Below are 229245 nucleotides of genomic sequence, written 5' to 3'. Positions count from 1 at the left end.
CAGAGGTTCTGGCCAGCGGCGAGCGGGTGGCCATGCTGGTCGGCCAGGGCGCGCTCGGAGCCGAGAACGAGGTACGCGAGGTGGCCCACCGCCTCGGTGCGGGGGTGGCGACGTCCCTGCTCGGCTTCACCGCGGTGGATCACCGGGAGCCGTGGGTCACCGGCGCCATCGGCCTGCTCGGGACCCGCCCCAGTTGGCAGCTGATGCAGGAGTGCGACCGGCTGCTCATCGTGGGCAGCAACATGCCGTACTCGGAGTTCTACCCGCCGTCCGGCCAGGCGCGGGCGGTGCAGATCGACCACGACGGCACCCAGCTCGGCCTGCGCTACCCGACCGAGGTCAACCTGACCGGCGACGCCGCGCCCACGCTGCGCGCCCTGCTGCGGGATCTGGGACCGGGACCGGGGTCGACCCGCTGGCGACAGACCGTCGCCGGGGCGACCGCCGCCTGGCGGCAGTCGCAGCGGGAACTCGCCGAGCAGGACGCCAACCCGGTCAACCCGCAGTTACTCTTCGCCAGCCTCAGTGAGCGGCTGCCCGACGACGTGATGCTCGCCGTGGACTGCGGCACCACCACCGCCTGGTACGCCCGGCATCTGAAGGTACGTCCGGGCATGCTGGCCAGCCTGTCGGGCACCCTGCTGTCCATGGGCGGCGCCATGCCGTACGCCCTGGCGGCCAAGTTCGCCCACCCGGACCGCCCGCTGGTGGCCCTGATCGGTGACGGCGCCATGCAGATGAACGGGGTCAACGAACTGATCACCGTGGCCAAGTACTGGCAGGGCTGGGTCGACCCCCGGTTCGTGGTGCTGGTGCTCAACAACCGGGATCTGGCGTTCGTCAGCTGGGAACAGCGCTCCACCGAGGGCACGCCGATGTTTCCGGACAGCCAGCAACTGCCCGACATCGCGTACCACCGGTGGGGCGAGGTACTGGGGATGCGCGGCGAGTTGGTCGACCATCCCGACCAGATCCCCGACGTGTGGGACCGGGCGCTGCGGGCGGACCGCCCCACGGTGATCAACGCGCTGGTGGACCCGGCCGAGCTGATGATGCCCCCGCACTTCACCGTCGACCAGGCCCGCAAGACGGCTGCGGCGGTGCTACGTGGCGACACCGACTGGGCCGGCATCCTCCGCCGCGGCCTACCCAGCGTGATCACCACCTACCGTCCCCGCCGCACCCGCTGACATGCAAGGAAGGGCCCCCTGTTAGCGCCTCGCGCATAGCAGGGTCCCCCCATCAACCACGCGACCCTCGACGCTCGGTGCGCTCGGTGCGCTCGGTGCGCTCGGTGCGCTCGGTGCGCTCGGTGCGCTCGGTCAGCCTCGGTCCTGGAACCAGCGCCGCAGGTCCGACAGGAGGTCTTCGCCCGCGGGGCGCCGGTCTTCGAACGGGTCGCGCTCGACCGGGCGACGGGGGGTGCCGACCAGCTCGCGGCTGGGGGCGGCGAAGGCCTGCTCCGGTTGGCCGTCGACGGCGGTGTCGATGATCCGGGCGACCGCGTCGATCACTCGGGCCTGCACGGCGGCGCCGACCGAGTCGGTCGGGTCGTCCGGGTTGGCGGCGATGCCGGCGACCGCGACCTGCGGGGTGAACCCGACGAAGCTCTCGGTGGCGGCCTGGTCGGAGCTGCCGGTCTTGCCGGCCACCGGACGCCCGTCGAGAATTTGGTTCACGCTGGTCGCCGTGCCGCCGTTGCACTGGCCGAACGCGGACTGCTGGCCGACCGGGCAGCGCGCGGCGTCGGTGGCGGCGCGGGCCACGTCGGCGTCGAGAACCTGCCGGCAGGACGGGTCGCCGACCGGCAGCCGCTCACCGTCCGGCGCGGTCACCGCCACCACCGGCACCGGCGCGCAGTACGTCCCCTCCGCCGCCACGGTGGCGTACGCGTTGGCCAGGTCGAGCGGGGTGGTGGCGGACACGCCGAGGGTGAAGGCACCCCAGCTGGCCGCGTCGTCGGCGGCGAAGTTCGCGTCGGATGGGGCACGGAAGGTGATGCCGAGCCGCTGCGCCATCTCGACAACTTTGTCCGGTCCGACCTGCTCGGCCAGCCAGACGAAGTAGGTGTTCACCGAACGGCCGAAGCCGTCCCACATCATCCGGTAGCCGTCCATCCAGTCCGGGTTGGCGTTGGCCGGGCACCACCGGCCGTCGCAGCTGCTGTCACCGTCGGCCGCGTACCGGGTGGGCAGCCGGCTCGGCGCGTCGAAGCCGGTGGCCAACGGCCGACCGGACTCCAGGGCGGCGAGCATGGTGAACAGCTTGAACGTGGAGCCGGCCTGGTAGCCGGCGACACCGCCGCCGCCGGAGACCAGCGGGTTGACGGTGTGCGGGTAGTTGACCTGCCCGTCCGGGTTGGCGTCGAGGCTGTAGTGCCGGTTGACCGCCATCGCGAGGACCCGACCGGTGCCGGGTTCGACGGCGGCGATCGGCAGGGCGCGCGGGTTGTCGTACCCGTAGACCTCGGTGGCCTGTTCCTGTGCGGTGGCCTGGACCTGCGGATCCAGCGTGGTGACCACGGTGTAGCCGCCCCGCCGCAGTGCCTGCTCCCGCTCGTCGACGGTGGCCCCGAACTCGGGCTGGTCGAGCCACCAGCGGCGCAGGTAGTCGCAGAAGAAGCCCCACCCGTCGGACCCGCCGGCCGTGGCCGCGCAGCCGTTGGCCTGCTCCCTCGGTTCCAAGGTCAACTCCTCGGCCTTGGCCTGGGCGGCCTGCTCGCCGGTGACCGCCCCGGTCTGCGCCATCGCGTCCAGCACGTACCCCCGCCGATCAAGTGCCGCCTCGGCGTCACCGTCGATCGGGCTGTACGCCTCTGGCGACTGCACCAGGCCGGCGAGCAGAGCCGACTCGGCGAGGGTCAGCTCGGCCGGGGTCTTGGAGAAGTAGCGCTGGCTGGCGGCGGCGATCCCGTACGCCCCGGAGCCGAAGTACGCGATGTTGAGATAGCGGTTGAGGATTTCGTCCTTGCCGAGGCGCTGCTCCAGCGCGTTGGCGTACCGGATCTCCTGGATCTTGCGCACCACCGTCTGCTCGGTGGCGGCGTTCCGCTCCTCGGCGGTGCGACTCGGGTCGGTCTTGAGCACGTTGCGCACGTACTGCATGGTCAGCGTCGAGCCACCCTGCTCGGTGCCGCCCTCGGTGACGTTGGTGACCAGGGCGCGCAGCATGCCGCGCAGATCGACACCGTCGTGGTCGTAGAAACGCCGGTCCTCGATGGCCACGATCGCCTGCCGCATCACCGGGGCGATCTCCACCAACGCCACGTCGGTGCGGTTGATGTCGTAGAACGTGGTGATCAACGTCTTGCCGTCGTTGGCGTAGAGATACGACCGCTGCGGGGTGGCCGGGGTCCGCAGCGCGTCTGGCAAGGAGGCGTAGTTCCCGAGCGCCGACTGCGCGGCGAGACCGAGCAGCAGGTTACCCGGAAGCGCGACGACCGCCAGGACCAGACCGGCGAGTACGCCGGCCAGCACGACGGTGAACAGCCGCGACAGCGGCGTAGGGGTGGCCATGGTTCCCAGGATTGCCGCGAAAGCCACCTTCCGGCCACCGGAATCGCCAGGTTGTCAGGCAATTCACCGTCATTTACCAGCCGCCTTTGCGCTGCTCGGCCCGGTCCGGGTGGGCCGGGTCAGGAGATCCGGGCAGCAGGCGCAGCGGGTTACAGACGCGACGACGCGGCCGCCGAGGGTGGCAGGCGGGCAGGGCACTGTCGCTGCCCGGTCCGATACACCGATTGGATACCGTCCGCGTCGGTACCCGGTCCGCTGGTTTGCCGCCCGGGGCGCGGCCCGCAGGGTGGTCAGGCCGCGCCCAGCGGCCCGTTACTGCCAGGCCCCACCGGACCGGTGGCGACGCTGGCGCTGGTGGCGTCGCGGAGGATCTCGCGTGGCATCAGCCGGCCCGACCGGTAGCAGATCCCGATACCGGCGATCAGCACGAAGATCGCCCCGAAGGTCTGCAACGAATCGATCAGCGCACCGCCGATGCCGAGCAGCGGGCTGGCGATGATCAGCATCGCCCCGTCCCCGATGCTGAACGTGCCCGAGCGGGCCACCGCCCACCCGGTCAGCAACCAGCCGACCGTGTAGCAGGTCGCGCCGACCAGCACCAGCGACCGGGCGGTGGTGCCGAAGACCGGGGTGTGCTCGGAGAGCCCGGCAAAGGGCAGCATGAGCACCGTGCCGGCGATGCTAACCAGTAGCCCGGCCACCGCGGCGTGCCGGCTACGGGTGGCTGCGAGCAGGCCGGTCAGCCCCAGCAGGGCAAGCAGGCCGAGCCAGACCGCGGCCACCCAGCCGATCAGGTACAGCGCCCGGCCGTCGGCCGGGTAGGGGTCGTTGCCCACCCCGCCGTCGCTGGCCATGGCCACCGCGCCGTAGAGGAGGGCGTACGCCGGGAGCAGCCAGACCGCGGCGCGGGCCAGCCGCCGCAGCGACCAGGCCCAACTGGCGTTGGTGGCCGGTCCGGGCGGCGCCGGCTCGTCCACGAAGGGCAGCACGCCGAATCCGCCGCCGGTCCGCCGGCTACCGAGCGGTCCGTTGGGATCGTGTGCTCCGGGCACGTCCGACACGGACCACAATCGCCTCACCGGTTCCATCCGTCACCTCGCTCACTCGCGCGCGGTGCCGGGACCCCGAAGCGCCCCGATGCCTGGTCACCACCCGCCCTAGGACCGATGGTGGCAGGCACCGGAGCGCCTCATGAGTCTTTCTCGCGTTTAGCCCGATCAGCCCGTTACGACCGAACGGCCGGGCCAGGTCACCCCGGGCCCGGCCGTATTCGCTCAGCCGCGCTCGCGCTGATCCGAGGTGTCGTTGAGCAGGCTCGCCGGGGAGACCGGCTCCGGAGCGGGCAGCCCCTGCGGCGGTTTGCTGCCGGTGGCCTGCGCCTCAGCGACACGTACCTCGTCGTGGATCTCCTGGGCCGCCGCGGCGGCGGCCTGCGCGGCCTCTGCCGCCTCCCGCTCCACCGCGCTGGCGTCGTCGGACGCCTCCTTGCTCGGCACGTCGCCGACCATCTGGCTCAGCCCGCCGAGCGCGCCGCCCATGCCCTCCAGGGCCTTGGTCAGCTCGGCCGGCACGATCCACACCTTGTTGGCCGTGCCGTTGGCGATCTGCGGCAACGCCTGGAGGTATTGGTAGGCGAGCACCTTCTGGCTCGGGTTGGCCTGGTGGATGGCGTCGAACACCTTACGGATCGCCTTCGCCTGGCCCTCGGCCTGCAGGATGCGGGCCTGCCGGTCACCGTCGGCACGCAGCACCGCCGCCTGCTTCTCACCCTCGGCGGAGAGGATCTGCGACTGCTTGTGCCCCTCGGCGGTCAGGATCGCGGCCCGGCGGTCCCGCTCGGCGCGCATCTGCTTCTCCATCGAGTCACGGATGCTGGGCGGCGGCTCGATCGCCTTGATCTCGACCCGGGTCACCTTGATGCCCCACCGGCCGGTGGTCTCGTCCAGCACGCCCGAAAGGTGCCGGTTGATCTCCTCACGGCTGGTGAGAGCACGCTCCAGGTCAAGCGAACCGATCACGTTACGCAGGGTGGTGACGGTGAGCTGCTCTATCGCCTGGAGGAAGTTGGAGATCTCGTAGGTGGCCCGGACGGCGTCCACCACCTTGAAGTAGAGGACGGTGTCGATCGACACGACCAGGTTGTCCGAGGTGATCACCGGCTGCGGCGGGAAGCTGACCACCTGCTCACGCATGTCGACCTTGGTACGCACCGCGTCCACGAACGGGACGAGAATGTTCAGCCCCGGGTTCAGGGTGCGCTTGTACCGGCCCAGCCGCTCGACCACGTCCTGACGCTGCTGCGGCACGATCCGCACCGACTTGGCCAGAGTGATCACCGCAATCAACGCCAAGGCTATCAACAGGACCGGGAACACGAGTTCCATCCGTTCACCTTTCCGCTTCGGGCAGCTCAGCGGGCGTCGCGACGTCCCGCCACACCAGGGCTAGCGCTCCCTTGACCTGAATAACCTGCACCCGTTCGCCGGGTGCGAAAACCTGGGTGGCGTCATAGGCGCGGGCACTCCACACCTCACCGTCGATTTTCACCATCCCCCGGTCGGCGTCGACCTGCTCCAGCACCAGGGCGGTGGAGCCCTCGATCGCCTCGACCCCGAAAACGGCTTCGTCACTGTCGGAACTGGTCTGCTTGTGCCGCTGGATCACCGGACGCGCGGCGAACACGGTCAGCGCCGACACCACGGCGAAGACCACCGCCTGCACGGCCACCGGCGCGCCGAGCGCCGCAGCGCCGGCAGCGGCGAACGCACCGATCGCAAACATGATCAGAAACAGGGTCGCCGTGAAGATCTCAGCGACCGCGAGCACCACACCCAACACGATCCACAGCACGGCATCCACAGTTAGATCGTGACATGGCAATGCACGTGTCATCGAACTGTCATGATCGTAGCAGGGCGACAACCACCATTGAGGGAGAGTTCGTGTCCCTACGTCCCGAAACCACTCGCCAGGTCGACGCGCTGGTGGCCGACGCGCAGTCCGCCGGCCACGTCCCGTCGCTGATCGTCGGCGTGGTCCGCGGCGGCGGCCTGGCGCACGTGACCAGCGTCGGCGAGCAACCGAGCCCTGACGTCGATCTGCAGTACCGGATCAGTTCGATCACCAAGACCATGACCGCCGTGCTGATCATGCAGGAGCGCGACGCCGGCTTCGCCAACTCGTACGGCTTCCGCAGCGGCCACATCGGCGCGCTCGGCCAGCAGGTCCTCACCCGCGTGCTGGACGCCGAGCCCCGGCCAAGCCTCCCGTGGCGCCCAGCCCTCGGCCGACGTGGCCGCGCTGGCCGGTCGCTGGTGATGGATGGGCACGCCGCTCGACATCAGCTGGGACGTGCCACCGGCGAGCTGATCGGCGCGCTCCGCGGTGAACTGCTCAGCCGCTACGCCCTCGACGCGCCGGACCGGTGGCGCGGGCGCAGTGGGCCCGAGGACGGCGAGACGCTGACCGTGCTGCGTGACGAGACGGGCCGGCCGGTCGCCCTGGACATCGCCACGTTCGTCTTCACCCGTACCCCCGACGACGAACCCTGACCACCTGCCGGCCGTGGCTGTCAGGGCGTGCTCGACCTGACAGCCACGCCTTCCGGAACCGGTGGTGGCGGGGCCGGGCGACGCCGGGACAGGCGGCGGACCGCGGTGTTGAGCACGGCGACCAGCGGTACCGCGACGAGCGCGCCGAAGATCCCGTCGAGCACCACACCGGCGGTCACCGCCAGCACCACGGGCAGCGGGTGCAGGGCCACCGCCCGGCCCATGATCCACGGCTGGAGGATGTTCCCCTCGACCTGCTGGACCACGATCACCGCCCCGAGGATGATCAGCGCGGTGACCCAGCCGCCGTCGACGAGTGCGACCAGGACCGCGACCGCACCGGACAGCGTCGCGCCGACGATCGGGATGAACGCGCCGAGGAACACCAGGGCGGCCAGGGGGAAGGCGAACGGCACGTCGAACACCACGAGGGCGATGCCGATACCCACCGCGTCGATGAACGCCACCAGCACCGTGGCCCGCACGTAGGCGACCAGGGTCAGCCAGGAGGCGCGGCCCGCGTCGTCGGCCGGCCAGCGGGCGGCGACCGGGAACGTCCCGACGACGAACCGCCAGATCCGCTCGCCGTCGCGGAGGAAGAAGAACGTCGCGAAGAGCACCAGCAGGGTGCCGGTGAGCACCTCGACCACGGTGCCGGCGGTGGAGATCGCGCCGTCGGTCAGCGACTGGCTGTTCTCATTGATCCAGTTCTGCCCGGCCTCGATGTACTGGTCGAGCTGGCCGTCGGAGAGGTTGAGTGGCCCCTCGCGCAGCCAGTCCTGGATCTGCCCGATGCCGGCCGAGGCGCTGGCGGTCAACTCGGGCAGCCCGGCGATGAACTGGTTGACCACCAGGGTCAGCGTGCCGACCACCGCGGCCAGCCCGCCGATCAGCACCACGGCGGTGGCGAGCGTCCGGGGAAACCGGGCCCGCAGCAGCCAGCCGACGGCAGGCGCCAGCAACGCGGCGAGCAGGAGTGCCACCAGCAACGGGACGATGACGATGCGGATGGCCCCGACGAACCGCAGCAACGCCCAGCCGACGATACCGATGACGATCAGTCGCCACGACCAGGCGGCGGCGATCCGCAGCGCCCTGGGCACGTCCGCGTCGTCGCGGCTGGTGGTCGACGGCGGTCCGCCGTCGCCTCCCGGTCCGAAGGTCTCGGGCGCCGGGCCGGCGATCCGCCTCTCGGACTCCTCGGCACGCTCCGCCCGGCGGGCGCGCTCACGCTCCCGGGCCGCCTGTACCGACTCGCGTCCCGCCTCGTACGCCTGGCGCAACCGCTGCCGCAATCGCTGGGACCGGTTCAAAACGGGTACCCCCGGGGGTGGGTAGGTGTCAGGCTGTCCACGGTAGTGGTCCGGCACCTCCTACGCGCGGGCGCCTCATCCTGCCGGCTCGGTCACGAAGTCGATCAACCGCTCCATCGCGTTGATCAGCGGCGTCTCCACGTCGGCGAAGCTGTCCACCCTGGACAGGATGTGCCGCCACATGGCGGCTGGCTCGCCGACACCGAGCGCGGCACAGACGCCCTCCTTCCAGGGCCGCCCCGGCGGCACCACCGGCCACGCCGCGATGCCCAGCGCCCCCGGCTTCACCGCCTGCCACACGTCGACGTACGGGTGGCCGGTGACCAGGACGTGCGGTGCGTTCACCCGGGCCACGATCCGGCTCTCCTTGGAGCCGGGCACGAGGTGGTCGACCAGCACCCCGAGCCGACGGTCGGGATCGGGGCCGAAGTGGCGTACCTCGGCGTCGAGGGCGTCGATGCCCGACAGCGGCTCCACCACCACCCCCTCGACGCGCAGGTCGTCGCCCCAGATCCGTTCGACCAGGGCGGCGTCGTGCACGCCCTCCACCCAGATCCGGCTGGCTCGGGCGACCCGGGCGCGTACCCCGTCGACCGCGACCGAGCCCGACGCGGTACGGCGACGCGCCGCCGGCGCCGGGGACCTGGTCGGGCGGCGCAGGGTGACCGACTGCCCGTCGAGCAGGAACGCGGCCGGCAGCAGCGGGAAGTTGCGCCGCCGGCCGTGCCGGTCCTCCAGCACCACCGCGCCGGAGTCGAAGCCGGCCACCGCCCCGCAGAAACCCGAGTCGGCGTCCTCGACCACGAGATCCGGTTCGGCGTCGACCACCGGCACCACCTTCCGCCGCCGCCAGTCCCCCGCCAACACGTCCTCACCCTTGCGCCGCCCCATCCCGACACGCTATTCCCACCCCACCCCACCCACCCGTCCGACACCCCCAACCCCTCCCCACTGAAACGACCACGCAGTTGTGGCACGTTACGAAAGCTTTGACCAAAAACGAATCTCCCGCCGCAACTGCATGATCGGCGCGGCGGGGAGGTGTGGGCGCGGCAGTCGAGACACGGACGGGCGTCACCACGTACTCTTTCGGCATGTCCACCCCCGCTGCGGGCGCGGCCATCCTCGCGCCGCGCCGGTCGAGCCGGTTCGTCGCCTGGGTACGCGCGTGGCGCGCCGGCCTGGTGCCCTTCGACGAGGTGGCCGACGCGGTCGCCGGCCACGAGGAGCACCTGGTGGCCGACGCGCCCGGCACCTGGACAGACGTGTCGCTGCGGGAGGCCCTACCCACCCTGGCCAAACTCTCGCCGGACGAGATACGGCTGGTGCTGCCCGCCCCGGGCGACCCCCGTGGCCTGCCCGGGCCGGGTGACTTCGCCGGCGCCGCCCTGATCGCCGGCGAAGCGGTGATCGCCGGGCCGCTGGGCCTGATCCCCGAGGTGCGCGTGCACACCTCCGGCTCCGGGGACACCTTCTCCACGGTGCTCTGGCGCTTCTACCCGCTGCCGGCGAATGCTCCCGCCGCATCGCTCACGCTGCCCGGCGCCGCCGAGGCCGAAGCCGAACTGGCCGCCGCGCTGGCTGAGACCACCGCAGCGCTCACCCGGCTCGACGTGGCCCAATGGCGCCCGGAACTGGCCGGCGCCCTGGAGGCGCTACGCCGCCCCGACGGCACCACCGATCTGCCGCCCGGCTTCGACCCCCGGGCCCGCCGGCTGTTCGCCCGCGCCGCCGTCCTGGACCGCGTGCTCGCCCTGGCCGGCCACGTCGCGCCGGGTGGGGCGGTCAACAACCACGAGGCCCAGCAGCGCGACGCCGCCCTGCGCCCGCTGACCGCAGCCTGCCGACAGGCACTGGTGGCCGCCTGCAACGCCCCGCTACGCCCCTGAGCCCGAGCAGGGCGCGCTCACCAGGGCGACCTTCCCGCGTCACCGACGACCGACGCTCAGATCTCGCCGATCAGGTCGGCCACCGAGTTGACGGTCCGCGACGGGCGGTACGGGTAGCGTTCCGCCTCCGCCCGGGTGCTGATCCCGGTCAGCACGAGAATCGTCTCCAGCCCGGCCTCCAGCCCGCAGAGGATGTCGGTGTCCATCCGGTCGCCGATCATCGCGGTGCTCTCCGAGTGCGCGTTGATCGTGTTCAGCGCGGAGCGCATCATCATCGGGTTGGGCTTACCGACGAAGTACGGCTCCACGCCGGTCGCCTTGGAGATCATCGCGGCGACCGAGCCGGCAGCCGGCAGGGCACCCTCCACCGAGGGGCCGGTGGCGTCGGGATTGGTGCAGATGAACCGGGCCCCGTCGTTGATCAGTCGGACCGCCTTGGTGATCGCCTCGAAACTGTAGGTGCGGGTCTCCCCCAGCACCACGTAGTCGGGAGCGAAGTCGCTGAGCACGTAGCCCACCGCGTGCAGGGCCGTGGTCAGCCCAGCCTCCCCGATCACGTACGCGGTGCCGCCCGGCCGCTGGTCGGCCAGGAACTGGGCGGTAGCCAGGGCGGAGGACCAGATCGCCTGTTCCGGCACGTCCAGACCCATCCGGGCGAGCCTGGCCCGTAGGTCCCGCGGCGTGTAGATCGAGTTGTTGGTCAGTACCAGGAACGGCTTGCCGGAGGTACGCAGCCGGGTGACGAACTCCGGCGCGCCGGGCACCGGCTGGCCCTCGTGCACCAACACGCCGTCCATGTCGGTCAGCCAACTCTCGACGGGCTTACGGTCTTGCATGGTCGTCATCCCCAGGTGTCGAAGTCGCCGAGCGGTCAGGACGGGCGGCGGGGCGGGACACAGCAGACCGTGGCACACGTGTCCCACATCGGCAGTTCGCCGAGGCGGCGGCGCAGGGCGGCACCGTCCGGGTCGGTCCGTTCCCGCACCAGCTCGCGCACCATCGCCACGAAGCGTGGGTCGACGCCCGGGGTGCCGGCGCGGACGAAGTCCAGACCGAGCTGCTTGGCCGTGTCCAGCGCCTCGGTGTCGAGGTCCCACACCACCTCCAGGTGGTCGGAGACGAAACCGATCGGGCTCACCACCACACCGGTCACCCCCTGCTGGACCAACGTGGCCAGATGATCGTTGATGTCCGGCTCCAGCCACGGCACGTGCGGCGGGCCGGACCGGCTCTGCCAGACCAGGTCGTACGGCAGGTCCGGGGCGGCCGCCGCGTGCACCAGCCGGGCGGTCTCGGCGAGTTGGGCGGTGTACCGGCCGCCGTGCGGCCCGGCGCTGTCGGCCGCCGGGACGGGGATGGAGTGTGCGGTGAAGACGAGCCGGGTGCTGTCCCGTCGCGCCGGGTCGAGTCGGGCCAGGGCCGTCCGCACCGCGTCGACGTGCGGCTCGACGAAACCGGGATGGTCCCAGAACTGACGAATCTTCTCGATTACCGGCGCGTCGGAGCCAACCGCCGCCCGGGCCGCGCTGATGTCCTCCTGGTACTGCCGGCAGGAGGAGTAGCCGCCGTAGGCGCTGGTGGCGAATGCCAGTGCCCGCCGTACGCCGTCGTCGCGCAGCTGTGCCACGGTGTCGGCGAGCATCGGGTGCCAGTTCCGGTTTCCCCAGTACACGGGCAGGTCAAGGCCGTTGGCAGCGAAGTCCGCGCGGACCGCCGCGAGCAGGTCCCGACACTGCTGGTTGATCGGGGAGACCCCACCGAAGTGCTGGTAGTGCTCGGCGACCTCGGCCAGCCGCTGCGGCGGCACGCCCCGACCTCGGGTCACGTTCTGCAGGAACGGCAGCACGTCGTCCGGCCCCTCCGGGCCACCGAAGGAAACCAGCACCACCGCGTCGTACTCCATGAGGCCATTCTTCCCGGTGCCCGGCGGTGACCTGGCGACGCCCCCGGGTCCCGGCCGTCAACAGGGGGCCTTGCTATACCGCAGGCGTTAACAGGAGTCCGGCCTTTCGGCTAGGCGCCGATGGCGTGGTAGCCGCCGTCGACGTGCACGATCTCGCCGGTGGTGGCCGGGAACCAGTCGGACAGCAGCGCCAGGCAGGCGCGGGCGGCCGGCTCCTGGTTGGTGAGGTCCCAGCCCAGCGGCGCCCGCTCGGCCCAGGCGTCCTCGAACTGCTCGAAGCCGGGGATCGACCTGGCCGCCATGGTGCGCAGCGGGCCGGCGGCGACCAGGTTGCTGCGGATGCCCTCCTTACCCAGGTGCAGCGCGAGGTATCGGGAGGCGGATTCCAGCCCGGCCTTGGCCACGCCCATCCAGTCGTAGACCGGCCACGCCTTGGTGGCGTCGAAGGTCAGCCCGACCACCGAGCCCCCCGGCGACATCAGTGGCAACGCCGCGACGGCGAGGGACTTGTAGGAGTACGTCGAGACGTGCAGCGCGGTCGACACGTCCTCCCAGGAGGCGTCGAGGTAGCCGCCGCCGAGGCAGCTCTGCGGGGCGAAGCCGATCGAGTGGACCACCCCGTCGAGGCCGTCGACGTGTTCGCGAACTCGGTCGGCCAGCCCGGCGAGGTGTTCGGGGCTGGTCACGTCCAGCTCGATGATGGGGGCCGGCTCGGGCAGCCGCTTGGCGATCCGCTCCACCAGCGAGAGGCGGCCGTAGCCGGTGAGCACGACCTGGGCGCCGTTCTCCTGGGCGAGCTTCGCCACCGAGAAGGCGATCGAGGCGTCGGTGATGACGCCGGTGACGAGCAGCCGCTTACCGGCCAACAGTCCGGACATTTCGCTCATTCCTCCGTACTATCTGAGTCAGTGGCCCATACCCAGGCCACCGTCGACCGGGATGACCGCGCCGGAAACGTAGCCGGCACCGTCGCCGGCCAGCCAGGCGACCACTGCGGCGACCTCGTCCGGGCTGGCCATCCGGCCCGCCGGGATCGACCTGAGGATCTCCGCCTTGCGCTCCGGCGACAGTCCGGCAGTCATGTCGGTCTCGATGAAGCCCGGCGCGACCACGTTGGCGGTTATGTTCCGGCCGCCCAACTCCCGGGTGATCGAACGGGCGACCCCGACCAGGCCCGCCTTGCTGGCCGCGTAGTTGACCTGACCCGCGCCGCCGGAGAGGCCGACCACCGAGGAGACAAAGATCATTCGGCCCCACCTGGCCCGCAGCATCTTCCCGGAGGCCCGCTTCGCGCACCGGTACGCGCCGGTCAAGTTGGTGTCCAACACCCGGGTGAACTGCTCCTCGGACATCCGCAGCAGCAGGGTGTCGTCGGTGATCCCGGCGTTGGCGACCAGCACCTCCACCGGCCCGAACTCGGCCTCGACGGCCGCGAAGGCGGCGTCGACCGACTCGGCGTCGGTGATGTCACACCGCACGCCGAACACGCCGTCGGGGGCCCCGCTGCCCCGGTGGGTGATCGCGACCCGGTCACCCTGCTTGGCGAAGGCCTGGGCGATGGCCAGGCCGATCCCGCGGTTGCCTCCGGTAACCAGCACAGTTCGTGACACGGTGCGTCCCCTCCAAAGATCGCTGCGGGTTGGAGACTAGGCGCTACCGCACGGTAATCACTAACCGTCGCACCTCGTGACGGCGCACCACCCGGGGGGCGACCTGCGGTCGACGCGGCCGGCGGTCGGCCGATCGGCCGAGTGTGTCCCGCCCCCGACGCCGGTGTACGCTCATCCCCGTTTGCGGGTCGCTCGGCGACCCGCCCGCCCGACCCCGACCGCAGGAGGTGATCGCTGTGCCAGATAGCGATCCTCCCAGTCGTGGCCGGGCCGATCACCAGCCACGCTGAGCACTGCTCCGCCTGAGCTGGCCCGCTCCCGCGTCATCCGCCCGCACATCACCGGCGTTCTCCGCCGGTCCGGCTGGGCTGGCGGTGCCACCGGAAGCTCCCGGTCACGACTTCGTGTGTGCGTTCTGATCCACTCTGCGGTCCGTCCCGCCCGGCCGCCGTCGCCACTCCGGAGCCTCCCATGAGCCGCTACGTCGCCCCGCTGGGCTTCACCCTCGCCGCCGTCTGGGTGGCCGTCCTCTTCGTCCTGGCCAGCGCCACCCACTGACCCTCCCCCGCGTTCAGAGCATTCGGGAGGACCAGAGCAGGCTGAGGGCACCGGCGCACAGCGCCAGCAGCAACGCCACTCCGGCGTACCACTGGGTGATCTCCCTCGGTTCGGTGCGGAACCCGACGGAGCTGCCCATGTCCTGGTACACCTGCTTCAGCTCGCTGACCGTGGTCGCCTCGTAGAAGTAGCCCTCGGTGGTTTCGGCCAGTTCCGCGAGGGCGAGTCGATCCACCGGCACTCGCTGCAACTGGCCGCCGATGTCGACGTGTCCGACATCGGTGCCGAAGGCGATCGTGGAGACCGGCACGTTCGCCGCCTGTGCCGCCGCGGCCGCCTCCTCCACCGCCCGACCGGCCGTCCGGTAGCCGTCGGACAGCAGCACGATCCGGGCCGGTGGGATCCCCGACGCGCCGTCGGCCGGCACCGATCGGATCGCCTCCAGGCAGGTGAAGACCGCCTCACCGGTCGCGGTCGCCTCGGCCAGCACCAGCCCGTCGATGGCGCCGGTCACCGCCGGGCGGTCCTTGGTCGGCGGCACCAGCACGTTGGCCGACTTGGCGAACGAGACCAGCCCGACGTTGTACGTCTCGGGCAGCTCCGCAACGAACTGCTTGGCCGCCTCCTGCGCCGCCTCCAGCCGGTTCGGGGGCACATCGTCCGCCTGCATGGACAACGACACGTCGATGGCCAACATAATCGTGGCCCGTTCCAGTGGCTCCCGGGTGTCCATCGCCGGCCGCGCCAGCGCACCCGTCAACACCAGAAGGGCCAGCAGGAACGCGGTGGCCGGCACGTGCCGACGCCAGCCCAGCCCCTTCGGCGCCACGGTACGCAACAGATCCACGTTGGTGAACCGCAACGCGTAGTCCCGGCGGCGCAGCTGCCGCCAGACGTACAGTGCGGCGAGGGCGAGCACCGGCAGCACGGCCAGCAGCCACCACGGTTGCAGCAGTCGAATCATCGTGTCGTCCCTCGGGTGCGGGCGTGCCGCTGCGCGGCCACGAAACGCACCATGTCCAGCAGCCAGTCTCGGTCCGTACGCAGGCGCAGGTGGGCGGCGCCCGCGGCGCGCATCGCGGCGGCGATCTCCGCCCGCTGCGCGGCCGCGGCCGCGGCGTAACGGTGCCGCAGGCTCGGATCGGCGGTCTGCACCTCGTGCAGTTCGCCGGTCTCCGGGTCGACCACCGGGAGCACTCCGACGTCGGGCAGCTCCAGCTCCCGGGGGTCGACCACCTCGATCGCCAGCACGTCGTGTCGCACCCGGAGCTTGCGCAGCGGACGCGCCCACTGCGCCGGCGGGGTGAGGAAATCGGAGATGACCACCGCGACGCCACGCCGTCGGGGCGGACGGTTGAGCATGTCGACCAGCGCACCGAGGTCACCCCGGCCCGCACGGATCTCGGTGCCCGCGATGGCGCGCAGCATGCCCTGTGCCTCCTTGCGCCCGGATCGGGCGGGCAGCCGGACCAACCGGCCCGGAGCGGCCACCGGCGGCACCCCCCGCCGGGCCCGTCGGGGGCCCGACGGTTCGCCGCCGCTGCCCACGACCGCCCCGATCCGGTTTCCGCCCCGCACGGTCAGGTGGGTGATCGCCGCCGCCGCCGCGACCACCACCTCCCGCTTGAGCCACCGGCCGGTGCCGAAGTCCAGGCTCGCCGACAGGTCCACCGCCAACCAGGTCTCCAGTTCCCGGTCCGCCACCGTACGCCGCACGTGGGGTGTGGTCGTGCGGGCGGTGACCGGCCAGTCCATCCGGCGTACGTCGTCGCCGGGGCGGTACTCCCGCGACTCACCCGCCTCGCTGCCCGGTCCGGGCAGCAGTCCCGCGTAGTCGCCCTGGAGCAACCCGTCGAGCTTGCGGGTGACCATCAGTTGCAGCCGGGCCAGTACCGCGCCGGAACGGTCGGTGGCCATGTCCGGTGGGCGGGCCGGATCTCCGGGTCGAGGGGTGGTCGAGGTCACGGCCGCGGCCCGGGCCACCCCGAGGTCGGGGCCACGGCACCGGGCGGCGGCGTGGCCTGTTGCCGGGGCGCCACCGACGGCAACGGGATGGTCGACATCACCCGGTGCACCACGTGGTCGGCCGGCACGTCGTCGGCGAGCGCGTCGTAACTGAGCACCAGCCGGTGCCGCAGGATATCCGGCGCGATGTCCTGCACGTCCTGTGGCAGGGCGTAGTCGCGTCCGCGCAGCAGCGCCAGCGCCCGGGTCGCCCGGACCAGCCCGAGCGAGGCACGTGGGCTGGCACCGTACTGGATCAGTTGCGCCACGTCGGGCATGCCGTGTTCGGCCGGCGTACGGGTGGCCAGCACCAGCCGGACCGCGTAGTCGACCAGCGCGTTGTGCACGAACACCTGGTCGGCCTTGTGCTGCAGGGCGATCAGGTCGGCGGTGTCGAACACGGCGGTCGGCTCGGGTGGGGCCACCCCCATCCGGTAGACGATCTCCCGTTCCTCGGCGTCGGTCGGGTACCCCACGATGATTTTCATCAGGAAGCGGTCCCGCTGTGCCTCCGGCAACGGATAGACCCCCTCCTGCTCGATCGGGTTCTGGGTCGCCATCACCAGGAACGGGTTGGGCACCCGGTGGGTCTCACCGCCGATGGAGACCTGCCGTTCGCTCATCACCTCCAGCAACGCCGACTGCACCTTGGCCGGCGCCCGGTTGATCTCGTCGGCGAGCAGGAAGTTGACGAAGACGGGGCCCAGCTCCACGTCGAACTTCTCGCTGGACTGGCGGTAGATGCGGGTACCCATGATGTCGGCCGGCACCAGGTCCGGGGTGAACTGCACCCGGGCGAACGACCCGCCGACCACCTCGGCGAGGGTTTCGACCGCGAGGGTCTTGGCCACCCCGGGCACGCCCTCCAGCAGGCAGTGGCCCCGGGCGAGCAGCGCGACGAACATCCGCTCGATCATCAGGTCCTGCCCGACGATCACCTTTTTGATCTCGAACAGCGCCCGCTCCAGCAGGGTGGCGTCCTGCGCCGGGGTGGTCAGCGGCGCAGCCGCCTGCGGTTGCGTGCCGTTCGGCGTCGGGGCCTCGGGCGTGGTCGGCTGGGCCACTGGTCCTCCACAGCGTGATCGGTCGTCGCGGCGTGTGCGGTACCAAGCCTCGCATGCCCGGCTGAGGACCGACGGAGGGAGCGACCGAATTCCGCCACGCCGTCCCGCGACCGGCGAATCGCCGATCGCCGGTGGACAGAAACTCCCCCCGCGTGTGTACCATTCATCCGTCGCCGGGCGGCTTCCCCCGTGGCCGCCCGGCGCTCACTCTTTCGCCGGTCGCCATAGACTGGCCGAGATGAACGACCCTGACACCATCGCCGAGGCCCCGATCTGTTCGGCCCGCGGGTGTCGTGCCCCGGCCGCCTGGTCACTGCGCTGGAACAATCCTCGCCTGCACCGGCCTGAGCGGCGCAAGACGTGGCTCGCCTGCGACACCCACCGCTCGACTCTCGGCGATTTTCTCGCCGCGCGCGGCTTCCTGCGTGAGGTCACCCCGCTGGCCGAATCGCCTACGCTCGAACAGTGGACGCGTACAACGGAACCGCAGTCGCCGTCGGAAAGCTGGTCCGGTGAGCGCGAGGAGTGAGCTTGCGAGCCCCGCAGTCGCGAACGGAAAGCTGGTCCGGTGAGCGATGACGTACCCGGCGGCCCGCCGCCGACACCGTCGACCGTGCCGAGCGGCCCGCTCGAACCGTGGCCGGACACCGTCCGGTGGCAGGCGATCTCGACAGATCTGATCTGGGTGGAGCTGTTGCGTCTGATCGCCGGGGTGGCCGTCGTCTCGACCGTACTCGGCGTCGGCTGGGCGCTCACCGACTCGTGGCCGTTCGGCGTGGCGCTCGCCGGGGTCCTACTGTTCGCCGCCTGGCGGGCGGTGACCATCGTCCGGGCGGTACGCGCCTGGGGCTACGCCGAACGCGAGGACGACCTGCTGGTCCGGCACGGGCTGCTGGTCCGCCGACTGTCGATCGTCCCGTACTCCCGGATGCAGTTCGTCGACGTCAGCGCCGGGCCGCTGGAGCGCGCGTTCGACCTGGCCACCGTGCAGTTGCACACCGCTGCCGCAGCGAGCGACGCCCGGGTGCCCGGCCTGCGGCCGGCGGAGGCGTCCCGGCTGCGTGACCGACTCACCGCGCTCGGCGAGGACCGGGCGGAAGGGCTTTGAGCGGCCCCGCCGCCCCGGGCCCGGAGCACGTCCCGCCCGCTCCGGACCACGTCCCGCCAGCCCTGGATCACCTGACGGCCGCTCCGGACCCGCACCCAGCTGCGCCCGCCCTCGGCGCCACCACGCCCGCGCCCGCGGACGTACCGCCGTCACCACCGCACCCGCCCGGTGGCTGGCCCGGACCGCCGCCGGACGCCATGCTGTCGCGGCAGCGCCTGCACCCGCTGAGTCCGGCCCTGCACGGCGCGAAGTCCCTGGTGGTGGTCATCGCCGGGCTGTCCTGGTCGACGCTGTCCCGGGTTGGGTTCGGCTGGTTCGTGGCGATGGTGATCGTGCTCGCCCTCGGCGCGAGCGTGCTGGCCGTGGTCAGCTGGTACAACACCGGGTACCAGATCGTCGGCCGGGAGCTGCGCATCCACGAGGGGCTGCTGTGGCGACGGACCCGGGCGATCCCGCTGGAACGGCTCCAGGCCGTCGAGGTGGTCCGGCCGCTGCTCGCCCAGCTCACCGGTCTGGCGGAGCTGCGACTTGAGGTGGTCGGCGGCGGCAAGACGGAGGCGCCGCTCGCCTTTCTCAGTGTCGCCGAGGCGGCGGTGCTGCGGCAGCGCCTGCTGGCCCTGGCCGGCCACCCCGCGGCCTCGGCCCCGGCCGGCGTCACGCAGGCGCAGCACGCGGCACCGGCCGGAGACGAACCGTCCGGGCCGCCCGGCCGGCTGTTGCACGCGGTACGCAACCGGGACCTGTTGATCAGCCAACTGCTGACCCCGCAGGCGTTCCTGCTGCCGTTCGGTGTGGCCTTCGTGGCGACGCAGTTCCTGTCCGAGGGTTCCTGGTCCTTCGTCGCGGTAGCGAGCACGCTCACCGCGATGGCGGGCGTACTGCTGCAACCCGTCCGACGGGTGCTCGACGACTGGCGGTTCCAGCTGTCCCGTGACGACGACCGGCTGCGGATCCGCAACGGCCTGCTGGAGACCAGGGTGCAGACCGTTCCGCTGCACCGGGTGCAGACCGTGGGAGTGACCTGGCCGCTGCTGTGGCGGTTCAAGGGCTGGCTACGCCTGCGCCTCGAGGTTGCCGGCTACGCCGCGGGCGAGCTCGACGGACGCAACCGGCCGGACCGGCTGCTCCCCGTCGGTGACCAGCCGACCGGCGAGGCAGTCGTTGCCGAGGTGCTGCCGGGTGTCGCGCTGTCGTCACTGCCGCTGAGCCGGCCGCCGACCCGGGCCCGCTGGGTCAACCCGCTGAGCCGCCAGGTCCTCGGCGCCGGCCTGACCGAGCAGGTTTTCGTCGTACGCTCCGGCCTGCTCACCCGTCGGCTGACGATCGTGCCCTACGCCCGCTTTCAGAGCGTGCGGGTGGTGCGGGGGCCGGTGCAGCGCCTACTCGGGCTGGCGACCGTACACGTCGACACCGCCGGCGGCTCCGGCGCGGCGGCGGTGGACCGGGACGTCGCGGATGCCTGGGCGCTGGCGGCGGAGCTGACCGTCCGGTCCGAGCTCGCCCGACGTACGACCTGACCCCGGCCGGTGCCGGGATCAGCGGACGGCGGGAATTTCGGGCGGCTCGGCGGGGGCCGGCTCGGCGGGGGCCGGGCGAGTCTTCCGCCGGGCCCACCAGCGTTCGGCAAGGCCGACGAAGAGGAAGGCCATCCCGACGTACGCCCAACCGACGAACACGTCGATCACGTAGTGCTCGCCGCTGTAGACCAGCGTGAAGGTCATCGCCAGCGGGTACGCCAGCAGCAGCGGCCACCAGCGGCGCCGGACGCTGCGTAGGAAGAACAGCACCACGAAGAGCGCGAAGGCGGTGTGCAGCGACGGCATCGCGGCCACCGGATTCGAGGCCAACTGCCCGGCGTTGAGCAGGTTGCCGGCGCCGTGCATGCCGAACGCCTTCCAGCCCCGGGTGGAGATCCGGGCGACCTCCTCGATCAGGCCGTTCTGCGCCGCCCACCACGGTGGCGCGGCCGGGTAGAGGAAGTAGGTGACCAGGCCGGTGGCGCAGAGGAACGCCCACCGCCGCATGAACGCCGCCCACTGGCTGCGCTCGCGCATCCAGAGCACCGCGGCGGCGGCCAGCGCGGCCACGAAGTGCGAGAAGTACACCCAGCTGGCGAGGACGTCCCACCACCGCACCTCGGGCTGGTAGAAGTGCTGCTGGAGCCAGACCGTCGGTACCTGGCCGTCCATCGCCCAGCCGAACATCAGCCGGTCCGCCAGGATCAGCTCGTATGCGTGCGGGACCGTACCGTCGTGGTAGGCGAAGCCACGGGAAAGGTTGTAGGCGACCAGTAGCAGCACCACCGGCACCCAGTCGCGGGCGAAACGCAGGTGGCTGCGCCACGGCCGTGCGGAGTTCCAGGCGATGGTCCCGGCCCAGATCCAGAAGAATGCGTAGACCGGGTCGGTGGGTAGGCCGATGATGAGCCAGCCCGCGACGAAGGCGACGCCCCACACCGACATGGCGACCACCCGCCGGCGACCGCCGTCGGGCGTGGCGGTCGGCTCGGTCGGGGCCGGGGACTGGGGATCGGTCATGGCAGACATCGCGGACAAGGTTAACGGCGCATCAAGCCCATGGAGGGAAGGGGCCCCGCCTACCGCCTCACGTATAGGAAGGGCCCCTGTCTGAACCCGGCCCGCGCACCCCCCGGCCCGGTTCGAGCACCTACGCTGTGGCCATGCAGGAGCAGCCGGATCGTGCCCTGACGCCGGGCTTGACCGCCCGGGTCGAGTTGACCGTCACCGACGCCGACACCGCCCAGGCGGTCGGCTCCGGCGACGTACCGGTGCTCGGCACCCCTCGGGTGGTCGCGCTGGCCGAGGCGGCATCCGTGGCGGCGACCGCCCGGCACCTGCCCACCGGGTCGACCACCGTGGGCAGCCGGGTCGAGCTGGATCACCGGGCCGCGACGCCGGTCGGCCGGACGGTGGCGGCACAGGCCCGGCTGACCACCGTCGACCGGCGCCGGCTGGTGTTCGAGATCACCGTCACCGAGGGCGGGCAGACCGTGGCCGAAGGCCGGGTGGAGCGGATCCTGGTCGACCGGCACCGGTTCGTCGAGCGTGCCGGCCAGCCGTCATGACCGGCCGTTTCGTCGAGGTCTCCGACCGGGTGCTTGTGCTGCGCGAGCCGCTGCTCGCGGTCAACGTCACCCTGGTGCTGGGCGACGGCGCCGCGCTGCTGGTCGACACGCTCTCCACCGCCGGACAGGCCACCAAGCTGGCCGCCGCCGTGCGCGCGGTCACCGGCGATCCGCTGACGCTGGTGAACACCCACCACCATTTCGATCACTGCTTCGGCAACGCCACGCTCGCCGGCGCCCAGGCCCGCCCGATCTGGGCGCACGAACTGGCCGCCGCCGCGATCCGCGACGAACCCGACCGGTTACGCCAGGAGGCGTACGCGGAGCTGCACGACGGTCATCCGGAACTCGCCGCCGAGCTGGCCGAGACCGCCCTGCTCGCACCCACTCACACCGTGCACACCGAGGCCACCCTCGACGTCGGTGGCCGGCGGGTGGTGCTGCGCCACCCGGGCCGGGGCCACACCGACGCCGACCTCGTGGTGCGGGTACCGGATGTCGATTTGCTGGTCGCCGGTGACCTGGTCGAGCAGTCCGGCCCGCCGGCGTTCGAGGATTCCTACCCGTTGCAGTGGCCCGACGCGCTGGCCGAGCTGCTGAGATGGACCTCGCCGGCGACCGTGGTGGTGCCCGGGCACGGTGAACCGGTCGACGCGGAGTTCGTCCGGGCACAGCATGCCCAACTGGTCGAGTTGGCCTGGCTGATCCGGGCCGGGCACACCGGCAGCGCCCCACCGGAGCGGGTCGCGGCTGACGCTCCGTTCCCGGCCCGGCAGGCACTGATCGCCGCCCGCCGCGGCTACGCCGAGCTGGACGGCACCGCCTGAGCAGACGCCCTGGTCGTCAACCACCGAACCTCTGGCGTACCTCGGCGTGGGTGGGCATGGCAACCGCACCACCGGGGCGCTCACAGACCAGCCCGGCGACCCGCAACGCGAAGGCGACACGGTCGCGCCAACCAGCCGGTTCCAGCGGCTCACCGCCGGTCAGCAGGTCGGCGACGAGGGCAGCCATCACCGAGTCGCCCGCGCCCGTGGCGTCGACGGCTTCGACCTTCGGTGCCGGTACGCGTACCGGATCGGTGCCGGCGGCGGCGACCAGCGCACCCGCGGCACCCAGGGTGAGCACGACGGTTGCCGCGCCCAGCTCGCGCAGGTACACCGCAACCGACTCGACCGGCTCACCGGGATACAGCAGCTCAGCGTCGGCGGCGCTGAGCTTCACCAGGTGCGCGCCGGCGGCGAACTCGGCGACCACCGCCCGCAACCCGGACAGCGCCGCCGCGCCGTCCAGCAGCCGGGGGCGGACGTTGGGGTCGAAGACCCGCAGGCCACGCGTCAGGGACCAGGCCCTACGGGCGGCGGCCAACGTAGCCGGCGACAGCAGCACGATCGAGCCACAGTAGACCACGTCGGCCTCATCGATCAACGAGACGTCGACCTGGTCGGGGTCGAGCATCGAGTAGGAGGGCGGTTCGCCGTAGAAGCGGAAGTCCGGCTCCGCCCCGGCTAAGGTGGCCACGGCCAGCGTCGTCGGTGCCGCCACGGTCACCGCTCCGACCAGACCCACCTGCTCGACGGTCAGAAAGTCGCGGATCCGGTCGGCCAGCACGTCGTCACCGAACGACCCGACGAACTGCACCGCCCCACCGAGCCGGGCGATCCCGACGGCGACGTTCAGCGGGCCACCGCCGATCGCCTGCCGATAGACCGGCACGCCGGCACACTCGGTGTCCAGCAGGTCGACGAGCGCCTCGCCGAGCACCACCGCGTATCCCATCGTCGGGTCCTTCCGTCAGCGTCCGTGTTGCCCAGGCTGGCACAGCGGTGCGTGCCGGGCGTGGAAGCCACGGTATTGGCGGGCCGAGGCCGACCCGACGCCGGGGCCGTTCAGACGCATCGACAGTCGACTATTGCGCCGACGCGTCTGACATGCTGAGATGGTGGTGCCGGGTGGCGCGGGGCTGCGCGTCACCGGCGCCGGGTTCATATCACGCGAGGGCTTTCATTCGCGTCGTCAGATCGCTGGCGGCACCGTGCCGGTCGGGCCATCCTTCCCGTCCGCAGGCCGCCGTATCGTCGCATTCGCCCTCAGCAGCGAGGCGGCCCTCCCGCCTCCTCGCGCTTCCAGCGGAGCACACCCACTCGATGTGCTCCGCGAGTCAGGAGAACCCGTGCACCGACCTCGTCTGGCCGCGCTGCTGACCGCGGCCGTCACCCTCGTCGCGGGCGCGGTCGCGTTGACCGCCAACCCCGACCCGGCCGCCGCGCACGGCGCGGCGATGACGCCGGGCGCCCGAACCTTCCTCTGCTGGAAGGACGGACTGTCCCCCACCGGCGAGATCCGGCCACAGAATCCGGCCTGTGCCGCCGCGGTCGCCCAGAGCGGCCCCAACTCGCTCTACAACTGGTTCAGCGTGCTGCGCTCCGACGCCGGTGGTCGGACCACCGGTTTCATCCCCGACGGCCAGCTGTGCAGCGGTGGCGCCACCGGCTTCCGTGGGTTCGACCTGGCCCGCAACGACTGGCCGTTGACCCACCTCACGGCCGGCCGGTCCATCGAGTTCAAGTACAGCAACTGGGCCCACCACCCGGGCACGTTCTACTTCTACGTGACCAAGAACAGCTGGAGCCCGACCCGGGCGCTGGCCTGGAGCGACCTGGAGACTCAGCCGTTCCTGACGGTGACCAACCCACCGCAGCGCGGCGCGGTCGGCACCAACGACGGCCACTACTACTTCACCGGCAACCTGCCATCCAACAAGAGCGGCCGGCACATCATCTACTCTCGGTGGGTCCGCTCGGACAGCCAGGAGAACTTCTTCGGCTGCTCCGATGTGACCTTCGACGGCGGTAACGGCGAGGTCACCGGCATCGGCTCGGACGGTACCACCCCGCCGCCGAACCCGACCACCCCGCCGCCGAGCCCGACCACGCCCCCGCCGAACCCGACCACCCCGCCGCCGGGGCACAGCGGTGACTGCATGGCCATCTACCGGATCACCAGCACCTGGTCCGGCGGCTTCCAGGGCGAGGTCGAGATCACGAACCACGGCAGTACGCCGTTCAACGGCTGGACGGCGAGCTGGACCTGGCCGAGTGGTCAACAGATCAACCAGATCTGGAACGCGACCCAGACCACGTCCGGATCGTCGGTGACAGTGCGCAACGTGTCGTACAACGGCAACGTCGGCGTCGAGGCCAGTACGACGTTCGGCTTCCTCGGCAGCACCACGGGCACCAACAGCCTGCCCACGGTCACCTGCGCCCGCAGCTGACCCGTACCAGCTGTTAAAAGGGGCCCCCTACTGTGCCTCAGGCGGTAGCAGGGGGCCCCTCCTTACGGCTCAGCGCACCATTGAACCAACGACGGGCTTGGTGAGCAGGGCGGACTGGTTGCGCTGGATGCCCGGGTCCAGCGTCTTGGCGACGAAGATCGCATGCCAGATGCAGAAGATCAGCACCGTCCACACCTTGCGGGAGTGGTCGAACTCCTCACGCTTGTGCTCCTCGAGCAGACGCAGCGCGTAGGACAGGTCGAGCAGGTCGCCCGCGCCGGAGGTGCTCAGCACGTGTCGGGCCCACTCGTACATCTCACCTCGCAGCCAGACCCGGGTCGGGGTCGGGAAGCCGAGCTTCTTGCGGTTGACGATGGCCGGCGGCACCACGCCCTGCAACGCCTGGCGCATGGCGTACTTGGTGGCGTCGGAGCGGGGCGGCAGCTTCAACTCCACCGGGATCTTCGCCGCCACCTCGAACACGTCACGGTCCAGGAAGGGCACCCGCACCTCCAGCGAGTGCGCCATGGAGATCCGGTCGGCCTTGACCAGGATGTCACCGCGCAGCCAGGTGTACAGGTCGACGTACTGCATTCTGGTGACGTCGTCCAGTTCGGTGCACTCGGCGTAGATCGGTGCGGTCACGTCGGTGTAGCGCACCGAGGGGTCGTAGCGGCGCAGCAGGTGCTGCTTCTCCTCCTCGGTGAACATCCGCGCGTTGCCGTAGTAACGTTCCTCGATCGGGGTGGTGCCGCGCTCCAGGAAGCTCTTGCCCTTGACTCCCTGCGGGATCGCCTTGGACACCGCCCGCAGACCCTTCTGGACACCGTCGGGCAGCCCGTTGACCCCGCTGAGTGAGAGCGGCTCCCGGTAGATCGTGTAACCGCCGAAGAACTCGTCGGCTCCCTCACCGGAGAGCACCACGGTCACGTGCTCGGCAGCCTTCTTGGCGACGAAGTAGAGCGGTACCAGGGCAGGATCGGCGACCGGGTCGTCCAGATGCCAGACGATCTTCGGCAATGCGTCGATCATGTCCTCTGGCCCGATCTTCGTCGGGATGGTGGTCACGTCGAGGTGGCGAGCCGACTCCTGGGCGACGTCGATCTCCGAGTATCCCGGCACGTCGTAGCCGACGGTGAAGGTCAGGATGTTCGGGTTGAACTCGCGGGCCAGCGCCACCACCGCGGTGGAGTCGATTCCGCTGGACAGGAACGAACCGACTGGCACGTCCGAGCGCATGTGCATGCGTACGCTCTCGCGCAGCGTCTCCCGGATCTCGTGGTAGAGCTTCTGCTCGTCGGGGACCGGGGCCGGCCGGAACACCGGGCGGTACCAGCGCCGCACCTCGATCCGCCCGCCCGGCGTCCAGGTGAGGTACTCCCCCGACCCGATCCGACTGATCCCCCTGTGCAGGGTGCCCGGCTCTGGGACGTACTGCAGGGTCAGGTAGTGGCTAAGACTCGCCGGGTCGACCCCGGCGTCCCCTTCATAGGCGGACTGCGCGAAGGGCAGCAGGGCCTTCTTCTCCGAGGCGAGGTAGAGCCCGTCGGCGGTCTGAAGGTAGTGCAGCGGCTTGATGCCGTAGTAGTCGCGGGCGCCGAAGGCGCGGCGCTCCTGGCGGTCCCAGATGACGAAGGCGAACATGCCACGCAGCCGAGCGAGCACCTGCTCGCCCCAGTAGTGGAAGCCCGCGACGATCACCTCGCCGTCACCGTTGGTGGCGAACCGGGCCCCGTGCTCGCGAATCAGCTCCTCGCGCAGCTCGATGTAGTTGTAGATCTCGCCGTTGAAGGTCAGCAGGTAGCGACCGCCGGCGTAGGGCAGCGGCTCGTGGCTGAGCGCCACGTCGATGATCGCCAGCCGCTTGTGGGCGAACACGCCGTCCGCGTACCGGCCGGAGGCGTCCCCGACCACCTCGACGCCGGTCTCGTCCGGGCCGCGGTGGTGCAAACATTCCAACGCCCCGGCGATGTTGTCGCGGTGGGCGGCGGCATCACCGCGCGCACTGAAGAAAGCCAGGAGTCCGCACATGGTCGTCATCTTTCCACGCGCCCGGATGAGGTGTCGCGGCACTGCCGGCCTCTTCGCGGCGGCATCCGCCAGCTCAACCCGAGGCCGGTTCGCGGTACCGTCGGGACCTGCAATGAGGCGAAGGGAGCGGGCCATGACCGAGGAACGCGCCGACGGAGATCCGGCCGACGGCACGGAGTCACACGATCCGGAGTTCCCACCGGCGTTCCTGTCCTTCATGCGGCAGGGCTGGCGGGACGGCGCCCTGCTGGTCGGGCCACGACCGGAGGTGCCGAACTACGCCAAGCGCCGGGCCGCCCTCTCGGCGGCCTTCCCGGGCGAGACGTTGGTGATCCCCACCGGCGGGGAGAAGGTGCGCGCCAACGACACCGAGTACCGGTTCCGCCCGGGCAGCGACTTCGTCTACCTGACCGGGGACCACGACCCGGACGGGGTTCTGGTACTGCGGCCCAACGGCTCCGGGCACGACGCCACCGTGTACATGCGGCCCCGCTCGTCGCGCGAGACCGACGAGTTCTTCCGCAGCCGCCACGGTGAGCTGTGGGTGGGCCGGCGGCACACCCTGGCCGAGAAGTCGACCGAGTTGGGTCTGCCCACGGCCGACCTGGTCGGGTTGGACACGGCCTTGGCCGATCTGGCTCCCGGGCGTACCCGGGTGCTGCGCGGGTTCGACGCCCAGGTGGACGCGGCCGTACGTCGCTGGGACGGGCCCCGCGAGGAGGGGCAGCCGGCCCGCGACAGCGAGCTGGCGATCGCCGTGGCGGAGCTGAAGCTGGTCAAGGACGAGTGGGAGATCGCCCAGCTCCAGGACGCGGTCGACGCGACGGTTCGCGGCTTCGAGGACGTGGCCCGGGCGTTGCCGGCCGATCGGGGCGTCTCGGAGCGGCTGCTGGAGGGGATCTTCGCGCTGCGTGCCCGACACGACGGCAACGACGTCGGCTACGGCTCGATCGTCGGCGCCGGTGAGCACGCCACGATCCTGCACTGGGTACACAATCACGGTGTCACCAGGCCGGGTGAGCTGCTGCTGATGGACATGGGAGTGGAGGGACATCACCTCTACACCGCGGACGTGACCCGGGTGCTGCCGGTCGACGGGCGGTTCACGCCATTGCAGCGCCAGGTCTACGACGTCGTGTACGCCTCACAGCAGGCCGGCATCGACGCCGTCAAGCCGGGAGTGCAGTTCCGCGACGTCCACCTGACCTGCATGCGGGTGCTCGCCGAGGGGCTGGCCGACCTGGGTCTGCTGCCGGTGAGCGTGGACGAGGCGATGGACGAGAAGTCCACGGTCTACCGCCGCTGGACGCTGCACGGCTTCGGGCACATGCTCGGCATCGACGTGCACGACTGCTCGAACGCCCGCCGGGAAACCTACCGCGACGGCGAGCTGGACGAGGGGTATGTGCTCACCGTGGAACCGGGGCTGTACTTCCAGCCGGAGGACGAGCTGGTCCCCGAGGAGCTGCGCGGCATCGGCATCCGGATCGAGGACGACGTCCTGGTCACGAATGCCGGGGCGGTGAACCTGTCGGCGGGCCTGCCCCGCCGGGCCGACGAGGTGGAGACCTGGCTGGCCGAGCAGCGCGAGGCGGGGCCCCGCCTGCCCGGCTGACCCGACGACCCGACCGATCTGGGCGGGCTCTCCTGGTACCGGCGCCGCGGCGTCGCACCGGAAGGGAGCCCGCCCTTCGCTGTCCCGGTTCACGGGTTTACGGGCCGCTCGGCCCGTTCCGACAGCCCACCGACATCCTGCGGCGTGACGACCGATACACACCGAATACGGAGTTGTTTCGCATACGTCCCCCTAGTGAGGATCCTTCTAATACGGTGTTCATCAGGGGCTACAACCCATTTGTAGCGGCTCACACGGGTTCGTGTCGTGTGGGCAGTCTGGGAGCAGGAAAGGTTGGAAGGCTCTGATGTCTGATGACGTGATCACCTCCTACGGTGGGCCACCCCCGGCACCACCACCAGGAAACCGACGACGCAAACTCTGGATGGCCGCCGGGGTCGCCGGACTGACCGGCGTCGTCGGCCTGGCCGCGCTGGGCGGCATCACCGCCCGCGATCAGAGGTCCGGCGACCAGGACCGCGCCTCGGACACGCAACCCGCGGCCGTGCCGAAGCAGGACACCGACGGCGACCCGGCCAGGACCGGCGAGGACGTGAATGCCAGCGGCACCGGGTGGAAGGGCTCGGGTGACCGCCCCGGCGCCACGCAACCCGGACGACCGGTGCCCTGCGACAGCGACGAGCTGATCCAGGCCATCGAGCACGCCAACAACAACCACGGCGGCACGCTGGAGTTGGCCAAGCGTTGCACCTACGAGCTGACCCGCTCCGACGCGGGCGACGGCACCGGGCCCAACGGCCTGCCGGTGATCACGCAGGCGATCGTCCTCACCGGCCACGAGACGAAGATCGTCCGGGCGGCGAACGCCGACCCGTTCCGGATCCTCAACGTCGGCCGTAACGGTCACCTGACCCTGAAGAACGTGATCGTCAAGGGCGGGCTCACCACAGCCGACCTGATCGGCACACCGCCGGCGCCGGTCGAGCTGTCCGGCCGCCCGACCGCCACCAGGGCCGCCGCACCCGAAGCCGCCGCACCCAAGGCGGCGACGACCGCGCGGGCCGTGGCGGCTCCCGCGCCCGGTGTGAGCGGGGTGAGCACTCTGGTCGACGCCGGACCCGCCGACGGCGCCGGCATCCTCGTCCAGCGGGGCGGGCACGCCGACCTCGAGCATGCCGAGTTCGTGCTGCACCACGCCGGCGGCAACGGCGGCGCGATCGCCAACTACGGAACCGCCCGGCTCGCGCACGGCCTCGTCGAGGCCAGCAGCGCCGGTGAGGTGGGTGGCGGCGTGTTCAACGCCAGTGTGCTCAGGGTCGAGGAGTCGAAGATCACCGGAAACAGCGCCGGCGCCGGTGGCGGCGTCGGCAACGGCGTGCCCAGCCTCGACGGCTCCGGAGGGGGTGGCACCTTCTGGGCCTGGAAGAGCACGATCAGCCACAACCGGGCCACCGGCACCGCGGGCGGCGTGCTGAACTACCGGGGCACCACCACGCTGGCCCAGAGCGAGGTGCACGACAACCACTCCGGTCAGGACGGCGGCGGCCTGGTCTCGGTCGGCGACGGGCAACTCGCGCTGGAGCAGGTGCGGGTGGCCGGCAACACCGCCGACTACACCGCCGGCGGTGTGGCGGTCGGCGTGGGCAGCACCGCCGTGATCGAGCGCAGCACGATCAAGGATAACGTCGCCGAGCAGTCGGGCGGCGGGCTGGCGACGTTCGGCGGCACGACCGTCCTGCGGGACAGCAAGGTCGTCGCCAACCGCGTGGTCGGGCTGGCCTCTGTGGGCGGCGGCATCTTCAGTGACGGGGGCCAGGTCCGGCTGGAGCGGTCAAAGGTCGCGGACAACTTCTCGGTGCTGCCGCCTGGTGGCATCTACACCGACAACGAGGGTGTGGAGATCGACCGCGACTCCGCCGTCACCGGCAACCGGCCGACCAACTGCCTCGGCAGTCCGGTCGTGCCGGAACGCTGCTTCGGCTGAGCACCCCACGCCACGCACGTGAAACCGACAGCACGACCACATAACAGGGGCTCCTCCGCCATGCGGGGGAGCCCCGGTCGCGCGGCGGCCGGCCGCCTGGTGGCGGCACCGACCCGGGCAGCCGCGGCCCTGGGTCCGGAGATGGCGCTACGACGGGCACCCGGGCATGCCGACGACGATGCCGTCCGGTCCGGGTCGACAGCGGGTCCGTCGCCTGCCCGGGAAGACCTGCCCGGTTGCGTCACTCGACGCCCTCCGGCACCGGTCGCGGCGACCAGCCCCTTATGCGGGGTTATTTCGGATATGAGCCCGAAGCGAGGAACACTCTCATACGGTGCATGTGGGAGCTACAACCGATTTGTAGCAGGGGAAGCTCACCCGCGTGTGACGACCCTGTCTGGTACGACGAGAGGGCAGAGAGCTCCGATGTCCAACTACCAAGCTAAAAACAACGCCGCGGAGCCGGAGGTGGCGCCGAAGCGGCGTCGCAAGTTCTGGATCGCCAGCGGCGTCGCCGGTCTCACCGGCGTGGTCAGCATCGCCGCCGTCGGTATCGCCACCGGCGCCGGCGCGGTCGGCACCGACAGTCTCCGCTGGTCCACCGCCCAGCAGGTCAGCAAGGACGGCGACCAGGGCACGGTGGCCCCTGAGGAGCACGAGGGCAAGAAGGACGACCGTCGCGACGACAACAGGGAAGACCGCCGCGACGACAAGGAGGAACACGGCAAGGAGGTGCCCTGCAACTCCGACAAGCTGATCCAGGCGCTCGTCTTCGCCAACGAGAACCACGGCGGCGTGCTGAACCTGGCCAAGGGGTGCACCTACACGCTGACCCGCTCCGACGCGGGCGACGGCAGCGGCCCCAACGGCCTACCCGTGATCACGGAGAACGTCGTACTCAAGGGGCACGACACCAAGATCGTCCGTGAGGCCACAGGCTACGACTTCCGAATCCTCAACGTGGGTCGCGGCGGCAACCTCACCGTCAAGGGGCTGACCATCAAGGGTGGCCAGACCGCTCCCTTCGCCGTCAACGCGGCGGCTGCGGAAACCCCGGAAGCCGTATGGTCACGCTTCTCCAACTCGGTCGAGGCGACCGAGGCGGCCGAGGCGAAGCAGGCGTACCTGCCGCTGCTGCAGGCCGAGCCGAAGGGCATCGCGGTCAAGGCCAAGGCCGCCCAGGCCGCCGACGACGTCTCGGTGCTGGCCGAGCCGGCGGCGAACGACGGCGGGGGCGTGCTCGTCCAGCCGGGCGGCACCGCCTCGTTCGAGGAGACGCACATCGTCGCCAACCAGGCCGGCGGCGTCGGGGGTGGCCTGGCCAACTTCGGCAAGGCCAGCCTCTACCACACCACCGTTGCCGACAACACCGCCTTCCTCTACGGCGGTGGCATCTTCAACGCGGGCGTGCTGCGGGTGGCCGAGTCGAAGGTCGTCAACAACGACGCCATCATCGGCGGCGGCGGCATCGCCAACGGTGCCGCGTTCATCTTCCGTCGGGACATCGACGGCGGCACCAGCTGGATCGAGAAGGCCGAGATCACCGGCAACGAGGTGCTCGGTTTCGGCGGCGGCCTGCTCGACATCGACGGCGACACGACGGTGAAGCACTCGAAGATCACAAGCAACACGGCGGTCCTGGCCGGTGCCGGGGTGACCGCGGCGGGCGACGACAGCACGGTCGAATTGGCACACGTCGAGGTCGCCAAGAACACCACGGTGGGCGTCGGCGGCGGCATCGCGCTCGGCTTCCGCGCCATCGCCAACGTCGAGGAAACCAAAATCGTCGAGAACAAGGCTGGCTTCTTCGGTGCCGGCGTGTTCAACGTCTCCGGTGCGGCCACCTTCCGCAAGAGCGAGATCAGCGGCAACCGGGCCGTCGGTCCGCTGGGTGTCGGCGGCGGCATCTTCACCGTCGCCGGTGTAATCGACCTTGAGAAGACCCGGGTGGCGCACAATTTCGCCACCCTCGCCCCGGGCGGCGTGTTCAGCTTCATCGGGGTCGTCAACGTGGACGACGAGTCGGCCATCACGGCCAACAAGCCGACCAACTGCACCGGGACGTTCACCGCCATCACGAACTGCTTCGGCTGATCACCTGACGGGCGGCCACCTGGCCGCCCGTCAGGTCAACTCGGGCCGGCCCCCTTCCGCAACCGCGGGAGAGGGCCGGTTCGCCGGTACGCCTACCGCTGCACGAAGACCGCCACACTGCGCCCGGGCACGGTGAAGGTGCCGCTGGACCTGGCGAAGGAGGCGGTACGCAGCACCGGATCGGCCGAGGTACGCAGCACCGGATGCAGCGTGACGTCGGCACCACGCAGCCCGGCGACCCGTTGGGTGGCGGTCTGCGGGGTGGCGTTGAAGACCACCGTCACCGACTTCCACGCCCCGCCGAGGCGGCCGGCGTCGAGGGTCATGGTCAGCACCCCCGGCGTCTCGTCCCGGCCCGACAACGGGAAGGCGACCCGCCGCTGCACCTCTCGCCCGGTGGGCAGCCCGAACACCGGCGAGGACGCCCGGATCTTCAAAAGCTCGGCGTACCGGGCGTCGGCCAACTCGACCGCCGCGCAGTCCGCCACCAGCGCCGGGTCGGCCAGCAGCGGCTTCGCGTACGGCCACTTGGCCTCGTTGTCCTCGGCCGGCGGCAACCCGACACCGAAGCCGTTGCCCTGCGCGCAGTCCCAGCGGATCTGGTTGAACCAGTCCCCCGAGTTGTACGAGTTGCGGTCCAGCGACTTTGACCGCAGCCGCTCGGTGCCGGTGGTGACGAAGCCGGCACCCTGGCTCATCACCACCGTGCTCAGGGCCAGCACCTGCATCCGGGCCCGGTCCGTCACCGAGGTGTCCTGCGGCAGCTTGTACGCCAGCGCGTCGTACAGGAGCTCGTTGTCGTGCGCGTCGACGTAGGTGATCGACTCCCCCGGCGCGTCGGTGTAGCCGGCCGGCGAGCCGTTGTAGTCGACCTGCGCGCCGGTCACCGCCCGCCCCGAGGAGTCGGTGAACCGATAGCCGCGCAGGTTGCCGGCCAACCCGACCTTCACCAGGTCGTGCTGGTGCAGCAAGCGGGTCCGTTGCTCGGCGGCGGAGCCGTTGACCGGGTCACCGTTGGGGTCGCTGAAAAGCCCGGAGGCGAAGCCCTGCTGCCGCGGGTTGTCGTCGAACGGCCCGCCGCCGCGGACCGCGTCGCGCAGCCGGTCGTTGAACGTGCCGATCCCGGTGCCCGCCATGTTGGCCTGTGTCGCCTGGACGAACCGGGCGTCGTCGGCCACCTCGCCGAAGTTCCAGCCTTCGCCGTAGAGCAGGATCCGCTTGCCGTCCACACCGTCCCGAGCCACTGTCAGTTTGTCCAGCGCCCTACGGACGGCCAGGATGTTCACCTTCGGGTGGTGGCCCATCAGGTCGAAGCGGAACCCGTCGACCTTGTACGCCTTCGCCCAGGTGACCAGCGAGTCGACCACCAGCTTGCCCATCATGGCGTGTTCCGGCGCGGTGTTCGCGCAGCAGGTTGAGGTGGCCACCGTGCCGTCGTCGAGCAGCCGGTGATAGTAGCCGGGGACGATCTGGTCGAGCACCGAGCGCGGGTCGGTGCCGGCGGCCGAGGTGTGGTTGTAGACCACGTCCATGACCACCCGCAGGCCGGCGGCGTTGACCCCGGCGACCATCTGTCGGAACTCGGTGGTGCGTCGCGCGCCCTCCGGGTCGACGGCGTACCCGCCCTCGGGGACGGTGTAGTGCAACGGGTCGTACCCCCAGTTGTAGCCGTCGGTCTCCCGTACCGCCGCGACGCACTCCTGCTGCCGCTGCGAGTCCGGCGGCAGGGCCGCCAGGTCGCAGTCCGGCTGCCGCTGGTCGGCCCGCCGCTCGGGGATGGTGGCGAAGTCGAACGCGGGCAGCAGGTGCAGGTGGGTCGCCCCGGCGTCGCTGATCGCCCTGAGGTGTCTCATGCCGGCGCTGGCCGGGTCGGCGAAGGCGAGGAAGGTGCCCCGCCGCTGCTCGGGGACCGTGGTGTCGGCGATGGAGAAATCCCGCACCGACAGCTCGGAGATCTGCACCCTGGCCGGGGGCACCGCCGCCGGCTTGCGCAGCCTCGCCCAGCCGGGCGGGGCCAGTTCCTCGTCGGCCAGGTCGACGATCTGGCTGTGCGTGGAGTCGGTCGCCAGCGCCACCGAGTACGGGTCGGTCACTGACGTGTCGACCACCTGCTGCGCCGCCGGCTGCCACGCCCGCACCCGGTAGCGGTAGTACTTGCCGGTCCAGGACCGCTGCCCGCGCGCCGACCACACGCCGGTGCGGTCGTCCCGGCGCATCGCCACGGTGCGCGGCGTCGCCGTGGGCGAGTCGAACAGTTGCAGCGACACCGTCCGGGCGGTGGGCGCCCAGACCGACAGGGTCGGTCTGCCTCCGGTGAACGTGGCGCCGAGGGTGGCCGAGGTGGCCCGGGCGTACACGTCGTCGAGCACGCCCGGGATCTGCACACCGGTGGCGCCGAGCAGGGTGCCGTCGGCGGCCCGCTCGGTCACCAGCAGCTGCCCGCGCAGCGCCGCCGGCACGCCAGCCAGGTCACTGCGGTCCAGCGTGAAGGCCCGGTGCGCCCACAGGTGCGGGAAGGCAGCACGCTGGGCCTCGGTGAGCCCGTTGCGCTGCGCGGTCAACGGCATCGAGGTGTACGCCCCGACCAGTTCGCCGTCGACCACGCTGACTCCGCCGGCCGGCGCGGTCACCAGCGCGTACGCCCGACCGTCGGTGGGTCCGGTGTGCCAGGCGACGGTGGACCGGTCGATCCAGTGCGCCTGCTGCTTGCCGATGTCGGTGTCCCCGCCGGAGCCGGTGGCCGTCGAGGGCAACAGCCGGCCCGGTGTCGCGGCGAGCAGCCAGACCTCACGGCCGGCCTCGGCGAAGTCGAGTCGCTGGTCCTGCGGCAGGTCCTTCTCGTCGCCGGAGTGGATGATGTAGCTCAGTCCGGTCGCGCCCGCTGCCAGCGGCACCCGGAACTCGGCGCCGAAGGAGTCGACCCGGGCTGGCGGCATCGGGGTCGCCCAGTCGGTGGAATTGGCCGAACCGTCCCACAGGTGCAGGCCCCAGCCGTCGTAGTTGCCGTCCGGCCGGCGGTAGTGAATCACCGCGGTGCCGTCCTCGACCGGCGGCGCGGGCGCACCGGCGGCCTCCTCCCGGCTCGGGTAGGTGGCCGGGTCGCCCTGTCTGACCCACACCTCGCCGGTCTGCGTGACGTCGACGGTCCGGTCGTTCTCCACGTCCTTGTTGCCGTCGGCGTGGACAACCAGGAAGCCGACCGACTGCGCCCCGGGCTTGAGCTTCACCCAGGCGAACCGCCCGTAGGCGTCGGTGCCGGCGAACGGTTGCCCCTGGGGCCACTCGGTGGCGTACTCCGGGTCGACGTCACCCCAGGTGTACAGGCCCCAGTCGGTGTAGTCGCCGTCGGGTCGCTGGTGGTGCACCACCAGCCAGTCCCGGGACGAGCCGGACTCCTCGGGGGTGCCCACGGTGGCGGCGGCGCGGGTGGCGGCGGTCCGGCCCCGACCGTCGCGGACCACCGCCTTGTACTCGACCTTCGTCCCGGCGGGCAGGCCGGTCAGGTCGTGGTGCACGGTGTACGGCGCGCGGTGGGCGGAGCCGAGCAGCGTCCACCGCCCGCCGTCGACCCGGGCGGCCATCGTGACAGTCGCCAACGGGTCTCCGGTGACCTGGGCGGTCACCTCCGTCCGGGTGGCCGGCGACTCGCCGGGCGCCGGGGCGGTGACGGTGATGCCCGGCCTGGCGGTGGGCGACGCGACCGGCTTGTCGGCCCGGTGCACCACCGCCGACAGCGGCGGCACACTCAGGGTCAGTTTGCCGTCACCGGCGGCCACCGGGCGGCCGTCGGCGCCGTAGACGCCGGTGAAGGTGGCACCGGCCGACCAGGTGTCCACGGTGACAGTCTGCGGGGTCGTGGCGTTGTTGACCGCCACCAGGTACTCGGTGCGGTCGTCCGGGTCGAACCGGGAGGCGGCGAAGACGCCGGGGCCGTCGGCCGCGTGCCGGGTCACCTGCACACCGTCGCGCAGCGCCGGATGCGCCTTGCGCAGTTTGCCCAGCTCGGCGATGGAGCGGTAGAGCGGGTGCGTCCGGTCGAACTGGTCGGCCGCGTGGCTGCGGTCGGTGCCGAGCAGGTCGTCGTCGAGGTAGTCCGGCGTGCGCGAGGCGAACATCGGCTGCCGGGCGTCCTTGTCCCCGCCGGGGCCGGTGAAGCCCTGCTCGTCGCCGGAGTAGATCACCGGCTGGCCCCGGGTGAGGAACATCAGCTCGTGAGCGAGCTGGTCGCGGCGGAGGTGGGTGGCCGGCTCGGTGGTTCCGTTCGCGATGAAGGACCCGATCCGGCCCATGTCGTGGTTGCCGAGGAAGGTGGTCAGCCGGCCGGCGTGGGTGTCCCGGGCGGCGTAGAGGTCGTCGCGGGCGTACACGTCGGCCAGTGCCCTCGCGGATCCTGCGGCGGCGGTGAAGCCGCGAGCCGCCTCCTGGAAGCCGAAGTCCAGGGTGGCGTCCAGGCCGCCCTGGCGTACGTAGTCGGAGGTGATCTCCGGGTCGGCGCTGTAGACCTCACCGAACATGAAGAAGTCCTTTTTGCCGGCGCGGGCCGCGGCCTTTTTGACGCCCTGGCTGAACTGCGGCCAGAAGTCCATGTTGACGTGCTTGACGGTGTCCAGCCGGAAGCCGTCGACGCCGGTGTCCCGCACCCAGTCGGCGTAGATCCTGGTCATGCCGCGGACCACCTCGGGTCGTTCGGTCCACAGGTCGTCGAGGCCGAAGAAGTCGCCGTACTCGCTGTTCTCTCCGACGAAGGTGGAGTCACCACGGTTGTGGTACATGGTCGGGTCGTTCAACCAGGACGGGACCTTGACCTTCGCGTCGGCCGGGGTGTCGAAGGTCGGCGTGTACGGGAACGAGTCCGCGTTCACCGGGGGGAAGCCCCTGCTGCCGTCGGCGTGGTTGCGGTCCTCGAAGGGTCGGCCCCGCGCGTCGCGGTACGGCTCGGTCGCCTTGTCGAGGTAGCTGTACCGGTCCTGCTCGTAGCTGATGACGTCGGCGGTGTGGTTGACGATCACGTCGAGGTAGACCTTGATGCCCCGCCGGTGGGCGTGTCGGACCAGCTTCTTCAGGTCGGCGGCGCTACCGAAGTGCGGGTCGACCTGGGTGAAGTCGGTGATCCAGTAGCCGTGGTAGCCGGCGGAGACGTCGTCGCCCTCGCCCTGCACGGGGCGGTTCTTGAACACCGGCGCGAGCCAGATGGCGGTGCTGCCCAACCCCTCGATGTAGTCGAGCCGGTCGATCAGACCCTTGAGGTCACCGCCCTGGTAGAACCCCTTGTCAGTGGGGTCGAACCCGGTGCGCGACCGGTCGCCGGTCAGGCCGCCCCGGTCGTTGCGAGGATCGCCGTTGGCGAACCGGTCGGGCAGGACGAAGTAGAACTGTTCGGCCGGTGCCCGGCTGCCTCCCGCGTCGAGCAGGGCTGCGGCGGAGGGCTCGCTGGCCCAGGTGGCAGCACCGGTGGCGCTGGGCTGGCCGCCGCCGGTCGACCGGCCGGCCGCGGCGGCACCGGTGGGGTACGCGGCGATCGGCGTGCCGGCCAGGGTGAGGGTGAGCAGGAAGACGAGGGCGGGCACGGCCTTGCGAGCTATCGGCGGCAGTTTCATCGACGGCCTTCCTCTGGTCGCTGATTGGCCCGCACGCTAGCCCTTGCCGAAACATTCTGCAACAGCTTGCAAACATGCCCGCAACAACGCAGTCTTCTTGCGCAAGGATGGCGTGTCGGTCGCAGCGAGCCATCAGTAGCGACGAACCGTCCTCAGAGTCCGCTGCAGGCCCGCCCGGAGACGCTGCAACCGGCTGGGCGCGAGCGGGCAGACTCGATGTGGAACCGCAGCGGCACCGACTCGCCGGCAGCCAGCGCGGGCCCGCTGCGGTACGTCAAGGTCCCACCGGCACCGCTGAAAGTCCCCTGTGGCACGCCCTCCAGCCAGGCGGTGACCACCCGGCCGCCCGGGTAGTCCACCCGCGCCACCCAGCCCAGATCCCCATCGGAGGTGTTACGGATCAGCACCTCGGCGATGAAGCCGCCCGAGAAGGTGTCCATCACCCGGTAACGCGCGTGCAGCGGGGCGGGCGGGGCAGCGGACGCGGCAGCCGAAGAGGGCGGAGCCGGATGGGTGGGCGGGGGCGTGGGCGGAGGCGTGGCCGGCGGGGTGGCCGGCGATCCCGATGTCGGCGAAGCCATCGGGGTACGGCTCGCCTGGTCGGTGCGGCGCGGCGACAGCCCAGGCACCGCCGGAGACAGCGGTGCCGGCACCTCCTGTGCCGCCGACGACGCCCGCTCCGGCAGCGGCACTGCGACAGCCGGCGGCCCCGGCTGGAAATCCGGCCCGGGACCTCGGTACGCCCCGACCGCGATGACGAGCAGCACCACCATGATGGCGACCCCGACCGAGACCAGGATCCAGGGCGACGAATAGGCGACAGCGGCGGAGCTCTGGGGCTGGAACTCACGCGGGGCGCGACGCGTACCAGACATGTCTCTCCTCAGCGGGCAGCCCGGCAAGCGTAACGATCTTCAGCTATGCCGGAAAGTGCCCCGCCACCACCATCTGTCCACAGTGCACTCAACCCGTTCCGCAAGCGGCGGCGTTCACCGTACACAGTGCCGGGTACTCGCCGCCCTCCGTCCGAGTAAACCGCAGTTGCACCGACTGCTGCGCGCCCGCGCCGAGCTGCCCGGTGCCGCCGAGCAGGTACCAACCGCCACCCCTGATGGTCACCGAGACGCCGGGGCCGCTGGAGGCCCGGATGCCGGTGACACCAGCATTGAACCTCAACTCGACCTGCCAGTCACTCGACCGGCCGGTGCCGTTGCGCACCACCAACTGGGCCTCGAACGACCCGGCGTCGCTGTCCTGCAACCGGTAGCTGGCCGAGACGACACCGGTGTCGGCGGCCGGCGGCGACTGCGTGGGCGCGGAAGCGCTCGGTGACCGGGTGCCGTCCGAACCTGCCGGCGGCGCCGACCGCACGGGCGACGGATCCACCTGCTGCGCCGAAGACCCGGACGGCGAGCCCGAGCCGGACGGGAAGGCGGACGCGGGCGGCGTGAACGACGCGGTCGTCCGGCTCGCGGTCTCAGTGGCCCCGCCGGCCGTCGCCGTCGGCGCCGGCAGGACCATCGGCGGGCCGGGTGCCCAGGCCGTTGGACGCTCCGGGCCACGGAACGACAGCACCGCGACCACCAGCAGAGCCGTCAACACCACGGTGCCGACCAACACCACCGCCCAAGGCGCGGAGGCGACCATCCTGGGCAGCGTGCGCCCGCTGGGCGCGGCACCGGTCGCCGCACTGTCCACAGCACCAGGCTCTGCGTTGGTCGCATCAGCGGATTCTTCGCCGGACGGCCGCATTGACATTGAGGTCCCCACTCGTCGTCGCCGACGCGCAGCCTAGTCACGCCGGGCCGGGACACGAAACAGGCAGGTCACCGGCGGTCAGGGCCACGCCGTACCGGTCGAAGAAGTCGGTCAGTGTGTCGAGCAGTCACGCCGCAGGAGATTGCCGGCAGGCCGGTCGGTGAGACCTCAACTCGCCGGGATCCGCACCTCGACCTCGCTGCCCAGCCGGGCACCGCCGTGCAGGTCCAGGTGGTCGCCACTCCAGAACCGACCCGGGTCGTACCAGTTCGGCCGTCGCCCCGGCGGCAGCAGACCCATCGCCTCATAGGTGACCGCGACGACCTCGGCGCAGTACGCGGTCTCAAGAGCCAGGTCCCGGGTCGGCGGAGCGGAACCCGGGGGCGCCCGCCCCGGCACCCGTGGCAACGGCACCCGACCCCGCAGCGACGGCACCCGACCCCGCAGCCACCGCCAGGTCAGCTGCGCCGTGGAGGGGAACGGCGTGCCGTCCAGCCGGGCGATCGTCCGCAGCACCGACCGCTCCATCTCCGGGTCGGCCGGCGGCTCGAGCTGACGCAGCCACGCCCGCTGACCGTACCGGTTGGCCCAGACGCAGGTCGCGTCCCGAAGCTCGTGCAACTGCACACCGCGCTGGTGGGTGCCGGTCCACAGGTCGGGCAACGACCGGCCCAGCTCGGCATGCCACATGAGCGGCGGCATGTCGTCCAGCACCACCGCCATCCCGACATGGTTGACGGGACTGTTAGTGGTCAACTGGATGGCGCGGTCGGGCACGCTGCGACCACGGAAGACCCACAGGTCGCCGGTGCGGGTCAGCTCCACCGCCTCGTCCAGGCTGATGCTCATGAAGGACTACCCTAAGCGGATGACGCGACGGTTGCGGTGGTGGAAGGTCCTCGGCTTGGCCGGTCTGGCCGGTGTCGCGGCCTCCGGCGTGGTGATCGCCCGCGCAGAGCGACGGCGGCGCGCGTACTCCCCGGAGGAGATCCGGGCGCGGCTGCGCGACCGGCACGCGGAGGCCACCTCGCTCTCGCCGGTCCGACCAACGGACGGGGCCGGCTGAGCGGACTCGCCCACCCGGCGGTCAGTCCATGTCTGTGTGGTTGCGGTCCCAGCGTCCGCCCACCGGCTGGCTGTCCAACCGCATTGCGCCCTCAGCGTTGCCGGCGAGGTCGTTGTCCTCGATCCGGCAGGAGACACACGAGCCCAGCTCGGTGATCCACAGTCCGTAGCTCTGGGTCGGCCCGTCGCGGTTGTCCCAGACCCGGTTGCCGCGCACCATCGCCGACTCGAAGTGCGCGTTCACGACGATGCCGGCCCGCACGGGTGCCGCCGCCGGCAGTTCGTACCGGTCCCCCGGTGACGGCACGTCCTCGTTCCAGGCGGTCGCCGCGTCCGGCCGCAGATCGGCCAGGGTCAGGGCGGTGTCGGTGTTGCCGACCACCAGGGCCAGCCGGGTACCGACCCGCAGCACCTTGCCCCGGTGTCCGTCAGCCGGCCAACCCGCGTTCTGGTCTGTCATGGCGCGCCGGGCGTACCGCACCGACTCGCCGGAGCCGGTGGCCGCCGGAGCGCACTGCCGCCCGTTGTTGCGGATCCGGTTGTCGACCACCGCCGCGTCGACCATCGGCCGGTCGACCCGGATCGCGTCCAGTCCGTTGTCCCAGAACTCGTTGCTGTCGATCACCACGTCCGAGGCCGCGCCCTGGTAACCGCTGCCCAGGTCGTGCTGGTGATAGCCGTACCCGCCGTTGCCGCTGACACGGTTTCCCCGGATCGAGTACGGCCCGGGAGTGTTGCCCATGCTGATCCCGTCGCGGACGTTGCGGTCGATGACGCAGTCACTCAAGATGCCGCCACGGCCGGCGATCCCCGCGGTGCCGTTGGCGGAGACGTCGAAGCCGGCCTCCAGGTTGCCGGTCAGGGTGCAGGCGGAGACGATCAGTCCGTCGGCGCCCCAGTCGGAGATGCCGAACCGGTTGGCCTGGCTGTGGCAGCCGACGATGCGGTACCCGCGCGGCGGCGTCCAGTACGACTTCTGCAACTCCAGGAAGATCCCGTTGGTGCCGTTGCCGAGCGTGGTGCAGTTGCTGATGGTGCAGCGTTCCACCTCACCCCAGCCGCCGATGCCGATGCCGATGCCCGCACCGCCCATTTCCTCGCCGTTGTCCAGGCGCCCACAGCCGACGACCACGACGCCGTCGATCAGACTGTCCTGAAGGAAGTCGCAGCCCAGCCCGGTCGCACCGGTGTGGTGGATGTAGAGGTTGCGGAAGACACCGCGGACGACGTACTGGAGACCGAGCCCCTTGGCGAGGTAGTCGTACTGCGCCAGGGCCACGCCCGAGCCGTCGATCTCGAAGTCGGCGAAGGTGCAGTCGGCGATGTGACGGTCGCGGTCGGCGCCGTGCTGCACCGTGGTCCAGAAGGCCAACGGTGTCGGCTCGGCGCGGTTGCCCTCGTTGCTCAGCACGAATCGGGTCGCCCCCGGCCCCGCACCGAGCAGTGACACCCCGCTGCGCCAGACCGTCCCCGCGTCCCGGATCGAGTAGATGCCCGGTGGGCAGTAGATGACCCGGGCCCGACCGTCGGCCGCGTACCCCTCGCCGAGCCGGTCGACCAGCGCCGACAGCGCCGGTTGGTCATTGGTGACGCCGTCGCCCCGGAGGCCGAAATCCGGTGCGTCACACCAGAGCGGCGCCCCGGCGACCGGGGCCGGGCGCTCGCGGGTGGCGATGGATCTTGCGGGCTGCCACACGGCCCACTCCCCTCGGTCGTCGGTTGCTGCGCACCGCGCTTTCCCGCTCACCCCATCGGAAAACACCCCCCCCTCGCCCGACCATTTGTCCCCTATATGCCGTTTTGCGATGTGGTCAAGGCCACCATGATCGCGGAATCATGCACCCACCCCGGTCGTTGAACATGGCGTAACCGCGACGCCCTCCGGCGCCGCACCGGGCACCGGCCGGAATGACCTCGGGCCGCCCGGCGTTATACCCCATCCGGACGTCGTGAGCGGCCCTGAGGACCCCCGACGATCCCTGCTCGACCTCCCCCTTTCGCACGGTCCCGCCGCACCCCTCGCACGGGCCGCGCGCACCCCCGAATGAAAGGTGCCCCCCATCATGCGTACCGACATCCTGCGCAAGACCGCCCTGACCATCGCCGCTGCCGCCGCCACCGCCGGCGGCATCGCCGGTCCCGCGATCGCCGCCCAGGCCACCCCGGGCGCGCAGGCCAGCGCCGCCGTGGTGCAGGCCGACCGCAAGAGCAACGGCGAGCGCCAGCTCGACGTGCGCTACGAGGCCCAGCCGAACTTCTACTACTGCGGCCCCGCCGCCACCCGCAACGCCCTCAGCGTGCAGGGCAAGAACATCGACGTGCACGCCATGGCCAAGCAGATGGGCACCACCGAGGCCGGCACCAACTCCATCAACGACATCACCCCGGTGCTGAACAAGGAGACCGGCAAGGACGTCTACAAGTCCGTCGAGATTCCGGGCGCCAGGGCCGAGGCCAAGCAGGTGGAAAAGCTGCGCGAAGACGTCGTCCGGACCGTCGACGGGGGCCGCGCCGTGGTCGCCAACATCGCCGGCACCACCACCGACACCGACGGCACCACCCACGCCTTCGAGGGTGGCCACTACATCAGCGTCGTCGGCTACCACGACAACGGCGACACCGTCACCGTCGCCGACTCCGCCGACCCCGCCCAGGCCTCGTACCAGGTGAGCATCGACGCGCTCGCCAACTGGATCGCCAGCCGCGGCTACAGCACCGCCTCCTGACCGACCTCCCGCCGAAAGGGCCGGCCCCGCCTGGGGCCGGCCCTTCGGGCCGCGAGGGCCGGCGGCTTGACCAGTTCGGTCAGGCCGAAGACGTCGGCGTAGAGGTCCCGCGAGAGATCCTCGGAATCTTGCGGGCAGGCGAGCCGGTCGTGGTGGATCATGTTGCCACCTTCCGAGCAGACGAACACGACGGCACCGGGTTGCACTTGTAGCAAGACGGACGTACGGTTTTGTTGACGGCGAGAATCGGCGGTAAGTGTTGCCTAACCACGGCAACCCTCCGGCCGGTGCGACAGACTGCTCAGGACTACTCACGGTCGCTGGTGTGAAGGAGTACGACGTGGCGAGCCTCGACACCTTCGGTGCGAAGACCCAGCTACGCGTCGGAGACGCGAGCTACGAGATTTTCAAGATCAGCAAGGTGGAGGGGCACGAACACCTCCCCTACAGCCTGAAGATCCTGCTGGAAAACCTGCTGCGGACCGAGGACGGCGCGAACATCACCGCCGAGCACATCCGCCAACTCGGCGGGTGGGATCCGACCGCGGACCCGAGCGTCGAGATCCAGTTCACCCCCGCCCGGGTGCTGATGCAGGACTTCACCGGCGTACCGTGCGTGGTCGACCTGGCCACCATGCGTGAGGCGGTCCGCGACCTCGGCGGCGACCCCAGCAAGGTGAACCCGCTCGCCCCGGCCGAACTGGTCATCGACCACTCCGTCATCGCCGACCTGTTCGGGCGCCAGGACGCCTTCGAACGCAACGTCGAGCTGGAGTACGCCCGCAACAAGGAGCGCTACCAGTTCCTGCGCTGGGGTCAGAGCGCCCTCAACGAGTTCAAGGTGGTCCCCCCGGGCACCGGCATCGTGCACCAGGTCAACATCGAGTACCTGGCCCGCAGCGTGATGGAACGGGGCGGCCAGGCGTACCCGGACACGGTCGTGGGCACCGACTCGCACACCACGATGGTCAACGGCCTGGGCGTGCTCGGCTGGGGCGTCGGCGGCATCGAGGCCGAGGCCGCCATGCTCGGCCAGCCGGTCAGCATGCTGATCCCCCGGGTGGTGGGTTTCAAGCTCAATGGTGAGATGCCGGCCGGCACCACCGCCACCGACCTGGTGCTCACCATCACCGAGATGCTGCGTAGGCACGGTGTGGTCGGCAAGTTCGTCGAGTTCTACGGCCCCGGCGTGAGCGCTGTGCCACTGGCCAACCGCGCCACCATCGGCAACATGTCACCGGAGTACGGCTCCACCGTCGCGATCTTCCCGATCGACGCCGAGACCGTCCGCTACCTGGAGCTGACCGGCCGCGACGCCCAGCAGGTCGCCCTGGTCGAGGCGTACGCCAAGGAGCAGGGCCTCTGGCACGACCCGGCCCACGAGCCGCACTACTCCGAGCAGCTGGAACTCGACCTGGGCACCGTCGAGCCCTCCCTCGCCGGCCCGAAGCGCCCGCAGGACAGGGTGCCGCTGGGCAGCGCGAAGACGCTGTTCCGCGCCGCGCTCAGCGACTACGTGGCAGCCGACGAGACCGGCGGCGACCCCGGCCGCAAGCCCGGCGTGCCGCAGCAGGAGCAGCCGTTCGGGGTGACCGGTCATGCCGACGAGGCCAGCGCCGAGTCCTTCCCGGCCAGCGACTCCCCGGCCAACGACTCCCCGGCCAACGGGGTGGCGGACCCGGCCGACGCACCGCGCGAGCTGGTCAACGCCGCCGTGGGCGCCGGCGGGCGGGCCAGCAACCCGACCCGGGTCACCGGCGCCGACGGCACCGAGTTCGAACTGGACCACGGCGCGGTGGTGATCGCCGCCATCACCTCCTGCACCAACACCTCCAACCCGCAGGTCATGATCGGCGCGGCGCTGCTCGCACGCAACGCGGTGGACCGGGGCCTGAACCGCAGGCCGTGGGTGAAGACCACCCTCGCCCCGGGGTCCAAGGTCGTCATGGACTACTACGACCGGGCCGGCCTCACGCCCTACCTGGAGAAGCTCGGCTTCCACCTGGTCGGCTACGGCTGCACCACCTGCATCGGCAACTCCGGCCCACTGCCGGAGGAGATCTCCGCCGCGGTGAACGACGCCGACCTCGCCGTCGTGTCGGTGCTCTCCGGCAACCGCAACTTCGAGGGCCGGATCAACCCGGACGTGAAGATGAACTACCTGGCGTCCCCACCGCTGGTGGTCGCGTACGCCCTGGCCGGCACGATGGACATCGACCTGGCCAACGAACCGCTCGGCGAGGACAGCGAGGGTAAGCCGGTCTTCCTCCGGGACATCTGGCCGAGCAGCACCGAGATCCAGGACGTCATCGCCTCGGCGATCGGCGCCACCGGCTTCAGCTCCGCTTACGCCGACGTCTTCGCCGGCGACGAGCGCTGGCAGTCCCTACCGACCCCCACCGGGGACACCTTCGCCTGGGACAGCGAGTCCACCTACGTCCGCAAGCCCCCGTACTTCGAGGGCATGCAGCCCCAGCCGAGCACGGTCGCCGACATCGGTCCGGCGCGGGTGCTGGCCAGGCTGGGTGACTCGGTGACCACCGACCACATCTCGCCGGCCGGCTCGATCAAGGCCGACTCCCCCGCCGGGGCGTACCTCGCCGAGCACGGCGTGCCGCGGCACGAGTTCAACTCCTACGGCTCGCGCCGGGGCAACCACGAGGTGATGATCCGCGGCACCTTCGCCAACATCCGGCTGCGCAACCAGTTGGTTCCCGGGGTGGAGGGCGGCTTCACGATCAACCACCTGACCGGTGAGCAGACCTCCATCTACGACGCCTCGACGGCGTACCAGGCCGCCGACATCCCGCTGGTCATCCTGGCCGGCAAGGAGTACGGCTCCGGCTCGTCGCGGGACTGGGCGGCCAAGGGCACCATGCTGCTCGGCGTCAAGGCGGTCATCGCCGAGTCGTACGAGCGGATCCACCGCTCCAACCTGATCGGCATGGGCGTGCTGCCGTTGCAGTTCCCGGTCGGCGAGAACGCCGACTCGCTGGGGCTCAGCGGAACCGAGACGTTCACCGTCACCGGGGTGACCGCCATCAACGACGGCAACACCCCGCGCACGGTGAAGGTGACCACCGACAGCGGCGTGGAGTTCGACGCGGTGGTGCGGATCGACACCCCCGGTGAGGCCGACTACTACCGGCACGGCGGCATCCTTCAGTACGTGCTGCGTCGGATGATCGCCAACTGACGTACCGACCAGAAGGGCTCTCCCCGCCCGCGGGGAGAGCCCTTCGTCGTGCTCCGGTCGCGCCGGTGGCCGGCCCTGGGCCCCTGGCGGGCACGGGCCTCACCGCGGGTTGCGGCGGGCCTCCCGGAGCTTCATGGCATGCTCCACCAGCGTGATGAACACCTCCTTCGCCGAGTCCCGCTGCCGGGCGTCACAGAGCAGCACCGGCACCTCAGGATCGAGATCCAGCGCGGTCTGCACCTCGTCGAGGCGGTACTGCCGCGCCCCGTCGAAGCAGTTCACCGCGACCAGGAACGGCGTTCCCCGCTCCTCGAAGTAGTCGATGGAGGGGAAGCAGTCGGCCAGCCGGCGGGTGTCCGCCAGCACCACCGCACCGATCGCGCCGAGCGCCAACTCGTCCCAGACGAACCAGAACCGGTCCTGTCCCGGGGTGCCGAACAGGTACAGCACCAGGTCGTCACTGATGGTTATCCGCCCGAAGTCCATCGCGACCGTGGTGGTCCGCTTCGCCTCGACACCAGTCAGGTTGTCGATGCCCACTCCGGATTCGGTCAGCACCTCCTCGGTCCGCAACGGACGCGTCTCGCTGACCGCGCCGACCAAAGTCGTCTTGCCCGCCCCGAAGCCGCCCGCGACCAGGATCTTGATCGCTGTGGGCAGCGTGACCGTGCCCGCCGGCCGCTCAGAGTGCCCGTAGTCCATGGATAACCGCCTCGAAGATGCTGTGGTCGGAAATGCCGTCGGTGATGTGCGGCTCGTGGATCCGTACCAGGTTGCGCGCCACCAGGTCACCGAGCAGCACCCGTACGGTGCCGATCGGCAGGTCCAGGTGTGCCGCGATCTCGGCGACGGACTGTACCCGCTGGCAACGGCAGACGATCGCCAGGTGCTCCGGGCCCAGGTCGACCTCCGAAGCGATGTCCTGACTGGTCGCTGTCACCAGGGAGATCAGGTCGAACGTGCCGGTGACCGGGCGGGCCCGGCCGCCGGTCACCGCGTACGGGCGAACCACCGGACCAGCGTGGTCGTCCACCCACTGGTGGTCGGTGAAGCCTCCCCGCCCCGCCATCCGGCCTACTGCTCCCCGCCGACCTGTTCGGCCCTCGGCGGCGACGCGACGAACTGGCCCACCCGGGTGACCAGCATCGCCATCTCGTACGCGATCAGCCCGACGTCGGCGTCCTCAGTGGCCAGAACCGCGAGGCAGGCGTTGCGGCCGGCGGCTGTGACGAAGAGGAAGGATGACTGCATCTCGATGATTGTCTGCTGCACCTGCCCGCCGCCGAACCGCTTGCCCGCGCCGCGGGCGAGGCTCTGGATGCCGGCTGCCATCGCCGCCAGGTGCTCGCCGTCGTCGCGGCCGAGCCCCTGCGACGAGGCCATCAGTAGACCGTCTGCCGACAGCGCGACCGCGTGCTCGGCCTGCTTGACCCGGCCTACCAGATCATCCAGCAGCCACGTCAGGTCGGCACTCGAAGGCGTCTTCTGCGCCACTTCGTCGTCCTCTTCTCCCTCGGCTCTTCGCCGTGTTCGTCTGGCTCTTCGCCGTGCTCATCTGGTCTGACCGGTCCCGCCCGTTCGCCGGGGTCACCTACCGGGTCAGGTCGCCTGTACCAGCGTCGTCGGCCTCGGGCCCGGCCTCGGCCCGACCGCCCCCACCAAGCAGGCGGGCGGCGTCGGAGCGTCCCCGTCGGGTGCCGGTCTGGTACGAGTTCATCATGCGCCGAACCTGTTCGGGTTCGCGAATCGGCTCGTCACGCTCCGCCATGGGCTCGGGCTCGTCGCGTAACGCCGGTGAGAGGCTGGCCTGCCTGACCCGGACCGGCAGACCCGACTCGGTCCGGGTCAGTTCGGCTTCCGCGCCAACCGGCTCGCCGGGCTCGGCGGGCTTGACGGAGGACCGGTCCACAGGCGCGGGTACGGCCGCAGCGGCGCCGGCCATGTCCCACGGAGACCAGGGCGCCGCCCCGCCCGAGGTCGACGTGACCGGCGGTCCGAGCAGGACGGTCGGGCCGTCCCATTGGGACGGGCGCTGCGGCCTGCGCCCCGGCTGGTCCGCGGCCGCGGGACCGTGGTCCGGGTCCGGGTTCCCCTCGGCGGGGTCGTCTCCGCTGCGGTGCGAGGCACCCGATGGCCCGCCGTCGGGGTCGTCCGTGGGCGGTGAGGCGCCCGGGTCGCTCGCCTGCGCATCGTCCCCGACGATCGGGCTGATCGCACCGTCTGCGACGATCAGGCTCCTCGGGATGAGCACCACGGCGGTCGTTCCGCCGAAGGCGGACTCCTTGAGCCGGACCCGCACCTCGTGCCGGCCGGCCAGTCGGGCCACCACGTAGAGGCCCAGCCCTTCCGCGTCGGCGAGGTTGCGCTCCGAAGGGTCCGCGATGCGGTGGTTGGTGGCGACGAGGTCTTCATCGGAAATGCCCAGGCCACGGTCCTCGATCTCGATGGCGAAGCCGTTGGCGACCAGTTGCCCGCGAACCTCGACGCTGGTGTGCGGGGGCGAGAAGACCAGCGCGTTCTCGATCAACTCGGCCATCAGGTGGATGACGTCACCGACCGGCCGCCCGTCCAGCGACACGCCGTCGAACGGCAGCACGGTGACCCGGCTGTGGTCCTCGACCTCGCCCACCGCGCTGCGCAGCACATCCACCATCGGCACGCTGCGGTGCCAGGTACGGCCCGGCGTGGCGCCGGACAGCACGATCAGGTTCTCCGTGTTACGCCGCATCCGGGTGGCCAGGTCGTCGAGGTGGAGCAGCCCGTGCAGTCCCTCCGTGTCCTGCTCCCGCTGTTGCAGGGCGTCGAGCACGGTGAGCTGGCGGTGCACCAGAGCCTGGGTACGCCGGGCCAGGCTCAGGAACACCTCGCGTCCGACCCGGCGTAGCTCGGCCTGCTCCACCGCGGTACGGACGGCGGTGATCCGCACCGCGTCGATGGCCCGACCCACCTCGCCGATCTCGTCGTCACCGAAGGCCAGCGGCGGTGTCTCCTCGGCGATCTTCACCCGGTCACCGCGATCGAGCCTCGCCACCACGCTCGGCAGGCGTTCGTCGGCGATCTGGAAGGCGGCGTCGCGTAGCCGGCGCAGCTGCCGTGCCAGGGCGCGCCCGGTGGTGATCGAGACGATCACCGTGGCGATGACCCCGAGCAGGCCGAGACCGGCGGCGAGCACCAGCCGCACGATGACACCGACCGCGACCGGCGTGGCCCGGTCGACGGTGTCCTCGCCACCGGCCAGGACCAGGTCACCGACCTCGATCAGTGCCGGCCCGGTGGCGGCGGCCCACTCGGCGGCTGTGAAGGGCGTGCGGGTCGTGCCCCGGCCGAGCATGATCTGCTGTTCCAGGTCGGCCAGCCGCCGGAAGCTCGCGCCGGTGGCCAGCTGCTCGTAGCGACGCTGGTCGGCGTCGGGTAGCCGGACGATCGCCTGCTCCGCGACGAACTGGCGGGCGCCGACGACCCGGGTGAACTCCGCCCGCTCGACCGAGGTGATCCGGCCGGCCGCCAGCACTCCGGCGAGCAGGGCGTCCTCCTGGGACAGCAGCTCCCGGGCAAGGTTGAGCCGGATCAACTGGTCGGTGTCGTCGGCGACCTGGTCGTCGTCGAGGTTGCCGAGTTCGTCGTAGACCTCGTGGATCGACGCGATCAGGCCGTCGAACACCGCGCCGGCCTCCCGGCGGCCGATGTTGCGTCCGTCCACCGCGGTACGGGTGTCCGGCAGGGCCGCGAGGCGCTGGCCGAGCCTCGCGATCTGCTCGTGCAACGCGTGGCTGCCGAGCAGATCGACCTGCCAGCTGTCGACCGACTCGGTGAACTCTGCGGCCGACTGGTCGGTACGCAGCCGCAGCTGCGCCAACTCCGTCAGCTTCGACTCGTCCGGTCGCCCGAGGTACGCCAACGAGGTGCGCCGCTCGACCTGCAACCGCAGTAGCAACGGCTCGGTGGGGTCGAAGACGCGCGCGTCGAGCGCCCGCACCGCGAGAAGATCGATTCCATCCCGGACGGTGACCCAGGCGGAGAAGCCCCAGAGTGCCACCAGCAACGCCAGCAGGGCCACGACCTTGGTACTGCGGGAACCCATTACACCGTCCCTGGCCCTGGGCTAGCTGATCGGTCAGTCAGGAGTGCGGCACGCACACAGACCCCGGCGCACGCTAACAACGTCACCGCGTCAACTCAAGCGCTCCGTGATCATGCCCTGGTCGCCCCGGGGCGGCGCACCGCGCGGCGACACCGGCACGGCGACGACGCCGCCGATACTGCTGCGGAGGCGACGGTCGACGGCGGGTGCGCCATGGCAGGGAACGTGGGCGCGGGCCGCCGCGCTGTGCCAGGCTCAGGGAATGGACGACATGACCATCCTGAGCCGGATCTCTGATCTGGTCGACGAGGAGCACCGGCTGCGCGCGCAGGCCCAGACCACCGAGGCGGGCACCGACGACGAGGCCCGAACCCGGTTGCGCGCGTTGGAGGAGTCCCTCGACCAGTGCTGGGATCTGCTCCGCCGCCGTCGCGCGGCCCGGCAGGCGCACGGCGACCCCGAGGCACAGGGCGTCCGCCCGGTGCCGGAGGTCGAGCGGTACCTGCAGTAGACCCCACCGGGCTCCGGGTGGCGGTGACCGCCACCCGGAGCCCGGAGGTCAGCGTAGGCCCACCTCCCGGGACAGCATCCCGGTCAGCTCCACCGGGTCCGCGAGGCCCGGGGGCAGGCCCCGCGCGGCGAACCAGGTGGCGACGACCCGGACGTCGCGGGTCAGGAAGTCGCGCCCCTGCGGGTTCGCCACCACGTCGACCACCTGCGGCAGGTCTATCAGCACCAGCCGCCCCGCGTGCACCAGCAGGTTGTACGCCGACAGGTCGCCGTGCGCGTATCCGGCCCGGGCCAGCACCATCAGCGCGTCGACCAACTGCTCCCACAGCTCACGCAGTTCGGCAGGGGCCGGGCGCAGTTCGGCCAGGCGTGGCGCGGCCTGTCCCGTGTCGGGATCGCCGAGGAACTCCAGCATCAGTTCGGTGCCGCGCAGCTGGACCGGGTACGGCACAGCGACCGTGCCGTACCGCTCGCCGATTTCCCACAGCTGGCCCAGCACGGCGAATTCCGCCGCCGCCCACTGCCCGGCGATCATCTGCCGGCCGAAGGCCGTCCGGCCCGTCATCGCGCGCATCTCCCGGGACCGGCGCACCCGGCGCCCTTCGAGATAGCCGCTGTCGCGGTGGAAGAGCCGGTGCCGGGGGTCACGGTAGCGTTTCGCCGCCAACAGGCAGGACCGTTCGCTGTCGGGGGCGGCCCGACGCACGAGGTGGACGTCCGCCTCCTTGCCGGTTTTGAGCACACCGAGATCGGTGTCCTTGGCGGCCAGCTCGGTCACCAGCCATTCCGGGTGGGGTTCCGGGCCGTGCACGGAGTCGTCCCAGGAGGACCAGGAAGCCCCGGTCACCGGATCCGGTTCGTCGTCAGGGTCCGTCGGTGCGGGGCTGGCCGGCCGGCCCCGCTTCAGGAAGTCTTGCTCGTCGTCGTCGAAGCGGCGCCGGCCGCGGGTACGGCGCTCCGGAGCCGGGAAGTCATCATCGCGCATCGCGCTGGTGATCCTTTGGTCGAGTCGATGGGAGGCAGGAAGCGACCTACGAGAACGGCCATGACCCACCCCATTCCTCGACCGGGCGCACGCCCGGGATGCACGATGCGCGGACCATGTTCGCGAGACCCGTCACGCCGGGTCAACCGAATTTCGGCTCGGGCTCAGGCGCCCATGATCTCGGCGATCGCGGCGATCACCGTGTCGACCGTCGCGGTGGGCGCGAACCGGGCGTCGGTCCACGGGCGCCCGCGGTGCAGCCAGACGCTGGGCAGGCCGACGGCCGTCGCCCCGCCGATGTCCGCCTCCGGGCCGTCGCCGATCACCCACGCGCCGCGCAGTGGCATCCTGGCCCGTTGGGCGGCGAGCGCGAAGATCCTGGGGTTGGGTTTGCTGACCCCGGCCTCCTCGGAGATCACCCAGTCGGCGACGTACCGGTCCAGCCCGGTTCGCCGGATCTTGGTGTCCTGTTGGCGTACCGCGCCGTTGGTCACGACCACCGGCATCCAGCCCGCATCGTCGGCGATCCGTAGGGCGCAGGCCACCAGCGGGTCGAGCCGGGTGAACTCGACGACTCCGTCGTGCAACTCCTCGACCAGGTCGATGGAGGGGATCCTCAGCCGGTAACGGTCCCGGATGGCATCGGCGACGTCCCAGCGATCGGTCAGCCCGTCGGCGTCGATGGACAGCAGCCACTCGATGTCACACGATGGGGCCCCGATGTCGTCGAGGAAGCGCGCTGCCCAGTTGCGGAACGGCCCGGCCCGGTCGAGCAGGGTGTTGTCCAAGTCCAGCAGGAGCAGCGGCACTCGGGCACCCTACGGGAATCCGGTACCCCGCCGACAGGGCAGCAGGTTACGTGGTCGTGTCGAGCGGGGTACCGGAGACCGGGTCGGTCGCCGGTCCGGGAGCCGGTCGCGCGGTGTCGCAATCCCGGCGGGTCGCAATACCAAGCCGTACGTACGGTTTGCGCTGCCCGGGGTGAACTGACACGATCGACACGTGCCAAGAGTAAGTCAGGATCAGCTCGACGCCCGTCGACAGGAGATTCTCGCCGCCGCGCGGGACTGCTTCGCCCGGCACGGCTACGAGGGCGCGACCGTGCGTCGCCTCGAGGAGGCGACCGGGCTGTCCCGAGGGGCGATCTTCCACCATTTCCGGGACAAGGACTCCCTCTTCCTCGCCGTCGCCGAGGACGACGCGGCGGTCATGGTGGAGACGGTCGCCCGTAACGGCCTGGTCCAGGTGATGCGCGACCTGCTCGCACGCGCGGTCTCCCCGGACACCACCGGCTGGCTCGGCAGCCAACTGGAGGTCTCCCGCCGGCTACGGACCGATCCCGCCTTCGCCGAACGATGGGCGCAGCGGTCGGCGGCCATCGCCGAGGCCACCCGGGAACGCCTCGCCCGGCAACGGGAGGCCGGCGTACTGCGTGAGGACGTGCCGATCGACGTGCTTGCCCGTTTCCTCGAACTCGCCCACGACGGTCTGGTGCTGCACCTGGCCATGGGACGTCCGGCCGGCGACCTCGGCCCGGTGCTCGACCTCGTCGAGGAGGCCGTCCGCCGGCACTGAGGCCATCTGCGGCGGAGATTGTGACGGATGAGACGGATGCTCGCACCGTCGGATAACAGTGAGATAACTGCGCCACCGCCGTGGTCGAACGCTGGCGTGGCCGCTCCACAATGAGCGCGAATCCCCTCGTGTGACAGGAGCAGGCCATGATGGATCTCGCGGCAGATTTCGACACCTGGGGTGTCCCCAGCCGCACCTTCCTGACTCTCTACCTGGTGACTGCCCTCGTGCTCGTCACGGGTGCCCTGGTCCACCGCCGGAACCTGCTGTCCGGCCGGACGGCACCACCGGCCGACCAGCTCGGCCCGCAGCAGATCGCCTACCTCAACGGCGGCGAGGACCTGGCGGTCTGGACCTCGCTCAGCAGCCTGCGCAACCAGGGCCTGATCGGGGTGCAGACGAACGGCGCGCTGACCACCGAAGGCCAGTTGCCGGCCGGCGCCACCCCGCTCGACCGGGCCGTCCACCACGCCGCGAGCCAGCACCACCCGGCCCGGCAGCTACGGCAGACCGAGTGGGTCGCCCGGGCCCTCACCGAACTGCGCGACGGGTTGGACCGCCACGGCCTGCTGATCGGTTCGGACCGGCGGGCGGCCCTGCGGCTGGGCCCGCTACTGCTGGCCGCGCTACTGCTGCTCGGTGTCGCACGTTTCGCCGCCGGCCTGGCCAACGGCCGCCCGGTCTGGTACCTCGTGTTCATCGTGTGCGGCCTGGCGGCGGTGACCACCGTGCTGTTCGTACGGATGCCCCGGCGGACCCGGGCGGCAGATCTCGCGATCCGGCGGCTGCAGCAGCGCAACCACCACCTCGCGCCCGCCTCGAACCCGGCCTACACCGTCTACGGATCCGCCGGCCTGGCGATGGCGGTGGCGCTCTACGGCACCGCAACGATCTGGGCCCTCGACCCGACCTTCGCCCAGCAGACCGAGATCCAGCGCCAGGAAGCGACCTCTGGTGATGCCACCACCAGTTGCAGCGGGGGCAGCACCGCAGATGGGAACAGCGGCTGCGGCGACGGCGGGGGCGGGTGCGGAGGGGGCGGGTGCGGCGGATGACCGGCCCGCACGGGGTCGGCATCGGCTGGCGGCCGGAGATCGCCGGCTTCGTCGCCGAGCTGCCCGGCCTACGCTTCGTCGAGGTGGTCGCCGAGACAGTGCCGATTGTCGGGCCACCACCCGCCGGGCTGGTCGAGCTTCGGCAGCGCGGGGTGGCCGTCATACCGCACGGGGTGCGGCTCTCCCTCGGCGGCGCGGACCCGGTCGAGCCGACCCGGGTCGCCCACCTCGCCGCGGTCGCCGAACTGCTGGCCGCCCCACTGGTCAGCGAGCACATCGCCTTCGTCCGGGCCGGCGGCCTGGAGGCGGGGCACCTGCTGCCGCTCCCGCGCACCCGTGAGGCGGTGGACGTGGTCTGCGCGAACGTCGCCCGGACACAGGCGGAGTTGCCGGTGCCAATCGCGTTGGAACCGATCGCGGCACTGTTCGACTGGCCGGACGACGAACTCGACGAGGCGGCTTTCCTCGGCGAGATCCTGGAACGCACCGGCGCGCTGCTGCTGCTCGACATCGCCAACGTGTACGCCAACGCCCGCAACCGGGGCACCGACCCGCTGGCATTGCTGGACCGACTGCCCCTGGAACGGGTGGCGTACCTGCACGTCGCCGGTGGTGCCGAGCAGGGCGGCTTCTACCACGACACGCACACCGATCCGGTGGACCGGGAGGTGCTGGAGCTGCTCGGCGAGCTCTGCGCCCGGCGTCGCCCACCGGCGGCGCTGCTGGAACGCGACGGGCACTACCCCTCGGCCGCCGAGTTGCGGGCCGAACTGGACGCCGTGGCCACCACCTGCGGGTTTTCGGTGGTCACATGAGCACGACCGGGTCGCTGGCAGCACGGCAGGCGGAGCTGGTCCTGGCCCTGACCACCGGCGGCCCACCGCCACCCGGCTTCGCGACCAGACCGCTCGCCGCCGCCCGGGCCGCGCTGCTGCGCAAGCGGGCCGGTGAGGTCGCCCGGCACTGGCCGCTGCTCACCGCGGGCCTCGGCGGCAACTGGTCGACCGTGTTCGGCGAGTGGGCGGCGAGCCGGTCCCCCGCCGGCGGGCTGCGCGACGGTTGGGACCTGGCCCGCACACTGCACGCACGCGACGCACTGCCGATGCTGGGCGCCGAGGAACTCGCGGTCCGGGAGGCGGGTCTGCGCTACGACGGGCGGCAGGCCCCGCGGCGGCGCCGCTTGCCGGCCGTCGGTCGGGCCGGCGGCGCCGTCGCCATCCAGGTCGCCGGCCGGGTGCGCCTACTCCGCCCGGCTAGGTCTAAGGAAGGGCCCCCAACTGACGCCTCCGGTTTGGGAAGGGCCCCTTCCTGACACCTCCTCGTCGCTGCCGACTCGGGCCCGGATAGCCGAGTCGGGCTCGTTCGGGCAGGATCGGCGGCATGGATCTCGGACTGACCGATCGGGTGTACGTGCTCACCGGAGCCTCCCGTGGACTCGGCTATGCCACCGCCCAGGCCCTGGTGGCCGACGGCGCCCGGGTGGTGCTCTCTGCCCGGCACCCCGACATGGTCGACGCCGCCACGGCCGGCTTCGCCAGACCGGATCGGGCCGTTGGCATCACCGCGGACCTGACTGACCCAACCACCCCCGGCCGGCTGCTCACCGCCGCGCACGAGCACTTCGGCCGGCTCGACGGCGCGCTGGTCTCGGTCGGCGGACCGCCGGCGGGCAGCGCGGCCGCGGTCGACGACGAGCAGTGGCGGCAGTCCTTCGAGACCGTTTTCCTCGGCAGCGTCCGGATGGTGCGTACGGTCGCCGCCGCGCTGCCCGACGGCGGCGCGATCGCGTTGGTGCTCTCCACCTCGGCGCGCGGCCCGGTCACCGGGTTGGGCATCTCCAACGGGCTACGCCCCGGCCTTGCCGGCGTCGCCAAGGACGTCGCCGACGAGTACGGGCCGCGCGGGGTGCGGGTGGTCGGCCTCCTGCCGGGTCGATTCATGACCGACCGCAACCGGGAGCTTTTCGCCGCCACCGGCAACCCCGAGCGGGCGAGGACAGAGGCGCAGACCGGTATCCCGCTGCGTCGCATCGGCGACCCGGCCGAGTTCGGCCGGATCGCCGCCTTCACGCTCTCCCCCGCGGCCAGCTACCTCACCGGGGTCACCATCCCGGTCGACGGCGGCGCGCTGCGTGGCCTGTGACCGCCGAACCGCCCGCCAGCCGCTACCGACCTGCCGAGCGCGGTAGGCCAGCGCACCGACCCAACCCGCGCCCGAGCCGGAAGGAACTGTCGGCGGCCGCCGACAAACTCCTTCCCGACGTCATCACGGCGGGCCTTGACGTCCTCTTCGTCGGGATCAACCCCGGGTTGTGGTCGGCGGCCACCGGCTGGCACTTCGCCCGCCCCGGCAACCGGTTCTGGCCGGCCCTGCACCGGGGCGGGTTCACGCCGCGCCTGCTGCATCCCAGCGAGCAGAAAGAGCTGCCCGGGCTCGGCCTGGGCATCACCAACCTGGCCGCCCGGGCCAGCGCCCGCGCCGACGAGCTGACCGCCGCCGAACTTGTCGACGGCGCGCGGACGCTGACCGCCAAGGTGGCCCGGTACCGGCCCCGTTGGGTGGCCGTGGTCGGGGTGACCGCGTACCGCGTGGGGTTCTCCCGACCGAAGGCGGTCTTCGGCCCACAGCCGGTGTCACTGGCGGGCGCCTGGCTCTGGGTGCTGCCCAATCCCAGCGGCTTGAACGCCCACTTCACCCCACAGACGCTTGGCGCCGCCTTCGCCGAACTCCGGGAGGCCACCCGCCAGCAGTGAGCGGCTTGGACCGCCGGGTCGGGCACCGGGCCGAGGCGGCAGTCCCACCAGCTGAGGCCGCCCGGGCGGGTCAACGCGCTGTCGTTGATCACCGGTATGCAAGGTTGGCGGCGTGCACCCGCCGACGGCCCGGGCGAGGGCTCGCCGTCAGTTGGCGGCGGCGGGGGGCAGAGCCTCCTCGGCGATGTACTCGCGGGTCGGGATCACCACCGGTTCGGGGCCGGTCGCGTCGACGTACGGAGTGGGCGAGTCGGCCACCGCGAACTGGGTGCGGTACAACTCGGCGTAGAGGCCGCCGACGGCGACCAGCTCTTCGTGGCGGCCCCGCTCGACGATGCGGCCGGCGTCGAGGACGAGAATCTGGTCGGCGTCGCGGACCGTCGAGAGCCGGTGCGCGATCACCAGAGCGGTACGCCCGGTCAACGCCACCGCAAGCGCCCGCTGAACGGCCGCCTCGCTCTCCGAGTCCAGGTGCGCGGTCGCCTCATCGAGGATGACGAGCGAGGGCGCCTTGAGCAGCAGCCGGGCGATGGCGATGCGCTGCTTCTCGCCGCCGGAGAAGCGGTAACCGCGTTCACCGACGGTGGTGTCCAGCCCGTCGGGCAGGGTACGCACCAAATCGGCGACCTGCGCGCCCGCGAGGGCCGCCCACAACTCGTCTTCTGTGGCGTCCGGCTTGGCGTAGCGAAGGTTCTCCGCGATGCTCTCGTGGAACAGGTGTGAGTCCTGGGTGACCACACCGATCTCGTCGCGCAGCGAGTCCGCGGTGGCGTCACGGACGTCGACCCCACCCACCAGCACCTGCCCGTCGGTGACGTCGTAGATGCGGGAGATCAGCATGGACAGTGTCGACTTGCCTGCGCCGGAGGGGCCGACCAGGGCCACCATCTGACCGGGATCGACCTTGAAGGAGACGCCCTTGAGGACCGGTTCGTTGACCGTACGGTCCAGAGCGGCGACCTCCTCCAGCGACGCGAGAGAGATCTCGGCGGCGCTCGGGTAGCGGAACCGCACGTCGCGGAACTCGACGGTCCCGGTGCCGCGGGGCACCGGCACCGCGTCGGACCGTTCCTTGATCGTCGGGTCCAGGTCGAGCACCTCGAAGACCCGGTCGAACGAGACCAGTGCGCTCATCACGTCGACCCGCACGTTACTCAACGCGGTCAGCGGGCCGTACAGGCGGGTGAGCAGCAGCGCCAGGGTCACCACGGTGCCGGCACTGACGTTGCCGGCGACGGCCAGCCAGCCACCGAGGCCGTAGGTCAACGCCTGGGCCAGCGAGGCCACCAGCAGCATCGCGACAAAGAACGTCCGCGAGTACATCGCGGAGGTGATGCCGATGTCGCGCACCCGCTCGGCTCGGGCGGCGAAGCGGCCCGACTCCGCGTCCGGCCGGCCGAAGAGCTTCACCAGCAACGCGCCGGCCACCCCGAACCGCTCGGTCATGGTCGTGTTCATCTTGGCGTCGAGGTTGTACGACTCGCGGGTGATCTCGGCCAGCCTACGGCCGACCCGGCGCGCCGGGATGATGAACACCGGTAGCAGCACCAGCGAGAGCGCGGTGATCTGCCAGGAGAGGGTGAACATCACCGCGGCCGTGAGGACCAGTTGGATCACGTTGCTGACCACGCCGGACAGGGTCGAGGTGAAGGCCCGCTGCGCACCAATGACATCGTTGTTGAGCCGACTGACCAGCGCACCGGTCTGGGTGCGGGTGAAGAACTGCAGCGGCATCCGCTGCACGTGGTCGTAGACCCGGGTACGCAGGTCGAGGATGATGCCCTCGCCGATGCGGGCCGAGTACCACCGTTGGGCGAGTGAGAGCAGTGCGTCGGCGACCGCGAGAGCGGCGATGAACAGGGCCAGCCGGATCACCAACGCGCCGGCCTCGGGGCCACCCCGGGTGATCGCGTCGATGACGTCGCCGGCGAGCAGCGGGGTGGCCACCCCGATCACCGCGGCGATGATCACGGTGACCAGGAACACCACGATGTCACGCCGGTAGGGCCGGGCGAACTCCACGATCCGACGTGCGACGCCACGCTGCAGCCGGTGCGTGGAGATGTCGTCCTCGCGGCGCATCGACTGGAGCATGCTCCAACCGCCCATGCCACCGGCGGTCATCGGGTTGGACACGTTCAACCTCCGGGCTGGTACGTCATCACGCCGTCGGGTCAATTCTCCCGACGACTACGACAACTTCGCGAGTAACCCAGATCTTCCCGAACGGTCCTTACCTAATCTCCGTGGCCGGCGAGGTCCCGCAGCCGTCGGGTCTGCGCCTCCCGCTCGGCCCGCTGCTGCTCGGCGGGGCTCCGGCCGGCAGCGCCGGCGAGCAGCGCCTTGATCTCCACCACCGCGCCCCGGGGGTTGGCGAGCAGCCCGGCGACCAGATCCCGCACCGCACCGCCCAGCTCAGGACTCGGCACGACAAGGGTGGCCAGGCCGATCCGATCCGCCTCGGGGGCGTCCATCCGGCGGCCGGTGGCGCAGATCTCCAGTGCTCGGGCATACCCGACTAGTTCCACTAGGCGGCTGGTGCCGGCCAGATCCGGTACCAGACCCAACGTCACCTCGGCCATGGAGAACGTGGCGTCCTCGGCCAGCACCCGCATGTCGCAGGCGAGGGCAAGTTGGAAGCCGGCACCGATGGCGTGCCCGTGCACGGCGGCGACGGAGATGATGTCCGGCCGGTGCAACCAGGTGAAACCGCCCTGGTAGTCGGCTATCCGGTCGGCGCACTCCTGCTCGGGGAGGGTCGTCAACTCGGCGAAGGAGCCGGGCCCGGACGCACCGGCCACCGACAGGTCGAGGCCGGCGGAGAAGGCCCGCCCCTCTCCCCGCACGACGACCACCCGCACGTCGCCGGGAAGGTCCCGGGAGAAGTCGCTCATCGCACGCCACATCGCCGGGGTCTGTGCGTTGAGCACGTCGGGCCGGCACAGGGTGACTGTGGCGACCGGCCCGTCGCAGTCCAGCCGGACCCCGGTCGCCTCGGCGGTCACCGGGCGGCCCGGGTCACGGTGGTGGCGCTGGTGAACGATGTCGACGGACGGATCACGCCTTCTTACGGCGGCGAGCCCCGCCGCGCTGCCGCAGCTGCACCCCGGACTCGGTGAGCACCCGGTGGATGAACCCGTAGGATCGGCCGGTCGAGGCTGCGAGCGCCCGGATGCTCTCGCCTCCGGTGTACCGCTTGACGAGGTCCTTGGCGAGCGTCTGACGCTCGGCTCCGACGATCCGGCGACCCTTCTCAGTGCTGGTGGCTGTGCCAGTGGCTGCCATGCTGTGTCCTCACGTCCCAGACTGTGCGGTTCGGATACGGTCCCACCTATTAGACCGCCTCGGACGATCATGCGCCAGATATCAACTATTCGCCAACCGACACGCTATGCATTGTCAGCTTCCCGATAGGTGACGCCACGACCGCTCAGGCCAGCTCGACCAGTTCGAGCAGGTCGTCGCTCCAGGCGTCCTCGTCGCCGTCGGGCAGCAGGATCGCCCGGTCGGGCTTGAGCGCGAAAACGGCGCCGGGATCGTGCGTGACCAGGACGATCGCCCCCGGGTAGCGGGCGATGGCGTCGAGCACCTGCTCCCGGCTGATCGGATCGAGGTTGTTGGTCGGCTCGTCGAGCAGCAGCACGTTGGCGCCGGAGCAGACCAGAGTGGCCAGAGCCAGCCGGGTCTTCTCCCCACCGGAGAGCACCGCGGCGGGCTTGTCCACGTCCTCGCCGGAGAAGAGGAAGGCACCAAGGATTTTCCGCAGATCGGTATCGGTCTGCTCGATCGACGCGGCCCGCATGTTCTCCAGCACGGTCCGCTCGACGTCCAGCGTCTCGTGCTCCTGCGCGTAGTATCCCAGTCGCAGTCCGTGACCGGCGTGCACCTCGCCGGTGTCCGGCTCAAGGAGCCCGCCGAGCATCCGCAGCAGCGTCGTCTTGCCGGCGCCGTTGAGGCCGAGGATGGCCACCCGGGAGCCCCGGTCGACCGCCACGTCCACGTCGGTGAAAATCTCCAGGGAGCCGTACGACTTGGACAGGCCGGTCGCGGTCAGCGGGGTCCTGCCGCACGGCGCGGGAGCGGGAAAGCGCACCTTGGCCACCTTGTCGGCGACGCGCACCTCCTCAAGGCCGGAGATCAGGCGCTCGGCACGGCGGGCCATGTTCTGCGCGGCGACGGTCTTGGTCGCCTTCGCCCGCATCTTGTCGGCCTGGGCCATCAGCGCCCCGGCCTTCTTCTCGGCGTTGGCCCGTTCCCGGCGCCGACGTCGCTCGTCGGTCTCCCGCGCCTCCAGGTAGGCCTTCCAACCGAGGTTGTAGCCGTCGACCACCGAACGGGTGGCGTCGAGGAACCAGACCTTGTTCACCACCGACTCCAGCAGCGAGCCGTCGTGCGAGATCACCACTAGCCCACCCTTGTGATTGGCCAGGAAACTCCGCAACCAGGTGATCGAGTCGGCGTCGAGGTGGTTGGTGGGCTCGTCGAGCAGCAGGATGCCACCGCCGTTCTCGCCCGCGTCGCGGAACAGGATCCGGGCCAGCTCGATGCGGCGCCGCTGGCCGCCGGAGAGCGTGCCGATGGTCTGGGTCAGGGCCCGGTCCGGTAATCCCAGGTTGGCGCAGATCCGGGCCGCCTCGGCCTCGGCGGCGTAGCCGCCCAGGGCGGCGAACTGGTCCTCCAGCGCACCGTAGCGGCGGACCAGGCGCTCGTCGCCGCCGTCGGCGAGCTTCTCCTCCAGATCCTTCATCCCGGCCATCAGCGTGTCCAGCCCACGTGCGGATAGCACCCGGTCCCGGCCGATGACGTCCAAGTCACCGGTACGCGGATCCTGCGGAAGGTAGCCGACGGCGCTACGCCGGTCGATCTGACCGGCGTACGGCTGCCCCTCGCCGGCGAGGACCTTCAGGGTGGTGGTCTTGCCGGCGCCGTTGCGGCCGACCAGGCCGATCCGGTCGCCCGGCTGCACCCGCAGCGTGGTGTCGGACAGCAGGATTCGGGCGCCGGCGCGCAGTTCGAGGCCGCTGGCAGTGATCATGTCGGGGTACTCGCTCTCGGGATCCGAAGGGCTGACTCAGGGCACACGAAAGCGCCGGCGGATCCTGGAGACCCGTCGGCGCGGGGCGTTCAGCCTTCGCAGAGCAGCACGGGTTCGAGTGTACCGGGCCCCGGCCGGCACCCGTGGCTTCGGGCTCAACGCCATGACAGCGCGACCCGGGCAACGTCAACGACCTGTCCGTGCGACTGGAGTTGCAGGCTGACTGCTGCGTGGGTGCGTGGGCCAAGAACGCGACCGGCACGGCCGACGAGAGCGGCCAGCGGATCTTCACCAGCATCACCGAGCAGGCCATCGGCGACGACGCGATCTCCAGGCGCGCCGACCGGCCGGTCAACCGGACGAGTTCACCCCCACGGCTCGTCTGCCGACCGCAAGCGGTGGTTCAACCGAGGCTACGACAGCGGCGACCCGGCCTCCTGCGACACCTTCAGCGGGGCGGTCTGAGGGGTCGGGAGACGGCGGTCAGGCGGGGTCGCGGACCAGGACGTGCACGGCCCGAGCCGCGGCCACCGCGTCGACCAGCACCGCGTACCTGGGCTCGGGCACATCGAGCAGCCGGTCGGCGCGCAGCGCGGCCAGCGGGGCGAGCCGGCGGTCGGCCAGCACGGTGTCCACGGCCCGCCGGTCCCCGCCGGCGACCAGCGCGTCCAGCCGGTCGACGGCCGGCAGCAACAGCCGGGCCGCGAGGTCGACCGCATCGGCCAGCGCCGCCTTCGCCTGGTTGTCCCGTCGCCGGGCGAACCGCTGCTGCGACCAGCCTCCGGCGGCGGTTCGGCCCTGCACGTACCGGGTGTCGACCTTGTGCACGGGCAACTGCTCCCCCTCGGCGACGCCCACCGCCACCGCGCCCTTGCGGGCGAGCAGCAGGCCGATCCGCCGGGGGGCGGTCGCGGTGGCCACGAAGGACGGCAGCTCGGTGGTGGCCGGTGCGCCAGGCGGGGCGTGCAGCTCCGCGGTCGCGCCGTCCGGGGCGGTCAGCAGCAGGCCGTACGCCTCGACGGTGGTGACGGGTGGGCCGTGCCGGTCGGTGAAACCACCCACCCAGCGGTCGATCCGGGCCGGGTCGACCTCGACCCACCGGCCTCCCCCGGCGGCGGGTCGGCTGCTCATCACCCGACCGTACGGCACGGCGGGTCGTGCCCGCTCATCGGAGTTCGACTGCCTCGGCCGTCTCGGCCCGGTCGGCTGCTGCCGGTCATCCGCCCAGGAGCATGCCGACGGCGAGCGCGGCGATGATGGCGCTCGACAGCAGGGCGGTCACCAGTCGGCCCCGGTGACTGGCGAGCGTCCGGCCGACCAACGAGCCGCCCCCGGCGACCAGCAGCTGCCAGCTCGCCGAGGCAACGAACGCGCCGAGGGCGAAGACGATGCCGGTTGCGGCGTCCAGCCCGCCCAGGTCGCGGCGGCCGAGCACCAGGGCCGTGAAGTAGACGACGGTGGCGGGATTGAGCATCGTCAGCGCGAGGACCCCGGCGAAGGCCCGCAACGGGGTGTCCAGCCCGCCCCGCACGACCGTGACATCCGGCCGGCCCGCCGAGGGGGGTGAGCCAGGCGGCGACCACCGCGCCGCCGAGCGCCGCGACACCGGCATAGATCCCGTCGGCGGTGGCCACGGCGACAGGGAACGGCATCATCGGGTACGCCTCGTTCACCCGGCCATCCTGCGCCGGCCGTTGCCGGTGCCGCCACGGATTATCGCCGTCAGGCTGGACCGTTCATGCCCTCATCATCGCCGCCGACCGGCGCGGCATCCGGGGATGCCGCGCCGATGAACGTACGGGACCGACTCAGACGTTGAAGCCGAGGGACCTCAGCTGGTCGCGGCCCTCGTCGGTGATCTTGTCCGGCCCCCACGGCGGCAGCCACACCCAGTTGATCCGGATGTCCGAGACGAGCCCGCCGCCCGGACCGGTGGTCAGCGCCTGCCTGGTCTGGTCCTCGATCACGTCGGTCAACGGGCAGGCGGCCGAGGTCAGCGTCATGTCCAGGGTGGCCACGTTCTCGTCGTCGACGTGCACGCCGTACACCAGGCCCAGGTCGACGACGTTGATGCCCAACTCCGGGTCGACGACGTCCTTCATCGCCTCCTCGACGTCGGCCAGGGCGGCCTTGCCGCCCGTCGCCGGCGTCGTCGCGCCGTCAGTCGCCACGGCACCCGTCTCCGGCGTGGTGGTCTCGTCGCTCATGCCTTCACCTCCGTCGGGCTCGCGCCCACACCGGCGCGTGCCGCGGCGTCCTTGAACGCCATCCACGGCAACAACGCACATTTGACCCGGGCGGGATAGCGGGCCACGCCCTCGAAGGCAACCCCGTCACCGAGCACGTCTTCGTCCGGCGTGACCTGGCCACGACCGGACATCAGCGCCAGGAACGCCTCGTGCACCTCGAACGCGTCGGCCGCACCTTGGCCGGTCAGCAGTTCGTGCAGCACGCTCGCGGACGCCTGGCTGATCGAGCAACCGACACCGTCGTACGACACGTCGTGCAAGATGTCGCCATCGGCGGTCACCCGGATGGTCACCTCGTCCCCGCAGGTCGGGTTGACGTGGTGTGCCTCGCCCACCTGGTGGGCCGGGTCTGCGGCGTCGCGCAGGCCACGGCCGTGCGGGCGCTTGTAGTGATCCAGGATGATCTCCTGGTACAGAGACTCAAGCTGCATCAGGCTGACCCCCCCTCGACTCGCCCAGGCTCCTGCGTCGCCCGGCTCATCGGAACACCTTCCACACCTGCTCCAGGCCCGCGACCAGAACGTCGATCTCGTCTCTGGTGGTGTAGAGGTAGAACGACGCCCGGGTGGTGGCCGGCACTCCGAACCGGAGGCAGACCGGCCGGGCGCAGTGGTGACCCACCCGTACCTGCACGCCGAGGGAGTCCAACACCTGACCCACGTCGTGCGGATGCACGTCACCGAGGGCGAAGGAGATCGTACCGCCCCGGCCGACCGGCACCTCCGGCCCGAAGATCCGCAGGCCGGGCACGGTGGCCAGGGCATCCAGCGCGTACGCGGTCAGCTGCTTCTCGTGCCATTGGACGGCCCGCATGCCGACGCCGGTGAGGTAGTCCACGGCCGCGCCCAGCGCGACGGCCTCCGCGATCGGCGGGGTGCCCGCCTCGAAGCGGGCCGGCGGCGCGGCGTACGTCGAGCCGGCCATCGTCACCGTCTCGATCATCGAGCCGCCGCCGAACACCGGCGGCATCGCCGCCAACAGGTCGGTACGCCCCCAGAGCACCCCGATGCCGGTCGGGCCGCACATCTTGTGCCCGGTGAAGACGATGAAGTCAGCGTCCAGGTCGACCACGTCGATCGGCATGTGCGGCACCGACTGCGAGCAGTCCAGCAGCAGCAGCGCCCCCACCTCGCGAACCCGGGCGGTGATCCGTGCGGTGGCGTTGACGGTGCCGAGGATGTTCGACATGTGCACCAGCGAGACGATCTTCGTCCGTTCGTTGACCAGGTCCGTCAACCCCGACTCGTCCAGCCGTCCGTTGTCGGTGACCGGGAACCAACGCAGCGTGGCGCCGGTACGCTCGGCCACCAGCTGCCACGGGACGATGTTCGAGTGGTGCTCCATCTCCGAGATGACGATCTCGTCGCCCGGCCCGAGCCGGAATCGGGGGTCGGCGTCGGGACGCAGCGAGGCGTTGGAGAACGCGTACGCCACGATGTTGATCGCCTCGGTGGAGTTCTTGGTGAAGACCACCTCGTCGACGCTCGGCGCGTTGACGAACGCGGCGACCTTCGCCCGGGCGCCCTCGTACGCCTCGGTCGCCTCGGTGCCCAGCGTGTGCACCGACCGCGACACGTTGGCGTTGTGCCGGGCGTAGTGCTCGGCCAGCACGTCGAGCACCTGGCGTGGCTTGTGCGAGGTGTTGGCGCTGTCGAGGTAGACCAGCGGATGTCCGTTGACTTCCCGACCCAGGATCGGGAAGTCGGCGCGGACCGCCGCCACGTCGTAGCTGGGCGCGTCGTCGTACTGCGGCATCCCCGGCGGGATCGCGATGGTGGTCATCGTCGTGACCGGCCCTTCCTTCGGGATCAGACCCGCGCCGAGCCGGCCCCGGCCGCGTACCGCTCGTAGCCGGACTCCTCAAGCTTGTCGGCCAGCTCCGGGCCGCCCTGCTCGACGATCCGACCGGCGACGAAGACGTGCACGAAGTCGGGCTTGATGTAGCGCAGGATCCGCGTGTAGTGGGTGATCAGCAGCAGGCCGGTGTCACCGGTGTCGCGCACCCGGTTCACACCCTCGCTCACCACGCGCAGCGCGTCCACGTCGAGACCGGAGTCGGTCTCGTCGAGAATCGCCACCTTCGGCTTGAGCAACTCCAGCTGCACGATCTCGTGCCGCTTCTTCTCGCCGCCGGAGAATCCCTCGTTGACGTTGCGCTGGGCGAAGGCCGGGTCCATGTGCAGGCGCTCCATGGCGCCGCGCAGCTCGCCGCCCCAGGTGCGCAGCTTCGGCGCCACACCGTCCAGGGCGGTCTTGGCGGTACGCAGGAAGTTCGCCACCGACACACCGGGCACCTCGACCGGGTACTGCATGGCGAGGAAGAGACCGGCGCGGGCCCGCTCGTCGACGGAGAGCTCCAGCACGTCGACGCCGTCCAGGGTCACCGAACCGCCGGTGATCTCGTACTTCGGGTGGCCGGCGATCGAGTACGCCAGGGTCGACTTGCCGGAGCCGTTCGGGCCCATGATGGCGTGGGTCTCCCCGGAGCGCACGGTCAGGTCCACACCGGCCAGGATCGGCTTGAGCTCACCCTCGGGCAGCTTGACCGACACCTGCAGGTCACGAATCTCCAGGGTGCTCATTATCGGGTCACTCCATTGCTCGGCATCGGGCGACCGTCGTCGCCCACGGGAAGGAAGATGTCACCGTCACGGACTTCGACGGGATAGACGGGGACGGGTTCGGTGGCGGGCAGCCCGGTGGGCTCGCCGGTACGCAGGTCGAAACGGGAGCCGTGCAGCCAGCACTCCAAGGTGCAGCCGTCCACCTCCCCTTCGGAGAGGGCGACCGCGGCGTGTGAGCACTCGTCGAACACGGCGTGGAACGATCCGTCGTCGGCGTGCACCACCGCGATCTGGGTGCCGTCGACGTCCGCGCTGACCGCGGTGCCCTTGGGCACGTCCTCGACCGAGCAGATCCGGAGCATCAGGCGCCCGCCTTGGTCAGCCGATCCTCGATCGTCGCGCCGAGCCGCTCGCGCAGCTCCTCGACCGGGATCTTGTTCAGCAGCTCGGCGAAGAAGCCGCGTACCACCAGGCGCCGAGCTTCGCTCTCCGGGATGCCCCGGGCCATCAGGTAGAACAGCTGCTCGTCGTCGAAACGACCGGTGGCGCTCGCGTGACCGGCACCGGCGATCTCGCCGGTCTCGATCTCCAGGTTCGGTACGGAATCGGCCCGCGCGCCGTCGGTGAGCAGCAGGTTCCGGTTGATCTCGTACGTGTCGGTGCCCGTCGCATCCGCGCGGATCAGCACGTCGCCGACCCAGACGGTGTGGGCGCTCTCCCCCTGCAACGCGCCCCGGTAGCCGACGTAGCTGCGGCAGTCCGGCACGGTGTGGTCGACCAGTTGGCGGTGCTCCAGATGCTGGCCGGAGTCGGCGAAGTAGACGCCGTACAGCTCGGCCTCGCCGCCCCGGTCGGTGTACTCCACGGTGGTGTGCTGACGGACCAGGTCGCCGCCGAGGGTCACCTGGATGTGCTGCACCCTCGCGTCGCGGCCCAGCCGTACCTTCAGGTGCTGCGCCTGCACCGCGTCGTCGGCCCAGTCGGCGACCGTGACCAGCGTCAGCTTCGCCCCGTCGCCGACCGTGACCTCGATGTTGTCGGCCAGCGTCGTCGAACCCACCTGCTCCAGCACCAGGACCGCCTCGGCGAACCGTTCCACCTGCACCACGGTGTGCCCGAAGGCCACCCCGTCGGCGCCCTCGCCGACGACCCGCACGACCGCCGGCCCGCTGATGACGGCGTCCTGCGCCACCCGCACCAGCAACGCCTGCCCGGCACCGCCGAACGCCAGCGCGCTGACCCGGTCGAACGGGGTCAGGACGGCACCCACCCGGGGGTCGTCGCTGCCGATCCGCTCGACGGACACACCCTCGGGCAGGTCTGCGTACTCGTGCCGGACCGTGCCGGTAGCGGTCGGGTCGTCTCCGACCAGCCCGCGTAGCCGCTTGAGCGGGGTAAATCGCCACTCCTCCTCCAGGCCCGTGAGGGCCGGGAAGTCAGCGACGTCGTACGAGCGCAGCGCCTGCGACTTGGTGCTCGGCGGCGCGGAAGCCTGGGTAGTCATCTCTTCCTTGCTTGTCTCTGCGACGACGGTGTCAGTTGAACCGGAGGCGGGCCGGGACCGGGCGCGGCCCGCCGCGGGACGGCGTCAGCCGACCGCGCCCTCCATCTGCAGCTCGATCAGGCGGTTGAGCTCCAGGGCGTACTCCATGGGCAGTTCCTTGGCGATCGGCTCGATGAAGCCACGCACGATCATCGCCATCGCCTCGTCCTCGCTCAGACCCCGGCTCATCAGGTAGAAGAGCTGGTCCTCGCTGACCTTGGAGACGGTCGCCTCGTGCCCCATCGACACGTCGTCCTCACGGATGTCGACGTACGGGTAGGTGTCGGAGCGGGAGATCGTGTCGACCAGCAACGCGTCGCACTTGACCGTGCTGCGGCTGTTGGTCGAGCCCTCCAGCACCTGCACCAGCCCCCGGTACGAGGTACGGCCGCCGCCCCGGGCGATCGACTTCGACACGATGGTGCTGCTGGTGTGCGGCGCGGCGTGCACCATCTTGGCACCCGCGTCCTGGTGCTGGCCCTCGCCGGCCATGGCGACCGAAAGCACCTCGCCCTTGGCGTGCTCGCCGGTCATGTAGACCGCCGGGTACTTCATGGTCACCTTGGAGCCGATGTTGCCGTCGATCCACTCCATGGTCGCGCCCTCGTGGCACACGGCGCGCTTGGTGACCAGGTTGTAGACGTTGTTGGACCAGTTCTGGATGGTCGTGTAGCGACACCGGGCGTTCTTCTTGACGATGATCTCCACCACGGCGCTGTGTAGCGAGTCCGAGGAGTAGATGGGAGCGGTGCAGCCCTCGACGTAGTGCACGTACGCGCCCTCGTCGACGATGATCAGCGTCCGCTCGAACTGACCCATGTTCTCGGTGTTGATCCGGAAGTACGCCTGCAGCGGGATCTCCACCTGCACGCCCTTGGGCACGTAGATGAACGAGCCACCGGACCAGACCGAGGTGTTCAGCGCGGCGAACTTGTTGTCGCCGACCGGGATCACCGTGCCGAAGTACTCCTTGAAGACGTCCTCGTGCTCCTTGAGCGCGGTGTCCGTGTCCAGGAAGAGGACGCCCTGCTCCTCAAGGTCCTCGCGGATCTTGTGGTAGACCACCTCGGACTCGTACTGGGCCGCGACACCGGCGACGAGGCGCTGCTTCTCCGCCTCCGGGATACCCAGCTTGTCGTAGGTGTTCTTGATGTCCTCGGGCAGGTCCTCCCAGCTCGCGGCCTGCTTCTCGGTGGAGCGTACGAAGTACTTGATGTTGTCGAAGTCGATTCCGGTGAGGTCGGCGCCCCAGGCCGGCATCGGCTTGCGGCCGAACAGCCGTAGGCCCTTCAGACGCAGGTCGAGCATCCAGGCCGGCTCGCTCTTCTTGGCCGAGATGTCCCGCACCACCGCCTCGTTGAGGCCACGCTGGGCGACCGCCCCGGCGACGTCGGAGTCGGCCCAGCCGTACTCGTAGTTGCCCAGGGCAGCGAGCTGCTCCTCCTGGGTCAGGGGCTGGACGATCTGCTCGGTCATCTATCTGTCCTCACAGTGGTGACGGTCATACCGGACTGGGCGCGCGGCGGACCGGGAATGTGCGTGGTGCACACCCCGTCCCCGTGCGCGATGGTGGCCAGGCGCTGTACGTGGGTACCGACCAGGCGGGAGATCACCGTGGTCTCGGCCTCGCACAACGCAGGGAACTCGGCGGCCACGTGCGCCACCGGGCAGTGGTGCTGGCAGAGCTGACCACCGGAGGCGATCGTGGACGCACTGGCAGCGTATCCCTCGGCGGTGAGCGCTGCGGCGAGTGCCTCCGCCCGGGCCATCGGGTCGTCCCCCGCGTCGGCCAGGGCAGCCTGGCAGCGAGCCTCCAGCGCGGCCACCTGCTCGGCGGCGAACCTCTCCACCGCCTGGGAGCCACCGGTGCGAGCGATCCAACGCAGCGCGGCGGTGGCCATGTTGTCGTAGTGGTGAGTGCCACACCGGCTGCGGGCGGCGTCGGTCAGCAGGAACACCTTAGCCGGCCGGCCGCGCCCTCGGTGGCCGCGGACGGCCTGCTCGCGGGCGATGACGTCGCCGTCGACCAGCATCGCGTCGAGGTGCCGGCGAATCGCCGCCGGGCTGAGGCCCAGCGCGTCGCCCAACTGGGCGGCGGTGGCGGCTCGGCGCTCCAGCAGCAGCTGGGTCACCCGGCCCCGGGTCGACAGGTCCGCCGCGGGCGTGCCCGGAGCGGACGCGGCCGGGGCGGCCGGCACGGTCCCGCCGGCGGCCGTCCAGGCCCCCGGCTGGTGCCCGGTGAGCCCCGCCGCCTTTTTCACAACGCCCACGTTACGTAATTCGGTCAGGCCCTGCAAACGCGGGGTGTGGTGATCCGAGCCACCGCACGTGCGGAGTCACCCGATCGGGGAAAACTACGGTGCGTAGGATTCGCCTCGTGAAGCGACCCGTCCAGTTCCCGGTCTCCACCACCCTGCTGCGCCGTCTCGCGTTCGCCAACATCGTCGCGAACGCCGCCATCGTGGTCACCGGCGGTGCCGTCCGGCTGACCGCCTCCGGGCTCGGCTGCCCCACCTGGCCCCGGTGCACCGACGAGTCCTACACCGCCACGACCGAGATGGGTGTGCACGGGGTGATCGAGTTCGGCAACCGCCTGCTCTCCTTCGTGCTGGTGCTGATCGCGGGCGCCGCCCTGCTGGCCGCGCTGGCGCACCGCCCGCGCCGCCGGGGTGTGGTACCGCTCGCGCTGGTCGTCGTCCTCGGCATCGTGGCGCAGGCGGTGATCGGCGGGATCACGGTACGCACCCAGTTGCACCCCTCGATCGTGGGCATCCACTTCGTCGTCTCGATGCTGCTGCTGCTCGTCGCGTACGCCCTGTGGCGGCGGGTGGGCGAGCCGGCAGGCCGCACCGCCCCGCTGGTGCCGCCTGCGCTGCGCGCCCTGACCTGGACCACCGTGGTGGCCGGCGCTGCGGTGATCATTGTCGGGGTCGCGGTGACCGGCAGCGGCCCGCACGCCGGTGACGCCGACGCGGTCCGCAACGGCCTCCACCCGCAGACGATCTCCCAGATCCATGCCGACCTGGTGTTCCTGCTCGTCGGCCTGACCGTCGGCCTCTGGCTGGCCCTGCGCGCGGTCGGCGCGCCGGCGCACACCGTCCGCGCCGCCCTGACCCTGCTCCTGGTCGAGCTGGGCCAGGGCGTGATCGGCTTCGTGCAGTACCTCACGAACCTGCCGGTGCTGCTGGTCGGCGCCCACATGCTCGGTTCCTGCCTGGTCTGGCTCGCCACCCTGGCCGTGCTCTGGTCGGTCCGCGAACGCCGGGCGGACCCGACCGGCACCGCCGGCACCGCCGGCACCGCCGGCACCGCCGGCACCGCCGGCACCGCCGGCACCGCCGCGCCGGCCAGAGCGCGGGCCGCGTCGCTGACGCCATGAGGGCCGCCATTAACCGCGCGCGGTCAGGCCCGGCTGCGGGTGAGGTGGATGACGATGGCGTCGGCGAAGCGCTCGGGAGCTCCGGCGGCGTACCCGAGGAACAGCGACGGCTCGGTCAGCTCCAGTTCCACCAGCACCGGCGTGCCGTCGGGGCCGGCAATCAGGTCCACCCGGGCGTAGAGCAGCCGGCCCGTGCCGCCGGGTACCGCCGCGAGGGTCTTCTCCGCGACCGCGTGCTGCGCCGGGTCGGCCGTCCGGACGGTGATCTTCTCGGGCATGAAGAGCCGCCCGTCGGCGCCCTCGTCGGGTCCGGTCAGCATCGGCCCCTTGCAGACGGCGTGACTGAAGGCCAGGCCATCCGGGCCGGCGAGGAAGAGCAACGCCGTCTCACCCTCGGTGTCGACGGCGGTCAGGTACGGCTGGACCATGGCCGCCCGCCCGGCGGCGCCGAGGCGACGAATGTGAGACAACGCGAGGTCTCGGTGCCGCGGGTCGGCCAGGTCGTAGCGACCGGTGTCCCGGCTACCCGCGCTGACGACCGGTTTGATGACGTACTCGCCCCGGTCGGCTGGTGGCTGCCACGGCTCGCCGGGCAGCACCCAGCCGGTCGGTGCCGTCGGCACCCCGGCGGCGGAAAGCTCGTCCAGGTAGCGCTTGTCGGTGTTCCAGAGCACCACGTCGGCCGGGTTGACCAGCCGGGGCACAAGCCCGGTCCAGGTGACGAACTCCTCGGGCCGGAGAACGTAGTCCCAGGGAGAGCGGAGCACGACGAGGTCGTAGTCGGCCCAGTCGACGCCCGGGTGGTCCCAGACGACGGGTTCGGCAACGATCCCACGCGCGGCCAGCGGGGCGAGGACGAGGCTGTCGTCCCCGTCGAGATCGGCCAGCGCGGCGCAGGTGACGAGAGCGACCCGGGGTTTCCCCCGGGTCGGCTGGTGGTGGTCGGTCTATTTATCTCACCGAGCCATCGTGCGTCGGGCCATCGAACGCCAGAGGTCGTTGCTCGGACGCATCTGATCCATCAGTTCCCGCTCCCAGGCGTTCTCCACGGCCACTCCGGCCTGCCCGCAGGCATCCCGGGCCAGGACCGTGTCCTCGGCGAACTGGTCGCCCCACGCGCCGTCGGAACCCACCAGGACGATGCGTGCACCGCGCTTGCCAACGTACTCGATGACCGCCTTCGCCCCGCCGTGCTCGGCGGCGAACGACTTGATGCCGGCGACCAACCCGTCGGGGGCTGGCGCTGAGGCGGTTTGATCAGCCGTCAGCGTCGTATCGGAACCATCTGCCATAACCGCAGCCTATGCAGACAACCACTTGCAGGTGCGAGAACCGTGAAGCTTTTGTGATACCGATTACCCGAAGTTTAAGGAACAGCTAAGGCGTTTCGGGGGTATTTATCCGGACTAAGTACGCCCGAACGACGCGCCAGAACGCCATTAAGCGACTCAGGATAGAGCGGATGAGACGCATCCCTCAGTGGCCGAAAATTAACGACAATACGGACAACCGCGCGTCGTCCAGATCTACCCGATCGCCGTTAAGAAGTAGCGCCTCCCATACCGCAGGCGCTATGTAAGAGAAGCTTTTCCTTACGACAGGTCAGAGCAGGGCGTCGAGGGCAACCGCGGCGAAGACGATCGTCAGGTATGTCGTCGACCAGTGGAACAGCCGCATCGGCTTCACCGGCTCGCCCCGGCGGGCCCGCCCGGCGAGCTTGTGCGCCTCGGCCAAGAAGATCGCACCCACCACCAGTGTCGGCACGCCGTAGACAGGACCCGGACCCAGCGCCCAGACAGCAAGCGAGACGAGCACCGTCAACCAGGCGAACAGCACGATCTCGGCGTTGACCCGCCGGACCGAGGCCACCACCGGAAGCATCGGGATGCCCGCCCTGGCGTAGTCGTCCCTGTACTTCATGGCGAGCGGGTAGAAGTGCGGCATCTGCCAGAAGAAGACCACCCCGAACAGCGCCCACGCCACCGGCGACAACGAGCCGGTCACCGCCGCCCAGCCGATCAGCACCGGCGCGGCCCCGCAGGCGCCACCCCAAAAGGTGTTCGCCGCCGTGGTGCGCTTGAGCCACAGCGTGTAGACGACGTCGTAATAGACGATCGCGGCCAGGGTGAGCCCGGCGGCGAGCAGGTTGGTGAAGGCCGCCATCAGGGTGACCGACACGGCCGCCAACGTCAGGCCGAAAATCAGCGCGTTGCGGGGCGTCACGGTGTGCGCGGGCAGCGGCCGGCGCTTCGTCCGCCGCATCAACTGGTCGATGTCGCGGTCGATGTAGCAGTTGAGCACGCTGGCCGCGCCGGCTGCGAGCGAACCACCGACCAGCACCACCGCGACCAGCCACAGCGACGGCATCCCGCCGTGCGCGACCATCATCGCCGGCACGGTGGTGACCAGCAGCAGCTCCACGATCCGCGGCTTGGTCAGCGTCACGTAGGCCGCCAGCACCGTCCGCACGTCACGGGAGCGGGCCGGGTCCTCCTCCGCCGTGCGCACCGGCGGCTGCCCGGCAGGATCACTCACGGGGCGCTCGGTGACCATGCTCACGGATTGCCACCTTCCGGCATCGGCAGGGGAGGTCGGGGCGGCGGGATCCGGCTCGGGTCCACACGCCGCACCCACACACTACGCGCTGTCGTTTTGCCTGCCCGGGCGACCCGGCAACGGTGCGGGCCGTCACACCAGCGGCCGAACGACATCCCCGCGAGGCCGCTGAACCGGGCGGCCGGCCGGAAACGTACAGATCAGCATGCTGAGATCCTCGGGCGCACGTTTAGCAACGCTCGATAGGGTCACCAGTGAGGGTTCCGCCCAACTCGCCGAGGAGCACAAACCACCGTGGCTGCCAACCGACCCGCGCACCCCGCACTTGACTGGTCCGACCTCGACCGCCGTGCCGTGGACACCGTCCGCGTGCTGGCCATGGACGCCGTGGAGAAATCCGGCAATGGCCACCCAGGCACCGCGATGAGTCTCGCCCCCGCGGCGTACCTGCTGTTCAACCGGGTGATGCGACACAACCCGGCCGATCCGAGCTGGCCCGGACGGGACCGGTTCGTGCTCTCTGCCGGCCACTCCAGCCTCACCCTGTACATCCAGCTCTTCCTCGCTGGCTACCCACTCGGCCTCGAGGACCTGAAGTCGCTGCGGCAGTGGGGCTCGCTCACCCCGGGGCACCCCGAGCACGGTCACACCCCCGGCGTGGAGACCACCACCGGCCCGCTCGGGCAGGGTCTGGGTAACGCCGTGGGCATGGCGATGGCGGCACGACGCGAGCGCGGCCTGTTCGACCCGGAGACCGAGGCCGGCGAGTCGGCCTTCGACCACCACATCTGGTGCATCGCCTCCGACGGCGACATCGAGGAGGGCATCAGCCACGAGGCCAGCGCCCTGGCCGCGCACCAGCAGCTGGGCAACCTCTGCGTGCTCTACGACGACAACGAGATCTCGATCGAGGACGACACCCGGATCGCGTTGAGCGAGGACGTGGCTGCGCGCTACGCCGCGTACGGCTGGCACGTGCAGCAAGTCGACTGGCGGCGCGGCGAGGCCGAGAAGAGCGACTACCACGAGAACGTCGAGGAGCTGTACCAGGCGCTGCTGGCCGCCAAGGCAGAGACCGGCCGCCCGTCGTTCATCGCGCTGCGCACCATCATCGGCTGGCCGGCGCCGAACAAGCAGAACACCGGCAAGATCCACGGCTCGGCGCTGGGCGCCGACGAGGTGGCCGCCACCAAGGAGATCCTCGGATTCGACCCGACCGCTTCGTTCGAGGTCACCGAGGAGGTGCTGGCCCACACCCGCACGACGCTGAGCCGCGGCGAGGCCGCGCAGCAGCAGTGGACGACCGTCTTCGACGCCTGGACCAAGGCCGCCCCCGAGCGGCGCGCGTTCCACGACCGGCTGTCCGGCCGGATCCTGCCCGAGGGTTGGATCGACGCGCTGCCGGAGTTCCCCGCCGACGCCAAGGGCGTCGCCACCCGGGCCGCCTCCGGCAAGGTGCTGGCGGCGCTCGCACCGGTGCTGCCCGAGCTGTGGGGCGGCTCGGCCGACCTGGCGGAGAGCAACAACACCACGATGAAGGGCGAGCCGTCCTTCGTCCCCAGCCAGTACGCCACCAAGGAGTTCCCCGGCCACGAGTACGGCCGGACGCTGCACTTCGGCATCCGCGAGCACGCCATGGGCGCAATCCTCAACGGCATCGCCCTGCACGGCGGCACCCGCCCGTACGGCGGCACCTTCCTTGTGTTCAGCGACTACATGCGCCCGTCGGTACGGCTGGCCGCACTGATGAAGCTGCCGGTGATCTACGTCTGGACGCACGACTCCATCGGCCTCGGCGAGGACGGCCCGACCCACCAGCCGGTGGAGCAGCTGAGCGCGCTGCGGGCCATCCCCGGTCTGGACGTGGTCCGGCCGGCCGACGCCAACGAGACGGTGTGGGCGTGGCGCCAGGCCCTCGAACACGCCGACCGGCCGACCGCGCTGGCGCTGAGCCGGCAGGCCCTGCCGACGCTGGACCGCGCGAAGCTGGCCGCGGCCGACGGCGTCGCCAAGGGCGGCTACGTGCTGGCCGAGGCCGCCAACGGCAAGCCGCAGGTGATCATCGTGGGCACCGGTTCCGAGGTGCAGCTCTGCCTGACCGCGCGGGAGCGGCTGGAGGCCGACGGCACGCCCACCCGGGTCGTCTCGATGCCCTGCCAGGAGTGGTTCTACGAGCAGGACGAGGCGTACCGGGAGTCGGTGCTGCCGCGCGGGGTAAAGGCCCGGGTGAGCGTGGAGGCGGGCATCGCGATGTCCTGGCGCGGGATCGTCGGTGACTGCGGCGAGAGCGTCAGCCTGGAGCACTACGGCGCGAGTGCCCCGCACTCCGTGCTCTTCGAACAGTTCGGCTTCACCCCCGACCGGATCGTCGCCGCCGCGCACGCGGCGCTGACCCGGGTCGGGGACATCACCGGTTTCACGACCGGCAACTGAGGGAGGCGTTGGCGTACATGACGACCGACAGGCTGGGTGAGCTGACCGCCACGGGAGTGGCGGTCTGGCTCGACGATCTTTCCCGGGTACGACTCTCCTCCGGCGGGCTTGACCAGCTGCGCCGAGAGAAGCACGTCGTCGGGGTGACCACCAACCCGACGATCTTCGCGAAGGCGTTGAGCGACGCCGACGAGTACGACTGGCAGCTACGGGACCTGGCCGGTCGGGGCGTCGACGTCGAAGAGTCCGTCCGCATGCTCACCACGTACGACGTGCGGTGGGCCTGCGACGTGATGCGCCCGTCGTACGACGCCAGCGGTGGCGTGGACGGCCGGGTCTCCATCGAGGTGGACCCGCGGCTGGCCCACGAATCGCAGCGCACCGTGGCCGAGGCCAGGGCGCTGTGGTGGCTGGTCGACCGGCCGAACCTGTTCATCAAGATTCCGGCGACCGAGGCCGGCCTGCCGGCGATCACCGCCACGCTGGCCGAGGGGATCAGCGTCAACGTGACGCTCATCTTCGGCCTGGACCGCTACTCCCAGGTGATGGAGGCGTTCCTGACCGGCCTGGAGCAGGCGAAGGCGAACGGCCACGACCTGAGCAAGATCGGTTCGGTTGCCTCGTTCTTCGTCTCCCGGGTCGACAGCGAGGTCGACGCCCGGTTGGAGAAGATCGGCTCGGAGCAGGCCAAGGCACTGCGCGGCAAGGCCGCCGTCGCCAACGCCCGGCTGGCGTACCAGCGCTACGCCGAAATCTTCTCCACCGACCGCTGGCAGGTGCTGGCCGACGCCGGGGCGCACCCCCAGCGACCACTGTGGGCGTCCACCTCGACCAAGAATCCGGACTACCGGGATGTGATCTACGTCGAGGAGCTGATCGCCGCCGGCACGGTCAACACCATGCCGGAGCCGGTCATCCACGCCTACGCCGAGCACGGCGAGACCCACCCGGACACCGTCACCGGCGCCTACGACGACGCCCGGGCAGTCTTCGCCGACCTGGAGTCGGTGGGCGTGGACCTGGCCGACGTGATCGCCACGCTGGAGCGCGAGGGCGTGGAGAAGTTCGAGGCGAGCTGGGGCGAGCTGCTCGCCGGCGTACGCAAGTCGCTGGCCGCCGCCGGGCAGGGCACGGATCATCCGAGCGACGCCGCCAGCGGCAACGCCGCCGCCGCGCGGGCTGGAGGAAATGCGTGACCGTACGCCACGTCAGCACCCATGTCGCCACCCCACGAGGGTGGCGACATGGGTGAGTTGCCGGCCGCACCGGCCGAGGCCGCCGCGGGTCTCGCGGTGTACGGCGCGCAGACCGTCGACGCCGACGCGCCGGCCTCCGCCCGACAGGCCCTGGTCGACGCCGATGTCCCCGCCCGGCTCGCCGCCAGGGACCCGACGTTGTGGGGTCCGGACGCGGCGGCCGACGCGGCGGCCGGGCTCGGCTGGCTGGACACCCACCGCCGTAGCCGGGAGCTGCTCCCCCAGCTGGCCGAACTGACGGCGGAGCTGGCCGACCTGGACCATGTGGCGCTCGTCGGCATGGGCGGCTCGTCACTCGCGCCGGAGGTCATCACGCGCACCACCGGCCGCCCGCTGACCGTGCTCGACACCACCGACCCCGGGCAGGTTCGCGCCGCACTGGCCGATCGGCTGGAGCGCACCGTCGTGGTGGTGGCCAGCAAGTCCGGCGCCACCGTGGAGACCGACAGCCTGCGGCGGGCGTACTGGCAGGCGTTTCTGGACGCGGGGATGACCGAGGCCGAGGCCGGCCGGCACTTCGTCGTGGTGACCGACCCGGGCTCACCGCTGGAGGCGCTCGCCGCCGAACTGGGCGCGATCGTCGTGCCCGCCGACCCCGAGGTGGGCGGCCGGTACTCGGCGCTGACCGCGTTCGGGCTGGTTCCCTGCGCGCTGGCCGGCGTCGCGGTGACCGACCTGCTCGACCAGGCCGACGCGTTCGCGGCGTCGCTGGCGCGTCCGGAGGGCAACCCGGCGCTGGCACTCGGCGCCGCGCTCGCCGCTGCCGCCACCGCCGGGCGAGACAAGATCGCGCTGCTCGCCGACGGCACCGGTATCGAAGGGCTGGGCGACTGGGTGGAGCAGTTGCTCGCCGAGTCCATCGGAAAGGACGGCCTCGGCGTCCTGCCCGTGGTGGTCGAGTCCCCGGACAGCCCTGGGCTGTCCGGTCCCGGTGTGCTGACCGTCAGCTACGGTGGCGCGCTGGCCGCCGGTGACGTGCCCGGCTCCGGGGCCGGCGCGCCCGACGTCGCGGTGAACGGGCCGCTCGGTGCCCAGTTCCTGGCCTGGGAGTACGCGACCGCTGCCGCTGCGATCGTGCTCGGGGTGAACCCGTTCGACCAGCCGAACGTGACCGAGGCCAAGGAACACGTAGCAGAGATCCTGGCCGGAGAGTCGGCGACACCGACACCGTCGTCGACCGAGGGCGCGATCGAGGTGTACGCGCCGGCAGGCACCCCGGGCGACCTGGCCGGCGCGCTGCGTCACCTGCTCGACGGGGTGCCCGACGAGGGCTACCTGGCGGTGACGGCGTACCTCGACCGGCACGCCGACGCTGGCGCGGCCCGGCTGCGTCCGCTGCTGGCCTCGGCCACCGACCGGCCGGTCACCTTCGGTTGGGGACCGCGCTACCTGCATTCCACGGGGCAGTACCACAAGGGCGGGCCGCCGGCGGGTAGCTTTCTTCAGATAACCGGTAGCGTCAACGTCGATCTACCGGTGCCCGGGAAGCCGTACTCCTTCGGGGAGCTACAGGCGGCGCAGGCCGCCGGCGACCGGCGTGCCCTGTCGGCTCGCGGACGTCCTATGCTGCGCCTGCACCTGACCGGGCGGTCAGCGGGCCTGGCCCAGCTGTTCGATGCGGTCGGGTCGCTGCGAGCATGACGATGGACGACGTGGACGAGCGGAGCGAGGAGGCGGCGTGAACCCGCTGCGCGACCCGCAGGACCGGCGGCTGCCGCGGATCCCGGAGCCCTGCGCTCTGGTGATCTTCGGAGTGACCGGCGACCTGGCCCAGAAGAAACTGTTGCCCGCGGTCTACGACCTGGCCAACCGGGGGCTGCTGCCACCCGGTTTCGTCGTCGTCGGATTCGCCCGGCGGGACTGGCGCGACGGCGACTTCGCCTCGCTCGCCCGCGAGGCGGCCAAGGCACACTCGCGTACCCCCTGGCGCGAGGAGGTGTGGTCGAGGCTCGAACACAACATCAAGTTTGTCGGTGGATCGTTCGACGACGACACCGCCTTCGACAACCTCGCGCACTGCCTGGAGGGCCTGCGCGACAGCCACGGCATCCACGGCAACGCGGCGTTCTACTTCTCCATCCCACCGAGCGCGTTCCCGGTGGTGCTCAAGCAGTTGGCCCGCACCAGCATGGCCGACAACGAGAAGTGCGGTGGCTGGCGGCGGGTGGTGGTGGAGAAGCCGTTCGGCAACGACCTGCCCTCGGCCAAGGCCCTCAACGACCTGGTCGACGACGTGTTCACCCGGCAGGACGTCTTCCGCATCGACCACTACCTGGGCAAGGAGACGGTCCAGAACATCCTCGCCCTGCGCTTCGCCAACAGCCTCTTCGAGCCACTGTGGAACTCGCAGTACGTCGACTCGGTGCAGATCACCATGGCCGAGGACGTCGGGATCGGCAGCCGGGCCGGTTTCTACGACTCCGTCGGCACCGCCCGGGACGTCCTGCAGAACCACCTGCTGCAACTGCTCGCCCTGGTCGCCATGGAGGAACCCACCAGCTTCGACGCCGACGAGATCAGGGCCGAGAAACTCAAGGTGCTCAAGGCCATCACGCTGCCGCGCGACGTTGCCGAGGGCACCGTACGCGGGCAGTACCTGCCCGGCTGGGTCGGCGGCCAGCGGGCTAAGGGCTACCTGGAGGAGAACGGTGTCCCGCCGACCTCCACCACCGAGACGTACGTGGCGGTGCGGCTCGGCATCCAGAACCGCCGGTGGGCGGAGGTGCCGTTCTACATCCGGGCCGGCAAGCGGCTGCCCCGGCGGGTCACCGAGGTCGCGGTGATCTTCAAGCGGGCACCACACCTGCCGTTCACCCCGGCGGACATGGAGATGCTCGGCAACAACCAGCTGGTGATCCGGGTCCAGCCCGACGAGGGCGTGGTACTCAAATTCGGCTCCAAGGTGCCGGGTACCACCATGGAGGTCCGCGACATCGCGATGGACTTCCAGTACGGCGAGGCGTTCACCGAGTCCAGCCCGGAGGCGTACGAACGGTTGGTGCTCGACGTGCTGATCGGCGACCGGACGCTGTTCCCGGACGCCGCCGAGGTCGAGCAGAGCTGGGCCGTGGTGGACCCGCTGGAACACGCCTGGGAGGGCGCGAAACCCGAATCCTACCGGTCCGGCGAGTGGGGGCCCCGGGCCGCCGACGAGATGCTGGCCCGTGAGGGCCGCGCCTGGCGGCGGGCGTGACCGGGTACGGCGAGCGAAGCAGGAGGCTCCGTTGATCGGACTGTGGGACACCACCGGCAACGAGGTGGTCAAGGCGCTCGCCGCAGAACGGCGCAGCGCCGGCGGGGTGGCCAGCGGCATGGCACTGACCCTGATCGTGGTGGCCGACGAGAAGCGGGTCCGCGACGCGGAGGCGGCCGCCACGATCGCCGCCGCCGCGCACCCGTGCCGGTTGCTGGTGGTCGTCCGTTCCGACGTGGACCGCGACCGCAACCGCCTCGACGCGGAGATCGTGGTCGGCGGTCGACTCGGCCCGTGCGAGGCCGTGGTGATGCGGATGTACGGGCGGCTGGCGCTGCACGCCGAGTCGGTGGTGATGCCGCTGCTGGTGCCGGACGTGCCGGTGGTGACGTGGTGGCACGGTGAACCGCCGGAGGAGATCGCCACCGACTTTCTCGGTGTGGTCGCCGACCGCCGGATCACCGACTCCGCGCAGGCCGCCGACCCGATCGCGGCGCTGCGGCAGCGGGCCCGGGACTTCGCGCCCGGCGACACCGACCTCGCCTGGACCAGGATCACCCCGTGGCGCACCCTGGTCGCCGGGGCGTTCGACACCACCGAGGCACAGCTCACCGAGGCCGCGGTGGTCGCGCCGCCGACCGACCCGACCGCCGCGCTGATGCGCGGCTGGCTGCGTAGCCGGCTGGACATCAAACCCCGCTGGGACCGGACCCGGGAGTTCCCCCGGATGCGTGAGGTGCAGCTGCGCTGCGACAACGGCGACGAGCTGACGCTGACCCGAGAGGACAGCATGGCCACCTTCCGCCGTACCGGCCAGGAGGACCGGGTGCTCCCGCTGGTGCGCCGGCCGCTCGGCGACGAGCTGGCCGAGGAGTTGCGCCGGCTCGGCCCCGACCAGGTGTACGCGGAGGCGCTGGGCACCTTCGCCGGGCTCACCCACCTGGACCGGCGGTCAAGCCAGCGGGTACATGTCTGGCGGGATCCGACCACCGCCAGGCGGGCCGAGGCGGGCGTCACCGCCCACCCGGTCACGAACACCGGCTCCTGACCCCCTGTTCGTACGACACGACCGCCGCGCGGTCCCGGAAGGACACCATGAGTGAGGCGAGTGTCGCCGTCCACGCCGACGTCGACCTGCTGGCGCAGGCGGTCGCGGCCCGTTTGGTGGTGAGGCTGCTCGACGCCCAGGCCGAGCGCGGCCAGGCGTCGGTGGTGCTCACCGGCGGGCGGGTCGCCGCCGCGGTCTACCGGGCGGTGGGTGCGTTGCCGGCCCGGGACGCGGTGGACTGGTCCCGGGTCGACTTCTGGTGGGGCGACGAGCGGTTCCTGCCCGCCGGCGACCCGGAGCGCAACGAGACCCAGGCCCGAGCGGCGCTGCTCGACTCGCTGCCGGTGGATCCCGCCCGGGTCCACGCGATGCCGGCCGCCGACGCCGGGGCCGACGCGGAGGAGGCCGCCGCCCGGTATGCGACGGAACTCGCTCGGGCGGCCCGCCCCGGTACCGCCACGCTGCCCCACTTCGACGTGCTGATGCTCGGCGTCGGCGAGGACGGGCACGTCGCATCGGTCTTCCCGGAGCACCCGGTGCACTATGAGAGCCGTCCGGTCAGCGCGGTTCGGGGCAGCCCGAAGCCACCGCCGGTGCGGATCACCCTCACCCTCCCGACGATCAACACTGCCGAGGACGTGTGGCTGGTGGCCGGCGGCGCCGACAAGGCCCACGCGGTCGGTATGGCGCTGGCCGGTGCCGGGCCGGTGCAGATCCCGGCGGCCGGTGTGCAGGGCACCAGCCGTACCCTCTGGCTGCTGGACCGGGCCGCCGCCGCCGACGTCCCCACCCGCCTCCGCAGCCTGCGGTGAAGGAAGGGCCCCCTGTTGACACCTGGTGAGGTGGAGGGGCCCCTTCTTGACACCGGGCGGCGGGGTGCGCGGGTTCAGCGGCGTCCACGCCGCCGACGCAGGGCGGCGAGGGCTTCAGCGAGGATCGCCTCCCCCTCGGCTTCGGTACGCCGCTCCTTCACGTACGCAAGGTGGGTCTTGTACGGTTCCGCCCGGGTCCGGCCCGGCGGATCCTGGGCATCCTGACCGGCCGACAGCCCGCAGCGCGGGCAGTCCCAGACGGTTGGCGCCGTCACGTCAGCGACGATCCGGATCTCGGTTCTGTGCCCGTTGCGGCACCAGTAGCTCACCGACCGGCAGGGGACCGGCAGGTGGCGTTCGGAGTGGCGGGCGGGCGCGGACCCGACCCGGGCACCGCGGATGACGTGGCCGTTCGGCACGGCGCTGGCTCCTGTCGTCGGAGGGGCCGCCGTCGAGGAGTGGACGGCGGGCGACGCGGTGCAGCGGGTGAAACGGACTGCGCGCGGCCCGTCGGGTGACGGACCGCGCGCAGATTGTACGACTCGGCAGCCTGCTCAGACGCCCGTACCCACCTCGAGCCGGAGCCAGAGGCCGAGCCCGATGATGCAGGCGAACCAGACGATGCCCACCAGGACGGTGTAGCGGTCGAGATTCTTCTCGGCGACCGATGACCCGGCCAGGCTGGAGCTGACGCCACCGCCGAACATGCTGGACATCCCACCTCCCTTGCCCCGGTGCAGCAGGATGAACAGGGTGAGCAGGACGCTCGTGATGACCAGCAACACGATCAACGTGTAGGCGAACCAGATCGGCATGGCGGGGGTCAGTCCTCTCGTTACGATCCTCGCCCGGGCAGTTCGGGCACGGCGGCACCGACCGGCGGACGGGCGGAGTCAAGGATAGCGAGCAATCAGCCGGTGATGTGCTCCGGGAACCGGCAGATCTTCGCGAACTCCTCGGCGTCCAGGCTGGCGCCGCCCACCAGGGCGCCGTCCACGTCCGGCTGCGCCATGATCGAGGCGACGTTGGACGACTTCACCGAGCCGCCGTAGAGGATCCGGACCTTCTCGGCGGTGCCCTGGTCAAAGGACTCGGCCAACCGGGCCCGCAGTGCGCCGCACACCTCCTGGGCGTCCTCCGGCGTGGCCGTCTTGCCGGTGCCGATCGCCCAGACCGGCTCGTACGCGACGACCACCTGGGTGATTTGCTCCGCGCTCAGCCCCTTCAGTGCGGCGTCGAGCTGGTCGGTGCAGTGCGACACCTGGCCGCCCTGCTCCCGGACGTCCAGCCCCTCGCCGACGCAGAGGATGGGGGTGAGCCCGTGGGTCAACGCCGCCTGCACCTTGGCGCCGACCAGGGCGTCGTCCTCGCGGTGGTAGGCGCGCCGCTCGGAGTGTCCGACCACCACGTACGTGCAGCCCAGCTTCGCCAGCATCGGACCGGCGATCTCGCCCGTGTAGGCGCCCGAGGCGTGCGGGGAGAGATCCTGCGCGCCGTAGCCGACCAACAGCTTGTCGCCCTCCACCACGGTCTGCACCGTGCGCAGGTCGGTGAAGGGCGGCAGGACCACCGTCTCCACCTCGGACAGCTGCTTCTCGTTCAGGCTGGCCGCCAGCTTCTGCACCAGCAGGTTCGCCTCGAGGTGGTTGAGGTTCATCTTCCAGTTGCCGGCCATCAGCGGCCGGCGGGGAGCGCTCGCCATCAGTTCTCCAGTGCCGCGATGCCGGGGAGGGTTTTGCCCTCCAGGTACTCCAGGGAGGCGCCGCCACCGGTGGAGATGTGTCCGAAGTCCTTCTCGTCGAGCCCCAGGGCGCGGACCGCAGCTGCCGAGTCGCCGCCGCCGACCACACTGAACGCGCCGGACGCGGCGATCGCCTCGGCGACCCCCCGGGTGCCGTGCGCGAAGGCCGGCATCTCGAATACGCCCATCGGGCCGTTCCAGAAGGTCGTCCGGGCGTCCTTGAGCGCGGCGGCGAAGCCCGCCACCGTCTTCGGGCCCACGTCCAGCCCCACCCGCTTACTGGGAATGCCCTCCGCCGGCACGGTGTCGTGCGCGGCGTCCGGGGCGAACGCGTCGGCAGCCACCACGTCGACCGGAAGCATGATCTTGCCTTCGGAGCGCTCCAGCAGATTGCGGCAGGTTTCCACCATCTCGGCCTCCAGCAGCGAGGAACCAACCTCGTGGCCCTGGGCCTTCAGGAAGGTGAAGCACATGCCACCACCGATGAGCAGCCGGTCGACCTTCGGCAACAGCGCCTCGATCACCGCGAGCTTGTCGGAGACCTTCGACCCGCCGAGCACCACCACATAAGGCCGCTCGGGGGCGCCGGTCAGCTGCGACAACACCTCCACCTCGCGCAGCACGAGACGGCCGGCGACGTGCGGCAGTCGCGCGGGCACGTCGTGGACGCTGGCGTGCTTGCGGTGCACCGCGCCGAACGCGTCGTCCACGTAAGCGTCACCGAAGGCGGCGAGCTGGTCGGCGAAGGAACCCCGCTCGGCGTCGTCCTTGCTGGTTTCCCCCTTGTTGAAGCGCAGGTTCTCCAGCAGCGCGACCTCGCCGTCGGCGAGCGCCGCCACGGTGGCCTGGGCCGAGTCGCCGATCGTGTCGGTGGCGAAGTGCACAGCCGTGCCGAGCAGCTCGCCGAGCCGCCCGGCGACCGGGGCGAGGCTGAACTGCGGGTCCGGTGCGCCCTTGGGTCGGCCCAGGTGGGAGCAGACGACGACCTTCGCACCGGCCTCGGTGAGCGCACCCAGGGTCGGCAGCACTGCCCGGATCCGGCCGTCGTCGGCGATCGAGCCGGACTGCTTGTCGAGTGGGACGTTCAGGTCGGCGCGCACCAGCACGCGCCGACCCGGCACCCCCTCGGCGAGCAGGTCGTCGAGGGTACGGATGCTCACAGCGACTGACCCACCAGCTTGACCAGGTCCACCAGGCGGTTCGAGTACCCCCACTCGTTGTCGTACCAGCCGACCACCTTGACCTGGTTGCCGATGACCTTCGTCAGCGGCGCGTCGAAGATGCACGACGCCGGGTCGGTGACGATGTCGGCCGACACGATCGGGTCCTCGTTGTACACCAGGATGCCCTTGAGCGGACCTTCGGCGGCGGCCTTGAGCGCGGCGTTGACCTCGTCCACGGTGGTCTCCCGGCTGACCTCGACGGTCAGGTCGGTGGCCGAGCCGGTGGGGATCGGCACCCGCAGCGCGAACCCGTCTAGCTTGCCCTTGAGGTCCGGCAGGACCAGGCCGATGGCCTTCGCGGCGCCGGTCGAGGTCGGCACGATGTTCAGCGCGGCGGCGCGGGCCCGGCGCAGGTCCGAGTGCGGCGCGTCCTGCAGGTTCTGGTCCTGGGTGTACGCGTGGATGGTGGTCATCAGACCCTTGGTGATGCCGAACGTGTCGTGCAGCACCTTCGCCATCGGCGCCAGACAGTTGGTGGTGCAGGAGGCGTTCGAGATGATGGTGTGCTTGGCCGGGTCGTACTGGCCCTGGTTGACGCCCATCACGACGGTGACGTCCTCGTTCTTCGCCGGAGCGGAGATGATGACCTTCTTGGCTCCGCCGTCGACGTGCGCCTTCGCCTTGGTGGCGTCGGTGAAGAAGCCGGTCGACTCGATGACGATGTCGACGCCCAGGTCGCCCCAGGGCAGCTTGGCCGGGTCCTTCTCCGCGTACGCCTTGATGGTCTTGCCGCCGACGGTGATCTCGTCGGCGGTGGCCTTGACCTCGTGCGGGAGGCGACCCAGGATGCTGTCGTACTTGAGCAGATGAGCGAGCGTCGCATTGTCGGTCAGGTCGTTGACGGCCACGACCTCGACGTCAGCGCCGGAAGCCAGCACTGCCCGGAAAAAGTTACGGCCGATCCGGCCGAAGCCGTTGATGCCAACCCGGATGGTCACAGGTCCCATCTCCTCGCGTTCTGGTCCGCCGGCATAGAGACCTTCGGCCGGCAGAGTGGTGTGCGCCGACCGTTGAGCCGGCCGTCGACGGTTCATCTCGGCTGCCCCGCCGCGGTCTAGGGACCTGACCGCCCGAGGCGGTGGGTGCGGCGGGGAGCGCCGGTGCCGGCCCCCTTGCCGTACCCAGCGACCCTATCCGAGCGCGCCAAGCCGTGCTGCGCCGGGTGGTTGTCCTCCCGTGCCGCCGGACGCCGACCGCCCCGCAGACACACCGACGGGAGCCCGCTCCCGCCGACCCGTCTGCCGGGACGACCCACCGTCCTATCAGACCACGAGCATGTCGGGCGTGACGGCCGCTTCGGTATCCGGCATGCCCAGGTCCCGTGCCCGCTTGTCGGCCAACGCCAGCAGCCGGCGGATCCGCCCCGCGATGGCATCCTTGGTCAGCGGCGGGTCGGCCAGCGCGCCCAACTCCTCCAGGGACGCCTGCCGGTGTTCCAGCCGCAGCCGGCCGGCGGAGGTCAGGTGCTCTGGCGCGTCGTCGGCGAGGATCTCCAACGCCCGCGTGACCCGGGCCGCGGCGGCGACCGCCGCCCGAGCCGAGCGCCGCAGGTTGGCGTCGTCGAAGTTCGCCAGCCGGTTGGCCGTCGCCCGGACCTCGCGGCGCACCCTGCGCTCCTCCCAGGCCAGCACGCTGGCATGGGCACCGACCCGGGTGAGCAGCGCGGCGATCGCGTCACCGTCCTTGACCACCACCCGGTCGACGCCGCGCACCTCACGGTTCTTGGCGGTGATGCCGAGGCGGCGGGCCGCGCCGACCAGCGCCAGGGCCGACTCCGGACCGGGGCAGGTGATCTCCAGCGCGCTGGAACGCCCCGGCTCGGTCAGCGAGCCGTGCGCCATGAACGCGCCCCGCCAGGCTGACACCGCGCAGCACACGTTGGCGGCGACCACGTGCGGTGGCAGCCCGCGTACCGGCCGACCCCGCACGTCCAGCAGGCCGGTCTGCCGGGCCAGCGCCTCGCCGTCCTTGACCACCCGGACGATGAAGTGGCTGCCCTTGCGCAGCCCGCCGGAGGCGAGGACATGGATTTCGCTCGGATACCCGTAGACCTCGGCGATCTCGCGCCGCAGCCGGCGGGCCACCGCGCCGGTATCCAGTTCCGCCTCCACCACCACCCGCCCGGACACGATGTGCAGCCCTCCGGCGAACCGCAGTAGCGCCGCCATCTCCGCCCGCCGGCAGCAGGGCTTGGGCACGTCGACCCGACTCAGCTCGTCCTTGACCGCAGCCGTCATCGCCATTGTGCGTCCCCTCACGGACCCGTTCCGGCGTGTCGCCGGAGATTACGTACGTGTCTAACGATCGGCGCCCAGTACGGGCACCAGGGCGGCGCCCAGAGCAGCCGGATCATGACGGGGAGTGCCGTCGTCGACCGCGACGGGGGCAAGGACAAGCCGGGCTCCCAGCGATTCTGCCGCACCACTGACGGGTTCGGGGTCACCAACCGCCTTGGCGTCGGCGAGCACGAAGTCGGCGGTCAGCTCCGGCAGATACCAGCGCAGCGCCGCCAGGTGATCGGCGACCGACAGGCCGAGGGTCTCCTTCTCGGCGGCGAGGTTGAGGGTGACCAGCCGCCGGGCCGGACTGACCAGGATCGCCGCGGCCAGCTGCGGCACCAGCAGGTGCGGCAGCACACTCGTGTACCAGCTGCCCGGCCCGAAGATCAACCAGTCGGCGGCACCGATCGCCGCGACCGCCTCCGCGCAGGCGGCCGGTGCCTGCGGGCTGAGCCGCAGCGACTCGACCCGGCCGGTGGTGACCGCGACCTGGTGTTGGCCGCGCACCGCGCACACCTCGTCGGGGCGACCCGGGTCCGCCCCCCGCACCTGGGCCTCGATGTCCACCGGCTGGCGGGACATCGGCAGCACCCGGCCGACCGAGCCGAGCATCGCCCCGGCGTGCTCCAGGGCGGCCACCGGGTCGCCCAGCAGCTCCATCAACCCGCAGAGCACCAGGTTGCCCACCGCGTGCCCGGCCAGCCCGTCGCCCCGTACCGTCGTCACCTCACCGAAGCGGTGCTGGAACAGGCCGGCGCTGCGCCGGGTGGCGGGATGGTCGCCGGCCAGTGCGACCAGCGCCTGCCGCAGGTCACCGGGGGGCAGGCCGCCCCGCTCGGCGCGCAGCCGGCCGCTGGAGCCGCCGTCGTCCCCGACGGTCACCACCGCGGTGATGTCCAGGTCCAGCTCCGGGGCGCAGCGTCGCAGTGCGCGCAGCGAGGCGGACAGGCCGTGTCCGCCGCCGAACGCCACCACCCGGATCGTCATTCCCGCCCCAGGTCGCGGTGCTGGGCGTTGGCGGCGAGCCCGGCGTGGCGCAGCCGGGCAGCCAGTTCCTCGGCGATCGCCACGCTGCGGTGCTTGCCGCCGGTGCAGCCGACCGCCACGGTCAGGTACCGCTTGCCCTCTCGTTCGAAGCCGGCGGTGGTGGCGTTCACCAGGTCCGTGTACGCGTCGACGAAGGCGTTCGCGCCCTCCTGGCCCAGCACGTACGCGCTGACCGCCTCCTCCCGTCCGGTGTGCTCACGCAGTTGGGGCACCCAGTACGGGTTGGGCAGGAAGCGGGCGTCGAGCACGAAGTCGGCGTCCGGCGGCAGACCGTACTTGAAGCCGAAGGAGATCACGGTTACCCGCAGCCGGCGCGCGTCCTCGCCACCGAACAGCTCCTCGACCCGACGGCGCAGCTGGTTGACGTTCAGGTGACTGGTGTCGATGATCACGTCAGCCTGGTCGCGGGCCTCCTCCAGCAGGCCCCGCTCGACCGCGATGCCGTCGGCGAGCCGCCCGTCACCCTGCAACGGGTGTGAGCGCCGCACGCTCTCGAACCGGCGGATCAACACCTCGTCGTCGGCGTCGACGAAGACCACCCGGGGGGCGTAGCCGCGCTCCTTGAGCTCCCGGATCGCCCCGGCGAGGTCGGTGGAGAAAGCCCGGGACCGCACATCCAACACCATCGCGGTACGCCGGGCCGCTCCGCCGGCCTTCACCGCCAGCTCAGCCATTTCCAGCAGCAGCGCCTGCGGAAGGTTGTCGACGACGTAGAAGCCGACGTTCTCCAGGGCGCGGGCGACCGTGCTGCGCCCACCACCGGACAGGCCGGTGACCACGACCAGGGTCGTGTCCACCTCCCCCGCGGTCCCGGTCTGTTCACCGGGTACGCCGACGCGGTGACCACTCGTGTGCGCCTCGCCCACCGGTAAAACCCCCAAGCCGTCGCGCCTCGGTCGATACCGACCGGGCATGGTCAGCAGCGACTCTAGCTCGCCGTCCCCGGGTGGGCGGGATGCACCACCGCGCGGCCGGTGCGCGGAGCGCGCGGCCGGAATGGGTCGATTGGGGCCCCTGCCATGCGCCAGGCGTCAACAGGGGCCTTCCTTCGTCTGGGTGTCGGCTGGGTGACCGCGCGCGGCCCTGCCCACGGTTATCCTCCGGCCATGGGCAGGCACGGGGCGCGGCTGCGCTGGGTGGTGGCTCTCGTGGCGGCGACGGTGGCCGTGCTGGCCACCGTGGAGCGGTTCCGTGAACGCGAGCACGAGTGGCGTAGCGGCGGCGACGCGGTCACGGTGACCGTCGAGGCCCTGCTGCCCGGGCCGGACCAGGTGTCCGACCTCGCCGCCGCGCACGGTTCCCGTAACGCGGGGCAGACTGTGGTCGGCGATCCGGACGACCAGTCGGTGCTGCTGCGGCTGCACTGGTCCGGGCCGGGCCAGCCGGGCTCCTACCAGGTGATCCTGCTGGACGACCGCGACCTTCCCGCCCGGGTGGTGCGCCCGTTCCTCGGCTGGAACGCCAGCGGCGGCACCGGATCCAGTTGGTCCGGCTCGTACGAGGTGCTGGCCGAGCGCTACGACTGGCTCGCCGGCGTCGCCCCGCGCCCCTGGTCGAGTGACTCGTTGAGGACCCCGGACACCCTCGGCGCGGTGGGCACCCGTGCGGTCGCCGACGGCAGCCTGGTCGCGGTGTTCCGGATGGGCGTCGGAGCCGCGCCGTTGACTGACCCGTCGCGCCTGGTGGTGGCGTTCTGTTACGTCGAGACGGACGGGGAGGTCCGCTGGGCGAAGAAGGTCCCGGTCCCCGCGGCCCGCTGACCACCGAGGCTCCACCGCATCCGGGCCGCCCGCCTACTCAGCGGCGGAGTAGCGCCTTGACCCGGTCACGGCCCAGCACACCGAGGTAGTCCTCCGGCGCGTCGAGGCACGACTCGACCTCGGCCGCCTCGATGATCTCGGTCAGCCGGGCGGCCAGCTCGTCGGGGTCCGGCTGCACCTGCTCGCAGAGTTGGATGTGGGCCGCCCGCAGCGCCTCACCGATTTCGGCCGGCTCCTCCTCGTAGGTCTCCCAGGCGTCGTTGAGATGTCCGGCCAACCCGTCCCACGCGCGGGCCGCCCGCTCGACCACCAGCAGCGCCGCAGGGTCGGCGGGGCGTTGGCTCAACACCCGCACTTCTTCGACGATGGCCCGGCCGGCTTTCTCCACGTCGTGCAGGTCCCAACGGTCGCCGCTGGTCGCCTCGTGGGCCAGGTCGTCGATAGTTCGGCCGATGTCGGCCAGTTCGGCCTCGGTGGGCGACGCCAGCAGCCCGGCGTACCCCAGCAGCCGGTTCTCCAGCACGCGATCCGCAACAGCCCACTCGGCGACCAGCCACGCCAGCCTTCGGGCCGGGATGCCGCCCGCGACGTCGGCCAGCTCGGCGACCCGGGGGTCGACCTCCTCGGCCGACGGTGGCGTGGCCAACGAGGACCACGCGAATTCCTCCGTCAGGGCCGCATCGGCGAGCGCCACCGCGTGGCCGCACAACTCCTCCGGCGTCGGGCAGTCGCACTCGGCCGTGAAGCCGTCCGCCGTGATCCCCACCCACACGTCGTACGGTGGCTGTCCGGTCTGGCGGAAAGTGCACGATGCGCCGCCGCCCACCGCCACGATCACCTGGGGTTGCCCCGCTGACCTGAGTTTCTCCGCCGCCGCGCAGGCCACGGCCCCGGCCGCCGCCCGCAGGGCGTCAATATCGATGCGTACCGCCACCCGCCCATCTAACCGGGCGGGGATCACGCCGCCAGCAGCAGGCCCCGTCGGCTCGCAGCGCGACGCCGTTGCCAGTCGACCCGCCGGGGCGACACCAGCTGAGCTGCCACCGTGCGAGCGTTCGTCCCGGGCGGATCAGTCGCGCAGTCCGGCCACGAACGCCGACCAGGCAACCCGCTGATCTAGGCCAGGCTCATGGTAATCACCTCATCACGCAACGAGAGGAGGAGCTATGACTGACAGTCGATCGTCGGGGCGAGGTTCGCGGGTCGGGTGGGCCAGCACCTTCCAGGAGGACCTGTCCGGCGTGCTGGCCGGGGCGGGCGTGTCCGAACGTCAGCGGGCCGCCATCGCCCACGCGCTGACCGGGACGAGCGCTCTCGCCTCGTACGTCGATGCCCTGGTCGACCGATACACGACGGAGCGCGAGCGCGGTCGGGGCTTGCCACCGGGGATCGTCTGCCGCGCCGCTGGACGCTGCACCTGACCTATCTGGCCCCTGACCCGCAGGAGGCCCGGGAGCAGGCGTTCGTCTACACCGAAGGGCTGACGATCCTGCGTCCCGAACTGCCCGCCGGTGCCGCGCTGCTGTCCCGGGCCGATGCCTGGAACCATGTCGAGCCGGTGTTCTGCGGCCGGATCGGCCCGGACAACGAGATCTGCCTGGACGTCACCGGCCATCCCGGTTTCCACAGCGCGGCCGGACTCGGCGGGCTCTGCTGGGGCGAGGGCGACGACACTGCGGCCCGGTGACCGGACTCGGCCCGCAGTTGGCCACGTTCGACACCCCCGCGTGGGTCGGTAAGGCCGTCGGGGCGGCTCGTAGAATCCCAGGATGCCCTCCCCCGCCGACGTGAGCACCGTCGACCCGACTACCGCCACCGACTCGCACATCGACGAACCGACTCCGGCTGGGCAAGGCTCGGCCACGCTGGAGACACTGCGGCGGGTCTTCGGGTACGACGCCTTCCGGGGTTTCCAGGCGGAGGTCATCGACCACGTGGTGGCCGGCGGCGACGCGCTGGTGCTGATGCCGACCGGCGGCGGCAAGTCGCTGTGTTACCAGATCCCGGCGCTGGTCCGCGACGGCGTCGCCGTGGTGGTGTCGCCGCTGATCGCGCTGATGCAGGACCAGGTCGACGCGCTGACCGCGGTCGGCGTCCGGGCCGGCTTCCTCAACTCGACGCTGGATCTGGACACCCGCCGGCTGGTCGAGGCGGAGTTCGTGGCCGGCGAGATCGACCTGCTCTATCTCGCGCCGGAGGCCCTGGCCAGCCGGGGGACGCTCAGTTTGCTGGATCGGGGCCGGATCAGCCTGTTCGCCATCGACGAGGCGCACTGCGTGTCGCAGTGGGGGCACGACTTCCGGCCCGACTACCTGAACCTGTCGATGCTGCACGAACGCTGGCCGGGAGTGCCGAGGATCGCGCTGACCGCCACCGCGACCAGCGCCACCCGCGCCGAGATCGCCAGCCGGCTCAAGCTCACCGAGGCGCGGCACTTCGTGGCCAGCTTCGACCGGCCGAACATCCAGTACCGGATCGTGCCGAAACGGGAGCCCCGCAAGCAACTGCTCGCCCTGCTGCGCGACGAGCACCCGGGTGAGGCCGGCATCGTCTACTGCCTGTCCCGGGCCTCGGTGGACAAGACGGCCGAGTTCCTGCTCGCCAACGGCGTCGACGCGCTGCCGTACCACGCCGGCCTGAACGCGGCGACCCGCGCCGCCAACCAGCAGCGTTTCCTGCGCGCCGACGGGGTGGTGATGGTGGCGACGATCGCCTTCGGCATGGGCATCGACAAGCCGGACGTCCGGTTCGTCGCCCACCTCGACCTACCGAAGTCGGTCGAGGGCTACTACCAGGAGACAGGCCGGGCCGGCCGCGACGGGCTGCCGTCCACCGCCTGGCTGGCGTACGGGCTACAGGACGTGGTGCAGCAACGCAAGATGATCGACACCTCGGAGGGCGACCTGGCCCACCGGCGTAACCTCGCCGCCCACCTCGACGCGATGCTGGCGCTCTGCGAGACGGTCCGCTGCCGACGGGTGCAGCTGCTCGACTACTTCGGCCAGACCCTGGACGGCGCTTGCGGAAACTGCGACACCTGCCTGGCGCCACCCGAGTCGTGGGACGGCACGGTGGCCGCGCAGAAGCTGCTCTCCACCGTTTTCCGGCTGGACCGGGAGCGCAACCAGCGGTTCGGGGCCGGACACTGCGTCGACATCCTGCTGGGCCGCAGCACCGACAAGATCGTGCAGCACCGGCACGACTCGCTGACCGTCTTCGGCATCGGCACCGAGTTGAGCGACACGGAGTGGCGCGGCGTGGTGCGTCAACTGCTCGCCGAAGGACTGCTGGCCGTCGAGGGTGACTACGGCACGCTGGCGCTGACCGACGGCAGCAACGAGGTGCTCGGTCGGCGGCGCACCGTGATGATGCGCCGTGAGCAGGCACGCCCGGCGAAGGTGGCCAAGCCCAGGGGTGCGGCCACGGTGGTCGCCGAGCTGCCGGCGGAGGCGGTCGGCACGTTCGACCGGTTGCGCGCCTGGCGGGCGGCGACCGCGAAGGAACAGGGCGTCCCCGCGTACGTGATCTTCCACGACGCGACGCTGCGGCAGGTCGCCGCCGACGCGCCGTCGTCGCTGGCGGAGCTGTCGCGGATCAGCGGCGTCGGGGAGAACAAACTCGCCAAGTACGGCGAGCAGATCCTCGGGGTGCTCGCCGGCTGAGAGCCGGGCGGTCAGTCGACGGACGGTTGCCTGTCGTCGCCGTCAAGGGCGGCCAGGATTGCCTCGGCCGTCCGGCGGCCCACCCCGGGGACCTCGGTGATCTCCTCGACGGTGGCGGCCGAGAGGCGCTTGAGCGAGCCGAAGTGGCGCAGTAGCGCCTTGCGGCGGATCTCCCCGAGACCGGGGACGTTGTCCAACGCCGACGTGGTCATCCGCTTCGAGCGGCGCTGCCGGTGGAAGGTGATGGCAAACCGGTGTGCCTCGTCGCGCACCCGTTGCAGCAGGTACAGCCCCTCCGAGGTGCGCGGCAGAATGGCCGGGAACTCGTCGCCGGGCAGCCAGACCTCCTCCAGCCGCTTCGCCAGCCCGCACAGCGCCACGTCGTCGATGCCCAACTCGGCCAACGCCTGAGCGGCGGCGGCCACCTGCGGCGCGCCGCCGTCGACAACCACCAGCTGCGGCGGGTACGCGAACCGGCGTGGCCGGCCGGTGGTCGGGTCGACCAGCACGCCGATCCTCGGCTCGTCACTGCCGTCGTCGGCCGCCACCGCAGGGCCGTGGGCGTCGGCCGGCTCGGCGAGGCCGGCGGCGGATTCGACACCGGCCTCACCGGTCTCGGCGCGGGCGTCGAGGTAGCGGGCGAAACGGCGACGCAGCACCTCGGACATCGCCGAGAGGTCGTCGGTGGCGCCCCTGATGATGAACCGGCGGTACTCGCTCTTACGGGGCAGCCCGTCCTCGAAGACGACCATGCTCGCCACCACGTCGGTGCCCTGGATCTGCGAGATGTCGAAGCACTCGATGCGCAGCGGCGCCGTCCGCAGGCCGAGCGCCTCCGTGATTTCGTCCAGTGCCTTGCCCCGGGTGGTCAGGTCGCCGGCCCGCTTGAGCTTGTGCCGCGCCAGGGCGTCCCTGGCGTTGCGTTCGACCGTCTCCATCAGGGCGCGCTTGTCGCCGCGCTGAGGCACCCGCAGGCTCACTCGGCTGCCGCGGTAGGTGGCGAGCCAGTCAGCCAGAGCGTCGGAGTCGGCCGGCAACTCGGGCACCAGCAGCTCGCGCGGCACGTCGGCCTCGCCCTGCTCGCCACCGTAGACCTGGGTGCAGAAGTGGTGCACCAGATCACCCGCGGTGAGATCCTCGGTCTTCTCCACCACCCAGCCACGCTGGCCGCGCACCCGGCCGCCCCGCACGTGGAAGACCTGGACGGCGGCTTCGAGCGGGTCGTCGGCGAAGGCGACCACGTCGGCGTCGGTGCCGTCGCCGAGCACCACCGTCTGCTTCTCCATCGCCCGACGCAGCGCGGCGACGTCGTCGCGCAGCCGCGCCGCCCGCTCGAACTCCAGCGCCGCGCTGGCCTCGGCCATCTCGCGCTCCAGCTTGCGCACCATGCTGTCGGTCCGCCCGGCCATGAAGTCGCAGAAATCGTCGACGATCTCGCGGTGCCGCTGCGCCGTGACGCTGCCGACGCAGGGCGCCGAGCACTTGCCGATGTAGCCGAGCAGGCACGGGCGACCGACCTGCCCAGCCCGCTTGAACACCCCGGCCGAGCAGGTTCGCGCCGGGAAGACCCGCAGCAGCAGGTCGAGCGTCTCGCGGATCGCCCAGGCGTGCGAGTACGGCCCGAAGTAGCGGACCCCCTTGCGCTTGGCGCCCCGCATCACCTGTAGCCGGGGAAACTCCTCGTCGAGGGTCACCGCCAGGTACGGGTACGACTTGTCGTCGCGGTAGCGGACGTTGAACCTCGGGTCGTACTGCTTGATCCAGGTGTATTCGAGCTGAAGCGCCTCGACCTCGGTGCCGACGGTGACCCAGTCCACCGCCTCCGCCGTGGTGACCATCTGCTGGGTGCGCTGGTGCAAACCCCAAAGGTCGGCGAAGTAGGAGTTGAGCCGGCTGCGCAGGTTCTTCGCCTTGCCGACGTAGATGACCCGTCCGGTGCCGTCGCGGAAACGGTAGACCCCCGGCGCCTCGGGGATCGTGCCCGGCGCGGGACGGTAGGTCGACGGATCAGCCACACCGGCGAGCCTAGCCGCCGCCTCCGACACCCCCGGCTGACCCCGAGTCGGTGCACCCTCTTCCGGGTGCGGGCACGGCCTCCGCGCCCCGGCAAATCAATCGACGGCTTCCAATATTGAGCGGTGCGGCCTACCATCCAGTAACCGAATGTTCTTCATGTGATGTTCCCGTCCGATGGCCTCGTCCACAGAGGATCGCCATGTCCGGTCACACCGCCAGCCACCGGCTGTTCGCCGGTGCGACGACCGCCGTCGCCGTCGCCGCCCTCCTGGTCGCCGTCCCCACCACCGCCACCGCGCCCGCCTCGGCCGGCACGCCGGCCACCGCCCTCGCGGCGAACGTCGCCAACGCCTTCGCCGGCAACGACTACTGCCTCGGCGAGTGCTCGGAGATCCTGCCGCCCGGCCAGAACGGCAACGCCACCCTGGTCGAAATCCTGGGCAACCAGGCATTCGGCACCTTCCCCCGGCACTCCGCCGACCAACTCGACAGATACGCCGACCTCGTCTACGGCTACGCCGGGCTACGCGAGGATCAGATCGGCACCTTCTTCGACGACGCCTCCTTCGGGGTCGCCCCCAGCCAGGTCGAACGCGACTACTCACCGCGCTCCGACGTGCGCATCGTGCGGGACCGGGCCACCGGCGTCCCACACATCACCGGCACCACCCGCGCCGGCACCATGTACGGCGCCGGTTACGCCGGCGCCGAGGATCGGCTCTTCACCATGGATCTGCTGCGCCACGTCGGACGCGGCACCCTGACCCCCTTCGCCGGCGGCGCTCCCGGCAACCGCGCCCTTGAGCAGAGCGTCTGGCGTACCTCCCCGTACACCGAGGCGGACCTGCAGGCCCAGGTGTCCGCGCTGCGGCAGCGGGACGGGACGCGGGGCGAGCAGCTCTACACCGACGTGCAGGAGTACATCTCCGGCGTCAACGCCTACATCCGGACCTGCATGGCGAACCGCAACTGTCCCGGGGAGTACGTGCTGACCGGGCACCTCGACGCGATCACCAACGCCGGTGGGCCGAAGCCGTTCGCGATGACCGACCTGGTCGCCATCGCCGGCGTGGTCGGCGGCCTGTTCGGCGGGGGTGGTGGCACCGAGATGCAGTCCGCGCTGGTCCGCATCGCCGCCCGAGCCAAGTACGGCCCGGTCGAGGGTGACCGGGTGTGGCACGGCTTCCGGGGCCAGAACGACCCGGAGACCGTGCTGACCCTGCACGACGGGCAGAGCTTCCCGTCCGGCGAGGCCTCCCCCGACGCACCCAGCGTGGTGTTGCCGGACGCCAACTCCGCCCGGGTCGAGCCGATCTTCACCAATCCGACCGGCTCTGCCACCGCCACCGCGGCCACCGGCTCGAACAGCGGTTCCCAGCTGGCCGCCGCGCTGTCCGGGCTGAGCATCGGCCCGGCCCACCGGGGCATGTCCAACGCGGCCGTGATCTCCGCCGAGCACTCCGCCAGCGGGCACCCGATCGCCGTCTTCGGGCCGCAGACCGGCTACTTCTCCCCCCAGTTGCTGATGGTCCAGGAGCTACAGGGCCCGGGCATCAGCGCCCGGGGAGCCGCCTTCGCCGGGCTCAACCTCTACGTCCTGCTCGGTCGGGGTCAGGAATACGCCTGGAGCGCCACCTCATCCGTCCACGACATCACCGACACGTACGCGGTGCCGCTCTGCGTACCCGGCGGCGACACACCGACGCTGGCCAGCAACCACTACCTGTTCCGCGGCAAGTGCCTGGCAATGGAGGAGCTGTCGCACGTCAACCGGTGGAACCCGACCGTCGCCGACAGCACCGCGGCCGGGTCCTACAAGCTCGTCGCCTGGCGAACCGGACTGGGCCTGGTGGCCTGGCGCGGCACGGTCGACGGGGTGCCGCACGCCTTCACCCAGCTGCGCTCCACATACGGGCGGGAGGCCGACTCCGCCATCGGCTTCCAGATGTTCAACGACCCGACCCAGATGGGCTCGGCCGCCGCGTTCCTCGGCTCGGCGCAGAACGTCGACTACGCCTTCAACTGGTTCTACGTCAACTCCACCGAGTCGGCGTACTTCAATTCCGGCCTCAACCCGCTGCGGGCCACCGGCACCAACCCGAACCTGCCGATGAAAGCCGAACGGGCCTACGAGTGGCAGGACTACGACCCGGAGACCCGGACCGCCAGGTACGCGCCGGCCGCCGCACACCCGCAGTCGATCAACCAGGACTACTACATCAGCTGGAACAACAAGCAGGCCAAGGACTTCGGAGCCGCCGACGGCAACTTCAGCTTCGGTGCCGTACACCGGGGGGACCTGCTGGACAAGCCGGTGAAGGCGGCCCTGGCGGCCGGCCGCAAGTTCGACCGGGCCTCGCTGACCGAACTGGTGCAGCGGGCCGGCCTGACCGACCTGCGCGGCGCCGAGGTGCTCGACGAGCTGATCCAGGTGTTGGAGAGCCAGCCAGTCACCGACAGCGCCCTGGCCGCCGAGATCAGTCGGTTGAGAACCTGGCGGCAGGCGGGTGCGCTGCGGGTGGAGACGACCAAGGGCAGCAGGGTGTACCAGCACGCCGAGGCGATCCGGACCTTCGACGCCTGGTGGCCACTGCTGGTACGGGGCATGTTCCGCGCCCCCCTCGGTGCGGAGCTCTACCAGTCCCTGGTCAACACGTTGCAGGTCAACGAGTCGCCCTCCGGGCACCAGCAGGGCGACGTGTCTACCCTGCCGTCGTCGGCGAGCGGCGCTCAGACCCACAAGGGTTCGGCGTTCCAGTACGGCTGGTGGGGCTACGTCGACAAGGACCTCCGCGCCGTCCTGGGTGACCCGGTCGCCGGCGGTCCCGGACGTACCTTCTGCGGCAACGGGAACCTCGGCGCCTGCCGGCAGATCCTGCTCGACGGTCTCGCGACGGCGGCGGCGACGCCGGCCGCACAGACCTACCCGGGCGACTCCGGCTGCCCGGCCGGGAACCAGTGGTGCGCCGACGCGATCATCCAGTCACCGTTGGGCGGCATCAGGCACGCCACCATCGCCTGGCAGAACCGTCCCACCTACCAGCAGGTGGTCTCGTTCCCCGCCCGGCGCGGTGCCGACCTGACCAACCTGGCGGCCGGCCGGACGGCGACCGCCTCCAGTAGCCAGTGGGGCAACGGCGCGGCCCGTGCCGTCGACGGCGCCCTGAACACCCGGTGGGCCAGCTCCTGGTCGGACAACCAGTGGCTCAGGGTGGATCTGGGTTCGGTACGGCCGGTGGGCCGGGTGGTGCTGGCCTGGGAGGCGGCGTACGCCCGGTCCTACCGGGTCGAGGTCTCCTCCGACGGAAACACCTGGCGACAGGTCTGGTCGACGACGGCCGGCGACGGCGGGACCGACGTGCTCGCCTTCGCCCCGCAGCAGGCCCGGTACGTGCGGATGTACGGGCTGACCCGGGGCACGTCGTACGGCTTCTCGTTGTGGGAGATGTCGGCGTACGCCCAGTGAACTCGGCGCGGTCGCGGCCGGGACGGTTCCGTCCCGGCCGCGACCGCGCCGAGGACGACTCAGGCCAGCGAGATCCGGTCGCCGTCGACCTTGACGTCCTTGGCCGGCAGGCCCGTGGTGGCCGGGCCCGCCTTGACCGACCCGTCCTCGATGGAGAATTTGCTGCCGTGGCAGGTGCAGTTGATGGTGCCGCCGTCGACGTTCGACACCGGGCAGCCCTGGTGGGTGCAGACCGGGTCGAAGCCCTTGAACTCGCCGGGACTGGGCTGGGTGATCACCACGCCCTGGGCGGCGAAGACCGCGCCGCCGCCGACCGGGATGTCGGCGGTTCTGGCCAGCGACTGGGCGCCCTCGCGATCCCCACCACCGGCGTCACCGGTGTTGGTGACCTGCGGACCACCGCTGGTCGGCGCCGCGCCGTCGCCGGAGTCCGAACCGCCGCAGCCGGCCAGGACCACCGCCGCGCCGACCGCTCCCGCACCGGTCAGCACGGCCCGGCGGGTCCGCGTCTCCGGGCCGGCCAGCACCTGGTCGTCGCTCGTGACAGCCCTCCGGCTGCGCTCGCTCATGTCTCGCCTCTTTCGTCGGCTACCACCGTGCATGGTCTGTGGCTACCTTCCCTACACGCGCCACTCTGCCTCGCGGTTCACCCGATCGGCCACGTCGCCCCGGTGACCGGGGCGCCTCCCGACAGTCGACCGCACCGCCGGGTGGTGGGTGGTGGGTGGTGGATCAGCACGTCCCGGCGGTGACCTTCCGCCCGCCGCGCGCCTTGGTGCCGTTGGCCTTGGTCGCGCGGGCGGTGGCCGCCGCCGCGCCCTTCGCCGACCCGTCCAGCTTGAGCACGGTACGCAGGAACTGCCCGGTGTGGCTCTCGGTGACCTCGGCGACCTCTTCGGGGCTGCCGGCGGCGAGCACCGTCCCGCCCCGGTGGCCGCCTTCGGGACCCATGTCGATCAGCCAGTCGGCACTCTTGATCACGTCGAGGTTGTGCTCGATCGTGATCACCGTGTTGCCCTTGTCGACCAGCCCGTCCAACACCAGCAGCAGTTTGCGGATGTCCTCGAAGTGCAGGCCGGTGGTCGGCTCGTCGAGCACGTAGACCGTCCGTCCGGTGGACCGCTTCTGCAGCTCGGAGGCGAGCTTGACCCGCTGCGCCTCGCCGCCGGAGAGGGTCGGCGCCGGCTGGCCCAGCCGGACGTAGCCCAGGCCCACGTCGACCAGCGTCCCGAGGTGTCGGTGGATGGCCGGGATCGCGGAGAAGAACTCGGCGGCCTCCTCGATCGGCATATGCAGCACGTCCGAGACGGTCTTGCCCTTGTAGTGCACCTCCAACGTCTCCCGGTTGTACCGGGCGCCCTTGCAGACCTCGCAGGGGACGTACACGTCGGGCAGGAAGTTCATCTCGATCTTTATGGTGCCGTCGCCGGAACACGCCTCGCAGCGACCGCCCTTGACGTTGAACGAGAACCGGCCCGGGCCGTACCCCCTGACCTTTGCCTCGGTGGTCTCGGCGAACAGCTTGCGGACGTGGTCCCAGACACCGGTGTAGGTGGCCGGGTTGGAGCGCGGCGTACGCCCGATCGGCGACTGGTCGACGCCGACGACCTTGTCGACGTGCTCCAGCCCGGAGACCCGGGTGTGCCGGCCGGGCACCAGCCGGGCACCGTTGACCTGGTTGGCCAGTACGGCGTAGAGGATGTCGTTGACCAGGGTCGACTTGCCGGAGCCGCTGACCCCGGTGACGGCGATGAGCTGGCCCAGCGGGAATCCCACGGTCAGGTTGCGCAGGTTGTGCTCGCGGGCGCCGTGTACCACCAGCTCCCGCTCCGGGGTGTGTGGCCGGCGCTGCTTCGGCGTCGGAATCTCCCGGCGGCCCGACAGGTACGCCCCGGTCATCGACTCCGGGTTCGCCAGCAGCCCGGGCACCGAGCCGCTGTGCACGATCTGGCCGCCGTGCTCGCCCGCCCCCGGGCCGATGTCGACGATCCAGTCGGCCGTACGGATGGTGTCCTCGTCGTGCTCCACCACGATCAGCGTGTTACCGAGCCCGCGCAGCCGGATCAGGGTCTCGATCAGCCGGTGGTTGTCGCGCTGGTGCAGACCGATCGACGGCTCGTCCAGCACGTAGAGCACGCCGACCAGCCCGGAGCCGATCTGGGTGGCCAACCGGATGCGCTGTGCCTCGCCGCCGGAGAGGGTGCCGGCCGGCCGGTCCAGGGAGAGATAGTCCAGCCCGACGTCGAGCAGGAACCGCAGCCGGGCGTTGATCTCCTTGAGCACCCGTTCGGCGATCAGCTTCTGCCGGTCGGTCAGCTCGATGCCGGCCAGCAGGTCGGCGCACTCACCGACCGAAAGGTTGCAGACCTCCGCGATGCTGCGCCCCGCGAGCGTGACCGCGAGCACCTCGGGCTTGAGCCGGGCGCCACCGCAGGCCGCGCACGGCACGTCACGCATGTAGCCCTCGTACTTGTCCCGGGACCACTCCGACTCGGTGTCCGAGTGCCGGCGCTCGATCCACTGCATGACACCCTCGAAGCCGGTGTAGTACGAGCGCTCCCGGCCGTACTTGTTGCGGTAGCGCACGTGCACCTGGTCGTCGGAGCCGTGCAGAACGGTTTTCTGTGCCCGCGACGGCAACGCCCGCCAGGGTGTGTCGATGTCGAAATGCTCGGCCTCACCGAGCGCCTCCAGCAGGCGGAGGAAGTATTCCAGGTTGTGCCCGGTGGCCCAGGGCTGAATCGCCCCCTCGCGCAGGGTGCGCTCCGGGTCCGGCACGACCAGTTCCGGGTCGACCTCCTTCTTGGTGCCGAGGCCGGTGCACTCCGGGCAGGCGCCGTAGGGGGCGTTGAACGAGAAGACCCGGGGCTCCAGATCCTCGATCGCGAGGGGGTGGTCGTTGGGGCAGGCCAGGTGCTCGGAGTAGCGGCGCTCCCGGTCGGGGCCGTCCTCGGGCAGGTCGACGAAGTCGAGCAGGACCAGCCCACCGGAGAGCCCCAACGCAGCCTCGACCGAGTCGGTCAGCCGCTGTTTGGCGCTGGGCTTGACGCTGAGCCGGTCGATCACCACCTCGATGGTGTGCTTCTCCTGCTTCTTGAGCTTCGGCGGCTCGGTGAGCTGGTGCACCACGCCGTCCACCCGGGCCCGGGCGTACCCCTTGGCCTGGAGTTCGGCGAACAGGTCGACGTACTCGCCCTTACGACCCCGCACCACCGGGGCGAGCACCATGAAGCGGGTCCCCTCGGCCATGGCGAGCACCCGGTCGACGATCTGCTGCGGGCTCTGCTTGGAGATCCGCTCGCCGCAGACCGGGCAGTGCGGCTCACCGACCCGGGCGAACAGCAGCCGGAGGTAGTCGTAGACCTCGGTGATCGTGCCGACGGTCGAGCGCGGGTTGCGCGAGGTCGACTTCTGGTCGATGGAGACCGCGGGGCTCAGGCCCTCGATGAAATCGACATCCGGTTTGTCCATCTGGCCGAGGAACTGCCGGGCGTACGACGAGAGCGACTCGACGTAACGGCGCTGCCCCTCAGCGAAGATCGTGTCGAAGGCCAGGCTGGACTTGCCCGACCCGGACAGCCCGGTGAACACGATCAGGGCGTCCCGGGGCAGGTCGAGACTGACGTCACGCAGGTTGTGCTCGCGTGCGCCACGAATGATCAAACGGTCGGCCACGGTCCGTGTACTCCCGGGTGAGGATGACGAGGTGATCTGTCCGCGTCTGGGATGAATCCAGCGGTTGTGCCGGCGCGGAGAGTGCGCCCCGGCAACTGTAGACCCGCCCCCCGACAACGTCCCCCACCCCAAGCCCGTGACGAGACGGGGACGGAAGACGGCGGGTCAACGGGAGCGGGGGCGGCGGATTGATCCGGCGGCGCGGCGGCGGGTCTCGTGGGCGATCTCCCGTTGCAGCCGCCGCCAGCTCTGAAGACGGCGGGCGGTCAGCTCGCCGGCGTCGAGCGCCGCCCGCACGGCGCAGCCCGGCTCCGCCTCGTGTCGGCAGTCGCCGTAGCGACAGCCGGTGGCGATCTCGGCGACGTCGGCGAAGGCCCGGTCCAGCCCGGTCGAGCCGTCCAGCAGCCCGACGGCCCGGACCCCTGGGGTGTCCAGCACGGCACCGCCACCGGGCAGCGGCACCAGCGACCGCCAGGTGGTGGTGTGCCGCCCCCTGCCGTCGACCCGCCGGATCGCCTGGGTGGGCATAATCACCGCTGCGGCGAGCGCGTTGACCAGGCTCGACTTGCCGGCACCGGACGGTCCGAGCAGGCCGAGCGTCCGGCCCGGCCCCACCTGCGCACGCAGCGGGCCCAGCCCGGTGCGGTGCTCGGCGCTGACCGGCAGCACCGGTACGCCGGACGCGAGGGCGGCGAGCTGGCGCGCGATCGCCGCCGGATCGGCCGCCAGGTCGGTCTTGGTCAGCACCACCAGCGGCCGGGCGCCCGACTCGTGGACCAGGGCGAGCAGCCGCTCGATGCGGCCGGCGTCCGGTGCGGGGTGAACCGGCTCCACCACCGCGGCGACGTCCAGGTTGGCGGCCAGTTACTGCCCACCGGCGTCCTTGCCGGCGGTACGCCGAATCAGGGCGGTCCGCCGGGGCAGCACCGCCTCCACCGTCACCCGCGCGTCGGGCCAGGTGCGTAGCAGCACCCAGTCGCCCGCGCACGGCAGCCGGGTGTGATCGCCCGCGGCGCAGGCCAGGACGGCCCCACCGAGGGAGGCGCGCAACGGCCCGTCCTCGGTGAGCACGGTGCAGACGCCACGGTCGACCCGGGACACGCGGCCCGGACGGTGGTCGGTACGGATACGTCGCAGGTGGGCCGCCCGGTCGGTGTCCCAACCGAGGGCGCTCAGCGTGATGGCCATCATTCCTCGCTCAGTGTCGGTGCGGGTGATTGACGGGTGCGGTGACCGGCATGACCCCACCTCCTCCACTCCGGCGCCGCGAACGAGTCCCTGTCCACCTCGCCGCGCTCCGACGACCACAGGGTCGCCAGCGGGTGACGCGTCGCAGGTAGAAGGGGTTCGAGGACACCGACGGTAGGCCGGGCGGTGCCGCACGGGAAGTGAATTCCACAGCGACGCGGCGGGGCACGGGCGGCTAGGGTCGGTGCGTGGCCATGGATCCCCTCCTGCTGACCGGTGAGGTGGACGACGCCCCAGCACGACCACTACGGACGGCGGCCGGATTCGAGCCGACGGCCTCGGCAACCTGCTCATCTCGGCGGGCACCGGCGAGCGGATCCCGATGTACGCCAGCGCCCCGCCCACCCGAATGGACCTAGGGAGCCATGACCTACAGCGGAGACGTCACCTCCGGCGGCCCGCCGGCAGTACGCGAACTCGGCCGGCTGACCATCACCAAGGTGTCGGTCGGACCGATGGACAACAACGCCTACCTGCTGCGCTGCAACGACACCGGTGACCAGGTGCTGATCGACGCCGCGAACGACGCGCCCCGGCTACTGGAACTGGTCGCCGACTCAGGGCTGCGTGCGGTGGTCACCACACACCAGCACATGGACCACTGGGTGGGGCTGGAGGAGGTGGTGGCCAGGACCGGCGCCCGGGTGCTGGTGCACGCCGACGACGCGGACGGGTTGCCGATCGAGGCGGAGACCCTGACCGACGGTGACACCGTGCCGGTCGGCGACTGCGCCCTGGAGGTCATCCACATTAAGGGGCACACTCCGGGTTCGGTGGCGCTGCTCTACCGCGACCCGGTCGGCAGCCCCCACCTTTTCACCGGGGACAGCCTGTTCCCGAACGGCGTCGGCAACACCGACCAGGATCCGGAACGCTTCGCCACCCTCATCGACGACGTCGAGCACAAGCTGTTCGGCCGACTGCCGGACGAGACCTGGTTCTACCCGGGGCACGGCCGGGACTCGACGCTCGGCGCGGAGCGCCCCCACCTGGCCGAGTGGCGGTCTCGCGGCTGGTGACCGAGGTGGGCGGGCGGTCCTAGCGCGATGATCCTCGTCACACTGCGACCCCGGCGTCGAGGCGACCGGATCAGCCCGCGACCGTTCGTCGCAGCCGGCGTCGGGTGCCGAGCAACACCAGGGCGGCCAGCAGCAGGCCCCCGGCCATGGTCACCAGCAGTGGGCTCGCGCCGGCCGGGAGCAGCCCGGCCAGCGACCGCGACGCGGTGCCCACCGCCAGGTAGAGCCCGGCCCACGCGCCGGCGCCGAGGGTCGCGAAGCCGATGAACCGCCGGTACGACATGTGCAACCCGCCGGCCGCCAGCGGCAGCAACGCGTTGAACACCGGCAGGAAGGGCGCCACGACGACCAGGCGGCCACCGTCCCGGCGCAGGACGCGTTCCGCCGCTGCCCATCGGTCCTCGCCGACCCAGCCACCGAAGCTGCTGCGCCGCAGCCGGTCGCCCCACCGCCGGCCCACCAGGAAGCTCAGCGACCAGCCGGCGAGACATCCGCCGACCACGGCGACGAAGGTAGCCAGTCCGGTCGCGGGACTGCCGACCGCCACCGCGGCGAGCACCGCGATGTCGCCCGGGACGAGGACCCCGAACAGCGGCACCGCGTCGAAGAGCATGACCACCCCGAGCACTCCCATCAGCAGGGCAAGGGGAAGCTCTCCGACCTGAGCCAACTGGTCCGCCATGCCTCGTACGCTAGGACCTGGTGGCCAGCCCGGGCATCAGGTATTCCTCCCGAACTCCGCCGGAACCCCTCTCGGGGTGATCCCTGATGCCTCGGAACTTCAACCCGCCTCGCCTCGTGGCGCGCTTCGGCCGGCAAATTTGCCCTTCACCGGTTACTGTCGGGAAGGTATTGGGCGATCGTCGGCGCGGAGCCGGCGGTCGCTCGCATGAAACAGGGAGAGAGTACGCATGGCAACCGGCACCGTGAAGTGGTTCAACTCCGAAAAGGGCTTCGGTTTCATCGAGCAGGACGGCGGGGGGCCCGACGTCTTCGTCCACTACTCGGCGATCTCGTCGAGTGGCTACCGGGAACTGACCGAGGGCCAGAAGGTGGAGTTCGACGTGACCCAGGGACAGAAGGGACCGCAGGCGGACAACGTCCGTCCGCTCTGATTCTTGCCGGGCGGCGGCCGGTCACCGGCCGCCGCCCCGGTCTCCTGGCACCCGTTGTCCGGCGGGCGAGCACGCCGGTGACGGGCCCGGTCGTCGGCGTGGCACCGGCGGGCCGCACCCGGCGTGGTGTCAGGCCCGATGGCAGTGGCCACTCGGCCACCGCCACCGATCTTCGTCGGCCGGATCGTTCAGGCTGCCAGCCGCCGACCCAACTCCGTCACCACCTGGTCGGCCACGGTGGGCGGGATCGCCGCGGCGATTTCCTGCGGGGTCAGACCGGCGAGCACTCCGGTGATGATTGCCTGCTCGTCGGTGAAGTCCCGGTTTCCGAGCGTCGCCAACGCTGTCTGCAGCGCGGTGAGCTGAGCGCCGATCGTGCGCAGCGTCGGGTGCGAAACCTTGAACGTGGGATCGATGTGGTCCTCGCCCATGGCCATCCGGGTGTAGGTCTGCCCGACCGGGTTGCGCCCGTCCAGGACGGTGAGGTTGCGGTGGACGGTCTTCAGCCAGTTGTGCTCCTCGGGTGTCATGTCGTTCTCCTCCTCTGGCTTGATGAGACCGATGGCGCTCAGATAGCGACGGAACAACGGTCTCTGGTCGCGGTTCGCCTTGATCGAGTCGCGGAAGAAGCTGAAGTGGGTGTGCCACAGGTGGGACCGGTCTCCGGTGCTGCGCCGGCCGAGCCGATCCCAGCGCTTGACCACCTTGCCGTTCGGCGAGTAGATGATCTCGCGGATGTCCCGGGTGTCCGGCGCGTTGGCGGCGCACTGCGTCACGCACCAGGCCGAGAACGTGAAGAGGTTGTGGTTTCGGCCGCCGGAGCTGGCGCGGAACGTGCCCACGTCCAGGGCTGCGGCGTCGAGGGTCAGGCCGTTGCGGTCCCGGGACGACTCGACCACGGAGTAGTCGTTGTTGACGACCCGGTCAGATCCACAGTGGTAGCCACCTCGGTGGTTGGCATCACCGACGATGCCGACCTGGTTGGGTTCGAGATCCTCCTCGCGCCCCCGGTTCGGGTCGCGGTTGAGATGTTCGAGTAGCAGACTGCGGACGGCTAGCAGGTTGGTCGGTGCCCGCGTCATGGTTCCCCCTTTGCTCATCGGTCGGGGGCCGGGCACGATGATGACACCGCGTACGCGGTGGTGAGGCCTCACAGGCAGGCCCGGCCATCGGTTGCACGGCGCCGGGCGTACCCCCACCATAGCCCTCGAAAGCGGTAAATGCCCAGCTCAGCGGCGGCCTGTTCAGCCCGGAAGAGTCTGAGAGCCAGGCTGGACGATCGGCAGGACCACTGCGGACGGATGATCGGGATCGTGCAGAATCTCCCGATACCCACCACGGAGAGTGACGGCTGCGCCGAGTGGTTCACCGGTGCCCGGGTTGCGCGCGTACCGCGGGTGCGCACCGCCGCAGACCTGCAGCCGCAGCCGGTGACCGGGGGCGAAGCGGTGGGCCGCCGGCCACAGCTCGACCGGCACCACCACGGCACCCACGGCGTCCGCGGGAAAACGCTCGGCATCGAGGCGAACCAACCCGTCGCAGACGTTCCAGGATCGACCCCGCCGGTCCACGTCGCACAGTCGCACGAAGACGTCCAGGTTGGTCAGCTCGCTACGCAGGTGGATCTCTGCCCGGACCGGCCCGATCACCTCGACGGCGTCGGCGAGCGGCTCGCTCGTCCAGGTCAGCACGTCGTCCCGGGACTCGACCGGGCGGTTGTCGACCGGCCCGGCGCGCTGGGCCACCAGCAGCGGGCCACCCAGCGACGGGGTCGGATCGGCCGGGTCGTACCAGAACCCGTCCGGTGACGACGGCTCTGCCGGGCAGGTCCGCAGGACCGCCCCCGGATGCAGGTGCCATCGGGTGGCAACGGCGGCCGGCGGCCAGTCGGGTAGATCGCGCCAGCCCCCGCCGGCACCGCCCACGTACACCCGCACCGGGGCGTGGCCTGCTGACCGGTCGGCGCCGCCCGCGGACAGGTGCGCGTCGAGCCAGCCCAGCCCCTCGCGCAGTGCGGCCACGAACAGTCCCGGGCTGCCATGGGTCCACGGCCCGACGACCAGCCGCGGCTGCCCACCGGTGGCACGCAGCGCCGCGTAGTCGCGCAGTTGGGCCGGCAGGAAGATGTCGTGCCAGCCGCTGACCATCGCCACCGGGGTCCGGACCAGGTGGAGCCGGTCGTCGAAGACCCGGCTCCGCCAGTAGTCGGCCTGCGGCGTGTGATGGCGCAGCCACTCCTGGAAGAACGACACCGTCGCCCCGGTGGCGATCCGGTCGGCCTCGATCAGCGGCAGATGCGACAGCGCGGCGATCAGCCGCGGCTGCCCCCGCTTGAGCTCCCACTGCCGGGCCAGCCACGGCACGGTCTGCGCCTGCAGCAGCTCCACCCAGGTCAGCACCGTGTCCAGGGCGAACGACTCTCCCGCGTACGTGGAGTCGCGGGTGGTCGAGGCGGTCGCCACGGCGACCATCGCACGCAGCTCGTGGCCCGCGTCGGCGGCCAGGGCCCACTGCACGAACCCCTGGTAGCTGGCGCCGAACATGCCGAACGCCCCGCTCCACCAGTGCTGCCGGCGTAGCCAGTCGAGGGTGTCCAGCCCGTCGTCGCGCTCGTGCACGAACGGGTCGAACGAGCCTCCCGAGTCGCCGGTGCCCCGACAGGACTGGATGACCACGTGAAAGCCCTGCTCGGCCGCGAGTCGACAGAGCAGCCGCATCGGTCCGGAGCGGCCGTACGGGGTGCGGATCAGCACGGTGGGTACGCCGGCCAGATCGGGCGCGTAGTGGTCGGTGCGCAGGATCACCCCGTCGCGCACCCGGACCGCGATGTCCCGGGTGACGGCGATCCGCCGGGTGCGTGCCGGTGGCAGCCGCAGTGCGGCGGTGGCCAGTCCGCAGGCCAGCCGTTCCAACACCGGTTCAGTCCAGCCGAGGCGGGGACGGCTCGGCGCGAGCGGAGCGCACCTCGTCCCGATGTTCCCGGAGCGAGACTCCCATCGCCGTCATGAACCGGTACACCACCTCGAGTTCCTCGTCGCCGAAGTCGGTCATCACCCGGTCGGTGCGTTCGCCCAGCGGCCGGAAGAATCCCATCGCCAGTTCGGCCCCTCGGTCGGCGTAGCGCAGCAGGATCTTCCGCCGGTCGGCGGTGTCCCGGTCACGGCGCAGGTGTCCGGCGCGCTCCAGCCGGTCGACGAGCGCGGTGACCGAGCCGGAGGCGAGGTCGAGGTGCTCACCGAGGCGCCCGGGGGTGATCGGGGCGCCGTGCAGTTCGGCGTCCATCACGGCGATCAGCGCCTGCAGGTCGGTGGCGTTGAGGCCATGCTGCCCGGCGAAGGCGTGGCCGACGTGCTGCGCGTCCGTACAGTAGCGCCGAAGTTCGGCGGTGATCTCCGCGACCAGTAGTTCCCGGCGCGTGTCGCGCCGCCGGTACATACCGTGAGCTGCCACGTCCCGTCGCTTCCTCCTCCAGGCCCCGGTTCGCAGCATAGCGGAATCGGCCTGTGTCCTCGACAGTCGAGATTCTTCGCCGGCGAGAGCTGTTGCAACATCTTTCTCGGTACGCGAGACTCTCGATTGTCTAGATATTGGGAGTCGATGGGAGCTGGAATGTCCGTGTTCAGTCGCGTGGCAGGTGGTCGCCGGAGCGCCTGGTTCGCCGTCGTCGCGGCGATCGTCGCCGCCCTGGTCGTCTTCTGGCTGCCCACTCCCGGGAACCCGGCGCCGGTCTCGGCCACCGGCCTGTCCGATCGCTGGCAATCCACCCAGGTCGAACGCCTCCAGGACGAACTACCTCGAAACGACGTCGAGCCGGCCATCGTCGTGATCAGCCGCGGCGACGGCGGGCCACTCACCGAAACCGACCGCACCGCCATCACCACCGGCAGCGCCGCGCTCGGCGGGTTCGCCACCGGCGGTCAGCTCGCGCCACCACAACTCTCCCCCGACAGCACGGTGGCTCTGCTGGCCGTGCCGCTGAGCAGCGACGGCGGCCAGCAAGCCGTGGCCGACACCGTGGCCCAGCTCCGCGAGGCACTCACCGGACTACCCGCGGATCTCACCGTCGAGGTGACCGGCCCACCCGCCTTCACCGCCGACCTCACCAAGGTCTTCGAGGGCGCCGACACCACCCTGCTGGCCGTCACCGCCGCCGTCGTCGCCCTGCTGCTGCTCTTCACCTACCGCAGCCCACTGCTGTGGATGGTGCCGCTGGCCATCGTGGCCGCCACCGAACAGATCACCCTGCGCGCCCTCGACACGATCATCCCAGCGGTCGGCATCAACTTCGCCGGCGGCGCCGTGACCGGCATCGCCAGCGTCCTCGTCTTCGGCGCCGCCACCAACTACGCCCTGCTGCTCATCGCCCGCTACCGCGAGGAACTACGTCGCGAGGCGGACCGATTCGCCGCCATGCGGGCCGCGCTGCGCCGCACCGCCGAGCCGATCCTCGCCAGCGGCGGCACCGTCATGCTCGGCGTGCTCACCCTGCTGCTCAGCGAGCGGGAACTCAACAAGGCACTCGCCGTGGCCTGCGCCACCGGCATCCTGCTCGCCATGGCCTCGGCCCTGCTCGTCCTGCCCGCCGCGTTGGTGCTGCTCGGGCGCGGCCTGTTCTGGCCGTTCGTGCCACACCTCGGCAGCGTCGGCCGGGAAGGCCGCGTCTGGGGCCGGCTCGGCACCATCGTCGGCGGCCGCCCGTTGCCCGTCGCGGCGCTGGCCACCCTGCTGCTGGCCGCTCTGGCCCTCGGTGGCCTGGGCATCCGGACCGGACTGTCGGAGACCGAGCAGTTCCGGGTGCAGCCGGAGGCGGTGGCGGGCGCACAGACCCTCGCCCGCGCCTTCCCCGCCGGCACCACCCAGCCGGTGGCAGTGATGACCTCCCCGGATGCCGTGCCGGCGGTCACCGCCGCCGCCGCCGCGGTGGACGGTGTCGCCTCCGCCCGACCCGGCACCGCCGGCACCGGCGTCGCCCAGGTCGACGTGGTCCTCGACGCCGAGCCGGGCACCGCCGCCTCCGACCGGACGCTGGAGGCCCTCCGGGAGGCCGTTGCCGCCGTGCCCGGCTCCGCGCCAACTGCCCCGGCGGGCATCGACGACCTGTCCGGCGCCGTCGTCGGCGGCACCGTCGCCGGAACCTACGACTCGGCAGCAGCCGACGCGGCGGACCTGCGCCTCATCCTGCCGCTCATCCTGCTGCTGGTCGGCGCCGTCCTGGTCCTGCTGCTGCGCGGGCTGGTCGCTCCGGTGCTGCTCGTGGCGACCGTCGTCGCGTCGTACCTCGCCAGCCTCGGTGGCGCCTGGCTGCTCTTCGACCACGTGCTCGGCTTCCCCGCACTGGACACCACCGTGCCGTTGCTCGCCTTCGTGTTCCTCGTGGCGCTCGGCGTCGACTACAACATCTTCCTGGTCACCCGGGCCCGCGAGGACGCCCGCAACGCCGGTACCCGGGACGGCATGCGCTCCGCGCTACGAGTCACCGGCGGAGTCATCACCAGCGCCGGCATCCTGCTCGCCGCCGTCTTCGCCGTCCTCGGCGTACTGCCGCTGATCACCCTGACCCAGATCGGGATCATCGTCTGCCTCGGCGTCCTGCTGGACACCCTGCTGGTCCGTACCGTCGTCGTCCCGGCCCTGGCGTTCCTGTTCGGCGAGAGATTCTGGTGGCCCGGCCGGATCAGCCGGTCCTAGAACCGAGGCACTTCCGACCGGGCGGACAGCTGGCGCGTCGCCCGGTCGATCCCACCTCACCCCGCGAGCGACCCACCGGCCGCGACAGCACGGTCCCGGGTCGCCCAGGCGACCATGAAAACCGCCGTCCACGCCGCCCCGAGCAGCACCGCGCCCACGGTGCCGCTGGCCGTACTCAACCCCAGGTAGAGCCGGCCGCCGCCGATGGCGACCACCCCGGCCGCCGCTACGGTCCACGCGGCCACCGCGATCGGCCACCGCGCGCCGCGGGACAACAGCCAGGCCAGCGTGCACAAGCTCGCGGTCACCACCGCGTTCTGGGTGGAGAACAGCACCACCCGACCGCCGGCGGCCAGGTCGGCCACCGCCGCCAGCACCACCAGCGGCACGAACGCGCCGATCGTGCCGACCACACTGAGCAGGTCCGCCCGCCAGGGCCGATGCCGCCACGCCTGCACCGCGGCCACCAGGGCCACCACCACGATCAGCGACGAGCCACGCAGCACCGACACCGCGGCCTGCGTCGCCTCCACCGCGTCGGGCGTACGCCGGGCGGCGAACCAGCTGGCGATCGCTCCGTCGACCAGCGCCAGCCCGCTGTGCCCAACCACCACCCGAAGCGTCCACGCGATGGCCAGCCCGACCACGAAGAGCAGCAGCACCCCGGCCGCCAGGTTCGCCAGCAACGCCCAGGCAGGGCCGAGCCTGAGGGTGAGCAGGAAGAACAGCAACCCGTACCGGGCCGACAGCCAGCGCAGAGGCGGCATCCCCGCGGCGCGTGCCAGCAACGCCCGCGCCGGGTCGGGATTTCGTCCCAGCCAGCGACCGGCCAGCACCACCGCGACCAGCGCCGCCACCAGCACCAGGACCGCACCCGTCGCCCGGCCCAGCAACCGGGACACCGTCTCGTAGGACTCGCCCGCCAGGTGCCCGACGAACACCGAGGCGCCCACCCAGGTGACCACCCCGGCCAGGTTCCACGGCGCGAACCGCCGGTACGGCATGCCGGCCGCCCCGGCGAGGCGGGGCGCCAGCGTGCGGGCGAAGGCCACCCAGCGGGCGGTCAGCAGCCCCCGGCCGCCCATCCGCCCGAGCATCGCGTCGGCCCGAGCCCACCGGTGCGGCCCGACCCGCACCCCCCACCGGCTGGCCCGCAACCGCGGCCCGTAGCGCCGCCCGGCCCGGAACGCCACCGCGTCCCCCACCGCGGCGGCCAGGATCATCACCAGCAACGCAGGACCGAGCCGCAGCGTCCCGGTGTACGTGAGGAAGCCGACCAGCAGCAGGGTCGCCTCGCCGGGGGCGACCAACCCGACGAGCAGCGCCGTCTCGGCGGCGACGACCAGCGCCGCCACCACATAGATCATCGACGGCGGTAGGCTCTGCACCGAGTTCAGCAGATCGTGCACGGCGACCCCCGGATCACCTCGGCCATACTGCCGCAAGTGTGACAGCCGTCTCCACCGCGAGCCGGTACGCACCCAGGGTGACCCCCGACGCCGCACCGCCTCCGCACAGGCGGGAGGATGGAGCAATGCAGCTTCGCACCGACCTCCGTAACGTCGCCATCATCGCTCACGTCGACCACGGCAAGACCACCCTGGTCGACGCCATGTTGCGGCAGTCCGGTGCCTATGGCGCCCGGGGCGAGGTGACCGAGCGGGTGATGGACTCCGGGGACCTGGAGCGGGAAAAGGGCATCACCATCCTGGCCAAGAACACCGGCGTTCGCTACCTGCCGGCGGATGGCTCCGACCCGGTCACCATCAACATCATCGACACTCCCGGACACGCCGACTTCGGCGGCGAGGTGGAGCGCGGCCTGACCATGGTCGACGGCGTGGTACTCCTCGTCGACGCCAGCGAGGGCCCGCTGCCACAGACCCGCTTCGTGCTCCGCAAGGCCCTCAAGGCCCGGATGCCGATCATCCTCGTGATCAACAAGGTGGACCGCCCGGACGCCCGGATCAAGGAGGTCGTGGACGACTCCTACGAGCTCTTCCTCGACCTGGACGCCGACGAGGAGCAGATCGACTTCCCGATCGTCTACGCCTGCGCCCGGGACGGCATCGCCTCGCTCACCCAGCCCGCCGACGGATCGGTGCCGCAGGACAGCCAGAGCCTGGAGCCCCTGTTCCGCACCCTGCTGGACACCATTCCGCCGCCCTCGTACGACGACGACGCCCCGCTGCAGGCGCACGTGACCAACCTCGACGCATCGCCGTTCCTCGGCCGGCTCGCGTTGTGCCGGGTCCGGCAGGGCACCATCCGCAAGGGCCAGACAGTGGCCTGGTGCCGCACCGACGGTAGCAGCCAGCGGGTCCGCATCTCCGAGATGCTGATCACCGAGGGTCTGGAGCGCAAGCCGGCCGAGTCGGCCGGACCGGGTGACATCATCGCCGTCGCCGGCATCCCCGACATCATGATCGGTGAGACCCTGGCCGACGCGGAGAACCCGATCCCGCTGCCGCTGATCACCGTCGACGAGCCGGCCATCTCGATGACCATCGGCACCAACACCTCGCCTCTGGTCGGCCGGGTCAAGGGCGCAAAGGTCACCGCCCGGATGGTCAAGGACCGCCTCGACAAGGAACTCGTCGGCAACGTGTCGCTGCGGGTGCTGTCGACCGAGCGCCCCGACGCGTGGGAGGTGCAGGGCCGTGGTGAGCTGGCCCTGGCCATTCTCGTCGAGCAGATGCGCCGCGAGTCCTACGAGCTGACCGTCGGCAAGCCGCAGGTCGTCACCAGGGAGATCGACGGGCGGATCTGCGAGCCGGTGGAGCGCCTCACCATCGACGCCCCGGACGAGTACCTGGGCGCGATCACCCAACTGCTGGCCACCCGCAGGGGCCGGATGGAGCAGCTGGTCAACCACGGCACCGGCTGGATCCGGATGGAGTGGCTGGTCCCCGCCCGCGGCCTGATCGGCTTCCGCACCGAGTTCCTCACCGACACCCGCGGCACCGGAATCCTGCACCACGTCTTCGAGTCGTACGAGCCGTGGTTCGGCGAGCTGCGTACCCGCAACAACGGTTCCCTGGTCGCCGACCGGGCCGGGGCTGTCACCTCGTTCGCCATGATCAACCTCCAGGAACGCGGCCAGCTCTTCGTCGAACCGACCACCGAGGTGTACGAGGGCATGATCGTCGGGGAGAACTCCCGCTCCGACGACATGGACGTCAACATCACCAAGGAGAAGAAGCTCACCAACATGCGCGCGTCGACCTCCGACGAGACCGAGAAGTTGATCCCGCCACGCAAGCTGTCGCTCGAGCAGGCCCTGGAGTTCTGCCGCGAGGACGAATGCGTCGAGGTCACCCCAGCCGCCGTCCGCATCCGCAAGGTCGTGCTCGACCAGACCCAGCGGGCCCGTACGACCGCCCGCCGCAAGCACGCCGGCTGACGGCCGGATGGCCGCGGACGACCTCCACGCGCGGCTGGACCGGGCGCCCGGAACGATCTCGGTCTACGCGGGCCCGCTCGACGCCCCGCCCACCTGGATCCGGCACGCCCACGCCACCCACTACGCGGCGAGCACGATGAAACTGGCCGTGCTCGCCGCGCTGCACCGGGCCGCCGAGGCCGGCCACCTCGACCCGGACGCCCCGGTCGAGGTGGTCAACCGGTTCACCTCCGCCGACCGGCACGCCCCGGCGTACTCCTGCGCCCGCGAGTACGACAACGACGCCGCTGTCTGGGAACGGCTCGGCCAACACGCGACCCTGCGCTGGCTCGCTGAGCGGATGGTCGTCCGCTCCAGCAACCTCGCCACCAACCTGGTCATCGAACACGTCGGCCGGCCGGCCGTGGCGCAGGTCTGGGCCAGCGTCGGCGCCCGGCACAGCGTCACCGCACGCGGCATCGAGGACTTCGCGGCCCGCGAGGCGGGTATCACCAACCTGGTCACCGCCACCGACCTGGCCGCCCTGCTCGACGCGGTCGCCACCGGCGCCACCCATCCCGGAACCGTCGCCTCAACCGCTGGCTGCGCCGCGATGCTCGACGTGCTCTGCGCCCAACAGATCCGCCAGGACATCGCCGAAGGGCTGCCCGCCGGCACCCGCCTCGCCCACAAGAACGGCTGGGTACGCGGCGTGCGGCACGGCGCGGCGGTGGTCTTCCCGGACGACGCCGAGCCGTATGTACTCGCCGTCTGCACCACCACCGCACTCGACGACGACCAGGCCAGCGGGCCGGCCGACGCCGACGCGCGGCGCCTGGTTGCCAGCATCTCCGCCCGGGTCTGGCAGGCCCGCCACGACCTCGGTGCCCTCACTCCAGCAGATTCGTCCGCAACGCCGCCACCGTCTCGGCGGTGATCCCCAACCCGTCGCGCAGGTAGCCGCCGAACGACCCGTGCACCTGCCGCACCTGCTCGTACCCGGCGTCGAGGTACTCCGGGCGGACTTCCAGCACCGGCCGCACCGCAGTCTCGTCGAGGTCCGGGTGACGCCGCCGCATGGCCTCGACGAGCACCTCACGCAGGCTCGCCGTCAGCGGGTTGTTGGCCAGGTAGTCGGCCCGGATCGCCGCCTCGTCGACGCCGAGCGCGTGCAGCAGCACCACAGTCAGCCAACCGGTGCGGTCCTTGCCCGCCGAGCAGTGGTAGAGCAGCGGCAGGTTACGCCCGTCGGCCGCCAGCCGCACCGTCGCGGCGAATCCCTGCCGAGCCGAGGCTCCGGTGACGAACCAACGGTAGATCGACGCCATCGCTGCCGGGGTGCCCTGCCGCGCCAGCTCCGCGTACCCGCTCAGGTCGTGTCCGAGCAGCACCGCCGAGACGTACGTGAAGACCGGATGTGCCGGGTCGTGCACCGGCAGATGCACCACCGTCGGTTCGCCCGTCAGCCGGTCCGGCGGAGCCACCGTAGCCTCCGAGTGGGCGCGCAGATCCACCACGCAGGCCGGTTCGAGCTTGGCCAGCACCGGCAGGTCCTCGTCGGTCAGCCGACCCAACGCTGGTGTACGGATCAGTAGCCCCGGGCGTACCCGCCGACCCTCCACGCCGATAAGGCCGCCCAGGTCCCGCGCGTTGGGCGCGCCCACGAGTTCCCAGGCCCGCCCGTTGATTCGCTCACTCATCACCGCTCCCTTCGCCTACAGGGTGTCGCAGGCGACGATCGGCGCGGTACGCACCCGTCACCTCCCTGCCACACACTCCGTTCTCGTCGCCCCGCGGCCGGTGGACACGCCCGCCGAGGAGGTGGCGGGTCGGCAGCGGGCGTAAGGATTCGTACTGCGAATTGATAGACCTCGGATAGTTTCATAAGGCCCGGGAGCGGGGGTGCAACCTATCGGGGGTGGACGTGCAGCAGGGCGCTGGGGCGGTGGTCAGGGTCGCCATCGCCGCCCTGTGGAAGGCTCCCGACGTGATCCGACCGGTGGACGCCCCGGCGTTGCGCCCACCCGCCGACGTCGGGGCACGGGTCGCCGGCGTGGCCGCCGGCCGGCAGGTCGGTGACCACGTACTGAGCCAGCTCCTGCTCGGCGAGCGGGTGATTGTCAGCGAGATCCGGCCCGACGGCTGGGCGCACGTGGTGGCGGTGGATCAACCCGCCCCCCGGATGGACCCGCGCGGCTATCCGGGCTGGATGCCGGTGACGCAGCTGGCCCCGGCCGTTGCGGGGACCGACACCTCGCCCCGGGTGGTCGTCGACGCCACCGTCACCGCCCTGCACCACACCGCCGCCGGCGCGGTCGCACTGCCCGGAGTTGTCCTCGGCACCAGCCTGGTGCCGGCCGGCGACGTGATCGACGGTTGGCGGCCGGTCTACGCCCCGGGGCGCACCGCGCCGCTGTGGCTTTCCGCGGCGGACGCGGTGCCCGAACCCACCGCGCCACCCACCGCCGAGCAGGTGCTGGCCGTGGCGGCCCGCCTGGTCGAGGTCGGCTACCTGTGGGGTGGGTTGTCCGCGTACGGGATCGACTGCTCAGGGCTGGTGCACCTGGTCTGGCGGCGGCTCGGGGTGCTGCTCCCCCGCGACTCCAGCGACCAGGTGGTCGCCGCCCACCGGGTGGAGTTGGGGGCGGAGCGCGCCGGGGACCTGTACAGCTTCGCCCGCCCAGGGCACCGGATCCACCACATTGGCATCGTAACCGGAGGTGATCGTCACGAGCGCCGCATGCTGCACGCCTGCTACTCGAACCGGCGGGTTCTGGAGCAGGTGCTGCCCGCGGAGCGCGCCGCAACCCTGGCCGGTGCGCACCGGGTGGTCGAGCTGACCTGACGGAGCCCTGTCGGTACGCCGGGTTCAACGGCCGGTCCTGGTCAACGCACGCCCACGCCCCGGGACGCCTTGATCAGGCTCGCCGCCGTCGCCGTCCCCAGTGTGCCGAGGATGACCAGCAACGACAGCCAGATCGGAATGTGTGGCGCCCAGCCCACGTGCTCGCCACCGTTGACGAGCGGCAGCCTGTTCTCCGCCAGCGCCTCGAGGATCAGCTTGATCCCGATGAAACCGAGCACCACCGCGAGCCCGACGCTCAGGTAGATCAGCCGGTCCAGCAGCCCACCGAGCAGGAAGTAGAGCTGGCGCAGCCCCATCAGCGCGAACACGTTGGCGGTGAAGACCAGGTACGGCTCCTGGGTGATGCCAAAGATCGCCGGGATCGAGTCGAGCGCGAAGATCAGGTCGGTTGTGCCGATGGCGATCATGACGATGAGCATCGGGGTGAACGTGCGCCGGCCGCCTTCTCGCACGGTCAGCCGGGCCTCGTGGTAGCCGCGCGAGATCGGCAGCGCCCGCCGGCTCCAGCGGATCAGCACGTTCTCGGTGAACTCCTCGCTCGACTCGCTGTGCCGGGCCAGGTTGATCGCGGTGTAGATCAGGAACGCGCCGAAGAGGTAGAAGACCCAGGTGAACTGTGAGATCAACGCCGCGCCGGCGGCGATGAATCCACCGCGCATGACGAGCGCGAGGACGATGCCAATGAGCAGCACCTTCTGCTGGTACGCCCGGGGCACCGCGAACCGGGTCATGATGATCACGAATACGAAGAGGTTGTCCACGGAGAGGCTGTACTCGGTCAGCCAGCCCGTGTAGAACTGCCCCGCCACGCTCGCCCCGGCGGTGAGCCAGAGCCCGGCACCGAAGATCAGGGCCAGCCCGACGTAGCAGACGACCCAGAGGCTCGACTCCCGCACGCTCGGCTCGTGCGGCCGACGCCCGATGATGAGCAGGTCCGCCGTGAGGAGCGCAGTCAGGGCGACGAGGGTACCCGCCCATACCAGTCCGGACACGTCCACAGTCTTGTTTCCTCCGGCAGGCACGGGGGTGACCGGCACACGGTACGCCTCGGGCGGTGGGCGGACACACCGCCTTAGGTGTCCTAGGAGGATGGATTACTTGGTGGCCCACGTCTGGTGCGGCACGTCAGCGCCCGGCACTTCCCCGTACCGGCGACAAGCCGCCGCGCCGATGTGGCAGGCTGCCGACATGGTGCTTGAGGTCGCGCTCATCGATGTCACTCCCGGCCGTGAGGAAGCCTTCGCCGCCGCCTACGCCCAGGGGCACAAACTGCTCGCGGAGGCGCCGGGCTGCCGGTCGGTGCGGATGACCCGGGGCATCGAGTCCCCCTCCCGCTTCGTGCTGCTGGTCGAGTGGGACTCCGTCGAAGCCCACGAGCAGAACTTCCGGAGGACCGACCGCTTCGTCGGGTGGCGGGAGCTGATCGGCCCGCACTTCGCCACCCCACCACGGGTCGAGCACTTCGTCGACGTACCCGCCTGACGGCGCCCGCACCGGCGTCGACCCGAGGAACTGTCACACCGTTGGTTTACCCTGCCCCTCGCGTCGGCGCCGGTCCCGACGGCTTCGGGGGCGCCGGGCCCGGCGCCGACGCAACCGGACGGTCACCCGTCGAGCCGGCCGGCCATCACCCGCACCGTCTCCTGCTCCGGCAGCGCCGCCTCCAACAGGCAACCAGCCATCTGTTCGTACCGGTCGACATCGGCTGCGGCGCTCAGCCGCACGTCCGTGGTCAACGCCTCCAGCATCACCGTGCGCGGGTCCGCCGGATCCGGAAAGGAGTAGCAGGAAAACGGCGTGAGCGGCACCGGTCCATGCCCCGCGCCCGGCGGCACCAGCCGGATCGTCACGTGCGGCAGCGCGGCCAGTTCGAGTAGGTGTCGCAGTTGCTCGCGCCAGACCTCCACCGGGTCGCCAGCCTGCCAGCAGGCCAACTCGGTGATCAGCGCCGTGTAGCGGGGCGGCTCGGGGCGGCGGAGCACCGAGTGCCGGGCCGCCCGGGCGCGCAGGTCGGCCTCCACGTCCACGGCCGGGTCGATCAGGCGTCCGGCCGCGATGCGCAGGCGGGCGTAGGCCGGGGTCTGCAGCAGGCCGGGCACCACCGCGGGCTGGTACTCGATGATGCCCGCCGCGCCGGCCTCAAGTTCGGCGTACGTACGCTGCCGCTCACTCATCTCGCCCAGCGACTTCCACCAGCCACGGCTGGTCGCGGCGTCCCGGGCGATGACTATCAACGCGTCGCGCTGCGGTGCCGACACCTGATAGATGTCGAGCAGATCGAGCACGTCCGCCAGATCCGGGCGGCTCTGCCCCAGCTCGATGCGGGACAGCTTGGAGGTGGACGCCCAACCGAGCCGCTCACACACATTTTCCAGCGTCAGCGTTTCCCGCCGCCGGAGCTGACGCAACTCGGCGCCGAGTCGCGCACGTCGAATGACCGGACTCGTTGGCAACGGCATCCCTGCCTCCCCACCGAGGGAGAGTACGCACGGCAGTCACCCAGCGCAATAGGACGCTCGCATTCCGCTATTCTCTCACCGCAGGACGCGGAAACCTGTCGATGGGTCGCGCCGGACCGCCCTCACGTCACACCGGCGGCGTCCATCCCCCGCAGCTCCTTCTTCAGGTCGGCGACCTCGTCACGGATCCGGGCGGCCAGCTCGAACTGCAACTCCCGCGCGGCGGCGAGCATCTGATCGTTGAGCTCCTGGATCAACTGCGCCAACTCGACACGCGCCATCCCCGCTCGCGCGGGTGTGCCTGCGCCGGTCCGGGCGCGGCTACGGGTCTCCTTGACCGGCGCCTTGCCCCGGGACAGCTGCCGCACCGCGCCCCCGACCCGCGACGCCTCGGTGTCCTCGGCCTCCCGGTAGATGTCGTCGAGGATGTCGTGGATCTTCTTCCGAAGCGGCTCGGGGCTGATGCCGTGCGCCTCGTTGTGCGCGATCTGCTTGTCGCGCCGCCGGCTGGTCTCGTCGATCGCTGCCGCCATCGACGGCGTGATCTTGTCTGCGTACATGTGCACCTGACCGGACACGTTACGGGCGGCCCGGCCGATGGTCTGGATCAACGACCGGCCGCTGCGCAGGAAGCCCTCCTTGTCCGCGTCCAGAATCGCCACCAGAGACACCTCGGGCAGGTCGAGACCCTCCCGCAGCAGGTTGATGCCGACCAGCACGTCGTAGTCACCCCGGCGCAGCTCACGAAGCAACTCCACCCGTCGCAGCGTGTCGACCTCCGAGTGCAGGTAACGCACCCGGATGCCGTTCTCCAGGAGATAGTCGGACAGATCCTCGGCCATCTTCTTGGTCAGCGTGGTGACCAGCACACGTTCGTCACGCTCGGTACGCAGCTTGATCTCGTGCATCAGGTCGTCGATCTGGCCCTTGGTGGGCTTGACGACGACCTCCGGGTCGATCAGACCGGTCGGGCGGATCACCTGCTCCACGAACTCGCCCTGGGCCTGCTCCAACTCCCACGGGCCCGGCGTCGCCGACAGGAAGACCATCTGGCCGACCCGCTCCAGGAACTCGTCGAACCGCAGCGGCCGGTTGTCGGCCGCGCTGGGCAGCCGGAACCCGTGGTCGATCAGCATCCGCTTGCGGGACGCGTCACCCTCGTACATCCCACCGATCTGGGGGATGGTCACGTGCGACTCGTCGATCACGGTGACGAAGTCGTCGGGGAAGTAGTCGAGCAGGCAGTGCGGCGGGCTACCGGGCAACCGCCCGTCGATGTGCATCGAGTAGTTCTCGATGCCGGAGCAGAAGCCCACCTGCCGCATCATCTCGATGTCGTACGTGGTGCGCATCCGCAGCCGCTGCGCCTCCAGCAACTTGCCCTGCCGGTCCAGCTCGGCCAGCCGCTCGCCCAACTCCGTCTCGATGTCGCGGACCGCCCGCTCCATCCGCTCCGGGCCGGCGGCATAGTGCGTCGCCGGGAAGATCAACAGATGGTCGACCTCGCGCACCACGTCCCCGGTGAGCGGATTGAGGTAGTAGAGCTTCTCCACCTCGTCACCGAAAAGCTCGATCCGGACGGCGAGCTCCTCGTACGCCGGAATGATTTCCAGCGTGTCGCCGCGGACCCGGAAGGTGCCGCGCTGGAAGGCCATGTCGTTGCGGGTGTACTGGATGTCGACCAGCCGACGCAGCAACTGGTCGCGATCCAACTCCTGGCCGACGGCGACCCGCACCGCGCGGTCCAGATACTCCTCGGGTGTGCCCAGGCCGTAGATCGCCGAGACCGTCGCCACGACCACCACGTCTCGGCGGGTGAGCAGGGACATGGTGGCCGAGTGCCGCAACCGCTCGACCTCCTCGTTGATCGAGGAGTCCTTCTCGATGTAGGTGTCGGTCTGCGGGATGTACGCCTCGGGCTGGTAGTAGTCGTAGTAGGAGACGAAGTACTCCACCGCGTTGTCCGGCAGCAGCTCGCTGAACTCCTTCGCCAACTGGGCGCAGAGCGTCTTGTTCGGCGCCAGCACCAGCGCGGGACGCTGCAGGCGCTCCACCAGCCAGGCGGTCGTGGCGCTCTTGCCGGTGCCGGTGGCGCCGAGCAGCACCGAGTGCCGGTCACCGCGACGGACCCGCCGCTCCAGATCGTCGATCGCCGTCGGCTGGTCACCGGCCGGCCGGAAATCGCTGACGACCTGGAAGCGGCCGTCGAGCCGGGGAATGTCGAGCGCCATGAACCCACCGTACGCCGGGCCTCCGACAGTCCGCGGCCACTAGGTTCAGCACGTGATCGGCTTCGATATTCGCATTGTGTGGTTCATCTCACCCGGCTACGCTTCTCCCGTAGGCCGCTCGCGGCGGCCGACCGGGCCGGCGGCGGGCCGCAAAGCCACGCCGCCCCCGGCACTGAGGGTCGCAGCACCCGGCATGCCTGGCGTGCGCGCCCGCTGTGGTCGCGCCGAAGCGCAGACCGGCCGCCGCGAGCGCCACCGCGTCGTCACCCGAACCCGGTCCGGCACGTTCATCCTCCCGTGGAGAACACCTCGCAACCGGCACCCGACAACGGCGGCACCAATCGCCCCGGTCCGGACGTCCCGTCCGCTCGCGCGGCCCGCCGGGACAACCGGCGGCACCGGGCAGGACCCCGCCGGCACCGGGCGGGCATCGCGCCACCCGCGGTCCTCGACCTGACCGTCGCCGAACCGGCCAGCCGAGCGCCGGGGCCACGGCCCGGCGTCCGTAGGGCCGTGGTGTCCGGCGGACTGCTCGACCCGGCCGCCGGCAACCCGCTGGAGGAAGAGGACCTCACCGGATCGACCGCGCCGACCGGCGCCGACCGGCGCGGCGCATACCGCCGGCGGCGACTCACCCTCACCGGGCTCGCCCTCACCGCCGTGGCCTCCGCCGTCCTGCTGGTGGTCACCCTCGTCGACTGGGCACCCGGCGGTCCCCCACCCCGGGCGATGACAACGGCCGAACAGGAACGACTGGCCGCGATGCGGGTCACCAACCTTCGCGACCTGCGTGCCGGGCTGCACCTCACGGTCGGCGACGGTCCGGCCCGCACCGACCTCCTCGGCTGGGTCGACTGGGCTCGCCAACTGGTCTACCTGGACGTCGGTGGGCCCGGCGCGGGTCCACTGCGCGGGCTGGCCCAGGCCACCCCCACGGTTCTGGTGATCCGCCCCGATCCCACGGCGATGCCGACGCCCGCAACACCACCCCTGGTGCCGCCGGCCGACGGTTGGCGACTGCCCGCCGACCAGGGCCTCGATCCACTGCTGAGTCTGGTGTTCAGGCTCGCCGCCGACCGGCCCGAACCCGCTGACGGGCTGTCCGGCCGCTGGGTGGGCCGGGAACAGGTAAACGGGGAGACGGTCGACATCCTGGAGGCCGCGCCGCGCACCGGCGAACCGGCGCACGGCACCACCGCCGCGACTCCCGGCCCAAGCACCCCCACCCGCTACTGGCTCGATCTGGCAGGCCGGGTGCACCGGCTGGAGACCAACCTGCCCGGCGTCGGTCCGGTCAGCGTGGCACTGAACCGGGCCGACCGGCCCACGCTGCGACCGGTCGAAGCACTCGGCGGCCGCCCCGGCCTGCCCCGCGCGCTGACAACCGCCGAACGGGACCGCTGGCGCCGGCTGCCCGCGCGGCTACGGACCGCGGGCGGGGCCGCCGTCACCGTGACCGGCCCGGTCTCGGGCGCCAGCAACCTGCGCGGCGCCGGCTGGCTGAGCTGGACCTCGGGCACGGCCTACCTGGGCGTCGCCGACCTCGACACGGACGGCCGGTGGACCCTGGTCCGGCACCACGACGGCAAGGTCGCCCGGATCGAGACCGGCACGCCCGACAGCGGTACCGCCCGCCCGCCGCTGCCGCCACCGGCAACCGGTTGGCTCACCGGCCCGCACCACACCCAGGCCCTGGACCCGCTGCTGGAGGCCGCGCTGCGGGCCGCTAGAGGGAGCGGGCCCGGCGGCGACGGGCGGCGGACACGCGGCGACACGCTCGCCGGCACCACCGTCGACGTGGTGCAGGTCGACACCGCCCTGGGGCCGGTGCGCTACTGGATCGACCGGACCGGGCTGCTTCGCCGGCTGGAACTGCCCACCCGGGCGGGTGCCTGGGCACAGCTCGACCTGAACCCCGGCCGGGTACCCCGCCTCACGCCGCCGCCCGCCAAGCGCTGACCGACCGTGTCGCGGTCGTGCAGGTCGGGCGGGACCGGGACACGGGTACGATCAGGGCCGCCAGCCGGTGCTGGCGGCCCACGCCTCGGCTCGCAGATACTCCTCGTCGAACCACGGGTCCTTCGCCATGACGTACGTGCCGCTGTCCGCCGCGGAACCAGCCAACTCCCGCTTGAGCAGCAGGTACCCGGCCCGCCGATCAGAATCGGCCCGTAGATGGTCGCGCATCAGCAGGGCGTACCGCCAGGCGGGTGAGCCGGCCACCCGCAGGTGCAGGTGAACCGGGCGGGCCGCATCGGCGCTGCCGTGCAACCGCTTATCCCACCGCTGACCGCCGGGCGGCCGGGGGTTGTCCCACCAGTCGCCCGGCAGCCGAGGAAAACCCGCGTCGGCGAGCCGTTCGGCCAGTGGCCCGTCGGCGTCGGCCAGGGACGGCACGCCGAGCTGGATGTCGATGACGTCCCTGGCGGCCAGGCCGGCCACCGCCGTGGAGCCGATGTGCTCGATGCGCAGGTCGGCGGGGGCGACCGCGTGCCGGACCCGAGCGGCCAGGCGGGCGTACTGGTGGGGCCACGTCGGGTCCGGTCCGACCAGTGTCACCCGGCTCGTCCGGACCGCCCGGCGGTGCCGTACGTTGCTCTCGAAGGGCACCAGCCGGTCGCACCAGAGCGCGTCGACCGCCGCGTGCAGCTGGTCGACCGTGCCGTCATTGGTGAGCAACACGTCCGCCACCGCGTTGCGGCGGGCGTCGTCGGCCTGGGCGGCGATCCTGCGCTCGGCCTCCGCGCGGCTCATCCCGCGGTCGCGGGCCAGCCGCCGCAGCCGGGTCGAGACCTCCGTGGACACCACGACCACCAGGTGGTACGTGGGCGCCAGGCCCACCTCCGCCAGCAGCGGAACGTCGTTGACCACCACCGCGTCGGATGGTGCCGCAGCGAACAGCTCGGCGGTACGGGTACGGACCCGGGCGTGCACGACCGCTTCCAGCCGGCGGCGCGCCGGCTCGTCGGCGAAGACGAGAGCCCCGAGCGCGGCCCGGTCGAGAGCACCGTCGGCATCGAGCACCCGGTCGGAGAAGGCGGCGACGACCTCCGCGAGCCCGTCACTGCCGGGAGCGACCACCTCGCGGGCGATCTGATCGGCATCGATGAGCACCGCGCCCCGCTCGACCAGCCGCCGCGCCGCGGCGCTCTTGCCCGACCCGATCCCACCGCTCAGCCCGACCCTCAGCACGGCGTCAAGTCAACCCGATCATCCCCGCGCCGCCAAACCCGACCGACCGGCATCCCCACCCGCCGCGTCGATCTAGGGCCAATCGCCGCTAGTCGATCTTCAGTAACGAGGATAAGCCCTAGATCGACGCGGACGGTGGCGGGGGAATGACGGGGCCCCGCCCTGACCCGGTGTTTCGGGTCGGGGCGGGGCCCGGCGTCGGCTAGCGGCAGATCACTTACCGCCGGCGAGCTTCTCCCGCAGAGCGGCGAGCGCCTCGTCCGTGGCCAGCGTGCCGGCCGGCTCCTCGGCCTGGCGGCTCGGCGCCGCGCTGGTCGAGGAGGTGGCGCCGGTCGCGGCAGCGGCGACGGGCTGCGGGTTGGCAGCGGCCTCGGCCTCGGCGGCCCGGGACGTCTGCACCTGCTTCTGGTGTGCCTCCCAGCGGAGCCGAGCCTCGGCGTACTGCTGCTCCCAGGTCTCGCGCTGCTTGTCGTACCCCTCGAGCCACTCGCCCGTCTCCGGGTCGAAGCCGTCCGGGTAGATGTAGTTGCCCTCGGTGTCGTAGGTCGCCGCCATGCCGTAAAGGGTCGGGTCGAAGTGCTCCTCGCCCTCGACGAAGCCCTCGTTGGCCTGCTTGAGCGACAGCGAGATCCGGCGGCGCTCCAGGTCGATGTCGATGACCTTGACCATCACCTCGGAGCCGACCTGGACGACCTGCTCGGGGATCTCCACGTGACGCTCGGCCAGCTCGGAGATGTGGACCAGGCCCTCGATGCCGTCGTCCACCCGGACGAATGCGCCGAACGGCACGAGCTTGGTGACCTTACCCGGCACGATCTGCTGGATCGCGTGGGTACGGGCGAACTGACGCCACGGGTCTTCCTGGGTCGCCTTCAGCGACAGTGAGACCCGCTCGCGGTCCAGGTCGACGTCCAGGACCTCGACCTCGACCTCCTGGCCCACCTCGACGACCTCGGAGGGGTGGTCGATGTGCTTCCAGGACAGCTCGGAGACGTGCACCAGACCGTCCACGCCACCCAGGTCGACGAACGCGCCGAAGTTGACGATCGAGGAGACGACGCCCTTGCGGACCTGCCCCTTCTGGAGCTTGTTGAGGAACTCGGTACGCACCTCGGACTGCGTCTGCTCCAGCCACGCCCGGCGGGACAGCACCACGTTGTTGCGGTTCTTGTCCAGCTCAATGATCTTGGCTTCGAGTTCGCGGCCGACGTACGGCTGCAGGTCGCGCACCCGCCGCATCTCGACCAAGGAGGCGGGCAGGAAGCCGCGCAGCCCGATGTCGAGGATGAGGCCACCCTTGACCACCTCGATGACGGAACCGCGGACGACACCGTCCTCGTCCTTGATCTTCTCGATCGTGCCCCAGGCCCGCTCGTACTGCGCCCGCTTCTTGGAGAGGATCAGCCGCCCCTCCTTGTCCTCCTTCTGGAGGACGAGGGCCTCAATGTGGTCACCCACCGAGACGACCTCTGCCGGGTCCACGTCGTGCTTGATCGACAACTCCCGAGAGGGGATGACACCCTCGGTCTTGTAGCCGATGTCGAGCAGGACCTCGTCCCGATCGACCTTGACGACGGTGCCTTCGACAATGTCGCCGTCATTGAAGTACTTGATGGTCTCGTCGATCGCGGCGAGGAAAGCCTCCTCTGAGCCGAGGTCGTCGATGGTGACCTTGGTGGCGCTCGAGGGGGCCTCGATGCTGCTCGTCATGTGGGCGGTTGCTCCGTCGGATGGTGTGTCACAGCAGGTTGGTGTCGCGGTGACCTGTGCGCGCCAACGGATCCGCCGGCGGGCCCACCTGGAAATCGCTGAACGACATCTTGATGTGACTCCGTCGACCGCGCACCTGCTCCCTGCCGAGGCACACGATCCGCGAGCGCATCGTCTACCCTACCTGTTGCATTACCACAGCGTGCAAGCCCTCCCGTCTTCTCATGGCCGCACCAGCCGCGAAAGCGGAGATTTCGTCCAGGCGTGCCCCTTCAGCTCGGCAACCGAAGGTCTAGCGTGTGCTGGTGGACGACGACAACCGGGTGACCCGACGCCGCGTCGGTGCCGCCGAGACCCGCGAGGCCAACCGACGCTGGTGGGACGCCGACGCCGACGCGTACCAGGCGGAGCACGGCCACTTTCTGGGTGAGGTGGACTTCGTCTGGTGCCCGGAGGGGCTGCGGGAGGCCGACGCCCGACTGCTCGGTGACGTGGCCGGACAGCGGGTGCTGGAGCTCGGCTGCGGCGCCGCGCCCTGCTCCCGTTGGCTCGCCGGCCAGGGCGCCCGGCCGGTCGCCGCGGACCTGTCCGCCGGCATGTTGCGGCACGCCGCGCTGGCCGCCACCCGCAGCGGGGTACGCGTCCCGCTGGTGCAGGCCGACGCCCTGGCGCTGCCCTTCGCGGACCGGAGTTTCGACACCGCCTGCACGGCCTTCGGGGCGGTGCCGTTCGTCGAGGACTCGGCGACGCTGATGCGGCAGGTCCACCGGGTGCTGCGTCCCGGCGGGCGTTGGGTCTTCTCGGTCACCCACCCGATGCGCTGGGTCTTCCTCGACGACCCCGGAAAGGGCGGGCTGACCGCCGTGCACTCGTACTTCGACACCCGGCCTTACGTGGAGCAGGACGAGCACGGCGAGGCAACCTACGTCGAACAGCACCGCACCCTGGGTGACCGGGTCCGGGAGCTGGTGGACGCCGGATTCCGGCTGCTGGACCTGGTAGAACCGGAGTGGCCCGAGGGACACGAGGGGATCTGGGGGCAGTGGAGCCCGCTGCGTGGACGCCTCTTCCCCGGCACCGCGATCTTCGTCGCCGAGAAGCCGGACCGTTGAGCCGGGCCACGCCCCACTTCTGGGCTGCCGGTCGCCGAGTCACCCGGTAGCCGTTTTCGGGTGCCGGCCCCCGGGTAACCGGCGGGTATGGCTGAGAAGGAGTACCACCGAGGCGACCACGTCTCCTGGGCCAGCCACAGCGGCCGGGCGCACGGCGTGGTGCGGGAGAAACTGACCGAACGTTCGCATCTACGCAGGACGCCGTCGACGGGTCACCGGAGGCTGCGCGGTACGGTCCGCCACGACGGCTCGAGCCCGGTCGTCGCCCACCGCCCGGAGGTGCTGCGTCATGAGCCGCACTGACGACGACCAGCAGACCTACCGGGAGTTCACCGAGGCGGTGAACATGAAGCCCGCCGAGTTGGCCGCCTGGCTGGAGAGCGAGGAGTCCAAGCGGGTCGGCTGGCACAAGGGCGGCCGGTCCGGCGGTGGCGAATCGGTCGGTCACGAGTCTGGCCGGCGCATCATCGACCTGCTCCGCCGCAAGCGGGACCAGCTGAGCGCCGCCGACTACAAACACATGCGCAAGGTGATCGGCTACGTGCACCGCCACATGGCGCAGCGTCCCTCCGGCGACGTACGGGACACGAAGTGGCGCTGGTCTCTGATGAACTGGGGCCACGACCCCCTGATCGAGCGGCCGTGACCCCGGTCGACCCGGTCAGGCGATCTTCATGTACGAACCGGTGTAGGAGCCGATGTTCACGTGCCAGTGAACGTGGTATGGCCCACTACCGGCCGGGTAGTGGGCCGCCACGAAAGTGCGCAGGGTGCCGTCACACACCGCGTAGTACACCTTGCGGGCGCCGGTCGGGTTGTTGATGATGTTGATGTACGTCTCGCTGTGGTAGTTGCCGAGGCAGTAGTAGGACACCGCGCGCTTGGTGTAGTAGCTACAGGTTCGCGGCCCGTCCGAATACCTGCTGGAGGGGCCCAGCGAACTGCCCTGCGGGAAGTTCGTGACGATCGTGTTCGACGGGTGCGCACACATTGCCAGTGGTGCCGTGTCTGCCGCCTGTGCGGCGCCAGGTGCGACAACCACGAACGTGACCACCATCGCGAGCATGCCGAGCATGCGCGACATTTTCAACAAGACTTCCTCCCCGTGATCGGTTTGGAAATCAGCCTAACAGCGGCCACCGGAGAATTCTGTCCCCTATGGACGGAGGCGTACCGCGCTCAGTGGTCGGCGCTGTTCCAGTCGCGGCCCTCGCCGACCGACACCTCGAGCGGCACCGACAACGGGTAGGCCCCGCCCATCTCGCGTCGGACCAACTCCTCCAGCACCGCTCGCTCCCCCGGCGCAACCTCGAAGACCAGCTCGTCGTGCACCTGGAGCAGCATCCGGGAATCCAGCCCGGCCTCGCGCAGCGCGACGTCGACGTGCAGCATGGCGACCTTGATGATGTCCGCCGCGGAGCCCTGAATCGGGGCGTTGAGCGCCATCCGCTCAGCCATCTCGCGCCGCTGCCGGTTGTCGCTGACCAGGTCGGGCAGGTAGCGCCGGCGGCCGAGGATGGTGGAGGTGTAGCCGTCCTGGCGGGCTCGGGCCACCACCTCCTGAAGGTAGTCACGAACGCCACCGAAGCCGGCGAAGTAGTTCTCCATCAATCCGCGCGCCTCCTCGGCGCCGATGCCGAGCTGCTGGGAGAGGCCGAAGGCGCTCAGCCCGTACGCCAGGCCGTAGTTCATCGCCTTGATCTTGCGCCGCTGGTCTGGGCTGACCTCGGCCACCGGCACCCCGAACACGGACGAGGCGGTGACGGCGTGGAAGTCGGCACCGGAGTTGAACGCCTGGATCAGCGCGCCGTCCGCCGAGAGGTGCGCCATGATCCGCATTTCGATCTGGCTGTAGTCGGCGGTGAGCAGGCACTCGAAGCCCTGCCCCACCACGAAGGCGCGGCGGATCCGCCGTCCCTCCTCGGTGCGGATCGGAATGTTCTGCAGGTTGGGCTCGGTGGAGGAGAGCCGGCCGGTGGCGGCCACCGTCTGGTTGAAGGTGGTGTGGATGCGCCCGTCGTCGGAGACCGACTTGAGCAGGCCGTCGACCGTCGACTTGAGCTTGGCGACGTCGCGGTGCCGCAGCAGGTGGGCCAGCACCGGATGCGGGTTCTGGGCGTGGAGCCACTGCAACGCGTCCGCGTCGGTGGTGTAGCCCGTCTTGATCCGCTTGGTCTTGGGCAGGTTCAGCTCACCGAAGAGGATCTCCTGCAGCTGCTTGGGCGAGCCGAGGTTGAACTCCCGGCCCACCGCCTCGTAGGCGCCCTGCGCGGCGGCCTTCACCTCGGCGGCGAAGTGCGCCTCCAACTCGGAGAGGTAGTCGTTGTCGGCGGCGATGCCGGTGCGTTCGAGTTGTGCCAGGACCCGCATCAACGGCAGCTCCACCCCCGCCATCAGCCGGGCCGACTGCTCCCCGTCGCGGGACAACTCCGCGTCGATCGCGTCGGCCAGATCGAGTGTGGCCCGGGCCCGCAGCATGAGATTCTGCTCGGCCTCGCCGTCGCCGCCGAGCCCGTCCAGGGTGAGCTGGCCGGTTTCCGGTGCGTCGATCCGCAGCTCCCGGTGCAGGTAGCGCAGGGCCAGGTCGGTCAGGTCGTAGGATCGCTGGTCGGGGCGGGCGAGGTAGGCCGCGATCTGGGTGTCCCGCGCGATGCCCGCCAGCGACCAGCCGTGTGCGGCGAAGGCCAGCAGCGCGGGCTTGCTGTCGTGCAGCACCTTGGGTCGATTCTCGTCGGCCAGCCAACCGGCGAGGGCCGTCTCGTCGGCGGCGCCCAGCCCGGCCGGGTCGAACCAGGCGGCCGGCCCGTCCGCGGTGGCCAGGGCCATCCCGGTGACGCCGGCGGTGTGCCGTCGGTTCGGACCGGTGTCGAGCCTGACCGCGACGCCGACCGCAACGCCGGCCAGCGCGTGTGTCTGGAGCCAGTCGACCAGGGCGCCCGGCGCGGCGATCACCTCACCGGCCAGGTCGAAGCCCGCCTCGGCCTCCGGCTGGACCGCGTCGAGGTACTGGTAGAGCCGGTCGCGCAGGATCCGGAACTGGAGGGTGTCGAAGACCTGGTGAACCGCCTCGCGGTCCCACCCCTGCCACCCGGCGTCCTCGGGGCGGATCGACAGCTCCAGATCGGCGACCAGGCGGTTGATCTCGTAGTTACGGATCACGTCGGCGAGCCGTTCGCGCAGGCTGTCGCCGGCCTTGCCCTTGATCTCGTCGGCGCGGGCGATGACACCCTCCACCCCGCCGTACGTGTTGATCCACTTGGCTGCGGTCTTCGGGCCGACACCGGGGATGCCGGGCAGGTTGTCGCTGCTCTCACCGACCAGCGCGGCCAGGTCACGGTAGCGGGCCGGCCCGACGCCGTACTTCGCCTCGACCGCGGCCGGATCCATCCGGGCCAGGTCGGAGACGCCCTTGCGCGGATAGAGCACGGTGATCTGCTCGTCGACCAGCTGGAAGGCGTCCCGGTCGCCGGTGGAGATCAGCACCGACATGCCCTGGTCACGGGCCTGGCACGCCAGCGTGGCGATGAGGTCGTCGGCCTCGTAGCCCGCCATTTCGACCACCGGGATCCGCAGCGCCGCAAGGACCTCCTTGACCAGGCTGACCTGGCCCTTGAAGTCGGTCGGGGTCTCGCTGCGGCCGGCCTTGTACTCCGCGTACCTGTCGGTGCGGAAGGAGCGACGCGAGACGTCGAAGGCGACGACGATGTGGGTCGGCTGCTCGTCGCGCAACACGTTGATCAACATAGAGGTGAAGCCGTAGACCGCGTTGGTCGGCTGCCCGGTCGAGGTGGAGAAGTTCTCCACCGGCAGGGCAAAGAACGCCCGGTAGGCCAGGGAGTGTCCGTCGACGAGGAGCAGGCGCGGGGTCGTAGCTGTCACGGCTGCGACTCTAGTCCTTGCCCCCGACGGAACCGGCCGCCGCCTCGCGGCGGGACAACGAGCGTCCCCGAAGGCCACTAGGCTATCGGCAATCTTCACTCTGACGGGGGTTCACATGAAGAGATGGACGAGTCGTGTCCTGGCGACGGTGTTTCTCGGGCTGACCGGTGTGTTCGGCATCGCCGGTCCCGCCCACGCGGGCTTCTGGGTCCACAACACCACCACGGCCTACAGCGAGGCGGGGTGCCACGCCGCAGGCGCCGCGTACGAGGCCCACTACTGCACCTTCACCACCTACCCGAAGGACTGCGGTCGTTGCGGCGTCCGCGGCTGGTACCTCAGCTACTGGATCAACTGACCCAGCCGCCACCAGTCCCGCGGAACGCCGTTGGCCGGCGAGGTTCCCCTCGCCGGCCAACTCCGTCCGCGACGACCTAGGCCACGCCCAGGTACGCCTCCTTGATCGACGGGTCGTGCAGGAGTTCCTCGCCGGTACCCTCCTTGACGATCTGCCCGGTCTCCAGGACGTAGGCACGGTGGGCGCGGGACAGCGCCTGTTGCGCGTTCTGCTCCACCAGCAGCACGGTGGTGCCCTGCTGGTTGATCTCCACGATGATGTCGAAGATCTGCTGAATGATCATCGGGGCCAGGCCCATCGAGGGCTCGTCCAGCAGCAGCAGCTTCGGCCGGCTCATCAACGCCCGACCGACGGCGAGCATCTGCTGCTCACCGCCGGAGAGCGTGCCACCGGCCTGCTTACGCCGCTCGCGCAGCCGGGGGAACATCTCCAGCACCCGCTCCAGGTCGGCGGCGATGCCGGCGTGGTCCCGCCGGGTGTACGCACCCATGTCCAGGTTCTCCAGGACCGTCATGCCGGGAAAGATCTGCCGGCCCTCGGGGGACTGGCACAGACCCCGGACCACCCGCAGGTCGGCGCGGAGCTTGCTGATGTCCTCACCGTTGAAGGTGATCCGGCCGCCGGAGAGCGACCGGATACCGGAGATCGCCCGCATGGTGGTGGTCTTGCCGGCACCGTTGGCGCCGATCAGCGCCACCACCTCCCCCTCGTTGACGGTGAGGCTGATGCCGTGCAGAGCCTCAATCCGGCCGTACGAGACGCTGACGTCGTCCAACTCAAGCAGCATCGGCGGGCTCCCCCAGGTAGGCCGCGATCACCCGCGGGTCTCGGCTGACCTCGTCCGGCCGGCCGTCGGCGATCTTGCTGCCGAACTCCAGCACCACGATCCGGTCGGTGACACCCATCACCAGCCGCATGTCGTGCTCGATCAGCAGCACGGTCACGCCCCGGTCGCGGATCCGGCGGATCAGCCCCAGCAGATCCTCCTTCTCGGCCGGGTTGAACCCGGCCGCCGGCTCGTCCAGGCAGAGCAGCTTGGGCTCGGTGCCGAGCGCCCGGGCGATCTCCAGCCGACGCTGGTAGCCGTACGGGAGGTTGCGTGCCTCGTCGTTGGCCCGGTCGGCGATGCCGACGAACCGCAGCAGAGCCATCGCCTTGTCCTCGGCCGCCCGCTCCTCCAAAATGTGCCGGGACAGCCCGAAGGTCTTGGCCATGCTTCGACGCAGCTGCTGCCAGGTGCGCGCGATGCCACCGGCAGCGGTCACCTCCGGCAGCTCCTCCGGCCTGGGCCGCATCCGGTAGAGCCGGAACAGCGCGCCGGGGACGCTCGTCTTGTGCCGGGAGTCCGTCCCGACCATGACGTTCTCCAGCGCCGACATCTCCGGGAACAGCCGGATGTTCTGGAACGTCCGGGAGATGCCCAGCCGGCTGATCTGGTGCGGCTTGCGGCCGGTGACCCGCTCCCCACGGAACCGGACCGCACCCGAGGTCGGCTTGTAGACTCCCGTCATCACGTTGAAGCAGGTGGTCTTTCCGGCCCCGTTGGGCCCGATCAGGCCGAGGATCTCACCTTCCTGGATGTCGAAGCTGATCCCGTTCAGCGCGACCACGCCACCGAAGCGGAGCAGGACCTCGTCGACCTCCAGCAGCGTCTTGCGCGGTCCCGGCTGGGTCGGGATCTTCGGTGCCGCCGGGGTGTCGATGTTCTCGTCAGACATGAGCGGGTGCCTCCTCTGCCTGCGCCACACGGTCCTTCAGCTCGCGGGCCCGCCGTCGGCTGGGGATCAGGCCCTGCGGTCGCAGGATCATCACCAGCACCATGGCCAGGCCGAAGGCCAGCCAACGGTAGTCGGCGACCTCCCGGAACCGCTCCGGTAGGTACGCCAGCAGCACCGCGCCGACCGACACGCCGATCATGTTGCCGGACCCACCGACCACGACCATCGCCACGAAGAGGATGGAGAGGTTGACGTTGAACTGGGTCGGGTCGATGAAGGCGTACCGGCTGGCGAACAGGAAGCCCGCGAAGCCGCCGAGCGCCGCGCCGATGGCGAAGGCCCAGAGCTTGAACTTGAACGGGTAGACACCCATCACCGCCGCGGCGTCCTCGTCCTCCCGGATGGCCAGCCAGGACCGGCCGACCCGGCTGTGCTCCAGCCGGCGCACCGCGAAGACCATGAGCAGTACGACGGTCAGCGCCAACCAGTACCACGGCTTGACGTCGATCAGGCCGAAGACCTGGTTGTCCGGCGAGGGCGGGCCCTCCGGCCCGGGGATCGCCGAGATGCCCTGCGGCCCGTTGGTGACGTTCTCCGCGTTGCGGGCCACGATCCGGATGATCTCGCCGAAACCGAGCGTCACGATGGCCAGGTAGTCACCGCGCAAGCGCAGCGTCGGCCAGCCCAGGATCACCCCGGAGATCAACGCCAGCACCAGCGCGATGAAGGCGCAGATGGCCCAGGTCACCGCCCAGGTGGCCGGCAGGTCGAACTCCGCCTGGAACCACTTCACCACCGGCGAGTTGACCGAACCGAACAGCGCCACCCCGTACGCCCCGATGGCGAAGAAGCCGATGTAGCCGAGGTCGAGCAGACCGGCCAGCCCGATCACCACGTTGAGCCCGATCGCCACCAGCACATAGACGGCGCAGGTGAACAGCACGCCGGACCAGTTGCTGCCGCCCGAGATCGAGTCGGTCCGCAGCCCGTTCAGCCCGGGAATCACCAGGCCGCCGGGGAGCTTGCCCAGGAAGGGCAGGTGGTAGAGGAACGCGACGAAGGCCAGCAGGCCGAGAGACCGCTGCCACTTCGGCAGCGCCTGCCAGCGGTCGCCCATCAAGGCCAGGACGCCGACCCGGCGGCGCTCCATCCCACGCAATTTGTTGATCATGCCCGGGCCCTCCCCAGCGACTCACCCATAATGCCGGTGGGACGGAACATCAGCACCACGACCAGCACCACGAAGGCGATGACGTCCTCCCAGTTGGACGCGAAGAGGGTGGCGCCGTAGACCTCGACGATGCCGAGGAACAGCCCGCCCACCAGCGCGCCGCGCAGGTTACCGATGCCACCGAGCACCGCCGCGGTGAACGCCTTGAGGCCGAGCACGAAGCCGATGCTGTTCTGTGTGAAGCCGAAACGCATGCTCCACAGCAGCGCCGCCGCGCCGGCCATGATGCCGCCCAGCACGAAGATCAGCATGATCACGCGCTCCTGGTTGACGCCCATCAGCGCAGCCGTCTCCGGGTTCTGCGCCACCGCCCGCACACCCCGGCCGTAGCGGGTGCGGTTGATGAACCAGTCCAGCAGCGCCATCATCGCCACGGCGGCCACGAAGACGATCAACTGGATGTTGGTGATCGACGTGCCGAGGACGGTGAAGAGCGTCTCCTGCTCGATGATCGTCGGCATGCCGAGGATGATCCGGGCCCGGCCGAACATCGAGGGCACCGCCTCACCCAGCAGCTTCGGCAGCACCAGGCCGAAGATCTCCACCAGCACCAGCGACAGGCCGATCGCCGTGATGAGGAAGATCAGTGGTGGCGCGTTCTTGCGCCGCAGCGGGCGGTAGGCGATCCGTTCGAGCGCCAGCGCCGTGCCGCCGGAGGCGACCGCCGCGACTATCAGGCCGAGCACCAGAAACAGAATCGCCTGGCCGATCGGCGGGTTGTTCTCCACCCCGAAGGCGGTCCACAGGCCGAGCACCGCGAAGGTGCCGACCATGAAGACCTCGGAGTGCGCAAAGTTGATCAGGCGCAGCACGCCGTACACCAGGGTGTAGCCGAGGGCGATCAGGGCATAGATCGCCCCCTTGGACAACCCGTCGACGGTGTGCTGGCCGATGTGGCCGAAGAGGTCGTCGAAATTCACCAGGTCTCCTTGCATAGAGCGCGGCCGGGGTCATGAACAAGAAACCCCGGCCGCACTCGGTACCGATCGTCAGCTGAGCTTGAGCTCCTGCAGCGGCTCGAACGCCGTGCCCTTGATCTCGTACGACCAGATGACGACCCGCGACGGGTCCACGTCACCGTTCTCGGCGAACTTGATGTACTTCGACACGCCCTGCTTGTCGTACGCCTTCACGTACTCCAGGATCTCGGACCGGGTCTTCTTGCCGTCCTTGAAGGCGTCCACGAAGATCTGCGCGGCGTCGAAGCCCTCAGCGCCGTAGGAGCCCGGCGCCTGTCCGAACTCTGCCTGGTAGTCGGCGGTGAAGGTGCCGCCGGCCTTGTCCGCCGGGAGGCAGGGGCAGGTGATGATGGAGCCCTCGGCACCGCCGGAGGCACCCGCAGGGAAGGCCGGGTCGTAGAGACCGTCCGGACCGATGAACTTCGCCTCCACACCGCCGGCACGCATCTGGCGGACCAGCGGCGCGGCCTCACGGGTGTAACCGCCGTAGAAGACGAAGTCGGCGTTCGCCGCCTTGATCTTGGAGATCGTGGCGTCGAACTGCGCCTGCCGCTCCTGGATCTTGTCGCTGGCCGCGATGGTGGCACCCAGGTTCTTGGTCAGCTCGGCGGTGATGCCGGCGCCGTAGGCGCTGGCGTCGTCGACCAGGAAGACCCGCTGCGCGTTCTGCGACTTCAGGTAGGTCGACACGGCACCGGCCTGGGTGCCGTCGTTGCCGACCACCCGGAAGAAGGACTTGTTGCCCTTCTGGGTGAGGTCGGTCCGGGTCGCCGACGGGGCGACCATCACCAGGCCGGCAGCCTCGTAGACCGGCATGGTGGCGTCCGACTCGCCGGAGAAGTGACCACCGATGACGCCGAGGAACGAGGTGTCACCCGCGACCTGGTTCGCCACCGGAGTGGCCTGGGCCGGGTCACCCTGGGTGTCGAACTCGACCATCTCGATCTGGCAGTCGGCGTCCGCGTCGTTGTGCTGCTTGATCGCGAGCTTCGCGCCGTTCAGCGACGGCAGCACCAGACCCGCGTTGTCACCGCTGAACGCGCCGAAGATGGCGATCTTGCCACCGCAGTCCCCGGATGCGGCGTCGTCGCCACTGCTGCTGGTGTCCTGGCACCCCGCGGCGGCGACCAGCACCGCGGCGAGCGCGGCAGTACCCAGCGCCCTTGAATAGCTTCGCCTCACGGCTTCCTGACCTCCTCCAGAAGCAGGCTGGCACCTGGTCCGGCCGGCGGTGGCGAGAAACGGCGCGCCACCAGCGACCCAGCAAGGACGCCCCCTGCGTTACGGCTCGTGATGGCGGAGCGTACCCACACTCCTACGGTCTCGGAAGGGGCTGGGGCGGGGTCTGCGAAACCGTTACGAAGACGCCCCCAACCACTGCCAATCCCGTAACAGGTCAATCCGCTGACCGGTGGTGGAGCGGCTGTCCGCGCGTCGGTCAGGACCTCATGGAGCACCGTCACGAGCCTGTCGAGTTGTCCGGATCCAGCCCCCGGTCGGGCGACGCCACCATCCAGAATGACTACTGTAGGTAGTTGAATGGCGGCGCTACGACGTCGGAGTGAGCCGGCCGACCCACAGCGACGTGACGGTGCCGTCGTCCACCGCCAACCACCACCGCTCACCGACTCCCACCAGGCTCACGCTGCGCTGCGCACCGACCGGGGCCACCAGCGGCAGCTCGACCGCGCGCCACTCGTCGCCCCGGTCGACCGAGAGCCAGCCGCCGTACCGCTCGCCGTCGGAGACCACGGCCATCATCCGCCCGGCCGAGACCGCCAGCGCACCCAGCGAGGGAAAACCGTCAGCGACCCGACCGAAGACACCGCCGGCCACCCAGCCTGCGCTCTCCTGACGCCACGCGCCGAACGCCCGCCCCCGCAGGCCCACCCCGACCGGCAACCCGTCGACCAGCACGACCCGCTGCACCTCCTCGTACGCCTCGGTGCCCGGAAGCGTGCTCCGCTGCCAGCCCCGCCCGTCGCCGGAGACCCAGACGGCCGGATCCCGGTCGATCCGCCCCGGGGCCAGTACCCCGCCCACCGCCAGCCACCCGGACGGCCCGGCCACCGCGTCGAACGCCCAGGTCACGCCCCGATCGTCGGAGGCCAGCTCGGGCGCGCCCTCGATCAGCGTGAACTGCGCCGCGTCGGGCGACACCCAGGCCGCCGCGCCACTGGACCGGTTGCCGACGATCAGCCAGCCGGCCGGGCCGGCCGCCAGCCGGGACACGTTCACCGCCTGCGGACCGCCGTACGTCTCGAACGACGCCGCCACCTCCACCAGCGTGCCGTCGTCGCGCTGCCACCAGGTGCCCACCCGGGGGTTGCCGTGCGCGCCACCGACCTTGCCGCCGACCGCGGCGACGATCCCGTCCCGACAGGCGACCGAGAACAGCACGCTCCGCTGCCCGTAGTAGGAGTCGGCCACCACCGGCACCGGAGTCCACAACGCACCGTCGTCACTGGACCAGACCGCCGGTGAGGTGCCGCCGGCCGGGTCGGCCACCGCACCGGCGGCGTACCAGCGACCGCCGCAGGCAGCGAGATCCCGGAGCACGATCCGCCCCTGCCCGTCGGGTGACGGCAGCCGGACCTGCCGCCAGTCCACCGGCAGCGGCCCGGGATCGACGGCCTCCCGCTCGGGCGCCGGACAGCCGGCCACCAGCAGCGCCAGCAGGGCGCACGCCGCCAGAAGGCGACGGCGACCACCGGTCACGCGGCGGTGGCGCACGCCCGGCTGTCGGGTACGTGCGACCCATCGAGCGCCCATGAGGCCAGATGCTAGTCCGCCGGGCCGACGGGACCGACCCCGCCAAGGGCACGCTGGGTCGGCGGGACCAGACCTCGAAACAGGCCGGTCAGGGGGCCGGCTCGGCCACCTCGCCGCCGGTGGTCTCGGCGAGAATCCGCTCGGCGACCTGTTTCATGGTCATTCGGTGGTCCATCGCCGTGCGCTGGATCCACTTGAACGCCTGCGGCTCGCTCATGTTGTAGGTGGTCATCAGTGCGCCCTTGGCCCGCTCGACGGCCTTGCGGACCTCCAGCCGGTCGGTCAACCCGGCGACCTCGGACTCCAGCGCGGCGATCTCCGAGTAACGGGACAACGCGATCTCCACCGCCGGCACCAGGTCGCTCTTCTGGAACGGCTTGACCAGGTACGCCATCGCGCCGGCCGCCCGGGCACGCTCCACCAGGTCACGCTGGCTGAACGCGGTGAGGATGATCACCGGAGCGATCCGGGTGCCGGCGATCCGCTCGGCGGCGGCCAACCCGTCCATGATCGGCATCTTGATGTCGAGAATGACCAGGTCGGGCTTGAGCTCGTCGGCCAGCCGGACGGCGGTCTCGCCGTCACCGGCCTCACCGACCACCTCGTAGCCCTCCTCGGCCAGCATCTCGGCCAGGTCCAGCCGGATCAGCGCCTCGTCCTCGGCGATCAGTACCCGCCTGCGCGCGCCATCCGTCTGCGTCTCGGCCACGAGCCACTCCCACCCAGTCTGAGCCCTGACACCCGCGGTACCGGGTGTCGCCGTCCCTAGCGTAGTGGGTAACCTATGGGGCGACGCGACAGGCGTTGAGCGAGAAGGTCCCCGTATTCCAACCGGCAGAGAAACGGAGCTCAAACCTCCGACAGTGTGGGTTCGACTCCCACCGGGGACACCAGGATTGCCGCACGGGTGTTCAAGAATTCGCCTTGCGTCCACCGGTCTTTCGGATAGGGACGTATGACTTCCCGCGCTACGTGTTCACCAACGAGTCCGCCGACATGTGGGGCTCTACCTCGGCCGCCCGCCGGAGGCGGTCGCCGTGCTCGACCGACATGTCGCCGCGAGGTCCCGACCGTCCCGAGCGCTGGCAGCGCCGTTCAGATCGCGGCGAGCGCCCGCTCCAGGTCGACGCGCAGGTCCTCCGGGTCCTCCAGGCCGACCGAGAGGCGCAGCAGCCCGCCGGCCGGTTTCGCCTCGCCCTCGACCGGGCGGTGGGTGAGCGACGCCGGATGCTGGATCAGCGTGTCGACGCCGCCGAGCGAGACGGCGTGGGTGATCAACCGGCAGGCGCCGGCGACCGTCGCGGCAGCTGGTGCGCCACCGCGTACCTCGAAGGCGAGCAGGCTGCCGGGGCCGGCCAGTTGCCGGCCGACGAGCCCGGCCGGGTCGCCGATCCCCGGGTGGTGGATCCGCTCGACGGCGGGATGGTCGGCGAGCCAGGCGGCGAGCTTCTCCGCTGCGGCCTGTTGGGCGCGCACCCGCAGCGGCAGCGTCTGTAGGCCGCGGTGCAGCAGGTACGCCCCGAGCGGATGCAGGATCGCGCCGGTGAGTGCGCGGACCTGACGCAGCCGCTGCGCCCATCCGTCGTCGCAGGCGATCACTCCGGCGAGGACGTCGCCGTGGCCGCCGATGCTCTTGGTGGCGCTGTGCAGCACCAGCTGGGCGCCGTGGCGGGCGGGCTGCTGGAGCACCGGGGTGGCGACCGTGTTGTCGATCAGCAGGGGGACCTCGCCGGCGACCTCGGCGAGGGCCGTGATGTCGATCAGGTCGAGCGTGGGATTGGCCGGGGTCTCGGCGATCACCAGTGCGGTGTCGGGACGCAGGGTGGCGGCCACGGAGTCGGGGCGGGCCCAGGTGACCTCGGTGCCGAGCAGGCCGGTGGCGAGCACGTGGTCGGTGCCGCCGTAGAGGGGGCGGACGGCGACCACGTGCCGCCTGCCGTCGCGGGTGGCGGCGAGCAGGGCGGCGGTGAGCGCGGCCATCCCGCTGGCGAAGGCGACCGCCTCGGCGGTGCCCTCCAGCTCGGCGAGGGCCGTCTCGAAGCGGGCCACGGTGGGGTTCCAGAGCCGCTGGTAGACGGCGCTGGCGCCGGCCGGCAGGGTGCCGCCGGTGGCGAGGGCCTGATAGGCGTCGCCGCCGGCGTCGACCGATGGCAGCGGGTTGGTGGTCGACAGGTCGATCGGGGGCACGTGGACGCCGAGTGCCGCGAGGTCGTCACGGCCGGCGTGCACAGCGCGGGTGTCCACGGTCGTCATGCCGGAAGGATCGAACATCTCGGCAACCAGAGGCAATAGTTCCGAAGATTATTCGCTGAAACTCTTCCTGATGGAGTCCTGTTCATTGGAGGATGGCGACATGCCCCCTGTACCGAACGATGTGCGGCCGTTCACGGTGCTCGACGACACCGACCGCGCGATCCTGACCGAACTGGCCGTCGACGGCCGGCTCGCGAACAACGCCCTCGCCGAACGGGTGGGGGTGGCGGCATCGACCTGCCTGGCACGTACCCGGGCGCTGCGGGAGTGCGGGGCGATCCGGGGTTTTCACGCGGAGGTGGATCCGGCGGCGGTGGGTCTGCCGTTGCAGGCCCTGGTCTCGGTGCGGCTGACCGAGCACGCGCGGGCGGCGGTGGACGCCTTCCGGACCCGCTCGGTGCGGCTGCCGGGGGTCGTGTCGGTGTTCCACGTGGCCGGTGCCGACGACTACGTGCTACACGTCCGGGCGGCCTCGGCGGAGGCGCTGCGCGACTTCGTCCTGGACCACCTGGCCGTGGATCCGGCGGTGCAGCACACCCAGACCAGCCTGATCTTCGAACAGGCCCGCGGGATGGGTTGATCACATCGGCGGCCGAGGGGGAACAAGACCGGGATGCGCCGGGTTGACCAGCGCCGTGATCGATGTGCCACTGTCTGTCCTCGACCTCGCCCCCGTCGCCGCCGGCGCCTCCGCCGGTGAGGCGCTGCGGCACACCACCGAACTGGCCCGGCGCGCCGACGAGCTGGGCTATCACCGGTTCTGGGTGGCCGAGCACCACAACATGCCGGCCATCGCGTCCTCCGCGCCCGCGGTGCTGGTCGCACATCTGGCCGCGCACACCGCCGAGATCCGGCTCGGCTCAGGTGGGGTGATGCTGCCCAACCACGCGCCGCTGGTGGTCGCCGAGCAGTTCGGCACCCTGGAGGCGCTGCATCCCGGGCGCATCGACCTGGGCGTCGGACGGGCACCGGGCACCGACCAGGTCACCGCGCTGGCGTTGCGCCGGACCATGGAGGGCCTGTCGGCCGAGGGTTTTCCCCGGGAACTGGCCGACCTGATGGGGTACTTCGACGACGCGGCGTCGGGGCGGATCACCGCCACCCCGGGGCGCGGGCAGCGGCCGGAGCTGTGGCTGCTGGGCTCCAGCGGGTACAGCGCCCAACTGGCCGGCGCGCTGGGCCTGCCGTTCTCGTTCGCGCACCACTTCAGCGCGCAGAACACCCTGCCCGCGCTGGCGCTGTACCGGCAGAGCTTCCGCCCGTCGCGCTGGCTGGACCGGCCGTACGCGATGGTGGCCGTCAACACGGTCTGCGCGGAGACCGACGAACGCGCCGGGTGGTTGGCCGGCCCGGCCGGGCTGTCGTTCCTGCGACTGCGCGCCGGGCGTCCCGAGCCGCTGGCCACTTACGAGGAGGCGGCGGCCTACCCGTACCAGGACGCCGAGCGGGAGTTCCTGGCCCAGCGCCGTCAGGGCCAGGCGGCCGGCTCCCCGGAGACGGTTCGCCGGCAGCTCGGCGACCTGCTGACCAGCACCGGCGCGGACGAGCTGATGCTGACCACGATGGTGTACGACATCGCCGACCGGGTGCGCTCGTTCGAGCTGATCGCCAGCGAGGTCGTCGGCAGGCTGCGCCGCTGATCTACCTGCGGCAAGGCGTGGTGGGCCAGGTCACAGCGCTGGCGGGGCCGCGAAACACGATCTTCACGGTGGCGTCACCCTCACGACGCGGAGGCGGCCTAACTTTGTATCCGGTGGTGGTACGGCACTCCCCGGTCGGGACGGGTCGGGGGTGCCGCGGTGTGGGGCACCGGGCCGCAGTTGTGCGGATTCCGCGATTGCGGCCCGGTGCCTGTTCCGTTTTCCTACCGCCTGCCGGTTCCCGGCGTCAACGCAGGTAGATGCGCGGCGCGGGCGGCGTAGACATCCCGTCACCCAGGAAGAAACTCGGGTGCGGCGGTTGGTTGTAGGCGGTGTTCTGCCAGGCGACCGCGGTCCGGTACTGAAGGTCGTGCATCAGTGTGTGGATGCGGGTGCCGGTCACCGTCGGGGTGCTGTAGATCCGCAGGGCCCGGCTGTCGGTGGTACGCCAGACCACCTCTTCCCGCCAGTCGCCGAGGATGTCGGCCGACAGTGCGGGGGTGGCCTTGGTGCCGTTGTTCGAGGCGACACCGCTGCCGGTGAGCAGGCGGGTGTCGCCGCCGGTGCCGTACTTGTCGATCCGGGTGGCGTCGAGTAGTTCCCGGACCGGATCGCCGTCCCACCAGATGAGGAAGTTCGTCGAGGAGGGCTTGCGGCCCACGTTCTGGCCCCGGGTGTTGGCCAGCCCGCCCACCGCGGACGACCAGGACTCAGCGCCGGGGCTGCCGGCCCAGATGTCACCGGAGACGCCCCGACCGTTGTCGCCGCCGGCCGGGGTGGACCAGATCAGCTGGCCGGTACGGGCGTCGGCCAGATACGAGCTGGGCTTGCTACCGTCCTCGTTGACCTTGAAGACCTCCAGCCCGGCGCGGGCCGGGTCGAGGTCGCCGACGTGCATGGCGTCGCCGTGGCCGGTGGTCGTGGAGTGCAGCAGCCGGCCGTTGTCGTCGATGGTGGCCGCGCCGTACACGATCTCCTGCCGGCCGTCGCCGTCGACATCGGCGACGGAGAGGCTGTGGTTGCCCTGCCCGGCGGCGGAACCGTTGCCGGAGGCGTTGGAGTCGAAGGTCCACCGCTTGGTGAGGGCGCCGTTGCGGAAGTCCCAGGCGGCGATCACCGCGCGGGTGTAGTAGCCGCGCGCCATGATCAGCGAGGGTCGCTGCCCGTCCAGGTAGGCGGTGCCGGCGAGGAACCGGTCGACGCGGTTGCCGTAGTTGTCGCCCCAGGAGGAGACGGTGCCGCGCGGCGGGTCGTAGTTGACGGTGGAGAGGGCGGCGCCGGTGCGGCCGTCGAACATGGTCAGGAACTCCGGGCCGGCGAGGACGTACCCGGCGGAGTTGCGGTGGTCGGCGCTGGCGTTGCCGATCACCTGCCCGGTGCCGGAGCGGGTGCCGTCGGCGGTCTTCATGGCCACTTCGGCGTCACCGTCGCCGTCGAAGTCGTACACCTGGAACTGGGTGTAGTGGGCGCCCGCGCGGATGTTGCGGCCCAGGTCGATGCGCCACAACCGGGTGCCGGTGAGGGTGTAGGCGTCGACGTGGACGTTGCCGGTGTAGCCGGACTGCGAGTTGTCCTTGGCGTTGGAGGGCTCCCACTTGACCACGAACTCGTACCGGCCGTCGCCGTCGAGGTCGCCGACGCTGGCGTCGTTGGCGGAGTAGGTGTACCCCTCACCGCTCGGGGTGCTGCCACCCGCCGGGACCTGTAGCGGCACGTCCAGGAATCCGGCGGGGAACTGTAGCGCCGGCGCGGACGGGGCCTGCTCGACGCCGTTGACCACGGCCCGCACCGTGTACCCGGCACCGGCTGCCGCGCCGCTGTCCAGGTGGTTGGTCGCACCGGTGATCGGGCTGGCGTTGACCCGGGTGCCACCCCGGTAGAGGTTGAACGCCGTGCCGGAGGTCTCGGTGCCCAGCAGCCGCCAGGACACCAGGTTGGCTGTTCCGGAGCGGACGCTGACCAGACCCCGGTCCAGGTTCTCTGCCTGCATGGAGCCGGCCGGCGGTGGGGTCGTCGGCGGCGGCGTCGTCGGCGGCGGCGTGGTGGGCGGTGGGGTCGTCGGCGGCGGCGTGGTAGGTGGCGGTGGGGTGGTCGGGGTGGTGGCGCCGGTGCAGGTGGTGCCGTTGAGGGCGAAGCTCGCCGGGTTCGGGTTGCTGCCGGTCCAGGAGCCGTTGAAACCGAAGCCGGTGCTGGCGTTGGTGGCGATTGTCGCGTTGTAGTCGACGTTGCGGGCGGTCGCCCGGGCGCCGGACTGGCTGACGGTGGCGTTCCAGGCCTGGGTGACCTGTTGACCGGCGGGCCAGTCCCAGGTGAGCGCCCAGCCGGTCAGCGGGTCGCCGAGGTTGGTCACGGTGACGTCGGCGCCGAAGCCGCCGGGCCACTGGTTGGTGACCCGGTAGTCGACGCGGCAGCCGGCGGCGGCGGCCGAGGCGGTCAGGGCGGTCAGCGTGCCCGCGACGAGGGTGGTCGCGGTGGCCGCTGCGAGCACGGCGGCCCGGCGGGTGGTGCGGGGCATGGTTGTCCTCCGGTGGAGGTCGGGCGCGCGGTGGCCGTCGACCGCCGGCGTGCCCGGGCCGGCAGAGACCATCGCGCTGGGCGGCAGAGACTCCGATAGAAATCGACGTCCACTTATGCGTTCCCGCGCAGCTGCGATGCTAGGGCAAGCGCTTTCTTTGCACAATGAACACAGGTGCTTGCTCCGTCACCGGCATTTTGATCGACTCTCCGGGTGGCAGCGCACATGACCCCCGACGAGTTTCGCCAGGCCGGTCACGCGGTCGTCGACTGGGTCGCCGACTACTGGGCGACCCTCGAGAAGCGTCCGGTGACGTCCCAGGATCCACCCGGCGCGGTGGCCGCCGGGCTGCCGGCCGGGCCGCCGGTACACGGCGAGCCGGTCGAGGCGGTGCTCGCCGACCTGGACACGCTGGTGGCGCCCGGCCTCACCCACTGGCAGCACCCCGGCTTCTTCGGCTACTTCCCGGCCAACACCTCCGGCCCCAGCGTGCTGGGCGATCTGGTCAGCGCCGGCCTGGGCGTGCAGGGGATGCTCTGGGCGACCGGGCCGGCCTGCACCGAGCTGGAGACGGTGCTGCTCGACTGGCTTGCCGAGCTGCTGGACCTGCCGGCGCGGTTCCGCTCGACCGGTGCCGGCGGCGGCGTCATCCAGGACTCGGCCTCCTCCGCCACACTGGTGGCCACCCTGATCGCCGTGCACCGGGCCGCGGGCGGGCGCTGGCGCCAGGTCGGCGTGGACCGCCGCTACCGGGTGTACACCTCCACCGAGGCGCACTCGTCGGTCGAGAAGGCCGCCCGAATCGCCGGGCTCGGCGCCGAGGGGGTACGCCTGGTCGAGGTTGATCCGGTCACCCGGGCCATGTCACCGGCGGCGCTGCGGGCCGCGATCGAGGCGGACCGGGCGGCCGGGGTGGTGCCGGCGCTGGTGGTGGCGACCATCGGCACCACCAGCACCACCGCCGTGGACCCGTTGCCGCTGATCGGCCCGACCTGCGCCGAGAACGGCGTCTTCCTGCACGTGGACGCCGCCTACGCGGGCGCCGCGGCGGTCTGCCCGGAGCTACGCTCCGGGCACGCCGGCCTTGAGTACGCCGACTCGTACTGCTTCGACCCGCACAAGTGGCTACTCACCGGCTTCGACTGTGACGCGTTCTGGGTGGCCGACGCCGGGGAGCTGGTCGAGGCGCTGACCGTGCTACCGGAGTACCTGCGAAACGCGGCCACCGACTCCGGTGCCGTGATCGACTACCGGGACTGGCAGGTGCCGCTGGGGCGGCGGTTCCGCGCGCTGAAACTGTGGTTCGTGCTGCGTTGGTACGGCGTCGAGGGGCTGCGCGAGCACATCCGTCGGGGCGTCGCGCTGGCCGCCGGCTTTGCCGACCGGGTCCGCGCCGACGACCGGTTCGAACTGGTCGCCCCGCACCCGTACGCCCTGGTCTGCTTCCGGCTGCGCGGCCCGGACGGGCCGAACGAGCAGCTGCTGGCGGCGGTGAACGCCGCCGGGCCGGTGTACCTGACCCACACCCGGGTCGATGGACGGCACACGCTGCGCCTCGCCGTCGGCTCCCCGCAGACCCGGCAGTCGCATGTCGACGAGGCATGGGAGTTGATCCGACGAGCGGCGGCTGCGCTGCCGCAGCGCGGTTGACGCCGTCAGCGCTCGACGCCGACGCCGACCTGCCGCGAGCCGGCGGGATCGGTGTCCGGGTCCGGGTGACCCGGCCTCACCTCGGCGGCGGCACGCGGGACGGATCCGGCCCCGGCGGCATCGGCGAACGCACGCTGGCGCCGGGTGCGTGACACGATCCGGATCGCCAGCGCCAGCGCGGTGACCCAGCCAGCGGCGAGCAGCAGGTAGACGATCACCGGCAGCGGGCCACCCAGGTCGGTGCTGCCGATCAGGACGCGGGCATTGGTCAGCACGATCACGCCACCGACCGCCGCGCCGAGCAGCTGAGCCGGGACGATACGCACCAGCCACGCCGCGATCGGCGCGGCGACAAGGCCACCGGCCAGCAGGGCCAGCACGATCGGCATCAGGAAGCCCTCGCTGCCCAGGCCGATCAGGAAGCCGAGGCTGGCGGCCGAGGCCACGACGAACTCGGAGGTGTCCACCGAGCCGATCACCCTGCGGGGCTCCATCCGGCCGCTGGCCAGCAGGGCCGGCGTCGCCACCGGCCCCCATCCCCCGCCGCCGGTGGCGTCGACGAAACCGGCGACGAGGCCGAGCGGGCCGAGGAAGCGACCACGCAGCCGGCCGGCGGCCGGGTTGCGGCGCAGCGGCCGGGAGAAGCGGATGAGCAGGTATGCGCCGAGGGTGAACAGGATCGCGGCCATCCACGGGGCGGCCGAGGCGGTGGAGAGGGCGCTGAGGAAAGTGGCGCCGGCGAAGGCACCGACCGCGCCGGGCAGCGCGATCCGGCGCACCACCCGCCAGTCGACGTTGCCGAAGCGCCAGTGCGCCGTGCCGGAGGCGAGAGTGGTGCCGATCTCGGCCAGGTGCACGGACGCGGACGCGGCGGCCGGGGCGACACCGGCCAGGAGCAGCAGCGTCGAGGAAGTGAGCCCATAGGCCATGCCGAGTGCGCCGTCGACCAGCTGGGCGGCGAGCCCCACCAGCGCGATGACGAGCAGCTTACGCACGGTACGCCTCCGGTTTTAGGTTTTAGGCATCTCCTATCAGCTTGGTCGACAATGCGGCATGGGGACGGCTCGGGTCAAGCCCTGATCGGTCAGTGGGACGGCGCGGGTCAGCTCCAGGCGTTGGGGTCGGCCACCAGGGCGGTGACCGCCTCGGGCAACGTCCCCTGCGCCACGTCGGCCACCGTGACGAGTTCGAGGATCTGCCGTTCGCTGGCCCGCAGCGCGATCCAGACCTCCTGGAGGGACCGGGCCGCGCCGTGGTAGCCAAGGTGCTCCGGCCGCTGCCCCCGCACGTGGGCGAGCGGCCCGTCGACCACCCGGATCACATCGGCCAGGGAGATCTCCGCACCTGGACGGGCCAACCAGTAGCCGCCCTCCGGGCCCCGCTGGGCGTGCACGATGCCGCCCCGACGCAGTTGCAACAGGATGCTCTCCAGGAACTTCGGCGGGATCTCCTGGGCACGGGCGATCTGGTCGGCGGTCACCGGGCGGGCACGCCCAGCCCCGGTCACCGAGGCCAGTTCGGTGACCGCGCGAAGGGCATAGTCCACCCGGGCGGAGAGGCGCATGACCGACAGGTTAACCGCCCGGCCCCCGGCCGTTCACCGCCGGATCAATCCGCCGACAACGAGGTCACTCCCCGACGCGGCGCAACAGGCCCTCCTGCACGGAGCTGGCGAGGTGCCGGCCGTCCACGGTGAACATCCGGCCGGCGGCCAGACCCCGGGCAGCCGAGGCCGACGGGCTCCAACTGTCGTAGAGGAACCACTCGTCGGCGCGGAACGGCCGGTGGAACCACAGCGCGTGGTCCAGGCTCGCGCCGACCACCCCGCCCGGCCCCCACACCTCGCCGTGCACGGAGAGCACCGAGTCCAGCAGGGTCAGATCGGAGGCGTAGGTCAGCGCGCAGGCGTGCAGCAGCGGATCGTCCGGAAGCTTGCCGTCGATCCGCATCCAGACCCGCTGGTGCGGGTCGGCGGGCCGGTCGCCGGGGCGTACCCAGCCGGGCTCACCGACGTAACGCACGTCGATCGGCCGGGGAATCTGCCCCCAGATGCCCAGCCGCTCCGGATAGCGGGCGAGCCGGTCGGTCATCGTCGGGACCTCCTGCGGCGCGGGCACCTCCGGCGGGACAGGGGCCTGGTGGTCCAGCCCCTCCTCGGGACGCTGGAACGAGGCCGACATGAAGAAGATCGTCTTGCCGGTCTGTCGGGCGACCGAGCGGCGTACCGAGAAGGACCGGCCGTCGCGGATGTTCTCCACCTCGAACTCGATGGGTTCCACCGGGTCGCCGCCCCGGACGAAGTAGCCGTGCAGCGAGTGGACCAGCCGTTCCGGGTCGACGGTGCGGCCGGCGGCGACCAGGGCCTGGCCGGCGACCTGGCCACCGTAGACCCGCTGCGGGCCGACCGGAGGACTCATCCCCCGGAACGACATGGCGCCGGTCGGCGCGAGGTCGAGGACCTCCAGCAGCTGGTCGACGGCGGCCTGACCGACGATGGCCCCCTCGCCCTCGGTCACTGCAACGCCCGCGCCGAGGCGGCGTCGACAAGCGACCCCAGTTGGTGCACCCGCAGGGTGTTGGTCGAGCCGGGAGTGCCGGGCGGGCTGCCCGCCACGATCACCACGAGGTCACCGGGGTTGCCCCGGTTGAGCCCGAGCAGCGCCTGGTCGACCTGACGGAACATGTCGTCGGTGTGCTGGACGAAGGGCATCAGGAAGGTCTCCACGCCCCAGCAGAGGGCGAGCTGGGACCGCACCTCCGGCACCGGTGTGAAGGCCAGCAGCGGCAGGTCGCAGTGCAGCCGACTCAGCCGGCGCACGGTGTCGCCGGTCTGCGAGAACGCGACCAGGGCCGTGGCGCCGATGGCCCGGGCGATCGAGGAGGCGGCCACGGTGAGCGCACCGCCGTGCGTACGCGGGTCGTGCTGGAGACGGGGCACCGCGATCGACCCGGCCTCGGTGGTCGTGACGATCTTCGCCATGGTGCTGACCGTGAGCACCGGGTACTTGCCGACGCTGGTCTCGCCGGACAGCATCACCGCGTCGGCGCCGTCGAGCACCGCGTTGGCGACGTCGGATGCCTCGGCGCGGGTCGGCCGCGAGTTCTCGATCATGGAGTCGAGCATCTGGGTGGCCACGATGACCGGCTTGGCGTTCTCCCGGCAGAGCTGCACGGCGCGCTTCTGCACCAGCGGCACCTCGTCCAGCGGCATCTCCACGCCGAGGTCGCCACGGGCGACCATGACCCCGTCGAAGGCCAGCACGATGGCTTCGAGATGGTCCACCGCCTCCGGCTTCTCGACCTTGGCCAGCACCGGCCGGTGCACCCCGACCTCGCTCATGATCGAGTGACAGAGCTTGATGTCGTCGGCGGACCGGACGAAGGAGAGCGCGACCAGGTCTACCCCCAACCCGAGCGCGAAGCGCAGGTCGGCGGCGTCCTTCTCCGACATGGCGGGCACGCTGACCGCCACGTTGGGCAGCGAGACACCCTTGTTGTTGCTGACCGGCCCGCCCTCGGTGACCAGGACCCGGATGTCGTTGCCGGTGACGTCGGTGACCTCGACGGCGACCCGACCGTCGTCGATCAGCAGCCGGTCGCCGGGCTTGACCTCCTGCGGAAGCTTGCGGTAGGTGCAGGAGACGCGCTCCTTGCTGCCCACCACGTCGTCGCTCGTAATGATCACCGAGTCGCCGGTACGCCACTCGTGCGGGCCGTCGGCGAACCGGCCCAGCCGGATCTTCGGCCCCTGCAGGTCGGCCAGGATCGCCACCGGCTGACCCGTCGCGTCGGCCGCCTCCCGGACGAGTCGGTAGACCGCCTCGTGGTCGGCGTGGCTGCCGTGGCTGAAGTTGAGCCTCGCCACGTTCATGCCGGCCTCGACGAGCCCACGGATGCGCTCGGGCGAGGAAGTGGCGGGGCCAAGAGTGCAGACAATCTTCGCGCGGCGTGTCACGCCCATCAGGCTAGTCTCTCCTCCAGGTCGGACCATGGGCCGACCCCTTGCGCATTGCAGAACAGTCGTCCGACGGCGCGGCTCACGCGCACAGCCGGCGGGCGGAGACCGCTTCGGACGTCGACGGCGGGCGACAGCGACCGCGCGCCGGAATGGTACGCCCCCGACGCCAGCGGCCACCGAGGCGCTCCAACTGCACAACCGAGCGTAGGCCGGCGGCTACCGGAAACGAATGGTCTGGCTGCTCAGCTCTCCGTCTTGACCAGCGGAAACTCCAGCGAGCCGGCCGGGCAGAGGAAGGTCATCACATCCACCCGGTACAACCCGGCCCGCACCGCCGGATCTGCCTCCATCACGCTGCGCACGTCGTCGACCGAACCGGTCCGGGACAGGCCGAACCCCAGCGGCGGGTCCGGCTCCCGAGCCAGCCCGTCCACCGCGCCGGCCACCAGGATGACGCCCCGGCGCTGCAACGCCGCCATGTGCCCGGCGTGTTCGGCCTGTAGCCGCTGGACGGTCTCGGCGGGCAGCGCCCGACCGGCCGCGCCGGGATAGAGCACGATGCACTCGTACGTGTCGAGCGCGAAGTCGACCTGCGGCTCTCCTGCCATGGGCGTCCCCCTTTCCGCGGCCACCACGGCGCGGGGCGGTGGGCGCCCACGGCGGTGACGTCCAGCGTCCCACGGGGCACCCGCAGACACCCGGCGCTCGGCCGATCCGGGGCCACGACACGCCACTGACGCTCGGACGGCACCACCACCGGACCCGCGCCGTGCCCGTGGGGTGCGTGCGGCGTCCAGGCCCGCGCGCCGGTTCAGCCGGCCGGCGTCACCTCGGGCTGCGACTCCGGCTCGGACTTTCCGGAGCCGTGCTTCACGTACGTCGGGTGCAGCTGCACCGGCTTCGCCTCCTGCTGGCGACGCTGCCGTGCCCGGACCCGCAGGTTGAGGACCTCCACGAAGATCGAGAAGGCGATCGGCCCGTACACGTAGCCCTTCGGGATGTGCTGGTCGAAGCCCTCCGCGATCAGGCTGGCACCGATGATCAGGAGGAACGACAGGGCCAGCATCTTGACCGTGGGGTGCTGGTTGACGAAGTTGCTCACCGCACCCGCCGAGACCAACATGATGATCATCGCAATGACCACGGCGGCCACCATGATGCCGAGTTCGTCGACCATGCCGACCGCGGTGATCACCGAGTCGAGCGAGAAAACCACGTCCAGCACCAGGATCTGCGCGATCACCGCACCGAACGACACGACCTTCTTGCCCGAGCGGGCGTGGTCGGCACCCTCCAGGTGCTCGTGAATCTCATAGGTCGCCTTGCCGACCAGGAACAGTCCACCGAGCAACAGGATGAGATCTCGCCCGGATATCTCCTGCCCGAGCACGGTGAACAACGGTGCCGTCAGATTGATGATCCATGACAGCGACGCCAGCAGGATAAGGCGGGTCACCAGGGCCAGCGAGATACCGATGGTCCGAGCGCGGGCCTGCTGGTGCTCAGGCAGCCGGCCCGCCAGGATCGAGATGAACACGACGTTGTCGATGCCCAGCACGATCTCCAGCAGGAGCAGGGTCGCGAACGCGATCCACAGCTCGGGACTGGTCAGGAACTCCATGCCATCCTCGACTCTCACGACCGGCCGCCGGGTCGGCACCCGGACCATCGGCTGATCTGCACAATGATGGACTACCGGCCCGGCCGCCCCGCCGCAACCCCGCTCCCACCTGCGGCAGCCTGACGAGCAGATCGCAGGCCCGGCAGACCCGCCCCGGCGAGGCCGGGGGCCGGCCGACACGGGCGGCTTGATGGCATGCTGTGGCCGCGCGCCGGACCTCCCCTCGGACCAGCGGCTCCGGGTCATGCCGTGGTGGCTGGTGCTGGTCGGGCTGCTGCTGGCCATCCTGCTCGGCTGGTGGGTGCTGCACTGGCTGCTGGGCGAGGCCGACCGGGCCGCCGCGCGACAGGCGCCGTCGACGGGCTCTAGGCCGATGAGCGGTGACGGTCAGGCGCGGTCGGTGAGGTGGGTGACGAACGTCCGCCAGGCGGTCGGGGCGAAGATCAGCGCGGGGCCGGTCGGGTCCTTGGAGTCCCGGACGCCGACCACGCCGGGCAGGTTGTCGGCGACCTCGACACAGACCCCGCCGTTTGTGGACGAGCGGGACGAGGTGCGCCACTGCGCGCCGGTCAAATGGTCCATGTCTTCGCCGCCTCCTTGAGAACGTCGAGGGTCTGTCCCAGCGGGAGGGCCTCGCCCCGGACCGCGTCCCACGCCAACCCGAGACGAGCGATCGGGTCGGGCTGCCCCGCAGTCTGCGACTCCAGTTGATGGTCCGTGCATCCGGCTCGTGACCCGTCGGGCAGGTCGGCCAGGATGAACGCCCCGGCGAGTCCTGAGTAGATGCCAGCGGATAGCGGCACCACGTGCAACTGGATATGCGGCTGCCCGGCACAGGTCAGCAGGTGCTCGACCTGCTCGGCCATCACATCTGGGCCGCCACACGCCCGTCGGAGCACCATCTCGTCGAGCACCACGAAGAGCAGCGGACTCGGATCCCGAGCGAGCACCGCCTGCCGCTCCATCCGTGCCGCGACCCGCTGATCCAACTCGACATCCGGAGTCCGTGCCGCCCGGAACGTCGCCCGGGCATACGCCTCGGTCTGGAGCAGCCCCGGCACGAAGGAGTGCTCGTACCAGCGCAGCGCCCTCGCCTCCCGCTCGATCTGGATCCACTCACGCAACCAGATTGGTTCGGCGTCGCCCCTGACCAACTCGTCCCAGAGCGTCGCGAAGTATCCACCCGTGTCCAGCGCCCTGTCGACGGCGGTCAGGTAGGGCAGCGCCGGCGGCTTGGTGCCGGTCTCGATCGCGCTCACCTGGGAGTCCGAGCAGAAGACCAGCTCGCCCAGTTGGGCCTGGGTCAGCCCGGCGGCCGCCCGCCGTCGCCGCAACTCGCGAAGCAGGTACTCCGACGGCGAGATTCCCACGGCTTCCACACCCTTCCAGGACCGTCCGCGCCGTTCCGCGCCGACTCGAAGTCGGTCACTACGTTCCGCGATCGGGCGATGACTATTCCAGGCCTAGGGGGCTCGCGTCCAGGGTGGAAGGAGCACGGCGCAGCCGGTGGAGGTCGATCCCCCCCCAACCCGACGGCCGTTTACGTGCCGGGGGTCACTGCTGGGCGAGCAACCGCAGTGACCCCCGACCTGAACCACCGACGACGGAGGTGCCCGTGTCCGTGCCGAAGCCCGCGAATGGCGTTCCGGCGTCACGCTGGTCGACCCGCCGAACTACCCACCCGGCTGCCGCGACGATCGGCACCCGCGAGGACGGGACGCCCCGGGTCGCACCGGGCGTGTACCTGCTGACCCGCGACGCGTCGCCGCAGTTCGCCAAACCGATCACGGTACGGGTGATCCGTGAGCGCACCGATCGGCGCAGCTACGACGGCTGGACCTGGATCGAGGCGTACCAACTCGACGCGCACGGCGACGCGACCGACCGCCGCGAGTTGTTCGTACGACCCGACGGAATGCGCCCCATACCGGCGCCGCCTGCCACACCCGGCCCGGCACGTTGCGGCGCGGGTGGCCGAATGAGCACGCCCGCCCGCGAGCACGGAACTCGTTAGAACACGGTCGCCCACTTGACGCGGAAACCGCCAACTCGTGCTAACGCCTATCCGACAATGATCATCGCCTCCAAGCCGGGCGACCACCGGCCCACGACCAGACCGGCGGCCTCCCGCTCCCGGCCGGCTGACGGTCGCGGTCAACGCGGTCGCCACCCGGCGGCCCGCCAACCGGGCCATGGCCGCGCCACGGGCCTCTCCGCCCACCTCCGCGACCTCAAGTCCATCATGGACTATATTTCCGACACATCAGAGTTGTCCGCGTCGCCGATACGGCAGGTGCTGTTACGATCACCGCGACTAACGCATCCAGCACTCATGAGGATCCGGCGAACAGATGTCCCCTGGCGAGCTCGACCCGCCCGCGTCACACCGCGCCGCTGTGCTCCGGCCGTACGGACCGGGCGGTCGACAGCAGCGACTCGCCGAACTCCGGGACCGTCAGCACGGTGACCGCGACGCCCGGTTCGACAAGCCAGAACGCCTGGACGCCATCAGTCGAACCGAGGCCGTCGCCGTGCTGGAACTCGACCAGCCGCCACTCGGCGGGATCTCGCTCGTGATACTCGCAGAGGAAGTCCCGTAAGGCGGTCAGGTCGGTCAACCGTCCCCCGCGCAGCACGTGGACTCGCAGGTCGGCGCGGTAGCCCTCCGGCAGCTGACGTTCCCAGACCCGGCTGGCGAAACACACGTCGTCCCACTCGCTGGCGAAGTCCGACACCTCGTCGCCGACACCGTTCGGCACCTGCCCGATGTGGAACCCGTCCAGCATCCCGCCGTCTCGCGTCTCGTCGGCCATCCCACCCCGATCGCAACTCCGATCCCGATGATCCAATTCAGTTGCCCAGCGCGCGTACCTTGGTGATCGTCTCCTGGACGTGCTGCCGGGCCGGCTCGTGACCCTGGGCGGCCTGGGCGAGCGCCTGCCGGTACGAATCGATCATGCTGATCAGCGGCCCGGCGGCGACGCCCTGCAAGGCGCCCGCGACGAGTTGGCGCGCCGCGGCGGCGTCCTGCGCCGCAGCGGCCGTCTTCGCCTTCGCCTCGTCCAGCTTCTGTGCCGCCGCCGCCAGCCTGGCGATCATTTCCGCTGCACTCACACGCCCTCCCCCGGCTCGCACCCACCTGTGGCCACGACCCCGTGACCACACAGGAGGGTACGAGATGCCGGCACCCACCGCGACCAACCACTGCGCCCACAGGCCCGGATCAGCGCAGGGTGCGGAAGATCAGCAGGTAGCCGCAGTAGGCGAGCGGGACAGCCAGGAAGCAGAGCAGGAAGCCCAGCACGGGGTAGCGCGGCGGGGTCGCGGCGCCCACAGCGGGCCGGCCCCAGCGGCCGAGCACCAGCCAGCCGCCGATCAACGAGACGGCCGGCAGGCCGGCGCACATCCAGGCGTAGAGGGTGCCGAGGCCCACCACGCCGACACCGGAGGCGAGCACCATGACCAGCATCAGCACCACGGAGACGGCGGCGAAACCGAGGTAGACGACGGCCGCCCGGGCCATCGGCGACCAGGTTGGCAGCAGCACCGGTTGCTGGGCGAGCAGTTCGGCCCGCTGCCCGTGCCGGTCGGCCTCGTCGGCCCACCGCCGGGCCAGCTCCAGCTCCGTCGCCGGGTCAACCTGACCGGTCCGCTGGGCCGGCACCCCGGCCGCCGCCACCGCCACCGGCAGCGCCCGGCCCGACCCACCCACACCCGTCGACGGGTACGCCCCGACATCCGGCCGCCCCGGCGCGGCGGCTGCGCCACCGTCGGTCCCCGTCCCCGTTTCCGGGCCGCCTCCGGGGTGTCCGAGCGGCAGGCCCGACACGGGCGGACCCGAGACCGGCGGCTCGACTACCGGCGGACCAGAGAGCGGCGGACCAGAGAGCAGCGGACCGGAGAGCGGCGGACCGGATGCCGGCGGTGCGCCGATCGTGCGGCCGAGGTGGTCGAGACGCTGGCCCTGGGCGACGAGTCGCCGGTCGAGGTACTCCACGGCGGCGTCGAGGTCCCGCCGCCGGGCCGCCTCGGCAGCGGCGTCCTGTTCACCGGCGCGCTGCCGCACGGCCAGGTGGCGGGCCAGCGCGGCGTACTCCTCGTAGGTACTCACGCCTCACTCCTGCCCGTCGCGGGCGAACGGCACGATCAGCCGGACCCGCTGGTCGTGCCGGTCCACCAGCAGCGCCCGGTCCGCCCTGGGCGTGTACGCCAGGTCGTGCACGCCGAGGTGCAGGCCAAGGTCCGCGCCGGGCACGTTCAGGGCGACCAGGCAGGCGACGTCGTCGCGGTTCTGGGTACCGCCGAGGTCGTCGGCGAGCCGGCGCAGCCCGCGCCACCAGCCGAGCAGGTGCACGCCGTGGCCGGGCCCCTGCCGCAGCAGGACCCGCAGTTCGTCGTGGCCCGAGCGGAACGTGGCCGGGTCGCTCTCGCCGAGCAGTCCCGCGGCGGCGTCCATCCCGAAGACCACCAGGTACGTCCGGCCCGACGGCCCGGCATCTTTCCCGGCGCTACTCCCGGTCGGCGCGGCCGCGATGGCACCGATCCGGTCGCCCAACGCGACGGCGTCGAGGCGCTCGACCGGGTGTCCGGCGGCGGCCAGGATGGCCGCGGTGTCGTCGGCCGCCGAATCGGCGGCCGCGACCAGCGGGGCGAGCAGGAACACCGCCTCACCGGGTGCGTGCTGCCGGGCCAGGCTCAGGGTCGCCGCCCGCAGCACCTCCGCGCCGGCGGCCGAGGTACCCACCACGGCCAGGTGCCGCCCGGGGGCGGTGTCCATGATGAACAGCGCGGTGGTGCCGTCCACGTCGACCGTCCGGCCGACCAGGGCCAGGGGTCGCCGGCCACCCGGGCGCAGCCCGGTGAAGGTGGCGTCGTCCTCGACCCGGGCGGTGTCGTACCCCCGGAAGACCGACGGCGGTCGCGCACCCGCCGGGCGGGACTGCCACAGCTCGTGCCGCAGCCGGGTCAACTCGCCGGTGGCGGCGTGCGCGTCGGGAAAACGGACCACGGTGTTCGCGCCGGACGCGCCCGCGGCGGTGTTGAGCACGGCCGAGCCGACCGGCAGCGTCGCCGCCGCGTCGTTGAGCTGGTCGAGCACTCCCCCGCCACCGGGCAACCCCACCCGGAGCGCGAACTGCCCGAAGACCGCCTCGGCCCGGCCGTAGAGCGCCTCAATCCCCGTCGTGCTCTGGCTCGCCAGCACCAGGTGTACGCCGTACGAGCGGCCCTTGCGGGCCAACTCCTCCAGCAGGTCCACCGACTCCCGGGCGAGCGGATCGTTTCCGGCGAGCAGCACGTGGAACTCGTCGATCACCGCGACGACGCGCGGCATCGGAGTGCCGGCCGGCAGGTCGGCCAGTTTGGTGACGCCGTGTCGTTTGAGAGCGGTGGCCCGCCGGTGCAGTTCCCGGCGCAGTTCGCGCAGCACGGCGACGCCGTACTCCCGGTCACTCTCGATGCCGACGGCGCGGGCGTGCGGCAGCCACGTCGGGTCCCGGTCGGTGGGGACGAACTCGGTGAAGCTCACCCCCTCCTTGAAGTCGAGGAGGTAGAGCTGCAACTCGGCCGGGGAGTAACGGGCGGCCAGCCCGTAGAGGACGTCGAGCAGGAAGACCGTCTTGCCGGCTCCGGTACGCCCGCCCACCAGCCAGTGCGGCGTGGCGTCGTCGAAGGCCATGTTGACCGAATCCCGGCCGGCGCGACCCACCACCGTTCTCAGACCGGGGCGGGCCGAGGTGGCCCAGCGCCGCTCGGGCAGCAGGTCGGCGAAGCCGATCGCCTCGCCGCGCCGGGTGGCTTCGCCCAGGTGGGTGGCGAGGGCGGCGACCGAGGCCGGTGGCGGGTCACCGTCGAGGCGCACCGGGGCGGCCAGCCCGCTGTCGTCGGCGCTGAACGGCACGCCGGGCGGGTCGCCGACGTGGGCGTACCCCCCGGTCAGCCGCAGCATCGTGGTGGCACCCAGCGGCGGGGCCACCTCACCCGGCCCGGCCGGCGGCCAGCCGCCGAGCAGCACACAGACCGCGGCGGACGGTCCGGCGTGGGTGAGGGCGGCGAGGCGGGCGGCCTCACGCGGCGCCGGGATCGATGCGGCGACCAGCACCAGCAGGTCCTGATCCGGCCGGTCGGCCTGGCGGGCGGCGCGGGCGTGCCGCTCGGCGGCATCGAGCAGCGCGGTGACCTCCGCCTCGGTGGTGGCCGGTGCGTCGATGACACCCGCGTCGAGCAGTGGGCGCAGCGGACCGAAGGTGGCTCCGAGGGCGGCGGTGTCCAGGGCGGCGACCCGCACTCCACCGGACGCAGCGGTGGTCAGCAGCCGCAGCACCAGGGCCCGCAGCAGACCCGCCACCGCCGGGTCCCGGCCGTCGGCGTCGACGGCCAGGTGGTGCCCGCCGCCGAGCGGAAGCAGGACCGGGAAGCCGCCGTCGGCGGTGACGGCCACACCGACGCGAACCGGCACCGGCCGGCGGGCCAGTGGGATGCCCGGCGTCGGGGTGGCCAGCGCGGCACCGACCCGGGCCAGCCGGGCCAGCAGTTCGGCGTCGGCCGGCGGAGCGGACGGTGTGGCGACGCGCAATGCGTCACGCGCGGAGTCGAGGTGGGCCCGTGCTGCCCGGTGGGCGGCCATCGCCTGCCCGTACGCCGACGCGAGCCTGCCCAAACTCTGCCCCTCCGCCGACGGTCGCCTGGTCCGCTGAAACCCTAACGGACGGCGGCGATCCGGGCATCGTCACGAACCGGACGTGTCGCAGGCGGGTTCGGCCGGCCAATGTGGCAACCGGCCCGAGGCCCGGCGGTCCGTCCTCGGGACCGCCGGGCCTCGGGCGGCCGCGGTCAGCCGGTGACCGCGTTGAGCGCCGGCAGGTAGCCGTACCGGTAGCCGTTGGCGTTCGGGTGGTACGCCTCGATGACCCCGGTGACGTCCCGGATCCACGGCTGGGCGCCGCAGACACCGTGACCGGCGAAGGTGGGTCGGGTGTCGGCGAACGTGGCGCCGGCCGCGGCGGCCCGGCCGGCGGTCACGGTGGCGAGGACGTCGGCGGCCTCGTTGAGCATGGACCGCTTGTGACTGCTCATCGCGAACAGGCCGCAGAAGCCGGTCTCGAACAGCCGCGGGTAGCCGAGCACGATCAGGCGGGCGTTCGGCGCCCGTTCCCGGATCGCGGCGTAGGTGCGGTCCAGCCGGGCCGGCAGCGTGCCGGTGGCGAAGGTCTTCGCCTGGTTGACCGCGTTGGCGCAGGTGGAGGTGCTGCTGAAGCGGCAGCTGGTCATCACGTCGGCGAACCCTGCGTCGTTGCCACCGATGGTGATGGTGACCATCGTGGTGGTGGCGCTGAGCGAGCCGAGCTGGTTGTCGAGCACGTCGGCGGTGACCGCACCGCCGCAGGCGGGAAAGCGGAAGCTCGCCACGTTGTTTGCCGCGGCCCACAACGGGGCGTACGACTTCTGGCTGCGCAGGCAGGTGGACAGGTCGTACGGACCGGCGCCGACGCCGGACGAGTACGAGTCACCGAGGGCCACATAGTGGACGGGAGCGGCGGCCTGGGCGGCACCGGGGACGGCCAGTGCGCCGACGGTGGCGATGAAGAGGGAGACCAGCGCAGTCAGGGCGCGGGCCAACGGGCGGTGGGGCATGACGGACCTCCACAGGGGTGGTGGTGGAGCCCGAGGACCGCGCGCGTGGCCAGGGGTTCAAGGTTGTTACTAGTCGGTAATGCTATCGAAGCCCATGGATAAAGTGAATAGTCGTTAAGGAACATCCGTCAGCGGCGTCGCGCCGTCAGGAGGGGCCCCCTGCCATACGCCGGGCGTTGACAGGAGGGCCCCTGCTTACACGCTCAGGGGTTGGGCGGCGGGGTGCACGGGAGCCGGCAGGTGTGCCGTGCCGCCCAGGTAGGTGTGGATCGCCGCGGCGGCGGCCCGCCCCTCGGCGATCGCCCAGACGATCAACGATGCGCCACGGTGCATGTCGCCGGCCACGAAGACCCCGCCTGCCTCGGTCTGCCAGTCCAGCTGGGACTCGACAGCGCCGCGCGCATTACGGGACACCCCGAACTGGGCCAGCAACGGCTGTTCCTCAGTGCCCTCGAAACCGATCGCCAGCAGCACCAGGTCGGCCGGCAGCTCCCGCTCGGTGCCCGGCACGGTGGTGAGGATGCGCTGGCCGTCGCGCTTCTCGACGGTCACCTCGACGATCCGGACAGCCCGGACCGCGCCGGTGCCGTCGTCGACGAACTCCTCCACCGCGACCGCGAAGACCCGCTCGCCGCCCTCCTCGTGGGCCGGGTACTCGCGCAGCACCCACGGCCAGGTCGGCCACGGATCGCGCGCCTCGTCGCGGGTCCGCGGGGGGATCGGGTACAGGTCCAGCTGGTGCACACCGGCCGCACCCTGCCGGTGCGCAGTGCCGAGGCAGTCGGCCGCGGTGTCGCCGCCACCGATGATCACCACGTGTTTGCCGGCGGCGTCGATCGGCGTACCGTCCGACAGGGTGGCCAGGGCGGGACGGCCCTCGCCGGCCGCCGCGACCACCCGGTTCGCGGCCATCAGGTGTGCCATCGCCTGGTGCACGCCGCGCAGCTGCCGGCCCCGGGTGTCGGTGTCCCGGCCCTGCAACGCGCCGCAGGCGAGCAGCACCGCGTCGTGCTGGGAGCGCAACTGCTCGGCGGTGACGTCGACGCCGACGTTCACCGCGGTGCGGAAGACCACCCCCTCGGCGGCGAGCTGGGCCAGCCGGGCGTCGATGTGCCGCTTCTCCAGCTTGAAGTCGGGAATGCCGTACCGCAGGAGCCCGCCGATCGCGTCGTCGCGCTCGTACACCGTGACGGCGTGCCCGGCGCGGGCCAGTTGCTGGGCGGCGGCGAGCCCGGCGGGCCCGGAGCCGACCACGGCGACGGACCGGCCGGACGGCGTCGGCGCCGGACGCGGCAGCAAGCCACCCCGGGCCGACGCCGCGTCGGCGATCTCCACCTCGACCTGCTTGATGGTCACCGGCTGCCCTCCGGCGATGCCGAGCACGCAGGCGGCCTCGCAGGGTGCCGGGCAGAGCCGCCCGGTGAACTCGGGAAAGTTGTTCGTGGCGTGCAGCGACTCGACGGCCGCGTCCCAGTTGCCGGTGCGGACCAGGTCGTTCCAGTCCGGGATGCGGTTACCGAGCGGACAGCCCGCGGTTTCGCTGTGACAGAACGGGATGCCGCAGTCCATGCACCGGGTGGCCTGCTCGCGGATCAGCTCCTCGCCGGCCGGCGGGTAGACCTCACGCCAGTCGCTGATCCGGACCGGCACCGGCCTGCGGGCCGGCATCCGTCGCGAGTAACGCAGGAAACCGTTCGGGTCAGGCACGAGCCACCTCCTGAGCGACCGCCCGCGGGGCGGACAGCACCGGCTGGGACGAGTCGGCGGCGACCGGCCGTGGGGCCGGTGGCGCCAGCGCGCTCATCACCGCCTCGTCGACGTCCTGGCCGGCGGCTTCGGCGGCCCGCATGATCTCCATCACCCGACGGTAGTCCCGGGGAACCACGGCGGTGAACTCCTCCACCGCCTCCGGCCAACGCTTGAGCAGCTGCTCGGCGATCGCCGAGTCGGTCTCGGCGAAGTGCCGCTGCACCAGTCCGTGCAACCGCGCCCGCTCCTGCTCCCCGGGTGGGGCAAGGTCGACCAGCTCGGGGTTGACCCGCCGGCGGTCGAGGTTCCAGACGAACGCGGTGCCACCGGACATGCCGGCGGCGAAGTTGCGCCCGGTCGCGCCGAGCACCACCACCGTGCCGCCGGTCATGTACTCGCAGCCGTGGTCGCCGACGCCCTCGACGACCGCCACCGCGCCGGAGTTGCGCACCGCGAACCGCTCCCCCACCCGACCGCGCAGGAAGACCTCGCCCTCGGTGGCACCGTAGAGGATGGTGTTGCCGGCGATGATCTGGTCCTCGGCCCGAGCACCCGACTCGGCGTCGACGGCGACGAACGGTGCCGCTGCCGCCGGGCGGACGACGAGCCGACCACCGGACAGTCCCTTGCCGACGTAGTCGTTGGCGTCGCCGAGCAGGCGCAGGGTGACCCCGCGCGGCAGGAACGCGCCGAAGGACTGCCCTGCGGTGCCGTGCAGGGTGAACTCGATGGTGTCGATCGGCAGCCCGGCCCCGCCGAACCGGCGGGTCACCTCGCCTCCGAGCATCGCGCCGACACTGCGGTGCTCGTTGCGGATCGCCACCTCGGCGCGCACCGGGTTGACCTGCGTCCCGGCTCCGGGGGCCCGCAACGCGGGCAGCGCCAGCGCGATCAGCTCGTTGTCCAGTGCCAGCTCCAGGCCGTGGTCCTGGGTGCGGACGCCCCGACGGGCCGCACCCTCGGGCAGCTCCGGCAGGTGCAGCACCCGGTCGAGGTCGAGCCCGCTGGCCTTCCAGTGCTCGATCGCCGGTACGACGTCGAGCAGTTCGGTACGACCGATCGCCTCGTCGATGCTGCGCAGGCCCAGCTCGGCCAGGTAGCCGCGGATCTCCTCGGCGAGGAAGAGGAAGAAGTTCTCCACGAACTCCGGCTTGCCGGTGTAACGCTCGCGCAGCACCGGATTCTGGGTGGCGATGCCCACCGGACAGGTGTCCAGGTGACAGACCCGCATCATGATGCAGCCGGAGACGATCAACGGAGCGGTGGCGAAGCCGAACTCCTCGGCGCCGAGCAGCGCGGCGACGATCACGTCCCGGCCGGTCTTGAGCTGGCCGTCGACCTGCACGGTGACCCGGTCGCGCAGCTTGTTGAGCAGCAGCGTCTGCTGCGCCTCGGCCAGACCCAGCTCCCACGGGGTGCCGGCGTGCTTGAGCGAGTTCAGTGGCGAGGCTCCGGTGCCGCCGTCGTGGCCGGAGATCAGGATGACGTCGGCCTTGAGCTTGGCCACCCCGGCGGCGACCGTGCCGACACCGACCTCGCTGACCAGCTTGACGTGCACCCGGGCGGCCGGGTTGACGCATTTGAGGTCGTGCACCAGCTGGGCGAGGTCCTCGATGGAGTAGATGTCGTGGTGCGGTGGCGGCGAGATCAGGCCGACGCCGGGGGTGGCGTGCCGGGTACGGGCGATCCACGGCCACACCTTGTTGCCGGGCAGCTGCCCGCCCTCACCTGGCTTGGCCCCCTGGGCCATCTTGATCTGGAGGTCGTCGGCGTTGACGAGGTATTCGCTGGTGACGCCGAACCGGCCGCTGGCGATCTGCTTGACCGCTGAACGGCGGGCCGGGTCGTGCAGCCGGTCGACGTCCTCGCCGCCCTCGCCGGTGTTGGACTTGCCGCCGAGCCGGTTCATCGCGATGGCGAGGGTCTCGTGCGACTCGGCCGAGATCGAGCCGTACGACATGGCGCCGGTGGCGAACCGCTTGACGATCTCACTGGCCGGCTCGACCTCGTCGATCGGCACCGCCGGCCGCACGCCGCTGCGCAGCCGGAACAACCCCCGCAGCGAGCCCGACCTGACCGCCAGGTCGTCGACCTTGGCGGTGTAGTCACGGAAGACGTCGTACTGCCGGCTGCGGGTGGCGTGCTGGAGCAGGAAGACCGTCTCCGGGTTGAACAGGTGCAGCTCGCCCTCGCGGCGCCACTGGTACTCGCCGCCCACCGGGAGCAGATCGACGGCGGTCGCGCCCGGCGCCGGCCAGGCCAGCGCGTGCCGGGCGGCCACCTCGGCGTGGATGCCGTCGAGCCCGACGCCGCTGATGGTGCTCGGCGTGCCCCGGAAGTACCGCTCGACCAGCCGGGTGTGCAGCCCGACCGCCTCGAAGACCTGCGCGCCGCAGTACGACGACACCGTCGAGATGCCCATCTTGGACATGATTTTCAGCACGCCCTTGCCGAGCGCCTTCACGTAATTACGGATCGCGGTGCGCGCCTCGACCCCGGCCAGCACCCCGGTGGAGATCATGTCCTCCACCGACTCGAAGGCCAGGTACGGGTTGACGGCGGCGGCGCCGTACCCGATCAGCACGGCGGCGTGGTGCACCTCGCGGCAGTCGCCGGACTCGACAATCAGCGCCACCTGCGTCCGGGTCTGCTCCCGGACCAGGTGCTGGTGCACCGCCGCGGTGAGCAGCAGCGACGGGATCGGGGCGAGGTCGGCGTTGGAGTCGCGGTCGGAGAGCACCAGGATCCGTACGCCGTCCTCGATCGCCTCAGAGACGTGCCGGCAGATCTCGGTCAGCCGGGCCTTGATCCCGGCGCCGCCGTCGCGGATGCGGTACAGCCCGGAGACCCGCACCGCCTTGAACCCCGGCAGGTCGCCATCCTCGTCGATGGAGAGGATCTTCGCCAGCTCGTCGTTGTCGATCACCGGGTAGGGCAGCACGATCTGCCGGCAGCTCGCCGGCCCGGGGTCGAGCAGGTTGCCCTCCGGGCCGATGGTCGTGGCCAGGCTGGTCACCAGCTCCTCCCGGATGGCGTCCAGCGGCGGATTGGTGACCTGGGCGAACAGTTGGTGGAAGTAGTCGTAGAGCAGCCGTGGCCGGGTGGACAGCGGCGAGATCGGGGTGTCGGTACCCATCGAGCCGATCGGCTCGGCGCCGGTGCGGGCCATCGGCGCGAGCAGGATCTTCAGCTCCTCCTCGGTGTAGCCGAAGGTCTGCTGACGGCGGCGTACCGAGTCGTGGGTGAACACGGTGTGCTCGCGGGCCGGCAGGTCGTCCATCTCGATCAGGCCGGCGTGCAGCCAGTCGGCGTACGGCTGGGCGGCGGCCAGCTCGGTCTTGATCTCGTCGTCGTGCACGATCCGGCCAACGGTGGTGTCGACCAGGAACATCTTGCCCGGCTGGAGCCGGCCCTTGGCGACCACGCCGGCCGGGTCGAGGTCGAGCACGCCCGCCTCGCTGCCCAGCACCACGAGGCCGTCGGCGGTCTGCCACCACCTCCCCGGGCGCAGGCCGTTGCGGTCGAGCACCGCGCCGACGATCTCGCCGTCGGTGAAGGCGACCGAGGCCGGGCCGTCCCACGGCTCCATCAGGCTGGCGTGGAACCGGTAGAACGCCCGCTTGTCGGCGCGCATCTCCGGGTCGTTCTCCCACGCCTCGGGGATCATCATCAGCACCGCGTGCGGCAGGCTGCGCCCGGCCAGGTGCAGCAGTTCGAGGACCTCGTCGAAGTTGGCCGAGTCGGAGGCCCCCGGGGTGCAGACCGGGAAGACCCGCCGGATGTTGCCGGGCAACTCCGCCGTGCGCAGCAGCGCCTCGCGGGCCTGCATCCAGTTGCGGTTGCCGCGGATGGTGTTGATCTCGCCGTTGTGGGCGATGAAGCGGTACGGGTGCGCCAGCGGCCAGGACGGGAAGGTGTTGGTGGAGAACCGGGAGTGCACCAGGGCGATGGCGCTGTCCACCCGCTCGTCGGTGAGATCCGGGTAGAACGCCGGCAACTGGTCCGGGGTCAGCATGCCCTTGTAGATCATCGTCCGGCCGGACAGCGACGGGAAGTACGCCGCCACCCCGCGCTCGGCGGACTCGCGCTCGGCCTGCTTGCGGACGCAGAAGGCGACCCGCTCCAGCTCGATGCCGCGCAGCGGGGAGCCGGCCGGGCCGGCGGGAGTGCCGGTCAACCGGTTGGCGGCGAGGAAGATCTGGCGAACTCGGGGCATCGCCGCCAGGGCCGTCTCGCCGAGGTCCGACGGGTCCACCGGTACGTCCCGCCAACCGAGCACGTCAGCACCCTCGACCAGGGCGTACTTCTCGGTGACCTGGCGGGCACGGGCCTCGGCCGCGTCGTCGTCGGGCAGGAAGACCAGACCGGTGGCGTACTCGCCGGCCGGGGGCAGCGGGAAATCGACGACCGCCCGCAGGAACGCGTCCGGCACCTGGATCATGATGCCGGCGCCGTCGCCGGTGTTCGGTTCGGCGCCCCGGGCGCCCCGGTGGTCCAGCCGACACAGCGCGCCGAGCCCGTTGGCGACCACCGTGTGGGAGCGCCGGCCGTGCAGATCCGCCACGAAGGCAACTCCGCAGGCGTCGTGCTCACGGGAGCCGTCATAAAGGCCGGCAGGGGACGCCACCTGGCCTTTTGGCGGCGCCGGCTGGGGGCGGTGTGGGTACGCGAGGGCCACCGGGCCTCCTGTCGTCGCTCAGGGTGGATCATGGTCGGGACGACGTCGGCCCTGTATCGGACTATTGAGTCTACGTTAGGGCTCGGTGTACAAGGCCAGTGCAGATTGATCACACCGTCCAGACTCTGGGACGTGTAGTCTCGCGCGGTGGATACTCGGCACGCCGAACTGCTCGAGAGGCTGGAACGCTTCTATGACGCGGTGCCCCGGGACTCGGCCCGGGTGGAGGAACACGGTGCATGTGTCCTGTTCGTCCGCGAAGGCCCCGGGTGGCCGTTCTATGCCCGCCCGCGACGCGACGCGGGCCGGACGCCGTCGCTGGCCGACCTGACGGCGGTACGGGCCCGGCAGCGCGAACTCGGCCTGCCCGAGGCCCTCGAATGGGTACACGAGGTCAACCCGGAGCTACTCGCGGTGGCCCGCTCGGCGGGGCTGGCGGTGCTGGAGGCCCCGCTGATGGTGCTCGACCCGGCCGCCGTCGGCGATCCGGACGCCCTCTCCGACGTCCCGGTGCGGCTGCTGGCGGCTTCCGCGCCGGACCTCGCCGCGGAGGTGGCCAGCCGGCGGGCCGTCGCGGCGGTCGGGTTCTCCGCACCCGGCACCGGCCGGGGCGCGGCCGGCCCGGCCGCACGCGACGCCGCCATGATCGGGTTGGATGTGGCGGCGCTCGACGAGGAACGGGCCCGCATCACCGCCGGCAGCCGACTCTCGGCGTTGGCCGGCACCCCGGCGGAGGGCGCGCTGGCCAGCGGGATGGCCATGCGGGTCGGCGAGGTGGCGGAGATCGCCGGAGTGGCCACCCTACCCGCCGCCCGCCGGCGCGGCCTCGGGGCGGCGGTCACCGCCGCCCTGGCGCGAGCGTTGCTGGCCGCCGGCACCGACCTGGTCTTCCTCTCCGCCGGTAGCGAGGAGATCGCCCGGGTCTACCTGCGGGTCGGCTTCCGCCGCGTCGGCACCGCCTGCCTCGCCGAACCCGCGCCGGTCACCGCCTGATCCAACGCCGCGGTCCCGGCACCAACCAGGATCCGGTAGTCGGCGACGGAAGACCGGGCCTCGGAGACAGGCCCACCTCCGCGGGTTGTTGGGTGTGGGCGGGAGGCCGAAACGTCAGGCCGGCGGGCGCCACTGGGCGGCGACCGAGGAGGCGCTGCCGAGCAGGCGGGGAGTGATGGCGCCCAGGGCGGCGTCCCGGGCCCGCAGGGCCAGCCGGCCCCGGGTCTGTAACACGGCCGACATCCGGCGGGTCTGCCGGACCACGGCCGCCGCGCGGGGCCGCCGCGCCCGGTCGTACGCCACCACCGCGTCCGGCAGGGACGACTCGCGCAGCAGCGCGGCGAGCGTCGCGGCGTCCTCGAAGGCGAGGCAGGAACCCTGCCCAAGGTGCGGCGGCATGGCGTGGGCGGCGTCGCCGAGCAGCACCACGCCACCGGCGCCGACCGGGAAGCCGTACGAACGCGGCAGCGGACGCAGCTCCCGGATCTCGTGCTGCACGAGGTCGGCCGGTTCGGTCGCGGCCAGCAGCTCGTCGACCGGAACGGGCCAGCCGGCGTACCAGCGGCGCAACAACGCCAGCTGCTTTTCCGGCGGCTCCGGGCGGGGTGCGCCGGCCGCGGTCGCCATCCAGTAGATGCCACCCCGGCTGGAGGCGCCGGAAGAGCCGCGCTCACCCAGCGAGGCGGCCACGAAGCGGTAGCCGGCGCCGAGGATCTCACCGCCGACGGGACCGGGCAGGCTCGGCGCCCGGTACCACGGGATCACCGCCCGCCACGCGGCGCACCCGGAGCTGACCACCCCCGCCTCCGGGGCGAGCTGACGGCGGAGCACGCTGTCCGTGCCGTCGGCCGCGACGACCAGATCCGCCTGGTACGTGTGCCGGCCGTCACCGACCGCCGGGCGCTCGCCGGAAACCGCACGCACCGTCCGCACGGTCACTCCGGTACGCAACTCGACCCGCTCACCCAGGCCGGCGATCAGCGCGTCGTGCAGATCCTCCCGGTGCACCACCACGGGCAGACGCTCGGTCGGAGTCTGCCGGGGCTGCACCAGCCAGTGCCCGTCGGGGCGACGCACCCCACCGTCGCGCAGTCCGGTGGCGATGGCGTCCAAACCGGCACCGAGACTCAGGGAGCGCAGCGCACGGACCCCGTTGGGCCAGAGCACGACGGCGGTCGGCTCCGGACGGATCCGGTCGGCCCGTTCAAGCAGGGTGACCTGCCAACCCGAGCGGGCCAGCGCACCGGAGACGGCCAGACCGCCGAGCCCGCCGCCGACCACCACCGCGGTCCGCATGGCCTCGTCCCCGCTCTCAGCTGTCGCGATCGCTGGGCCGGGTCGCCGCAGACTCCGGCGCGTCGCCGTCGGCCGGGCCGCCGGCATCGTCAGCCGGGTCAGGCGGCGTCTCGCCGGTCTCACGCCAGCGCAGGAACTGCTCCTCGCCGACCACCCGGTAGCCCTCCGGCGTGGCCGGCCCGGTGCTGCCCTGCTTCGCCGACAGGTCCAGTTGGGAGACGTCGGAGGTGGCCGTCGGTGCGGTCGGGGTGGCCGAAACACCGATGGGGACGAGGTAGTCCCGTGGGCCACGAACCCGCAGGAAGTAGATGAGCGCGCCGAGGAAGACCAGGGCGGCGGTCCAGACGTTGAGTCGTACGCCGAGGATGGTGTTGGCCTCGTCGGTGCGCATCATCTCGATCCAGAACCGGCCGGCGGTGTAGCCCATCACGTAGAGCGCGAAGGCCCGGCCCCGGCCGAGCCGCAGCCTGCGGTCGAGGTAGAAGACCAGCGCCGCGACCCCGACGTTCCACAGCAACTCGTACGCGAAGGTGGGGTGGTAGAGCCCCTCCTCCAGGATCGGCTGGCCGGCCTCGTCACGCAGCGCCTGCCCGCCGTCCATCCGGTGGATCTCCAGCCCCCAGGGCAGGTCGGTCCGGCCACCGTACAGCTCGTTGTTGAACCAGTTGCCCAACCGGCCGATCGCCTGGGCCAGCGGCAGCCCCGGCGCCAGCGCGTCAGCGACCACGGTGAGCGGGATGCCCAGCTGCCGGGCGGCGATCCAGGCGCCGACCGCGCCACCGGCGACCGCCCCCCAGATGCCGAGCCCACCCTGGTGGATGAAGAACACCCTGATCCAGTCCCCGCCGGTGCCGAAGTATGCCTCCGGCGAGGTGATCACGTGGTAGATCCGGGCGCCGACGATGCCGGCGGGCACCGCGTAGACGGCGATGTCGAGCGTCGCGCCGGGGGCGACACCGCGCTGACGCAACCGCCGTTCGGTGAGCCAGCAGGCCACCGCGATGCCGGCCAGGATGAACAGCGCGTATGCCCGGATTGGAAACGGGCCGAGCTGCCACACGGCATTGCTCGGGCTGGGGATGGCGGCCAGGTGCGTCGGCGCGGCGAGACTCACGGGTGCACACGCTACCGCTGCGGACCCCCGTGGCGTCACCCCGGTCCGCGCCGAAACGGGTCAGCGCTCGGGCTGGCGCACACCTTCGGCAAGTTCGGCGCTGAGCGTACGCAGCGCTGAGCGGCCCGCCGCCTCGTCCGGCGCGTCGAGCACGCAGCGGACCAGGGCGCTGCCGACGATCACCGCATCGGCGTACCCGGCGACCGTGGCGGCCTGCGCCCCGGTGCCCACCCCCAGCCCCACCCCGACCGGCAGGTCGGTGACCTCCCGTACCCGGGACACCAGCACCGGCGCCGCCAGCGAGGTCTGCGACCGGGCACCGGTCACGCCCATGATCGCCGTGGCGTAGACGAAGCCGCGGCAGTGCCCGACCGTCATCGCCAGCCGTTCGTCGGTGGACGACGGGGCGACCAGGAAGGTGCGGTCCAGCCCGTGCGTGTCCGAGGCGGCCAACCACTCACCGGCCTCCTCGGGGATCAGGTCGGGCGTGATCAGCCCGGTGCCGCCGGCCGCGGCGAAGTCCCGCGCGAACGCGTCGACCCCGTACCGCTCGACCGGGTTCCAGTAGGTCATCGTCACCACCGGGGCGCCCGTGGCGGCCACCGCCTCGACGATACGCAACGTGTCTCGGGTCCGTACCCCGCCGGCCAGCGCGATGTCACTGGCCCGCTGGATGACCGGGCCGTCCATCACCGGGTCGGAGTAGGGAATCTCCACCTCGATCACGTCGACGCCGGCGGACACCATCGCCGTCATCGCGGCGATGCTGCCCTCGACCGTGGGGAAGCCGGCCGGCATGCAACCGACCAGTAGCGCCCGGCCGTCGGCCCGCGCCTTGTCGAAGGCGGCCCCGATGCGGCTCACGCCGGCACCCCGCTGCACCCCGTGCCGGCGTGCGGCACCACGACACCGAGCCCGATGGTCTGCTCGCTCACGGTCACTCCTTGTCGAGGATGCCGAAGTACTCACCGGCGGTGTGCACGTCCTTGTCGCCCCGGCCCGAGAGGTTGACCAGGATGGTGGGCTGGCGGCCCAGGTCCGCGGCGAGCTTCGGCGCGACCGCCAGGGTGCCGGCGAGGGCGTGTGCGCTCTCGATCGCCGGGATGATGCCCTCGGTGCGGCAGAGCAGCTCGAACGCGGCCATCGCCTCGTCGTCGGTGACCGGCTGGTAGCTGGCCCGGCCGGTGTCGTGCAGCCAGGCGTGCTCCGGGCCGACGCCCGGATAGTCCAGGCCGGCGGAGATCGAGTGTGACTCCTGCGTCTGGCCGTCGGCGTCCTGGAGCACGTAGGTGCGGGTGCCGTGCAGCACGCCGGTGGAGCCGCCGGTGATGCTGGCCGCGTGCCGTTGGGTAGCCACTCCGTCGCCGCCGGCCTCGAAGCCGTAGAGCGCGACCTGCGGGTCGCCCACGAAGGCGTGGAAGACGCCCAGTGCGTTGGAGCCACCGCCGACGCACGCGGTGACCGCGTCCGGCAGCCTGCCGGTGAGTTCGAGGCACTGCGCCCGGGCCTCGTCACCGATGCCCCGGACGAAGTCGCGGACCAGCGCCGGGAACGGATGCGGCCCGGCGGCGGTACCGATCAGATAGTGGGTCTCGTCGACGTTGGCGACCCAGTCCCGCATCGCCTCGTTCATCGCGTCCTTCAGGGTGCGCGACCCGGTGGTGACCGGCACGACCCTGGCGCCGAGCATCCGCATCCGAGCCACGTTCAGCGCTTGCCGCTCGGTGTCGACCTCGCCCATGTAGACCACGCAGTCCAGGTCGAACAGGGCGGCGGCGGTGGCCGCGGCGACACCGTGCTGACCTGCGCCGGTCTCGGCGATCACCCGCTTCTTGCCCATCCGCCTCGTCAGCAGCGCCTGGCCGAGCACGTTGCGCACCTTGTGCGCGCCGGTGTGGTTGAGGTCCTCGCGCTTGAGCAGCACCCGGGCGCCGGCCCGGGCGGAGAACCGGCGGGCCTCGTAGAGTAGCGACGGGGTGCCGGCGTAGTCGCGCAGCAGGGCACCGAACTCGTCTCGGAACGCCGCGTCGGCCATGGCCGCGCGGTGTGCCGCGCCCAGTTCGTCGAGCGCGGCGACCAGCGCCTCCGGCACGAACCGGCCGCCGAAGGGGCCGAAGTGACCGGCGGCGTCGGGGAACTGCTGCTCGCTCATCACCGCACTCCTCTCGCTGGGCGGGCCGGCGCGGCTCAGCGCGCCGGGCGGGGGGTGGCCGGGTGGTTGCCCGCGTTGACCAGTTCGGCCACCGCCTCCCGAGGGCTTTTCTGGGTGACCAGGCCCTCGCCGACGAGCACCGCGTCGGCACCGGCGGAGGCGTAGCGGATCAGGTCGTGCGGACCGCGTACGCCGGACTCGGCGATCTTGACGACGTGGCTCGGCAGGCCCGGCGCGATCCGCTCGAACACGGACCGGTCGACCGAAAGGGTACGCAGATCGCGGGCGTTGACCCCGATCACCTGCGCGCCGGCCTCCATGGCCCGGTCGGCCTCCTCCTCGTCGTGCACCTCGACCAGCGCGGTCATGCCCAGCGACTCGATCCGCTCCAGCAGGCCGACCAGCGCGTTCTGCTCCAGCGCGGCCACGATAAGCAGCACCAGGTCGGCCCCGTGCGCGCGGGCCTCGTGCACCTGGTAGCTGGAGACCACGAAATCCTTGCGCAGCACCGGAACGCTGACCGCCGCCCGCACCGCGGCGAGGTCGTCCAGCGAACCACCGAACCAGCGCCCCTCGGTGAGCACGCTGATCGCGCGGGCACCGCCGGCGGCGTAGTCGCCGGCCAGGTCCGCCGGGTCGGCGATCTCGGCCAACTTGCCCTTGGACGGCGAGGATCGCTTCACCTCGGCGATGACGGCGACGCCGGGTTTGCGCAGGGCCGCGTACGCGTCCAGCGGCGGCGGCGCGGCGGCGGCCAGTTCCCGGATCCGCTCCAGCGGAACCTCCTCCTGCCGCCGAACCACGTCCTCGCGGACGCCGGCCAGGATCTCGTCGAGCACGCTGGCGGGCGCCGCCGGAGCGGCTTCGGCCCCCTCCGCGTGCGGATGCTCAGCAGTCACCGTCGGACTCCCCTCTCCGGGTGTCATGGGCCGATGCTAGGTGGCCCGAGCTGGGGCCGACCGGCGGGGGTATGGCGCTCCTCACGAAATGGGCTGCGGCATAATGGCCGACTTGCGCGCACGCGCGGTGACTCAACGTCACCGCGCCATAGACGTTCACCCATGTCAGGGTCCGGCGGCATCCACCGGCCAAGCAGCACCGAGCCGCGTCGATGCTGTGACCAAGCTCAAGGACGAAGGTCTCGTTGCCTGCTCAGGTGGGTTGGCGCAGAGTTGACGGTGCAGTCATCACCACGAAACGTCGGCCGCGCAGCATCGTCCTCGGGCAAACTCGATGACGCGCCCGCCACACCGCCACGACGATCTCTCCCCGGGGTGATCATGAGTTCCTCCGTGCCGCACCCGACCATCGGACTCACCACCATCTCGCGCACCGTCGCCTCGCTCGCCGTCGGTGTCGTCCACACGCTGGAGCGGGCCATGGTCGGGCCGGACCGGACACGGACCGCGCGCGGCAACGCCTGGGAGGCCGTCTGCGCCGACCGGGCCCGAGCCGACCAGCGGGCCGAACTGGACCGGCTCATCGCGGAACTCGCCGCCGCGCGCAGCCGTGCCCGGCAGCCCGTCGGCTGACCACGGAGTTCGGGGACTTGGGACCACGCCCTATTTACGCGAACCCTCAGGATCCTCGCCCCGGGTGGTCGGGTCCTCGCCCCGGTCCAGGGCATCCCACGCCTCGACCGTCCCGGCCCCGGCGATCGGGCCGGCTGTCCGCCGCACCGACCCCGCTCCGCGCTCGTACCGGGTGCCCATCGTCGGCCAGCGGTCACCACGCGCCGCGGTAAGCAGCCCGCCGGCGGCCACCAGCAGCCCACCCAGCAGGCAGAGCGCCGGCAACAGCCGGGTGACCCGGCCACCGAGATCGGCGCCCAGCCCATAGCCCCCACCCGCGGCGAGGGCCAGCCCGAGCAGCGCCAGCAACCCGCCGAGCACCCGGCGGAGCCGGCCGCGGGTGGCCAGCAACGCGCCGCCGCCGGCCAGCCCGACCAGGGCCAGCGCCGGCAGCCACGGAAGCAGGTGCCCACCCGTGCGCCCCTCGTCCACCACCGGCAGCGGTCCTGGCCGATCGGACAGACCGGTCACCCAGGTGCTCCCCGCCGCCCACACCGCCAGCCCCGCGCCGGCCAGGCAGAGCAGCACCGCGTACGCGAGTTCACGCCGCCCCGCCCCGCCCGCCCCGCCCGCCCCGCCCGCCGCACTCACCGCGCGGGCCGGAGCGTTTCGGCGGCGGCGATGGCCGCGAGCACCGCAGCGGCCTTGCTCCGGGTCTCCCGGTCCTCCGCGGCCGGGTCGGAGTCGGCCACCACGCCGGCGCCGGCCTGCACATACGCCCGACCGGCCCGGATCAACGCGGTCCGGATCGCGATGGCCATGTCGAGGTCGCCACCGAAGCCGAAGTATCCGACCGTGCCGCCGTAGAGCCCGCGACGGACCGGCTCCAACTCCTCGATGATCTCCATTGCGCGTACCTTCGGCGCGCCGGAGAGAGTGCCCGCCGGGAAGGTCGCGGCGAGCGCGTCGAAGGCCGTCCGGTCCGCGCGCAGCACACCCACCACGGTGGAGACGATGTGCATGACGTGGCTGTACCGTTCGATCATCGCGAACTCCGGCACCTGGACGGTGCCCGGCCGACAGACCCGACCCAGGTCGTTACGACCCAGGTCGACCAGCATCACGTGCTCGGCGCGTTCCTTGGGGTCGGTGAGCAACTCGTCGGCGAGCCGGGCGTCGGCCTGCGGGGTCACGCCGCGCGGGCGGGTACCGGCGATCGGGTGCAGCAGTGCCCGCCGCTCGCCAGCCACCTCACCGGACACCTTCAGGTGCGCCTCCGGAGACGAACCGACGATGTCGAAGTCGTCGAAACGCAGCAGATACATGTACGGGCTGGGGTTGGTGGTGCGCAGCACCCGGTAGACGTCCAGCGGGTCGGCGTCGGTGTCACGTTCGAAGCGCTGGGCAAGCACGATCTGGAAGCACTCGCCGGCCCGGATCGCCTCCTTCGCCGCCTCGACCGCCTTCGGGTACCCACCCTCAGGGGTGCGGCTGCGCACCTCGCCGGCCGGCGGGCGCCCGACGGTGGCCACCATCGGTGGGATGGGCCGTGACAACGCCGTGGTCATCGCGTCCAGCCGGCCCACCGCGTGGTGGTACGCGGCGACGACCTGCTCCGCGCGGCCGGGCTCGTCGCCCGGTGGCAGGATCGCATTGGCCACCAGGATCGCCGAACCGTCGAAATGGTCCAGCACGACCAGGTCGGTGGCGAGCATCATGCCCAGCTCGGGCAGGCGCAGGTCGTCCTCGGTGAGCGCGGGCAGCCGCTCGAAGCGGCGGATCAGGTCGTATCCGAGATAGCCGACCAGGCCCCCGGTCAGCGGTGGCGTCCCGTCGCCCGGTTCGCCGGCCGGGCCGGCCAGCGCGGTCACCGTCGCGCGCAGCACCTCGACCGGATCGCCGGTGGTGGGCAGCCCGGCGGGCGGGTCACCGAGCCAGGCCGCCGAGCCGTCGCGCTCGACCAGCGTGGCGCTGCTGCGTACCCCGACGAAGGAGTACCGGGCCCAGCTCAGCCCGGCCGAGCCCACACCCTGCTCGGCGGATTCCAGCAGGAAGGTGCCCGGGCCGCCGGCCAGCTTGCGGTACACGCCGATCGGGGTCTCCGCGTCCGCGAGCAGGCGCCGGGTGACCGGCACCACCCGCCAACGCGAGGCCAGTTCGGCGAACGTGGCCGCGTCCGGGCTCACCCTCGCGTCGGTCACGAGATCACCTCCCCGATGACCGGCAGTTCGGTGAAGAAGCAGGTGCGCTGCCCGGTGTGGCACGCGGCGCCCACCTGGTCGACGCTGACCAGTACCGCGTCGCCGTCGCAGTCGAGCGCCACCGAGCGGACGTACTGGTGGTGGCCGGAGGTGGCGCCCTTGACCCAGTACTCGCGCCGGCTACGCGACCAGTAGGTCGCCCTACCGGTGGTCAGGGTGCGGTGCAGGGCCTCGTCGTCCATCCAGGCCACCATCAGCACCTCGCCGCTGTCGTGCTGGCGGACCACGGCGGCCACCAGGCCGTCGGGGGTGCGCCGCAGCCGGGCGACGATCGCCGGGTCGAGCCGCGAGGGCCTTTCCGGCGGCGCGGGCTGGTCGGGGTGGGCGCCGGTCACCGGCGCGTCAGGTACGGGCACAGTGACCCATTGTCCGGCACGCGGCGCGGGAACCTGAGCGGGCTCCCGGTTGCCGGTCGGCGTACCGCCGGCGGGCCGGCCCAGCTGGACCACGTAGCGCTCCAGGCGACCGTCGAGCAGGGCGTCGGCAAGATCCGGGCCGGCCACCCCGGCCACCTCCGCGGCGTAGGGGCGGATCAGCGGCAGGGTACCGGTGACCAGGCGGGCGGCGGCGGCCCACAGCTGGCCGATCGAGCCGGGCCGCAGGCCCAGGCAGCGCAGCATGTCCCCGCGGTAGCCGGCCGGCGCCACCGGTAGGTCGAGCGCGGCGGCGAAGGCCGACCGGCGGGAGACCACCCGTACCGACGGGTTCGCCAGCCGCAGTACCGACGGGCAGAGCCGGGCCAGGTCGACGGCGGCCAGCCGGGCGCCCAACGGATCCCCGGTGTCCCGGGCCGAGGCCACCTTGCCGAGGGTGGCGATCAGTTCCTCCAGCCGCGGCTCGTCCGCCGGCTGGCAGAGCACCTGCAGGTCGATCCGGTCACGCCAGTGCGGGTCCGCCCACAGCAGCCGGGCGGGGGCTGTCACCGGCAGCCCGAACGCCCAGTCGGCCGGCTCACTGAGCCGGTCCACCCAGGACCGGATGTCCCGGGCCGCGACCGACACGTGGGTCAGCCGGCCGGAGTGCTCCGCGAAGTACGCCCGGCGAGCGGCGTACGGTGCTCCGCCGACCAGCACGTCGACGTCGACGTCGCTGTGTGCGGTGGCGGCCCGCCGGGCGTGGCTGCCGCGCAACAGGATGCCGACCACGGGCCGGTCGGCGGTGGCCCTCAGCCGCGCGGCCCAGGCCTCGAAAAACCCACTGTCCGGTGACGGAGCGTGATCCACTACGCCATCGTGCCGCACGTCCGTTCCGGGTGCAATGACCGGTGACGGACTCGGTGTCCGGTAGATCATTCGTGCCCGTGATAACTCCGATTACCGCCCGGGGTGGGCCGCTTCATCCGGCTCGTCCGGGCCGTCAGTCGAACTCGCCCTGCTCCGCCCTGCGGTAGTGGTCGATCTTGAAGTCGAGCACCTTGAGGTCCTCCTCCAGCTCGGCCATCTGCGCCAGCACCCGCAACCGGTGCTCCTCGAACAGCCCGCGCCGGGCACCGAGCGTGCCGTCACCCTGCCGAGCCAGCTCGACGTAGCGGCGCATGTCCCGCACCGGCATGCCGGTGCGTCGCAGCCGGGTGAGCAGCAGCAGCCAGTCGACGTCCCGCGGAGTGTAGCGACGCCGTCCGGCCGAATCCCGGCCCACCGGCTCGACCAGCCCCTCCTGCTCGTACCAGCGCAGCGTGTGGGTGCTCAGGCCGACCCGCTGGGCCGCCTCACCGACGGTGCAGGTCGCCTCCCGCGTACCGATGTCCATCCCGTCAGGCTCCCAGCACCGACCCGGCACGCGCGACCCGGGAGGTCTTGCCACCTCGACCAGATTTCAACTACCGTTGATTTCAACACAGGATGAGTTATGGGAGGCAGGCGATGGACGACGCGATCGCCCTCCGCGGACTGGTCGTCGACCGGGGCGGGCGGCGGGTGCTGGCCGGGATCGACGCTGCGGTCCCGCGCGGCTCGGTCACCGGCCTGCTCGGGCCGAGCGGCAGCGGCAAGACCACCCTGATGCGCGCGGTCGTCGGGGTTCAGGTGATCACCTCCGGCACGGTGACCGTGCTGGGCGTTCCTGCCGGCTCGGGCCAACTACGCCACCAGGTCGGCTACCTGACCCAGGCACCGAGCGTCTACGCAGACCTGACGGTGCGGGAGAACGCCCGCTACTTCGCAGCCCTGCACGGACGCGGCCGGGCCGCGGCCGACCGGGCGGTGGCCGACGTCGGGCTGGCGGCAGCGACGAACCAGTTGGTGGGCACCCTGTCCGGCGGACAACGCAGCCGGGCGTCGCTGGCCTGCGCACTGGTCGGCGAGCCGGAGCTGATCGTGCTCGACGAGCCCACCGTCGGCCAGGATCCGGTGCTGCGGGCCGACCTCTGGTCCCGCTTCCACGAGCTGGCAGCCGCCGGGACGACGCTGCTGGTGTCGAGCCATGTGATGGACGAGGCGGCCCGCTGCGACCGACTGCTGCTCATCCGCGACGGGCGGCTGATCGCCGACGACACGCCGGACGGGGTCCGGTCCACCACGGGGACGGACGATCTCGACGCGGCGTTCCTACGACTGATCCGGGCGAGCGAGGCCGGCCGGGCCGGGGAGGCGTCATGAACCCACGGATCCTGTCCACCACCGTCGTGCGCATCCTGCGCCAGCTGCGCCACGACCGACGGACCGTGGCGCTGCTGGCGGTCGTGCCCACCGTGCTACTCACCCTCGTCTACTACATGTACGCCGACCAGCCCGCCCCGCCGGGGCAGCCGTCCAGCTTCGACCAGATCGCACTTGTGATGCTCGGCTTCTTCCCGTTCATCATCATGTTCCTGGTGACCAGCATCGCCATGCTCCGCGAACGGACCACCGGCACGCTGGAACGGCTGCTCACCACCCCGCTGGGCAAGACCGACTTGCTCTTCGGCTACGGCATCGCCTTCGGGCTGGCCGGCGCCGCGCAGGCCACCGTCGCCTCGGCCGTGGCGTACTGGATCTTCGATCTGGACACCGCCGGAGGCTCCGGCCTGGTGATCATGATGGCCGCGCTGAACGCGGTGCTCGCGGTCGCGCTCGGGCTGCTCTGCAGCGCCTTCGCCCGCACGGAGTTCCAAGCCGTCCAGTTCATGCCGGTCGTGGTCGCCCCGCAGCTGCTGCTCTGCGGCCTGTTCGTGCCACGCGACGAGATGGCCGGCTGGTTGCAGGCGATCAGCGACGTACTGCCACTGTCGTACGCCGTCGAGGCCCTCCAGGAGGTCGGCGCGCACGCCGAACCGACCGGCACGATGTGGCGCGACGTGGCGGTCGTCGCAGGCGCGGCGGTGCTGGCGCTGGTCCTCGCCGCGGCCACCCTTCGCCGACGTAGCGGCTGACCGGGGCAGCGCGATGGTACGGCGAACCGGGCGGCGGCCCGGCAACCCCGGGACGCGGGAGGCGATCCTCGACGCGGCCCGGACCGTGTTCGCGCAACGCGGCTTCGACGCCAGCACGATCCGGACCATCGCCGGCGCCGCCGAGGTGGATCCCGCCCTGGTGCACCACTACTACGGCAGCAAGGACCAGCTCTTCCTGGCCGCCATGCGGGCGCCGGTCGACCCCGGGGAACTGCTGCCGACGGTGCTCGCCGGTGACCAGGACGGGCTCGGCGAACGGCTGGTCCGCATGTTCCTCTCGGTGTGGGACTCGCCGGCCGGCACCGCCGGGGTGGCTCTGCTGCGCTCGGCGGTGAGCAACGAGTGGACCGCCCGGATGCTCCGCGAGTTCCTGACCACCCAGGTGTTGCGGCGGGTCCTCGACCATCTCGACGTCGACCCGGCCGAGCTGCCGCTGCGCGGGGCACTGGTGGCCAGCCAGCTGATCGGGCTCGGCGTGATGCGGCACGTGATCCGCCTGGAACCCGTCGCCTCAGCCCCGCCGGAGACCCTGGTCGCCACGGTCGGCCCGACAGTCCAGCGCTACCTCACCGGCGAGCTGCCCCGGTGAACAGTTCGGCCCCGGCTACCGGGTCTGCTCCAACCAGGAGGCGTAGAGCAGCCCGTACACCGAATCCGGGTCACGGACCAACTCGTCGTGCGGGCCCCGCTGCACTATCCGGCCCCGATCCACCACGATCACCTCGTCGGCGCCCTGCGCGGTCGACAGCCGGTGCGCGATGGCCAGCGTCGTCCGGCCCCGCGTCACCGCGTCCAGGGTCCGCTGCAGCCGCACCTCGGTCGCCGGATCGACAGCGCTGGTCGCCTCGTCCAGCACCAGCAGGTCCGGATCGGCCACGTACGCCCGGGCCAACGCGACCAACTGGCGCTCCCCCACGCTCAACGCCTCGCCTCGCTCCCCCACACCGGTGGCCAACCCGGCGGGCAACCCGTCCAGCCAGTCGGCCAGACCCAGCTCGGTGAAGGCGGCGGTGAGCTGCTCGTCAGTCAGCTCCGGACGGGCGAAACGGACGTTGTCGGCGACCGTGGCGTCGAACAGGAAGCCGTCTTGCGGGACCATCACCACCCGGGAACGCAGCGAGTCGAAGCGGACATCGGTCAGCGGCACCCCGGACAGCAGCACCGCCCCCGCCGTCGGGTCCATCAGCCGGGTGAGCAGCTTGGCGAAGGTGGTCTTGCCGCTGCCCGTCTCACCGACCACGGCCACCCGGCTCTTCGCGGGAATCTCCAAACTCACGTCGTGCAGAACGGTCGGTGAGTCGGGATAGGCGAAACGCACCTTCGCGAAGCGAATGTCCAGCGGACCGGCGGGCAGGTCGCGGCCGCTCTGGCCCGGGTCGGCCACATCCGGGGCCACGTCCAACACGTCCAGCACCCGACGCCAGCCCGCGATCGCGTTCTGCGCCTCGTTGAGCACCTCCGTCGCGATCTGCACCGGCTGGATGAAGAGCGTGACCAGGAAGAGGAACGCGGTGACCTCACCGATGCTCAACGTCCGGTCGGCGCCGAGGAAAACCCCGAGCACCACCACACCGGCCAAGGCCATCCCGGCGGCCAGCTCACCGACGGAACTGCCGAAGATGCTGATCCGGATCGCCCTCTGCTGAGCCCGCCGCTGGCCGTCGATCGCCTCGTCAAGCCGCCGGGAGGTCCGCCCCGCGATGCCGTACGCCCGGATCACCGGCGCCCCGACCACGCTCTCACCGACCGCAGCCAGCAACGCGCCGGTACGCTGCCGGACCACCCCGTAGGCCGCGGCCAGCCGTCGTTGCAACACCCGGATCACCAGAACCGCCGGCACGAAGGCGGCGAAGACCACCAGGGTCAGCTGCCAGGAGTACGCCAGCATCACGGCGGTGGTGACGACAAGCTGCCCGAGGTTGACCAGCAGGATCACCCCGCCCCACTGGAGGAACTGGGTGATCTGGTCGACGTCGCTGGTGACCCGGGAGACCAGCGAGCCCCGCCGCTCCGACTGCTGGTGCAGCATCGACAGGTCGTGCACGTGCCGGAAGGCCCGTACCCGAACCCCGGCCAACGCCGTCTCACTGACCGTGAACAGCCGGCGCATCATCAGATAGCCGCAGAGCGTGGTCACCACCAGCACACCGGCGGTGACCGACACCACCACGAACAACGCGTCCAGGTCGAGCCCGTCGGCGATGCCCCGGTCGATGCCCTGCTGCACTGCCACCGGCACCGCCACCCGGCCGACCATGTAGACCAACGCCAGGCCCAGCGTGGCGGCCAGCCCCACCCGCAGCTCGGGAGAGAGCGACAGGCCACGGCGCAACGTCCGCCAGGTCGACTCGGGCGGCTCCGGCGCAACATCAGTCATCGGCCTCGCGCTCACCGGTCCACCTCCAGGGGGGAGATCAGTGGGGTGACCTCGTCGTACGTGCGCTGCCGCTCGGGGTCGACCTCGGCCTGCTCGTAGGCGGTGACCAGGTTGGTGTAGCCGGGCACGGTGGCCAACAGTGCTGCGTGGGTGCCCCGGGCCACGACCCGCCCGTGCTCCAGGTAGATGACCTCGTCGGCGAGGGCGATGGTGGCCCGGCGGTAGGCCACCACCAGGATCGACGCGGCCGGCCCACCGGTCGCGGACGAGCGCAGCCCGGCCAGAATGGCGGCCTCCACCCGGGGGTCGACCGCGCTGGTCGCGTCGTCGAGCACCAGCAGGCGAGGCCGCCCGGCCAGCGCCCGGGCGAGGGTGAGCCGCTGCCGTTGACCTCCGGAAAGCGAGGTGCCCCGCTCACCGACCATGGTGTCCAGGCCGGCGGGCAGGGCGGCGACGAACCCGTCGGCCTCGGCCAGGCGCAACGCGGCCCAGACTGCCTCGTCGTCGATGCCCGGACGGTCCAGCGAGACGTTGGCCCGGACGGTGTCGTCGAAGACGAACGGCACCTGCGCCACCAGCGCGGCGGTGCCCGCCAACGAGTCCGCGGCCAGCTCGCGCACGTCCACACCGTCGAGGCCGACCGTGCCGGAGCGCGGATCCACCAGCCGCACCGCCAGCGTCGCGATTGTGGACTTGCCGGCACCGGTCGGCCCCACCAGAGCGACGATCCTCCCGGCTCCGACGCTGAAGGTGACCTCGCCGAGCACCTCGGCACCGGACAGGTGCGCCTCGGCCGGATCGTAGGCGAACCCGACGTCGGTGAAGCTGAGCGTGGCGGGCCCACCGGCCGAATCCAGCCGGGTGTCGCCGTACGGCATCTCGCCGGTGGCGTCGAGCACCCGGCGGACCCGGTCCCAGCCGGCGACGCTGCGCGGCAGCTCGGCCAGCACCCAGCCGATGGCCCGTACCGGGAAGGCCAGCACGGTGAACAGGAAAGCGACACTGATCAGCTCGGACACCTCGATGGCACCCTGCCGCAGGCGGTACGCGCCGACCACCAGTACGGCGAGGGTGCCGAGGCTGGGCAGTGTCTCCAACATCGGGTCGAAGATGCCGCGCAGCCGGCCGACGGAGATCAGCGCGTCGCGCAACTGGCCGGCGTGGGATGCGAAACGGGCCGTCTCCTGAGCCTCCCGGCCCATCGTCTTGACCACCAGTGCGCCATCGAAGCTCTCGTGGGCGATGCCGCTGACCTCTGCCCGCAGCCGCTGCGCACGCGCCTGACGCGGCGCCATCCGGCGGGAGTACGCGACGTTCAGCGCGAACAGCGCCGGGAAGACGGTCAGCCCGACCAGCGCCAGCGCCCAATCGACGGCGAACAGCGATACCACCGCGCCGACCAGCATCACCAGCGTGCCGACCGCGAAGGGCAACGGGGCGATCGGATTCCAGGCGGCCTCGACGTCGGAGTTGGCGTTGGACAGCAACGTGCCGGTGGCGTTGCGGTGGTGCCAGGACAGCGGCAGTTCCAGGTAGCGGCGGGTGACCCGGCGGCGGTAGGCGGCCTGGAGCCGGTACTGCATGTAGCCTGCGCCGAGCCGGCGACCGACGATCCCGACCACCCGCATCACGCTCAGCCCGAGCAGCAGGGCGGCGGCCAGGGCCAGCGCGCCCAGCCCCACCGAGCCGGTCTCCACCGCCGGGACCACCACGTCGCCGACCACCCCGCCGACCACGAACGCGCTGGCGACCACCATCAGGCCGAACAGCACGCTTCCGGAGACCGCGACCGCGAAGATCCTCGGCTGTTCCCGGATAGCCCGTCCCAGGACGCTCAGTCCGCGGCTGAGCACTTCCCGACTAGTCCCACTCGCCACATTCTCCCCCGCCGTAAGCCGCCGATCCTCCCTCATCCTTACCGCTGCGCGCCCGGTCCGCCGACCCACGGCGCTATGTCCGACGTCACCCCCGGCCTTCGGCCGGGGTGACGCCACATCTGGGCGGCGACCCGCCGCGCCCCGGCCTACGATCATTGTCATGCCGCGGTACGCCCGATCGGAGCGCGAGGCGCTCGCCGAGCTGATGTCCACCCTGGGACCGGACGCCCCCACCGTCAACGAGGGCTGGACCACCCGTGATCTCGCTGCCCACCTGGTCGTCAGGGAACGGCGTCCGGACGCCGGGGCGGGCATCGTGGTCGCGCCGCTGCGCGGGTACGCCGAGCGGGTCCGGTGCGAGATCGCCGCGCTCGACTGGCCCGAGCTGCTCGACCAGGTGCGGCGGCCGCCAGTATGGAGCCCGGTGAGCAACCCGCTGGTCGACGAGCTGGCCAACAATTTGGAGTTCTTCATCCACCACGAGGATGTGCGCCGCGCCCAGGCGGGGTGGCGTCCGCGCGAGCTACCGACCGGGCTGGACAGGGCGCTGTGGCGGCGTACCTCCGCTCTGGCCAGACTGGCCCTGCGCCGCTTCCCCGCCCACCTGCTCGTCCAGGCGCCCGGGCAGGGCGAGCTGGCCACCGGCCGCGGCGGTGAGCCGCTGCGACTGGTCGGTACGCCAGGCGAACTGGCCCTGTTCCTCTCCGGCCGGCAGCGGGTCGCCCGGGTGCAGCTCGACGGCGCTCCGGAGCTGGTGGATCGACTGCGCGGCGCCAGGCTGGGCTTCTAACCCTCTGTGCGGGAGCGGTCACGGCAGAATCCGAAACGTTACTCACCTGATCGTCACCCAACATGAGTGCTCCCTTACGCTGTCCGCGCCGCCTCGTGGGGGGGCGGCGCGACAGGGAGCGCGATGCGAAGCTTTGCGGTCTCGGCCCTGCGAGAGCCACCGTTCTCCGGCGCTCGGCATGACGGCACGGATCTGGTGGCCCAGGAGAGCACGGACTGGGCGAAGCACCTGGGCCTGATCAGTAACGGGCAGCGGCTACACCGGGCCGACGCCGCCGGGCTCGCCGGTCGGGCGTGCCCGCAGGCGCCCCTGGAGCGGCTACGATTGCTGACCGATCTGATCTCGTGGCTGTTCGTCATGGATGACACCTGCGACGAGGACGGCCTGGGCACCGACCCGACCCGTCTAGCGCCGGCCGTGGCCGCCCTGCTGGACGTGCTGGACCGGCACGGCGGGCCGGGTCCGGTACCGGCCGGCGCGGCCGGGCCGCTGGGTCTCGGACTGGCTGACCTGTGCCGGCGGGTCCGCGCCCACCGACGCCCGGCCGTGCTGCTGCGCTTCGTCGCCGCGATGCGCCAGTACCTGCTCGCGCTGCTCTGGGAGGCGGCCAACCGGGAACACGGGCGGGTTCCGCCGGTCGACGAGTACATCCAGATGCGCCGGCACACCGGCGCCGTGTACCCCAGTCTCACCCTGACCGACCTTGCCCTGAACGGTTTCCCACCAGCCATCCGGCGGGCTGACCCCAACTGGGCCGCTCTGGAGTCGATTTCCGCCGACCTGATCTGCTGGTGCAACGATGTCTTCTCCTACGACAAGGAGCAACAAGGCGGGCCGGACGCGCACAACCTGGTCACGGTGCTGATCCGGGAGACCGGCGACGAGTCGTTGGCGTTGCGGACCGCCGCCGACCGGTTCAACGACCGGATCGTGGCGTACCTGAACGCCGAGCACGAACTGCTGTCCAACCACGGCGGGGCGGTCCGACGGGCACTGGAGACCCGACGCAATTGGATACGAGCCACCTACGACTGGTCACGGGCGGCGGCGCGCTATGCGTGAGACGCCAGGTCCACCAGCCAGGACCGGGAGCGCGGATGATCGTCAGCACTAGCCGATGCCCGGCGCAGGCAATACCCTTCGGTAACGAATACCGACCGTGACGCCCGTCACGCCTCCACCCCGAAGGCGGCTACAGCGATGACTCTCGATGTACCGTACCGTTCCATTCCTGACATGTTCCTCAAGCGTGTGGCGGCGACCCCCGACCGCCACGCTTTCGCCCACCCCGGCCCGACCGGGCCGGTATGGCTGACCTGGGAACAGGTCGCCCAACGGGCCAAGGCGGTCGCCGCCGGCCTGCACGGCCTCGGTGTCGGCCAGGAGGATCCGGTCGCGATCCTGGCGAACACCCGACTCGAATGGGTGATCGCCGACTTCGGCATCATGTGCGCCAGCGGCGCCACCACCACTGTCTACCCGACCACCGAGCCCGACGACGCCATCTACATCATCGCCGACTCGGGCTCGAAGGTGCTCTTCGCGGAGGACCCGGAGCAGGCGGCGAAGATAGCCGGCGCCGACCTGCCCGCACTGACCCACGTGGTCCTCATCGACGGTGACCCCGACCCGTCGGCGGCAGTGCCCCAGGTGACCCTCGCCCAACTGGAGGAGCAGGGCGCCCAACGGCTGACCGAGGACCCCGACCTGGTCGACCGCCTGGTCGCGGAGATCGACCCGGACCACCTGGCGACCCTGATCTACACCTCCGGCACCACCGGCCGACCCAAGGGCGTCGAGCTGCTGCACGGCGGCTGGTGCTGGGAGGGCGTGGCGCAGGAGGCGGTGGGCCTGCTGCGCGACGACGACCTGCAGTACCTCTGGCTGCCGCTGTCCCACTCGTTCGGCAAGACGCTGCTCTGTGGCGCCACCCACGTCGGAATGCCGACGTACGTGGACGGCCGGGTCGACAAGCTGGTCGAGCTGCTCTCGGTGGTGCGTCCGACACTGATGTGCGGCGCACCCCGGGTCTTCGAGAAGGTCTACAACAAGTCCGTGACCACCGCGCAGGACGCCGGCGGCGCAAAGGCGAAGATCTTCGCCTGGGCCGTGGGCGTCGGCAAGGAAAAGGTCGCCCTGGAGCAGGCCGGCAAGCCGGTCCCCGGTGGGCTGAAGCTCAAGTACACCGTGGCCGAGAAGCTGGTCTTCAGCAAGTTGCAGGCCCGACTCGGCGGTCGCATCCGGGTACTGGTGTCCGGAGCCGCCCCGCTCAGCCCGGAGATCGCCACCTTCTTCGCCGCGGCGAACCTGCCGATCTCCGAGGGCTACGGGCTGACCGAGAGCAGCGCCGGCAACTTCGTCAACCCGCCCGACGGGCTGCGGATCGGCACCGTCGGCAAGGCGATGGGCGACCTGGAGTGCCGCACCGACACCGACGGCGAGATCCTGATCAAGGGCCGGCCGGTGATGCGGGGCTACCACAACCTGCCCGAGGAGACCGATGCCGCCTTCTCCGACGACGGCTTCTTCCGCACCGGTGACATCGGCACCCTCGACGACGACGGTTACCTGCGCATCACGGACCGGAAGAAGGACCTGGTCAAGACCTCCGGCGGCAAGTACGTCGCGCCGTCGTACATCGAGGGCATGTTCAAGGCAACCTGCCCGTACACCTCGCAGGCGGTGGTCGTCGGCCAGGCGCGCAACTTCTGCACGATGCTGGTGACGCTGGACCCGGACGCCATCGTCGGCTGGGCCGCCGGCACCCCGATGGAGGGTCGCTCCTACACCGAGATCGTCGCCTCGCCGGAGGCAAAGGCCATGGTCGAGGAGTACGTCGCCCAGCTCAACAGCAAGTTGAACCGCTGGGAAACCATCAAGAAGGTCACCATCCTGCCGCGGGACCTGACCATCGAGGACGGCGAGATCACCCCGTCGCTGAAGATCAAGCGCCGTGGCGTGGAGAGCAACTTCTCCGCCGAGATCGACAAGATGTACGCGGGCACCGTCGCCGAGGTCTGACACCCGGTTTCCGTCGCCTCTTTCGCCGATCTAGGGCCTATCGTCGTCATCGGAGATCAACGAGCGACTTTTGTCCCTAGATCGGCGAGGCGGGTCAGGCGATGACGCTGGGTTCCCGCCATTGGGGGGCACCGGTCCGGTCCAGGTCGTAGCGGACGGCGGCGATCCGGCCGACCGCCTCCACCAGGTCGGTGGCCGGCAGCGTGAAAGGCAGCCTCAGGAAGCGTTCCAGCGTGCCGTCCAAGCCGAACCGCGGGCCGGGGGCCAGGCGTACGCCGATTTCCTCGGCCGCCCGCGCCAACGCGCTGGAGATCGGCCCGTCCAGCTCGACCCAGAGCGTCACGCCGCCTCGGGGGACGATGACCCGCCACTGTGGCAGCCGGGCGGCGAGCGCTCCGAGCAGCGCGTCCCGCTGGACGGCCAACTGCCTGTGCCGGGCGGCCACGATGGCCGGCGCGACGTCCAGCAGGTGCACGGCGACCAGCTGGTCCAGCACCGGGCTGGACATGTCGACGCCCACCCGCGCGGCGGCCAGCCGCTGCACCTGCGGTGCGGAGGCCCGGATCCAGCCGATCCGCAGGCCGCCCCAGAACGGCTTGCTCATTCCGCCGATGCTGACCACCCGGGAGTGCCGGTCGAAGCTGGCGGTCGGCGGCGGCAGTTCGGTCCCGTCCAGCGGCAGGTCGACGAAGGACTCGTCGATCACCAGGTCGGTGCCGACGGCGTGTGCGGCGGTCACCAGCCGCTCGCGCAGCTCGGCCGGCATCAGGTGCCCTGTCGGGTTCTGAAAGTCGGGGATGAGGTAACCGACCCGCGGACGCACCTGCCGCAGCGTGCCCAGCAGTAGGTCCGCATCCCACCCGGTGGCGTCGGCGGCCAGGCCGTAGGTGGTGATCCGGGCCCGCCGGGCGGCGAGTGCCGCGAGGGCGTTCGGGTAGCTCGGCGACTCGACCAGGACCCCGCCGCCCGGCGAGAGCGCCAATCGCAGCACCAGGTCCAGCGCGTGCTGGGTGCCGTTGGTGACCATGATCTGGTCGGGCGAGGTGGGAAGGCCCCGCTCGGTGTAGCGCTGGGCGACCGCCTCCCGCAGCTCGATGATCCCGATCGGGTGGTACCCGGCGCCGCCGAGATACCGGGGCAGGTCCTCGGCTGCGGCGCGGGCCGCCGGGAGCAGCTCGGGCGGGGCGGCCAGCGCGGCCACCCCGAGGTCGAGCATGTCCTGGTCGTCCAGCGGGATCCACAACCCGTTGGGTGCCACCCGGTGCGTACCGGGCAGCATCGTCCAGCTGCCCGCGCCCCGCCGGCTGGCAAGATGCCCGCTGTCACGCAGTTCGCGGTACGCGGCGGTGACGGTGGTGCGGCTGATCCGCAGCGCCTCGGCGAGGTCGCGCTCGGCGGGCAGGCGTACGCCCAGGGGCAACCGCCCGTCGGCGAGCAGACCGCGGACGGTGCCGGCCAGCGCCGCGTAGTCGGGACTGCGTCGCCGGCCGGGCAGGGCATGCCACTGCCCGAGCAGCCGGGCCAATTGGACCCCGCGAAGCTGACTGGCCATGGCCACTCCTCCAGTATTGGCTATGTACGATCGCCAATTGGCCCCTCAGGGTGGCATGCGTGGCACTGATTGGCAACATTCGACACCGGCCAGCTCGGCGGCTCACCCAACTGTTCGTCGGGCTCCTCCTCTACGGGTTCAGCATGGCGCTGATGATCCGCTCCGAGCTCGGCCTGAACCCGTGGGACGTGTTGCATCAGGGGCTGTCCCGGTTGACCGGCCTGAGCATGGGCACCGTGGTGATCGCGGTCGGGGCTCTGGTCCTGCTCACCTGGATTCCACTGCGGCAACGCCCGGGCATCGGCACCGTGGCCAACGTGGTGGTCATCGGCCTGGCGGTCGACGCCACCCTGGCCCTGCTGGCACCCGGCGGGCCGCTCGCCGGCCGCGTCGTCCTGCTGGTGTCCGGGATCGTCGGCAACGGCGCGGCCACCGCCCTGTACCTGGGTGCCCGGCTCGGACCCGGCCCCCGCGACGGGCTGATGACCGGGTTCACCGCCCGCCGACCCGGCCGGTCGCTGCGCCTGGTCCGCACCGCCATAGAGATCGGCGTGCTGGCCGTGGGTGCGCTGCTCGGCGGGACGGTCGGTGTCGGCACTATCGCGTACGCGCTGACCATCGGGCCGCTCGCCCAACTGTTCCTGCCCTGCTGTGACGTCCCCGGGCCGGCCGTCCCGGAACGGATCGAGGCGGCGCCCGCCAACTGACCGGCACGCAGCGCCGTGCCGTCCACCGGGCCGCGCCAGATCCGGCCACCCACCCCACTCTACGAAATTGTTTCGTAACCGGCAGTGGCAGTATGGCGTGCGGTGTTTCGTCAAGCCGGATCGCCCGGCAGAATCTCCGCATGGGGGACAACACCTGGGGTCGCACCGACGCATGGATCTTCGTCTCGTTGGTGATCGCCAGCGGCGCCGGGCGCCATCGACGGTCACCGACCACCCGCCGCCCCGAGGGGGTACGCCTCACCGACGTGCTCTCCACCGCCGACCACCTCGACCGGAGCATTCCCGAACGCCTCGACGTGGAGAAGGCGATCCGCCGCTTGCTCGGTGCCGGTCTGGTCGACGTCACCGACGGATGGTTCCGGCTCACGCCCAACGGGGAACACCTCTGGCGTTCCCGGCCCAGCGCCGGACTGGCCACCACCGTCGACACCGTCCAGGGAGTGCTCAGCCGCCGGACCACGCCGGGCACCGCGGAATGGCACCTCGACGAGGCCGACCACGCGGCTGCCGTGCAGGAATACCTGGTGCGGTCCATCCCGATGCCCCGCCGCCCCCCCGAGGGCCACTCCGACCGCGGCTGAGCGTCAGCGCACCGCGTGACCGGCGCCCCGCAGCACATCCTTGACCTGACCCACCGTCAGCTCCCCGAAGTGAAAGACGCTGGCAGCGAGGACGGCGTCGGCGCCAGCGCCGATCGCCGGGGGAAAGTGGGCCACCTCGCCCGCGCCGCCGCTGGCCACCACCGGCACGTCGACCACCCGGCGCACCGCGTCGATGAGTTCGAGGTCGAAACCGGCCTTGGTGCCGTCGGCGTCCATCGAGTTGAGCAGGATCTCCCCGGCACCCAGCTCGGCCCCGCGCCGCGCCCACGAAACAGCGTCCAGCCCGGTGCCGCGCCGCCCGCCGTGCGTGGTGACCTCGAACCCGCTCGCGGTGGTGCCGGCCGGCGCCCGGCGGACGTCCAGCGAGAGCACCAGCACCTGCCGTCCGAACCGCTCCGCGATCTCCGCCACCAGCTCGGGCCGGGCGATCGCCGCCGTGTTCACCCCGACCTTGTCGGCGCCGGCACGCAGCAGGACGTCCACGTCCACGACCGTGCGGACACCACCGCCGACGGTCAGCGGGATGAAGACCGACTCCGCCGTGCGCCGCACCACGTCGAGCATCGTGCCGCGATCGCTGGCGGAGGCGGTGACGTCGAGGAAGGTCAGCTCGTCGGCGCCCGCCCGGTCGTACGCCGCGGCCAACTCCACCGGGTCGCCCGCGTCCCGCAGTTCGAGAAAGTTGACGCCCTTGACCACCCGTCCCGCGTCCACGTCGAGACAGGGGATCACCCGCACCGCCACCGTCATGCCTTCAGCCTAACGCTGGGCGGGTGGCGGCGGCCGGACCGGGACCGGCCGCGGTGGATCACACCCGCACGAGCATCTTGCCCAGATTCTCGCCCCGCAGCAGGCCGAGGAAGGCCGCCGGGGCGTTCTCCAGGCCGTCGACGATCGTCTCGTCGTAGCTGAGGGTACCCTCGCGCAGCCAGCCGGAGACCTCCCGCACGAACTGCTCCCGCAGGCCCCCGTGGTCGGTGACGAGAAGGCCACGCAGGGTCAGCCGCTTGCCGATGACCTGCGCCAGGTTGCGTGGCGCCGCCGGCGGCTCAGTGTCGTTGTAGTGCGCGATCATGCCGCAGAGAGCCGCGCGGCCGTGCGGGTTCATCGCCGAGATGGCCGCCTCCAGATGCTCGCCGCCGACGTTGTCGAAGTAGACGTCGACCCCGCCGGGAGCGGCGGCGCCGAGCAGGTCGCGGACCGGACCGTCGTGGTAGTCGAAGGCGGCGTCGAAGCCGAGCGCGCGAAGCCGCTCGACCTTGGCCGCCGAACCGGCGCTGCCGATCACCCGGCCGGCACCCCTGAGCCTGGCGATCTGGCCGACCACGCTGCCCACCGCGCCGGCGGCACCCGAGACGAAGACCGTCTCGCCCGGCTTCATCGCGGCCACCTCCAGCAGCCCCGCGTACGCGGTCAACCCGGTCATGCCCAGCACTCCGAGGTACGCGGTCAGCGGCGCGAGACCCGGCTCGACCTTCCGGGCAGCCTTCGCGTCGAGCAGCGCGTACTCCCGCCAGCCGAGGGCGTGCAGCACGATGTCACCAGGGGCGATCCCGTCGGATCCGCCAGCCACCACCTCGCCGACCGCGCCGCCGTCCAGCGGCGCGTCGAGGGCGAACGGCGGCACGTAGGAGCGCACGTCGTTCATCCGCCCCCGCATGTACGGGTCGACCGAGATGTACTGGTTGCGGACCACCAGCTGCCCCGGCCCGGGTACGGGCACCTCACTGGCGACCAGCCGGAAGTTGTCCCCGGTGGGCCAGCCCTGCGGGCGGGAGGCCAGATGGATCTCACGGTTGCCGCTCACGTACGTGTCCTTTCCGATGCGGTCGGACGGTCTCAGGGTCGGGCGAGAACCGCCAGTGCCTGCGCCACGGTGAACGCTCCCGCGTAGAGCGCCTTGCCGGCGATCACCCCTTCCACCCCGGTCGGCTCCAGCGCGGCCAGCGCGCGCAGGTCATCGAGAGTGGAGACGCCGCCTGAGGCGATCACTGGGGCGTCGGTGCGGGCACACACCTCGCGTAGCAGGTCCAGGTTCGGCCCGCGCATGGTGCCGTCCTTGGTGATGTCGGTCACCACGTACCGCGACGCTCCGGCCTTGTCGAGCCGCTCCAGCACCTCGAACAGGTCGCCACCGTCGCGGGTCCATCCGCGCGCCGCCAGCGTCCGGCCCCGCGCGTCCAGCCCGATCGCCACCCGGTCACCGTACTCGCCGCAGATCCGGTCGCACCACTGCGGATTCTCCAGCGCGGCGGTGCCGATGTTCACCCGCGCCGCACCGGTGGCGAGCGCGGCCCGCAGCGACGCGTCGTCGCGGATGCCACCGGACAGCTCCACCCGAACGTCGAGGCGGCGCACCAGTTCGGCGAGCAACCCGGCGTTGGACCCGCGACCGAACGCGGCGTCGAGGTCGACTAGGTGGATCCACTCGGCACCGTCACGCTGCCACGCCAGGGCGGCCTCCAGCGGGTCACCGTAGGTGGTCTCGCTGCCCGCGGCGCCCTGCACCAGCCGGACGGCCTGGCCGTCGGCGACATCCACGGCAGGCAACAGGGTGAGGCTCATGTGTCTTTTTTCCCTCTCACGTAGTCAACGGCGGTCCAGGGCGATCACCACGATCACCGGCAGTACGAGCAGCAACAGCACGATCAGCACTAGGCGCAGGGCCAGGTCGGGCACGAGCACCCAGATGAGGATGATCGCCGCCAACGTCAGCGCCACGATGGTGGCACGTTCCCGCCGTGAGTACCTCGGCAGCCGCCCCGTACGACCACGGCGCACCGTCGGCACCAGCCGGCGGACCAGCGCCCTCCGCCGGGTCCGCCGGGCCAGCGCGCGTTCCCGCCGCACCCGGCGACGGGCAGCCTCCGCCTCACGGACCGCCCGGCGCTGGGCCCGTTCCTTGCTCATCGTGACCTCCGGCGCGGGTCGCCCACCGGATCAGCCACCGGCCGGCACCGTGTTCAGCCAGTTGCGCAGCAGGGCGGCGCCGGTGTCGGCGGACTTCTCCGGATGGAACTGGACCGCCGACAGTGGTCCTCGCTCCACCGCCGCGACGAAGTCGCAGTCGTGGTGGGCCGTGGTCACCCCGGCCCCGGCGGCGGCCAGCGCGACGGCGTCGCCGACGGCGTACGAGTGGACGAAGTAGAACCGGCTGTCCACGGGCAGGCCCGCGAAGAGCACGGATCCCACCGGCGCCTGCACGGTGTTCCAGCCCATGTGCGGCAACCGGACAGCGGCCAACCGGGTGACGCTGCCCGGCAGCAGACCCAGCCCCTTGGTGACCACACCGTGCTCGTCGCCGGACTCGAAGAGGATCTGCATGCCCACGCAGATGCCCAGCACCGGCCGGCCGGCGGCGACCCGCCCGGCGACCACCGGTCCGGCGCCGAGCGCCTCGATGCCGGCCATGCAGGCGGCGAACGCGCCCACCCCGGGCACCACCAGACCGTCGGCGTCGGCCGCGACGGCAAGGTCACCGGTGACCTGCACGTCAGCTCCGGCGGCGGCCAGCGCCCGCTCGGCGGAGCGCAGGTTGCCCGAGCCGTAGTCGAGCACCACGATCCGACGCCGGCCCGCCGGGGAACCCGATCCGCCGGGGACCCGCGCCGTCACGATCCGTCCCCGGGCAGCAGCCAGAGCACGCCGGCGGCCGTGGCCAGCAGCGCGAGCAGCCCGGTGACGACCACCGCGCCCCGGGGCGCCCCCTGCCGGTGCAGGGACAGCGCCCCGCCGACCAGCACCCCGGCCAGGATCAGCAGCAACGTGGGCAGCACGCCGCTCACCGCCGCCACCGCCGCGAAACGGTGCCCGGGCCGCTCACAGCGCACCCTTGGTGCTGGGGATCGCGCCAGCCACGCGGGGGTCCACCGCGGTGGCCTCCCGCAGCGCCCGGGACACCGCCTTGAACTGCGCCTCCACCACGTGGTGGGCATCCGGGTTACCGCCCGGCCGGGCCGCTCGCAACACGTCCACGTGCAGGGTGATCCGGGCCGCCTGGCCGAAGGACTCCCAGATGTGCCGCGTCATGCTGGTCGGGTAGACCGGCCCGATGTACGGCGCCAGCGGCGGCTCGTCGTGCACGACGTACGGGCGGCCCGACAGGTCGACGGCGGCCCGAACCAGCACCTCGTCCATGGGTACGGTGGCCGAGCCGTACCTTCGGATGCCGGCCTTGTCCCCCAGCGCCTGATCGAAGGCGGCGCCGAGAGCCAGCGCGGTGTCCTCCATCGTGTGGTGGGCGTCGATTTCCAGGTCACCCACCGTCCGCACGGTCAGGTCGAAGCCGCCGTGCCGGGCGATCTGGTGCAACATGTGGTCGTAGAAGCCAACCCCGGTGCTGATCCCGGCCACGCCGGTGCCGTCGAGGTCGACCTCGACCAGGACCTTGGTCTCCTTGGTGATCCGCTCCACCCGGGCGGTCCGGCTCATGGCGTGCCTTTCATCGGTCGCGGCTGCGGGACAGGTGCGCTCACGCCGCAGCCTCACTGAGTATCCTGTCGACGGCGGCGAGGAAGGCGTCGGTCTCGGCGGGGGTGCCGGCGGTGACCCGCAGCCAGCCGGGCACACCGACGTCGCGTACCAGCACACCGTGGCCCAGCAGTGCCCGCCAGGCGGCCGACTGGTCGCCGCCGACCTCGTACAGCACGAAATTGGCGTCGCTGTCGGCGACCCGCAGGCCGCGGCGGCGCAGCTCGGTGACGATCCGGTCGCGCTGCTGCATGATCGCGGCGACCGTACCGAGCAGGGCGGCGCGGTGCGCCAGCGCGGCCCGGGCGGCGGCCTGGGTGAGCGCGGAGAGGTGGTACGGCAACCGGACCAGCTGCACCGCCGCCACCACCGCCGGGTCGGCGGCCAGGTAGCCCAGCCGGCCGCCGGCGAACCCGAACGCCTTGCTCATCGTCCGGGTCACCACCAGCCGCGGATGCCCGGCCAGCACCGCCAGCGCGCTGGTCGTGCCCGGCCGGGCGAACTCCGCGTACGCCTCGTCGACCACCACCATGCCGGGCGCGACGTCGAGCACGGCGGCGATCACCGCCGGGTCGAGCGCGGTGCCGGTGGGGTTGTTCGGCGAGCAGAGAAAAACCATGTCCGGGCGGTGCCGGCGGACCTGCGACACCGCCTCCTGCGCGGTCAGCCCGAAGTCCACACCGCGGAGGGCCGGTTCCCAGCGGGTGCCGGTACCCAGGGCCAGCAGCGGGTGCATCGAGTACGCCGGGGTGAACCCGAGTGCGCTGCGACCCGGCCCGCCGAACACCTGGAGCAGCTGCTGCTGGACCTCGTTGGAGCCGTTGGCCGCCCAGACCCCCTCGGCGCTCAGCCCGTGGCCGAGGTAGCCGGCCAGGTCGGCCCGGAGCGCCAGCGCGTCCCGGTCCGGGTAGCGGTTCAGGTCGCGCAGCTCGGCGGCGACAGCCTTGCCGATCGCCTCGACCACCGGCTCCGGCACCGGGTAGGAGTTCTCGTTGGTGTTCAGCCGCACCGGCACGTCCAGCTGCGGCGCACCGTACGGCGACAGCCCGCGCAGGTCGTCGCGGATCGGCAGCTCGTCCAGACCAGTCATGCGGGATCACCGAACCGGGCGGTGACGGCCTGGCCGTGCGCCGGCAGGTTCTCCACGTTCGCCAGGGTGACCACGTGCCCGGCGACCTCCCGCAGCGCCGCCTCGGAGTACTCCACCAGGTGGATGCCGCGCAGGAAGGACTGCACCGACAACCCGGAGGAGTGCCGGGCGCATCCGCCGGTGGGCAGCACGTGGTTGGAGCCGGCGCAGTAGTCGCCCAGCGAGACCGGCGAGTACCCGCCGACGAAGATCGCACCGGCGTTTCGTACCCGCATCGCCCACTCGCGCGCGTCGGCGGTCTGGATCTCCAGGTGCTCCGCGGCGTACGCGTCGACCACCCGCAGCCCCGCCGCCAGGTCGTCGACCAGCACCACCCCGCTCTGCTCGCCGCCCAGCGCGGTGGCGACCCGTTCGGCGTGCTTGGTCGCCGGCACCTGCCGCGCCAGTTCCCGGTCCACCGCGTCGGCCAGCGCGACCGACGGGGTGACCAGCACACTGGCCGCGAGCGGGTCGTGCTCGGCCTGGCTGATCAGGTCGGCGGCCACGTGCCCCGGGTCGGCGGTGTCGTCGGCCAGGACCGCGATCTCGGTCGGTCCGGCCTCGGCGTCGATGCCGACCACGCCGCGCAGCAGCCGCTTCGCCGCGGTGACCCAGATGTTGCCCGGACCGGTGATCATGTCGACCGGCGCGCAGTGCGCGCTGCCGGCGAAGTCCACCGCGCAGCCGTACGCCAGCATCGCCACGGCCTGCGCGCCGCCGACGGCGTACACCTCGTCGACGCCGAGCAGCGCGCAGGCGGCCAGCACCCGCTGGTCGGGCAGGCCGCCGTTGTCCTGCTGGGGCGGGCTGGCCACCACCAGCGACCGGACTCCGGCCGCCTGGGCGGGCACCACGTTCATCACCACGGTGGACGGGTACATCGCCAACCCGCCGGGGACGTAGAGGCCGACCCGGTCGACCGGTACCCAACGCTCGGTGACCGTGCCGCCCGGCACGACCTGGGTGGTGTGGTCGGCCCGGCGCTGCTCGTCGTGCACCCTGCGGGCCCGGGCGATCGACTCCAGCAGGGCGGCACGGACCTGCGGGTCCAGGGTGCCCTCCGCCGCCGCGATCGCCTCGGTGGGTACCCGCAGCGACTCCGGTGCGACCCCGTCGAACCGTTCGCTTGCCTCGCGGACCGCCGGGTAACCATGCTCACGGACCGCGGCCACCAGGGGACGGATGCGCTCGACGGCCACCGAGACGTCGAGTCGGGCACGTGGCAGCAGGTCACGCGGGTCCGCCTCGGCGGCACCACGAAGGTCCATCCGGTTCAACACCCCTGCGAGTCTAGGCTGCCCGCGACGGGCCGACCGACGCCGCCCGCCGTCCGGGACGGTGAGCCGGGACACTCCGCCGGCCGCCGATCGGGCTACGCTCGATCACGTGACCGCACGGCTGCCGGTGTTCCCGCTCGCCACGGTGCTCTTTCCCGGGCTGGTGCTACCGCTGCACATCTTCGAGGAGCGCTACCGCGCCCTGGTCCGCCACCTGGTCGGGCTGCCGGAGGGAGCGGCACGCGAGTTCGGGGTGGTGGCCATCCGCAGTGGCTGGGAGGTCGCCCCGGCCGCCGGCCGGGCCGTGCCCGGCACCGATGAGGTGACGCTGCACGAGGTCGGCTGCACTGCCGAGCTGCGGCAGGTCACCGAACTCGCCGACGGCGGCTTCGACATCGTCACCGTCGGGCGGCGGCGGTTCCGGATGGCCGACGTCAACCAGCACTCCGCGCCGTACCTGACCGCCCAGGTGCAGTGGCTGCCCGAGCCGGACGGCCCAGACGCCGCCGCCGGGGCGCTGGCGGCGCGGGTGATCGCCGTCTTCCGGCAGTACCTCGGCCTGATCCAGGCCGAGCCGGGCCAGCTGACCGAGCAACTGCCCGAGGACCCGACGGTGCTCTCCCATCTGGTGGCCGCGACCGCGGCGCTCACGGTGGCCGACCGGCAGCGGCTTCTCGCCATCGACGACACGGCAGCCCGGCTGCACGCCGAGCTGCGGCTGCTCAACCGCGAGGCGGCTCTGCTGCGCCAGGTGCGGGCGGTTCCGGTGCCGCTGGCGGAGCTGGCCAGGACGCCGCCGACGGCGAACTGACCTCGTCCGCCGGCTCGCCGGCCGGGCCGGCCGGCGGGTGACCGGTGAGCCAGGCCGGGTTGGGCTCCGGCTCGGGGCGCAGCGACGGCCACCGCGACCAGCCGGCCAGCAGGGTGTACGCCGCCGCCGCGCCGAACGCCGGCAGCAACAGGTTGCCGTACGGCACCGGCAGCACCCCGAGGAACAGCTCGACCCCGCCGGCCCTCAGACCCGCCGGCTTGGTCAGGGGCGTCCCGTCCGGTGCGGTCTCCAGCAACCGCTGGTAGCCGGCCAACCCGATACGGCGACCCACCTGCCAGGCGACGACTCCGGTGGCGAGCCCGCCGACCACCACGGCGAACAGCCCGACCGGTCCTCGGCGACGGCGTAGCACGAACCACACCACGAGCCCGGCGAGCACCCCGAAGGCCAACCCCAGCAGGCTGAACCATCCATCGGCGGCGACCGGCTGTTCCGGCTGCGGCTGTCCGTAGACCGCTCCGTCGCCACTCTTGATCACCGGGGTGGCGGGCGCGAGCGCCGCCCAGAGCAACCCCAGCGGGGCACCCAGCACCGCGAGGACCAATACCGTCACCGCACCGACCGCCACCACGCGGGCGGGACGGCGCTGTGGCTGCGGCTCGTCGGGCGATGCCGGTACGGGCGGTTCGGCGGCGGGGGTGTCCGGGCTCACCCGATGATCCTCGCAGTTCCCCGCGCGAGCCGTGCACGGTGTCGGCGCCAAGGGTTGCGACGCGGCTTTTCCGCGACGACGCGGCCTTCCGCCGTCCGGTCCCGGCGGCCCGTCAACTTCCGAAGGGTTCCAGCATCGCCGAGGCCGCCCGCAGCCACGCCTGCCGGGTCTCGGCTTGGAGCTGGTGGTACTCGATCGAGGAGCCGGTCTCCAGCGTCGGGTCGTACGGCACCACAGCCACCGCCCGCGTCCGGCTGGCGAAGTGCCGCTCCAGGTCATCCTGCAACGGCAGCCGGCCGGGCGTGGGGCAGGAGATCAAAGTGACCGCGTTGTCGGCCAGCTCACCCATGCCCTCCTCGTGTAGCAGGTCGAGCATCCAGTCGGCACTGAACGCGGCGTCCTCCCGTGGCACGGTGGTGACCACGAGCTGGTCGGCGGCCTGCATCACGGCGCGCCAGTTCGGACTCTCCACGTTGTTACCGGTGTCCACGCAGATCACGTCGTGGGTGCGGCGCAGCAGTTCCAGCACCCGCTTGACGGTGAACTGGTCCAGCCGCTGGGCGAACCGAGGGCTCTCCTCGCCGGCCAGCACGTCGTACGAGCCGTCGGAGGCGTGCCGAAGGTAGTCGTCGAGGATCTCCAGCAGCTCCGCGCCGTCGCGGATCTCGATCTGTGCCAGTTCGGCGACCAGATGCCGGATCGTGCGGGCGTGCCGGGCACTGCCGGCCCGCAGCCCGAGGGTGCCGCGCAACTCGTTGTCGTCCCAGGCCAGCACGCCACGCCCGCGTACGCTGCCGACGGTGGCCGCGGCCAGCACGGTGGCCGTGGTCTTGTGGACGCCGCCCTTGGGGTTGGCGAAGGCGATCACCCGCGGTGTGCCCAGGTCCCGGCGGAGCACGGCAGCGGCCCGTTCGAGTTCGCTGTTGACGCCCCGTGCCCGCCACTCGATGCGCCCCGGACGGCCGGCCACCGCCGGTGACGGGGTGGACGGCGGCGGCGCGGGTGCCGGCGTGACCGGTGCGGGCGTGACCGGTGCCGGTGACACGGGCTGGTAGCCGCCGTTGTCCAGCAACGCGTACCGGGACTCCGCCGGTGGCGCGGCGTGCCGGTAGCCGTTGTCCAGCAGGGTGTAACGCGACTGGACCGAATCGGGGCGGCGCGGCTCCGGCACCGGCGGGTACGGAGGCTGCCCCCGGTGGGGCTGGGGCGGGCGTGCCGGCTCGGGCCGGTAGCCGGGATCTGGCCGGTAGCCGGGATCGGCGCCGTACGACCGATCTGCCGGCGGCCCGACCGGGGGTACCCGACCGGCGAAGCCGGAGCCCGGCCCCCGCCGCGGCAACGGCTCGGGCGATGCCGGTGGAGCCTCTTCCGCCGGCCGTTCAGCGGCCGGCGGCTCGTTGCTGCGACCGCCGAGGCGGGCTCGGTCGAGCAACGCCCGCCATCGCGGTGCCGGTTCGGCGGGTCGTCCCCAACCGGTCTCGCTGCCGTCCACGGCTCGCCTCCCCAGCGCTTCGGTTTCCGTCTGACAGGCTACGAACGAAAGCCCGTTCAGGCCACACCGGGCGGTACACCGATGTGTCGGCAACCATCAAGGTGCGGGACTCACATCGTCGCCCTCGGTGGTGTCGACCGAGGTGGAGGGCCTCCACGACATCGTGCCCGGGGGTGAGGGCGAAGATACCGCCGGCAATGGTGACGAATCCGTCACCTCCGGGGCCGACGAGCGTTCCTCCGGCACCGGCGCCGGCACCAACGAACTCGCCGAGGGGCTCGGCGTCGGATCGGCCGACGGCTCCCGGTCGACCGGCGGCCGGGACACGCCCCGCTGCTCGGGCAGTGGGGGACTGAACACCGTGCGCTCCAGCCGGCTGACCTCTGGCGCCGGGTCGACCACCCGCACGCTGGGCCGGTCCGCGACACCGCGTAGCTTCGCCGGCGCGGCGCGTACCACCATGGCGTAGAGGCAGGCACAGCCCGCCCGGTAGGCCGTCGACTCCGCCTCCGCCATCTGGGCCCCGCTGATGTACAGCTGGCGCAACTCCCGTTCCTGGGGCCCGCCGCCGCCCAGCGCGGTGGCCCGCGAGCGGTAGTCCGCGGCCTCCCGCTCCTTACGCTCGGCCAGCTCGACCATCCCGGCCGTCACGTCTTCGGGCACCCGTTGCGCCGGAATGCGGACGATTTCGGTCTGCCGGTCGGGCAACGGAACCCGCCCGAACACGACCGCGACTCCCACGTCAGCGACCACCGCCGCGAGCGACTGCGGAGTGAGGTACTCGCTCAGCGAGACCAGGGCGTAGGTGCCGTCACCGAGCAACCCGCCGGCCAGCGCCGCCAGGTCGGCGGCGGCCTGCTGCTCGTAGCCCACGATCGAGTCGCCGTCGACGACCCCCACCCGGGTCACCTCGCCGACCGTCCGGTCCTGCCCGGGCGGACCCCCGGTGGTCAGCACGGCCGTGGCCAGCACGGCGGCGCACGACAGGGTGGCCACCCACCCGACCAGCGTAGCCCGGGCCGGGCTCTGACCGAGACCGGCCACCGTGGAGACGAGGCGGGGCAGCAGACGCTGATCCAGCTGCCGCAGCAGATCGCCGGCACGCACGGGCGGTCCCCTCGTCGATCGGTCGCAACGGGTGGGCGCGTCAGTCGCGGAGGATGTCCAGCGCGCGTCCCAGATCGTCAGGGTAGTCGCTGACGAAGCGGACCTCGTCCCCCGTACGGGGGTGCTGGAAGCTCAATTCTCTGGCGTGCAACCACTGCCGGTCCAGCCTCAACCGCCCGGAAAGCGTCGGATCGGCGCCGTACGTCAGATCCCCCACGCACGGGTGCCGCAGGGTCGAGAAGTGCACCCGGATCTGGTGGGTACGGCCCGTCTCCAGCCGCACGTCGACCAAACTCGCCGATGGGAACGCCTCGATCGTGTCGTAGTGGGTGATGCTCGGCTTCCCGCCGGAGACGACCGCCCACCGGTAGTCGTGGTGGGGGTGGCGGTCGATCGGGGCGTCGACGGTGCCGCGCAGCGGATCGAGATGCCCCTGCACCACCGCGTGGTACCGCTTCTCCACCTCGCGCTCCTTGAAGGCCCGCTTCAGCACGCTGTACGCCTGTTCGCTCTTGGCCACCACCATGACCCCGGTGGTGCCGACGTCGAGCCGGTGAACCACGCCCTGCCGCTCGGCGGCGCCGCTGGTGGCGATGGTGTGCCCGATCGCGGCCAGCCCGCCGATCACGGTCGGTCCGGTCCAGCCGGGGCTGGGATGCGCGGCCACCCCGACCGGCTTGTCGACCACCACAATGTCGTCGTCGGCGTGGACCACCAGCAGACCGGGCACCGCCTGCGGCACCGTCACGGGCGTCGCGGCCGGCGCGGGCAGCGTCACCTCCAGCCAGGAGCCCGCCCGGACCTTGTGCGAGTTGGCGCGCACCGTCCCGTCGAGGCGGGCCTCACCCGCGTCGACGAGCGCCGCGGCGGCCGTCCGGGAGAGGCCGAACAGCCGGGCCACGGCCTGGTCGAGCCGCATCCCGTCGAGCCCGTCGGGCACCGGCAGACTGCGCTGGTCACCGCTGGCGGTGAAGGTGGTGCTCATGCGCGCTCCCGCCGGCCGGATTCGGTGTCGGTGTCGGTGTCGGTCAGAGCAGGCTCACCGGGTGGGGCGGCCCGCCGGTCGTCGCCCGGGGCCCGGGTACCGTCGCGCTGACGGCCGGTGAACTCCAGGCCGACGGCGAGCAGCACGCCGCAGACCAGGGCGCTGTCGGCGACATTGAAGATCGGGAAAACCCGACCGTACGGGTCGAAGACACTGACCATGTCGACCACGTGCCCGACGAACCAGCCCGGGGCCCGGAAGATCCGGTCGATCAGGTTGCCGACCACCCCGCCGACCACCAGGCCGAGCGAGACCGCCCACGGCACCGAGCGCAGGGTACGCGCCATCCAGGCGATCCAGCCCAGCACGCCGATCGCGATCAGCGGGAAGATCCAGGTGTAGTCCTTGCCGAGGCTCCACGCGGCACCGCTGTTGCGGGTCAGGGAGAGATAGACGGCTCCGCCGAGCAGTCGCACCGGTTCCCGGTCGCTCAGTTCGAGCAGCGCCAGGTGTTTGGTCAGCACGTCGACGGCCAGCGCGAACGCCGCGAGGCAGAGCAGGAGCGTGACGGGCCGACGCCGCGATCTCACGACGGTGGCCGGTTCGGCGGTCCCGGATCCAGCGGGCGGTGCAGCGCTCATCTACTCCCCATCGACAACGGCGGCGGTGTTGTCGCACCGTCGCGCACGGGCGCCGGGAAGCGCGCCGTCAGCGCCGCTCCTCCAGCTGCTTGCAGGTCACGCAGAGGGTGGCCGATGGGAAGGCGGCCAGCCGCTCCACCGGTATGGGCTTGGCGCACCGCGCACACCAGCCGTAGCCACCCTCGTCGAGGCGCTCCAGGGCGCGCTCGACCTGCGTGATCCGTTCCAGGATGTTGTTGGCGAGAGAGATCTCCTGCTCCCGCTCGAACGTCTTGGTGCCGGTGTCGGCCTGGTCATCCCCGGCCGAATCGGTCAGACGGTCGCGCTGCAACTCGGTGATCTCGCTCAGCGTCTGATCGTACTCGGCTCGCAGTTCGTCGTGCCGAGCCGCCAACGCGGCTCGGATCTTCTCGGTCTCCGCGGCACTGCGGGTGGACTTCGCCGGCGGCTTCCGGCCTGCGGTCCTGGTCTCGGCTGGCTTGGCCATAGTCGCTCCCTCTGCCACGGAGCCGCGGCTGGCACGGCACCTGGACAGGGGCCGCCGACATCGGCCGCCCCGAGTACAAAACGGGCACACGGCCACGAGGCGCGCACTCCGGAGGTTGGCAAGGATACGGAACGTACAGGCGTCCGACAACGTGCCCCACCGAAGCGCCCGCTCCACCCCGACTCCTGCCAAATCAGGGCAAAGGGAACGCTAGCAGATCACAGGCGTTCAACCGGTCGGTTCGGCGCCGTCACGCAGCCGGCCCAGGCGACCGATCAGATCCGGCCCAGCGGGCCTGATCCGGAAGATCTTGTCCCTGCTCACCACGCCGTGACGCAACGACACGGCGGCCGGCCGGACGCCGAGGGCGGCGGCCAGCGCGCGGCGGGCGGCCTCGGTGGCCCGCCCGTCGGCTGCCGGAGGATTCACCGCGATCACCAGCGCCGGCCCGTGTGGGCCGTCGAACCGGCCGCCCACCCGGGCCCGGGACGCGCCCGGCTTCACCCGGACCGCGACGGTGAGCGAATCGTCCATCAGCTCGGCGCCGGCGCTCAGCGACGTCCGGATTCCGACAGCAGGATGGTGTCCGGGGTGCAGTGCCCGCACGGAGTGAAGCCGAGTTCGACCGCCTCGGCGACGGGCAGCGGTTCGTGCTCCCGCCCGACCAGGTGCGGACACTCGTCGAGGTGATAACGCGGCCGGCCGTCGACGACCCGCACGTCGTCCGCGAGACGGGCCACCAGGGCAACCTGATCCGCAGTGCTTTCCTGGGCCGCCGGCTCGTCGTCGTACCCGTCGTCGAGCCGCCCCCGCAGGCCCGTCACCGGCGAGCCGGGTGGTTGCCGCCACCCGGCATCAACGGTTGCTGGAGTGCACTGCGGGGGAATGCCCGGTTCGCGTCCGGCCGAAGCAGCCGGGCCGACCGGCTCCGCTGACCGGCCCGCCTGGGCTACGTCCTGCGTCGAGGCCCGGCCGGCGGCCGCCTGGCGGGCGCCCGTGACCAGTGCCACGGCGGCCAACAGGCTGGCCGCGATCGAGATGACCAGTAGCGCGCTGGAACTGCCGGCCAGGCCGAGCACCAGCAGCACCACCGCGACGAGGATGAGCACGAGACTGATGACTATCACGGCTCACCCCCGCCGCGTCGTACCGATGAGGCAGGGCGGGTGATCGCCGCGTCGGCGGCGGTCACCGGCCCGTTCAGCGACCGGCCTCAAGAGCCCCGGAGCGCCCTCCGCCGTAGGATCCGGCGAGCCCGGCGGCGGCGAGCCCGTTGCCGGCGGCGGCCCGGGTGCTGTCGCCCCGGGTCATCTCGGCCTCCAGGCCCTGACCGCGACCGTCGAGGTCACGCAGCTGGCTCTCCAGGTACGCCTTGAGCCGGGTGCGGTACTCCCGCTCGAACTGCTTGAGCTCCTCGATGTGCTTCTGCAACGCGGTGCGCTTGGCGTCCAGGCCGCCCATGGCCTCCTGGTGCCGCTGGCGGGCGTCGCGCTCGAGCGCGTCGGCCTTGGCACGGGCTTCGCGGGTGACCTCCTCGGCCTTGGACCGGGCCTCGGAAAGCAGTTGGTCCGCCTCACGGCGAGCGTCGGAGACGTGGTCGTCCGCCGTGCGCTGGGCCATCATCAGCACCCGCAGCGCCTGCTGCTCACCGTCGCCACCCGGCACCGCACCACCGACGGTCCGGACCTGCTCCAGCTCGGCCTGCATGGCGCGGGCGGCCTGCTCGGCGGCGGCCTTGTCGCGCTGTACCCGGTCGAGCTGGGTCTTGACGTCGTTGAGCTCGGCTGCCATACGGGCATCGCCGCCGGGACCGGCCGGGGCGCCGCCCCGTCCGCCGCGCTCCACCTGGGCGCGCAGCTCGTTGTTCTCCTCGATCAGACGGGCGAGCTCGCGCTCGACCTCGTCCAGGAAGGCGTCGACCTCCTCCTCGTCGTAGCCCCGCTTGCCGATCGGCGGCTTCTTGAAGGCGACGTTATGGACGTCGGCCGGGGTCAGCGGCATCGAAACTCCTCGGGTCAGTTGCGGCCGCGATAGCGCGTCGGTCATCAGGCGGTCCTGATGATCGCCGGCTCTAACACAAACCTCATCAGCACGAACAGGATAACCAGGAGCACAAGGGAGGCCAGGTCGATGCTCACGGTACCAATCCGCAGCGGAGGGATCACACGCCTCAACGCCCAGAGCGGGGGATCAGTGACGCTCCACACGGATTCCAGTCCGGCCGATGCTCCCCGACCGGGCTGCCAGCGCCGACCGTACTGGAGCACTGCGCTCAGGACGAAACGGGCCAGAAGAATGATCAGAAAGACATACGTGATCAGGTAGAGGACCTGAAACAAGATCGACAACACGGCAGGCGGCGTCCCTCGGGTCGGGCGGGTCAACTCAGGCTGAAAAACCCGCCCTCAGCGATCTTGGCCTTGTCCTCAGCGGTGACCTGGACATTGGCCGGCGAGAGCAGGAACACCCGGTTGGTCACGCGCTCGATCGTACCGCGCAGCCCGAAGGCCAGCCCGGCGGCGAAGTCCACCAGACGGCGGGCATCCGCCTCGTCCATTTCGGTGAGGTTGATGATCACTGGCACCCCGTCCCGGAAGTGCTCACCGATCGTCCGGGCCTCACGGTAGGTGGTCGGGTGCAGCGTGGTGATCTGGTAACGCTGCTCCTCCTCGGGCAGCAGGGCACGCTCACGGGGCTGCGCCTGCGGCGCCAGCGCGAGGTTGTCGCGGGTGTGGTAGGTCAGCGCGCCGGACGACTCGCCGGTGGACCGGGTGATCGACCGGACACTGGACCGCTCGGACCGCTCCGGACGCTCGGACTCCAGCCGATCCGCGTCGCCCAGTCGACTCGAACGCTCGCTGATCCGGCCACGGTCACCCAGCCGGGGACGAGGTGCCGGCGGCTCCTCCGCCTCGTCCTCCTCGTCGGCAAACTCCTCGGCGTACCGACTCTGCCGATAGCGCGACTCACGGTAGCCACCCTTGTCGTAGCCACCGTCGTCGTAGGCCCGCTCGTCGTCCTCTTCGACAAGTCCGAGCCAGACCCCCGCCTTGCGCAGTGCACCCATCCCGCGCCCTTCCCGTCCGCCGTGCGGCACACGCCCCCGCCGTGTCGCCGGTCGCGAGTGGACTATTCCTGCCCACCGAACCGGAACGGCAATCCCCCGACGCGCAATTCGCGTTGCACGTCATACCCCCCGTCACCGGGAAGGCCGTTCCCGCAAACAACACTGGTGTAATTTGCTTCCCTCGTGGTCAGGCTACCCCAGCGTGGGACGCATTCCGAGCAACGCGCTGCCGACGCGGACATGTGTCGCGCCGTGAGCGATCGCCGCCTCCAGGTCGCCGCTCATGCCGGCCGAAAGCGCGGTGGCCTGTGGATGATCGACCCGCAGGGCTGCCGCGATCCCGGCCAGCCGGGCGAACGCCCGCGCCGGCTCCCAGCCCAACGGCGCCACCGCCATCAGGCCGGCCAGCCGCAGCCCACCGGCGGCGGCGACCGCCTCGGCGACCGGGGCGAGCCCGACCTCCGGATCGGCCGAGTCCGGCACCGCGCCGCCCCGCGCCGGGTCGGCGTCGATACTGACCTGCACCAGCACGTCCAGTGGCCGGTCCCGGCCGCCGGACGTGGCCGCTGTGCCCAGCGCGGACGCCAGCCGCACGCTGTCGACGGACTGGACCACGTCCGCGTACCGCAGCACGGACTTGACCTTGTTCCGTTGCAGCCGGCCGACGAAGTGCCAGCGCGGCGTGGCCCCGGCGGCGGCGACCTGCGTGGCCTTCGCCGCCGCCTCCTGGTCGCGGTTCTCCCCCATGTCGGTCACTCCGAGGCCGGCCAGCGCCACCACGTCGGAGGCCGGATAGGTCTTGGTCACCGCGATCATGGTCACCTCAGCCCGATTCCGGCCCGCCGCGGCACAGGCATCGGTGATGCGAGCATGTACACGGGCAAGCCCGGCCGCGATTTCGGCGCGCCGGTCGGGGCTCGCCAGGTCTCCGCTGTCGGTCATCGGTGTCGTTCAGGACCCGTTCTTGAGGAAGTCCGGCACGTCCACGTCGTCGAAGAGCACGCGACGCGGCGCCTGCGGTGCGACCGGAGCGGCAGGCGACGGCACGACCGGGTTACTCGGGGCGGCGGGCTGGTTCTGGTTGGTCTTGCGGGTCGAATCGACCGCCTTGTAGGCCGGCGTGCCACCGTCGAAGCCGGCCGCTATCACGGTGACCCGCACCTCGTCGCCGAGCGCGTCGTCGATCACCGCGCCGAAGATGATGTTGGCGTCCGGGTGTGCCGCGTCGGTGACCAGCTGCGCCGCGTCGTTGATCTCGAACAGGCCGAGGTCGGAGCCGCCAGCGATGGAAAGCAGCACGCCACGCGCACCGTCCATGCTCTGTTCCAGCAGCGGGCTGGAGATGGCCGCCTCGGCAGCCTCGACCGCACGGTTCTCCCCCCGCGCACTGCCGATCCCCATCAACGCGCTGCCGGCGCCGCTCATCACACTCTTGACATCAGCGAAGTCCAGGTTGATCAGACCAGGAGTGGTGATCAGGTCAGTGATGCCCTGAACACCGGAAAGGAGCACCTGGTCGGCCGTGCGGAACGCGTCCATCATGCTGATGTTGCGGTCGCCGAGCGCCAGTAGCCGGTCGTTGGGAATGACGATCAGGGTGTCGCACTGGTTGCGCAGCTCGTCGATGCCGGCCTCGGCCTGCACCTGGCGGCGCTTGCCCTCGAAGGAGAACGGACGGGTCACCACTCCGATGGTCAACGCGCCGAGCTTGCGGGCGATGTTCGCCACCACGGGAGCACCGCCGGTGCCGGTGCCGCCGCCCTCGCCACAGGTGACAAAGACCATGTCGGCACCCTTGAGTACCTCCTCGATCTCGTCGCGGTGGTCCTCGGCGGCGTTCTTTCCGACATCCGGATTGGCGCCGGCACCCAGCCCGCGGGTCAGCTCGCGCCCGACGTCGAGCTTGACGTCGGCGTCGCTCATCAACAGCGCCTGCGCGTCCGTGTTGATCGCGATGAACTCGACGCCCTTGAGCCCAACCTCGATCATCCGGTTGACGGCGTTGACCCCGCCGCCCCCGATGCCGACGACCTTGATGACCGCCAGGTAGTTGTGCGGAGGTGTCATCTCCGGTCCTTTCCCTTCGAGACTGGCTACTGCCCCGACCGGCCACGGCCGGGCCGGAACGGTCGACGCAGCTGTCACCAGCGAGGCCGAGAGGTAAACCCTCACCCTCTACTAGAGGGTGAGAGTTATGTCAACCACTGAACCTCTTCCGGGCAACGTAAGCGCCGCCGAGCGATGAGCCAAGGACCCTTCCGGCGTGTCGCCGGCACAGCGAGACAGGTTCATCGAAAGGTCACCACGTCCGGCGCACTCACGTCGATGCGGGCGGCGTCCTGATCGAGCAGCGCGGTGGCCACCCGCGACTTGTCGGCCCCGCGGGTCGCGTCACCCCAGAACACCGTGCGCTCGTCCCGCAACCGCAGGCTGATCCGCGCCAGCCCGTCGACCGTGACCTCCACCAGTTGCTCCCGAAGCTGCGGGGTGAGCACGCCGAGCACCTCCAACCCGGCCCGGGTGTCCGGGTCGTCCGGGCCGGGCGTGGCCAGCCGCACCATCGGCAGTCCATCCGGCCGTTGCGGCACCGTCCGGAACACCACCCCGGCGGCGTCGAGCACGGCGAACTGCTCCCCGCGCGGCGCCACCGCCACACCAGTTCGCTCGGTCAGCCGGACCACCAGCGCGTCCGGCCAGTCCCGGGCCACCGTCACCCGCTCCACCGGAGGCAAGACACCGATCCGGTCCGCCAGCTCGGCCAGGTCGACCCGGGCCAGCGGAGCACCGTCGGGGACCCCTGCCGCGTCCCGCACCTGCACCGCCGTCACCAGTTCCGCCCCCTCCACCCGCACCTCACGCACCCCGAACAGGCCGGTGCCGAGCAGCGCCCACGCCACCAGCCCGGCCAGCCCGGCCACCCCGCCGGCCACCGCCCAGGGCAGCGCGGCGCGCATCCGGCGACGCCGGGCCCGGGCCATGAACCGCCGGGTGGAGGCCGGCACCGCATCGCTGCCGGCACGGACCAACTGCCACCGCCGGGTGGAGCGGCGACCCGCACCGCCGTCCACTCCGGTGCCCCGCCCACGGGCCGGTCCGGGGCTCATTCCACCACGGGCGCCGAGCCGTCCACGCCGACGCCGCCAGGAGCGTTGCCGCCGACGCTCGTAGACCCCCCGGCCGTACGGCCCGGCGCGGTGCCGACAATCGCCTGCGGGTGTGCGCTACGCGCACCGAGCACGGCAAGCAACTCGTCGCCCATCAGCGAGATCGGCGGAGCACCCATCGTCACCACCACGTCGCCGGGCCGGGCCCGGCGAGCCACCTCCGCCGGCGCGGCCTCCCACGAGTCGACGAAGACCTTCCGCTCGGACGGCAGCGACACCGCCGCGACCAGTGCCGCCGATCCCTCACCCGGTCCCCGCTGCTCGCCCGGCCCGAAGACCTCCAGCAGCACCAACTCGTCGGCGAGCCCGAGCGCCTCGGCGATCTCCGCCTGCAACTCCCGGGTGCGGTAGACCCGGTAGGGCTGGAAGACGACGATCAGGCGGCCGTCGGCGGCCACCTCGCGCAGCGTCCGCAGCGCCAGCGTCATCGAGGTCGGATGGTAGGCGTACTCGTCGTAGACGAGCACCCCGTCGGCGACGCCCTTGCGCTCGAAGCGCCGACGCACGCCAGGGAAGGCGGCCAGCGCCGCCTCCGCCGCCGCCAGCGGCAGCTCCAACAGGTACGCGGCCAGCACCGCCGAGGCACTGTTCAGCCCCATGTGCCGGCCCGGGACCGGCAGCCGGAACTCCCCCAGCGGACGGCCGTCGAGGTGGGCGAGATAGCGCACGCCGCGAGCCGACGAGGCGATCTCACTGAGCCGCAGGTCGGCGTCGGCGGACTCACCGTAGGTGTACACCCGGCGTCCCTCGGCGCGCAGCGTCGCGGCCAGCCGCTGCCCACCCGGGTCGTCGGCGCAGGTGATCACGAACCCCTGCGGATCGGTGAGCCGGGCGAACTCGGCGAAGGCCGCCTCCAGGTTGGCCAGGTCGCCGTAGGTGTTCAGGTGATCCGCCTCCACGTTGGTCACGATCGAGACGAACGGGCGGTAGATGAGAAACGACCGGTCACTCTCGTCGGCCTCGACCACGAAGTGCTCGCCGGTACCGTGGTGCGCACCGGAACCCACCTCGGAGATCTCCCCGCCGATCACGAAGGACGGATCCGCGCCGGCCCGCTGCAGCACCATGGTGACCATCGAGGTGGTGGTGGTCTTGCCGTGCGTACCGGCGACGGCCACGGTGCGGCGGCCGGTCAACGCGGCCGCCAGGGCCTCCGAACGGTGCAGCACCCGAAGGCCCCGCTCGCGCGCCTCCACCATCTCCAGATGGTCGGCCGGAATGGCCGACGAGTAGACGACAGTGTCGACGCCGTCCAGGTTGGTCGTCTGGTGGGTCATGTGGATCGTCCCACCAAGCGCCCGCAGGCCAGCCAACGAGGGCCACTCACGCAGCTCACTGCCGGAAACCGGCAGGCCCCGGGTGAGGAAGAGCCGCGCCAGGCCGCTCATGCCGACCCCACCCACCCCGATCAGGTGAATGTGGCCCAGTTCCTCGGCGGTCAGCGCGCCGGCCGGACTGAACGCGGACTCACTCCTCGCGCTCACTGGGGCTCACCCTTCGCTCGCGACTGCGGGGCTCGCAGAACCGGCTCACTCCTCGCGCTCACCGAGCCACCCCTCGCTCGCAACTGCGGGGCTCGCAGAACCGGCTCACTCCTCGCGCTCACCGAGCCACCGCCTCGTAGACGAAGTTGAGCAGCGCCTCGTCACCGTCACGCCGCCCGTACTCCGAGGCTGCGGTGCCCATCGCGTGAAGCCGCTGCGAGTCACGGATCAGCGGGATCACCGCCCGTTCGAGCCAGTCCGGGGTCATCTCGGCGTCGTCGACCAGCAGCCCACCGCCGGCCTCGACCACCGGCAACGCGTTGCGCTTCTGCTCCTGGTTGCTGTGCGGGTACGGCACGTAGATGGTCGGAAGCCCGATCGCGGCGACCTCGGCGCAGGTCATCGCCCCGCCCCGGCCGAGCATCAGGTCCGCGGCGGCGTACCCGGCGTCCATCTCGGACAGGTACGGCAGGGTCACGTACGGCACCGGCAGGTCGGTCGGAACCGGCACTGGCTCGTTGCGCGCGCCGATCACGTGCAGCACCTGGATGCCGTTACGGGCCAGCTCCTTGGCCGCTCCGGCGACCGCGAGGTTGATCGAACGGGCGCCCTGCGAGCCGCCCGCCACGAAGAGCACCGGCAGGTCGGGGCGGAGCCCGAAGTGGGCGCGGGCGGCGCCCTGCATTGCTGCCCGGTCCAGCCCGGCGATGCCGCGACGCAACGGCACACCGACCACCCGGGCGTCGCGCAGCGACTCGGCCAGCGACGGCTGGTGCGGGAAACCGACGGCCACGTGCTTGGTGAACTTCATGCCCAGCCGGTTGGCCACCCCCGGCGGCACGTTCACCTCGTGGATCACGATCGGCAGCTCCCGCCGCCAGGCCGCCAGGTAGGCCGGCACCGAGACGTACCCGCCGAAGCCCACCACCGCGTCGGCGCGTACCTCGTCGATGACTTTGCCCGCCGCGCGGGCGGCGGTCCACATCCGGCCCGGAGTACGGACCAGGTTCATGTTGACCGACCGGGGCAGCTGGTAGGCCGGGATGTTCCGCAGGTCGTAGCCGGCCGGCGGGATCAGCTCGTTCTCCAGGCCCTTGGGGGTGCCGAGGCAGGTGATCCGGACGCCGGGGTCGTGTCGGCGAAGGCAGTCGGCGAAGGCGAGCAGCGGGTAGATGTGCCCCCCGGTGCCGCCTCCTGCGAGTACCACCGAACGCAGCGGACCCATCAACGTCTCCTCTCGTCCGCCGACCCGCCGCGACCCCGGCCGTCCCGGGCGCCACGCGGTGCGGCCTGGTCGTCCCCGCGCCGCCTACGCGCCTGGGGCACGGACCCTCGGGCAGCCGGCGGCGTCGCCGCGCGGCGACGCCGGCCGGGAAACGGCGGCAACGGTGCCCACACTAGTCGGACCCACCGGGCCGGCGGACGGGCATGCAGCGCCCGGGCGGCATCGGGCTCCCCACGTGCGAAGGAAGCCAGCATGCCGACCGCCGCCAGGGTGACGACCAGGGCGCTGCCGCCGTCGGAGATGAAGGGCAGCGGTACCCCGGTCAGCGGCAGCAGGCCGATCACGCCACCGATGTTGATGAACGCCTGTCCGACGAGCCACGCGGTGGCGCCCGCGGCGGCCAGCCGGCGGAAGGGGCCCTCGACCCGTCGGGCGATCCGCAGACCGGTGTAGGCGAGCACGGCGAAGAGGGTGACCACCACCGTGCAGCCCACCACCCCGAGCTCCTCGGCGATGACCGCGAAGATGAAGTCGTTCTCCGCTGCCGGCAGCCACGCCCACTTGGTCCGCCCCTGCCCCAGGCCGGTGCCGAACCAGCCGCCGTTGGCGATGGCGTACCGGGCCTGGACCATCTGGTAGCAGAGGTCGTCCTTGCAGGCGTCCAGCGGCGGCGGGCTGAAGAACACGGTGAGCCGGGCCAGTCGGTAGTTCTCCTCGCCCCGGACGCCCGAGCCGGCGCCGAGTGACGCGACCGCGACCAACAGGCCGATGCCGAGCAGCCCGATAGCGCTGAGCGCGGCGAAGACCCGTAGCCGCACCCCGGCCGCCCAGAGCAGGCCGACCACCAGCGCCAGCAGGCTGAGCATGCTACCCAGGTCGTTGTAGCCGACCAGGACGAAGAGCAGGCCCACCACCGGAAAGAGCGGGGTGGCCAGCTCCCGCCACCAGCCCAACGCCGCGCCCTTGCGGGCGAGCACGTGCGCGCCCCACAGCACCAGCGCGAACTTCGCCAGCTCGGAGGGCTGCAGGCCGATGCCGCCGACGAACAGCCAGAGCAGGTCAGCCTCCAGCGGGCCGACCTTCGCATCGCCATTGGTCAGTCGCCCGTAGGCTTCCAGCAGGTTCAGCAACACCAGCAGCCCTACCGCGACGGCCAGCGTGGGCCGACTCAGCGTCCGGTAGGTGCTGGCCGGCAGGCGCTGGCAGGCCCAGAAGGCCACGATGCCGACCACCGCGAAGATCGCCTGTTTGGTCAGCGACGCCGAGGCGTTACCGCCCTCGGCGAAGTCGCGCACGCTGGTGGCCGAGAAGACCATGGTGAGGCCGATCAGCAGCAGCAGCCCGGCGCTGGCGAGCAGCAGGTGGTAGGAGGCCAACGGGCGGGCCAGCAGCCCGCGCAGCGCCGCCAGCCCGGCCATCGCGTCCAGACCCCGCAACGCGCCCGGAGCCGCCGCGTCGCCCGGTACTGCCGTGGCGGACGCCCCGACGGGACGCCGGCCCGGCGCCGCGCCGTCTCCTTCTCGCGCCTCCTCCACAGCGACATCATCGCCGCTTACGCCACCCGACACGGGCGGTACGCCCCGGTCGGCGTGTCGCACTTGCGTCGACCGCCCTCCGCCACCCACCGCACCTGGTTGATCAACTCTCTGCACCGCAGGGAGATCAGCCCATGTTGGCCAGGAAGTCGCTGTAGAAGAGGCCCAGGGCGATGGCCACGCCGATGCCGGCGATGATCCAGAACCGGACCACGATGTTGACCTCGCTCCAGCCGGCGAGCTCGAAGTGGTGCTGCAACGGTGACATCCGGAAGACCCGCTTGCCGGTGGTCTTGAAGGAGATAATCTGGATCACCACCGACATCGTGATGATCACGAAAAGACCGCCGATGATGGGCAGCAGCAGCACGGTACGGGTGGACATCGCCATGCCGGCGATCAGGCCGCCGAGGCCGAGCGCACCGGTGTCGCCCATGAAGATCCGGGCCGGCGAGGTGTTCCACCACAGGAAACCGACACAGGCCCCGGCCGCGGCACCGGCGATCAGCGCGATCTCCAATGGATCCCGGACCGCATAGCAGTAGTTGTTCGGGTTCGCGGTGTACGCCGGGTCGGCGCACCAGTGCCGGTACTGCCAGAACGCGATCACCGCGTACGCGCCGAGCACCATCACCGAAGCGCCGGTGGCCAGGCCGTCGAGACCGTCGGTCAGGTTGACCCCGTTCGTGGCCGCCATCACCACGAAGATGAAGATGACCACCGCTCCGATCTTGCTGACGTCCAGCGCCGGGATGTCCCGGATGAAGCTGAGCGTGGTGCTGCCGACCGTCTCGGTGTTGGTCACCGTGCCGGAGGAGTCGGTCATCGTGGAGGGGAAGTAGAGCGCGATCACCCCGAACAGGGCACCGACCAGGATCTGCCCGAGCAGCTTTGCGCGTGCGCTCAGGCCGCCGCTGTGACGCTTGCGGACCTTCAGGAAGTCGTCGATGAAGCCGACCGCGCCGGAGAAGACCATCAGCCCCAACAGCACCAGCGCGGTGATGGTCGGTTCGACCTGGGCGATCTGCGCGTCCGGCAGGGTGGTCAGGGCCAGGTGACCGGCCACATACGCGATCACGGTGGCCAGGATGAACACCACGCCGCCCATCGTCGGCGTGCCCTTCTTGCCCTGGTGCATCTGCGGGCCCTCGGCCCGGATGGGCTGGCCGGCCTTCAGTCGGGTGAATACCTTGATCGCGATCGGGGTGCAGAAGAGCGAGACGAGGAAGGCCACCCCGATGGCCACGATGACCGCTCTCACGCCGCGCCACCCTCGGCCGACGCGCCCGCCGACGTACCCGCGGCGGCCTTGACCCGCAGCGCGTCGGCCACCTCCCAGGTCCGGTACCGGGAGCCCTTGACCAGGACGACGTCGCCCGGCCGTAGCTCGCTGCGCAGCACCTCGACGGCCGCCGCCTGATCGGTGAGCAACACCGACTCTCCTCCCCAGTCACCTACCGATGTCGCCCCGTGGTGAATCGACACCGCCGCCTCGCCGACCACGAGCAGTCGGTCGACGCCCAACCCGGCCGCGAGGCGCCCCATCTCGGTGTGCCCCTGCGCCTCGAACTCGCCCAGCTCGGCCATGTAGCCGAGCACCGCGACGGTACGCCGCCCGGTGCCGATCCCGGCCAGCGCCCGCAGCGCCACCGCCATCGACGCCGGGTTGGCGTTGTACGAGTCATCGATCACGGTCACCCCGTCGGTGCGTTCGAAGACGTCCATCCGACGGGTGGAGACCAACCCGAGCGCGCCCAGCGCGACGGCCAGCTCGGTCAGTGGCATGCCCAGCTCCCGGGCCACCGCCGCGGCGGCCAGCGAGTTGGAGACCTGATGCCGTCCGGTGAGCCCGAGCCGCACCGGCGCGCTGCCCTCCGGCGTCAGCAGGGTGTACGCGGGCCGTCCCCGCTCGTCCAGCGTCACGTCCACGGCCCGCACGTCGGCGTGCGTCGTCTCGCCGTAGCGGACCACCCGGGCCGCCGTCCGGGCGGCCATGGCGTCGACCAACGGGTCGTCGGCGTTCAACACGGCCAGACCGTCGGCCGGCAGCGCCTCGACCAGCTCGCCCTTGGCCAGCGCGATGTTCTCCTGCGAGCCGAACTCACCGATGTGCGACACACCGACGTTGAGCACCACGGAGATCCTCGGTGGCGCCACCTCGCAGAGGTACCGGACATGCCCGATGCCCCGCGCGCCCTTCTCCATCACCAGGTAGCGGGTGGTCGGCCCGGCCTGCAACGCCGTATACGGGTGGCCTAGCTCGTTGTTGAACGACCCGGGCGGCGCGACCGTCTCCCCGAGGCGGGCGGCGAGCTGGGCGATCAGGTCCTTGGTGGTGGTCTTGCCGGAGGAGCCGGTCAAGCCGATCACGACCAGCCCGGGCAGCCGGTCCACCACCGCGCGGGCCAGCCGGCCCATCGCGGCCAGCGGGTCGGCTACGACGATCATCGGCACCCCGGGCACCTCGCGGGTGCCCAGCACCGCCACCGCGCCGGTGTCGACGGCCGCGGCGGCGTAGTCGTGGCCGTCCACCTTCTGCCCGTCGAAGGCGATGAAGAGTCCACCCGGGGCGACCTTGCGGGAGTCGAACTCCACGCCCGCGGTGACCTGGGCGTCGGGGTCGGCGGCGACCAGTCGCCCGTCGACCACCACCGCCACCTCGGCCAGGCTGAGGCTGATCACTGCTGGCCCTCCAAATCTCCGAAGCGGACCCGTAACGCGTCGGCCAGCTCGGTACGGTCATCGAACGGGTACACCTCGCCAGCGACCTCCTGGCCGCGTTCGTGGCCCTTGCCGAGCACCGCCACCACGTCGCCCGGAACCGCCAGCCGGACCGCCGCGTCGGTCGCCGCGCGGCGACCGGCGACCTCGACGATCCGCGCGGGCGCCCCGGCCCGGTAGGCGCCGGCCAACACCTCCGCCCGGATCGAGGCCGGTTCCTCGGTGCGCGGGTTGTCGTCGGTCACCACCACCACGTCGGCTCCCTCGGCGCAGGCGGCACCCATCATCGGCCGTTTGCCGCGATCACGGTCGCCGCCCGCGCCGATCACACAGATCAGCCGGCCGGTGCTGAGTTCGCGCAGCGCGGCCAGGGCGGCCACGATGGCGTCCGTCTTGTGCGCGTAGTCGACCACCCCGCGCACACCGCCGACCACACCCACCGACTCCAGCCGGCCGGGTACGCCGCCACAGGCGGACACCCCCTCGGCCGCGGTCAGCGGAGCGACACCGGCGGCAACCAGGGCGGCGATGGCCAGCAGGGCGTTGGAGACGTTGTGCCGGCCCGGCAGCGCCACCCCGGCGGGCAACTCCAGCCCGTCCGGGCCGTGCGCGGTGAACCGCTGGGCGTACCCCTCGCCGCCGACGTGGTCGGCCCACCAGGTCGCGGCCGGGTCGCCGGCCGCGGAGAAACCAACCGTGGCCGGCGTGAACAGGCCCTTCAGCGCCGGATCGTCGTAGTTGAGCACCTCGACGCCGCAGCGGCCGTCGAACAGCCGCGCCTTGGCCGCGAAGTAGTCCTCCGTGTCGGAGTGGAAGTCGAGGTGGTCGGAGCCGAAGTTGGTCCAGCCGCCGACGGTGAACCGCACCCCTCCGACGCGGCCCATCGCCAGGGCGTGGCTGGAGACTTCCATGACCACTGCGGTGACCCCGCGTTCGCGGGCGGCGGCCAGCATCGCGTGCAGGTCGGTGGCCTCCGGCGTGGTCCGTACGCTGTCCACCACCAGCTCGCCGAGCCGGGTCTCCACGGTGCCGATCAGTCCGGTGGTGTGGCCGGCGGCGCGCAGCCCCGACTCGACCAGGTACGCCGTGGAGGTCTTGCCGGCGGTGCCGGTCACGCCGATGACGATCAGCTGCGCGGTCGGGTCGCCGTAGACGGCCGAGGCTAGCGTGCCGAGCACCGCCCGCGGATCGGCCACCACCAGGGCCGGCAGCCCGCTGCCGGCGGCCAGTTCGGCCCCGGCCGGGTCGGTGAGGACCGCGACCGCGCCGGCCGCCGCGGCACCGACGGCGAACTCCGCGCCGTGCCGCCGCGCGCCGGGCAGGGCCGCGTACAGATCACCGGGCTGGACCTCCTGGCTGGCGTGGGTCACCCCGGTCACCACCGGATCGACGCTGGTGGAGGGCGCCGCGGTGAGCCGGGCGGCTAGGTCACCGAGCCGGATTCCGGCCACGGTACGGGGACGAGGATTGCCGCGCACGGCGTCAGACCCTACCCGGTCGCGCGTTCCCTGCCGCACGGCGCGCCTGAATCTCCGCCTCTTGGAGTCGAGGGGCAGGCGGAGTCGGTGCTCGCCGCTCCGGCCCCGAACTTTCACACCGACCAACCACGAATAGCCTACGAACAATCGGCACCCGGCCAACAATCGCCGAAGAAGTATCCGTTGTTCGCGCCCGGGCTCCAGCGGGTGCCGCACCTTTCAGGCGGGGCCGGAGCAGCTTCCGGCCGGGAACCTGGCCACGGGATGTCGCGGATTGCCGCGCCGAAGGTGGCAGCAGGTGAGCGAATACGTATCGGCGTGGATCCAGCTCGTCGTGTCGCGCGTGACCGGCCCACAGCTGCCGTCCCGACCACTCCGCGACTTATGGCGCCGGTCGGCGGGGGAGGTTCGCAAGAGGTGACACGACGACGAGCACGGACACACCAACCTCCGGCAGCGCCTTTTCCATTCGACGCGGAGTGGGCATCACCGGCAAATAGCGATCAACCTCGTGGACCGATCGATCGAAGTCAAACAGTGAAGCCATCGACCCGCCACCTCGTCGGCGACCGCAATTCGGCGCGCCGACCGCCGACCAGACGATCTCGTCACCGCCGTACCGGCGATCCCGACTCCGCAACAGACCGTGCCGCGACCGGCGTGGGGCACGCTACGGGAAGACCGTGAACTTGGGTGCCGGTTCACTCGACGGCGGCACCCGGAAGTGGCGGAGAGTGAAGGTCATCATGTCCCGGAACGCCGGGGCCGAGACCTGGCCACCGCCGCCACCCGGGCTGTGCACGAAGACCGCGATCACGTACCGCGGGTTCTCCGCCGGTGCCATGCCGATGAACGAGGCGACGTCGCCGGGCTGCTTCTTTCCCTCGACCAACCGCCAACCGGTGCCGGTCTTGCCGGCCACCCGGTAGCCGGGGACCGCCGCGGCCACCCCGGTGGCGCCCTCCACGGTGGTGGCCGCCTCCAGGAGCATTCGCAGCGCCGCTGCGTTGTCCGGGCTGAGCACCTGGCGGGTCTCCGGCTCCACCGCTGGGGTCCGCTTCCCGTCCGGGGCGATCGTCTCCTTGACCAGGTGCGGCTGGACGTACGTGCCGTCGTTGGCGATGGCGGCGTACGCGGCAGCCATCTGCAACGGGGTGGCGTCCACACTGTGCCCGATCGGCACCGACCCGTACGACGAGTCGCTCCACTCCTGCACCGGCAGCAACCGCCCGCTCGCCTCGCCGGGCATCCCTACCCCGGTCGCCTTGCCCAGACCGAACCGCCGCTGGTAGTCGAGCAGGCGTTCCGCGCCGAGCTTGTCGGCGATCTGGATGGTGCCGACGTTGGAGGAGTACGCCATCATGCCGGCCACGCTCATCCGCCGCCCGTTGGCGAAGTGGGTGTCGGGAAACCAGGTGTCGCCCTTGCGGATGCCGTTGGCCACCGGGAACGAGGTGTCGGGGGTGATCACGCCTTCCTGCAACGCCGCCCCGAACGTGATCGCCTTGTGCACCGAGCCCGGATCGACCACGAAGCTGGTGGCCGCGTCCTCCCGGTCGGTCGGCTCGCTGAATAGCGGCTTCGCCGCGTTGTACGTGGGGTGGCTGGCCTGGGCCAACACCTCCCCGGTACGGGCGTCCAGCACCATGGCGGCGCCGGTGCTGCCCTGCACCTGCTGCATCCGATCGCTGAGGATGCGCTGCACCATGTACTGCAGGTCGCGGTCGATGGTGAGGACCAGTGAGCTGCCCGGCTTGGCTTTGGTCGTCCTGCTGCGGCCACCGGGGATCGGAGCCCCGAGATCACCGAGGCCGACCTCGAAGACCCGCTGGCCGTCCTCACCGTGCAGCAGGTCGTCGAAGCGTGCCTCCAGTCCTTCCAGCCCCACCATGTCGAGGCTGGTGAAGCCGATCAGGTTGGCGGCCAGGTCACCGCCGGGCACCTCACGCCGCTCGTCGCGGTGTGTGTTGATGCCGGACAGCTTGAGCGCCATGATCTCCTTGGCGCGGTCGATGTCAACCCCCCGGGCCAGGTACTCGAACTGCGAGTCGATGCCGTTGATCCGCTTGCGCGGCTGCATCTTCTCGGCCAGCTCCGAGGCCGGGATCCCCAGCAGCGGGGAGAGCGCTTCGGCGGTTGCCGCGATGTCGACGATCCGGGTCGGGTCGGCGTAGACGTACCGGGCCTCGACGCTGTGCGCCAGCGCGGCCTCGCCGGACCGGTCGTAGATCGCCCCACGCGGGGCGGGCAGCTGCACGGTTTGGGTCCGGTCGGCGAGCCCGCCGTCCGCGTATGCCGGAGTGTCGACCGCCTGGAGCACCACGAGCCGCACGCCGACCGCGACGAACAGCGCCATGGTCAGGGCGGTGCCCAGCCGCAGCCGGCGGCCGGGGTCGGCTAGCCGGGGTGGTCGGGGCGGCTTGCGGGGTGGTCGGCGACCGGCCGGCCGTTCGCCGCGACGCGGCTCGCGACCGGCGACCCGCCGCCGAGGCGAGGCGGCCGGCTCGTCGCGTGGGCTGCGGTCGGTCACGGTCCGGACCACCGTGGCCCTCCCGGCGGCGCCGTCCCGACGCTCCGGCCCGCCCTGCCGTCCGCCGGCCCGGTTCGCGGCGGACCGGCCGCCGTCGAGCACCTGCAACGCGGGCCGGAACGGATCCTGTGACCGGCTGCTACGCGGGTTACGCCGCTGCCCGGTGCGTCCGGCGCCGGCCGCCGGCGTCCCCTCCCGGACGGTGCGGCCCCGCGGGGTGTACGCACGGGCGTCGGAGATGCCGCCGATGCCCCGATCCCCGGAGCCCCGATCGGCCGCGCCACGATCCCCGGCGCCACGATCCCCGGCGCCACGTGACGAACCGCGCCGGGAGCCTGTGGCGTCCCGGCGCGGTTCGTCCGGTCTCGGTGACACGGTTTATCCCTCCGGGCCCTGCTGGCTCGCGATGGACAGCTGCCCGCCGGCCGGCTGCGGTACGCCGATCACCTTGCCGTCCGGCAGCCGGATGTACGCCGGCTCACCCGACTCGACCAGGCCCAACTTGCGGGCCTGGGCCGCGAGGTTGCCCGGCGACTCGGACTCGGCGATCTGCTTCTTCAGCTGCTGCTGCTCCACATCGAGCTTGGCCTGCTGCTGCTGCAGCTCGTCCAGCCGGAAGGCGTTCTCGTTGATCTTCGTGTTGACCGCCAGGATGCCGAGCACCCCGCCGACGACCAGCACCACCACGAGCGCCGCGAAGGGTGCCCGGGGCACCCGTACCGGCGGCGGCGGCGCGACCCGCAGCCGCGGCGACTCCGCCCGCTCGGCGGTGGTGGCGGCCCGCTCGACCGGACGCAGTGCCGCGCTGCCCTGGGTAGGAAACTCGCGCGCCCCCCGGGCGCGAGACTCCTCCGGCTGGTTGACCCGATCCGTCCGCCGCGTGCTGTTCCCGACCCCCCGGGCCCGCTCCGCCGCGATCCGGCCCCCCGACCGCGGTCCGCGCTGCCCGACGCCGGCGTTGTCCCGGCGCTTGTCAACGTTCATGTCCCTCCCCCTCTTCGTCCGTGGTGTCCCCCGGCATCCGCCGCGGATCCGAGCCGGATCCCATGGCTGATCCCGTCCCCGGTTGGTGCATCGCCTTGCCCCGGCGGCGGTACCGTTCGCGGTCGGTACGCCCCCGCTGTGGTGCCTGCGGGTCGAGCCGTTCCGCGGCCCGCAGGCGCACCGAAGCGGCCCGCGGATTCGCGGCGACCTCCACCTCCCCAGGCAGTTCCGCGCCCCGGCTGAGTAGCCGGTACGTCGGCTCCGTTCCGGGCAGTTCGACCGGAAGGCCGATCGGACCCGTGCTGCGGACCCGCTCGGCGAGCGCCCGTTTGGTGAGCCGGTCCTCCAGCGAGTGGTAGGACAGGACCACCAGGCGACCGCCGACGGAAAGCCTGTCGAGAGCGGCCGGCAGCGCCGTCTCCAGCACTGCCAGCTCCTTGTTTACCTCGATCCGTAGAGCCTGAAACGTTCTCTTTGCCGGGTGTCCGCCGGTTCGTCTGGCTGGTGCCGGGATCGACTCCCGGACCAGTTCGGCCAACCGAGCCGACGAGGTGATCCGGCCCCGTTCCCGCTCCCGGATGATCGCCGAGGCGATCCGGCCGGCGAACCTCTCCTCGCCGTAGACCCGCAGCACCCGGGCCAGATCCGGATGCGGATAGGAGTTGACCACCTCTTCGGCGGTCACCCCCCGGGTCTGGTCCATCCGCATGTCCAGCGGCGCGTCCTGCGCGTACGCGAACCCGCGGTCGGGCGCGTCGAGTTGCAACGAGGAGACGCCGAGGTCGAACAGGACCCCGTCCACGGTCGGAAAGCCCAGCCGGTCGAGCACCTCGGGCAGCTCGTCGTAGACCGCGTGCTCCAGGTGCACGCGACCGGTGAACCGGGCCAAGCGCACCCGAGCGTGCGCGAGCGCCTCGGTGTCCCGGTCCAGGCCCACCAGGATCGTCTCCGGATGGGCCTGCAACACTGCCTCGGCGTGCCCGGCCAGGCCCAGCGTCGCGTCGACGTGAACCGTGCGCCGACCCTGACCCAGTGCGGGGGCCAGCAGCTCGAGACACCGCTCGAGCAGCACCGGCACGTGCGTGCCGCGTAGCTCCCCCATGTCGACCCCCACTGGTTGAACCGGTCTCTTCCTCGCGCCCTGCTCGTCGGACGACGCCGTGCCGTCGTACCGCCAGATCCCCATCCGCTCTCCGCCCGCCCGTCGGGCCACGGCCCTTCCGGTCGGATCGCGCGCCTGGCATCGGGGAAGGGATGCCAGGAACTCGAAAGCGGCTGGAGATCTCGCAGTACGTCGGGCGTCGCCACGCCCTACAGACCGCCTGGCAGCACCCCTTCCTCGATGTCGGCGAAGTCGTCTTCGCTTTCGGCGAGGTAGGTCTCCCAGGCAATCCTGTCCCAGATCTCCACCCGCGTGCTCGCGCCGATGACCACCAGGTCACGGTCGAGCCCCGCGTAGGTACGCAGGTGCGCGGGAATCGTCACCCGCCCCTGCTTGTCCGGAACCTCGTCGTGCGCGCTGGCGAAGAAGACACGGCTGTAGGCCCGGGCGGCCTTGTGTGTCATCGGCTGCGCGCGCAACTGCTCCGCGATCAGCTGAAACTCCGGCGTCGGGAACACATAGAGACAGCGCTCCTGCCCTTTAGTGATCACGACACCCCCCGCCAGCTCATCCCGGAACTTCGCCGGAAGGATCAGCCGGCCCTTGTCGTCCAGGCGCGGAGTGTGGGTGCCGAGGAACACGGCCCAACCCCCTCGCCCTTTGGCGGCGTTCGCGCGCCGCTGACCCCCCGGGCCGGTGGGCCCCTCCCGGCCCCACCAATGCGCCCCACTCTACTCCACTTCCCTCCACCCGCAACCAGAATCAACCGCGCGGCGCGCCGTTTCGAAAGACAAAACCCCACGTCAGCAAGGGTGGAGCGGAGTGGAGGGCCGGCCGCCGGCCCGAGGCGGGTCCGCTTTCCGACATAGATCGACTCCGTCTGGTCGGGCACTGCCGTCCGGTCGGCGCGACAGCCGGACCGGACCGTTCGTCGTCGGCGGCGCTCTGGCGGGCGATCCGGTCCGGTAACCTCGCTCGCGTGACGGACGCGAAGATGCCCCTGCGGGCGAAGGTGGCCAGCTCCGTGTCACGGACCGCCGCGGCGCTGTCGCGGGCGGCGGGCCGTGGCGACGGCTCAGTGATCGGTGGTTGGCTCGGCCTGAAGATCGACCCGGAGTTACTCGCCCACCTCTCCTCCGGACGGGCCATCGCGCTGGTCTCCGGCACCAACGGCAAGACCACGACCACCCGGCTGGCAGCCGCTGCCGTCGGGGTCCTCGGCCGGGTCGCCACCAACTCGTTCGGCGCCAACATGCCCTCCGGGCACACCTCCGCGCTGGCCAAGGCGGGCAGCACCCCCTACGCGGTGCTGGAGGTCGACGAGCACTACCTCGCCCAGGTGATCGAGGCGACCGACCCGCACGTGGTGGCGCTGCTGAACCTCTCCCGCGACCAACTGGACCGCGCCAAGGAGGTCGCCATGATGGCGCAGCTCTGGCGCGCGGCACTGATCCGCCACCCCGATATGCGCGTCATCGCCAACGCCGACGACCCGATGGTGGTCTGGGCGGCCACTCCGCCGGCAACCCACGATTACCGGACCATCCCGCCGCACGTCACCTGGTTCTCGGCAGGTCAACGGTGGCACGACGACTCCTGGGTCTGCCCCGAGTGCGGCTCGACCATCCAACGCTCCGGCGAGCAGTGGTGGTGCACCGGCTGCCCGCTGCGCCGGCCCGACCCGCAGTGGACCGTGGACGACGAGGGCGTGGTCGACCCGACCGGCGCCTGGTACAAGGTGAAGCTCCAGCTGCCGGGCAAGGTGAACGTCGGCAACGCGGCCACCGCCCTCGCGCTCGCCGCCGAGTTCGGCGTACGCCCGTTCGACGCGGTTCCCCGGCTCGGCGACGTGACCTCGGTCGCCGGCCGCTACGCCCAGGTCGTCCGGGACGGGCGCACCGTCCGGCTGCTGCTGGCCAAGAACCCGGCCAGCTGGCTGGAGGCGTTCGACATGGCCGACGAGGCGCCGACGCTGCTCTCCATCAACGCCCGCGACCCCGACGGCCAGGACACCTCCTGGCTCTTCGACGTCGACTTCGCCCCGCTGCGCGGGCGCCAGGTTCTGATCACCGGTGACCGGGCATACGACCTCGCCGTCCGGTTGGAGGTCAACGACGTGCCGTTCCAGTACGTCCGCGCCTTCGACGACGCCGTCCGGGCGGTACCACCGGGGCGGCTGGAGGTCATCGCTAACTACACCGCGTTCCAGGACATCCGAGCGGAGTTGGACCGTGTCAACTGAGACCCTGCGTGTCGTCTGGATCTATCCCGACCTGCTGTCCACCTACGGCGACCGGGGCAACGCACTGATCCTGGCCCGCCGGGCACGACAGCGCGGGTTCCCGGTCGAGGTGCTGGAGGTCCGGTCCGATCAGCGGCTGCCCACCACCGCCGACATCTACCTGATCGGCGGCGGCGAGGACGGGCCACAGGCACTCGGCGCGCAGCGGCTGATCGCCGACGGCGGCCTGCACCGCGCGGTGGCCCAGGGCTCGGTGGTGTTCGGCGTGTGCGCAGGCTACCAACTGCTCGGCACCTCCTTCTTCGCCAAGGGCAGCCAGTACCAGGGACTGGAGCTGCTCGACCTCTCCTCGGACCGCGGCCCCAGCCGGGCGGTCGGCGAGTTGGCCGGCGACATCGACGCCCGGCTCGACCTGCCCCCGCTGACCGGCTTCGAGAACCACGGCGGTCGCACCCGACTCGGCCCTGGAGTCTCCCCACTGGCCCGGGTCACCGCCGGCGTCGGCAACGACGGCGCCACCGAGGGGGCGTGGCGGGGCAAGCTGCTCGGCACCTACTCGCACGGCCCGGCGCTGGCCCGCAACCCGGCCCTGGCCGATCTGCTGCTCGGCTGGGCCACCGGCGTTCAGCGGCTACCGCCGCTGGACGACACCTGGGCCGACCGGCTACGGGCCGAACGCCGGACCGCGGTGGCCGCCACCCGGGCATGATCCCCACCCTCCGGCGGCTGCTGCGCCAGCCGCCGCCGGGAGGTCCGCTCGGCTGGCCGACCACCGTCCGGCCGTCGGTCGTCCGGTTCGCGCTGCTGCTGCTCCTGCTCGCCGGGTTCGCGGTGACGCTGCTGCTGGTGCCGCGGCCCGACCCGACGGCGCTGCCCCAGTTCGGCGACCGACTGGGTGGTCTCGCCCCGGTCGCCGGCGTCCTCGGCGGGGCGCTGCTGCTGGTGGCGCTGGTCCCCCGCACGTTCATCACCCTCGCCGCCGGCGCGATCTTCGGCGCCCTGGAGGGTGCCGCGTACGCACTCGGGGCAGCGCTGCTGGCCGCCGCGGTCGGCTTCGCCGTGGGCCGGGTGCTGGGCCGGGAGTTCGTCGCCGAACGCATCCGGGGGCGGCTGGCCCGCCTCGACCGCTGGTTCACCCGGCAGAGCGTGCTCGGCGTGGTCACCGTACGGCTGCTGCCGATCTCCGGCTTCGGCCTGGTCAGCTACGGCTACGGCACCACCGGCGCGCGGGTGCTGCCGTTCCTCGCCGGCAGTGTGATCGCCTCCGCGCCGACCGCATTCGGCTACGCCGCGGTCGGCGCCGCCGTCACCTCCCCCGGCGAGATCAACTGGTTCGCCGCCGCACCGGCGGCGCTGGGCTTCGTCGCCGGTGCGGTGCTGCTCGCCCGCTGGTGGCGCGCGGAGCGCCGCTCCCGCACCCTTTGACCACACCCACGCCCGGCCACGCAACCTCCGGGACAGTGCTGGGCCCGGCGAGGGTAGGCAGCACTTCCCGGAGGTACGGAGGTACGGAGGTACGGAGGTACGGAGGTACGGAGGTACGGAGGTACGGAGGTACGGAG

The 229245-nt window shown here is 71.4% G+C and carries 202 protein-coding genes, 1 tRNA gene and 6 pseudogenes (1 of these 209 only partly in view); 68 read left to right on the top strand and 141 right to left on the bottom strand.

Annotated elements, in window-relative coordinates; all coding sequences use genetic code 11:
* Positions 1–1190: the 3' portion of a thiamine pyrophosphate-requiring protein gene (locus ACFHWY_RS09455; protein WP_416579757.1), read on the top strand. It extends 664 nt beyond the left edge of the window; the window shows 1190 of its 1854 coding nt (coding positions 665–1854); the start codon falls outside the window, past its left edge; its stop codon occupies positions 1188–1190.
* A 132-nt stretch (positions 1191–1322) separates the two neighbouring features.
* On the opposite strand, the gene ACFHWY_RS09450 is transcribed toward ACFHWY_RS09455, so the two are convergent.
* From ACFHWY_RS09450 to ACFHWY_RS09435, 4 genes are all read right to left on the bottom strand, one after another.
* Positions 1323–3515, bottom strand: a complete 2193-nt coding sequence (locus ACFHWY_RS09450) for a transglycosylase domain-containing protein (RefSeq protein WP_416579737.1) — start codon at positions 3513–3515, stop codon at positions 1323–1325.
* A gap of 290 nt (positions 3516–3805) precedes the next feature.
* Positions 3806–4603 (bottom strand): hypothetical protein, encoded by a 798-nt coding sequence (locus ACFHWY_RS09445; RefSeq protein WP_416579736.1) that lies wholly within the window; start codon positions 4601–4603, stop codon positions 3806–3808.
* A 186-nt stretch (positions 4604–4789) separates the two neighbouring features.
* A complete protein-coding gene (locus tag ACFHWY_RS09440; RefSeq protein ID WP_416579735.1) occupies positions 4790–5899 on the bottom strand; it encodes an SPFH domain-containing protein in 1110 nt (369 codons plus the stop codon).
* Between the two features lie 4 nt (positions 5900–5903).
* Positions 5904–6374: an NfeD family protein gene (locus ACFHWY_RS09435; RefSeq protein ID WP_416579734.1), complete on the bottom strand. Its 471-nt coding sequence runs from the start codon at positions 6372–6374 to the stop codon at positions 5904–5906.
* A gap of 83 nt (positions 6375–6457) precedes the next feature.
* Between ACFHWY_RS09435 and ACFHWY_RS09430 the strand changes: the two genes are divergently transcribed.
* Positions 6458–7066, top strand: coding sequence for a serine hydrolase (locus ACFHWY_RS09430; protein ID WP_416579733.1), 609 nt, complete (start codon positions 6458–6460; stop codon positions 7064–7066).
* 20 nt (positions 7067–7086) lie between these two features.
* Here ACFHWY_RS09430 and ACFHWY_RS09425 read toward each other — a convergent pair whose 3' ends face one another.
* Positions 7087–8379 carry an AI-2E family transporter gene (locus tag ACFHWY_RS09425; protein ID WP_416579732.1) on the bottom strand — a complete coding sequence of 431 codons (1293 nt, stop codon included), beginning with the start codon at positions 8377–8379 and terminating at the stop codon, positions 7087–7089.
* 75 nt (positions 8380–8454) lie between these two features.
* The gene (locus tag ACFHWY_RS09420) at positions 8455–9270 is read right to left on the bottom strand and encodes a DUF3097 domain-containing protein (protein WP_416579731.1); all 816 of its coding nucleotides are present in this window, start codon (positions 9268–9270) and stop codon (positions 8455–8457) included.
* Between the two features lie 203 nt (positions 9271–9473).
* On the opposite strand from ACFHWY_RS09420, the gene ACFHWY_RS09415 reads away from it, so the two are divergent.
* On the top strand, positions 9474–10268 hold the full coding sequence (locus ACFHWY_RS09415) for a hypothetical protein (protein WP_416579730.1): 795 nt from the start codon (positions 9474–9476) through the stop codon (positions 10266–10268).
* Between the two features lie 56 nt (positions 10269–10324).
* Here the strand turns inward: ACFHWY_RS09415 and ACFHWY_RS09410 are convergent, their stop codons facing one another.
* The 4 genes from ACFHWY_RS09410 to fabG all read right to left on the bottom strand — a co-directional run bounded on the left by ACFHWY_RS09410 (position 10325) and on the right by fabG (position 13781).
* Positions 10325–11191, bottom strand: coding sequence for an HAD-IIA family hydrolase (locus ACFHWY_RS09410; RefSeq protein ID WP_416579729.1), 867 nt, complete (start codon positions 11189–11191; stop codon positions 10325–10327).
* Positions 11140–12171: a ferrochelatase gene (locus ACFHWY_RS09405; protein ID WP_416579728.1), complete on the bottom strand. Its 1032-nt coding sequence runs from the start codon at positions 12169–12171 to the stop codon at positions 11140–11142. Before ACFHWY_RS09405 ends, ACFHWY_RS09410 begins: the two co-directional genes overlap by 52 nt.
* Before the next feature lie 110 nt (positions 12172–12281).
* Positions 12282–13049 carry an enoyl-ACP reductase FabI gene (gene fabI, locus ACFHWY_RS09400; RefSeq protein ID WP_416579756.1) on the bottom strand — a complete coding sequence of 256 codons (768 nt, stop codon included), beginning with the start codon at positions 13047–13049 and terminating at the stop codon, positions 12282–12284.
* Positions 13050–13076: 27 nt separating this feature from the next.
* The gene (fabG, locus tag ACFHWY_RS09395) at positions 13077–13781 is read right to left on the bottom strand and encodes a 3-oxoacyl-ACP reductase FabG (protein ID WP_416579727.1); all 705 of its coding nucleotides are present in this window, start codon (positions 13779–13781) and stop codon (positions 13077–13079) included.
* A 408-nt stretch (positions 13782–14189) separates the two neighbouring features.
* Between fabG and ACFHWY_RS09390 the strand changes: the two genes are divergently transcribed.
* Positions 14190–14339 (top strand): hypothetical protein, encoded by a 150-nt coding sequence (locus tag ACFHWY_RS09390; RefSeq protein WP_416579726.1) that lies wholly within the window; start codon positions 14190–14192, stop codon positions 14337–14339.
* Positions 14340–14352: 13 nt separating this feature from the next.
* Here the strand turns inward: ACFHWY_RS09390 and ACFHWY_RS09385 are convergent, their stop codons facing one another.
* Genes ACFHWY_RS09385 through ACFHWY_RS09375 form a run of 3 tightly spaced genes read right to left on the bottom strand, consistent with a single transcriptional unit; the run spans position 14353 to position 17407 of the window.
* Complete coding sequence (locus tag ACFHWY_RS09385; RefSeq protein ID WP_416579725.1) at positions 14353–15303, bottom strand: VWA domain-containing protein; 951 nt, start codon at positions 15301–15303, stop codon at positions 14353–14355.
* Positions 15300–16322: a DUF58 domain-containing protein gene (locus tag ACFHWY_RS09380; protein WP_416579724.1), complete on the bottom strand. Its 1023-nt coding sequence runs from the start codon at positions 16320–16322 to the stop codon at positions 15300–15302. The genes ACFHWY_RS09385 and ACFHWY_RS09380 overlap by 4 nt, the downstream gene beginning before the upstream one ends.
* The gene (locus tag ACFHWY_RS09375; protein ID WP_416579723.1) at positions 16301–17407 is read right to left on the bottom strand and encodes an AAA family ATPase; all 1107 of its coding nucleotides are present in this window, start codon (positions 17405–17407) and stop codon (positions 16301–16303) included. The genes ACFHWY_RS09380 and ACFHWY_RS09375 overlap by 22 nt, the downstream gene beginning before the upstream one ends.
* A gap of 238 nt (positions 17408–17645) precedes the next feature.
* Between ACFHWY_RS09375 and ACFHWY_RS09370 the strand changes: the two genes are divergently transcribed.
* Genes ACFHWY_RS09370 through ACFHWY_RS09360 form a run of 3 tightly spaced genes read left to right on the top strand, consistent with a single transcriptional unit; the run spans position 17646 to position 20032 of the window.
* Positions 17646–17936 (top strand): hypothetical protein, encoded by a 291-nt coding sequence (locus ACFHWY_RS09370; protein ID WP_416579722.1) that lies wholly within the window; start codon positions 17646–17648, stop codon positions 17934–17936.
* Positions 17937–17975: 39 nt separating this feature from the next.
* Entirely contained in the window at positions 17976–18515 is a 540-nt protein-coding gene (locus ACFHWY_RS09365) for a PH domain-containing protein (RefSeq protein WP_416579721.1), read from the top strand.
* Positions 18512–20032: a PH domain-containing protein gene (locus tag ACFHWY_RS09360; protein WP_416579720.1), complete on the top strand. Its 1521-nt coding sequence runs from the start codon at positions 18512–18514 to the stop codon at positions 20030–20032. Before ACFHWY_RS09365 ends, ACFHWY_RS09360 begins: the two co-directional genes overlap by 4 nt.
* 18 nt (positions 20033–20050) lie before the next feature.
* On the opposite strand, the gene ACFHWY_RS09355 is transcribed toward ACFHWY_RS09360, so the two are convergent.
* A complete protein-coding gene (locus ACFHWY_RS09355) occupies positions 20051–21061 on the bottom strand; it encodes a phosphatase PAP2 family protein (protein WP_416579719.1) in 1011 nt (336 codons plus the stop codon).
* A gap of 134 nt (positions 21062–21195) precedes the next feature.
* On the opposite strand from ACFHWY_RS09355, the gene ACFHWY_RS09350 reads away from it, so the two are divergent.
* A complete protein-coding gene (locus tag ACFHWY_RS09350; protein WP_416579718.1) occupies positions 21196–21600 on the top strand; it encodes a thioesterase family protein in 405 nt (134 codons plus the stop codon).
* Positions 21597–22427: an MBL fold metallo-hydrolase gene (locus tag ACFHWY_RS09345; protein ID WP_416579717.1), complete on the top strand. Its 831-nt coding sequence runs from the start codon at positions 21597–21599 to the stop codon at positions 22425–22427. The genes ACFHWY_RS09350 and ACFHWY_RS09345 overlap by 4 nt, the downstream gene beginning before the upstream one ends.
* A gap of 16 nt (positions 22428–22443) precedes the next feature.
* Here the strand turns inward: ACFHWY_RS09345 and ACFHWY_RS09340 are convergent, their stop codons facing one another.
* On the bottom strand, positions 22444–23379 hold the full coding sequence (locus tag ACFHWY_RS09340) for a carbohydrate kinase family protein (RefSeq protein ID WP_416579716.1): 936 nt from the start codon (positions 23377–23379) through the stop codon (positions 22444–22446).
* A gap of 394 nt (positions 23380–23773) precedes the next feature.
* Between ACFHWY_RS09340 and ACFHWY_RS09335 the strand changes: the two genes are divergently transcribed.
* On the top strand, positions 23774–24877 hold the full coding sequence (locus ACFHWY_RS09335; protein ID WP_416579715.1) for a lytic polysaccharide monooxygenase auxiliary activity family 9 protein: 1104 nt from the start codon (positions 23774–23776) through the stop codon (positions 24875–24877).
* Between the two features lie 69 nt (positions 24878–24946).
* Here the strand turns inward: ACFHWY_RS09335 and asnB are convergent, their stop codons facing one another.
* Positions 24947–26908 (bottom strand): asparagine synthase (glutamine-hydrolyzing), encoded by a 1962-nt coding sequence (asnB, locus tag ACFHWY_RS09330; RefSeq protein ID WP_416579714.1) that lies wholly within the window; start codon positions 26906–26908, stop codon positions 24947–24949.
* Between the two features lie 133 nt (positions 26909–27041).
* On the opposite strand from asnB, the gene ACFHWY_RS09325 reads away from it, so the two are divergent.
* The 3 genes from ACFHWY_RS09325 (at position 27042) to ACFHWY_RS09315 (ending at position 32562) form a co-directional block, all read left to right on the top strand.
* Entirely contained in the window at positions 27042–28523 is a 1482-nt protein-coding gene (locus ACFHWY_RS09325) for an aminopeptidase P family protein (RefSeq protein ID WP_416579713.1), read from the top strand.
* A gap of 307 nt (positions 28524–28830) precedes the next feature.
* On the top strand, positions 28831–30468 hold the full coding sequence (locus ACFHWY_RS09320) for a right-handed parallel beta-helix repeat-containing protein (RefSeq protein ID WP_416579712.1): 1638 nt from the start codon (positions 28831–28833) through the stop codon (positions 30466–30468).
* A gap of 426 nt (positions 30469–30894) precedes the next feature.
* The gene (locus tag ACFHWY_RS09315) at positions 30895–32562 is read left to right on the top strand and encodes a hypothetical protein (RefSeq protein WP_416579711.1); all 1668 of its coding nucleotides are present in this window, start codon (positions 30895–30897) and stop codon (positions 32560–32562) included.
* A gap of 92 nt (positions 32563–32654) precedes the next feature.
* Here the strand turns inward: ACFHWY_RS09315 and pulA are convergent, their stop codons facing one another.
* From pulA to ACFHWY_RS09295, 4 genes are all read right to left on the bottom strand, one after another.
* The gene (gene pulA / locus ACFHWY_RS09310) at positions 32655–38159 is read right to left on the bottom strand and encodes a pullulanase-type alpha-1,6-glucosidase (RefSeq protein WP_416579710.1); all 5505 of its coding nucleotides are present in this window, start codon (positions 38157–38159) and stop codon (positions 32655–32657) included.
* A 152-nt stretch (positions 38160–38311) separates the two neighbouring features.
* Positions 38312–39034: a cellulose binding domain-containing protein gene (locus tag ACFHWY_RS09305; RefSeq protein WP_416579709.1), complete on the bottom strand. Its 723-nt coding sequence runs from the start codon at positions 39032–39034 to the stop codon at positions 38312–38314.
* 88 nt (positions 39035–39122) lie between these two features.
* On the bottom strand, positions 39123–39857 hold the full coding sequence (locus ACFHWY_RS09300) for a hypothetical protein (protein ID WP_416579708.1): 735 nt from the start codon (positions 39855–39857) through the stop codon (positions 39123–39125).
* 228 nt (positions 39858–40085) lie between these two features.
* Entirely contained in the window at positions 40086–40766 is a 681-nt protein-coding gene (locus tag ACFHWY_RS09295; RefSeq protein WP_416579707.1) for a hypothetical protein, read from the bottom strand.
* Positions 40767–40785: 19 nt separating this feature from the next.
* On the opposite strand from ACFHWY_RS09295, the gene ACFHWY_RS09290 reads away from it, so the two are divergent.
* Positions 40786–40983, top strand: coding sequence for a hypothetical protein (locus ACFHWY_RS09290; protein ID WP_416579706.1), 198 nt, complete (start codon positions 40786–40788; stop codon positions 40981–40983).
* Between the two features lie 21 nt (positions 40984–41004).
* On the opposite strand, the gene ACFHWY_RS09285 is transcribed toward ACFHWY_RS09290, so the two are convergent.
* Positions 41005–42678 carry a right-handed parallel beta-helix repeat-containing protein gene (locus tag ACFHWY_RS09285; protein WP_416579705.1) on the bottom strand — a complete coding sequence of 558 codons (1674 nt, stop codon included), beginning with the start codon at positions 42676–42678 and terminating at the stop codon, positions 41005–41007.
* 367 nt (positions 42679–43045) lie between these two features.
* Here ACFHWY_RS09285 and ACFHWY_RS09280 point away from each other — a divergent pair, with 367 nt between their 5' ends.
* Positions 43046–43708 (top strand): C39 family peptidase, encoded by a 663-nt coding sequence (locus ACFHWY_RS09280; RefSeq protein WP_416579704.1) that lies wholly within the window; start codon positions 43046–43048, stop codon positions 43706–43708.
* Here the strand turns inward: ACFHWY_RS09280 and ACFHWY_RS09275 are convergent.
* Positions 43690–43869: a hypothetical protein gene (locus tag ACFHWY_RS09275; RefSeq protein WP_416579703.1), complete on the bottom strand. Its 180-nt coding sequence runs from the start codon at positions 43867–43869 to the stop codon at positions 43690–43692. The two genes, ACFHWY_RS09280 and ACFHWY_RS09275, sit on opposite strands and share 19 nt — an antisense overlap.
* A 164-nt stretch (positions 43870–44033) precedes the next feature.
* Between ACFHWY_RS09275 and ACFHWY_RS09270 the strand changes: the two genes are divergently transcribed.
* Positions 44034–46904 carry an aconitate hydratase gene (locus tag ACFHWY_RS09270; protein WP_416579702.1) on the top strand — a complete coding sequence of 957 codons (2871 nt, stop codon included), beginning with the start codon at positions 44034–44036 and terminating at the stop codon, positions 46902–46904.
* Positions 46905–47003: 99 nt separating this feature from the next.
* On the opposite strand, the gene ACFHWY_RS09265 is transcribed toward ACFHWY_RS09270, so the two are convergent.
* From ACFHWY_RS09265 to ACFHWY_RS09250, 4 genes are all read right to left on the bottom strand, one after another.
* On the bottom strand, positions 47004–47606 hold the full coding sequence (locus ACFHWY_RS09265) for a GTP-binding protein (protein ID WP_416579701.1): 603 nt from the start codon (positions 47604–47606) through the stop codon (positions 47004–47006).
* Positions 47587–47973: a DUF742 domain-containing protein gene (locus ACFHWY_RS09260; protein WP_416579700.1), complete on the bottom strand. Its 387-nt coding sequence runs from the start codon at positions 47971–47973 to the stop codon at positions 47587–47589. The genes ACFHWY_RS09265 and ACFHWY_RS09260 overlap by 20 nt, the downstream gene beginning before the upstream one ends.
* 5 nt (positions 47974–47978) lie before the next feature.
* Entirely contained in the window at positions 47979–48398 is a 420-nt protein-coding gene (locus ACFHWY_RS09255; protein WP_416579699.1) for a roadblock/LC7 domain-containing protein, read from the bottom strand.
* Between the two features lie 97 nt (positions 48399–48495).
* Complete coding sequence (locus tag ACFHWY_RS09250) at positions 48496–50985, bottom strand: nitrate- and nitrite sensing domain-containing protein (RefSeq protein ID WP_416579698.1); 2490 nt, start codon at positions 50983–50985, stop codon at positions 48496–48498.
* Positions 50986–51247: 262 nt separating this feature from the next.
* Between ACFHWY_RS09250 and ACFHWY_RS09245 the strand changes: the two genes are divergently transcribed.
* A complete protein-coding gene (locus ACFHWY_RS09245; RefSeq protein ID WP_416579697.1) occupies positions 51248–51496 on the top strand; it encodes a DUF2630 family protein in 249 nt (82 codons plus the stop codon).
* A gap of 48 nt (positions 51497–51544) precedes the next feature.
* Here ACFHWY_RS09245 and ACFHWY_RS09240 read toward each other — a convergent pair whose 3' ends face one another.
* Positions 51545–52480 carry a serine protein kinase RIO gene (locus tag ACFHWY_RS09240; protein ID WP_416579696.1) on the bottom strand — a complete coding sequence of 312 codons (936 nt, stop codon included), beginning with the start codon at positions 52478–52480 and terminating at the stop codon, positions 51545–51547.
* A gap of 164 nt (positions 52481–52644) precedes the next feature.
* Positions 52645–53289, bottom strand: coding sequence for an HAD family hydrolase (locus ACFHWY_RS09235; protein ID WP_416579695.1), 645 nt, complete (start codon positions 53287–53289; stop codon positions 52645–52647).
* Positions 53290–53482: 193 nt separating this feature from the next.
* On the opposite strand from ACFHWY_RS09235, the gene ACFHWY_RS09230 reads away from it, so the two are divergent.
* From ACFHWY_RS09230 to mug, 6 genes are all read left to right on the top strand, one after another.
* Positions 53483–54055, top strand: coding sequence for a TetR/AcrR family transcriptional regulator (locus ACFHWY_RS09230; RefSeq protein WP_416579694.1), 573 nt, complete (start codon positions 53483–53485; stop codon positions 54053–54055).
* A gap of 146 nt (positions 54056–54201) precedes the next feature.
* A complete protein-coding gene (locus ACFHWY_RS09225; protein WP_416579693.1) occupies positions 54202–55110 on the top strand; it encodes a TIGR04222 domain-containing membrane protein in 909 nt (302 codons plus the stop codon).
* Entirely contained in the window at positions 55107–55925 is an 819-nt protein-coding gene (locus ACFHWY_RS09220; RefSeq protein ID WP_416579692.1) for a DUF692 domain-containing protein, read from the top strand. Before ACFHWY_RS09225 ends, ACFHWY_RS09220 begins: the two co-directional genes overlap by 4 nt.
* The gene (locus tag ACFHWY_RS09215) at positions 55922–56422 is read left to right on the top strand and encodes a hypothetical protein (RefSeq protein ID WP_416579691.1); all 501 of its coding nucleotides are present in this window, start codon (positions 55922–55924) and stop codon (positions 56420–56422) included. The genes ACFHWY_RS09220 and ACFHWY_RS09215 overlap by 4 nt, the downstream gene beginning before the upstream one ends.
* A gap of 68 nt (positions 56423–56490) precedes the next feature.
* Positions 56491–57252, top strand: a complete 762-nt coding sequence (locus tag ACFHWY_RS09210) for an SDR family oxidoreductase (protein ID WP_416579690.1) — start codon at positions 56491–56493, stop codon at positions 57250–57252.
* Positions 57249–57863 carry a G/U mismatch-specific DNA glycosylase gene (gene mug / locus ACFHWY_RS09205; RefSeq protein WP_416579689.1) on the top strand — a complete coding sequence of 205 codons (615 nt, stop codon included), beginning with the start codon at positions 57249–57251 and terminating at the stop codon, positions 57861–57863. The genes ACFHWY_RS09210 and mug overlap by 4 nt, the downstream gene beginning before the upstream one ends.
* Before the next feature lie 147 nt (positions 57864–58010).
* Here mug and ACFHWY_RS09200 read toward each other — a convergent pair whose 3' ends face one another.
* From ACFHWY_RS09200 to ACFHWY_RS09185, 4 genes are all read right to left on the bottom strand, one after another.
* Positions 58011–59987: an ABC transporter ATP-binding protein gene (locus tag ACFHWY_RS09200; RefSeq protein WP_416579755.1), complete on the bottom strand. Its 1977-nt coding sequence runs from the start codon at positions 59985–59987 to the stop codon at positions 58011–58013.
* 113 nt (positions 59988–60100) lie between these two features.
* The gene (locus tag ACFHWY_RS09195) at positions 60101–60868 is read right to left on the bottom strand and encodes an enoyl-CoA hydratase/isomerase family protein (RefSeq protein ID WP_416579688.1); all 768 of its coding nucleotides are present in this window, start codon (positions 60866–60868) and stop codon (positions 60101–60103) included.
* Between the two features lie 52 nt (positions 60869–60920).
* Positions 60921–61148, bottom strand: coding sequence for a helix-turn-helix domain-containing protein (locus tag ACFHWY_RS09190; RefSeq protein ID WP_007072022.1), 228 nt, complete (start codon positions 61146–61148; stop codon positions 60921–60923).
* A gap of 145 nt (positions 61149–61293) precedes the next feature.
* Positions 61294–62898, bottom strand: coding sequence for an ABC-F family ATP-binding cassette domain-containing protein (locus ACFHWY_RS09185; protein ID WP_416579687.1), 1605 nt, complete (start codon positions 62896–62898; stop codon positions 61294–61296).
* 200 nt (positions 62899–63098) lie between these two features.
* Between ACFHWY_RS09185 and ACFHWY_RS09180 the strand changes: the two are divergent.
* Positions 63099–63191 (top strand): annotated as a pseudogene (locus ACFHWY_RS09180) (hypothetical protein); the annotation flags it as partial.
* A gap of 112 nt (positions 63192–63303) precedes the next feature.
* Positions 63304–63363, top strand: a pseudogene (locus ACFHWY_RS09175) (hypothetical protein); the annotation flags it as partial.
* A gap of 18 nt (positions 63364–63381) precedes the next feature.
* On the opposite strand, the gene ACFHWY_RS09170 reads toward ACFHWY_RS09175, so the two are convergent.
* The 10 genes and pseudogenes from ACFHWY_RS09170 to ACFHWY_RS09125 form a co-directional block, all read right to left on the bottom strand.
* A complete protein-coding gene (locus tag ACFHWY_RS09170; protein ID WP_416579686.1) occupies positions 63382–64029 on the bottom strand; it encodes an acVLRF1 family peptidyl-tRNA hydrolase in 648 nt (215 codons plus the stop codon).
* An 85-nt stretch (positions 64030–64114) separates the two neighbouring features.
* Positions 64115–64538: pseudogene (locus ACFHWY_RS09165) on the bottom strand (lysine transporter LysE); the annotation flags it as partial.
* A 168-nt stretch (positions 64539–64706) separates the two neighbouring features.
* On the bottom strand, positions 64707–65105 hold the full coding sequence (locus ACFHWY_RS09160; protein WP_416579685.1) for a metal-sulfur cluster assembly factor: 399 nt from the start codon (positions 65103–65105) through the stop codon (positions 64707–64709).
* A complete protein-coding gene (gene sufU / locus ACFHWY_RS09155) occupies positions 65102–65578 on the bottom strand; it encodes a Fe-S cluster assembly sulfur transfer protein SufU (RefSeq protein WP_416579684.1) in 477 nt (158 codons plus the stop codon). Before sufU ends, ACFHWY_RS09160 begins: the two co-directional genes overlap by 4 nt.
* A gap of 46 nt (positions 65579–65624) precedes the next feature.
* The gene (locus ACFHWY_RS09150) at positions 65625–66929 is read right to left on the bottom strand and encodes a cysteine desulfurase (protein ID WP_416579683.1); all 1305 of its coding nucleotides are present in this window, start codon (positions 66927–66929) and stop codon (positions 65625–65627) included.
* Between the two features lie 26 nt (positions 66930–66955).
* The gene (gene sufC, locus ACFHWY_RS09145; RefSeq protein ID WP_416579682.1) at positions 66956–67729 is read right to left on the bottom strand and encodes a Fe-S cluster assembly ATPase SufC; all 774 of its coding nucleotides are present in this window, start codon (positions 67727–67729) and stop codon (positions 66956–66958) included.
* Positions 67729–68073: a non-heme iron oxygenase ferredoxin subunit gene (locus ACFHWY_RS09140; protein ID WP_416579681.1), complete on the bottom strand. Its 345-nt coding sequence runs from the start codon at positions 68071–68073 to the stop codon at positions 67729–67731. Before ACFHWY_RS09140 ends, sufC begins: the two co-directional genes overlap by 1 nt.
* Positions 68073–69215 carry a Fe-S cluster assembly protein SufD gene (gene sufD, locus ACFHWY_RS09135; RefSeq protein WP_416579680.1) on the bottom strand — a complete coding sequence of 381 codons (1143 nt, stop codon included), beginning with the start codon at positions 69213–69215 and terminating at the stop codon, positions 68073–68075. The genes ACFHWY_RS09140 and sufD overlap by 1 nt, the downstream gene beginning before the upstream one ends.
* 84 nt (positions 69216–69299) lie before the next feature.
* Positions 69300–70730, bottom strand: a complete 1431-nt coding sequence (sufB, locus tag ACFHWY_RS09130; protein ID WP_416579679.1) for a Fe-S cluster assembly protein SufB — start codon at positions 70728–70730, stop codon at positions 69300–69302.
* On the bottom strand, positions 70727–71515 hold the full coding sequence (locus ACFHWY_RS09125; RefSeq protein ID WP_416579678.1) for a helix-turn-helix transcriptional regulator: 789 nt from the start codon (positions 71513–71515) through the stop codon (positions 70727–70729). Before ACFHWY_RS09125 ends, sufB begins: the two co-directional genes overlap by 4 nt.
* A 98-nt stretch (positions 71516–71613) precedes the next feature.
* Here ACFHWY_RS09125 and ACFHWY_RS09120 point away from each other — a divergent pair, with 98 nt between their 5' ends.
* Entirely contained in the window at positions 71614–72633 is a 1020-nt protein-coding gene (locus ACFHWY_RS09120; protein ID WP_416579677.1) for a COX15/CtaA family protein, read from the top strand.
* A gap of 23 nt (positions 72634–72656) precedes the next feature.
* Here ACFHWY_RS09120 and ACFHWY_RS09115 read toward each other — a convergent pair.
* From ACFHWY_RS09115 to ACFHWY_RS09105, 3 genes and pseudogenes are all read right to left on the bottom strand, one after another.
* A pseudogene (locus ACFHWY_RS09115) lies at positions 72657–73580 on the bottom strand (ATP-grasp domain-containing protein); the annotation flags it as partial.
* Positions 73581–73589: 9 nt separating this feature from the next.
* Positions 73590–73925: a hypothetical protein gene (locus ACFHWY_RS09110; protein ID WP_416579676.1), complete on the bottom strand. Its 336-nt coding sequence runs from the start codon at positions 73923–73925 to the stop codon at positions 73590–73592.
* Positions 73926–74235: 310 nt separating this feature from the next.
* Complete coding sequence (locus ACFHWY_RS09105) at positions 74236–75192, bottom strand: heme o synthase (RefSeq protein ID WP_416579675.1); 957 nt, start codon at positions 75190–75192, stop codon at positions 74236–74238.
* Positions 75193–75483: 291 nt separating this feature from the next.
* On the opposite strand from ACFHWY_RS09105, the gene tkt reads away from it, so the two are divergent.
* From tkt to pgl, 6 genes are read left to right on the top strand one after another with little or no spacing between them, the layout of a single operon-like run.
* On the top strand, positions 75484–77622 hold the full coding sequence (gene tkt, locus ACFHWY_RS09100) for a transketolase (protein WP_416579674.1): 2139 nt from the start codon (positions 75484–75486) through the stop codon (positions 77620–77622).
* Positions 77623–77639: 17 nt separating this feature from the next.
* Entirely contained in the window at positions 77640–78818 is a 1179-nt protein-coding gene (gene tal / locus ACFHWY_RS09095; protein WP_416579673.1) for a transaldolase, read from the top strand.
* A gap of 48 nt (positions 78819–78866) precedes the next feature.
* On the top strand, positions 78867–80519 hold the full coding sequence (locus tag ACFHWY_RS09090) for a glucose-6-phosphate isomerase (RefSeq protein WP_416579672.1): 1653 nt from the start codon (positions 78867–78869) through the stop codon (positions 80517–80519).
* Between the two features lie 37 nt (positions 80520–80556).
* The gene (gene zwf, locus ACFHWY_RS09085) at positions 80557–82071 is read left to right on the top strand and encodes a glucose-6-phosphate dehydrogenase (RefSeq protein WP_416579671.1); all 1515 of its coding nucleotides are present in this window, start codon (positions 80557–80559) and stop codon (positions 82069–82071) included.
* Between the two features lie 31 nt (positions 82072–82102).
* Positions 82103–83119 (top strand): glucose-6-phosphate dehydrogenase assembly protein OpcA, encoded by a 1017-nt coding sequence (locus tag ACFHWY_RS09080; RefSeq protein ID WP_416579670.1) that lies wholly within the window; start codon positions 82103–82105, stop codon positions 83117–83119.
* 47 nt (positions 83120–83166) lie between these two features.
* Complete coding sequence (gene pgl, locus ACFHWY_RS09075) at positions 83167–83931, top strand: 6-phosphogluconolactonase (RefSeq protein ID WP_416579669.1); 765 nt, start codon at positions 83167–83169, stop codon at positions 83929–83931.
* A 74-nt stretch (positions 83932–84005) separates the two neighbouring features.
* On the opposite strand, the gene ACFHWY_RS09070 is transcribed toward pgl, so the two are convergent.
* From ACFHWY_RS09070 to rapZ, 8 genes are all read right to left on the bottom strand, one after another.
* Complete coding sequence (locus tag ACFHWY_RS09070; protein ID WP_416579668.1) at positions 84006–84350, bottom strand: RNA polymerase-binding protein RbpA; 345 nt, start codon at positions 84348–84350, stop codon at positions 84006–84008.
* Between the two features lie 135 nt (positions 84351–84485).
* Positions 84486–84746, bottom strand: coding sequence for a preprotein translocase subunit SecG (secG, locus tag ACFHWY_RS09065; RefSeq protein WP_092382518.1), 261 nt, complete (start codon positions 84744–84746; stop codon positions 84486–84488).
* A gap of 95 nt (positions 84747–84841) precedes the next feature.
* Positions 84842–85633 (bottom strand): triose-phosphate isomerase, encoded by a 792-nt coding sequence (gene tpiA, locus ACFHWY_RS09060; protein WP_416579667.1) that lies wholly within the window; start codon positions 85631–85633, stop codon positions 84842–84844.
* Positions 85633–86832, bottom strand: coding sequence for a phosphoglycerate kinase (locus ACFHWY_RS09055; RefSeq protein WP_416579666.1), 1200 nt, complete (start codon positions 86830–86832; stop codon positions 85633–85635). The genes tpiA and ACFHWY_RS09055 overlap by 1 nt, the downstream gene beginning before the upstream one ends.
* Positions 86829–87833, bottom strand: a complete 1005-nt coding sequence (gap, locus tag ACFHWY_RS09050) for a type I glyceraldehyde-3-phosphate dehydrogenase (RefSeq protein ID WP_416579665.1) — start codon at positions 87831–87833, stop codon at positions 86829–86831. The genes ACFHWY_RS09055 and gap overlap by 4 nt, the downstream gene beginning before the upstream one ends.
* A gap of 324 nt (positions 87834–88157) precedes the next feature.
* Positions 88158–89138 carry a DNA-binding protein WhiA gene (gene whiA / locus ACFHWY_RS09045; RefSeq protein ID WP_416579664.1) on the bottom strand — a complete coding sequence of 327 codons (981 nt, stop codon included), beginning with the start codon at positions 89136–89138 and terminating at the stop codon, positions 88158–88160.
* A gap of 54 nt (positions 89139–89192) precedes the next feature.
* On the bottom strand, positions 89193–90161 hold the full coding sequence (locus ACFHWY_RS09040; protein ID WP_416579663.1) for a gluconeogenesis factor YvcK family protein: 969 nt from the start codon (positions 90159–90161) through the stop codon (positions 89193–89195).
* Positions 90158–91087, bottom strand: coding sequence for an RNase adapter RapZ (gene rapZ / locus ACFHWY_RS09035; RefSeq protein ID WP_416579662.1), 930 nt, complete (start codon positions 91085–91087; stop codon positions 90158–90160). The genes ACFHWY_RS09040 and rapZ overlap by 4 nt, the downstream gene beginning before the upstream one ends.
* Positions 91088–91327: 240 nt before the next feature.
* Here rapZ and ACFHWY_RS09030 point away from each other — a divergent pair, with 240 nt between their 5' ends.
* Positions 91328–91981, top strand: coding sequence for a hypothetical protein (locus ACFHWY_RS09030; protein WP_416579661.1), 654 nt, complete (start codon positions 91328–91330; stop codon positions 91979–91981).
* Positions 91982–92018: 37 nt separating this feature from the next.
* Here ACFHWY_RS09030 and ACFHWY_RS09025 read toward each other — a convergent pair whose 3' ends face one another.
* The gene (locus tag ACFHWY_RS09025) at positions 92019–92915 is read right to left on the bottom strand and encodes a hypothetical protein (RefSeq protein WP_416579660.1); all 897 of its coding nucleotides are present in this window, start codon (positions 92913–92915) and stop codon (positions 92019–92021) included.
* Between the two features lie 232 nt (positions 92916–93147).
* Between ACFHWY_RS09025 and ACFHWY_RS09020 the strand changes: the two genes are divergently transcribed.
* The 3 genes from ACFHWY_RS09020 to recQ all read left to right on the top strand — a co-directional run bounded on the left by ACFHWY_RS09020 (position 93148) and on the right by recQ (position 95643).
* The gene (locus ACFHWY_RS09020) at positions 93148–93402 is read left to right on the top strand and encodes a hypothetical protein (protein WP_416579659.1); all 255 of its coding nucleotides are present in this window, start codon (positions 93148–93150) and stop codon (positions 93400–93402) included.
* A gap of 137 nt (positions 93403–93539) precedes the next feature.
* Positions 93540–93668, top strand: a complete 129-nt coding sequence (locus ACFHWY_RS09015) for a hypothetical protein (RefSeq protein WP_416579658.1) — start codon at positions 93540–93542, stop codon at positions 93666–93668.
* 82 nt (positions 93669–93750) lie between these two features.
* A complete protein-coding gene (recQ, locus tag ACFHWY_RS09010; RefSeq protein WP_416579657.1) occupies positions 93751–95643 on the top strand; it encodes a DNA helicase RecQ in 1893 nt (630 codons plus the stop codon).
* An 11-nt stretch (positions 95644–95654) separates the two neighbouring features.
* On the opposite strand, the gene uvrC is transcribed toward recQ, so the two are convergent.
* Positions 95655–97658, bottom strand: a complete 2004-nt coding sequence (gene uvrC, locus ACFHWY_RS09005; RefSeq protein ID WP_416579656.1) for an excinuclease ABC subunit UvrC — start codon at positions 97656–97658, stop codon at positions 95655–95657.
* Positions 97659–97858: 200 nt separating this feature from the next.
* On the opposite strand from uvrC, the gene ACFHWY_RS09000 reads away from it, so the two are divergent.
* Positions 97859–101125, top strand: a complete 3267-nt coding sequence (locus tag ACFHWY_RS09000; RefSeq protein ID WP_416579655.1) for a penicillin acylase family protein — start codon at positions 97859–97861, stop codon at positions 101123–101125.
* Positions 101126–101184: 59 nt separating this feature from the next.
* Here ACFHWY_RS09000 and ACFHWY_RS08995 read toward each other — a convergent pair whose 3' ends face one another.
* The 3 genes and pseudogenes from ACFHWY_RS08995 to rsgA all read right to left on the bottom strand — a co-directional run bounded on the left by ACFHWY_RS08995 (position 101185) and on the right by rsgA (position 105988).
* Complete coding sequence (locus tag ACFHWY_RS08995) at positions 101185–101694, bottom strand: Rieske (2Fe-2S) protein (RefSeq protein ID WP_416579654.1); 510 nt, start codon at positions 101692–101694, stop codon at positions 101185–101187.
* A 163-nt stretch (positions 101695–101857) separates the two neighbouring features.
* The gene (gene uvrA, locus ACFHWY_RS08990; RefSeq protein ID WP_416579653.1) at positions 101858–104800 is read right to left on the bottom strand and encodes an excinuclease ABC subunit UvrA; all 2943 of its coding nucleotides are present in this window, start codon (positions 104798–104800) and stop codon (positions 101858–101860) included.
* Positions 104801–104965: 165 nt separating this feature from the next.
* Positions 104966–105988 (bottom strand): annotated as a pseudogene (gene rsgA / locus ACFHWY_RS08985) (ribosome small subunit-dependent GTPase A).
* A 425-nt stretch (positions 105989–106413) separates the two neighbouring features.
* On the opposite strand from rsgA, the gene ACFHWY_RS08980 reads away from it, so the two are divergent.
* A complete protein-coding gene (locus tag ACFHWY_RS08980) occupies positions 106414–107067 on the top strand; it encodes an MBL fold metallo-hydrolase (protein ID WP_416579652.1) in 654 nt (217 codons plus the stop codon).
* 70 nt (positions 107068–107137) lie between these two features.
* Here ACFHWY_RS08980 and ACFHWY_RS08975 read toward each other — a convergent pair whose 3' ends face one another.
* The gene (locus ACFHWY_RS08975; RefSeq protein WP_416579651.1) at positions 107138–107749 is read right to left on the bottom strand and encodes a DedA family protein; all 612 of its coding nucleotides are present in this window, start codon (positions 107747–107749) and stop codon (positions 107138–107140) included.
* 229 nt (positions 107750–107978) lie between these two features.
* On the opposite strand from ACFHWY_RS08975, the gene ACFHWY_RS08970 reads away from it, so the two are divergent.
* Positions 107979–108182: a cold-shock protein gene (locus tag ACFHWY_RS08970; protein WP_092382534.1), complete on the top strand. Its 204-nt coding sequence runs from the start codon at positions 107979–107981 to the stop codon at positions 108180–108182.
* Positions 108183–108370: 188 nt separating this feature from the next.
* Here ACFHWY_RS08970 and ACFHWY_RS08965 read toward each other — a convergent pair whose 3' ends face one another.
* The 3 genes from ACFHWY_RS08965 to ACFHWY_RS08955 all read right to left on the bottom strand — a co-directional run bounded on the left by ACFHWY_RS08965 (position 108371) and on the right by ACFHWY_RS08955 (position 111617).
* Entirely contained in the window at positions 108371–109264 is an 894-nt protein-coding gene (locus tag ACFHWY_RS08965) for a hypothetical protein (protein WP_416579650.1), read from the bottom strand.
* 162 nt (positions 109265–109426) lie between these two features.
* Positions 109427–111097, bottom strand: coding sequence for a CocE/NonD family hydrolase (locus ACFHWY_RS08960; RefSeq protein WP_416579649.1), 1671 nt, complete (start codon positions 111095–111097; stop codon positions 109427–109429).
* A 4-nt stretch (positions 111098–111101) separates the two neighbouring features.
* Positions 111102–111617 carry a MarR family winged helix-turn-helix transcriptional regulator gene (locus tag ACFHWY_RS08955; RefSeq protein ID WP_416579754.1) on the bottom strand — a complete coding sequence of 172 codons (516 nt, stop codon included), beginning with the start codon at positions 111615–111617 and terminating at the stop codon, positions 111102–111104.
* Between the two features lie 174 nt (positions 111618–111791).
* Here ACFHWY_RS08955 and ACFHWY_RS08950 point away from each other — a divergent pair, with 174 nt between their 5' ends.
* On the top strand, positions 111792–113870 hold the full coding sequence (locus tag ACFHWY_RS08950) for an MMPL family transporter (RefSeq protein ID WP_416579648.1): 2079 nt from the start codon (positions 111792–111794) through the stop codon (positions 113868–113870).
* A 56-nt stretch (positions 113871–113926) separates the two neighbouring features.
* On the opposite strand, the gene ACFHWY_RS08945 is transcribed toward ACFHWY_RS08950, so the two are convergent.
* Positions 113927–115279, bottom strand: a complete 1353-nt coding sequence (locus ACFHWY_RS08945; protein ID WP_416579647.1) for a DedA family protein — start codon at positions 115277–115279, stop codon at positions 113927–113929.
* Positions 115280–115404: 125 nt separating this feature from the next.
* Here ACFHWY_RS08945 and typA point away from each other — a divergent pair, with 125 nt between their 5' ends.
* Complete coding sequence (gene typA, locus ACFHWY_RS08940) at positions 115405–117273, top strand: translational GTPase TypA (protein ID WP_416579646.1); 1869 nt, start codon at positions 115405–115407, stop codon at positions 117271–117273.
* A 7-nt stretch (positions 117274–117280) separates the two neighbouring features.
* Positions 117281–118189, top strand: coding sequence for a serine hydrolase (locus ACFHWY_RS08935; RefSeq protein ID WP_416579645.1), 909 nt, complete (start codon positions 117281–117283; stop codon positions 118187–118189).
* Here the strand turns inward: ACFHWY_RS08935 and ACFHWY_RS08930 are convergent.
* Positions 118143–118952, bottom strand: coding sequence for a tyrosine-protein phosphatase (locus tag ACFHWY_RS08930; protein WP_416579644.1), 810 nt, complete (start codon positions 118950–118952; stop codon positions 118143–118145). The two genes, ACFHWY_RS08935 and ACFHWY_RS08930, sit on opposite strands and share 47 nt — an antisense overlap.
* A 218-nt stretch (positions 118953–119170) precedes the next feature.
* Between ACFHWY_RS08930 and ACFHWY_RS08925 the strand changes: the two genes are divergently transcribed.
* A complete protein-coding gene (locus ACFHWY_RS08925; protein WP_416579643.1) occupies positions 119171–120097 on the top strand; it encodes an NlpC/P60 family protein in 927 nt (308 codons plus the stop codon).
* A 41-nt stretch (positions 120098–120138) separates the two neighbouring features.
* Here ACFHWY_RS08925 and ACFHWY_RS08920 read toward each other — a convergent pair whose 3' ends face one another.
* Positions 120139–121116: a TerC family protein gene (locus ACFHWY_RS08920; protein ID WP_416579642.1), complete on the bottom strand. Its 978-nt coding sequence runs from the start codon at positions 121114–121116 to the stop codon at positions 120139–120141.
* Between the two features lie 190 nt (positions 121117–121306).
* On the opposite strand from ACFHWY_RS08920, the gene ACFHWY_RS08915 reads away from it, so the two are divergent.
* Positions 121307–121600 carry an antibiotic biosynthesis monooxygenase family protein gene (locus tag ACFHWY_RS08915; protein ID WP_416579753.1) on the top strand — a complete coding sequence of 98 codons (294 nt, stop codon included), beginning with the start codon at positions 121307–121309 and terminating at the stop codon, positions 121598–121600.
* A gap of 122 nt (positions 121601–121722) precedes the next feature.
* On the opposite strand, the gene ACFHWY_RS08910 is transcribed toward ACFHWY_RS08915, so the two are convergent.
* Both ACFHWY_RS08910 and uvrB read right to left on the bottom strand, forming a co-directional pair.
* Entirely contained in the window at positions 121723–122577 is an 855-nt protein-coding gene (locus tag ACFHWY_RS08910) for a helix-turn-helix domain-containing protein (RefSeq protein ID WP_416579641.1), read from the bottom strand.
* Positions 122578–122699: 122 nt separating this feature from the next.
* Positions 122700–124808: an excinuclease ABC subunit UvrB gene (gene uvrB, locus ACFHWY_RS08905; protein ID WP_416579640.1), complete on the bottom strand. Its 2109-nt coding sequence runs from the start codon at positions 124806–124808 to the stop codon at positions 122700–122702.
* Positions 124809–125105: 297 nt separating this feature from the next.
* Between uvrB and ACFHWY_RS08900 the strand changes: the two genes are divergently transcribed.
* Complete coding sequence (locus ACFHWY_RS08900) at positions 125106–126767, top strand: hypothetical protein (RefSeq protein WP_416579639.1); 1662 nt, start codon at positions 125106–125108, stop codon at positions 126765–126767.
* Positions 126768–126818: 51 nt separating this feature from the next.
* Here the strand turns inward: ACFHWY_RS08900 and coaE are convergent, their stop codons facing one another.
* Both coaE and rpsA read right to left on the bottom strand, forming a co-directional pair.
* Positions 126819–128000, bottom strand: coding sequence for a dephospho-CoA kinase (coaE, locus tag ACFHWY_RS08895; protein ID WP_416579638.1), 1182 nt, complete (start codon positions 127998–128000; stop codon positions 126819–126821).
* A gap of 213 nt (positions 128001–128213) precedes the next feature.
* Positions 128214–129710 carry a 30S ribosomal protein S1 gene (rpsA, locus tag ACFHWY_RS08890; protein WP_416579637.1) on the bottom strand — a complete coding sequence of 499 codons (1497 nt, stop codon included), beginning with the start codon at positions 129708–129710 and terminating at the stop codon, positions 128214–128216.
* Positions 129711–130015: 305 nt separating this feature from the next.
* Between rpsA and ACFHWY_RS08885 the strand changes: the two genes are divergently transcribed.
* From ACFHWY_RS08885 to ACFHWY_RS08875, 3 genes are all read left to right on the top strand, one after another.
* The gene (locus tag ACFHWY_RS08885) at positions 130016–130822 is read left to right on the top strand and encodes a class I SAM-dependent methyltransferase (protein ID WP_416579636.1); all 807 of its coding nucleotides are present in this window, start codon (positions 130016–130018) and stop codon (positions 130820–130822) included.
* Between the two features lie 87 nt (positions 130823–130909).
* Positions 130910–131125, top strand: a complete 216-nt coding sequence (locus tag ACFHWY_RS08880; RefSeq protein WP_416579635.1) for an HVA1 family protein — start codon at positions 130910–130912, stop codon at positions 131123–131125.
* A complete protein-coding gene (locus tag ACFHWY_RS08875; RefSeq protein ID WP_416579634.1) occupies positions 131112–131468 on the top strand; it encodes a DUF3140 domain-containing protein in 357 nt (118 codons plus the stop codon). Before ACFHWY_RS08880 ends, ACFHWY_RS08875 begins: the two co-directional genes overlap by 14 nt.
* Positions 131469–131483: 15 nt before the next feature.
* On the opposite strand, the gene ACFHWY_RS08870 is transcribed toward ACFHWY_RS08875, so the two are convergent.
* Entirely contained in the window at positions 131484–131897 is a 414-nt protein-coding gene (locus ACFHWY_RS08870) for a hypothetical protein (protein WP_416579633.1), read from the bottom strand.
* 104 nt (positions 131898–132001) lie between these two features.
* Positions 132002–134701, bottom strand: a complete 2700-nt coding sequence (polA, locus tag ACFHWY_RS08865; RefSeq protein WP_416579632.1) for a DNA polymerase I — start codon at positions 134699–134701, stop codon at positions 132002–132004.
* A 115-nt stretch (positions 134702–134816) separates the two neighbouring features.
* Here polA and ACFHWY_RS08860 point away from each other — a divergent pair, with 115 nt between their 5' ends.
* The gene (locus ACFHWY_RS08860) at positions 134817–135059 is read left to right on the top strand and encodes a hypothetical protein (protein WP_416579631.1); all 243 of its coding nucleotides are present in this window, start codon (positions 134817–134819) and stop codon (positions 135057–135059) included.
* Positions 135060–135135: 76 nt separating this feature from the next.
* On the opposite strand, the gene ACFHWY_RS08855 is transcribed toward ACFHWY_RS08860, so the two are convergent.
* The 7 genes from ACFHWY_RS08855 to ACFHWY_RS08825 form a co-directional block, all read right to left on the bottom strand.
* The gene (locus ACFHWY_RS08855; RefSeq protein WP_416579630.1) at positions 135136–135846 is read right to left on the bottom strand and encodes an ABC transporter ATP-binding protein; all 711 of its coding nucleotides are present in this window, start codon (positions 135844–135846) and stop codon (positions 135136–135138) included.
* Positions 135836–136777, bottom strand: a complete 942-nt coding sequence (locus tag ACFHWY_RS08850; protein WP_416579629.1) for an ABC transporter ATP-binding protein — start codon at positions 136775–136777, stop codon at positions 135836–135838. The genes ACFHWY_RS08855 and ACFHWY_RS08850 overlap by 11 nt, the downstream gene beginning before the upstream one ends.
* Positions 136770–137948, bottom strand: a complete 1179-nt coding sequence (locus tag ACFHWY_RS08845; protein WP_416579628.1) for a branched-chain amino acid ABC transporter permease — start codon at positions 137946–137948, stop codon at positions 136770–136772. Before ACFHWY_RS08845 ends, ACFHWY_RS08850 begins: the two co-directional genes overlap by 8 nt.
* Entirely contained in the window at positions 137945–138928 is a 984-nt protein-coding gene (locus ACFHWY_RS08840) for a branched-chain amino acid ABC transporter permease (RefSeq protein ID WP_416579627.1), read from the bottom strand. Before ACFHWY_RS08840 ends, ACFHWY_RS08845 begins: the two co-directional genes overlap by 4 nt.
* A 69-nt stretch (positions 138929–138997) precedes the next feature.
* Positions 138998–140149: a branched-chain amino acid ABC transporter substrate-binding protein gene (locus ACFHWY_RS08835; protein WP_416579626.1), complete on the bottom strand. Its 1152-nt coding sequence runs from the start codon at positions 140147–140149 to the stop codon at positions 138998–139000.
* Between the two features lie 366 nt (positions 140150–140515).
* Positions 140516–141739, bottom strand: coding sequence for a hypothetical protein (locus tag ACFHWY_RS08830; protein ID WP_416579625.1), 1224 nt, complete (start codon positions 141737–141739; stop codon positions 140516–140518).
* A gap of 88 nt (positions 141740–141827) precedes the next feature.
* A complete protein-coding gene (locus ACFHWY_RS08825) occupies positions 141828–142448 on the bottom strand; it encodes an ANTAR domain-containing response regulator (RefSeq protein WP_416579624.1) in 621 nt (206 codons plus the stop codon).
* A 107-nt stretch (positions 142449–142555) separates the two neighbouring features.
* On the opposite strand from ACFHWY_RS08825, the gene ACFHWY_RS08820 reads away from it, so the two are divergent.
* A tRNA-Leu gene (locus tag ACFHWY_RS08820) sits at positions 142556–142632 on the top strand.
* 202 nt (positions 142633–142834) lie between these two features.
* Here ACFHWY_RS08820 and ACFHWY_RS08815 read toward each other — a convergent pair.
* Positions 142835–144010: a trans-sulfuration enzyme family protein gene (locus ACFHWY_RS08815; RefSeq protein WP_416579623.1), complete on the bottom strand. Its 1176-nt coding sequence runs from the start codon at positions 144008–144010 to the stop codon at positions 142835–142837.
* An 82-nt stretch (positions 144011–144092) separates the two neighbouring features.
* On the opposite strand from ACFHWY_RS08815, the gene ACFHWY_RS08810 reads away from it, so the two are divergent.
* Together ACFHWY_RS08810 and ACFHWY_RS08805 are read left to right on the top strand one after the other, a co-directional pair.
* Positions 144093–144572, top strand: coding sequence for an Lrp/AsnC family transcriptional regulator (locus ACFHWY_RS08810; protein WP_416579622.1), 480 nt, complete (start codon positions 144093–144095; stop codon positions 144570–144572).
* 43 nt (positions 144573–144615) lie between these two features.
* Positions 144616–145632: an LLM class flavin-dependent oxidoreductase gene (locus ACFHWY_RS08805; protein ID WP_416579621.1), complete on the top strand. Its 1017-nt coding sequence runs from the start codon at positions 144616–144618 to the stop codon at positions 145630–145632.
* 247 nt (positions 145633–145879) lie between these two features.
* Here the strand turns inward: ACFHWY_RS08805 and ACFHWY_RS08800 are convergent, their stop codons facing one another.
* Complete coding sequence (locus tag ACFHWY_RS08800) at positions 145880–148147, bottom strand: cellulose binding domain-containing protein (RefSeq protein WP_416579620.1); 2268 nt, start codon at positions 148145–148147, stop codon at positions 145880–145882.
* 213 nt (positions 148148–148360) lie between these two features.
* Between ACFHWY_RS08800 and ACFHWY_RS08795 the strand changes: the two genes are divergently transcribed.
* Positions 148361–149797: a pyridoxal-dependent decarboxylase gene (locus ACFHWY_RS08795; protein WP_416579619.1), complete on the top strand. Its 1437-nt coding sequence runs from the start codon at positions 148361–148363 to the stop codon at positions 149795–149797.
* Between the two features lie 5 nt (positions 149798–149802).
* Here ACFHWY_RS08795 and ACFHWY_RS08790 read toward each other — a convergent pair whose 3' ends face one another.
* From ACFHWY_RS08790 to ACFHWY_RS08755, 8 genes are all read right to left on the bottom strand, one after another.
* Complete coding sequence (locus ACFHWY_RS08790; protein WP_416579618.1) at positions 149803–150792, bottom strand: sulfite exporter TauE/SafE family protein; 990 nt, start codon at positions 150790–150792, stop codon at positions 149803–149805.
* A gap of 107 nt (positions 150793–150899) precedes the next feature.
* Entirely contained in the window at positions 150900–151361 is a 462-nt protein-coding gene (locus tag ACFHWY_RS08785) for an RrF2 family transcriptional regulator (RefSeq protein WP_416579617.1), read from the bottom strand.
* A gap of 64 nt (positions 151362–151425) precedes the next feature.
* Positions 151426–152313, bottom strand: coding sequence for an acyl-CoA thioesterase (locus tag ACFHWY_RS08780; RefSeq protein ID WP_416579616.1), 888 nt, complete (start codon positions 152311–152313; stop codon positions 151426–151428).
* A complete protein-coding gene (pyk, locus tag ACFHWY_RS08775; protein ID WP_416579615.1) occupies positions 152310–153758 on the bottom strand; it encodes a pyruvate kinase in 1449 nt (482 codons plus the stop codon). Before pyk ends, ACFHWY_RS08780 begins: the two co-directional genes overlap by 4 nt.
* A gap of 239 nt (positions 153759–153997) precedes the next feature.
* Positions 153998–154363 carry a YciI family protein gene (locus ACFHWY_RS08770; RefSeq protein WP_416579614.1) on the bottom strand — a complete coding sequence of 122 codons (366 nt, stop codon included), beginning with the start codon at positions 154361–154363 and terminating at the stop codon, positions 153998–154000.
* A gap of 203 nt (positions 154364–154566) precedes the next feature.
* Positions 154567–155394, bottom strand: a complete 828-nt coding sequence (locus ACFHWY_RS08765) for a TerC family protein (protein WP_416579613.1) — start codon at positions 155392–155394, stop codon at positions 154567–154569.
* A 369-nt stretch (positions 155395–155763) separates the two neighbouring features.
* Positions 155764–155958, bottom strand: a complete 195-nt coding sequence (locus ACFHWY_RS08760; RefSeq protein WP_416579612.1) for a DUF397 domain-containing protein — start codon at positions 155956–155958, stop codon at positions 155764–155766.
* Positions 155946–156755: a helix-turn-helix domain-containing protein gene (locus ACFHWY_RS08755; RefSeq protein ID WP_416579611.1), complete on the bottom strand. Its 810-nt coding sequence runs from the start codon at positions 156753–156755 to the stop codon at positions 155946–155948. Before ACFHWY_RS08755 ends, ACFHWY_RS08760 begins: the two co-directional genes overlap by 13 nt.
* A gap of 236 nt (positions 156756–156991) precedes the next feature.
* On the opposite strand from ACFHWY_RS08755, the gene ACFHWY_RS08750 reads away from it, so the two are divergent.
* Positions 156992–157390, top strand: a complete 399-nt coding sequence (locus ACFHWY_RS08750; RefSeq protein ID WP_416579610.1) for a hypothetical protein — start codon at positions 156992–156994, stop codon at positions 157388–157390.
* 367 nt (positions 157391–157757) lie between these two features.
* Here the strand turns inward: ACFHWY_RS08750 and ACFHWY_RS08745 are convergent, their stop codons facing one another.
* The 7 genes from ACFHWY_RS08745 to gltB all read right to left on the bottom strand — a co-directional run bounded on the left by ACFHWY_RS08745 (position 157758) and on the right by gltB (position 169435).
* Entirely contained in the window at positions 157758–158189 is a 432-nt protein-coding gene (locus ACFHWY_RS08745) for a hypothetical protein (protein WP_416579609.1), read from the bottom strand.
* Between the two features lie 37 nt (positions 158190–158226).
* Positions 158227–158490, bottom strand: a complete 264-nt coding sequence (locus ACFHWY_RS08740; protein ID WP_416579608.1) for a DUF6244 family protein — start codon at positions 158488–158490, stop codon at positions 158227–158229.
* Between the two features lie 109 nt (positions 158491–158599).
* Positions 158600–159487 carry a hypothetical protein gene (locus ACFHWY_RS08735; protein WP_416579607.1) on the bottom strand — a complete coding sequence of 296 codons (888 nt, stop codon included), beginning with the start codon at positions 159485–159487 and terminating at the stop codon, positions 158600–158602.
* A gap of 3 nt (positions 159488–159490) precedes the next feature.
* On the bottom strand, positions 159491–162001 hold the full coding sequence (locus ACFHWY_RS08730) for an FtsK/SpoIIIE domain-containing protein (protein WP_416579752.1): 2511 nt from the start codon (positions 161999–162001) through the stop codon (positions 159491–159493).
* A 206-nt stretch (positions 162002–162207) separates the two neighbouring features.
* A complete protein-coding gene (locus ACFHWY_RS08725) occupies positions 162208–163008 on the bottom strand; it encodes an SGNH/GDSL hydrolase family protein (RefSeq protein ID WP_416579606.1) in 801 nt (266 codons plus the stop codon).
* Between the two features lie 195 nt (positions 163009–163203).
* On the bottom strand, positions 163204–164715 hold the full coding sequence (locus ACFHWY_RS08720; protein WP_416579605.1) for a glutamate synthase subunit beta: 1512 nt from the start codon (positions 164713–164715) through the stop codon (positions 163204–163206).
* Positions 164708–169435, bottom strand: coding sequence for a glutamate synthase large subunit (gltB, locus tag ACFHWY_RS08715; RefSeq protein WP_416579604.1), 4728 nt, complete (start codon positions 169433–169435; stop codon positions 164708–164710). Before gltB ends, ACFHWY_RS08720 begins: the two co-directional genes overlap by 8 nt.
* A 147-nt stretch (positions 169436–169582) precedes the next feature.
* Between gltB and ACFHWY_RS08710 the strand changes: the two genes are divergently transcribed.
* Entirely contained in the window at positions 169583–170428 is an 846-nt protein-coding gene (locus ACFHWY_RS08710) for a GNAT family N-acetyltransferase (protein ID WP_416579603.1), read from the top strand.
* A 114-nt stretch (positions 170429–170542) separates the two neighbouring features.
* Here the strand turns inward: ACFHWY_RS08710 and ACFHWY_RS08705 are convergent, their stop codons facing one another.
* The 5 genes from ACFHWY_RS08705 to trpC form a co-directional block, all read right to left on the bottom strand.
* Entirely contained in the window at positions 170543–171724 is a 1182-nt protein-coding gene (locus ACFHWY_RS08705; protein WP_416579602.1) for an FAD-dependent oxidoreductase, read from the bottom strand.
* A 16-nt stretch (positions 171725–171740) separates the two neighbouring features.
* Positions 171741–172838, bottom strand: coding sequence for a prolipoprotein diacylglyceryl transferase (gene lgt, locus ACFHWY_RS08700; RefSeq protein WP_416579601.1), 1098 nt, complete (start codon positions 172836–172838; stop codon positions 171741–171743).
* Between the two features lie 60 nt (positions 172839–172898).
* A complete protein-coding gene (gene trpA, locus ACFHWY_RS08695; protein ID WP_416579600.1) occupies positions 172899–173702 on the bottom strand; it encodes a tryptophan synthase subunit alpha in 804 nt (267 codons plus the stop codon).
* A gap of 73 nt (positions 173703–173775) precedes the next feature.
* On the bottom strand, positions 173776–174990 hold the full coding sequence (gene trpB, locus ACFHWY_RS08690; RefSeq protein ID WP_416579599.1) for a tryptophan synthase subunit beta: 1215 nt from the start codon (positions 174988–174990) through the stop codon (positions 173776–173778).
* 35 nt (positions 174991–175025) lie between these two features.
* On the bottom strand, positions 175026–175829 hold the full coding sequence (gene trpC / locus ACFHWY_RS08685) for an indole-3-glycerol phosphate synthase TrpC (RefSeq protein WP_416579751.1): 804 nt from the start codon (positions 175827–175829) through the stop codon (positions 175026–175028).
* 441 nt (positions 175830–176270) lie between these two features.
* Between trpC and ACFHWY_RS08680 the strand changes: the two genes are divergently transcribed.
* Positions 176271–176522 carry a hypothetical protein gene (locus ACFHWY_RS08680; protein ID WP_416579598.1) on the top strand — a complete coding sequence of 84 codons (252 nt, stop codon included), beginning with the start codon at positions 176271–176273 and terminating at the stop codon, positions 176520–176522.
* Between the two features lie 30 nt (positions 176523–176552).
* Here the strand turns inward: ACFHWY_RS08680 and ACFHWY_RS08675 are convergent, their stop codons facing one another.
* From ACFHWY_RS08675 to ACFHWY_RS08655, 5 genes and pseudogenes are all read right to left on the bottom strand, one after another.
* Positions 176553–177152, bottom strand: a complete 600-nt coding sequence (locus tag ACFHWY_RS08675; RefSeq protein WP_416579597.1) for a Trp biosynthesis-associated membrane protein — start codon at positions 177150–177152, stop codon at positions 176553–176555.
* The gene (locus ACFHWY_RS08670) at positions 177149–178702 is read right to left on the bottom strand and encodes an anthranilate synthase component I (RefSeq protein ID WP_416579596.1); all 1554 of its coding nucleotides are present in this window, start codon (positions 178700–178702) and stop codon (positions 177149–177151) included. Before ACFHWY_RS08670 ends, ACFHWY_RS08675 begins: the two co-directional genes overlap by 4 nt.
* The gene (hisI, locus tag ACFHWY_RS08665) at positions 178699–179118 is read right to left on the bottom strand and encodes a phosphoribosyl-AMP cyclohydrolase (protein WP_416579750.1); all 420 of its coding nucleotides are present in this window, start codon (positions 179116–179118) and stop codon (positions 178699–178701) included. The genes ACFHWY_RS08670 and hisI overlap by 4 nt, the downstream gene beginning before the upstream one ends.
* 180 nt (positions 179119–179298) lie before the next feature.
* A pseudogene (locus tag ACFHWY_RS08660) lies at positions 179299–180054 on the bottom strand (phosphoribosyl-AMP cyclohydrolase); the annotation flags it as partial.
* A gap of 64 nt (positions 180055–180118) precedes the next feature.
* Entirely contained in the window at positions 180119–180511 is a 393-nt protein-coding gene (locus ACFHWY_RS08655) for a MerR family transcriptional regulator (RefSeq protein ID WP_416579595.1), read from the bottom strand.
* 113 nt (positions 180512–180624) lie between these two features.
* Between ACFHWY_RS08655 and ACFHWY_RS08650 the strand changes: the two genes are divergently transcribed.
* Genes ACFHWY_RS08650 through ACFHWY_RS08640 form a run of 3 tightly spaced genes read left to right on the top strand, consistent with a single transcriptional unit; the run spans position 180625 to position 182721 of the window.
* Positions 180625–181359 (top strand): ABC transporter ATP-binding protein, encoded by a 735-nt coding sequence (locus ACFHWY_RS08650; protein ID WP_416579594.1) that lies wholly within the window; start codon positions 180625–180627, stop codon positions 181357–181359.
* A complete protein-coding gene (locus ACFHWY_RS08645; protein WP_416579593.1) occupies positions 181356–182111 on the top strand; it encodes an ABC transporter permease in 756 nt (251 codons plus the stop codon). The genes ACFHWY_RS08650 and ACFHWY_RS08645 overlap by 4 nt, the downstream gene beginning before the upstream one ends.
* 13 nt (positions 182112–182124) lie before the next feature.
* Positions 182125–182721 carry a TetR family transcriptional regulator gene (locus ACFHWY_RS08640; protein ID WP_416579592.1) on the top strand — a complete coding sequence of 199 codons (597 nt, stop codon included), beginning with the start codon at positions 182125–182127 and terminating at the stop codon, positions 182719–182721.
* Between the two features lie 15 nt (positions 182722–182736).
* Here ACFHWY_RS08640 and ACFHWY_RS08635 read toward each other — a convergent pair whose 3' ends face one another.
* Entirely contained in the window at positions 182737–184509 is a 1773-nt protein-coding gene (locus ACFHWY_RS08635; protein ID WP_416579591.1) for an ABC transporter ATP-binding protein, read from the bottom strand.
* 11 nt (positions 184510–184520) lie between these two features.
* Positions 184521–186362: an ABC transporter ATP-binding protein gene (locus ACFHWY_RS08630; RefSeq protein WP_416579590.1), complete on the bottom strand. Its 1842-nt coding sequence runs from the start codon at positions 186360–186362 to the stop codon at positions 184521–184523.
* A 184-nt stretch (positions 186363–186546) separates the two neighbouring features.
* Between ACFHWY_RS08630 and ACFHWY_RS08625 the strand changes: the two genes are divergently transcribed.
* From ACFHWY_RS08625 to ACFHWY_RS08615, 3 genes are all read left to right on the top strand, one after another.
* Positions 186547–187176 carry a TIGR03085 family metal-binding protein gene (locus tag ACFHWY_RS08625; RefSeq protein ID WP_416579589.1) on the top strand — a complete coding sequence of 210 codons (630 nt, stop codon included), beginning with the start codon at positions 186547–186549 and terminating at the stop codon, positions 187174–187176.
* A 123-nt stretch (positions 187177–187299) separates the two neighbouring features.
* Complete coding sequence (locus ACFHWY_RS08620) at positions 187300–188238, top strand: terpene synthase family protein (RefSeq protein ID WP_416579588.1); 939 nt, start codon at positions 187300–187302, stop codon at positions 188236–188238.
* 138 nt (positions 188239–188376) lie between these two features.
* Entirely contained in the window at positions 188377–190197 is a 1821-nt protein-coding gene (locus ACFHWY_RS08615) for an AMP-dependent synthetase/ligase (protein ID WP_416579587.1), read from the top strand.
* Positions 190198–190291: 94 nt separating this feature from the next.
* Here the strand turns inward: ACFHWY_RS08615 and ACFHWY_RS08610 are convergent, their stop codons facing one another.
* Positions 190292–191749: a PLP-dependent aminotransferase family protein gene (locus ACFHWY_RS08610; protein WP_416579586.1), complete on the bottom strand. Its 1458-nt coding sequence runs from the start codon at positions 191747–191749 to the stop codon at positions 190292–190294.
* Positions 191750–191808: 59 nt separating this feature from the next.
* On the opposite strand from ACFHWY_RS08610, the gene ACFHWY_RS08605 reads away from it, so the two are divergent.
* Entirely contained in the window at positions 191809–192456 is a 648-nt protein-coding gene (locus ACFHWY_RS08605) for a YczE/YyaS/YitT family protein (protein WP_416579585.1), read from the top strand.
* Positions 192457–192596: 140 nt separating this feature from the next.
* Positions 192597–193058, top strand: a complete 462-nt coding sequence (locus ACFHWY_RS08600; protein ID WP_416579584.1) for a hypothetical protein — start codon at positions 192597–192599, stop codon at positions 193056–193058.
* Between the two features lie 3 nt (positions 193059–193061).
* On the opposite strand, the gene hisF is transcribed toward ACFHWY_RS08600, so the two are convergent.
* From hisF to hisD, 9 genes are read right to left on the bottom strand one after another with little or no spacing between them, the layout of a single operon-like run.
* Complete coding sequence (gene hisF, locus ACFHWY_RS08595) at positions 193062–193829, bottom strand: imidazole glycerol phosphate synthase subunit HisF (protein ID WP_416579583.1); 768 nt, start codon at positions 193827–193829, stop codon at positions 193062–193064.
* 58 nt (positions 193830–193887) lie between these two features.
* Positions 193888–194886, bottom strand: coding sequence for an NADP-dependent oxidoreductase (locus tag ACFHWY_RS08590; protein WP_416579582.1), 999 nt, complete (start codon positions 194884–194886; stop codon positions 193888–193890).
* A gap of 32 nt (positions 194887–194918) precedes the next feature.
* Positions 194919–195644 carry a bifunctional 1-(5-phosphoribosyl)-5-((5-phosphoribosylamino)methylideneamino)imidazole-4-carboxamide isomerase/phosphoribosylanthranilate isomerase PriA gene (gene priA, locus ACFHWY_RS08585; protein WP_416579581.1) on the bottom strand — a complete coding sequence of 242 codons (726 nt, stop codon included), beginning with the start codon at positions 195642–195644 and terminating at the stop codon, positions 194919–194921.
* Between the two features lie 24 nt (positions 195645–195668).
* Complete coding sequence (locus tag ACFHWY_RS08580; protein ID WP_416579580.1) at positions 195669–195989, bottom strand: hypothetical protein; 321 nt, start codon at positions 195987–195989, stop codon at positions 195669–195671.
* A 30-nt stretch (positions 195990–196019) separates the two neighbouring features.
* Positions 196020–196694, bottom strand: a complete 675-nt coding sequence (gene hisH, locus ACFHWY_RS08575; RefSeq protein ID WP_416579579.1) for an imidazole glycerol phosphate synthase subunit HisH — start codon at positions 196692–196694, stop codon at positions 196020–196022.
* Complete coding sequence (locus ACFHWY_RS08570; RefSeq protein WP_416579578.1) at positions 196691–196864, bottom strand: hypothetical protein; 174 nt, start codon at positions 196862–196864, stop codon at positions 196691–196693. Before ACFHWY_RS08570 ends, hisH begins: the two co-directional genes overlap by 4 nt.
* Before the next feature lie 34 nt (positions 196865–196898).
* A complete protein-coding gene (gene hisB / locus ACFHWY_RS08565) occupies positions 196899–197510 on the bottom strand; it encodes an imidazoleglycerol-phosphate dehydratase HisB (RefSeq protein ID WP_416579577.1) in 612 nt (203 codons plus the stop codon).
* A gap of 40 nt (positions 197511–197550) precedes the next feature.
* Complete coding sequence (locus ACFHWY_RS08560) at positions 197551–198639, bottom strand: histidinol-phosphate transaminase (RefSeq protein ID WP_416579576.1); 1089 nt, start codon at positions 198637–198639, stop codon at positions 197551–197553.
* Entirely contained in the window at positions 198636–199958 is a 1323-nt protein-coding gene (gene hisD / locus ACFHWY_RS08555; RefSeq protein WP_416579575.1) for a histidinol dehydrogenase, read from the bottom strand. The genes ACFHWY_RS08560 and hisD overlap by 4 nt, the downstream gene beginning before the upstream one ends.
* Positions 199959–200064: 106 nt before the next feature.
* Between hisD and ACFHWY_RS08550 the strand changes: the two genes are divergently transcribed.
* Positions 200065–200766 carry an LON peptidase substrate-binding domain-containing protein gene (locus tag ACFHWY_RS08550; RefSeq protein ID WP_416579574.1) on the top strand — a complete coding sequence of 234 codons (702 nt, stop codon included), beginning with the start codon at positions 200065–200067 and terminating at the stop codon, positions 200764–200766.
* On the opposite strand, the gene ACFHWY_RS08545 is transcribed toward ACFHWY_RS08550, so the two are convergent.
* The 24 genes from ACFHWY_RS08545 to mraZ all read right to left on the bottom strand — a co-directional run bounded on the left by ACFHWY_RS08545 (position 200678) and on the right by mraZ (position 226082).
* The gene (locus ACFHWY_RS08545; RefSeq protein ID WP_416579573.1) at positions 200678–201490 is read right to left on the bottom strand and encodes a DUF2567 domain-containing protein; all 813 of its coding nucleotides are present in this window, start codon (positions 201488–201490) and stop codon (positions 200678–200680) included. The genes ACFHWY_RS08550 and ACFHWY_RS08545 overlap by 89 nt on opposite strands.
* A gap of 61 nt (positions 201491–201551) precedes the next feature.
* Positions 201552–202931, bottom strand: coding sequence for an AAA family ATPase (locus ACFHWY_RS08540; protein ID WP_416579572.1), 1380 nt, complete (start codon positions 202929–202931; stop codon positions 201552–201554).
* 96 nt (positions 202932–203027) lie between these two features.
* Positions 203028–204038: a hypothetical protein gene (locus ACFHWY_RS08535; RefSeq protein ID WP_416579571.1), complete on the bottom strand. Its 1011-nt coding sequence runs from the start codon at positions 204036–204038 to the stop codon at positions 203028–203030.
* Between the two features lie 40 nt (positions 204039–204078).
* Positions 204079–205023, bottom strand: a complete 945-nt coding sequence (locus ACFHWY_RS08530) for an RluA family pseudouridine synthase (protein ID WP_416579570.1) — start codon at positions 205021–205023, stop codon at positions 204079–204081.
* Positions 205020–205664: a signal peptidase II gene (gene lspA / locus ACFHWY_RS08525; RefSeq protein WP_416579569.1), complete on the bottom strand. Its 645-nt coding sequence runs from the start codon at positions 205662–205664 to the stop codon at positions 205020–205022. Before lspA ends, ACFHWY_RS08530 begins: the two co-directional genes overlap by 4 nt.
* Before the next feature lie 67 nt (positions 205665–205731).
* Positions 205732–206151, bottom strand: a complete 420-nt coding sequence (locus ACFHWY_RS08520; protein WP_416579568.1) for a TraR/DksA family transcriptional regulator — start codon at positions 206149–206151, stop codon at positions 205732–205734.
* 228 nt (positions 206152–206379) lie between these two features.
* Entirely contained in the window at positions 206380–206685 is a 306-nt protein-coding gene (locus tag ACFHWY_RS08515; protein ID WP_416579567.1) for a DUF167 domain-containing protein, read from the bottom strand.
* Between the two features lie 17 nt (positions 206686–206702).
* Positions 206703–207278, bottom strand: a complete 576-nt coding sequence (locus ACFHWY_RS08510) for a hypothetical protein (RefSeq protein WP_416579566.1) — start codon at positions 207276–207278, stop codon at positions 206703–206705.
* Between the two features lie 73 nt (positions 207279–207351).
* Positions 207352–208152 (bottom strand): DivIVA domain-containing protein, encoded by an 801-nt coding sequence (locus tag ACFHWY_RS08505; protein ID WP_416579565.1) that lies wholly within the window; start codon positions 208150–208152, stop codon positions 207352–207354.
* 44 nt (positions 208153–208196) lie between these two features.
* Positions 208197–208502, bottom strand: a complete 306-nt coding sequence (locus tag ACFHWY_RS08500) for a YggT family protein (RefSeq protein ID WP_092382392.1) — start codon at positions 208500–208502, stop codon at positions 208197–208199.
* A gap of 29 nt (positions 208503–208531) precedes the next feature.
* On the bottom strand, positions 208532–209218 hold the full coding sequence (locus ACFHWY_RS08495; protein ID WP_416579564.1) for a cell division protein SepF: 687 nt from the start codon (positions 209216–209218) through the stop codon (positions 208532–208534).
* 192 nt (positions 209219–209410) lie between these two features.
* On the bottom strand, positions 209411–210160 hold the full coding sequence (locus ACFHWY_RS08490; RefSeq protein WP_416579563.1) for a YggS family pyridoxal phosphate-dependent enzyme: 750 nt from the start codon (positions 210158–210160) through the stop codon (positions 209411–209413).
* 9 nt (positions 210161–210169) lie between these two features.
* Complete coding sequence (gene ftsZ / locus ACFHWY_RS08485) at positions 210170–211285, bottom strand: cell division protein FtsZ (RefSeq protein WP_416579562.1); 1116 nt, start codon at positions 211283–211285, stop codon at positions 210170–210172.
* A 221-nt stretch (positions 211286–211506) separates the two neighbouring features.
* The gene (locus ACFHWY_RS08480) at positions 211507–212286 is read right to left on the bottom strand and encodes a cell division protein FtsQ/DivIB (protein ID WP_416579749.1); all 780 of its coding nucleotides are present in this window, start codon (positions 212284–212286) and stop codon (positions 211507–211509) included.
* Positions 212287–212318: 32 nt separating this feature from the next.
* The gene (gene murC / locus ACFHWY_RS08475; protein WP_416579561.1) at positions 212319–213866 is read right to left on the bottom strand and encodes a UDP-N-acetylmuramate--L-alanine ligase; all 1548 of its coding nucleotides are present in this window, start codon (positions 213864–213866) and stop codon (positions 212319–212321) included.
* 118 nt (positions 213867–213984) lie between these two features.
* The gene (murG, locus tag ACFHWY_RS08470) at positions 213985–215091 is read right to left on the bottom strand and encodes an undecaprenyldiphospho-muramoylpentapeptide beta-N-acetylglucosaminyltransferase (protein WP_416579560.1); all 1107 of its coding nucleotides are present in this window, start codon (positions 215089–215091) and stop codon (positions 213985–213987) included.
* Entirely contained in the window at positions 215091–216509 is a 1419-nt protein-coding gene (locus ACFHWY_RS08465; RefSeq protein ID WP_416579748.1) for an FtsW/RodA/SpoVE family cell cycle protein, read from the bottom strand. Before ACFHWY_RS08465 ends, murG begins: the two co-directional genes overlap by 1 nt.
* Positions 216510–216753: 244 nt before the next feature.
* Positions 216754–217887, bottom strand: a complete 1134-nt coding sequence (gene mraY / locus ACFHWY_RS08460; RefSeq protein WP_416579559.1) for a phospho-N-acetylmuramoyl-pentapeptide-transferase — start codon at positions 217885–217887, stop codon at positions 216754–216756.
* Positions 217884–219308, bottom strand: coding sequence for a UDP-N-acetylmuramoyl-tripeptide--D-alanyl-D-alanine ligase (locus ACFHWY_RS08455; RefSeq protein ID WP_416579558.1), 1425 nt, complete (start codon positions 219306–219308; stop codon positions 217884–217886). The genes mraY and ACFHWY_RS08455 overlap by 4 nt, the downstream gene beginning before the upstream one ends.
* Entirely contained in the window at positions 219305–220798 is a 1494-nt protein-coding gene (locus ACFHWY_RS08450; protein ID WP_416579747.1) for a UDP-N-acetylmuramoyl-L-alanyl-D-glutamate--2,6-diaminopimelate ligase, read from the bottom strand. Before ACFHWY_RS08450 ends, ACFHWY_RS08455 begins: the two co-directional genes overlap by 4 nt.
* 697 nt (positions 220799–221495) lie before the next feature.
* On the bottom strand, positions 221496–223730 hold the full coding sequence (locus ACFHWY_RS08445; protein WP_416579557.1) for a penicillin-binding transpeptidase domain-containing protein: 2235 nt from the start codon (positions 223728–223730) through the stop codon (positions 221496–221498).
* A 3-nt stretch (positions 223731–223733) separates the two neighbouring features.
* The gene (locus tag ACFHWY_RS08440) at positions 223734–224339 is read right to left on the bottom strand and encodes a septum formation initiator family protein (protein ID WP_416579556.1); all 606 of its coding nucleotides are present in this window, start codon (positions 224337–224339) and stop codon (positions 223734–223736) included.
* Positions 224329–225441 (bottom strand): 16S rRNA (cytosine(1402)-N(4))-methyltransferase RsmH, encoded by a 1113-nt coding sequence (rsmH, locus tag ACFHWY_RS08435; RefSeq protein ID WP_416579746.1) that lies wholly within the window; start codon positions 225439–225441, stop codon positions 224329–224331. The genes ACFHWY_RS08440 and rsmH overlap by 11 nt, the downstream gene beginning before the upstream one ends.
* Before the next feature lie 209 nt (positions 225442–225650).
* Positions 225651–226082 (bottom strand): division/cell wall cluster transcriptional repressor MraZ, encoded by a 432-nt coding sequence (mraZ, locus tag ACFHWY_RS08430; RefSeq protein WP_416579555.1) that lies wholly within the window; start codon positions 226080–226082, stop codon positions 225651–225653.
* Between the two features lie 353 nt (positions 226083–226435).
* Here mraZ and ACFHWY_RS08425 point away from each other — a divergent pair, with 353 nt between their 5' ends.
* Genes ACFHWY_RS08425 through ACFHWY_RS08415 form a run of 3 tightly spaced genes read left to right on the top strand, consistent with a single transcriptional unit; the run spans position 226436 to position 229108 of the window.
* Entirely contained in the window at positions 226436–227683 is a 1248-nt protein-coding gene (locus tag ACFHWY_RS08425; protein WP_416579745.1) for a MurT ligase domain-containing protein, read from the top strand.
* Complete coding sequence (locus tag ACFHWY_RS08420; protein WP_416579554.1) at positions 227673–228392, top strand: type 1 glutamine amidotransferase; 720 nt, start codon at positions 227673–227675, stop codon at positions 228390–228392. The genes ACFHWY_RS08425 and ACFHWY_RS08420 overlap by 11 nt, the downstream gene beginning before the upstream one ends.
* Positions 228389–229108: a TVP38/TMEM64 family protein gene (locus ACFHWY_RS08415; protein ID WP_416579553.1), complete on the top strand. Its 720-nt coding sequence runs from the start codon at positions 228389–228391 to the stop codon at positions 229106–229108. Before ACFHWY_RS08420 ends, ACFHWY_RS08415 begins: the two co-directional genes overlap by 4 nt.
* Positions 229109–229245: the final 137 nt, after the last annotated feature.

The sequence above is a fragment of the Micromonospora sp. LOL_024 genome (genome assembly GCF_048060415.1).
GTDB lineage: Bacteria > Actinomycetota > Actinomycetes > Mycobacteriales > Micromonosporaceae > Micromonospora.
Note: the sequence above shows the minus strand (reverse complement) of the source record. Positions and strands in the feature narration are given on the sequence as shown.

What these genes read in the sequence shown, in the direction of transcription:
- ACFHWY_RS08425 (WP_416579745.1), top strand. Translation starts at nt 226,436, where the DNA reads ATGCCCCTGCGGGCGAAGGTGGCCAGCTCCGTGTCACGGACCGCCGCG.
- ACFHWY_RS09350 (WP_416579718.1), top strand. Translation starts at nt 21,196, where the DNA reads ATGCAGGAGCAGCCGGATCGTGCCCTGACGCCGGGCTTGACCGCCCGG.
- lspA (WP_416579569.1), bottom strand. Translation starts at nt 205,664, where the DNA reads ATGAGCGCTGCACCGCCCGCTGGATCCGGGACCGCCGAACCGGCCACC.
- ACFHWY_RS09185 (WP_416579687.1), bottom strand. Translation starts at nt 62,898, where the DNA reads ATGATCACTGCCAGCGGCCTCGAACTGCGCGCCGGCGCCCGAATCCTG.
- ACFHWY_RS08615 (WP_416579587.1), top strand. Translation starts at nt 188,377, where the DNA reads ATGACTCTCGATGTACCGTACCGTTCCATTCCTGACATGTTCCTCAAG.
- hisB (WP_416579577.1), bottom strand. Translation starts at nt 197,510, where the DNA reads ATGAGCCGGACCGCCCGGGTGGAGCGGATCACCAAGGAGACCAAGGTC.
- sufC (WP_416579682.1), bottom strand. Translation starts at nt 67,729, where the DNA reads ATGAGCACCCTGGAGATTCGTGACCTGCAGGTGTCGGTCAAGCTGCCC.
- priA (WP_416579581.1), bottom strand. Translation starts at nt 195,644, where the DNA reads ATGAGCCTCACCCTGTTGCCTGCCGTGGATGTCGCCGACGGCCAGGCC.
- ACFHWY_RS08600 (WP_416579584.1), top strand. Translation starts at nt 192,597, where the DNA reads ATGGGGGACAACACCTGGGGTCGCACCGACGCATGGATCTTCGTCTCG.
- ACFHWY_RS08880 (WP_416579635.1), top strand. Translation starts at nt 130,910, where the DNA reads ATGGCTGAGAAGGAGTACCACCGAGGCGACCACGTCTCCTGGGCCAGC.
- ACFHWY_RS08465 (WP_416579748.1), bottom strand. Translation starts at nt 216,509, where the DNA reads ATGGCCGGGCTGGCGGCGCTGCGCGGGCTGCTGGCCCGCCCGTTGGCC.
- ACFHWY_RS09355 (WP_416579719.1), bottom strand. Translation starts at nt 21,061, where the DNA reads ATGTCTGCCATGACCGATCCCCAGTCCCCGGCCCCGACCGAGCCGACC.
- ACFHWY_RS08910 (WP_416579641.1), bottom strand. Translation starts at nt 122,577, where the DNA reads ATGCCGTTGCCAACGAGTCCGGTCATTCGACGTGCGCGACTCGGCGCC.
- ACFHWY_RS08955 (WP_416579754.1), bottom strand. Translation starts at nt 111,617, where the DNA reads ATGTACCGGCGGCGCGACACGCGCCGGGAACTACTGGTCGCGGAGATC.
- tpiA (WP_416579667.1), bottom strand. Translation starts at nt 85,633, where the DNA reads ATGGCGAGCGCTCCCCGCCGGCCGCTGATGGCCGGCAACTGGAAGATG.
- ACFHWY_RS09305 (WP_416579709.1), bottom strand. Translation starts at nt 39,034, where the DNA reads ATGTCTGGTACGCGTCGCGCCCCGCGTGAGTTCCAGCCCCAGAGCTCC.
- uvrB (WP_416579640.1), bottom strand. Translation starts at nt 124,808, where the DNA reads ATGGCGCTCGACATTCCCCGGCTCGACGGCCGCTTCCAGGTCGTCAGC.
- ACFHWY_RS08875 (WP_416579634.1), top strand. Translation starts at nt 131,112, where the DNA reads ATGAGCCGCACTGACGACGACCAGCAGACCTACCGGGAGTTCACCGAG.
- ACFHWY_RS08785 (WP_416579617.1), bottom strand. Translation starts at nt 151,361, where the DNA reads ATGCGCCTCTCCGCCCGGGTGGACTATGCCCTTCGCGCGGTCACCGAA.
- ACFHWY_RS08930 (WP_416579644.1), bottom strand. Translation starts at nt 118,952, where the DNA reads ATGAGTGAGCGAATCAACGGGCGGGCCTGGGAACTCGTGGGCGCGCCC.
- ACFHWY_RS08610 (WP_416579586.1), bottom strand. Translation starts at nt 191,749, where the DNA reads ATGGCCAGTCAGCTTCGCGGGGTCCAATTGGCCCGGCTGCTCGGGCAG.
- ACFHWY_RS09020 (WP_416579659.1), top strand. Translation starts at nt 93,148, where the DNA reads ATGACTGACAGTCGATCGTCGGGGCGAGGTTCGCGGGTCGGGTGGGCC.
- ACFHWY_RS09260 (WP_416579700.1), bottom strand. Translation starts at nt 47,973, where the DNA reads ATGGCGGGGCGGGGAGGCTTCACCGACCACCAGTGGGTGGACGACCAC.
- ACFHWY_RS08815 (WP_416579623.1), bottom strand. Translation starts at nt 144,010, where the DNA reads ATGTTCGATCCTTCCGGCATGACGACCGTGGACACCCGCGCTGTGCAC.
- ACFHWY_RS09315 (WP_416579711.1), top strand. Translation starts at nt 30,895, where the DNA reads ATGTCCAACTACCAAGCTAAAAACAACGCCGCGGAGCCGGAGGTGGCG.
- ACFHWY_RS09040 (WP_416579663.1), bottom strand. Translation starts at nt 90,161, where the DNA reads ATGACGATCCGGGTGGTGGCGTTCGGCGGCGGACACGGCCTGTCCGCC.
- ACFHWY_RS09440 (WP_416579735.1), bottom strand. Translation starts at nt 5,899, where the DNA reads ATGGAACTCGTGTTCCCGGTCCTGTTGATAGCCTTGGCGTTGATTGCG.
- ACFHWY_RS08970 (WP_092382534.1), top strand. Translation starts at nt 107,979, where the DNA reads ATGGCAACCGGCACCGTGAAGTGGTTCAACTCCGAAAAGGGCTTCGGT.
- typA (WP_416579646.1), top strand. Translation starts at nt 115,405, where the DNA reads ATGCAGCTTCGCACCGACCTCCGTAACGTCGCCATCATCGCTCACGTC.
- ACFHWY_RS09445 (WP_416579736.1), bottom strand. Translation starts at nt 4,603, where the DNA reads ATGGAACCGGTGAGGCGATTGTGGTCCGTGTCGGACGTGCCCGGAGCA.
- pgl (WP_416579669.1), top strand. Translation starts at nt 83,167, where the DNA reads ATGAGTGAGGCGAGTGTCGCCGTCCACGCCGACGTCGACCTGCTGGCG.
- ACFHWY_RS09450 (WP_416579737.1), bottom strand. Translation starts at nt 3,515, where the DNA reads ATGGCCACCCCTACGCCGCTGTCGCGGCTGTTCACCGTCGTGCTGGCC.
- ACFHWY_RS09320 (WP_416579712.1), top strand. Translation starts at nt 28,831, where the DNA reads ATGTCTGATGACGTGATCACCTCCTACGGTGGGCCACCCCCGGCACCA.
- ACFHWY_RS08645 (WP_416579593.1), top strand. Translation starts at nt 181,356, where the DNA reads ATGAACCCACGGATCCTGTCCACCACCGTCGTGCGCATCCTGCGCCAG.
- ACFHWY_RS09160 (WP_416579685.1), bottom strand. Translation starts at nt 65,105, where the DNA reads ATGAGCGACGAGACCACCACGCCGGAGACGGGTGCCGTGGCGACTGAC.
- ACFHWY_RS08520 (WP_416579568.1), bottom strand. Translation starts at nt 206,151, where the DNA reads ATGGCCAAGCCAGCCGAGACCAGGACCGCAGGCCGGAAGCCGCCGGCG.
- ACFHWY_RS09200 (WP_416579755.1), bottom strand. Translation starts at nt 59,987, where the DNA reads ATGACCGCCGGTGGCATGGGCGGTTGGAGCATGCTCCAGTCGATGCGC.
- ACFHWY_RS09140 (WP_416579681.1), bottom strand. Translation starts at nt 68,073, where the DNA reads ATGCTCCGGATCTGCTCGGTCGAGGACGTGCCCAAGGGCACCGCGGTC.
- ACFHWY_RS09240 (WP_416579696.1), bottom strand. Translation starts at nt 52,480, where the DNA reads ATGCGCGATGATGACTTCCCGGCTCCGGAGCGCCGTACCCGCGGCCGG.
- ACFHWY_RS09225 (WP_416579693.1), top strand. Translation starts at nt 54,202, where the DNA reads ATGATGGATCTCGCGGCAGATTTCGACACCTGGGGTGTCCCCAGCCGC.
- ACFHWY_RS08580 (WP_416579580.1), bottom strand. Translation starts at nt 195,989, where the DNA reads ATGAGCAAGGAACGGGCCCAGCGCCGGGCGGTCCGTGAGGCGGAGGCT.
- ACFHWY_RS09245 (WP_416579697.1), top strand. Translation starts at nt 51,248, where the DNA reads ATGGACGACATGACCATCCTGAGCCGGATCTCTGATCTGGTCGACGAG.
- ACFHWY_RS08655 (WP_416579595.1), bottom strand. Translation starts at nt 180,511, where the DNA reads ATGGACATCGGTACGCGGGAGGCGACCTGCACCGTCGGTGAGGCGGCC.
- ACFHWY_RS08490 (WP_416579563.1), bottom strand. Translation starts at nt 210,160, where the DNA reads ATGACCGACAGCGGAGACCTGGCGAGCCCCGACCGGCGCGCCGAAATC.
- ACFHWY_RS08650 (WP_416579594.1), top strand. Translation starts at nt 180,625, where the DNA reads ATGGACGACGCGATCGCCCTCCGCGGACTGGTCGTCGACCGGGGCGGG.
- ACFHWY_RS08505 (WP_416579565.1), bottom strand. Translation starts at nt 208,152, where the DNA reads ATGCCGCTGACCCCGGCCGACGTCCATAACGTCGCCTTCAAGAAGCCG.
- ACFHWY_RS08980 (WP_416579652.1), top strand. Translation starts at nt 106,414, where the DNA reads ATGACCTACAGCGGAGACGTCACCTCCGGCGGCCCGCCGGCAGTACGC.
- ACFHWY_RS09280 (WP_416579704.1), top strand. Translation starts at nt 43,046, where the DNA reads ATGCGTACCGACATCCTGCGCAAGACCGCCCTGACCATCGCCGCTGCC.
- ftsZ (WP_416579562.1), bottom strand. Translation starts at nt 211,285, where the DNA reads ATGACACCTCCGCACAACTACCTGGCGGTCATCAAGGTCGTCGGCATC.
- ACFHWY_RS08515 (WP_416579567.1), bottom strand. Translation starts at nt 206,685, where the DNA reads ATGGACGATTCGCTCACCGTCGCGGTCCGGGTGAAGCCGGGCGCGTCC.
- trpB (WP_416579599.1), bottom strand. Translation starts at nt 174,990, where the DNA reads ATGAGCGAGCAGCAGTTCCCCGACGCCGCCGGTCACTTCGGCCCCTTC.
- ACFHWY_RS08680 (WP_416579598.1), top strand. Translation starts at nt 176,271, where the DNA reads ATGAGTTCCTCCGTGCCGCACCCGACCATCGGACTCACCACCATCTCG.
- whiA (WP_416579664.1), bottom strand. Translation starts at nt 89,138, where the DNA reads ATGGCGATGACGGCTGCGGTCAAGGACGAGCTGAGTCGGGTCGACGTG.
- ACFHWY_RS08975 (WP_416579651.1), bottom strand. Translation starts at nt 107,749, where the DNA reads ATGGCGGACCAGTTGGCTCAGGTCGGAGAGCTTCCCCTTGCCCTGCTG.
- ACFHWY_RS09170 (WP_416579686.1), bottom strand. Translation starts at nt 64,029, where the DNA reads ATGAGCAGCCGACCCGCCGCCGGGGGAGGCCGGTGGGTCGAGGTCGAC.
- ACFHWY_RS08705 (WP_416579602.1), bottom strand. Translation starts at nt 171,724, where the DNA reads ATGCGGACCGCGGTGGTGGTCGGCGGCGGGCTCGGCGGTCTGGCCGTC.
- ACFHWY_RS08850 (WP_416579629.1), bottom strand. Translation starts at nt 136,777, where the DNA reads ATGTCTGACGAGAACATCGACACCCCGGCGGCACCGAAGATCCCGACC.
- asnB (WP_416579714.1), bottom strand. Translation starts at nt 26,908, where the DNA reads ATGTGCGGACTCCTGGCTTTCTTCAGTGCGCGCGGTGATGCCGCCGCC.
- ACFHWY_RS08635 (WP_416579591.1), bottom strand. Translation starts at nt 184,509, where the DNA reads ATGACTGATGTTGCGCCGGAGCCGCCCGAGTCGACCTGGCGGACGTTG.
- pyk (WP_416579615.1), bottom strand. Translation starts at nt 153,758, where the DNA reads ATGGGCGTGACACGCCGCGCGAAGATTGTCTGCACTCTTGGCCCCGCC.
- ACFHWY_RS08950 (WP_416579648.1), top strand. Translation starts at nt 111,792, where the DNA reads ATGTCCGTGTTCAGTCGCGTGGCAGGTGGTCGCCGGAGCGCCTGGTTC.
- ACFHWY_RS08730 (WP_416579752.1), bottom strand. Translation starts at nt 162,001, where the DNA reads ATGGCCGCCCACCGGGCAGCACGGGCCCACCTCGACTCCGCGCGTGAC.
- ACFHWY_RS08440 (WP_416579556.1), bottom strand. Translation starts at nt 224,339, where the DNA reads ATGAACGTTGACAAGCGCCGGGACAACGCCGGCGTCGGGCAGCGCGGA.
- ACFHWY_RS08620 (WP_416579588.1), top strand. Translation starts at nt 187,300, where the DNA reads ATGCGAAGCTTTGCGGTCTCGGCCCTGCGAGAGCCACCGTTCTCCGGC.
- fabI (WP_416579756.1), bottom strand. Translation starts at nt 13,049, where the DNA reads ATGTCCGGACTGTTGGCCGGTAAGCGGCTGCTCGTCACCGGCGTCATC.
- ACFHWY_RS09345 (WP_416579717.1), top strand. Translation starts at nt 21,597, where the DNA reads ATGACCGGCCGTTTCGTCGAGGTCTCCGACCGGGTGCTTGTGCTGCGC.
- ACFHWY_RS08935 (WP_416579645.1), top strand. Translation starts at nt 117,281, where the DNA reads ATGGCCGCGGACGACCTCCACGCGCGGCTGGACCGGGCGCCCGGAACG.
- ACFHWY_RS08830 (WP_416579625.1), bottom strand. Translation starts at nt 141,739, where the DNA reads ATGGGCGCTCGATGGGTCGCACGTACCCGACAGCCGGGCGTGCGCCAC.
- ACFHWY_RS09150 (WP_416579683.1), bottom strand. Translation starts at nt 66,929, where the DNA reads ATGACCACCATCGCGATCCCGCCGGGGATGCCGCAGTACGACGACGCG.
- ACFHWY_RS09290 (WP_416579706.1), top strand. Translation starts at nt 40,786, where the DNA reads ATGACGCGACGGTTGCGGTGGTGGAAGGTCCTCGGCTTGGCCGGTCTG.
- murG (WP_416579560.1), bottom strand. Translation starts at nt 215,091, where the DNA reads ATGGGTCCGCTGCGTTCGGTGGTACTCGCAGGAGGCGGCACCGGGGGG.
- tal (WP_416579673.1), top strand. Translation starts at nt 77,640, where the DNA reads ATGACGACCGACAGGCTGGGTGAGCTGACCGCCACGGGAGTGGCGGTC.
- ACFHWY_RS08770 (WP_416579614.1), bottom strand. Translation starts at nt 154,363, where the DNA reads ATGGCAGGAGAGCCGCAGGTCGACTTCGCGCTCGACACGTACGAGTGC.
- ACFHWY_RS08415 (WP_416579553.1), top strand. Translation starts at nt 228,389, where the DNA reads ATGATCCCCACCCTCCGGCGGCTGCTGCGCCAGCCGCCGCCGGGAGGT.
- sufD (WP_416579680.1), bottom strand. Translation starts at nt 69,215, where the DNA reads ATGACTACCCAGGCTTCCGCGCCGCCGAGCACCAAGTCGCAGGCGCTG.
- ACFHWY_RS09210 (WP_416579690.1), top strand. Translation starts at nt 56,491, where the DNA reads ATGGATCTCGGACTGACCGATCGGGTGTACGTGCTCACCGGAGCCTCC.
- ACFHWY_RS08495 (WP_416579564.1), bottom strand. Translation starts at nt 209,218, where the DNA reads ATGGGTGCACTGCGCAAGGCGGGGGTCTGGCTCGGACTTGTCGAAGAG.
- ACFHWY_RS08915 (WP_416579753.1), top strand. Translation starts at nt 121,307, where the DNA reads ATGGTGCTTGAGGTCGCGCTCATCGATGTCACTCCCGGCCGTGAGGAA.
- ACFHWY_RS08625 (WP_416579589.1), top strand. Translation starts at nt 186,547, where the DNA reads ATGCCGCGGTACGCCCGATCGGAGCGCGAGGCGCTCGCCGAGCTGATG.
- ACFHWY_RS09220 (WP_416579692.1), top strand. Translation starts at nt 55,107, where the DNA reads ATGACCGGCCCGCACGGGGTCGGCATCGGCTGGCGGCCGGAGATCGCC.
- ACFHWY_RS09385 (WP_416579725.1), bottom strand. Translation starts at nt 15,303, where the DNA reads ATGATTCGACTGCTGCAACCGTGGTGGCTGCTGGCCGTGCTGCCGGTG.
- ACFHWY_RS09295 (WP_416579707.1), bottom strand. Translation starts at nt 40,766, where the DNA reads ATGAGCATCAGCCTGGACGAGGCGGTGGAGCTGACCCGCACCGGCGAC.
- ACFHWY_RS09275 (WP_416579703.1), bottom strand. Translation starts at nt 43,869, where the DNA reads ATGATCCACCACGACCGGCTCGCCTGCCCGCAAGATTCCGAGGATCTC.
- ACFHWY_RS09090 (WP_416579672.1), top strand. Translation starts at nt 78,867, where the DNA reads ATGGGTGAGTTGCCGGCCGCACCGGCCGAGGCCGCCGCGGGTCTCGCG.
- ACFHWY_RS09250 (WP_416579698.1), bottom strand. Translation starts at nt 50,985, where the DNA reads ATGGGTTCCCGCAGTACCAAGGTCGTGGCCCTGCTGGCGTTGCTGGTG.
- ACFHWY_RS09030 (WP_416579661.1), top strand. Translation starts at nt 91,328, where the DNA reads ATGGGCAGGCACGGGGCGCGGCTGCGCTGGGTGGTGGCTCTCGTGGCG.
- ACFHWY_RS08995 (WP_416579654.1), bottom strand. Translation starts at nt 101,694, where the DNA reads ATGAGCGAGCGCAGCCGGAGGGCTGTCACGAGCGACGACCAGGTGCTG.
- ACFHWY_RS08965 (WP_416579650.1), bottom strand. Translation starts at nt 109,264, where the DNA reads ATGACGCGGGCACCGACCAACCTGCTAGCCGTCCGCAGTCTGCTACTC.
- ACFHWY_RS09000 (WP_416579655.1), top strand. Translation starts at nt 97,859, where the DNA reads ATGTCCGGTCACACCGCCAGCCACCGGCTGTTCGCCGGTGCGACGACC.
- ACFHWY_RS08855 (WP_416579630.1), bottom strand. Translation starts at nt 135,846, where the DNA reads ATGCTGCTTGAGTTGGACGACGTCAGCGTCTCGTACGGCCGGATTGAG.
- sufU (WP_416579684.1), bottom strand. Translation starts at nt 65,578, where the DNA reads ATGCAGCTTGAGTCTCTGTACCAGGAGATCATCCTGGATCACTACAAG.
- ACFHWY_RS08870 (WP_416579633.1), bottom strand. Translation starts at nt 131,897, where the DNA reads ATGCTCGGCATGCTCGCGATGGTGGTCACGTTCGTGGTTGTCGCACCT.
- ACFHWY_RS08845 (WP_416579628.1), bottom strand. Translation starts at nt 137,948, where the DNA reads ATGATCAACAAATTGCGTGGGATGGAGCGCCGCCGGGTCGGCGTCCTG.
- rsmH (WP_416579746.1), bottom strand. Translation starts at nt 225,441, where the DNA reads ATGGGGGAGCTACGCGGCACGCACGTGCCGGTGCTGCTCGAGCGGTGT.
- ACFHWY_RS08530 (WP_416579570.1), bottom strand. Translation starts at nt 205,023, where the DNA reads ATGAGCACCACCTTCACCGCCAGCGGTGACCAGCGCAGTCTGCCGGTG.
- ACFHWY_RS09415 (WP_416579730.1), top strand. Translation starts at nt 9,474, where the DNA reads ATGTCCACCCCCGCTGCGGGCGCGGCCATCCTCGCGCCGCGCCGGTCG.
- ACFHWY_RS09190 (WP_007072022.1), bottom strand. Translation starts at nt 61,148, where the DNA reads ATGGCAGCCACTGGCACAGCCACCAGCACTGAGAAGGGTCGCCGGATC.
- ACFHWY_RS09340 (WP_416579716.1), bottom strand. Translation starts at nt 23,379, where the DNA reads ATGGGATACGCGGTGGTGCTCGGCGAGGCGCTCGTCGACCTGCTGGAC.
- recQ (WP_416579657.1), top strand. Translation starts at nt 93,751, where the DNA reads ATGCCCTCCCCCGCCGACGTGAGCACCGTCGACCCGACTACCGCCACC.
- ACFHWY_RS08640 (WP_416579592.1), top strand. Translation starts at nt 182,125, where the DNA reads ATGGTACGGCGAACCGGGCGGCGGCCCGGCAACCCCGGGACGCGGGAG.
- ACFHWY_RS09405 (WP_416579728.1), bottom strand. Translation starts at nt 12,171, where the DNA reads ATGGAGTACGACGCGGTGGTGCTGGTTTCCTTCGGTGGCCCGGAGGGG.
- ACFHWY_RS09370 (WP_416579722.1), top strand. Translation starts at nt 17,646, where the DNA reads ATGAACGACCCTGACACCATCGCCGAGGCCCCGATCTGTTCGGCCCGC.
- ACFHWY_RS08810 (WP_416579622.1), top strand. Translation starts at nt 144,093, where the DNA reads ATGCCCCCTGTACCGAACGATGTGCGGCCGTTCACGGTGCTCGACGAC.
- ACFHWY_RS08760 (WP_416579612.1), bottom strand. Translation starts at nt 155,958, where the DNA reads ATGGACCATTTGACCGGCGCGCAGTGGCGCACCTCGTCCCGCTCGTCC.
- pulA (WP_416579710.1), bottom strand. Translation starts at nt 38,159, where the DNA reads ATGAAACTGCCGCCGATAGCTCGCAAGGCCGTGCCCGCCCTCGTCTTC.
- ACFHWY_RS09110 (WP_416579676.1), bottom strand. Translation starts at nt 73,925, where the DNA reads ATGGCAGATGGTTCCGATACGACGCTGACGGCTGATCAAACCGCCTCA.
- ACFHWY_RS09265 (WP_416579701.1), bottom strand. Translation starts at nt 47,606, where the DNA reads ATGGACTACGGGCACTCTGAGCGGCCGGCGGGCACGGTCACGCTGCCC.
- ACFHWY_RS08860 (WP_416579631.1), top strand. Translation starts at nt 134,817, where the DNA reads ATGAAGAGATGGACGAGTCGTGTCCTGGCGACGGTGTTTCTCGGGCTG.
- sufB (WP_416579679.1), bottom strand. Translation starts at nt 70,730, where the DNA reads ATGACCGAGCAGATCGTCCAGCCCCTGACCCAGGAGGAGCAGCTCGCT.
- ACFHWY_RS09215 (WP_416579691.1), top strand. Translation starts at nt 55,922, where the DNA reads ATGAGCACGACCGGGTCGCTGGCAGCACGGCAGGCGGAGCTGGTCCTG.
- ACFHWY_RS08725 (WP_416579606.1), bottom strand. Translation starts at nt 163,008, where the DNA reads ATGCCCCACCGCCCGTTGGCCCGCGCCCTGACTGCGCTGGTCTCCCTC.
- ACFHWY_RS09420 (WP_416579731.1), bottom strand. Translation starts at nt 9,270, where the DNA reads ATGGGGCGGCGCAAGGGTGAGGACGTGTTGGCGGGGGACTGGCGGCGG.
- hisF (WP_416579583.1), bottom strand. Translation starts at nt 193,829, where the DNA reads ATGACGGTGGCGGTGCGGGTGATCCCCTGTCTCGACGTGGACGCGGGA.
- ACFHWY_RS08745 (WP_416579609.1), bottom strand. Translation starts at nt 158,189, where the DNA reads ATGGCCGACGAGACGCGAGACGGCGGGATGCTGGACGGGTTCCACATC.
- ACFHWY_RS08800 (WP_416579620.1), bottom strand. Translation starts at nt 148,147, where the DNA reads ATGCCCCGCACCACCCGCCGGGCCGCCGTGCTCGCAGCGGCCACCGCG.
- rpsA (WP_416579637.1), bottom strand. Translation starts at nt 129,710, where the DNA reads ATGACGAGCAGCATCGAGGCCCCCTCGAGCGCCACCAAGGTCACCATC.
- secG (WP_092382518.1), bottom strand. Translation starts at nt 84,746, where the DNA reads ATGCCGATCTGGTTCGCCTACACGTTGATCGTGTTGCTGGTCATCACG.
- ACFHWY_RS09325 (WP_416579713.1), top strand. Translation starts at nt 27,042, where the DNA reads ATGACCGAGGAACGCGCCGACGGAGATCCGGCCGACGGCACGGAGTCA.
- ACFHWY_RS08560 (WP_416579576.1), bottom strand. Translation starts at nt 198,639, where the DNA reads ATGACTGGTCTGGACGAGCTGCCGATCCGCGACGACCTGCGCGGGCTG.